This window comes from Roseateles chitinivorans (genome assembly GCF_050632235.1).
GTDB classification, from domain to species: Bacteria; Pseudomonadota; Gammaproteobacteria; order Burkholderiales; family Burkholderiaceae_C; genus Roseateles; species Roseateles chitinivorans_A.
Genome location: NZ_CP192584.1, coordinates 1,247,688 through 1,474,883, shown reverse-complemented (window position 1 = coordinate 1,474,883; position 227,196 = coordinate 1,247,688). Strand labels below are relative to the sequence as shown.

Sequence of the window (227,196 nt, the reverse complement as noted above, 5' to 3'; positions counted from 1 at the left end):
GGCGCGGGCGTGATGCTGGCGGCCTGCTCGTTCTCGCTGATCATTCCCGGCCTGGAGGCCGCGCGCGCCCACTCGACGCCGACCGGCGCCGCGACGCAGGTCGCGCTGGCGGTGCTGCTCGGCGCTTGGGCGCTGATGGCGCTCGACCGCTGGCTGCCCCACGAGCATTTCATCAAGGGCCGCGAGGGCATGGATCCGACGCGGCTGCGGCGCACGACGCTGTTCGTGATCGCGGTCACGCTGCACAACCTGCCGGAGGGCCTGGCGATCGGCGTGGCCTTCGCGGCCAACGATCCGGTCGCGGCGGCCAGCCTGAGCCTGGCCATCGCGATCCAGGACCTGCCCGAGGGCTTCGTCATCGCCGTGGCGCTGATGGCGGTGGGCTACTCGCGGCGCAAGGCGCTGCTGCTGGGCGCGGCCTCCGGGTTGGTGGAACCCGTGGGCGCGGTGCTGGGCGCGTGGGTCGTGTCCGCCTGGCCGCTGCTGCTGCCATGGGGCCTGGGTTTCGCGGCGGGCGCGATGCTGTTCGTCATCAGCCACGAGATCATTCCCGAGTCTCACCGCAAGGGCCATGAGCGCTGGGCGACGCAGGGACTGATGCTCGGCTTCGCGCTGATGATGGTGCTGGACACGGCGCTGGGCTGAGCGCCCGGCCCCTCCGCGCCCCCTGCTCCTCCGGTTTACAACTCGCCGCGTCCAAGCGGCAGCCTGTCACGCGACCCCGGCCCGCACGCGGAACCGGGCGCCCACAAGCGTCGCCCGTCCCTTCACCATCGGTGTTCTGCTTTCTTGCCCGCAGGACCCGAGCCGTGATGAAGAAGTCTTTCGCCGCGCTTGCCGCGCTCGCCGCCGCCCTCACCGTCGCCTCGACGACCGCCCATGCCGCCGGCCTGACGCCGTTGGAACAGCGCTGGATCGCGGACATGACGCCGGTGCTCCAGCACGCCAGGACCTCGGGCATGCCGGTCGACGTCGTCGTCCAGCCGCAGGACGCGCCGGAGGCGGCACCGCTGGCCCTGGGCTTCAAGGACGGCCGCTGCAAGCTGGTGCTCAGCCTGCGCGGCAACCCCGAGGGCGAAGCCACGATGCAACGCCTCCCGGCGGGCCTGGAAGACAGCGCGCTCGAGCTGATGGCGGCGCATGAACTGGGTCATTGCCGCCGCTATCTGGACGGCGCCTGGTTCAACCTGCCGGCGGGCTTCTCGGCCACGCCGGTGCCGGACGGCCTGAGCCCGGACCTGCAGCGCGCCTACCTGTCGATGAAATCCGCGCGACGCGAGGAAGGCTACGGCGACCTCGTCGGCCTGGGCTGGACCGCGCAGCGCCACCCCGACCAGTACGCCGCGCTGCATGCGTGGCTGATGCAGGAACGCAGCCGCGACCTGCTGCCGGGCAGCCACCATGACACCTTGACCTGGATCAAGCTGGCCCGGGATCCGAAAGCGCTGGGAAGCGCGCCGTCGATGTTCGATGCTGCCCTGCCGCTGTGGCAATCCGGGCTGAACATCGACGAGGAATGAATCCAGGCGCTCAACGCAGATTGAAGGTCCTCACCGCCGACATCTGGTTGATGCCGCCGACCGACGAGAACACCACCAGCACGCCTTCCGGTGTGAGGCCGAGCCAGCCGCCCACCGGCGTCTGCCACGCCTCGGTGCGCGTCGCCAGATCGATCGCGACCGTCTGCTTGTCGGTCGACACGAACAGGTGGGTGTCGGTCAGGACCATCTGCCGCTGCCAGTAGCTGTCGGCCGCCGGCATGGCCCAGGTCCACAGCAGCGAACCGTCGGCGAGGCTGCGCGCCTCCACCGCCTTGGTGAGCTGGTTGGAGACGTACACCACGCCGCGCGCCGTCACCGGGTGGTCCATGAACTGGCCCGACACGTCCCAGCGCTGCCCCCGCTGGCGCGATCCACGACCGTCAGGTGGTTCTGCTCGATGCTCCCCCGCGTCAGGTCACGATGGCTCAGCAGGATGGTGCTCACGCCGTCGTCCGCCAGCACCGGCGCCTGGAAGGTCGAGACCTGTCCGATGCCCAGGTTCTCGCGCGTCGGCACCTGCGCCTCCGCCTGGATGGTGCCGTCGCTCAGGCGCAGCGCCCGGTACACGCCGCCCGCGCTCACATAGGCCAGACCGGCGTTCGCATCGGCGGTCGCGCCCCACGCGGTGAAGTTGACGCCCGTGATCCGGTCGGACAAGGTCGTCGTCCACACCGGCGTCTTGATGTCCGCCACGTCGAGCGCGGACAGGTAGTTCACTTCCGGATCCGTCGGCATCAGCAGCCGTCCGCCCGCGAAGGTCCAGCCAGGCGCCACCGGCGTGTTGCCCTTGGATGTGTGGTCGCCGAGCACCGTCGCCGCGGTCGTCGACGTCACCATCACCCGACCGCTCGCGGCGCCCCAGTACAACCGGGTGCCCTGTCCGACCACCTGGGTCGGGTTCTCTGGCAGCAAGCCCTGCCACAGGTCGGTACCGTCCTTCAGCGACATCACCGTCGCGTTGCTGGTCACGGCGCCGCCGCCGGTGACCAGGTCGGGCACCGCGATCAGCCCCTGCCCCAGTTGAAGCCCTTCTCCGAACACGGTTCCAGCGCTGAGGACCCAACGGGTCCAGCGCGCATTGAACTTCGTCGCGTCCAGCGACACCGGCACGTAGCCGGTGCGCGCGCCGTTGCCACCGAAGCTGGCCCAGTCGCCCGCTCCCGCAATCACCGCGGGCAGGGTCGTCAGGTTCGTGGTGCCGCCGCTGCCGACCTCCAGGCGGTAACGGATCTTCGTCGGCACCCAATCGGTGAACGGGTCCAGGTTGAGCGTGGACAACTCGATGGTGCCGGTGTACACGCCCGGCCTGAACCTCGCGTTGAAACCGACGCTCAGCTGCATGTCGCCATTGGGCAGCGGGTCCCGGTAGACATGGTCGATGACGCGGCTTGCGTCGGCCTTGTCCGGCTTCTCCACCCATTGCGGGCGGAAGTCGCTGCTGAAGGTGTGCCGCTTCGACGCCAGGATCTTGACGTCCTGGCAAGTCCCCATCGGCTGGTCGACCGTGCAGTCGGCATTGCCCTTGTCGAGCTGGTACAGGTCCCGGGTGTCGGTCAGGACGTCCTGCACGGCGCCCCCGCATCCCGTCAACACCACCGAACCCATCAGCACCAGGACCGGTGCGAGCGGATGTCCCATGGCGGGCAGACGCCGCCGGATCGTCGACAACATGAATTTCTCCCTGATCGATGGCGGTGCCCGATCCCCGCATCGGGGTCAGGTCTTGTCGCCATCGGCGCAGGAATTTACTTGGCGGTGCGTGCGGGGACAAGCCGACCTAAGAGGGGCGGGAAAACGCTGAGCCCCCGGCTGCGGGAGTCAAGGAGGCGGAGGCTTCGCGTCTGCGGACGAATGTTCGTCACGAAGCCTCTCCGCCCCACGAGTTCTTAACGTTTTGATCACGCCACGAACGCTACCCTGCCGCCGGCCGGATGGCGCCTGTCGGGTGCGGTCCTCGGCCGTTCCTCTCCATCAGCCCGCTCGACCTCCTCATGACTCTTCACTCACGCGCCCTGTTCGCCGTCCTGTCGGCCGGTCTCCTGTCCTGCACCTTGCCCGCAACCGCCGCGTCGCATTGGGAATACACCGGTGAGAAGGGCGCGGCGCATTGGAGCGAGATCGACCCCTCGTTCGCCGAATGCGCATCGGGCCATCAGCAGAGCCCGATCAACATCGTCAAGACGGTGAAGGCGGCGTTGCCCGCCCTCGCCTTCCATTACGGCAGCGCCGCGCCGACGATCTGGAACAACGGCCACACGGTGCAGGTGAACCTGCCGGCCGGCCACACGCTGGAGGTCGGCGGCCAGACCTACGAACTGCTGCAGTTCCACTTCCACACGCCGAGCGAGGAACACATCAAGGGCAAGTCGTTGCCGATGGTGGCGCACTTCGTCCACAAGAACGCGGCGGGCGAACTCGGCGTGGTGGCGGTGCTGATCCGCGCGGGACGCTCGAATGCGGCCTGGGAATCGGTGTTCCAGCACCTGCCGCGCGTCGGCGAGAAGATCACCGTGGACGAGCTGCAGCTGGATCTGGCGTCGCTGCTGCCGAAGTCGTTGGGCTACTACGACTTCGCCGGTTCGCTGACCACGCCGCCCTGCTCGGAAGGCGTGCACTGGATGGTGCTGAAGGAGCCGGTGACGCTGTCGTCGCGGCAGATCGACGCCTTCCGCAAGCTGGTCGGCAGGAATGCCCGGCCGGTGCAGGCGCTGAACGATCGCGTGATCCAGGAAAGCGAGTGACCCGCCGAGCGGCCGATCCGCGCGGATCGGCCGGCCGGCTCAGACGAGCGCGCGTCCGATCAGGATCTTCTGCACCTCGGACGTGCCTTCGTAGATCTGCGTCACGCGGACGTCGCGATAGATCCGTTCCACCGGGAAATCGCTGACGTAGCCGTAACCGCCATGGATCTGGATCGCGGCGGAGCAGACCCGCTCCGCCATCTCGCTGGCGAAGAGCTTGGCCATCGCCGCCTCCTTCAGGCAGGGCTGGCCGGCGTCCTTCAGCGCCGCGGCGTGCCAGATCAGCTGTCGCGCGGCCTCGATCTGCGTGGCCATGTCGGCGAGCTTGTGCTGCATGGCCTGGTGCTCGAAGATCGGCACGCCGAAGGCGACCCGCTCCTTGCTGTAGCGCAGCGCCGCCTCGAAGGCCGCGCGCGCCATGCCCACCGATTGCGACGCGATGCCGATGCGGCCGCCTTCCAGCCCCGACAGCGCAATCTTGAGCCCCTGCCCCTCCTCGCCGATCCGGTTGGCGACGGGCACGCGGCAGTGCTCGAACAGGATCTGCGCCGTGTCGCTGGCGTGCTGGCCCATCTTGTCCTCGATGCGCGCCACGACGTAGCCGGGCGTGGACGTCGGGATCAGGAAGGCCGAGATGCCCTTCTTGCCGGCCGCCTTGTCGGTCACTGCCATCACGATGGCGACGTCGCCGTTCTTGCCGCTGGTGATGAACTGCTTGACGCCGTTGAGGACGTAAGCGTCGCCGTCGAGGACGGCCGTCGTCTTCAGGCCGCCGGCTTCGGAGCCGACGTGCGGCTCGGTCAGGCAGAACGCGCCCAGCATGTCGCCGCGCGCCAGCGGCTTGAGGAAGCGCTGCTTCTGGTCCTCGTTGCCGAAGGCCATCAGGATGCTGCACACGGGACAGTTGTTGACGCTGACGACCGTGGAGGTCGCGCCGTCGCCGGCGCCGATCTCCTCCAGGATGATCGCCAGCGCCAGGTAGTCCAGGCCCGCGCCGTCGTACTCGGTCGGAACGGCCACGCCGTAGCAGCCCAGCGCGGCCAGGCCCTTGAGCTCCTCGGCGGGGAACTGGTGGGACTTGTCCCACGCGGCCGCCTTCGGCGCGATCTGGTCTTGCACGTAGGCGCGGACGGCGTCCTGCACGGCGCGGTGGTCTTCGGAAAGGATCATGGCTTCACCAGGGCAACGGACTGCCGTCGTAATTGAAGAACGCGCCGTTGTCACCCGCCTTCAGTCCGTCGAGCACCGCGCGCAGACTGGAGGCGCTGGTGGCGACGTCGATGTCGGCCTCCTGGCCGCCCATGTCGGTCTTGACCCAGCCCGGGTGCAGGCTGACGCAGATCGCGCGGCCGTCGAGCGTCAGCGACAGGTCCTTCATCACCGAGTTCACTGCCGCCTTCGACGCGCGGTAGACCCAGCCCGCCGAGTTCGCGCGCAGCGTCATCGATCCCATCCGCGAGGACAGGATGCCGATGCGCGCGTCCGGCGCGAGCGCATCCAGCAGCTGCGGCAGCACGCGCATCGGGCCCAGCACGTTGGTGTGCATGACCGCGTCGAAGTCGGCCGCGCTCGGCGGCTGCAGGCCGATCGTCTTCGGGCCGTAGACGCCGGCGACGTACAGGACGCGGTTGAACTGGTAGCCGTCGAGCTGCCAGGCCAGGCCGGCGATGCTGACCACGTCGGACACCTCGAGCTTGATCGCCGTCGCGCCGAGCGCCTTCAGCTTCTCGAGGCTGGCGTCGTCGCGTGCCGTGGCGACGACGGTGTCGCCGCGGTCGCGGTGCTGCTTCACGAGCTCTAGGCCGATGCCCCGCGAGGCGCCGATGATGAGAACTTGCGTCATCCGGTCCGTCCTCAGATCAGCTCGACGCCGACGGCGGTGGCTTCGCCGCCGCCGATGCACAGCGCCGCGACGCCGCGCTTCAGGTTCCGATGCTTCAGCGCGCCCAGCAGCGTGACGAGGATGCGGGCGCCCGACGCGCCGATCGGGTGACCCAGCGCCACGGCGCCGCCGTTGACGTTGACGATCTCGTGCGGCAGCTTGAACTCGGCCATCGCCGCCATGGTCACCGCGGCGAAGGCCTCGTTGACTTCCCACAGGTCGACGCTCTTCGCGTCCCACTGGTTCTTGGCCAGCAGCTTCTGGATCGCGCCGACCGGCGCGGTCGTGAACCACTCCGGCGCGTTGGCGTGCACCGCGGTGCCGACGATGCGCGCGATCGGCGTCACGCCCAGCTTCTTCGCGGTGGATTCGCGCATCAGCACCATCGCGGCGGCGCCGTCGGAGATCGACGACGAGGTCGCCGCCGTGATCGAGCCGTCCTTCTTGAACGCCGGCTTCAGCGTCGGGATCTTGTCGAGCTTGGCCTTGAAGGGCTGCTCGTCGCGCGAGATCACGGTGTCGCCGCCCCGGCCGGCGATGGTCACCGGCGCGATCTCCCACGCGAAGCTGCCGTCCTCGTTAGCGCGCTTGGCGCGCTCCGTCGACGAGATCGCGAACTGGTCCTGCGCCTCGCGCGTGAACGCGTACTTGTCGACGCACTGCTCGGCGAAGACGCCCATGGCCTTGCCGCGCTCGTACGCGTCTTCCAGGCCGTCCAGCGCCATGTGGTCATACATCTGCGCGGCGCCGTACTTCACGCCCTTGCGCGCGAACATCAGGTGCGGCGCGTTGGTCATGGACTCCATGCCGCCGGCGACCAGGATGTCGGCGCTCTCGGCCTTCAGCGTGTCATGCGCGAACATCGTCGCGCGCATGCCAGCGCCGCACATCTTGGACAGCGTCACCGCGCCCACGGATTGCGGCAGGCCGGCCTTCAGCACGGCCTGGCGCGCCGGGGCCTGGCCCTGGCCGGCCATCAGGCAGTTGCCGAGGAAGGCTTCCTCGATCGCGTCGGTCGGGATGCCGGCGCGCTCGACGGCCGCCTTGATGGCGACGGCGCCCAGCTCCCACGCGGCCAGGCCGGCGAAGTCGCCCAGCAGGCCGCCGATCGGCGTGCGGGCGGCGGAAACGATGACGATGGAATCGGACATGAAAGCCTCCTTCTGAGAAATCAGTGTGTACGTCAATGAATGGGGAGCTCGCGGTCCTGCGGCTCCGGCACCTTCAGGGCCGGCGCGACGTCGCGGACGTGGAAGCGCTTGTGCGGGTCGTACGGGAACACGTCCTCGACGTGCCCCGCCAGGATGCGTTCCTTGTGGGTCTGCCAGAACGCGGGATCGAGCAGGTCGGCGTGGTGCGCCATGAAGACGTCGCGCACGCCCGGATGACCGAGCAGGAAGGGCCCGAAGGTCTCGGGGAACACGTCGAGCCTGTTCACCGCGTACCAGACCTCGCCCGACATCTCCTCTTCCTCGTTGCGGGCCTCGGGCACCTTGCGGAAGTTGCAGTCGGTCAGGTACTCGATCTCGTCGTAGTCATAGAACACGACCTTGCCGTGGCGCGTGACGCCGAAGTTCTTCCACAGCATGTCGCCGGGGAAGATGTTGGCCGCCACCAGGTCCTTGATCGCGTTGCCGTACTCAACCACCGCATGCGCCAGCTGCGCCGGCGAGGCTTCCTGCAGGTAGATGTTGAGCGGCACCATGCGGCGCTCGATGTAGAGGTGCTTGATGACCAGGTCGTCGCCGGTCTCCTCCAGCAGCGAGGGGCAGAAGTGCTTCAGTTCGGCGACCAGCTCGTCCTCGAAGCGGTGGCGCGGGAACGCGACCCGCGTGTACTCCAGCGTGTCGGCCATGCGCCCGACGCGGTCGTGCTGCTTCACCAGCAGGTACTTGGACTGGATCTGCTCGCGCGTCGTGTCCTTCTGCGGCGGGTAGAAGTCCTTGATGACCTTGAACACGAACGGGTAGGACGGCAGGTCGAAGACCAGCATCACCATGCCCTTGATGCCGGGCGCGATGCGGAACTTGTCGCTGCTGTGGCGCAGGTGGTTGAGGAAGTCCCGGTAGAAGAGGTTCTTGCCCTGCTTCTGCAGCCCCAGCGTCGCGTAGATCTCCGAGCGCGGCTTGCGCGGCATCAGCGAGCGCAGGAACTGCACGTAGGCGCTGGGGACTTCCATGTCGACGAGGAAGTAGGCCCGCGCGAAGCTGAACAGCATCTGCAGCTCGTCCTCGCCGAAAAGCGCGGCGTCGATGTAGAGCTGGCGCTCGGCCGTCCGATCGATCTCACCGTCGTTCGCCTCCTTGTGCAGGATCGGCAGCGCGAACGGCGTCTCGGTGAAGCCGTTGACGATCTTGCCGACGATGTAGGCGCCCTTGTTCCGGAAAAACAGCGAGGACAGCACCTGCACCTGGAAATTCGTCCGCCAACGGAAGGCCCCCAGTTCTTCGCCCACGGCCTTCAGCACCAGGTCGATGTCGCGGCCGAGATCCTCGAACTCCAGCGCCAGCTGGAAGTTCCAGACGATGCGCATGAAGGTGTCGCGCAGCGTGTCCTGCGAGGGGTAGTAGCAGCGGTAGGTCGGCTGGGCGGCGGGCTCCTCGTTCTCGATGAACTCGGTGGAGATCGCCGGCCTGACGAAGATGAACTCGTTGTGAAAGTAGCTGTGGTGGAGGATGCGCGTCGTGACCGAGTTGAAGAAGGTCTCGGCGAGCTCCGGCCGCAGGTGCTTGGTCAGCAGCCCGATGTAATGCAGCTTGACCTGCTGCCAGACCTCGCTGGGCAGCGCGCTGGTCTTGAAGCGTTCTTCCAGCTCGAGGACGGCCTCGTCGACGCGCAGGTCGTAGAACTCGATGCGCTCGCGCTGCGCGAACTGCTGGCCATGCCAGTCGGCCTGCTCGAAGCGCTGCTTCGCGGTCGCGGACGCGGCGCGGAACAGGCGGTAGTGCTTGTCGAAGCCTTCGAGCATCGCCTGGGCGATCTCGAAGGCGCGCGGATCGTTGAGCTCGTGGGGGAACATGGCGCCTCGCTCCGTCCCGGTCGTGACCGCTGTTATCCGCTCGGTGGCCGCGCGGGCTCAGCGGCCCATCGCCGCCTCGTAGCGGCGGTGCAGCGCCTCGAGCGCGCTGCGGTAGGCGGGGCCGACGTCCTCGGCCTTGCCGACGGTGATGCTCAGGTCCTTCAGCAGGCCGTTGTGCAGGCCGTAGACCCAGCCGTGCACGGCGACTTCCTGGCCGCGCGCCCAGGCGTCCTGGACGACGGTGGTCTGGCAGGCGTTGCGGGCCTGCTCCAGCACGTTCAGCTCGCACAGCGCATTGGCACGCTGGTCCGGGACCACCTGGTCCAGCCATTCCTGATGGTGGTTGCGCACGTCCTGGACGTGACGCAGCCAGTTGTCCACCAGGCCGACGCGCAGGTCTTCCAGCGCGGCGCGCACGCCGCCGCAGTTGCTGTGGCCGACGATGATGATGTGCTGGACCTTCAGCTGGTCCACGGCGAACTGCATCACCGACAGACAGTTCAGGTCCGAATGGACCACGACGTTGGCGACGTTGCGGTGGACGAAGAGCTCGCCCGGCAGCAGGTCCACCAGCTCGTTGGCGGGGACGCGGCTGTCGGCGCAGCCGATCCAGAGGTATTGCGGCGTCTGCTGCTTCAGCAAGCGCGAGAAGAAGCCGGGCGACTGTTCCTCAGTCGCGGTGGCCCAGCGCTTGTTGTTGTCCAGCAGGTCTTGCAGTTCGTTCGTCGTGCTCATGGACGTGGATTCTCCCACCCCTACCGGCTTACGCCGGCCCCCTCAAGGGGCGCACCCGGTGGCCTGGCGAAGCCAGCGCCACGGGTGCCGCTTGAAGGGGCGCCCCCTGCGGGGGCGCCGCAGGGCGATCAGTGGCTCACATCGTTTCGGCGAAGAGCTCGCGGCCGATCAGCATGCGCCGGATCTCGGACGTGCCCGCGCCGATTTCGTAGAGCTTCGCGTCACGCCAGAGGCGGCCCAGCGGGTACTCGTTGATGTAGCCGTTGCCGCCGAAGATCTGGATGCCTTCGCCGGCCATCCACGTGGCCTTCTCGGCACACCAGAGGATGACGGACGCGCAGTCCTTGCGCACCTGGCGGACGTGGGCGCCGTCGAGGGCGTCGAGGTTCTTGCCCACCGTGTAGCAGAACGCGCGGGCGGCCTGCAGCACGGTGTACATGTCGGCGACCTTGCCCTGGATCAGCTGGAACTCGCCGATCGACTGGCCGAACTGCTTGCGGTCGTGGATGTAGGGGACGACGTTGTCCATCACCGCCTGCATGATCCCGATCGGACCGGCGGCCAGCACGGCGCGCTCGTAGTCCAGGCCCGACATCAGCACCTTGGTGCCGCCGCCGACCTGGCCCAGCACGTTCTCGGCCGGGACCTCGACGTCCTGGAACACCAGCTCGCCGGTGTGGCTGCCGCGCATGCCGAGCTTGTCCAGCTTCTGCGCGATCGAGAAGCCCTTCATGCCCTTCTCGATCAGGAAGGCGGTCATGCCGCGGGCGCCGAGTTCCGGCTCGGTCTTGGCGTAGACGACCAGCGTGTCCGCGTCGGGCCCGTTGGTGATCCACATCTTGTTGCCGTTGAGGACGTAGTAGCCGCCCTTGTCCTCGGCGCGCAGCTTCATCGACACGACGTCGGAGCCGGCGCCGGGTTCGCTCATCGCCAGCGCGCCGACGTGTTCGCCGGAGATCAGCTTGGGCAGGTACTTCTGCTTCTGCGCGTCGGTGCCGTTGCGCTTGATCTGGTTGACGCACAGGTTGGAGTGGGCGCCGTAGCTCAGGCCCACCGAGGCGCTGGCGCGGCTGATCTCCTCCATGGCCACCATGTGGGCCAGATAGCCCATCGCGGCGCCGCCGTATTCCTCGGGCACGGTGATGCCCAGGACACCGACGTCGCCCATCTTGCGCCACAGGTCCATCGGGAACTGGTCGCTGCGATCGATCTCCGCGGCGCGGGGGCGATCTCGGCTTGGGCGAACTCGCGCACCGCATCGCGCAGGGCGTCGATGTCCTCGCCGAGATGGAAATTCAGACCGGGCAGGCTCATGGGTTTGTCTCCTCGACCACCTCCGCGGCCGCCTCTCCGGGCATCCGCTGGATGATTCGTCTTACGTTTACGTAAACGTCAATTGTAGGGCAGGTCCTTGCCGCTTCGGGTATCGCATAAATGCTTAAGAGGGTTTCAGTACTGCCACCGCCGCTGGCCCTCACCCCGACCCTCTCCCGCAAGCGGGAGAGGGAGTAAGGAGGGGTGGCGCGCTCAGGGGGACAGGCTCGGTGGAACGGGCCTCGGGAAGCCGGGCCGCACCCGGCGATTTAGCGGAGCCTGCGAGCGTATGAGCCGGGGGCGGCCCGGCTTCCCGAGGCTGCGCTCGGTCGACCTCAGAGGAAGCGTTCGAGCAGCTTGCGCGAATGCCGATCGAGGGCGAACCGGTCCGGCACCAGGAAGTGCAGCCCGTGGGAGCTGGTGATCAGCAGGCGCCCTTCCCCGATGCGGCGGATTTCCTCCTCGCTCTTGAGGATGAATTCCGTCCTGCCGCGGTCGGTCTCGACGGTCCACTGGGACGGCGTCGAGAAGGTCGAGACCTCCAGCAGCTTCAGCACCGTCGGCGTCATCTCGCGATGGGCGAGTTCGTCCTGGAGCAGCTCCCGCTGGGCCTGCGGCAGGTCGGCGATCCGGTCGATCCAGGCGATCTCATGCCCGTCGGTGCCGACCAGCGAGAGCCCCTCGTCCGGCGCGCTCAGCGGATGCGCGCGCACCGGGGTGACGTTGTCGTGGGTCTGGCCGGCGTCGTCGACCAGGCTCAGGCGGCCGAAGGCATTGCGCGCCAGGTTCTGGATGTTGTTCATGAAGGATCCTGGTCGCGATCAGGCCTGCGTGGCCGTGTGGACGTTGGCGTTCGGGGTGACAACGACGACGTTGTCCTGCTCCTCCGCGTCCACGCGGCGGGCCTGCGCCTCCCACAGGCGCCAGTAGGCGCCCTGCTTGGCGATCAGCTCGTCGTGCGGCCCGACCTCGACGATCTCGCCGCGGTCCATCACCACCAGCCGGTCGGCCTTGCGCAGTGTCGACAGCCGGTGGGCGATCGCGATCGTCGTGCGGCCCCGCACCAGGTTGTCCAGCGCCTTCTGGATTTCCTTCTCCGTCTCCGTGTCCACGGCCGAGGTGGCCTCGTCCATGATCAGGATGCGCGGATCGATCAGCAGCGCGCGGGCGATCGAGATCCGCTGGCGCTCCCCGCCGGACAAGCCCTGACCCCGCTCGCCGACCAGCGAGTCGTAGCCCTGCGGCAGCCGCAGGATGAATTCATGCGCATGCGCGGCGCGCGCCGCGGCGACGATCTCCTCGCGCGTCGCCTCCGGCTTGCCATAGGCAATGTTCTCCGCGATCGTGCCGAAGAACAGGAAGGGTTCCTGCAGCACCAGCCCGATGTGGCGGCGGAAGTCCGACAGCTTGAAGCGCCGCAGGTCGACGCCGTCGAGCTTGATCGCGCCCTCCGTCACGTCGTAGAAGCGGCAGATCAGGTTGACCATGGTGCTCTTGCCCGAGCCGCTGTGCCCCACCAGCCCGATCATCTCGCCCGGCTTGATCACCAGGTTGAGGTCGCGGATCACCGTCCGGTTGCCGTAGCGGAAGCCGATGTCCTGCAGCGACAGCTCGCCCGCCACCTTGTCCAGCACCACCGGCTGCGCCGGCTCCGGCACGTTGGACTGGTGGTCGAGGATGTCGAAGATCCGCTTCGCGCCCGAGGCCGCCTTCTGCGTCACCGACACGATCCGGCTCATCGAATCCAGCCGGCCGTAGAAGCGCCCGATGTAGGCCAGGAAGGCCGTCAGCGTACCGACGGTGATCTGCGAATGCGCGATCAGCCAGATGCCGAAGGCCCAGACGACCAGCAGGCCGATCTCGGTCAGCAGCGAGACGCTGGGCGTGAACAGGCTCCAGGTCTTGTTGAGCCGGTCGTTGACGACCAGGTTGTGCTTGTTGGCGGTGCGGAAGCGCTCGGCCTCGCGGCGCTCCTGGGCGAAGGCCTTGACCACGCGGATGCCGGGGATGGTGTCGGCCAGCACCGAGGTCACCTCGCCCCAGACCCGGTCGATCTTCTCGAAGCCGGTGCGCAGCTTGTCCCGCACCAGGTGGATCAGCCACGCGATGAAGGGCAGCGGCACCAGCGTGGCCAGCGCCAGCCACGGATTGGTGTGGAACAGGATCGCCGTGATCATCGCCAGCATCAGGCAATCGGTGATGAAGTCCAGCGCGTGCAGCGACAGGAACACGCTGATCCGGTCCGTCTCCGAGCCGATGCGGCTCATCAGGTCGCCGGTGCGCTTGGAGCCGAAGTACTCCAGCGACAGCCCCAGCAGGTGGTCGAAGGTCGCCGTGCGCAGGTCCGCGGCGATGCGCTCCGACACCAGCGCCAGGATGTAGGTCTTGGCCCAGCCCAGGATCCAGGACACGATCGCCGCCCCGAACAGCCCGCCCAGGTACATCACGACCAGCATGGTGTCGATCTGCTTGCCCTGCTGGAACGGGATCAGGACGTCGTCCATCAGCGGCATCGCCAGGTAGGGCGCCACCAGCGTCGCGCCGGTCGCCCCCAGCATCAGCAGGAAGCCCAGCAACAACTGACCCCGGTACGGTCCGGCGAAGCGCCACAGCCGCAGCAGCACCCAGGTCGACGGCGGGGTGTGCAGCTCGCGGGCGCAGGAGGGGCATTCCTCGCTGTCTTCGGGCAACACGGCCTGGCAGCTCGGGCAGAGCTCGGGCTCCTCGTCCAGCCGGGCCTCGACCTCGTCGCGGCGGTTGAAGGCGTCCTGGAAGCGCTGGGCCTGCAGGTTGGCCCGCATCGTGAAGCGCCACTGCGCCAGCCGGCCGTCGGCGTCCACCAGCTCCAGCGCGCCCAGCCCGGCGTGGTCGGTCAGCACCAGCTTCAGGTCGGGCGTCAGCGGCCATTCGCGGAAAACGGGGGCCCCACCCGTGTCCTCGGAGGCCTCCAGCGACAGCAGCCGTTGATCCGTGAGTCGCAGACCGCCCGCCGAAAAGCGTAACCGCCCGTCCAGGTCAACCTCGAGCGCGGCCCGGACGTTCTCGCCACGCCGCAGGCGTGTTTCGAAGGCCTCGCCGGCCGGAACGCCGCCGGCACCGGCCAACGCGACAGGATGTGAATGCTGCATTTTTGATTCTTCTGGCGATCTGCGAAACGTTGAGTTTCTTCGAGACTTTTCTGCCGTTGCCCCCCAACGGGGCAAGACCCGGACCAGCCGGTTCGTGGCATGTTTCGCACAATTTTCGCTTAAGCGCACAATTGTGCTTCGCATCATTGTCCGGTGGTCCGCCGGGCGGCCCCCTTCCACGTTTCCACCCCTCATGAGCCGACACGACGACATCAAGCTCCTGCGCATCAACTACCTGCGCGGCCCCAACATGTGGACCTACCGTCCGGTGCTGGAAACCTGGCTGGACCTGGGTGGCCTGGAAGAACACCCCTCCCACCTGATCCCCGGCTTCACCGGACGGCTGTGCGCGCGCCTGCCGGCGCTGGAAGAGCACCACTGCGGCGTCGGCGAGCGCGGCGGCTTCCTGCAGCGCCTGAACGAAGGCACCTGGATGGGCCATGTGCTGGAGCACATCGTCATCGAGCTGCTCAATCTGGCCGGCATGCCGACCGGGTTCGGCCAGACGCGTTCCACCTCGCGCCACGGCGTGTACCGCATGGTCTTCCGCGCCCGCGACGAGCAGGTCGCCCGCTGCGCGCTGGAGCAGGGCCACGCGCTGCTGATGGCGACGATCAACGGCGACGACTTCAACGTCGACGCCGCCGTCGAGGCGATCCGCGACAAGCTCGACGACTGCTACCTCGGCCCGTCGACCGCCGCCATCGTGGCCGCGGCGACCGACCGCCGCATCCCCCACATCCGCCTGAACGACGGCAACCTGGTGCAGCTGGGTTACGGCGCGCGCCAGCGCCGCATCTGGACGGCCGAGACCGACATGACCAGCGCGATCGCCGAAGGCATCGCGCGCGACAAGGACCTGACCAAGGAACTGCTGAAGTCGGTCGGCGTGCCCGTCCCGGCCGGCCAGGCGGTCAAGACCGCCGCCGAGGCCTGGGACGTCGCCCAGGACCTGGGCCTGCCGGTCGTCGTGAAGCCGTCCGACGGCAACCATGGCCGCGGCGTCACGCTGGACCTGCGCCAGGAGGCCGACGTCGAGGCCGCCTTCCACGTCGCCGACAAGGAAGGCTCGGAAGTGCTGGTCGAGAGCTACATCCCCGGGATGGAGCACCGGCTGCTGGTCGTCGGCGGCCAGGTGGTCGCCGCCGCCCGCGGCGAGGAAGCCTGGGTCACCGGCGACGGCACCCACACCGTCGTCGAGCTGATCGACCTGCAGATCAACACCGACCCGCGCCGCGGCACGACCGAGGACTTCCCGCTCAACCGCATCGACATCACCGGCGACCCCGTCGTGCTGCTGGACCTGCAGCGCCAGGGCCTGACCGGCGAGGGCGTGCCCGAGGCCGGCCAGCGCGTGTTGATCCAGCGCAACGGCAACGTCGCGATCGACTGCACCGCGCAGATCCATCCGGAAGTGGCGCACGCGGTCTCGCTGGCCGTGCGCACCGTCGGCCTGGACATCGCCGGCGTCGACCTGGTCTGCAGCGACATCTCCAAGCCGCTGTCCGAGACCGGCGGCGCCATCGTCGAGGTCAACGCCGGCCCCGGCCTGCTGATGCACCTGAAGCCGGCCGAGGGCATGCCCCAGCCGGTGGGCCAGGCCATCATCGACCACCTGTTCGCCGAGGACGAGAGCGGCCGCATCCCCATCGTGGGCGTGGCCGGTTCGCGCGGCACCGCGCAGATCGCGCGCCTGGTCGGCTGGCTGCTGCACTTGAACGGCCGCCACGTCGGCCTGGCCTGCGGCGCGGGCCTCTTCCTGGGCACCCGCCGCGTCGAGCGCAAGCCCAGCGCGACCTGGGCCGCCAGCCACCGCCTGCTGATGAACCGCGCCGTCGATGCCATCGTGGTCGAGAACAGCGCCGGCACCATCCTCGGTGACGGCCTGGCCTACGACCGCTGCCAGGTGGGCGTCGTCACCGACCTGGGCCGCGTGCCGGAACTCGACAACCACGACATCCAGACCGAGGACCAGCTCTTCAAGGTCCTGCGCACGCAGGTCGACGTGGTGCTGTCCGACGGCGTCGCCGTGCTGAACGCCGACGAGGCCAAGGTGGCCGAGATGGCCGAGCTGTCCGACGGCGAAGTGATCCTCTACGCGCTGGACGCCGGCAACGCCGCGCTGACGGAACACCGCGGCAAGGAAGGCCGCGGCGTGTTCCTGCGCGGCGGCGCCGCGATGCTGGCGCAGGGCACCTCGGAGACCTCCGGCGCCAACGTCGAATCGCTGCAGGCCCGCTTCCGCGCGGTCGGCCAGGAGATCGCGACCGACGCGGTGCTGGCCGCCGTGGCGACCGGCTGGGCCATGGGCATCTCGCCCGAGCTGATCTCGGCCGGGCTGGACACCTTCGTGCCGGACCTGCCGCAGTAATCGCCGACCCGCGAGCTGCAGCGCCTCAAACGCCGACCTGCCCCTTCAAAGAACAGTCGAACCCGAAAGACGACAGATGGAAGTCTCCCGCACACGCGCCCTCCGCGGTCCCAACATGTGGAGCCGCCACACCGCCATCGAAGCGGTCGTGCACTGCAGCGACACGGAACGCACGATCGCGGACATGGCCGGCTTCGAGGCCCGCCTGCGCGAACGCTTCCCCGGCATCGGCCCGCTGCGGCCGGCCAGCAGCGCCAAGACGCCGATCACGCTGGCCCACGTGCTGGAGCAGGCCGCGCTCGCGCTGCAGGCCCAGGCCGGCTGCCCGGTGACCTACAGCCACACGCACACCACGTCAGAAAACGGCACCTACCAGGTCGTCGTCGAGTACAGCGAGGAAGACGTCGGCCGCGCCGCGTTCGAGAAGGCCGTCGAGCTGATCAACGCCGCGCAGTCGGGCGCCGCCTTCGACGCCGACGCCGCCGTCAAGGCGCTGCGCGAGACGGACGAGGACATCCGCCTCGGCCCCTCGACCGGTTCCATCGTCGACGCCGCCTGCAAGCGCGGCATCCCGTTCCGCCGCCTCACGCAGGGCTCGCTGGTGCAGCTGGGCTGGGGCGTGAAGCAGCGCCGCATCTGGGCCGCCGAGGTCGACGCGACCAGCGCCGTGTCCGAATCGATCGCGCAGGACAAGGACCTGTCCAAGCGCCTGCTGCAGTCGGCCGGCGTGCCGGTGCCCATCGGCGCGCCGGTGGAGACCGTCGACCAGGCCTGGGAACTGGCGCTCGAGATCGGCCTGCCGGTCGTGGTCAAGCCGCTGGACGGCAACCAGGGCAAGGGCGTGACGGTGAACGTCGCCTCGCGCGAGCACATGGAGATCGCCTACAAGGCCGCGGACGAGATCGGCACGGTGATGGTCGAGAAGTTCCTGCCCGGCAGCGACTACCGGCTGCTGGTCGTGGGCGACAAGCTGGTCGCCGCCGCCCGGCGCGATCCGCCGAACGTGACCGGCGACGGCGTGCACACGGTGCGCCAGCTGGTCGACAAGGTCAATGAGGATCCGCGCCGCGGCGACGGTCACGCGACCTCGCTGACCAAGATCCGCCTGGACGACATCGCCATCGCGCGCCTGGACCTGCAGGGCCTGAAGCCCGAGTCGGTGCCCGACAAGGGCCAGCGCGTGATCCTGCGCAACAACGCCAACCTGTCCACCGGCGGCACCGCGACCGACGTGACCGACGACGTGCATCCGGAAGTCGCCGCCCGCGCGATCGCCGCGGCGACGGTCGTCGGCCTGCACGTCTGCGGCGTCGACGTCGTGGCCGAGAGCGTGCTCAAGCCGCTCGAGGAACAGAGCGGCGGCATCGTCGAGGTCAACGCCGCGCCGGGCCTGCGCATGCACCTGAGCCCGTCCTACGGCAAGGGCCGCGACGTCGGCGAGGCCATCATCTCCAGCATCTACGGCGGCAACCGCGGCGCCGCGAGCGAGGACGGCCGCATCCCCATCGTGGCGGTGACCGGCACCAACGGCAAGACGACGACCTCGCGCCTGGTGGCGCACATGTTCGCGACGCAGGGCCTGCGCGTGGGCATGACCAACACCGACGGCGTCTACGTCGACGGCCGCCAGACCGACAGCGGCGACTGTTCCGGCCCGAAGAGCGCGCGCAACGTGCTGATGCATCCCGACGTCGAGGCGGCGGTCTTCGAGACCGCGCGCGGCGGCGTGCTGCGCGAGGGCCTGGGCTTCGACCGCTGCCAGGTGGCGGTGGTGACCAACCTGGGCGAGGGCGACCACCTCGGCATGAACTTCCTCAACACCGTCGAGGAACTGGCGCTGGTCAAGCGCGTGATCGTGCAGAACGTGGCGCCCAACGGCTACGCGGTCCTGAACGCCGCCGACCCGGTCGTGGCGAAGATGGCCGAGGTCTGCCCGGGCCAGGTGATCTTCTTCGCGAGCGACCGCCACCATCCGCTGATGGCGACGCACCGTGCCCAAGGCAAGCGCTGCGTCTACATCGACGGCGACGCGCTGGTCGCGGCGCAGGGCGTGTGGCGCGAATCGATCCCGCTGCGCGACATCCCCTTCACCCGCGGCGGCGCGATCCCGTTCCAGAACGAGAACGCGATGGCCTCGGTCGCGGCGGCCTGGGGCGTGGGCCTGGACTGGGACACGATCCGGCGCGGGCTGGCGAGCTTCATGAGCGATCCGGACAGCGTGCCGGGCCGCTTCAACGTGATGGACTATCGCGGCGCGACCGTCATCGCCGACTACGGCCACAACGGCGACGCGATGCGCGCGCTGGTGCAGGCGGTGCAGGCGCTGCCGGCCAACAAGCGCTCGGTGGTGATCTCCGGCGCCGGCGACCGCCGCGACGAGGACATCCGCATCCAGACGCAGATCCTGGGCGAGGCCTTCGACGAGGCCATCCTGTTCCAGGACGCCTGCCAGCGCGGCCGCGAGGACGGTGAAGTCCTGGCGCTGCTGCAGCAGGGGCTGAAGGGCGCGACGCGGACCAAGCACATCGAGGAGATCCGCGGCGAGTTCGTCGCGATCGACCGCGCGCTGGAGCGTCTGCAGCCGGGCGACCTGTGCCTGGTGCTGGTCGACCAGGTCGAAGAGGCCCTGGCCCATCTGAACCAGCGCGTCCGGGAAGCCTGATGGCGGCCGGTCGCTGGCGTCACTGGCCGGCGCACTGGTGGAACGGCCTCAGCGTCGCCCTCGGGGTGATGCTGGTGCAGGTGATCGTGTCGCACGCGGCCCCGGCCGAGCTGTCGCACATCGCCTCGCAGCTGGCGATGGCCTGCGCCATCTGCGCCAGCCTGGCCGACCTGCCGGGCAGCGTGCGGCGCAACCGCAACCGCGTGCTCACCGCCGGCGGCATGACGCTGCTGGCCGTGGGACTCGTGGCGGTCCTGCATCCGTATCACGCCGCGATGGGCGCGCTGGTGGCGGTGCTCGCCTTCGGCAGCGCGATGCTGCTGAGCTGGGGCCCGCGCGCGGGCCCCGTGTCCTTCGCGCCCATCCTGGCGATGGTGTTCGCGCTCGCGTGGCCGCCGCAGCCGCTGCACATCGTGCTGGCGAGCGGCGCGGCCGGCATCGCGCTCTACCTCGTGTGGAGCGTGATCTCCAGCGCGGTGCTGCAACGGCGCTTCCACCGGCTGGCGCTGGCAGAGGCGCTGCATGGCCTCGCTCAGCTGATGAGCGCGCGGGCCGAGCTGCTCGGCAGCGGCGGCGCGGCGCATGCGATGCGCGACTGGCTGGGCAACGAGGCCCAGCTGGCGGAACTGCTGCAGACCGCGCGCGACCAGGTCTTCCCGCGCGCGAAGACCGATCCGCGCAGCGCGGCGGTGCTGCTGCACGTCGTCGAACTGCGCGACCTGATGCTGGCGAGCCGCCTGGATCTGGAGCTGCTCGGCGAGGACCCCGTCGGCCAGCACATGCGCACGGCGCTGGTGAGCCGTCTGCGGGCTCTGGCCGTGCTGCTCGACGAATACCGCGACGCGCTGCTCGACGAGCGCGCGCCGGCGATGAACACCGTGCGGCCAACGCAATGGCCGGACCTACCGCCGCAGGATCCGCGCACGCGGCTGCAACTCGTGCTGCAGGATCGGCTGTCCCATCTCGACGGCGAGGTGCTGGCGATGGGCCGCGCGCTCGACGCTTCCCTGCCCTTGCCACCGCTGGCGTTGGACGCCGGCGAACTGCGGAACTTCGTGACGCCGGTCGGCTGGCCGATCGGTCTGCTGAAGGCCCAGGTCCACCTCGACTCGCCGGTGTTGCGCCACGCCTTGCGCAGCGCGCTGGCGCTGTCGGCGGCCTACTTCATCGCGCTCGCGCTGCCCTGGGCCTCGCACCCGCACTGGCTGGTGCTGTCGGTCGCGGTGGTGCTGCGCGGCAGCCTCGACCAGACGCTGGAGCGCCGCAACATGCGGGTGCTCGGCACGGCGATCGGCTGCGGGCTGATGCTGGCGCTGTCGCTGATCCCGAACCAGACGCTGTGGATCGTCGTGCTGCAGATCGCCGTCGGCATCGCGCATGCGTTCGTCACCCGCCGCTACCTGATCACCGCGATCGCGGCAACGGTGATGGCGCTGCTGCAGTCGCACCTGGCGGACCCGTCGCATGGGATCGCGATCTCGGAGCGTCTGGCGGACACGGTGCTCGGTGCGGTCCTGGCCTGGGCCTTCAGCTACGTGCTGCCGGCCTGGGAACGTCGCAACCTGCCGCGCGCGCTCAAGCGGGCGCGCGCCGCGCTGCAGCAGTACGCGATGCAGGCGATGACGGCGGCGATGACGCCGGCCGGCGCGCTCACGCAGCGCATGGCGCGGCGCCAGGCCTACGACGCGCTGGCCGCGCTGTCCGCGGCCCTGACGCGAAGCGCCGCCGAACCGCGCCGCGTGCGCCCGCCGCTGCAGGAGCTGAACACGGTGCTCGACCACGGCTACCGGCTGATGGCGCATCTCTCGATGATGCGCCAGAGCCTGATGCGCCGCGCGAAGGACCTCGACGCCGACTTCCTGGCCGAGCTGCCGGAGTCGGCCAAGCGCCTGCAACGGGCGCTCGTCGGTCAGGAGCCGGTGCCGCACGCGGTGCAGGCACTGCAGGATTGGAGCCTGCTGCCCGACGTCGGCCCGCTGGAGGACCTGCGACCGTGGATGCGTCGCCGCCTGCAGGTGAGCCTCGACGACGCGGCCCGCGCCGGCGAGGCGGCCGATGCGGCTTTCGCCGCGATGGCCGCGCCGCCGGAGCCGGACGTGACGCTGTCGCGCCTCCAGTAACGCCGCGCCCCTCTTGCCCCTTCTCCCGCTCGCGGGAGAGCGCCGCACCCCTCTTGCTCCCTCTCCCGCTTGCGGGAGAGGGTAGGGGTGAGGGCCAGCGGCGGTGGCAGTACTGAATCGCTCTCCCGCCCTTCGATCAGCCCAGCTTGATCTCGATCTTGCGCGGCTGCGCATGCGCGGCCTTGGGGATGCGCACGCGCAGCACGCCGTTGTTCAGCTCGGCGCCGATCTGCTCGGCGTCCAGTTCCTTGCTCAGCGTGAACGCACGGCGATAGAACTGACGCGACACCTCGACATGGCCGGCCTTCAAGCCGTCGGGCAGGTCGAGCTGCATCTCGGCTTCAATGATGAGGCGGTCCTTGTCGACGCGCAGCTGGAGCTGCTCGCGCGGCACGCCGGGCAGGTCGGCGAAGAGGGTCAGCCCTTGCGCGTCCTCGATCACATCGACGGCGGGCTGGATCGCGTAGTCGTCGCGACGGCGCGCGGTCTGCGCGGCGGTGGCGGCGCTGGTCTTCACTTGCTCGGCCGCATCGGCGGCGGGGGTGTGCACGGCAGTGGTCATGGTGTTCTTTCGACTCGTGTTCGGTTCGTGTCTGGGATCGATGGACGTCGAGGTCCTCGACTCAATGGATGTCGATGCGGCGCGGCTGCGGCGCGGGACGGCGCTTGACGCTGACACGCAGCACGCCGTCCTTGTAGGAGGCCGAGACCTGTTCCGGATCGATGTCGTCGGGCAGGCTGACCACGCGGCGGAACTTGCCGGCGAAGCGCTCGCGCTGATGGACGACGGTCTTGTCGGCGGCCTTCGCGGCGGGCGCGGCGGCCTCGCCTTCAGCGGCAGCAGCCGTGGCTGCGTCGCTCCTGGCCCCTTCGGACAGCGAGGATACGCGTTCGCCCGACAGGCTCAGCACGCCGCGATCCAGGTCGACACCGATGGTGGCGGGATCCAGGCCCGGCGCGAAGGCGTAGACCTCCACCGCTTCCGGCGACAGGCCGACATTCAGGGCCGGATAGCCGCCGCGCGGGTGCCGCGGCCAGCGGTGGATTCGAACAGGCCGCTCATCTCGCGCTGGAAGCGGTCGAGGTCGTTGAACAGCTCACGGGCAAACAGTTGACGGTACATGCGGGGCTCCTTGGCATCCTGCGGGTGGGTCGCGGCGGAACGTCGTCCGCCATGCATCCCAACCTAGGTGCGAGAAGCCGGGCTTCAAGATCTTGAAATCGTGGGGAGCCCGTCCCCATATGCCGCGCCCGTTGCGCGAGCCTGGGCCCCTTTTCGTGCGTTTTCGTGCGCTTTTTGCGCTTCGCCACCCCTCACTTCAGGCGCAGCACTTCCTGCTCCGTCACCGCCGACGCCTGGTTCCCCCAGCTCTGCCGGATCAGCGTCGCGACGGCCGCCATCTCGGCCTCGGTGAGCACTTGCCTCAGCGGCGGCATGCCGTAGGGACGCGGATGTCCCGGCGTCGTCGGCGCGTAGCCGCCGTCGGCCAACATCTGCAGCACGTTCTGCGGCGCGTCCAGCGTGACCGTCCGGTTGCCCGCGAGCGGCGGATAAGCCGGCTCGCCAGCGATCCGCCGGCCCTGCCCCTGATCGCCATGGCAGTCGGCGCAGTGCTTGGCGTACACCTGACGGCCGAGATCCAGCTGCCCCGACGTGGCCGGCTTGAACTCCGCCGCGGGCGATCCCTCGCGCGGCAGGCCGCGCAGGTACACGGCCATCGCCTGCGCGTCGGCGTCGGTCAGGTGCTGGAGGCTCTCCGCGACGACGTCGGCCATCGGCCCGAGCGCCGCGCCCTGGGTCGACCAGCCGGTCCGCAGCCACGAGCGCACCTCCGCCTCGGACCAGTCCTGCACGCCCGCCGCGTGCGGATCGGCCAGCGAGGGCGCGATCCATCCCTGCACGCCGACCCAGCCGCCACGCAGTCCCGCGGCATCCCGCAGCGCGCCGAGCCGGTTGCGCGGCGCATGGCATTCGGCGCAATGGCCGACGGCCTGGACGAGATAGCGACCTCGCTCCAGCGTCGCCTGGCCGGCGGCGCCCTGCGTCGCACGGCGATCGACGCCCGGTTCGTCGTGCGACGGCGCATCACCCGGCGTGAAGTACATCAGCCGCCAGACCGCCAGCGCGGACTGCCAGCGGTACGGCCAGCCGAGCTGATGGGGCGGCGCCGTCTGCGTCACGGCCGGCTGCTGCTTCAGCCACGCGAAGATCGCATCGGCGTCCTCGCGCGTCATCGCCGTGTAGCTCGTGTACGGGAAGGCGGGGTAGAGCAGCCGACCGTCGCGGCTGCGGCCGTGATGCATCGCGCGCCAGAAGTCGTCGGAGCTCCAGCGGCCGAGGCCGGTTTCGGGATCGGGCGTCAGGTTGCTGCTGAACAGCGTCCCGAACGGCGTGCCGAGCGGCAGTCCGCCAGCCAGCGGCGCGCCGCCGCGCGGGCTGTGGCAGCCGGCGCAGTTGGCGATCCCCGCGAGGTAGGCGCCGCGGGCGACCAGCGCGGGGCTGGTCTCCGCGGCGCCGGAGGGCACCGGCCGACCCGACAGCCAGAGCTCCCGCCCCCACGCGCCGGCGAGCAGCAGCAACGCCATCACGGGTACCGCGATCGCAATGCCGATCAGCAGCCGGACGAAGCGCTTCATCGGTGCCGCATCGGACGTCTGCCTGGAGGTCGCGTCCCCGTTCATGTCCCCGTTCATGGCGCGAGCCCTCCGCACTGGACCGGCAAGGGCGTCGTCGACGGCGGCTCCGGATGCGCGCCGGCGGGTTTCGCGGCGAGCCAGCTGGCGACGACCGCGATGTCGTCGGTCGACAGCGCCTTCGCCACGTCGGCCATGCAGTCGGGCGCATGCGCGCGTCGCAGACCGCTGCGCCACGCGCCGAGCTGTCCGACGAGGTAGTCGCGCGGCAGTCCGAGCAACCCGGGGATCGCGGGTTCGCGCCCCGCCATCGACGGGCCGTGGCACGCCGTGCACGCGGGAACCTTGCGCGCCGGATCGCCCTGCAGGATCAGGCGCTCGGCGCGCGCCTGCTGTTCCGCGCTCAGGCCCGACGGTCCCGGCGCCGGATAGGGCACGTCGAGCGCGGCGAAGTAGCCGGCGATCTCACGCAGGTAGTCGTCGCTCATGTTGCGCAGCAGTCCAGCCATCAGCGCGTGATGACGACGCCCGTCCCGGAAGCTCTGCAGCTGGTTGTAGAGGTAACCCGATGGCTTGCCCGCGAGCCGCGGGAAGTAGCCCTGCGTCGTCGCCCGGCCCTGCGCGCCGTGGCACAGGGTGCAGGCCTGGACGCGTTCGGCGATGTCGTTGGTCAGCGGTCGCAGCACGGGTGCCGCGGGATCGCCGGCGGGAGATGACGCCGGGGGCACCGAGGGTGCGGACGCCGCGGTCACGGCGGAGACGGTGGCGACGGCGGAGAGTCCCAGGCCCAGCACAGCGGCGATGAGGACACCCGGAAGGGATCGGGAGATCTTCATCCGGCCATCATCGCCGATCGCCGCGAGGCGTGTGGCCGGGGCGCGGCAACGCGCGTGGCAATGGTCGGGGGCGTCAGCGCCGCTGGTCCGGACCAGGCCATCCCAGGGCCGCCCAGCCGTCGCGGCCCTGGTGCTTGGCCTGGTACAGCGCCCGGTCGGCGAGCGCGATCAGTTCCGCCGCCGGCACGTCGCCGTCGGCGACGCTGGCGATGCCGATGCTGGCGGTGATCGCGACGCCCGCCGGCCGCGCGGCCCGCACCGCCTCGATGATCTTGGCCGCGACCTGCTCGGCTTCCTCGGGCCGGTTCAGGCCTTCGAGCACCGCGACGAACTCGTCGCCCGCGATGCGCGCGACGTGGTCGCTGCCGCGCACGGCGCGCCGCAGCACGGCCGCGAAGTCGCGCAGCACCGTGTCGCCGACACCGTGACCATGGGTGTCGTTGATCGACTTGAAGCGGTCGACGTCCAGGAACAGCAGCGCCAGCACCCGGCCCTCGCGCATGTGACGCCGCTGCCGCGCCAGCGCGCCGTCCAGCGCCTGGTCGAACTCGCGCCGGTTCGGCAGTCCGGTGAGCGCGTCGGAACTGGCCAGCCGCGCGAGCTGCGCCTCCGCCTGCTTCATGACGGTGACGTCGATGGACAGCGTGAAGATGCCCAGCACGCGCCCGTCCGGTCCGGCATCGGGCACGTAGATCGAGCGCAGGTGCCGCTGCTTGCCGAGCATCGTCGAGGTCACCTCGAACTCGACGCGCTCGCCGCCCAGCGCCAGCGCCAGCTGCGCGCTGCGCTGACTGGTGCTGGCGACACCGAAGACGTCGTCGATGTGCAGGCCCAGCGCCGCCTGCGGATCGAGGCCGAACCAGCTCCGCATCGTCTCGTTGGTGTAGCGCAGCTTGCGCTCCGCGTCGATGTAGGTGATGAAGACCGGCAGGTTGTCGGTGATCGCCTTCATCCGGCGCTCGCTGGCGGCGATCACGGTCTCGGCGCGCTTGCGCTCGGTGATGTCCATCGAGCAGGCGTAGAAGCCCTCGACGCGGCCGCCGGCCAGCTCGGGCACGAAGCTCTGGTGGAAGTGCAGCGTCTCGCCGCGGATGATCTGCTCGACGTCGAAGGCCACGGCCTCGCCCTTCAGCACGCGCTCGACGAAGGGCTGCATCTGCCCGGCGCTCTCCGCGCCGCGCAGTTCGTCCAGCGTCTTGCCGACCAGGCTGCCGGGATCGGTGTGGAAGACGCGCCCGACCTCCGCGTTGGCGAAACGCAGCCGGCCCTTCGCGTCGTAATGGCTGATCAGCGCGGGCACGTTGTCGGCGATGCCGCGCAGCCGCTTCTGCGTCCGCAGCAGGTCGCGCGAGCGCAGCAGCACCTGCGAGGTCGCCAGCACCGTGAACAGCGCGAGCATCGCCAGGCCCGCCAGCATCAGCAGTTCGGTGAAACCGGCCTCGCGGGACAGCCGCTCGCTGATCGCGGCCCGCTCGGCGCGCAGCGAGGAGGTGAGCTCGCCCAGCAGGTCGCGCAGCTCGTCCATGTGGTGCAGGCCCTGGTCGCCGAGCACCAGTTCCAGCGCCTCTTCATGGCGGCCGGAATCGTTCAGACGGATCGTCTGGTTCATCTCGGTCATCTTGAGCTGGACCAGCTCCCGGACACGGGCGAGGCGGGCCGCGTGGGCGGCCTCCTCGTCGCGGGCCAGGACTTCCTCCACGCGGCGGTCGAGATTGCGCACGGCATCGCGATAGGGCTGCAGGTAGCTGGCGCGTTGCGTCAGCAGATAGCCGCGCTGGCCGGTCTCGGCATTCAGGAGGTCCTCCGTCAACAGGACCATGGCCGACAGGACGGTGTTGATGCGGTCGGCGCGGCGCAGGTCGTCGAGCGTCGCGCGGGCGCGCACGGCCAGCAGCGCGACGATCGCCGCCATCGCGAGCAGCGCCGCCATCAGCAGCCCCACGCCGCGACCGAGGCGGGTGCGGTGGATCGGCTCGGCGGAGGAACGCATGCGACGGCTCGGGCGGGTCGGTCTCGAAGACGGGAAGCATGGCGCGAACGCCACGCGCGGCACGCGACGACGCGCGAAAGCGCGCGATCAAACGCGAACTCGACCGGCGGTGGCGGCGGCTGGGCCGGCGGGCAATGGCGGCGATTATGGGGATGGCCGTGCGATTGCCGTCAAGCCAGCATCGGCCCCGGTGGTCCGGCGGTGCCCGCATGCGACAGTCCGGGGATGCCCCCGATCCCGATCCCGCTCCTGCGCCAACCCGACCCGCACGGCCATGCCAAGGTCAGCTTCGTCGAGCTGTTCTTCGACCTCGTCTTCGTCTTCGCCGTCACGCAGCTGTCGCACACGCTGATCGGTCATTTCGCGCACGACGGCGTCACGCTGACCGGCGCGCTGCAGACCGGTTTCCTGATGGCGGCGGTCTGGTGGGTGTGGATCTTCACCTCCTGGGTCACCAACTGGCTGGACCCGGAGCGCCTGCCGGTGCGGATCTGCCTGTTCGCGATGATGCTGGCGGGGCTGCTGATGTCGGTCTCGCTGCCGCAGGCCTTCGGGGAACGCGCGCTGATGTTCGCGGCCTCGTTCACCGCGATCCAGGTCGGGCGGACGCTGTTCTTCCTCTGGGCGGCACGCGGCGCCGACGCCGGCCTGGTGCGCAATTTCCAGCGCATCGGGGCGTGGCTGATCGTGTCGGCGACGCTGTGGATCGCCGGCGCGTTGATCCCGGCGCTGCGGGTGCCGCTGTGGGTGGCGGCGCTGGCGATCGAGGTCGTAGGACCGTCGGCGGGCTTCTTCGTTCCGGGTCTGGGCCGCTCGACGACGGCGGACTGGACGATCTCCGGCGGTCACCTGGCCGAGCGTTGCGCGCTGTTCGTGATCATCGCGCTGGGCGAGTCGCTGCTCGTGACGGGCGCGACCTTCGCGGAGGAGCCACTGACGACGATGAGCCTGCTCGCCTTCCTGGTGTCCTTCGCCGGGAGCATCGCGCTGTGGTGGCTCTACTTCGACACGACCAACGACTTCGCGACGGGCCGCATCACCCACAGCGATGACCCGGGCAGGCTGGCGCGGCTGGCCTACACCTACATCCACCTGCCGATCGTGGCGGGGATCATCGTCAACGCAGCAGCGGACGAGTTCGTGCTGGCGCATCCGGACGGCCACACCGACCTGAAGACGGCGCTGTGCCTGCTCGGCGGCGTGGCGATCTACGTGATCGGCGTGGGGCTGTTCAAGCGGGCGGTCGTCGGGCGCTGGCCGTGGTCGCACGGCGTGGCGGTGATCGTGCTGGCGGCAGCCGGGCCTTTCGTTCACGACTGGCCGGCGGTCGCGACCAGCGCCTTCGCCTGCGCGGTGCTGGTGGCGCTCGCGGCGTGGGAGCGGCGCTCGCGGGCGATGTGTCTCGTTCCCGACAGCGGGAACGAGGACGACGCGCCTAGCATCGGCGCATGAGCGCGCCCTCCTCCATCGCCGCCTCCGTCGGCTCCTCTGCCTTCGCGGCGGACTTCACCGTCGAGCCGCATCCGGCCGATGCCCTGTTCCCCGCGTCGACGCGACGGCTGTCCGTGGAGACCGAGCCCGGCGTGCGCATCCATGCGCGCGTGTGCGGCGAAGGTCCGCCGCTGCTGCTGATCCACGGGCATCCTCAGACGCTGGTGATCTGGCACCGCGTACTGCCGACGCTGGCGGCGCGCTTCACCGTCGTGATGCCGGACCTGCGCGGGTACGGCGATTCCTCGAAGCCCGCGGGCGACGAGGACCACGGCAACTACAGCAAGCGTCGCATGGCGCTGGACCTGATCGCCGTGATGGGCGCGTTGGGTCATGTGCGGTTCCGCGTGCTGGCGCATGACCGCGGCGCGCGTGTCGCACACCGGATGGCGGGGGATCATCCGAATGCGGTCGAGCGCCTCGCGCTGCTGGACATCGCGCCGACGCTGGCAATGTATGAACAGACCACCGAGGCCTTCGCGCGGGCGTACTGGCACTGGTTCTTCCTGATCCAACCAGCGCCGATGCCGGAGCGGCTCATCGAGGCCGACCCGGCGGCGTACGCGCTGGACGTGATGGGCCGGCGGCACGCGGGCCTGTCGGCCTTCGATCCGCGCGCGTTCGCCGAGTACCAACGCGCGCTGGCAATGCCTGGCACCGCGCACGGCATGTGCGAGGACTACCGCGCCGCGGCGGGCATCGACCTCGAGCACGACCGCGCGGATCGCGAGGCCGGCGCGACGCTGGCGATGCCGCTGCGCGTGTACTGGGGCGCGCAGGGCGTGGTGGCGAAGTGCTTCGACCCGCTGAAGGAATGGCAGCGCGTCGCGGCCGACGTCGACGGCGGCCCGCTGCCCTGCGGTCACTACATCCCGGAGGAAGCGCCGGACGCGCTGCTCGCGGCGGTGATGCCGTTCCTCACCGAGGGGCTTTGAGCGAAGCAGCCGCGAGGCCCGTTAGGCTGCACACATTGCAGTGTCCGACGTGGACGGAGTGACGGGATGAACAAGCTGGTGGCGCTGGGGCAGTTCCTGGGCGGAGCGGTCCTCTGGATCGCGGCGGTGGTGGCGGGCTACAACGCGATCAAGCCGCTGATCGGCGCCGCGGAGGGCGCAGGCGCGCCGGCGGGAGCCGGCGGGGCATTCGTGATCGTGCTGCTGCTGGCGGGGATCGGGACGTGGCTCATGCGCGCGGGCTGGCGCCGGTTGAGGGCGCGGGCGGGTGGGCATTGCTGAGCGGCTGTCGGCTCAGGCTGCCACAGCCATCGGACGGATCTCGCGCTTGATGATCCGACCCGCAGCCTTCTCGGCGAGTCGCAGGTCGTAGGCGGATTGAAGATTCAGCCAGCCCTGCGCGTCACTGCCGAAGTAGCGCTCCAGGCGCAACGCGGTGTCCGGAGATACCGAGCGCTGTCCGCCGACGATCTCGCGCAGCCGCGAGTACGGCACGTGCAGAGCCTTCGACAACGCATGGACGTTGATGCCCATGGGCTTGATGTAGTCCTCCAGGAGGATTTCGCCGGGGTGGATCGGGCGCATTCCGTTCCTGAACATTGCTCACCTCGCTCGCCTTTGGTCGACGTGATCACTGTCGCGCCATCCACGCAAGGTATCGATCGAACCCCTGTCGCTCAACGAGCGGAGTTTGCAGAAGGACCAGGACGCCCACCTCATTCTTGCCACAGTGCTGACTGGAATCATGAAGACGCAAGATCGGTGGATAGGCAAGAAAGAAGGGTGAACTCGCATCTCTTCGCATCCGGAGGGCTATCTACGTCCGCGGCCAGCTGAGCGGGTGCGCGGAGAAGGGATTTGAATGATCCTTGGTAAATAGTTGTCGCCATGCGTCAACTTCTCCCATCAGCTCATTCACGCGCACGCGTCGCCGTCGCGACTCACCTGGCGATCGCCGGATAGAGATCGTCCATCCACACCACCTCGTCCGCGTAGGACTGGAGATCGGTCGACAGATTGGCCTGCAACCCACTGACCCAGACCTCCTTCTTGAGATCGGACTTGACGTACGAGATCGCCTCTTCGAAATCGCCGTCGCCCGCCGACAAGATCAGCCGGTCATAGACGTTCTGCACCGCGAGCTTGATCAGCAGCGTCGCGATCGCGACGTCCACGCCCTTCTGCACTTCGCGGTCGAACTGCACGCCGCAATCCGGGCATTGAAGATGCAGGTTCTTCATCTCGTACAGCTGGACGCGGATCTTCGGCCCGCGCGGCGGCGCTGCCTTGAGCCACGTGTGAAACGCGTTCTGCTGGTCCGTTGCCAGGTCGCGGGTGGAGTTCAAGTAGTAGCTCTCGTAGATCGGACCACCGTTGCGCTCTACCAGCTCGTTCTTGAGCTTCAGGTAATCGAACGGACGGCCGCGACCCACATTGAACAGGTAGGCGCCGTCGATGATCCAGACCGTTTTCATGCTTCCTTTCGGTTGAGGAGATTCTAGGCAGGGTTGCGCGCTGCAAGCCTTCAAGCCAGGGCAGGCCACGAAAGCAAAAAGGGCGTGCATCGCTGCACGCCCAAAGGGGCACCGGTAAAGGTCCGGTCGCATTTGAAAGGGGCCGGGTCTTGCCCGGCCCGGGGCTCAGGCCGGCGTGGTCCAGCCGCCGCCCAGGGCGCGGACGAGTCCGACCGTCGCCTGGTACTGCGCGGCCTGCACCTGCAGCGCCGCGCGGCGGTTGCGCAGCTCACTGCGGCGCGCGTCGAGCAGGTCGAGCTGGCTGACCAGCCCGTTGCGGTAGCGCGAGTCCGACAGCGCCGTCGCCCGCGTCGACGACTGCACCGCCTGCCCTTGCACTTCCGCCTGCTGCGACAAGGTCTGCAGGCCGACCAGCGAGTCCTCGACCTCGCGCAGCGCCTGCAGCAGTTGCTGGCGGTAGCTCGACATCGCAAGGTCCAGGCCCGCCTTCGCCGACTCCACGCCCGCCTTGCGGCGGCCACCGTCGAAGATCGGCAGCGACAACAGCGCATCCACCGACCACGCGCGCGCCGACCAGCGGAACACGTCGCTCAGCTCCGGCGACGCGTAGCCGCCGTTGGCCGTCAGCGTCAGGCTCGGGAACCACGCGGCCTGCGCCACGCCCACCCGCGACTGCGCCGCCAGCAGACTACGCTGCGACGCGGCCACGTCAGGGCGACGCGCCAGCACCGTGCTCGGCAGACCCGAGGGAATCGACGGCAGCGGCGCGAGCGCCGTGTCTTCCGCCACCTTGAAGCCCGAGGCGGGCTCACCCAGCAGCACCGACAGCGCGTTCTCCAGTTCGGCGCGACGGCGGTCCAGGCTGATCGCCTCGGCTTCCGTCGAGGCGACTTCCGTCTGCACGCGCGCCAGGTCCAGTTCGGCGACGTCGCCCGCCTGATAACGACGCTGCGTCAGTGACAGCGTCTCGCGGTAGGCCGCGACGGTGTCGCGGACCAGTCGGCGTTCCTGGTCGGCGAAGCGCAGCGCGAGGTAGGTCTGCGCCACATCCGCCTGCACCATCAGCCGCGTGGACTGCAGCAGCGCTTCACGCGACTGCGCGTCCAGCGACGCCGCACGGGTCGCCTCCGACAGACGGCCGGAGAGATCGACCTCCCAGCTCGCGCCCAGGCCAGCGTTGTAGACCGTCGAGGCGGCCGGGCCCTGGCCCGCCACCGTGCCGCGCGAGGCGCCGGCGCTCGCGCCGACCTGCGGCAGGCGATCCGCATTCGTGCTGCGCAGCAGCGCGCGGGCTTGCGCCAGTCGCGCCACGGCGCCTTGCAGGTCGTTGTTGTTGACCAGCGAGCGGCGGATCAGATCGTTCAGCGTCGCATCGCCGAACGCCAGCCACCAGTCGCCACGCGGCTCGGCATCGGCCGGCGGGGCCACCGCCCAGCGCGCCTCGCCCACCGTCGCGGTCGCCTGGGCGGCCTGCGCCTTGAAGGCCGCCGGCGTCGCCGGCAGGCGCGATTCGTCGATCGGCGGCGGTGTCGCGCAACCGGCCAGCACCAGGGCCGCCAGCAGCGTCGTCATCATCAGTTTCGTTTTCATGGCATCACTCCTTGGAGCCGCACGGAGCCGCTGAGGACTCCGCCGGCCCCGGAGCCCGCCGTGCGGCGGAACTCCAGGTGTCGTGGATCAGGATGGCGGGTTACTCGTGCTCGTGGCGCGGCGCGGCGGGATGCGGACGGGCATTGCCGCCCGGTCCGAAGTCGTGACCCGCGCCCTGCTCGGGCTGCACGAAGGCCTCGACGTCGTGCGGCACCTCGCCGTGCTGCTTCAGCGGCTTGTTGCCGGTCAGGCGACGCATCACCACGTAGAACACCGGCGTCAGGAACAGGCCGAAGGCCGTCACCCCGATCATCCCGGCGAACACCGCCACGCCCATCGCGTTGCGCATCTCGGCGCCGGCACCGCTCGCCAGCACCAGCGGCAGCACGCCCATCACGAACGCCATCGACGTCATCAGGATCGGACGCAGACGCAGCCGGCTTGCCTCGATGGCCGCCTGCAGCGGCGTCCTGCCGGCGAATTCCAGCTCCCGGGCGAACTCCACGATCAGGATCGCGTTCTTCGCCGACAGCCCCACCAGCACGATCAACCCGATCTGCGTGAAGACGTTGCTGTCCCCGTGGCTGAGCCACACGCCGGTCATCGCGGCCAGCAGACCCATCGGCACGATCAGGATGATCGCCACCGGCAGCGACAGGCTCTCGTACTGCGCGGCCAGCACCAGGAACACCAGCAGGATGGCCAGCGGGAAGACCCACACGCCCGAGTTGCCAGCCAGGATCTCCTGGTAGGTCAGCTCGGTCCACTCGTAGCTGATGCCCGGGGGCAGCGTCTCCGCGGCGATGCGCGCGACCGCGTCCTGCGCCTGGCCGGTCGAATAGCCGGGCGCGGCGCCGCCGTTGATGTCGGCCGACAGGAAGCCGTTGTAGCGCATCGCGCGTTCCGGACCGAAGCTCGGCTGGACCTTCATCAGCGCCGACAGCGGCACCATCTCGCCCGAGGCCGAACGCACCTTCAGCAGACCGACGTCCTCGGCACGGGCGCGGTAGGCGGCGTCCGCCTGCACACGGACCGTGTAGGTGCGGCCGAACTTGTTGAAGTCGTTGACGTACAGCGAGCCCAGGTAGATCTGCATCGTGTCGAACACGTCCGTCACCGCCACGCCCAGCTGGCGCGCCTTGGTGCGGTCGAGGTCGGCATACAGCTGCGGCACGTTGACCTGGTAGCTGCTGAACAGACCGGCCAGTTCCGGCGCCTTCTGGGCCTTGGCCATGAAGGCCTTGACCGCCGCGTCCAGCGCCTCGTAGCCGAGGCCGCCGCGGTCTTCCAGCTGGAACTTGAAGCCGCCCGTGGTGCCCAGACCCTGCACCGGCGGGGGCGGGAACATCACGACGAAGGCGTCCTGGATCTGCGCGAACTGCGCGTTCAGGTTGCCCGCGATCTCGCCGGCGGACAGGCCCTTGCCGGTGCGCTCGTCGAAAGGCTTCAGCGGCGTGAAGACGATGCCCGAGTTCGAGCTGTTGGTGAAGCCGTTGATCGACAGGCCCGGGAAGGACACGGCGTGGTCGACGCCGGGGGTCTTCATCGCGATCTCGCTCATGCGGCGGATCACGTCTTCCGTGCGGTCCAGCGTGGCGCCGTCCGGCAGCTGCGCGAAGCCGATCAGGTACTGCTTGTCCTGCGCCGGCACGAAGCCGCTCGGCACCGCCTTGAACAGGCCTACCGTCAGGGCCAGCAGGCCGCCGTAGACGATCAGCATGATCACCTTGCGGGAGATCGCCTTCGTCACGCCGCCGCTGTAGGCCTTGGCGCCGCGGTTGAACAGCTTGTTGAAACCGCCGAAGAAGCGGCCCAGCACCTTGTCCATCGCGCGGGTCAGCCAGTCCTTGGGCGCGTCGTGGCCCTTGAGCAGCATCGCGGCCAGCGCGGGCGACAGCGTCAGCGAGTTGACCGCCGAGATCACCGTCGACATCGCGATCGTCAGCGCGAACTGCTTGTAGAACTGGCCCGTCAGGCCGGTGATGAAGGCCAGCGGCACGAACACCGCGACCAGCACCAGCGCGATCGCGATGATGGGGCCCGACACTTCGCGCATCGCGCGGTAGGTCGCCTCACGCGGACTCAGGCCCGCCTCGATGTTGCGCTCGACGTTCTCCACGACCACGATCGCGTCGTCCACCACGATGCCGATTGCCAGCACGAGGCCGAAGAGCGACAGCGCGTTGATCGAGAAACCGAAGAGATGCATCACCGCGAACGTGCCGATGATGGACACCGGCACCGCCAGCAGCGGAATGATCGATGCGCGCCAGGTCTGCAGGAACAGGATCACGACCAGCACGACCAGCGCCACCGCTTCCAGCAGCGTGTGGACGACGGACTCGATGGACGCCCGCACGAACTGCGTGGGGTCATAGACGATGGAGTAGTCCACGCCTTCGGGCATGGCCTTCTTCAACTCGGCCATCGTGGCGCGCACGTTGTTCGAGATCTCGATCGCGTTCGAACCCGGCGCCTGGAAGATCGGGATCGCCACTGCGGACTTGTTGTCCAGCAGCGAGCGCAGCGCGTATTCGGCGGCGCCCAGTTCGATGCGGCCCAGGTCGCGCAGACGCGTCACCTGGCCGTTGGCACCGGACTTGACGATGATGTCGCCGAACTCCTGCTCGCTGTTCAGGCGGCCTTGCGCGTTGATCGGCAGTTGCAGGTCGATGCCCTGCAGGCCGGGCGAAGCGCCGACCACACCGGCGGCGGCCTGCACGTTCTGCTCGCGGATCGCCTGGACGACGTCGCTGGCCGACAGGCCGTGCTCCGCCACCTTCTGCGGGTCCAGCCAGATGCGCATCGAGTAGTCGCCCGAACCGAACAGCTGCACCTGACCCACGCCCTGGATCCGCGCCAGGCGGTCCTTGACGTTCAGCACCGCGTAGTTGCGGAGGTAGGTCATGTCGTAGCGGTCGTTGGGCGACAGCAAGTGCACGACCATGGTCAGGTCGGGACTGCTCTTGACCGTCGTCAGACCGAGTCGGCGGACCTCCTCGGGCAGGCGCGGCTCGGCTTGCGAGACGCGGTTCTGCACCAGCTGCTGGGCCTTGTCCGGGTCGGTGCCCAGCTTGAAGGTGACCGTCAGCGTCATCAGGCCGTCGGTGGTCGCCTGGCTGCCCATGTAGAGCATGCCTTCGACGCCGTTGATCGATTCCTCGAGCGGCGTGGCCACCGCTTCGGCGATGACCTTCGGGTTGGCGCCAGGGTACTGCGCGCGGACGACCACCTGCGGCGGCACGACTTCCGGGTATTCCGAGATCGGCAGCACGCGCACGGCGAGCAGCCCGGAAACGAAGATCAGCACCGACAGCACACCCGCGAAGATCGGGCGGTCGATGAAGAATTTGGAGAGATTCATGTCAGTCTTTCAATTCGACTGGAGAAAACGGCAAAGGGTCCCCCGCGGGCGGCGTCGCGCCGCCCCGAAGGCTGTCCGTAGCCCCAGGGGGACAGGTCTTGCCCGTCCCTTCGGGATCAGGTCAGGACTTGTCCGCCTTGGGGGTGCCGTCCTTGGCCTGGATCTCGGCCTTGGCGTTCATCGGGACGATGGTCGGAGCGACCAGGGCACCCGGGCGCACCCGCTGCAGGCCGTTGACGACCACGCGTTCGTTGGCCTTCAGGCCCGACGTGACGACGCGCAGACCGTCGACGTTGGCGCCCAGCAGGACCTCGCGGTAGCTCAGCGTGTTGTCCGCGCCGACCACCATGACGAAACGCTTGCTCTGGTCGGTGCCGACCGCGCGCTCGTTGACGAGCACCGCCGCACGCGTCTTGGACTGGCCCAGGCGGATGCGGGCGAACTGACCCGGGATCAGCGCGCCGTCCTTGTTGTCCAGCACCGCGCGCACGCGCACCGTGCCGCTGCGGGCATCGACCTGGTTGTCGATCAGCTGCAGCTTCCCGGTGAACGGCGTGTCCGCGGTGGCCGCGGTGCCGATCTGGACCGGGATGCTCGACAGGTCGCCCGAGACGGCGCCCTTGCCGCTGCCGTGCAGCTCGCTCAGCGCGCGGGCGACGGTGCCTTCATCGGCATCGAAGCTGGCGTAGATCGGGCTGACCGAGACCAGCGTCGTCAGCACCGGCGCACCCGGGCCGGCGGCCACGAGGTTGCCCTGCGTGACTTCCAGCTTGCCGACGCGACCGGCCACCGGCGCCTTCACCTGCGTGTAGCCGAGGTTCAGCCTGGCCGACTGCAGCGCGGCCTGCGCGGCGCGCAGGTTGGCGTTGGCTTCATTCGACGCGTTGCTGCGCTCGTCGAGCTCGCGCTGCGCGATGGCGCGCTCGCTCCACAGGCGGGTGGACCGCTCCAGCTCGCTCTTCGAATACGTGACGCGGGCCTGTGCCGCCAGCACCTGCGCCTCGGCGCGGTCGACCTCCGCCTGGTACGGCGCGGGATCGATCGTGATCAGCAGCTCGCCGGCCTTGACCAGCGCCCCTTCACGGAAGTGCACCGACTGCACGGCGCCGGACACGCGGGCCCGGACGTCGACGCGCTCGACCGCTTCCAGGCGGCCCGAGAACTCGTCCCACGCGGCCACTTCCTGGCTCGCGACGGTGGCGACGGAGACGGGGATCGCCTGCGGCGCGCCCGGCGGCTGATTGGCGACCGCCTGCTGGCTGTGCAGACCGACGACGAGGGCCCCGACGACCGCGGCGACGGCGGTGAGCGAGGTGGCAAAGATCTTCTTGTTCATGGTGAGGTGCTCCGGTGACGGGGGTAGACGTTGGGAGTTCTTTGAGGGCTCTTGGGGTCAGGCGGGTTGCAGTCGGCTCTTGCCGGCCGGTGGGATCAGGGACAGGAAATCGGCCAGCTTCTGGCGCAGGGCGCTCGCCCAGGGCAGCTGGAGGGCGGACAGCGAGGGCAGCTTCATCAGGCTGCAGGGCCAGCCGCTCGGGCCGGCGATCAGCGCCTGCTGCACGTCGACGCCGGCGCGCTTCATCGCGCGGGCATAGGCGAGCGCCTCGTCGCGCATCGGGTCGTCGTCGGCGCTGACGACCAGCGCCGGCACCAGGCCCGACAGGCGGCCGGTGGCGGCGGGGGCCGCGTAGGGGTGGTCGCCGTCCTCGCACTCGCCGAGGTAGGCGCGCCAGCCGTGCATCCAGCGGCACTCGCCGTAGCCGGCATCGGCCTGGCGCAGCGAGGCGGTGCCCATGCAGGGATTGAGCATCGGTCCGATCAGGATCTGGCCGGACAGCTTGCGGTGGCCCTGGTCGCGCGCCATCAGCGCCAGCGCGGCGGCCAGGTTGCCGCCGGCCTCTTCACCGGCGACGATCAGCGGCGCGCCCTTGCCCGAGAGCTTGGCCCGCGCCTTGTGCACGCCGGCCAGCAGCGCGTCCAGCGTCTTCAGCGCGGTGGGGAACACGGTCGCCTCGCCGGTCGGGTAGTCGACGTCGACGACGACCGCGCCCGCGTCCGCCAGCAGTCGCGAGACCAGTTCGCCGCTGTCCAGGTCGCCGCTCGTGAAGGCGCCGCCGTGCAGGTGCATGACGACTGGCGCGTCCTTGCGGCGGGCGGCGCTCTTGTACACGCGCACCGGCACCACGCCGTCGCCGGCGGGCAGGAGGTCGTCGTGGCAGGAGGTCAGCGGCAGCGCGTCCATGGCAGGGCCAAAGGCCTGCTCCCCGTGGGGGCAGACCGGTCATGTTGCAATGCAGCGAAATTTAGACAACGGACGCCGTCCGATAAATAGCCCGGGACGCGCTTCAGCGTTTCATCGACGAAACAATCGATCGGGCAGGATGGCGACCTCGCGCGCGCGCAGACGCGCCGTTGTGTCGGAGAAGTCGCGGCAAGCCCGCAGCAGTCAGGGTCAAGGGGTTCAAGGATGGACAAGCTCAATGCCATGCAGGCTTTCGCGCGCGTCGTGGAAGCGGGGACGTTCACGCGGGCGGCGGAATCGCTGGACCTGCCCAAGACCGCGGTGACGCGGCTGATCCAGTCGCTGGAGGACCACCTCAAGGTCAAGCTGCTGAACCGCACGACGCGGCGCGTGAGCGTGACGCCCGATGGCGCCGCGTATTACGAGCGCGTGACCCGGCTGCTGTCGGACATCGAGGAACTCGAAGGCTCCGTGTCGCATGCACGCGCGGCGCCGAAAGGGCGCATCCGCGTCGACGTGGCCTCGTCCGTGGCGCGCCTGCTGCTGATCCCCGCACTTCCGGAGTTTTATGCAAGGCATCCGGACATCCAGATCGACCTCGGCGTGTCGGACCGTCCGGTGGACCTGATCGGCGACAACGTCGACTGCGTCGTGCGCGGCGGCGAGATCACCGACCAGTCGCTGGTCGCGCGCCGCATCGGCGACTGGGGCTACGGCTGCTGCGCCTCGCCGGCCTACATCCAGCAGCACGGGCTGCCGCAGCATCCGCTGGACCTGGAGTCGGACCAGCATCACGTGGTCAGCTATTTCTCGACGCGCACCGGCAAGCGCTTCCCGTTCGACTACAGCAAGAACGGCCAGCGCTACGAGATCTACGGCCACTACAAGGTGTCGGTCAACGACGGCAACGCGTACATGACGGCGGGGCTGACGGGGCTGGGCGTGATCCAGGCGCCCTACTTCATGATCAAGCCGCACATCGACGCAGGCGAACTGGTGCCCTTCCTCTGCGACTGGGAGTCGGATCCGCTGCCGCTGTACGTCGTGTACCCGCCGAACCGGCACCTGAGCACCAAGCTGCGCGTGTTCGTCGACTGGATCGCGGAGCTGTTCGAGCGTCATTCGGTCTGGCAGAAGCAGCTGGTCGCGAGCTGCGAGGCCAAGCGCAACGAGTCGGACGAGGCATACATTCCGCTGGAACCGAATGCGGCGAAGCAGGCGGTACTGAGCGCGGCGTGAGCCTTCACGCCCTGACGACGACGCTTGAGCGACGTCGCGGCCCGCACCCATAATCGCCGCCGACCTCCGGTCGCCGCCAAGCCTTCGGAAGCGTTCGCGCCTCCGGCCGCGGGGTTTCCCCGCGGCGCTCTTCTTCGTTATCCATCCGGCGCCGATACCCCACCACGCTGCCGCGCGGAGCTGTATCGGTCGAGACCGGCCAGTTGGCGGCGCATCCGGGGTCACCTCTTGCCCCCGTCGCCGCGCTCGCGGTGGCGACAAGGAATGCCCGCCGCCGATGACCGTTGCCGCGCCGTTGACCTGTCCCCGCTGGATCGCGCTGGCGCTTGCCCGCGCATTGCAGACGGACGACGCGTCGCCACGCGCCCGCGAGGCCGATGCGCTGCAGGCGCGCGCCGAGCAATGCCTGGGCATAGCCGCGCGACCCTGGTTGAAGCCGCTGTGCCTGGCGCTCGCGCGATGGACGACACCGGTATGGCGTGCGCACTCGATCGGGAGCCTCGCCGAGGCGCTGATGGCGATCGATGCCTTCCACGAGGGCTTCGATCTCGAGCGCTTCCCTCGCCCGACCGTGCGCCGCCTGCTGCTGCGGCCCTCGCGCATGCGGCCATTGCCCTTCGCGCTGGAACACCTGGTGCTGCCGGACTGGCCGACGGAGGCCGACTTGGCGGTCTGGCTCGGCCTGAGCTTGGACGAGCTCGATCACTTCGCCGGCGCTGCACGGCACTACCGAGAGGCAGTCGCCACGCCGAGGCGACCGCATGTCGCGCCGACGCCGCACTACCGCTGCCTGCTCGTGCCGAAACGACGGGGTGGCTTGCGGTTGATCGAGGCGCCTCTGCCACGTCTGAAGACTGTTCAACGCCGCGTGCTCGACGGCCTGCTGAACACCTTGCCGTGTCACGAGGCAGCCCATGGCTTTGTACCGGGCCGCAATGTCGCGACGAATGCGACGGTGCACGCCGGTCAGGACTTCGTCATCCGCTTCGACCTGCGCGACTTCTTCCCCAGCATCGGACGCGCGCGGATCGCGGCGACCTTCCGGACGCTGGGGTATTCCGACGCGGTCGTCGAGCGGCTGACGACGCTCTGCATCGCGCGCACGCCGGCACCGATCCGTGAGCGACTGCGGGAAGACGGCTCGATCGATGCCGACGGCGCCAGGCGGCTCGCCTCGCCGCACCTGCCACAGGGCGCGCCGACCTCGCCGGCGCTGGCCAATCTCTGCGCGTTCCCGCTCGATCTGCGGCTGGACGGACTCGCCCATCGCTTCGGAGCGCGCTACACGCGGTATGCGGACGACCTCGTGTTCTCAGGCCCGGCAACGCTGCGCCGCGATCAACGCGAGCTCCGCGCCTGGGTGCAAGCAATCGTCGAGGACGAGGGCTTCCAGCTGCGTCGCGACAAGACCCGTGCGATGACCTCCGGCGGCCGGCAGCAGGTCACCGGTGTCGTCGTCAACACGAAGCCGAACCTCGCGCGCGAGGACTTCGATCGATTGAAGGCCGAGCTGCATCGGCTCGGTACTTCGACGAACGTCGATCCCGCGCTGCGATCGGCGGTGCTGGGGCGACTGGCGTGGGCACGGCAATTCCTGGCACCGACGCGGATGGAGAAGCTGCAGCGGATGTTTGATGCAATCGTGTTCGATTCGATTCGCTGATCGCCTTCAAACACCATCCCCCTCGGACCCGCTCATCCAGGCACTACGATCGCCGCCATGCCTTCACTCCACGAAAGCACCGATTTCACCGGCAAGTCGGCGCTCAAGTACCAGTTGCTGGACGACGTCTTCCGCTACTGCACCTTCGACGGACTGGACGTCGAGGGCAACGGGTTCGAAGGCGTCGCCGTGCGCTGCACCTTCAGGAACTCCTCCTGGTACTGGGGGCTGTTCAACACGGCCGTGTTCGTGGAAGTCGATTTCGTCGATTGCGTCTTCCGGGGAACCGGATTCGCCGGGTGCGTATTCACGCGGTGCCGATTCGTGAACTGCAAATTCGTCAAGGACAACTTGAACGGCGATTGCCGCTTCGACGAATGCGCCTGGTACGACTGCGAACAGGTGGACTGCGAAGGCCTCTCGCCCCAGTTCGTTCCGAAGGTCAAGCGGCAATAACCTGAGACATCAAGTCCATCGAGCGCGAAACGGACCTGGGCATCGGTCGTCGCGACCGGATCGATCAGGCCGTTGCCGGCTGCTTCGGCACGCTCAACCGCACCCGCAAGCCCTGACCCTGGGTGGCGTCCAGCAGCTCCAGCTTCCCGCGGTGCCGCTGCGCGATGTCCAGCGCGATCGCCAGGCCCAGGCCGCTGCCCGTCCCTTTGGACTCGCTGCCGCGCTCGAAGCGGCGCAGCGCGCGCTCGCGGTCCTGCGGAGGAATGCCGGGACCGTTGTCCTCGACCTCCATGCGCGACCAGTCGCCCTCGCTGCCGGTCCGCACCGTGATGCGCGGATTCGGACCGGCGTAGTTCAGGCTGTTGTGCAGCACGTTGGACAGCAGCTCGCGCAACAGGAAGCTCTGCCCCAGCATCGGCGCGCTCTCCAGCTCGAACTCGATGTCCGCGCCGGCCTGCAGCGCGCGCGGCACCCAGTCCTCCGCCACCTGCGCGGCGATGTCCCGGAGGTCCACCGGCTGCTCACGCCCACCCGGCTCGGCCTCGGCGCGCGCGATCGACAGCATCTGCGTCGCCAGCCGCGCACTGCGGTCCACCGAGCCCTGCAGACGCTTGAGCACCGGCTCCATCTGCGGATCGTGCGGCTCCAGCAGCGCCAGGTCGATCTCGGTCCGCAGCGAGGTCAGCGGCGTGCGCAACTGATGCGCCGCATTGGCCAGGAAATCCTGCTGCGCCGAGGACGCCCGGCGCAGCCGCTCGAAGAGCCGGTTGAACGCCGCGATCAACGGCCGCAGCTCTGCGGCCACGTCCGGCTGCAACGGCTCCAGTCGCGCAAGGTCGCGCTCCTCGAGTTCCGCGCTCAGCTGCGACAGGGGCCTCAGGCCGCGGTACGTCGCCCACCAGCCGGCCCCCGCCAGCAGCACGGCCATCCCGCCGATCAACAGCCCGACGACCAGCAGCAGTTGCTGTTGCAGCGCGTCGCGCTTGTTCAGCGTCTCGGCGACCAGGACCTGGCAGACGTGTCCGCCCCCGCAGTTGGCACCGAGCGCCGCAGCCCGCAGCGATTCGCCGTCCAGCGTCGCCAGCGAGAAGAACCATTCATTGGGCTTGCGCTTGGGCAGCTTCAGGCGGGCGAGCTGCACGTCGCCGAGCAGCACTTCGCCGGCCGGATCCAGGACCAGGTAATAGATGCGGTCGGTGCGGTCGAAGCGCAACGCACGATCGGTCGGCGCCGACACGTCGACGACGACCTGGCCATCGCGCTCTCTCAGCAGGCCAGCGACCGCGAGCGCGGTGTCGCCCAGCGCCTGGTCGAGCCAGGAGATCGCCGTGTCGTGCATCACCCGGTACAGCATGAAACCGGCCGCGGGGACCGCGACCAGGACCGGCACCATCAACCAGATCAGCAGCCGCTGCTTCAGGCTGAAGGTCCGGCGGCCGCCGCCAGGGAACGATCCGATCATGCCCCGGTCAGGCCTTGGCCGCCGGCGCGGACGGCATCTCTTCCAGCAGGTAGCCCAGGCCGCGCACGGTGCGCAGCTGCAGGCCGGCAGGCTCGATCTTGGCGCGCAGGCGCGAGACGCAGACCTCGATCGCGTTGTCGCTGACGCCCTGCTCCCAGCCGTTGCTGGCGGACGCGATCTGCTCCTTGGCGACCACCTTGCCGGCACGCGCCAGCAGGAAGCCCAGCACGTCCCATTCACGGGCCGAGAGCGCCAGCGGCTCCTCGGCGATGTAGGCGCGGCGGGCTTCCATGTCCATCCGCAGCGACGAGAGTCTGAGTTCGTTGCCAGTGCGGGCCTGGCTGCGGCGCACCAGCGCGCGGGCACGGGCGATGAGCTCGCTCAGCGCGAAGGGCTTGACCAGGTAATCGTCGGCGCCGCCTTCCAGGCCGCGCACGCGGTCCTCGACGGCATCGCGCGCCGTCAGCAGCAGCACCGGCGTCGTGCTGCCCTGGGCGCGCACGCGCCGCAGCGTCTCGAAACCGTCGATGCCGGCCAGGCCGATGTCCAGGATCAGCAGGTCGTAACGGTCCTCGCGCAGCGACAGCGGCACGGGCTCGCCACGGGCGCTGACGTCCACGACCCAGGACTGCGAGCGCAGCGCCCGGGCGGTGGACTCCGCCAGGAACTCATCGTCTTCGACCAGGAGGATTCGCATGGAGCGTCAGCATAAGCCTAGAGCCTTGCAGGGGCCAATCCGTCACCTGTCAGAAACCTGAGGGCAACGGCGTTGACAGGTTTCGGACAGGTTCTTGTCAAGTCCGCAACAGCGAGCTTGGACAGACTGCCGTCCATGCCGAACACCGCCCCCCTCGACGTTCCCTCACAGCCGTTCCGCAAGGATCCGCGCCCCGCCGTGCTGCTCCTGCACGGCCTGTGCGCCAACCCGCTGGAGATGATGCCGCTGGCCCGCGCCCTGCGCGACGCCGGCTACGTCGTGGAAGCGCCCGCGCTGGACGGTTACGGCGTCGTGCCCCCGGCCGCCGGCGCGCCGGTCGCCGACAAGCCCCGCCGCCCGCCGGTCCCGCCGTTCGAGCAATGGGTCGAGATGGCCGCCGCGCACTTCGACGCGCTCGCCGCGAAGCACGCCCGCGTGGCCGTCGGCGGCCTGTCGATGGGCTCGGTGCTGGCGCTGGCCCTCGCGCTGAAGCGCCCGGCGGCGGCCTTGATGCTGCTGTCCACCAGCCTGCACTTCGACGGCTGGAATGTCTCCCCGTGGCGCCGGCTGCTGCCGCTGGCCTACGTGCCGCCGCTGCGCCAGTGGCTGGCCTTCCGCGAGACGCCGCCTTACGGCATCAAGAACGAACGGCTGCGCGAGTGGGTCGCGCAGGCGATGAATTCGAGCCACGTGTCCGCGGCCGGCGCGGACCGGCTGCCCGCCGCGTCGCTGTACCAGGCGTCGCGAATGATCCGCCTGGTGCGCCGCCGGCTGCACGAGATCGACGCGCCCGCCGTCGTCCTGCATGCGAGCGAGGACGACGTCAGCGGCCCGCGTTCCGTGCTGGACCTGCAGCGCCACCTGGCCACGACGCCGGAGGTGCACTGGTTCCACCACAGCTATCACATGCTGACCCTGGACAACGAACGCGGCGCCGTCACGCAGGCGGCGCGCCAGTTCCTGCAGCGGCTGGTGCCCGTCGAGACACCCGCCAGTTCCGTTTCCCCTTTGACCACGACCGAGGACCTCCGCCATGAGCAACACGCTTGACCAACTCCGTCAACTCGCCTGCCACGAGCTGGGCATGAACGACGACGAGCTCAAGAACGACGTCACCTTCGCCGAACTGGGTCTGGACTCGCTGATGCTGGTCGACTTCATGTTCGCGGTGGAAGACAAGTTCCACATCGAGATCGACCACGACACCGCGATGAAGCAGCCGACCATCGTCGGCCTGGCCGCGATCGTGGATTCGCAACTGGCCGCCAAGGCCGACGCCGGCGGCACGCCCGCGGCCGTCGCCGCCTGAGCGCCGGTGCCGGCATGAGCCCGGAAGCGGTATGGATCACCGGCATCGGCGCGTGCAGCGCGCTCGGCCCGGACGCGGACTCGCTGGCGGAGGCGCTGGCGCAGGGGCGGTCGGGGATCACGCTGCAGCCGGGGGAACCTACACGCGGCGTGGTGCCCTTCGCGGCGGCGGCGGTGACGCTGCCGCTGGGACAGGACATGCCGCCGGCCCAGCGCAACCTGCACGACCGTCACAGCCTGATGGCGTTGCACGCGGCGCGCGAGGCCTGGACCCAGTCCGGCCTGCCGGCGTCGTCCGCGACGCCGGAGCGCTCGGCGGTGGCCTGGGGCACGGGACTGGGCGGCTCGAATTCGCTGCAGCAGTCCTACGGCGAGCACCTGACGAAGGAGACGCCGCGCATCCATCCGTACACGGTGGTGCGGGTGATGAGCAACTCGGCCGCATCGCACCTGGCGATGAAGTACGGGCTGAAGGCGGCGATGCTGACGATCTCGAACGCCTGCGCCTCGTCGGCCCAGGCGATCGGCGAGGCGCTGATGCTGCTGCGCCAGGGCCGCGCGGACGTGGCGCTGGTCGGGGGGTCGGAGGCGATGCTGAACCCGGGTTCGGTGGCCGCGTGGCAGGCGATGGGCGTGATGGCGCCGGCGGATCCGGAAGATCCGTCGCGCAGTTGCCGGCCGTTCGACGATGCGCGCAAGGGCCTGGTGCTGGGCGAGGGCGCGGCGGCGCTGGTGCTGGAGACGGAGAGCCACGCCCGCGCACGCGGCGCGTCGGCGCTTGCCGTGCTGGCCGGTTATGGACATAGCGTCGACGCGGTGCACCTGTCGCGGCCCGACGCCGACGGCCAGGAACGCGCGCTGCGCGCCGCGCTGGCCGATGCGGGCATCGAGGCCTCACAGGTCGGCTACGTGAATGCGCACGGCACGGCGACGGACGTCGGCGACACGGTCGAGGCCGAATCGCTGTCGCGCGTCTTCGGCGTGCGCGGCGTGCCGGTCAGCGCGACCAAGGCGCTGCACGGTCACCTGATCGGTGCCGGCGGCGCGCTGGAACTGGTCGCCTGTGTCCAGGCAATGCGCCGCAGGGAACTCCCGCCGAGCGCGCACATCGGCAAGAGCGAACTCGAGGAAATCGCCGACGTGATCCGCGAGCCGCGCGCCTTCGATCCGTCGAAGGCGATGGTCAGCAACTCGTTCGCGTTCGGCGGCAGCAACGTGTCACTGGTGATCCGGGCGGCCTGAACCGCCTTTCACCTCGAACCGCTCCAGCATCGTCGCCAGCTCCGCCGCGGAGCGCAGACCCAGCTTCGTGAACGCTCTCGCGCGGTGGACCTCCACCGTGCGGATCGCGATGCCGAGTTCGTCGGCGACCTGCTTGTTGAGCTTGCCGGCCGCGACCAGCACCGCGACCTCGTGTTCGCGGTCGGTCAGGCTGGCGAGCTTGCCGGCGACGTCCGCGTGAGCGCGCGACTCGCGCCAGCGGTGAATATCCGTCGCGATCGCGCGCTGCACCTTGTTGACCAGCGCCTGGTCGTTGAACGGCTTCTCGACGAAGTCGAGCGCGCCCTTCTGCATCGCGTCCACCGCCATCGGGATGTCGCCATGGCCGCTCAGGAAGATCACCGGCAGCGGCACGCCGCGCGCGATCAGCTCGTCGTGCACCTGCAGGCCGGACAGCGGCTCCATCCGGACGTCCAGCACGATGCAGCCGTGCGGCTCTATCGCGCGGTCGAGCGCCTCGAACAGCGCCGGGCCGCTCGCATGCGGCTCCACCCGCAGCCCGTGCGTTCGCATCAGGAAGGCCAGCGCGTCCCGCACCGCCGCCTCGTCGTCCACCAGATGGACCGTCGCCTGTGGGTCGCTCATCGCGCGCCCTCCTTGATTGTTTCGCTGCCGTCGCATGCGCCCTGCCCCGGGCACAGCGGCAGCGTGAAGCTGATCCTTGCGCCGCCGAGCGCGCTCGCGCCGGCTTCCATGCCGCCATGGTGCGCCTCGATCACCGAACGGCAGATCGCCAGTCCCATGCCCATGCCTTCGGACTTCGTCGAGTAGAACGCCGTCGTCAGTTGGTCGATGCCGCGCCCCTGCAGGCCGGGGCCGTTGTCATCCACGTCCACTCGCACGAAGCGCTCGCCGACGCGTTGCGCGGCAATGCGCACCTGCGAACCCGGCCGGCCGTGCAGCTCGTCGAGCGCATTGCGGACGAGATTGATCAGCACCTGCTCGATGAGCACCGCGTCAGCCTGCACATCCGGCAGGCCCGGAGGCATCGTCACCTCGACGAGCACGCCGCGCAGATCGCGCTTGAGCAGCGCCAGCACCCGCGCCGCCAACTCTGGCACCGCACAGCGCTCCGGCTGCGGCGCGCGCCGCGTCAGGAAGGCGCGGATGCGCTGCACGATGCGTCCGGCCTCCTGCGCCTGCTCGCCCAGACGGCGCAACGCCTCCATCACGATCTCGTCGGTCTGGCCGGTACGCTCCAGCGAGCGCAGCGCTCCCGCGTTGTAGCCGGCGATCGCCGCCAGCGGCTGGTTCAATTGATGCGCCAGTGCCGAGGCCACTTCGCCCAGCGTGCTCAGCCGCGCCTGGTGCGCGAGCGCCTCCGTGCGGCGACGGTCGCGCTCCTCGGTCTGCTTGCGCGCGCTGATGTCGACGATCGATCCCATCCAGCCGATCTGCACGCCGTTCGCATCCACCAGCGGCGCCTCGAAGATCATCACGTCCAGCTCGTGGCCGTCGCGATGCATCCAGCGCGCCTCGTAGCCCTCGCGCGGCGCGCCGCCGGCCATGTTGCGCTGGTGACGGCGCAGGCTGTCCGCCATCTCGTCGGGCAGCCAGTACGGCATCGGCGGCAGCTGGCCCAGCAGTTCCTCCGCGCTGTAGCCCACCAGGTCGCAGAACGCGCGGTTCACATGCGTCAGCCGGCCGTCCAGGTCGCGACCGCGCAGGCCCACCGTCAGCGAGTCCTCGACCGCGCGGCGCCGCGCCGCCTCGGTGCGCGCCTCGCCTTCGGCGCGCCGCACCTCGCGCATCTGCCGGCGCAACATGCCGCTGGCCAGCGCCGACAGCAGCAGGAACACGCCCATCAAGGCCGCCGCCAGCGTGTACCACCACGGGCGGTGTGGCACGCGCGTGTTGAGTTCGAGCCAGGTCTCGCGCATCGCCGGATCGACGCTGACGCGGTAGCTCTGCGTGTCGGGCAGCGCGAGCGCGTCGCCGGTCTGTGCAAGGCGCTGCCCCAACCCGTCGACCAACCGCACGTCGTACTTCTGAGAGAGCCACCACGGCAGCGTCTGCCGCAGCAGCGCGCTCGGCGCGAAGCGCACGACCAGCCGGCCGCCCTGCGGCCGCGCTGCGCTCCAATGCGCGGTCAGGCCGCCCTCGTCGAGGCTCACGCCGCTGCGTTCCCGCGACGGCGCCAATGCCTGCGGCGCCTGCTGCGGCACATGCGCGATGACGCGGTTGTTGCCGTCGAGCACGGTCACGCTGACCCACAGCCGCCGCAGCCCTTCGGCCACCGCGCGATGGTTCAGCAGCATGTGGTCGTCGACGGTCCCCGGCAGCTGCTGCGCGAGGCGGTCCACCGCCGCGTGCTCCGCGTTGAGCCAGTCCGAGATGCGCGCCTCCAGCGACAGCGAGTCGGCGATCAACGTCAGCCGCTCCTCCTCCAGGTCGCGCATGTCGCTCAAGCGCAGCCACACGCCGACCGACGCGGCGAAGGCCAGCGCGAGCAGCACCGGCAGGGCCCAGCTCGCGCGCTTGAGCAGGTGGAGGAGACGTCGGGACGCGGCCATGGCGGCAGTCTAGGTGCTGCGCTGCGCAGAGCGCACGACGGGCCTCGCGGGATACGTGTTTCCCCAATGTGGAAGTCCACAACTGGCGGCTCGGGAACCGGATTTCCACAATCCGCCACATTCCGCGACAGCTCGTCACTGCGTCTGATCGACGGATTCCGAAGAACACCAGGAGACCGCATGTCCGCCAAATTCCCTCGCCGCCTGCTGCTGTCGGCCGCTCTCGCCGTCGCAGGCCTGGCCGCTTCCGCCACCGCGTTCGCGCAGGCCCCGATCGTCATCAAGCTGAGCCACGTCGTCGCTCCCGACACCCCCAAGGGCAAGGGCGCGCAGCGCTTCAAGGAGCTCGTCGAGGAGCGCAGCAAGGGCAAGCTCAAGGTCGAGGTCTACCCCAACAGCCAGCTCTACAAGGACAAGGAAGAGCTCGAGGCGCTGCAGCTGGGCTCGGTCCAGATGCTGGCCCCGTCGCTGGCCAAGTTCGGCCCGCTGGGCGTCAAGGAGTTCGAGGTCTTCGACCTGCCCTTCCTGTTCAAGGACGACGCCTCGTTCCGCAACACGACCAACACCCTGGGCATGGAGCTGTTCAAGAAGCTCGAGCCCAAGGGCATCAAGGGCCTGGCCTTCTGGGACAACGGCTTCCACATCATGAGCGCCAACAAGCCGCTGCACCACGTGGCGGACTTCAAGGGCCTGAAGATGCGGATCCAGTCGTCCAAGGTGCTGGACGCGCAGATGCGCGCGCTGGGCGCGATCCCGCAGGTGATGGCCTTCTCCGAGCTGTACCAGGCGCTGCAGTCCGGCGTGGTCGACGGCACCGAGGGCGTGCCGTCCAACTTCTACACCCAGAAGACCTACGAGGTGCAGAAGCACACGACGATCAGCAACCACGGTCACCTGGCCTACGCGCTGATCATCAACAAGAAGTTCTACGACGGCCTGCCGGCTGACCTGAAGGCGATCGTCGACAGCAGCGTCAAGGACGCGACGACCTACGCCAACGCGATCGCGCAGACCGAGAACCAGCAGGCCTTCGAGAAGATCAAGGCCAGCGGCAAGACCACCATCTACACGCTGACCCCAGCGGAAGTGAACGAGTGGAAGCTGGCGCTGATGCCGGTCCACAAGGAGATGGAGTCGCGCGTGGGCAAGGGCACCGTCGAGGCCGCCTACAAGGCCGCCGGTTTCGTCCCCCCGACGAAATAAGTTCCCCCTACCGGCTCACGCCGGCCCCCAGGGGGCGGCCCCCAGGAGCCTGGCAGAGCCAGTTCTCCGGGCTCCGCTTGATCGGTCCGCCCGCCTGCGGCGGCGTCCAGTGCCGCGCCCCTTCTTAGGGCGGCGCGGCTTTTCTTTGTCTGAAGGAGATCGCCATGTCCCTGAGATGGTTGGATCGATTGGAGGAAACGCTGATCGCGTTCCTCATGGGCGCCGCGACGCTGGTGATCGCGATGGCCGTGCTGCACCGCTTCCTGGCCGGCGTGCCGGCGGTGCAGGACTTCGTCATCCGCATCGACGTGAGCTGGGCGCAGGAGCTGTGCATCTACATGTTCGTGTGGATGGCCAAGTTCGGCGCCGCCTACGGCGTGCGCGCCGGGACCCACGTCGGCGTCGACGTGGTGGTGCGCAAGCTCAAGCCCGAGCACGCGAAGTACCTGGTGATCTTCAGCCTGCTGGCCGGCGCGGTCTTCACCGCCACGGTGGGCACGCTGGGCGCGACCTTCGTGTGGGAGAACGGCGCGCACTACGCGTTCACGCATGCCTTCGGCATCGAGAACCCGGACCTCTTCGAAGGCCCGACCTCGCCGGACCTGGAGATCCCGACCTGGATCGCCTACTCCTGCGTGCCGCTGGGCTCGTACCTGATGTGCTTCCGCTTCCTGCAGGTGTGCTGGACCTTCATCCGCACCGGTGAAGCGCCGCACGCGGACCACGGTCACGTCGAAGGCATCGAGGACGACGTCGCCGCGGTGGGCTCGGTGAAGACCGCCGAGGAAGCTGCGAAGGGAGACCGCGCATGAACACGCTGATCATCTTCTCGCTGCTGGTGGTGCTGATGCTCACCGGCATGCCGATCTCGATCTCGCTGGGCCTGACGGTCCTGACCTACCTCTTCACGATGACGAACGTGCCGATCGAATCGGTCGCGCTCAAGCTGTTCACCGGCATCGAGAAGTTCGAGATCATGGCCGTCCCGTTCTTCATCCTGGCGGGCAACTTCCTGACGCACGGCGGGGTGGCGAGGCGGATCATCCACTTCGCCACGACCATGATCGGCCACTGGTACGGCGGCCTCGGGCTGGCCGGCGTGTTGGCCTGCGCGATGTTCGCGGCGATCTCGGGCTCGTCGGTGGCGACGGTGGTCGCGGTCGGCTCCATCATCCTGCCGGCGATGACCAAGCAGGGCTATCCGAAGCAGTTCGGGGCCGGGGTGATCACGACGTCCGGCGCGCTGGGCATCCTGTTCCCGCCGTCGATCAACCTGGTGATGTTCTCCATCGCCACGGCCGGCATGTCGGCCACGGGTCCGCACGGCGAGGTCGTGGGCACCGCGTCCGTCGGCCAGCTGTTCATGGCCGGCGTCGTGCCGGGCGTGTGCCTGTCGATCCTGCTGGGCATCACGACCTGGTACCGCGCCAAGAAGTACGACTACCCGCGCATGGTCAAGGCCACCTGGGGCGAGCGCTTCAAGGCCTTCCGCGACAGCTTCTGGGGCCTGATGCTGATCGTCGTCGTCATCGGCGGCATCTACAGCGGCAAGTTCACGCCCACCGAAGCGGCCGCCGTGGCGGCGGTGTACGCCTTCATCATCTCGGTCTTCGTCTACAAGGACATGGGCCTGAAGGACGTGCCCAAGGTGCTGCTGAAGGCCGCGGCGATGAGCTCCATGCTGCTGTACATCATCACCAACGCGGTGCTGTTCAGCTTCCTGATGGCCTCGGAGCAGATCCCGCAGACGATGGCCGCGTGGATGTCGGCGCAGGGCTTCGGACTGTTCGTCTTCCTGCTGCTGGTCAACCTGATCCTGCTGGGCGCGGGCAACTTCATGGACCCCGCCGCGATCGTGCTGATCATGGCGCCCATCCTGTTCCCGGTGGCGGCCAAGCTCGGCGTCGATCCGGTGCACCTGGGCATCCTGATGGCGGTGAACATGGAGGTCGGCCTCTGCCATCCGCCGGTGGGCTTGAACCTCTACGTGGCCTCGGGGATCACGAAGATGGGGATCACCGAGCTCACCGTCGCCGTGTGGCCGTGGCTGCTCACGATGCTGGGCTTCCTGATGGTCGTCACCTACTGGCCGACGCTGTCGCTGGCGTTGCCGAGGGCCCTGGGCCTGGTCGGCTGACGGCAAGCCCGCCCTCCTCTCGAAGCCCCGCCGGCGCGCTCGCGCCGCGGGGCTTTTTCATTGCGGCTTACCTGCTCGCGGAGCCCCTCGCCTCCCTCACAAGAGGTAGGCCTGTGGTGCGTCGTTGGCCGAATTCCGCAACACGGGTAACGGTCGATTTCAGAGGCGCCGGATCGATTGACGCGACCAGTAGCGGACCACTTTAATCCGCTGCCTTGACGCGCGACCTGCGCGTCGGTCTCGATCACGCCGGCCGCAGCGCCGAGAGGAATCCGCATGGCGCTCGCTCCCCGTCCCACCGCCGCCGACCGACTCCGTCGAGCCGCCGTCGCCTCGAGCCGAGCGGCGCTGGCCGCAGCCCTGCTCGCGGCACTGAGCGCCTGCGGCGGCGGGAACGGTGACGAGGCCAAGCCGCAGGCCAGTCCGCCCGTCGCGACGGATCCGGGATCCGGCGCCGGCACGGGCACCGGATCGGGCGGCACAGGCGGCACGGGCACAGGCGGCGGCACCGGCGGGGATCCCACGGCTGAAGTCCCTCCGCCGCCGTCCACGCCGATGCTGCCGACGACGCCGGCCGATCCCGAGCCTGCGCCCCCCGCGCCGCCGACGACAAGCACGCCGGCCGCGCCATCGCCCGCTCCCGCTCCCGCACCCGCGCCGGCGCCTTCTCCAGCACCAGCACCAGCACCAGCACCAGCACCAGCACCAGCACCGGTGCCGCCCCAATCGAGCGGCCCGACCGCCTCGACGGCATTGCAACTGCCGCTGGAAGTGCTGGGCGCCGGCCTGCCGAGCGCCCCGACGATCGCCACTGCGAACCTGACGCTCGACGCCAACGGCACCAGCGCGGCCACCGAGCTGTGGCTGCGCTGCCATCGCTGCAGCTTCTTCGGTCCTCCCGAACATGAAGCGACCAGCGAGACGCCGGCCGCCGTCAAGGCCAGCCTGCGCATCCTCGGCGGCACGCCGGCTGCCAACGCCGGCGCCATCCCCTGGGTCGACATCACCGACGCCACGATGGTCCTGGCCGATGCCGAACGCGTGCAGGGTGGCCTCAAGCGCGGCGGCGGCCTCTACACCGCGCGCATGAAGCTGACGCTGGATGCGGCCACGAAGGCGCGTCTGGTCAGCGGCGTGAACCTCGTGCAGTTCCGCTTCAACGGCAGCGACGGCGAGTCCAACGGCTACCGCGTCATCGACCTGCAGGTCCGCAACGCGCAGGGCCAGAGCCTCGCGACCAATGCAGTCGTCCGCACCGACATCAACGCCGAGAAGGTGGCCGGCCGCACGCTGACCGCCGACGTCGCCGCCGGCGAGAAGCTGTGGAAGGCCGAGAACACGCTGCTGAAGTCGACGCTGGTGAAGCGCCAGATCCGTGCGGCCTGCGCGTCCTGCCACGCCTCGGACGGCCGCGACCTGCAGTACTTCAACTACTCCAACAACTCGATCGTCCAGCGCTCGCGCTTCCACGGCCTGACCGAGACGCAAGGCGGACAGATCGCCGCCTACCTGCGCTACGCGCTGCGCGACATGGCACACGTCGCGCAGGCCGCGCCGTGGAACCCGCCGTACCAGCCGGGCGCCGGGCTCGACAGCAAGCCGGTGACCGAATGGTCCGCTGGCGCCGGCCTGGACGCCGTCCTCGACTCGCCGAGCGACGCGGTCAAGGCGCTGTTCGGCAAGCCGCTGGACGGCTTGGCGCTCGCGCTGACGCAGGCTGACGTCGACAAGGTGATGGACGCCAACGCGACCCTCAACACCCGCGAGGTGCCGCTGCCGATCCAGTTCCCGGACTGGAACTCCTACCTGCCGGCGATGCATCCGCTGGACATCTGGCCCACGGGCGCCGACGCGGCCGGCTCGTTCGAGAAGGGCGCGACCTTCACCGCGGACAACCGGCGCCTCGATCCGCTGGCGACGTCGAAGAAGATCACCGCCTGGCTGGAGTCGCACCGCTCCGCCACCTTCGGCGACTGGAGCCACCTGACCCCGCAGCAGCGCAACGAGATCCAGAGCCTGCTCAAGCCGTCCGGCTTCGAGCTGTATGCCTTCCTCGGCGGCGGCCGCGGCAATCACCTGGCCAAGACCGGCCTCTACGGCGCGCAGGTCGGCGCCGCGCAGCTGCAGAAGCTGGCCTCGCCGACGCGCATCGCCACGGAGCCCGCCGCCTTCACGACCAACGCCTTCATCGAACGCGTCGTCGGCAGCACGCTGCAATGGAACCTCGTCCAGCAGTGGGAATGGGCGCAGCGCTACGGCATGGAAGGCGACCAGCGCTGGTTCATCGGCGACTACGACGCGACGGCCAAGACCTGGGCCGGACGCGGCGAGAAGCGCGGCTGGCCCTTCAACACGGTCAGCGCCTTTTTCCTGGCGCCGCACATGGTGTACCAGTCCGACACCGACGCGACGGGCAAGATCACCCGCGAGTGGCTGCTCGCCTGGGAGACCGGCAACAAGCTCGGCTCCTACACGCGCACCAACGCCTGGTACCAGATGCAGGTCACGCTCAACCCGGGCGCGCAGAGCGACTGGGTGAACTACTCGGTGGACTGGCCCTACCTGACCGGCTTCGACTCGCTGCTGTCGCAGACGCTGGGCGACGCCACGCCGGCCCAGTCCACCGCGGCGCTGATGAGCGACATCCGCCTGCTTCAGGCCCGCATCAAGTCGGCGCAGTTCGTCAACAACAACATCCCGCTGTGGGTGCCGACGGACACGCGCTCGATCATCAACAACCGCGGACGCTTCAGCAAGGCGGCGGTGGTCAAGCACCTGAACCCGATCAACTTCATGGAGGCCGTCTCCACGCAGGCGACGCAGTCCTCGCCGTTCCGCCGCCTCGACAAGCTGCAGGCCGGCCTGACCTTGAAGTTGCTCAACGGGGCGTTCAAGCAGTTCAACCAGCTCTACACGGTCACCGACCCGGCCATCTGGCGCCGGTGCGATCCGAACAACATGGACCTCGGCGAGGCCGAGCCCACCGCCGGCTTCTCGTTCTGCCTCGACGTGGCCAAGCAGCCGTTGACGCTCAAGTCCCCTGGCGTCTACGTCATGGCGTCCACGGACTACCGCAGCACGGCCGAGCAGAAGCTGCAGTACGCGGTGTGGAAGGCCGGCACGCTCGGTGCCGATCCGGACCGCGTCAAGACGCTGAACGACTGGCTGCTGCGCGCCTGGCCGTGATGGCCACGAAGGCCCGCAGGCCTTCATGGCCGCCAAGGCTGCGATGGGTCATCGCCGGCAGCAGCCGGCCGGACCTCAGACGCCGCCGCGGTAGCTGCCCTGCTCTGCCGACAGGCCGGCCTTGATGCTGCGCGTCAGCTCGTCGGCGTAGACCTCGTCGCGACCGGCGGCGAGCGCGTCCAGCACCTGCTGCGCGACGGCCAGCGGATCGGCCTTCGGCGCGTCCAGGCCGGCGGTCATGTCCGTGTCCATGAAGCCCACGTGCAGGCCGAGCACCGCGGTGCCCTGCCCCTTCAGCTCCTGCCGCAGGCCGTTGGTCACGGACCAGGTGGCCGCCTTCGACACGCTGTAGGTGGCCGCGCCCGTCAGGTTGAGCCAGCTCAGCACCGACAGCACGTTCACCACCGCGCCGCCGCCCTGTGCCTTCAGCACCGGCGCGAAGGCGCGTGTGAGCTCCAGCGGGCCGACGACGTTGGTCTCGAACTCGTCGCGCAAGGCCGGCAGCGCCTTCTCGCCCAGCAGCGGCGAGCCGCGCGTGATGCCCGCGTTGTTGATCAGCAGCGTCACGTCGCCGGCGGCGCGCACGGCCGCCTCGATCTGATCCGGCTTCGTCACGTCCAGCGTCACCGGCACGACGCCAGGCAGGTCGATCGTCGACGGGTCGCGCGCGGCGGCGTAGACCTTCTTCACGCCGGCGGCCCGCAGCGCCTTGACGAAACTCTTGCCCAGGCCGCGGTTGGCGCCGGTGACGAAGGCGACGGTGTTCTTGAATTCCATGGTGGTGTCCTTGAATGCGGTGGAGAGGGATCGGAAGGAGGAAGGGAAGTTTTTAAATGTCGATCGACATCAATAATGTAATGTCGACCGTCATCAAAACGCAGCGGGGCACCCGTCTTGCCCCTGGTGACGGAGGGGCTGTCGCCACGCGCCCGACGCCAGCACGTCGACCGCGCTACTCGCGGGCGAGGGCGGGCCCGGGGCAATAATCCTTCTCACCCCGTCGCCGGAGATCGCGTCGATGCCGAAGATGCCGCGTTGCCTGTGTCCGCTCGCCCTGATCCCCGTCGCGCTGCTGGGCGCCTGCGGGGACCCGCCCCCGCCGGCCTGGTCCGGCTACGCCGAGGGCGATCCGGTCTACGTGGCGGCGCCGGTCGCGGGACAGCTCGTCGAACTCCAGGTCCAGCGCGGCGACACCGTGAACGCCGGCGTGGCGCTCTTCAGCATCGACGGCACGCCGGTGAGCGCCGCGCGTGCCGAGGCCGACGCGCGGCTGGCGGCGGCAAAGGCCGAGCAGGCGGACGTCGCCAAGGGCCGCCGTCCCGACGAGATCGCGATGAGCCGCGCACAGCTGGCCCAGGCCCGTGCGCAATCGACGCTGGCGGAGGCCGATCTCGCGCGGCAGCAGCAATTGATCGGGCAGGGCTTCATCTCCGCATCCCGGTTGGACGACGCGCGCGCCGCGGCGGCGCAGGCGCGCCAGCGGGTGCGTGAGCTGGAGTCGTCCCTGCGCGTGGCGGAACTGCCCGCTCGCAACGACCAGCAGGCCGCCGCGCGCGCCAACACGGCAGCGGCCTCGGCGGCGCTCGCCCAGCAGCAGTGGCGCGAGTCGCAGACGCGCCAGAGCGCGCCGGCGGCCGGCCTCGTCGACGACACCTTCTACCGCGTCGGCGAATACGTGAACGCCGGGCAGCCGGTGGTGTCGCTGCTGCCGCCGGCGCAGCGCAAGGCGCGCTTCTACGTGCCGGAGCCGGAACTCGCGTCGCTGCGCCCGGGGCAGAACGTCCAGCTCAGTTGCGACGGTTGCGGCGCGCCGATCGCGGCGCGCATCAGCTACATCTCGCCGCAGCCGGAGTACACGCCGCCGGTGATCTATTCCAACAGCCAGCGCTCACGGTTGGTGTTCCTTGTCGAAGCGCGGCCCGATCCGGCGCAGGCGCTCCGGCTGCATCCCGGCCAGCCGCTGGAGGTCCGGCCCGTGGCAATCGCCTCATCCGCCCCACGCACCCCAGCGCCCTCAATCACCTCCTCGTCGGGACGTCCATGAGCGAACTCGCCATCGACGTCCGCGGCCTCACCAAGCGCTACGGCCAGCGGACCGTCGTCGACCACGTCGACCTGCGACTCGGACGCGGCCGCATCTGCGGCTTCCTCGGCCCCAACGGCAGCGGCAAGACGACGACGATCCGCATGCTCTGCGGCCTGCTGACGCCCGACGAGGGTGAAGGCACCTGCCTCGGCCTCGACATGCGCCAGCGCGCCGGCGAGATCAAGCGCCAGGTCGGCTACATGACGCAGCGCTTCGGCCTGTACGAGGACCTCTCGATCCGGCAGAACCTCGACTTCATCGCGCGGCTCTTCGAGCTCGACGATCGCGCCCGCCGCGTCGACGAGGCGCTGGACCGGCTCGGACTGAAGACGCGGGAGTCGCAACTGGCCGGCGCGCTATCCGGCGGCTGGAAGCAGCGGCTGGCGCTGGCCGCCTGCCTGCTGCACGACCCCAAGCTGCTGCTGCTCGACGAACCCACCGCCGGCGTCGATCCGAAGGCGCGACGCGACTTCTGGGACGAGATCCACCGCCTGGCGGCGGACGGCATCACCGTGCTGGTCTCGACGCACTACATGGACGAGGCCGAGCGCTGCCATGAACTCGCCTACATCGCCTACGGCAAGCTGCTCGCGCGCGGCACGCAGCGCGAGATCATCGATCAGGCCGGGCTCACCGTCTGGGCCTTGCATGCGGACGACCCGAAGCGTCTGGCCGAACTCTCGTCCTCGCTCAACGGCGCGGACGGCGTGCTCAGCGTCGCCGCGTTCGGCAACAGCCTGCACGTCGCCGGCCAGGACGAGGCCGCGCTGGAACGGGCCATCGCGCCGCATCGCGCCGGTGACGGCCTGCGCTGGGAGCGCGCGGAAGCCAACCTCGAGGACGTCTTCATCAGCCTGATCAGCAAGACGCCCGACAACTTCGAGGCCGCACGATGAGGTCGGGACGCCCCAGCCGCTTCAGCCTCGCGCGCGTGCTGGCGATCTTCATCAAGGAGGTCCAGCAGATGCTGCGCGACCGGCCGACCTTCGCGATGGCGGTGGGCGTGCCGATCCTGCAGCTGCTGCTCTTCGGCTATGCGATCAACACCGATCCGAAGGGACTGCCGACGGCGGTCGTCACGCAGGACCGCGGACCGATGGCGCGCAGCCTCGTCGCGGCACTCGAGCAGAGCGGCTACTTCCGTGTCCAGGCCCGCCCCGATTCCGAGCGCGACGGCGACCGGCTGGTCGAGGACGGCGAGGTGCAGTTCCTGATCGTGATCCCGCCCGATTTCAGCCGCCGCGTCATCCGCGGCGAGCAGCCGGCGGTGCTGGTGAGCGTCGATGCGACGGACCCCTCGGCATCGAGCAACGCGCTGGCGGCGCTCGCGCAACTCGGCGCGCAGGCGCTGCGACGCGACCTCGTCGGCGCGGCGCGTCCGGACGGCGGCGCGGCCCCGCCCCCACCCTTCGAATGGCGCATCCATCGGCGCTACAACCCCGAAGGGCTGTCCCGCTACAACATCGTGCCGGGTCTCATCGGCACCATCCTGACGATGACGATGGTGATGCTGACCGGCCTGGCGATGACCCGCGAACGCGAGCGCGGCACGATGGAGAACCTGCTCGCGACGCCGGTGCGGCCGCTGGAGGTGATGATCGGCAAGATCCTGCCCTACATCGTGCTCGGCTACGTGCAGCTGGGCGTGATCCTGCTGGCGGCGGCGCTGCTGTTCCAGATCCCGATGGCGGGCAGCTTCCTGCTGCTGATGGCCATGATCGGCGTGTTCATGCTGGCGAACCTGGCGGTCGGCTTCACCTTCTCCACCCTGGCGAAGAACCAGCTGCAGGCGCTGCAGGCGACGTTCTTCTTCTTCCTTCCGTCCATGCTGCTGTCGGGGTTCATGTTCCCGTTCCGCGGCATGCCTCACTGGGCGCAGGTCATCGGCGAAGCGCTGCCGCTGACGCACTTCCTGCGCATCGTGCGCGGGATCATGCTCAAGGGGAATTCGTTTCCGCAGGTCCTGCCCGAACTCTGGCCGATGGTGGTCTTCCTGCTGGTCGCAGGGACGATCGCGCTGCTCAGATACAGGCAGACGCTGGACTGAGAATCCACACGAGGGTTCCGCACGGCCACCGCCGCTGGCCCTCACCCTCCCCTCTCCCGCAAGCGGGAGAGGGGGTAAGAGGAGCGTCGGGATCCCCCATGGGCACGGGGGAAAGTCCTGATCCTGGCTTCAGCCGCGCTTCAGCACCCGCGCGCACCGTGAGCGCTCGCGGGTTGGAGTTCGGAGGACCACATGGGACACCCCTCAAGGAGGAGTTGGCGAAGGATCGTCGGCGTGGCCGCGACGTTCGGGATCGCGGGCGTTGCCGCGGCGGCGCCGTCGGCCGCGGATCCGGCACCTCCGGCATCGGCGCCGGCGGTGACGCCAGCGATGACGCTGGAAGCGGCCGCGCCGGCCGAGTCCAACGAACCGGCCCGACGGCCGCTGGCGCTGCAGGCGTCGCTCGCCGCGTTGCGGGCGCGGCTCCAGACGTCGCCGGCGGCCGGTGTCGACGGCGCGCGATCCAACGTGATGCTGAGCCGCGGTCTCGACATCCAGGTCGTCGAGCTTCCACGCGAGGGCGCGCCCATCGGTCCGCCGCCCAAGCGGGCGCACCATGCGGTGAGCATCGGCATGTCGGGGCCAAAGCAGATGCTGCGCGGTCTCGGCCTCGATGCCACGGAATGTGCCGCGCGATTCCGCATGCCGTCGAAGCTCAGTCGCAAGGGGGACGGCTCATCGCAGATCGACATCACCGCGCAGCTCGGCATGGGCTGCAAGTTCTGAAATCCGCGACAGCACGCCCCGAAGTCCTCAGTCGCAAAACCTGGGGAGTACGACGGCGATTGGGGACGGCATTGCTGGGGGTTCAGGCGCTTGCCGCCTGTGGCCCCCTGCAATGGCGGCCAACGCCCTGAACGACGCAGGTGGGCGGTCGTCCGAACGCTTCAGGCGTAGAGCGTCGCTCGGCCGTCGCGGACGAATCCTGCGAGCCTCAGTCCGCAGGACTGCGCCGTGCGGATCGCCAGGTGCGTGGGCGCGCTGACGGCGGCCAGCATCGGCATGCCGGCGATCGCTGCCTTCTGGACCATCTCGAAGCTCGCCCGGCTGGTGACGGCGGCGAAGCCTTGCGAGGCGTCGATGCCGGTCTTGGCCATGGCGCCGATCAGCTTGTCGAGTGCGTTGTGGCGGCCGACGTCCTCGCGCGCAAGGACCACTTCGCCGTCGGGGCGACACCAGGCGGCTGCGTGGATGCCACCGGTGCGTTGTTGGAGCGGCTGCGCGGCGGCGAGCTCGCGCATCGCGCGCGACAGCGCCGGCACGAGGGTTTCGGCGTCGGCGAGCCCTGCGGGCAACGGTGGCACCGGACGATCCGGCACGCGGAAGACCTGGTCGAGGTTGTCGGTGCCGCAGAGGCCGCAGCCGGTGCGGCCGGCCATGCTGCGGCGACGTTCCTTCAGCAGCGATTCACAGCGCGCCGTCACGCGCAACTGCAGCGCGACGCCATTGGGCCGCGCGCGCACTTCCACGTCGAGCAGATCGGCCGGCGACCCCAGCAGTCCTTCGGTCAGCGAGAAACCGAGCGCGAAATCCTCCAGGTCCAGCGGCGTGGCCAGCATCACGGCGTGCGAGAGGCCGTTGTATTCGAGCGCGATCGGCACCTCTTCGGCGACGAACTCCTCGTCCGCCGCGCGCGTGGCGCCGAGCCGCTCCGGCCGCACCGCGACCAGCGCGGAAGGCAGAGGCGCGTCGTCATCGTCGGGCAATGCGCACGCGTCGCCCACAGCGTCGCTGTCGGCGCCATTGATGGGGTGACCCAGGGAAGCGCTCATGGAAGTGCTCGGGATGCCGCTCATGTCGTGGTCTGTGCCGGCCCGTCGTCGGCGCTGTCGCCGCGACCCGCCAGCGTGATGCGCGCGATCCAGCGGCCATCTTCATCCACGTGCAGGCGCACCCACCCGGGTCCCTGCGCGTCGCCGACGCGCGCGTCGCTCATCAGCGTGTAGAGCCGCAGCAGCACGCTGACGCGCAGGCCGGTGCGCTTGGCCAGCCGCGGCAGCGAGACGCCGCTGCCGCCGTCCAGCTCCGCCAGCGTCTCCAGGGCGAAACGCGCCTGCGCGGCCATGTCGCCGTCGTCCTCGACTTCCTCCCCGACCCCACGGTCAGGCGCATCGCGGACATCGGCGGCAGGCGCGTCGGCGCGGTTCATCCGGCGTGCCTCAGGCGGCCACCCCGGCCACCGAGCGGGCCTGGTCCTGCGGCAGCGGCGCGTCCTGCTCGCGCAGGGTCAGCACCACGGGAATGGACTTGGACGTCGGCGTTCCCGCGCCGATGGACACGCTGCTCAACGGCACCAGCGAATTGGTCTCCGGGAAGTAGCTCGCCAGGCAGCCGCGCGGGATGTCGTACTCGATCAGCACGAACTTCTCGGCGCGACGCGTGTCGCCGTCGCTGTAGACGCTGGTGATGTCGACCCACTGGCCGGCCTTCATGCCGATCTCGCGCAGGTCGTCCTTGTGGATGAACACCACGCGGCGATGGCCCCAGACGCCGCGGTAGCGGTCGTCCATGCCGTAGATCGTCGTGTTGTACTGGTCGTGCGATCGCACCGTCGCCAGGTTGAACACCACCGTCTTCTGGTCGCGCATCCGCGCGCGCGCCTGATGCAGCGGCGTGTCCGTCGGCAGCTGGTAGGTGATGAAGTTGGCCTTGCCGGTCGGCGTGTTCCAGACACGCTCCGACGCGGTGTTGCGCAGCCGGAAACCGCCCGGGGTCTTGATCTTCTCGTTGAAGCCCGCGAAGTCGTCGAAGACCTCCTCGATCTTGTCGCGGATGCGCGAGTAGTCCTCCACCAGCCACAGCCACGGCGTCTTCGAGCGGCCCTTCAAGGTCGCGGCGGCGAGGCGCGCCACGATCATCGGCTCGGACAGCAGGTGCTCCGACGCCGGCGCGTTCATGCCGCTGGAGATGTGCACCATGCTCATCGAGTCCTCGACGGTCACGCCCTGCGGGCCGGCGGCCTGCATGTCGATCTCGGTGCGGCCCAGGCACGGCAGCACCAGCGCCTCCTTGCCGTGGATGGTGTGGCTGCGGTTGAACTTGGTCGTCACGTGGACGGTCAGGTCGGTGTTGCGCAGTGCCTTCCAGGTCGCGATCGTGTCCGGCGTCGCCGAGGCGAAGTTGCCGCCCAGCGCGAAGAACACCTTGCCCTTGCCGTCGAGCATCGCCTGGATGGCCTCGACGGTGCCGTAGCCGTTCTCGCGCGGCGGCTCGAAGCCGAAGACCTGGCCCAGGCGGTCCAGCAGCGACTTCGGCGGCTTCTCGTAGATGCCCATCGTGCGGTCGCCCTGCACGTTGGAGTGGCCGCGCACCGGGCAGGCGCCCGCGCCTTCGCGGCCGAGGTTGCCGCGCAGCATCAGCAGCGCGGCGATGTGCTGGATCGTCGCGACCGAGTGCTGGTGCTGGGTGATGCCCATGCCCCAGCAGATGATCACGCGCTTGGCCTGCGCGTACAGGTCGCCGGCGGCGCACAGCTGCTCCTGCGACAGGCCGGATTCGGCCTCCAGCGCTTCCCAGGTCTCGGCGCGGATGCTGGCTTCGAAGTCCTCGAAGCCGTTGGTGTGCTCGGCGATGAAGCCCAGGTCCAGCACGCGCTCGCCGCCGGCGGCCACCGCCGCGTCGTCCAGCTCGAAGACGCGCTTGCACAGCGCCTTCATGACGGCCATGTCGCCGCCGATGCGCAGCTGGAAGTAGTTGGTCGAGATGGGCGTGCTGCCCAGCGTCGCCATCTCCATCTTGTCCTGCGGGTCGGCGAAGCGCTCCAGGCCGCGCTCGCGCAGCGGGTTGAAGCTGACGATCTTGCAGCCGCGCTTGGAGGCCTCGCGCAGCTCGCCCAGCATGCGCGGGTGGTTGGTGCCCGGGTTCTGGCCGAAGATGAAGATCGCGTCCGCCTTCTCGAAGTCGTGCAGCGTCACCGTGCCCTTGCCGATGCCGATGGTCGGCTTCAGGCCCTGGCCGCTGGGCTCGTGGCACATGTTCGAGCAGTCGGGGAAGTTGTTGGTGCCGAACTCGCGCACGAACAGCTGGTACAGGAACGCGGCCTCGTTGCTGGCGCGGCCCGAGGTGTAGAACATCGCCTCGTTGGGATCTTTCAGCGCGTTCAGGCGCGCGGCGATCAGCTCGAAGGCGTCGTCCCAGGCGATCGGCGTGTAGCGGTCCGTGGCGCGGTCGTAGACCAGCGGCTCGGTGATGCGCCCCATGTTCTCGAGGTCGAAGTCGGACCACTCGGCCAGCTCGCTGACGGTGTGTCCGCCCAGCACGCTGGCCGTGGCGCGGTGCGCGGTCGCCTCGGCGGCGATCGCCTTGGCGCCGTTCTCGCAGAACTCGAAGGTCGAGCGGTGATCCCGGTCGGGCCAGGCGCAGCCGGGGCAGTCGAAGCCGTCCGGCTGGTTGGCCGACAGCAGCGTCTTCGCCCCCTTCACCGCGACGCCCTGCGCCTGCAGGTGCTTGGCAACGCTCTTCAGTGCGCCCCAACCGCCCGCCGGGCCCTTGTAGAAGTGGATCTTCTGCTCGCTCATCGAGTCCTCCAAAAATCGTTGTTCCCTGTCCGCCCCTCGCCCAACGCGAGGTCTTGAAACAGAGTCGCCCCGTGGTCGTCGTGGACGGCCGCCGGGGCGAGGGTCATGCTAGCCGGTCAGACGCTCTCGCGCTGCCGGCGGGTCTTGCGCGCAAGCTCAGCTGAAGAACTTCGACGCGCTCAGCAGCGTGCGGTAGATGCCCCAGGCCAGCGGGATGCCCACGGCCAGCCAGGCCAGCGCGACCAGGAAGGTCGGCGTGGCGCGGCCGGCGCCCGGGCCGCTGCCCACTTCGGCGGCGGCGGCCTTCTCATGGGCCAGCTTCTTCTCGACGGCCAGTTCGGCGTCGGTCATGAAGTGCTTGTCGGCGACCGGACGGATCACCAGGTTGGCGATCAGGCCGATGACCAGCATGCCCACCAGGATGTACATCGTCTGGTTGTAGACCTGCTCGCGCGGGATGCCCAGGCCCAGCTGGTAGTCGCGCATGCCGTTCACGATGAACGGGCCCAGGATGCCGGCGGTGGCCCAGGCGGTCAGCAGGCGGCCGTGGATGGCGCCGACGAACTGGGTGCCGAACAGGTCGCCCAGGTAGGCCGGCACGGTGGCGAAGCCGCCGCCGTACATCGACAGGATCACGCATACCGCCGCCACGAAGGCCAGCTTGTGGCCCGCCGCGGCGCTGCTCGGCAGGCTGGCGTACAGCAGACCGCCCAGCACGAAGAACACCGTGTAGGTCAGCTTGCGGCCGAGCTTGTCGGACAGCGAGGCCCAGACGAAACGTCCACCGATGTTGAACAGGCTCAGCAGCGCGGTGAAGCCGCCGGCGATGCCGGCGATCGCGGCCAGCTGGGTCTTGTCCAGCTCGGCGAACTTGGCTTCGACGCCGATCAGCGAGCCGCCGAAGATCTCCTGCAGCATCGGGCTGGCCATGCCGATCACGCCGATGCCGGCGGTCACGTTCATGCACAGCACGATCCACACCAGCCAGAACTGCGGAATGCCCCAGACCTTCTTCACGTGCACGTGGCGCTGCGTGATCATGGTGTTGCTGGCCTGCACGGCCGGCGGGGTCCAACCCTCAGGCTTCCAGCCGGTCGGCGGCACGCGGTAGCCCAGCGCGCCGGCGACCATGAACAGGAAGTACACGACCGCCATCACGACGAAGGTCTGCATCACGCCGGCGTCCGTCGGGGTGGCGAAGTGCTTCATCAGCTCGACGGCCAGCGGCGAACCGATCATCGCGCCGCCGCCGAAGCCCATGATGGCCATGCCGGTCGCCATGCCGCGACGGTCCGGGAACCACTTGATCAGCGTCGACACGGGCGAGATGTAGCCCAGGCCCAGGCCGATGCCGCCGATGACGCCGGAGCCCAGCACCATCAGCCAGAACTGGTGGGTGTGGATGCCGAAGGCGGAGATCAGCATGCCGCCGCACCAGCACACGGCCGAGACCAGGCCGGCCTTGCGGGGACCGGCGCGTTCCAGCCAACCGCCCCAGATCGCCGCGGAGCAGCCCAGGAACAGGAAGAACAGCATGTAGATGGTGCCCAGCGTCAGCACCGTCCAGTCGCAGCCGGTGGTGAACAGCTGAGCCAGGAAGCCCACGTCCTTGCCGCACGCGGCGCCGGTGCCGGCGGTCTGCAGCATCTTGGACAGCGGCAGCCAGAACACCGAGAAGCCGTAGGCCATCCCGATGCACAGGTGGATGGCGAGCGCGCTCGGCGGCACCAGCCAGCGGTTGAAACCGGGAGCGGCGATGGTGCGCTCCTTGTCCAGCCAGCTCGCGCCGGCGGATCCGCCGCCCTGATCGGTCAGCACAGTAGACATGGGTCCTCCTCAAACACAAAAGAAAGGCGGCCGCGACGCGGCCCGCTGATGACGAACGGCAACGAACCCTCAAACGGCACCATTCGGCCGCGTCCCGTGTTCCGACGTCCCCGTCCCTTTCGGCATCAAGAAACCGTTAGGAAACCAGTTTCTGGTGACGGGCTGAAAAAGTTGGGGCAGAACGCTCGCGGCGGGGCGATCTTGACGCAAGTCATTGACATCCATTGACAACCACACATAGCGAGCGGACATCTATCGCACGAAACCGACAGCCGGTGCCTATCCCAGGCCTAGCGGTAACCGAATGTGGCGTGGATCATTTGGGCGATCAGCGCCCAACATACCCTGGTGCAGGTGACACCCCCAGGATTCACGGGGAAGCGCGGGCACCAGGGACGATTGTTGAGGCCCCCACAACGGTGCGTTGCGCGGCGCAGCATTTATGCGATCGGGGTGAATGCCTATTGTTCGGAGGTTTCCTGTCTCCGAAGGCGTCCATCAGCGCCTTCTTCACCGGACCGCCCTCAGGGCCGTCCGGTTTTTCTTGGGCGAGGGATCGCCGTTTGCCCCGATGAACACGCGGATGTATCGGGTTGAAACCTGCCGTTTGTCCTACAAACCCTCGCGCCCTCAACCCACGTTCGACTCCCCGTCCACGGTCCAAAGTTGGTCCTAACCGATCTCCACCGATCGGCCCCTCAAGCCCAAAGGAGAGACCCAATGAACGCGACCAAATCCCTCGTGACCGGTGCCGTTGCCCTGACCGCCTTTGCCAGCGTGCTGGGTCTGGCGTATGCGCAGGTCGAGAACTCGACCGAGTCGACCCAGACGCAAGCGACCCAGGAACAGTACCCCGCCACCCAGACTGAGCAACAGGCGCCCGCCGACCAGAGCATGACGCCGGCCGACCAGTCGAACCAGGCCACCACGCAGCAGGACCAGACCACGCCTGAAGCGCAGTCGCAGCAGACCCAGCCGTCGTCCACGGACCAATGGCAGAACCAGCAGCCCGCCACGCAAGACCCGCTGCCGGCCGAGCCGACCAGCGCCGGCACGCGGGCCCCCGCGCCGACCGCAACTGATCGGTGAGTCCGCACCGCCACGCCCGGCCCTAGCCTCTCCCTGAAAGCCCACCATGCTGCGCGCCTCCAGCGGGTACTTCTTCAGCGATCCGCCGCCACCGAAGCCGCCCTCGTGGTCGGTTCCGGGACGGATCCCTGAGCACCTGCGGGAACGTGCGGGATGGGCGGCGCAGGGACTGGCGCTGGGTCTGGCCGGCGCGCTGCTGGCCTGGCCGGCGGCGACCTTCCTGATGAAGCACCTGCGACCGGCTCCGCCCGTCGTGGCCCGACACACCCCTTCCGCACCGGTCCAGCCGGTCGTCCACGCCCCCGCTCCAGTGCAGCGGACCGGCACGGCCGAATTCGGCAAGACCAAGGTTTCCAAGCAGGCCCGCCAGCTCGCCCAATGGGTGATGGCGGGCTGGGATCACAACGGTCGCCCGTTCGCGATCCTCGACAAGCGCCAGGCCCAGGTGCTGGTCTTCAGCCCCGAAGGCAAGCTCCAGGCGACCACGCCGGTGCTGCTGGGTTATGCCGCCGGCGACGACAGCGTCGCGGGCATCGGCCTGCGGCCGATCGCCGAGGTGAAACCGTCCGAGCGCACGACGCCGGCCGGCCGCTTCGTCGCGCAGCCCGGCAAGAACGCCGGGCACGAGGACGTGCTCTGGGTCGACTACGACGCCGCCGTGTCCATGCACCGCGTGCGCCCGACCAACCCTGCGGAGCGTCGATTGGAGCGGCTCGCCTCGCCGACGCCCAAGGACAACCGCATCAGCTTCGGCTGCATCAACATGCCGGTGAAATTCTTCGAGCAGACGCTCTGGCCGACCTTCGGCAAGCGCGGTGGCATCGTGTACGTGCTGCCTGAAAAGAAGGCGATGGAACAGGTCTTCGCGGAGCAGATGCGCCGCGCCAAGGCCGGCCCGTCCACCTGAAGCGGTCCATGACCGCCTCCCCCGCATCCCCACCCGGTCCGCGCTCGCCTTTGCAATCGCAATGGCACTCGGCACCGGCTTTGTCCCCTCCACACAGGCTCAGGTGAGCCGCGCCACCGTGCGCGGACTCGTCAATGCGCCTGCGGGCGTTCAGCCTGGCGGGCTGTCGGTCACCGCGACGAACAGCGCGAATGGCGCCCGGTACCGCACGAGCACGAGGGCCGACGGCCGTTACGCGCTGATCGGCCTCGCGCCGGGCGAGTACGTCGTGAGCGTCGCCGCGGCCGACGGAAAACCGATCAAGACCGAACGCATCACGCTGTCCGTCGGCGAGAGCGCCGCGCTCGACCTGGGCACCGCGCCCGTGGCGGACACGCCGGACGCGATCCAGCTCGGCACCGTGACCGTCGAAGGCAACGCGAGCCGGCAAGGCGTCAAGGATTCGCAGCTCGGCACCGTCGTGTCGCAACGCATGATCGAAGCGCTGCCGCAGAACACGCGCAATTTCCTCAGCGCGGCGGACCTCGCCCCGGGCGTCGCGTTCTCGACCGATTCGAGCGGCCTGAGCCGCGTGCAGTCGGGCGGGCAGGACTTCGACCACCTGAACGTCTTCATCGACGGCGTGGGCCAGAAGAACAACATCCTGCGCGGGGGCGTCAGCGGCCAGTCGGACACGCGCGGCAACCCGTTCCCGCAGTCGGCGATCTCCGAATACAAGGTGCTGACGCAGAACTACAAGGCCGAGTTCGACCAGGTCAGCAGCGCCGCGATCACGGCGGTGACGAAGTCCGGCACCAACGAATTCCACGGCGAGCTCTACGGCGACCGCACGGGCACCAACTGGCGGGCCATGAACTCGCTCGAGAAGGAGCGCGAGGCGCAGGGCATCCCGCGCCCGTCGTCCGAGAAGTACGAATACGGCGGCAGCGTCGGCGGTCCGATCGTCAAGGACAAGCTGCACTTCTTCGTCGCCTACGACGCGAAGCGCATCGAGGACTCCCGCCAGATCGCGGGCCAGAACTTCGAGAAGCTGCCCAACGCCGGCATCGTGCCCGAATTGCTGGCGCGACGCGGCAGCCAGGTCGATCCGTTCCACGAGGACCTGTTCTTCGGCAAGCTCGACGCGCAGCTCAACGACGAGCATCGCCTGACCCTCAGCGCGCGGCTGCGGCGCGAGACCGACCGCATCGCCGAGGACCGCAACCTCTCGCTGCCCGGCAACGACAAGGAGCGCCGCAACGACGAGACGCGCATCGACCTGAAGCACGAGTGGTCGCGCGACGACTGGCTCAGCGAGGCGCGCATCGGCTACGAGGACTACCTCTGGAATCCGAAGTCGGCGTCCGACACGCCGTTGGTCCGCTACAAGGTGTCGACGGCGTCGCCGCAGGTGCTGACGTCCTCGCAGGACGTGATCCTGGACGGCGGCTCGCCGGACGCGCAGCGGCGCAAGCAGCGCGGCACCTTCCTGTCGGAAGAGCTGACCTACACCGGCTTCGACGGCCACGTCGTCAAGGGCGGCGTCAAGCTCAAGGACATGCGCTACGACCTCAGCGGCACGGCCAACTCGGTCGACGCGGTCGAGGTGCTGATCGACAACGTCACCGGCCTGCCCTACTGGGACGGCAGCAACTGCCTCGGGACCAACGTCTCCAACAACGGCAGCACCAGCGCGCAGTGCAACATCCGGCGCGCGGCGGCGGCTTCGGGCGCCAGCTTCAAGAACAAGCAGTGGGGGCTGTACCTCCAGGATGACTGGAGCGTGACGAACAAGCTCGAGCTCAACCTCGGCGTCCGGTGGGACTACGAGGACAACATGCTGAACAACGCGTACGCCACGCCGGCCGACCGCATCGCGGCGCTGCTCGCGCCGGACGTCGAGCGCTACGGCATCACGCCGCCGGCGGGCCAGACCTATGCGCAATCGCTGGCCAAGGGCGGCATCGACGTGTCGCAGTACATCAGCAGCGGCAACTCCCGCAAAGCGTTCAAGAACGCGATCGCGCCGCGTGTCGGGTTCTCCTACGACGTCTTCGGCAACCGGAACACGGTGGTCTTCGGCGGCTACGGCCGCAGCTACGACCGCACGATGGCCAACCACGCGCTCGACGAGACTCAGAAGAACCAGTCGCCTGGCGGCGAGATCTGGCTGATCCGCAACGACCTGAAGATGCCCTACGCGGACCAGTTCAGCATCGGGCTGCGGCAGGCGCTCACCAAGACATGGAACGGCGAGATCGCGCTCAGCCGCGTCGAGGCGAAGAACCAGTTCGTCTGGTTCAGCGGCAACCGCGACGCCAACGGCGGCTTCGCGCAGCAGTCGTCCATCGACCCGCTGTGGGGCGGTCCGAACGGATTCGGGCAGGTGGTGCTGGGCGATTCGATCGGCCGCACGCGGACGGACTCCGTGTTCGTGAAGGCGGAGAAGCCGTACACCGAGTCCTCGGGCTGGACGGCGACGCTGGCCTACACCTACAGCGACGCGAAGACGACCAACCTCCAGTGGAGCAACGACACCTTCGACTGGACCTACGGTCGCGCGGGTCGCGGCTGGAATCCGAGCACGCTGGTGGACAGGCACCGGCTGGTCGGTGCGTTCATGACGGACAAGCTGCTGCCGTGGGGGCTGACCTTCTCGGCCAAGGGCACGTATGCGAGCGGCTTCCCGCGGCGCCTGACGAACTGCATCGGCGGCACGCCGCAGTGCTTCCTGGTCGAGGGCGACTCGCCGAGCTTCCGGCAGGTCGACATCAGCATCGGCAAGGCCTTCAAGTACGGCATCCACCAGGTGGCGCTGCGACTCGATGTGCTGAACGTGCTGGGTGCCGACAACTACGGCGGTTTCGACGACTGGATCGGCAACGCGCCTCAGACCGGGGCGACGCCCAACCGGCTGGGCGGCGACAACCTCAACCTGGACAAGCCCAACAACATCCGCGGCGACAACCGCGCGATGCGGGTGGTGTTGAACTACAAATTCTGAGGCGTCGCCTGCGCAGGCCAGGGCTCGCCAAGGCGGACCGGCACCGCAAAGCGGGGACAAGGTCGGAGGACATGACGATCGGCGTGGACGGTGGCCTGCCGGCTATGCTGGCCGGCATTGTTCATCGCCAACGGCCGGATGCCATGACCACTGCCCTGCTCATCATCGATCTGCAACGCGCGCTCTGCGTGGGCGAGTATGCCTGCCACGAGGTCGACGCCGTGATCGGCCGCCTCAACGGCCTGATCGCCCGGGCGCGAGAGGGCGGGACACCGGTGATCTTCGTCCAGCACGAGGACGCCGGCTACGAGGCCCTGCGTCACGGCAGCGAGGGCTGGCAGATCGACGATCGCCTGCATGTCCGGCCGGACGACCGGCGCGTGTTCAAGACCTCGCCGGACTCCTTCCACAAGACCGACCTGGACGCGGTACTGAAGGGTGTCGGCGTGACGCACCTGGTCATCTGCGGCGCGCAGAGCGACTTCTGCGTCGACACATCGACGCGCCGCGCGCTGAGCTCGGGCTACGACGTCACGCTGGTCGAGGACGGCCACACGACGATCGCCTACGGCGACCTCACGGCGCCGCAGATCATCGACCACCACACGCTGATCCTGCGCAACCTCAACAGCTTCGGGCCGAAGATGGAAGCGAAGAAGGCGGCGGAGATCAGCTTCCGAAAGACCTGACCCCCGCCCCCGGGATCACTTCAGCGACGTCCTCGCGCTGGCCAGTTGCGACAAGGTCATGTCGCACTGGTCCACCGTCGCCATGCAATCGAGCCCGCGCGATTCGACCTCGTGCATCAGGCTCAGCCAGGCGTTCAGGCCCTCGAGCGTGACCTTGGTGCGCGAGGTGCGGCTCCAGCCGCGCTCGGCGAGCTGGCCCAGGTAGATCCACGTCTGCCGGCGCGACAGCCCCGACAGCTGCCCGATGCAGGCCTGCGACACCGGCAGCGCCAGGCTGTTGCCCACCGTGCCGGCGCGCTGCGAGCTGCTCAGCGCCGCCGCCAGCGTCGCGAGCACGCTGATCAGCCGCTGGAAGCCGTTGCCGGCCAGCCGCATCGTGATCTGGTCCTGCAGCCGCGACGCCGTCGCCGCGTACAGCTCGCCCGTCGCCGCGTCGCGCTCCGGCGCCTTCGTGTCCTTCATCCGCGGCATCGGGATGTGGATCGTCGTCACGTCGACCAGCGCCGTCACGTCGTAGCGCGCCGCCAGCTTGCCCAGCGGCGAGTCCGCCCCGATCACGTCGCCCAGCCACAGCGCCGCCACGGCCACCCGCGTGTCCGCCGCGACCTTGGCCGCGAGGAAGGCCGCCCCGCCGCTGATCGCGATCCATTCGGCCAGCGGCGTGCCGGCCTCGATGATCTTCTGGCCACGCCGGTACGTCCGGATCTGGCCGTCGGCCAGCCAGTCGTCGCTCGTCGTGTCCGGTGCGCCGTCGTGCGTCGGCGTCCGCGTCCCTCTCGTGCTCATGATGTGTTCTGCGTGAAGTCCACCGGACAAGGCTCCGCCCTCCGCCCCTGATGCGGACCTGTCGCGAAAGCCATTGCGGCGAATCGTGGGTTATAGAAGCGGACCGCCGACCTCGATCGGTCGATAAGGCCCGTGGCGTCGGCCCGCTTTGCGGGTTGACCGTGCGGCGATCAGCGCGTCACCAGATGGACAGGCTCCTTGCCAGCACGCGCTGCAGCCAGCTGCGCGACGACGCCTCCGACACGTCGCCCTGCGCGACGCTCTCCAGGCTGGCGTTCACGACGTCGCGCGACGAAACCAGATTGCCCGGGCGGATGTCGCGCGGATTCACGATCCCCGAGAAGCGCAGCGTGTTCACGCCCTTGTTCAGGCCCACGTTGCGTTCGCCCGCCACCAGCAGGTTGCCGTTGGGCAGCACGTTGATGACGCTCACCGCCACCGTGGTGGTGAAGCTGTTGTCCGTCTCCGTCGTGCCCGAGCCCTTGAAGGAATCGCTGCCCGCGGCCGTCGCGTCGATGTTGAGCAGCCGCTCCACCGCGCCGATCTTGCTCTGGCCGCCCGGCCCGTGCACCGCGAGCTTGTTGTCGCGGGTCGTGTCGGTCGTCTGCTTCTGGCTGGCCTTCAGCGTTTCCTGGATGTCCACCTTCAGCGTGTCACCGATCGCGCTCGGGCGCTTCTCGCCCGAGAACAGCGAGGTCGGCGACATGCCCGGCTGGTAGATCGCGCCGTTGCTCGGCCGCTCGATGTACATCGGCGCCTGCGGCGGCGTGACCATCATCGGACCGGCCACCGTCGGCGGCGTGCCGGCGCATCCGCCGAACATCCCCAGCACGACGGCCGCGAGCGGCAACGTGGACGCGCCGATCGCGCCACGGGACTTGTTCTTCGACATCACATCCCTCCCCTCAGCTCTGGAAACCGGTGATCAGCGCCTTCACGACCGGCGCGATCTTGTTGCGCGTCCCGGCCCAGCGGGCCAGGCCGAAGTTCTCCTCGGCGACGTAGCTGCTGGTCGACAGCAGCGTCCCGTCGGACCGGTGCAGGCTCAGCGACGCGGCGCTGAGGTTGGCGCGGTAGCCGCTGGCCATCGGCGGCACGCCCCATTCGATCGTCGCGACGTAGCGCAGCCACACGCCGCATTGCTGCAGCCCGGTGCCGGGCTCGTACACACGGCTGTCCACGCCCTGCCCCTTCAGCTCCGCCTGCATCGCCGGGACCAGGTCCTCCAGCGGTGCGTTGCGGTTGAATTCGATGCACAGCGTGCGCACCGGCGCGTCGCCGTGGTGGACGGTGTTGCTGGCCTTGGCCGGCGCGGCGGTCGCGAGCGCGGTCGACGTCGCGGTGCCGGCGCCCTTGACCAGCTCCCAGGCGGGCAGCGGACTCAGCACGGCGCAGCCGACTAGCCCCGTCGTCCCGATCAGGCCGGGCAGCCCGAGCAGCAGGACGCGGATGCGCTGCGCGAAGGCCGGTCGAAGGCGCATGACCTGACCCTCACACCAGTTCGTCGAGCACGGCGGCGCCGCCCAGCGCGGCCATCACGCCGTAGCCGACGACATTGCCGAGCACGTTGCCGACGCCGCCCGCGACACCGCCGACCGTGCCGGTGACGACGTCGGCGACCGTCTCGACGGCATCGACCGCGTCACCCGCCAGCGCCTGCAGGCCCTTGGCGCTGATGGTGGCCGTCACGCCGAGGACGGGCCCCAGCGTCAGGCTGGGGCCGCTGCCCCGCGAGGATCCCGAGGATCCGCCCGACGAGGCGGCACGGCCGCTCTCGTGCGAGCCGTCGGAAGACGTCGCCAGGGCGACCAGGCTGGACAGGAGGGGCACGCTGCTCAAGGGGAACTCCCGGCGGCGATCAGCCGCGCGCGGCCAGCGAGGCCGTGTCGAGCGACAGCGTGGCGGGGGTGGGGCTGGCCGTCCCGGCGACGGCCGGCGCGGCGGCCATCGGGGCCGTCGCCGCGGAGGCCGGTGCGCCGGCCTTCGCGTCGTTCAGCATCCGGGTGAAATCGGCTGCGCCACCGTTGCTGGCCTTGGCGGCCTTGGCCGGGCCGGTGGACGCGGGCGCGCCGACGTGGGCCGCCGGCGACGAAGAAGCGTTGGACTTGACGTGCATGGCGAAGCGCTCTCGTTCGTTGGGGTGAACGGATTCTTCGCCGCGACCACTGTCCGCCATGCCGCGATGAGCGCGACGAACGCAGCGGTCGTCGCGGACTCGGTGAACTGCATCACCGAGGGGTCAGGACTGGGGGAGTTCTTCGCCGCTTTGCCGGCTCAAGTTCGCGCGGGCGCGGCACCGGCACGGGCGATCAATGCGCGCGGATCACGCGCCCCGGCTCTGGAGCGCCATCGCTTCGGTCCATTCGTCCCACGTGGACTCGGTGACCTCGAGGCCCTCCAGCGCGGGCGGATCCTCGATGGGCCAGCCCGACGGGCTGAACGGGATGCGCCGCTGCAGCAGCACCTCGGTCTGCCGCAGGATGCGCTGCATGGCTGAGCTGAAGGGGTTGCCGGGCTCTCCGGCGGATGGCGCGAATCGTTGTCGCATGGTCCTCTCCTGACGAGTTCCCACTATCAGCGGGGGTCGGCCCAAGTGCCATCCCACCATAGGGTGAACTAGGGGGGATGTCGGAGGGGTGTGACGGAAGGCCGCGTCGGACAGTCAGGCGGTCGGCGACGCAAGACTGCGTGGCTCCCTCATCAGATCGATCATTTCAATCTGATGGAACTGATCAGATCACCTGACGCAGCAAGGCATACAGCGCAATCGCGCCGGAGACCACCGCGCAGGCGGTCTTCATCGACCGGTTGGCCACGAAGGCGCCGATCAGGCTGCTGACGAGGATGGCGGCGAGGAGGTAGTTGGTTTTCATGGGCCGCGATTGTGGCGGCGCGCCGCAGGGCGTCCGCCGAGGTCCGCGGCGCGGATCAGACAGTCGCCCGATCGGGGCGGTTGATCTCGACGGTGACGTGAACAAGTTCCTCGTGGATGGCCAGCATCCGCCGCACCTCGTCCGGTCGGGCATCGGGACTGTCGGTGACCAGCGAGACGATGCAGGCGTACTGCGCGCGTCCGACGCGCCACACATGCAGGTCGGCGATCGCCGCGGGCCACGGCACGGCGGCGATGACCTCGCGGATCTCCTCAACGACCGGCGCGTCCATCTCCGCGTCCAGCAGCACGCGGCCGGTGTCGCGCAGCAGCCCGCGCGCCCACACGGCCACCAGCACCGCGCCCGCGATCCCCATCACGGGGTCGAGCCAGTCCGCGCCCCACAGCCGGCCGCCCAGCAGCGCCACGATCGCCAGCACCGAGGTCGCGGCATCGGCCAGCACATGCAGGTAGGCGGCGCGGAGGTTCAGGTCGTCGTGGCCGTGGCCGTCGTGCCCCTGCCCGCCGTCGCGATCGTGCGAATGCCCGTGACCGTGATCGTGTCCGGTCCCATGGCCGTGACCGTGACCGTGACCGTGGTCATGCCCATGATGGTGGGGCTCCCCGCGCAGCAGCCATGCGCAGGCGAGGTTCACCAGCAGGCCAACCGCCGCGACCGCGATTGCCTCGTCATAGTGGATCGGCGTCGGCGCGATCAAGCGCTCGACCGACTGCCACAGCATCAGTCCCGCGACACCGATCAGCAGCAGCGCGCTGCTGTAGCCGCCGAGGATCTCGATCTTCCAGGTGCCGAAGGCGAAGCGCCCGTCCTTCGCCCAGCGCCGCGCGGCGCCGTAGGCCAGCAGCGACACGCCCAGCGCCACCGCGTGCGAACTCATGTGCCAGCCGTCGGCCAGCAGCGCCATCGAATTGAAGACGTAGCCGCCGGCGATCTCCGCCACCATCATCAACGCCGTCAGCAGCACGGCCCAGCGCGTGTTGCGGGCCGCGAGCGGGTTGCCCTCGTCGAAGACGTGCGTGTGCTGCCAGGGCGAAGTCGGGATCGAGGAGGACATGGGGCGGGACCGGATTCAACCGGCGGATGGATACTCCCCCAGTATAGAAGCCGACATCGTCGCGTCGCTAGAATCCCCCTCATGGCACACACGATCACCGGCCGGAAGAGGCTGCTCACGCGCATCCGACGCATCCAGGGGCAGGCGGCGGCGCTGGAGCGCGCCGTCGACCAGGAAGGGGACTGCATGGCCATCCTGCAGCAGATCGCGGCCATCCGCGGCGCGGTCAACGGCCTGATGGCGGAGGTGCTGGAGGGCCATCTGCGCGAGCACGTCGGCGCCCCCGGCCTGAGCCCGGAACAGCGTGCCGCCGAGACCGACGCCGTCGCGGTCCTGCTGAAGTCCTACCTGCGCTGAGTGCCGGGCGCCGCGGTTGCCGGAGCGGCCAGGCGACAGGGGTAGACTGCGCCGCAGTTTTCCAATCAATACAACGGGATAGCGGGTGGACACTGAGGAGCGACAACCCTTGCGGGTGGTGGTGCTCGGCGGATCGGCGGGCAGCATCGATGCGCTCGGCACCGTGCTTGGTGCGCTACCGAACGAACCGGGCTTCGCGGTCCTGGTGATCACCCACCTCGACCCCAACGAGGAAACCAAGCTGCCCGAGGTCCTGCGTGACCGCACGGCGCTGCCGGTGGAACGCCTCGAGCACCTCACCAAGGTCCAGCACGGCCACGTCTATGTGCTGCCGGAGAACTGCGGCGTGATGGCGTTGGACGGCCACTTCCGACTCACCCGCCGCGTGCCCGGCCTGCATTTGCCGATCGACGCCTTCCTCGCCTCGCTGGCGCAGGACCCGGACCTCGACGGCGCGGTCGTCATCCTGTCGGGTACCGGGCAGGACGGCGCGGCCGGCCTCGTCGACCTGAAGGCGACCGGCGGCTTCGTGCTCGCCCAGGCCCCCAACACCGCCGCGCACGACGGCATGCCGGTCGCGGCGATCAACACCGGGCTGGTCGACGAGGTCCTGCCGCCCGAGGACATCCCCGCCGCGCTGCTGCGCCGCTTCGGCCAGCCGCACCACGAGAGCGACCTGCCCGGCTCCGCCGGCGTGGCGCAGGACGTCGACGCGCTCGAGACCGCGCTGGCGATCGTCCAGCAGAAGGCCGGCGTCAACCTCGGCTACGTCAAGGACGTCAACCTGCGCCGCCGCTTCCTGCGGCGCGTACTGCTGCAGAAGGACCGCGACGTCGGCGCCTACCTGCAGTTCCTGCGCACCGATCCCTACGAGGCGGCCGCGCTGCGCGACGACGTGCTGATCGGCGTCACCGCGTTCTTCCGCGACGCGGAGTTCGTCAACGTGCTGCGCCAGGTCGTGCTGCCCAAGCTGCTGGCGCTGCGCCACGACCCGATCCGCATCTGGGTGCCAGCCTGCTCCAGCGGCGAGGAGGTCTACACGATCGCCATGCTGCTCAAGGAGGCGATGAACGCCGAGGGCATCAACCGCCGCGTGCAGATCTTCGGCACCGACCTGAACGAGGCCTCGATCGAGACCGCCCGCGCCGGCCGCTACTCCGCCGCCGCGCTGGAGAACGTGCCGCAGCCTTTCCGCGACACCGCCTTCGTGCCGAGCTCCGGCGGGTACCTCGTGGCCAAGGACCTGCGCGAGATGTGCGTGTTCGCGCGGCACAACCTGCTGACGCATGCGCCGTTCTCCGGCATGGGGCTGATCAGCTGCCGCAACATGCTGATCTACCTGCGCAAGGAAGCGCAGCAGCATGTCTTCGAGGTGCTGCACTACGCCTGCCGCAACGACGGCTTCATGCTGCTGGGACGCGCGGAGGCGGCCTCGGTCGCCGACGGCTTCGAGCACGCCGGCGCGCCGCACCTGTACCGCAAGCTGCCGAACTCGCGCCGCCACCGGCCGCTGTTCCCGATCGACGCGCTGCGCCCCTGGGTCAGCGACGGCGACGCGCCGCGCGTGCCGCAGGCGCCGCCGCCGGACCTGGTCAGCGAGGCCGCCAACCGCATCGCGCTCGCGCGCTACGTGCCGCCCGGCTTCGTCGTCAGCCAGGGCGGCGACGTGGTGCAGTTCCGCGGCGACGTCTCCGCCTTCATCGCGCCGGCCAGCGGCGAGGCCACGCTCGCGCTGCCGCGCCTGCTGAACGCGGCGCTCAACGTGCCCGTGCGCACCGCGCTGGTCGAGGCCAAGCGCACCGGACAGCCGGTGCGCCGCGAGCGCGTCGCCTTCAATGACCGGCGCTACGTGCTGGAGGTCCTGCCGCTGGAGGCGGGCGAGGCGCTGCAGCATTTCCTCGTGACCTTCGCGCTCGAGCCCGACGAACCGGTCGCGGACGTGACCTCGGCGCTGTCCACGCCGCCGTTCTCCCCCAGCGGCGCCCGTGCGCGCGTCGACGAACTCGAACGCACCGTCACCACGCTGTCCGACGAGCTCGAGGCCACCCAGGCGCAGCTGCGCACGCTGGTCGTCGAGTTCGAATCGGCCAACGAGGAACTGCGCACCGCCAACGAGGAGATGCTCAGCACCAACGAGGAACTGCAGAGCGCCAACGAGGAGCTGCAGAGCGCGAAGCAGGAGCTCGAATCGGCCAACCAGGAGCTGCTCTCGCTGAACGAGGAGCTCAAGTCGCGCAACGACGAACTGGACCTCGCCAACGACGACCTCAGCAACCTGGTCGAGGGCATCCCGCTGCCGGTGGTCGTGCTGGATCGCCAGCTGCGGCTGCGGCATGCGTCGCCGCAGGTGGCGCAGCTCTTCGGCCTCGATCCCGCGGCGCTGGGCCAGGCGATCGGGCAACCGGTGGTGAACGTGACCTCGCGCTTCGCGGTGGGCCAGCTGGAGCAGCTGGTGCAGGCCGCCGTGCAAGGCCTGGCCCCGGTGGAGCATGAACACCAGGACACCGAGGGCCGCTGGTGGCTCATCAACGTGCGGGCCTACCGCACCGCGGACGAGCGCATCGACGGCGCGGTGATCGCCTTCCAGGACATCCATGAGCTGCGCTGCGCGCTGGAATCGGCGCAGCATGCGCGCGACGACGCGGAACGCGCCAACACCGCCAAGGACGACTTCCTCGGCATGGTCTCGCACGAGCTGCGCGCACCGCTGAACGTGATCTCGGGCTGGGCCTCGGTGCTGAAGCAGTCGCAGGAACGCGGCACGCTCGGCGAGGCGACCGCGACGCGGGCCATCGCCACCATCCTCAAGCACTGCCAGGCGCAGGCGCAGCTGATCGACGACCTGCTGGACGTGTCGCGCATCGCGTCCGGCCACCTGACGCTGGAGATGCGGCCTCTGGATCTTTCGGCCTGCGTGCGCACCGTGCTCGACAGCCTGCAGCCGGCGGCCGAGGCCAAGGGCCTGACGCTGAACGGCACCGGCCTCCAGCAGCCGCATCGCATCCAGGGCGACCAGCGCCGGATGCAGCAGATCGTCGCCAACCTCGTCGGCAACGCCCTGAAATTCACGCCGCGGGACGGGCGGATCACGGTGTCGCTGAGCCGCATCGGACCGACGGTGGAGTTGGCCGTCGTGGACAACGGCATCGGCGTCGCGGTGGAGCTGCTACCGCGGCTGTTCGACCGCTTCACGCAGGCCGACATCAGCCGCACGCGCGAGTACGGCGGCCTCGGCCTGGGGCTGTCCATCGTGCGCCACCTGGTGCTGGCGCACGGCGGCACGGTCACGGCGCACAGCGACGGCGAAGGCCGCGGCACGCGCCTGACGGTGCGCTTCCCGGCCGTCGAGCTGGTCTCGGACACGCCCGAGACGGCGCCGCGCCACGGCGCCGAGGCCAACCTGGGCGGCCTGCGCGTGCTGCTGGTCGATGACGACCCGCACGCGCTGGACGCGCTGCGGCATCTGCTGGAACTGGCCGGTGCCGAAGTCCGCGCCGCGGGCTCGGTCGAGCAGGGATGGGAGCAGGTCGCGGCGGCGTCCGAGCATCCGCCGCAGGCGCTCGTCAGCGACGTGGCGATGCCCGGCGCGGACGGTTATTCGCTGGTGCGGCGGCTGCGCGCGCGGGAACGCGCGCTCGGCACCGCGACCCCGCTGTATGCGGTGGCGCTGACGGGGCTGGCCACGCTGCAGGACCGGGACGCGGCGATCGCCGCCGGTTTCGACGAGCACCTGGCCAAGCCGGTGGACGTCGACCTGCTGATCGAGAAGCTCCTGCTGGCGCGCCCGCGCTGATCGGGGCCCAGCGCAGGCGCCGCCGGATCAGTCGGCGGCCTGGGCCAGCATCGCCGGCATGAGGACGGTGCGGCGGCGCGCGCGCTTGACCTCGTACATGCGCTGGTCGGCCAGATGCAGCGCCTGCTCGACGGTGAGGCCCGCCGGATCGAGCGCCACCACGCCGACGCTCGCGCCCGCGTACTGCAGCGCATGACCGTCGAGGTCGAAGCGGCCGACGCTCGCGAGCGCGGCGCGCTGTTCGAGCGTGCGCGCGGCCTGCGCCGGCTCGTCGCGTTCCACCAGCGGTCCCCGCGAGCGCGGCAGGCCGGCCAGGGTCACGCCCGGGCCGACGACGACGAATTCATCGCCGCCCACGCGCGCCAGCATGTCGGAGCCTCGCAGCTCCAGCGACAGGCGTTGCGCGATCTCGCGCAGGAACAGGTCGCCGCGATGGTGGCCCAGTTGATCGTTGACCGACTTGAAACCGTCGAGGTCGATGCAGCCCAGCAGCACGCAGGTGCCGTCGCGCGTGGCGCGCTGCAGCTCGCGCTGGAGTTCGTCGAACAGCGCGCGGCGGTTCGGCAATCCGGTCAACGCATCGGTCAGCGCATAGGTCGCCAGCTGCTCGTTGGCGGCGCGGAGGTCGGCCACCAGCCGCTCGCGCTGCAGGAACTGGCTCACCAGCGTCGAGAACAGCCGCAGCAGCGACTGCGCCTCGGGACTGACCGCGCGTCGCTCCGCGCTGGCCGCGCACAGCGTGCCCAGCAGCTCGCCGCCGTCGTCACGCACCGGGGCGCTGACGTAGGTCTGGATGCCCAGTTGACGCGCAGCGTCGGAGTCGCCCCAGCAGGCCGCCACGTCGCTGGTGGCCATGCGGCCGGCATCGAGCGCGCGCTTGCACAGCGTGTCCGACCAGGCGACCGTCAGGCCTTCCGGGATGGTCATCGTCCCGGCGTTCCGGGCCAGCAGCACGTGCTGCTCCCCGGCGCGCAGGTCGATGGTGGTGAGGTAGGTCGACTCCAGACCGGTGACCGAGCCCAGCATGTCCAGCAGCGGGCGGGTCAGCTGTTCCAGGTTGCGGGCGACGGGGACGGTCGACGTCAGGCGGGCGAGCAGGGCATCCAAGATCGGCAGTCGAAATCAGGGCTGAAGTCGTGGATGTTGTCACAACTGGAAAGCCGAGTCGGACGCCGTCCGTCATGACACCGGTGCCGTCCGCCGGATCGCGCGCGCGTCCTTCATCGGCGCGACATAGTGCCGCCCCGCCGGGCGTGGGAATTGCCGCTTTCGCAACACCGCAGACCAGGGAGAACCCGCATGCAACGCGATGGACAGTACCGCGGCGTGAGCTACCGCGTCGAATCGATGCCCGCCCCCGGCGGGGCCTTCACCGGCAGCTACCAGCTGCTCGATGCCGGAAGGCGCCGCAGCGACGCGACCGACCACGGCCTCCAGCCGGTCAACACCGCCGCCACCGCCGCCAACGACGCCTTCGGGGATGAGCTGGCGCCGGCCCAAGGCCTGGACGTCGTCCATCCGATCTCGGAGTCGGCCTGGGCGACGGAGAACGAAGCGCTCTCCTACGCCACCGAGGCGGCTTGTCACGCGATCGAGATCCTCCAGCTCGGGCGGCCCCAGGCGCAAGGACGGGGGAGCGCCTCGAGCAGGCGAAGGACGGATTCGCTGGGGCAGTAAGGGAGAGCGCCCAACCCCGTCAGGCCTGGCGCGGGCACTCCACGCCGCAGGGGGCATCCCTCCGGGAACCCCCAGCGGCATTCCGGCCCCACCGGCACCCGTTGCCCTCGGGCCTTGGGACTTTCTGACTGCGGGTGGGCTCAGATTTCACCGAGCGCACGTGCGACCAGTTCCACCTGCTCCAACTGGTGGATGGCGTGAGAGGAGGTCGCGCCGGATCCGTTCGCACGGCGGGCCACGCAGCGCAGTGGCACATGCTGCGGCAAGACCGCGTCCATCTGCTCGCGGATGAAGGTCCAGGCGCCCTGCTGTCGGTGCTCTTCCTGCACCCAGGTGATCTCGACCAGGCCCGGGTATCGGGCGAAGAGCGCCGTCAGTTCCTCCGCCGGGAAGGGATAGAACTGCTCGATGCGGGCGAGCGCCAGATCCGCGCGCGCCACCGACCGCCGTCCGCGTTCGAGGTCGTGATGCACCTTGCCGCTGCACAGCAGCAGGCGCTCGATCTGCGCCGGACGCTCGACCGCGGCATCGTCGATGACCGGTTGGAAACCGCCGGTCGTCAGGTCCGCGATCTCCGCGTGCGAGGCCTTCTCGTGATACAGCGTGCCCTTGGGCGACATCACGACCAGCGGCTTGCGCAAGGTGTCGAAGGCCTGCCGGCGCAGCAGGTGGAACCACTGCGCCGCCGTGGACGGGCAGGCCACGCGCAGGTTGTCCTCGCCGCACAGCTGCAGGAACCGGCTCAGGTAGCCGCTCGAATGATCGGGGCCGATGCCCTCGTTGCCGTGCGGCAGCAGCATCACCAGCGAGGAGGTGTCGCCCCACTTCTCTTCGCCGGAGCTGATGTACTGGTCGACGAAGACCTGCGCGCCGTTGACGAAGTCGCCGAACTGCGCCTCCCACACCGTCAGCGTGCGCTGCGCGCCGACGCTGTAGCCGTACTCGAAACCCAGCACCGCCTCCTCGGACAGCGGCGAGTTGAAGATGTCGAAGCGCCCGCGCGAGGGGTCGCCGGGACCCGCGCGTGGCGCCTCGCCGCGCGCTCCGCCGCGCTCCGCGTCAGGGCCGTGGTCGCGATTGCCGCCGCCGATCTGCCTCAGCGGGACGAACTCGGTCGGGACGCCCTCGCCCGACGGGCCGGTCGACGCGGTGGTCTGCGAGGTCCACACCGCCTGGCGATGCAGGAAGGTGCCCCGCCTCACATCCATGCCGGAGATGCGCACGTTGAGTCCGCCTTGCAGGATCGTCGCGTAGGCGAGGTTCTCGGCGAAGCACCAGTCGGCGCGCAGCGGCGGATCGGCCAGGGCCGCCATCCGCCGCCAGTGGTCGGTGAGCGTGCGCACCATGGCGTGCGGCTCGAAGCCGTCCGGCAGCCGCGTCATCGGATCGACGAGGGCCTGGAGTCCGGCGAGGTCCAGGGGCGGCACCTCGCCCGGGCGGCGCAGCGGCGATGGCGCGTCGTCCGCCTCGGGGATCCGCGGATCGGAGAACGCCTGGTGCGCGCGCACGCCGCTGCGCGTGACGTGCGAGGCCATGTCGGTGCCCGGCGGCAGGACGCGGTCGGCGCGCAACGCGTCGGCATACCGGTCGACGATCGTCGGATGCGTCTGCATCAGCGCGTGGATGCGCGGCCGCGTGAGCGCGGGGACGTCGCTCTCGGAGTGGCCGAGGCGGCGGTAGCCGATCAGGTCGATGACGATGTCGGAGCCGAAGCGCGCGCGCCAGTCGAGCGCGATCGCCGCGGCACGCAGCGCCTGCTCGGGTTCGTCGGCGTTCACGCGCAGGACCGGGGCGTCGACCATGCGCGTGACGTCGGTGCAGTACTGCGCCGGCCAGGCGCTCATCGGGTTCGGCTCGGTGAAGCCGACCTGGTTGTTGATGATCACGTGCACCGTGCCGCCGACGGTGTAGCCGGGCTTGCCGCCGAGCATCAGCGTCTCCATCACGACGCCCTGCCCGGCGAAGGCCGCGTCGCCGTGCAGCATCAGCGGCAGCACGAGCCGGCGCCCGTCCTGGTCCGCGCGCTCGCGGCCGAGCGCGTCCTGGCAGGCGCGCGCCAGGCCGGTGAGCACGGGATGCACGCTCTGCAGGTGCGAGGGGTTGTGCGCCAGCGTCAGCGTCAGGCGGCCCTGCGGCGTGTCGAGCTCGCGCTCGCCGCCGAGGTGGTAGATGAGGTCGGTGTGCAGCTCGGGATGCGGCGACTTCGGATCGAAGAAGTCCAGCACGCGCGCGGGCGGGAAGCCCATCAGGTTGACCAGCACGTTGACGCGGCCGCGGTGCGGCATGCCGAGGAACACGCGCCGCACGCCGTGGCCGGCTGCTGCCTCGCAGAGGGCGTCCAGCAGCGGGATCAGCGTCTCGTTGCCTTCGAGCGAGAAGCGCTTCGCATGCGGGAAGGCCTGCGCGACATGCTGCTCCCAGCCCTGCGCGCGGATCAGGCGGTCGAGCAGCGCGAGGCGCTCGGCGGCGCCACCCGCCCCGGGTGGCGCGGACTCCATCGCGTGGTGGAGCCAGTCCCGCCGCGACGCGTCGCGCACCGCGCTGGCATCGAGCGCCAGCCCGCCGCAGTAGATCGCCTTCAGCGCGCGGTCGAGATCGCCGACGGTGCGGGCGCTCCACAGTGGCGTGCCCCGCGGCGACAGCCAGTCGCCGGGGTTCAGCCCGAAGCGCTGCGGATCGAGCAGCGTCGGATCGGCCGGGCGTGACAGGCCCAGCGGATCCAGCCGCGCGCTGCGATGACCGTCGCGGCGATGCGCCTCGATGAAGGCGAGCACTTCGGGCCGCCAGCGCGTGGACGACTCGCCCGCAGGCGCGCCGTCGTGGATGCGATCGTTCATTTGAAACTCCCTGGTGAGTGGCGAAGACCGCAGCCCTCACCCCCGCCCTCTCCCGCTTGCGGGAGAGGGAGTCCCACCGGATCCCTTCCAACGCTCTCGCGCTTGCGGGAGAAGCACCGGACCGAGGGAATGACACCCTCTCCCGCAAGCGGGAGAGGGTGGGGTGAGGGCCAGCGGCCGTCAAAGTACGAAGGCCCGCACCGCGTTGTTCAGATGCGCCGCCTCGTCCTGCAACGCCTTGGCCGACGCGGTGCTCTGCTCGACCATCGCGGCGTTCTTCTGCGTGGTGTCGTCCATCTGGATGATGGCCGCATTGACCTGCTCGATGCCCATGCTCTGCTCGCGGCTGGAGGCGCTGATCTCGGCGACGACACCGCTGACGCGCTGGATGCCGGAGACGACCTGGGTCATCGTCGCGCCCGCCTGCTCGACCAGCCGACCGCCGGCGTCGACCTGTTCGGTCGACTGGACGATCAACGACTTGATCTCCTTGGCCGCGCCGGCCGACCGCTGCGCCAGCGCCCGGACCTCCGAGGCCACCACGGCGAAACCGCGTCCGTGCTCGCCGGCGCGCGCGGCCTCGACCGCCGCGTTCAACGCCAGGATGTTGGTCTGGAACGCGATGCCGTCGATCGTGCCGATGATCTCGCCGATGCGCTGCGAGGACGCGGAGATGGCGCTCATCGTGGCGACGACCTCGCCCACGGCCTTGCCGCCGGCGCCGGCGACTTCCGACGCCGAGGCGGCGCTGGCATTCGCCTGATCCGCGTTGTCGGCGCTCATGCGGACCGCTGCGGTCAGCTGCTCCATGGCGGAGGCGGTCTGCTGCAGCGCGCTGGCCTGCGCCTCGGTGCGCGCCGAGAGATCGGCGTTGCCCTGCGCGACTTCCTTCGCCGCGGCGGAGATGGTGTCCGCGCCCTGCCGGACCTCGGAGACGATGCGATGCAGGCTGCGCACCATGTGCTGCAGCGCGCCGATGAGGCGCCCGATCTCGTCGGTGCTCTGCGGCAACGGTCGCAGCGTGAGGTCGCCCTTGGCGACGTCCTCGGCCAGCTGGATCGCGCCGTGGATGCGCTGCGTGATGGAGCGCGTGATGCTGATCGCCGTCACGACGCCCAGCACCACGGCGATCGCGGCCACCAGCGTCATCCACAGCTTGGACCGCCGCGCGTCCTCCTTGGCGCTGACGACGTCGTTCGCCATGGCCTTGGCCTGGTAGTCGACCATCTTGTCGATCAGCGCGTAGTAGCGGACCTGCGACTGCGCCATGTCGCCCTGGTAGACGGCCATCGCCTGCTCGCGCTGACCGGCGGCCACGAGGTCGAAGAGCTTGCGCACCGCGGCGCCGTAGACCTTGCGGGCCTCCGACTGCTCGGCAAAGATCGCCTTCGCCTCGTCGGTGTTGAGCATCTTCTCGAACTTCGCGAAGTTCTCGGTGTTGGCGGCGCGGACGGCGGCGTAGTCGTCCATGTAGCGCTTGGCCTGCGCGGGGTCGGTGGCCATCAGCAGGCGGCCGATCACGATCACGCCCTGGTCGCCGACATTCTTGATGTCGTCGCTGACGGCGATCTGCGCATAACGGTCCTCCACCACCCGGTCCATCGTGCCGCTGGTGCGGTTCAGCACCGAGACGGCCACGGCCAGCACGAGCAGCAGCAAGGCGATGACGACGGCAAATGCGGCGGCCAGCCGCGTGCCGATATTGAAGTTGGACAACGTTGGCATGTTTTTTCTCCCTGAGGCCGAACGGTCGGACCTCGGCGGGGCAAAAAACGGACCGGACAGCTTTACCTGCTACTGCCACACAAGGTATGGGGCTACCTGCTACTGCCACCCAAGGCATGGCTCCCCGTGGCCCCGATTTGGGATGCACCGCTAGGCGCAAACCGGAGCCATAGCCCAGCTATGGCGAGGATTTGCAACGACGCGGTGCGCCCAAAGCGGGGCCACGGGGAGTCATGCCTGCTGGGCGAAGGTGGCGATGTATTGACACGCCACGCGATCGGCGTGGGCGACGGCCTCGTCGGCGGAAGGGAATTCATCGTCCAGCTCGTGCCAGGCGGTGACGCCGGGACGGCCGTCCTCCTCGCCCTTGACGACGAATCGCCCTCGCCACGGTCCGGCGCCCGGCCCGTGGGTATCGAGGACGTAGGTGCGGCCCCTGTGCTGGCGGACGGTCTGCGAGGTCGTCATGGTCGGCAACGGTCGGACGGACGCTGGAATGCCGGGTCGACGGGCGCGAAGGGGGCGCGCACGGACACGGGTGACGCGGAGCCCCTGTTGTACACCCGCGTCCGTCCCCAGGGAATGAAATCCCTGTGAAGGCGCGGGCGTCAGCGCACCTGGTTGCGCCCTTCGCGCTTGGCGGCGTAGAGCGCCTCGTCCGCCTGGGCGATGAGGTTCTCCAGCGTGCAGGTGTCGCTGGGCACGCAGGCGGCGACGCCGAGGCTGATGGTCACGACCGGCCCCGCCGGCGAGGTCGGATGCGGCATGGCGAGCGATTCGATGCCCGAACGGACGGACTCGGCGACCTTGAGCGCCGCCTCGCGGTCGGCGCCCGGCAGCAGGACGACGAACTCCTCGCCGCCGTAGCGCGCCGCCAGATCGCCGGCCCGGCCGATCGAGGCGCCGAGCACCGCGCCCACCGCGCCCAGGCACTCGTCGCCCTTGAGGTGGCCCATCTGGTCGTTGTAGCGCTTGAACGCGTCGACATCGGCGAGCACCAGCGCGAGCGAGGTACCCGTGCGGCGCGCGCGGCGCCATTCCTCGTCGGCCGCCTCGTTGAAGCGGCGACGGTTGGGCAGGCCGGTGACCGCATCCAGGAAGGAGAGCTGCTTCAGATGCTCGTTGGCCTGCCGGAGCTCCTCGGTGCGCTGGGCCACCAGTCGCTCCATCTCGATGTGGCGTTCGCGCAGCTGGCGTATCCGGAACATCACCGCGCCGGCAAAGAACCCGATCGCACCGACCGCGACGAGGAAGTGGAACCAGCCGGTCTCATGGAAGCGCGGCTGCACGGTGATCGGCAGCGGGGTGTCCGATTCGCGCCAGCGCTGGCCGTCGCCGGACACCGCCAGGCGCAGCTTGTACTGGCCGTGGGAGAGCGCGGGGAAGGTCAGCTCGCGGTCGTTGCCGACATCGGTCCAGCCGCGCGACAAGCCTTCCATCCAGAAGCGGAAGCGCACGCGATCCGCCTCGCGCAGCGTCGACGCGGCGAGGCTGACCGACAGCGCCACCGGCCCCGGCGGCAGCACCAGCGGCTGGCCGTCGAGCGCCAGGGTTTCGCCGTCGACCTTGATCTGCTCGATGCGCACCGTCGGCGGTTCGCCGCCACCGGGCAGATGCTCGGGATCGAGCACCACCAGGCCCGCCGAGGACGGCAGCCAGACGCGACCCCGGGCGTCGATCGCGCCGGCGGCCTGCAGGTTGCCGGCGAAGCTGGTCGCGCGCAGCGTGTCGCCGGGCCCGAAACCGACCGACCGCACCTGCTTGAGTCCGCCGTCGAGGAAGGCGTCGAGGTCGTCGCGCGCGACGCGGTAGAAGCCGCGGTCGCAGGTCATCCAGAAGTGTCCGGACCGGTCCTCCAGGAAGACCTGCGACAACCCGTCCCACAGCCCGTCCGCCGGCTTGATCGCGCCGACGCGGCCCTCCTTGATCCGGTTGATGCCTTCGCCGTTCGTGCCGATCCAGAGTTCGCCGCGGGCGTCTTCCTTCAGTGCGATGACCCAGTCGGACACCAGGCCGTCGGCCGTCGTGAACTGCCGGGCCTTGCCGTCGCGCCAGCGCACCAGGCCCTGCCCGGTGGTGCCGAACCAGAGGGCGCCCGCGCGGTCCTGCAGGATCGCCGCGACGCCTTCGGTGGGCAGGCCGGGTGCCTTCACGACGTCGAAGCCCTGGCCGTTGAACCGCGCCAGCGCCGAGCGCGTGCCGACCCACACCGTGCCGGCGCGGTCTTCGTAGATGGCGCGGATCTCGACGCCGGGCAAGCCGCTGTCGGCGCCGAAGGTGTCGATGTGGCCGTCCGGCCGCCGGCGCGCGACACCGGCCGTGTAGGTGCCGATCCAGAGCGTGCCGTCGCGCGCCTCGTGCAGCGTCGAGACCTCGTCGGTGGGCAGGCCGTCGGCCTGGCGCAGCGTCGTGATGCGGCCGTCCTTCAGCCGGTTGATCCCGCCGCCGGAGGTCGCGGCCCAGATCGCGCCGTCGCGCGCGGCGACGACCGAGCGGACATTGTCATGGCTGAGGCCCTCGGGCGTGCCGAGCACGGTGAATGCGCGGTTGCGCAGCCGGTTCAGCCCGTCGACCCAGGTGCCGACCCAGACGCTGCCTTCGCGGTCGGCCATCAGGGACCAGATCTGGTTGCCGGCCAACCCGGTGCCCGGGCCAGGACCGTGGCCGGTCGAGATCGTGCTGAAGCGCCCGTCGCGCAGACGGCTGACGCCGGCGCCCCAGCTCCCGATCCACAGGTCGCCGCGGACGTCGCGGGTCAGCGCGGTCAGGTGATCGCTGGGCAGGCCGTCGGCGGTCGTGTAGACGCGCATCTCCGGCTGGTCCACGCCCCGCATGCGGACGAGTCCGCCGCCCGCCGTCGCGGCCCAGACGCCGCCGGCCGGGTCGGCCATCACGAAGCGGACCTGCGCATGCGGAAAGCCCGCGGCCGGATCGAAGGTCTTGAACTTGCCGTCCGGCGTCATCGCGAGCAGGCCGGCGCCGGTGGTGCCGATCCAGAGCGTGCCGGCGGTATCGAAGGCGGCGCTGCGGAGCCGCGCGGCGGGCAGGCCGTCCGCCGCGCCGAAGACCTTGACCGCCCCGTCCTTCCATCGGACCAGGCCGCCATCGCCCGCGGCCCAGATCGCGCCGGTCTTGTCCTCGACCAGGGACCAGATCCTGCGGCGGCTCACCTGCGCCTTGGTGATGGCCGTCGAGAAGCGCCCATGCTCGTAGACGGTGACGCCGTTGGGATGGCCGATCCATAGCCGGCCCTGGCGATCCTCGAGCAGGGCGAACACCGGTTGCGAGGCGACGTCCGGCGCCCGCGCGGCGTCGAAGGTCACGAAACGCTTGCCGTCGAAGCGGGCCAGGCCGCCAGCGGTGCCGATCCACAGGCCGCCGTCGCGGGACTGGAGCAGCGCCTGGACCGTGTTGAGCGGCAGGCCTTGTTCGGTCTGCCAGAGATCGATCTTGTACTGGCTGACCGCGCGGATCGGATCGGAGAGGTCGCCGATCGCGCCAAGGTCGGCGGCCGATGCCGATGCCGATGCCGATGCCGATGCAGACATGGTCTTCGCCGCCAGGGGCGCGGACGCTGCGGTCGTCGCCATGGCGCCGGATGCCGAGACCACCATGCAGAACGCGGCGATCAGCCACGCCGACACCCGACGATGTCTCGGCATCGCAGGTGCGGGAGGGGCGCAGGCGCTGGAGGAGGACCGGTCGAAAGTCATAGGCGGCGGAGACGGCGATTGTGACCGGTCCTGAAGAAGCATCCGGGCTGCCGTACGGGGGACGGGTGCGGATCGCGTGAAGGCATGGAAGCGTGGCGACGTGGCGGAACCTCCGCTCATCGCACCGCGACGACGCGATCCCAGGACAGGCCGAACTTCAGCAGGTACTTCCGCAGCCGGTCCGCATCGTTGACGACACTGCGCGCCTGCCGGCTCGCATGGAAGAGCTGCCGTCCCGCCTCCGACAGCGAAGAGGCCGCCGCGCACACGCGCAGCACGGCGGCGAGCTGCAGGCGGTCGAAGAGGTCCATCGCTTCCAGCACCGGCGGATCGAAGAGCGCGGCCAGCAGGGCTTCGCCGCCCGCCTCGCCGCCGCCCGCGCCACCGGCCTGGCCCGGCCGGCCGGACCCGGCGGTGTCCCGCTCCCACAGCCATTCGAGCCGCGCGATCTCGGCCTCGACCAGCGGCGTGCCGATGCGCCCGCCTTCGGCCAGCGTCACCAGCCGCGTCACCGACGCCGACAGGTCGCGGAAGTTGCCGCTCCACGGCGCGCGCGGCGACTGCGCGAAACCCAGGTAACGCGTCTTCGCCTCGGCGTTGAAGCGCACGGCGCGGCCGCTCTCGCGACCGACCTGCTGCACCAGGTGATCGACGTTGGGCTCGATGTCCTCGGGCCGGTCGCGCAGCCCCGGCAGGCTGTAGGTCCACAGGTTGATCCGCGCGAACAGGTCGTCGCGGAAGCGCCCCGCCGCGACCTCGGCGCGCAGGTCGCGGTTGGTGCCGGCGATCAGCTGGAAGTCGCTGGCCACCTCGCGGTCGGCGCCGACGGGCAGGAAGCGCTTCTCCTCGATGGCCTTCAGCAGCATGGCCTGCTCGTCCAGGCCCAGCTCGCCGATCTCGTCCAGGAACAGCAGCCCGCCGTCCGCCGTGCGCAGCAGGCCGGCGCGATCCGCCATCGCGCCGGTGAACGAGCCCTTCTTGTGCCCGAACAGCGTCGACGCCGCGCCGTCGCCGCGCAGCGTCGCGCAGTTGACCTCGACGAAGGCGCCTTCCAACTGATGCCGCGTCTGCTTCAGCTCGTACATCCGGCGCGCCAGGAAGGACTTGCCCGCGCCCGTCGGCCCGGCCAGCAGGAGGGGCGCGCGCGAATGCACGGCCACGCGCTCGATCTCCTCGATCAGCGCGTTGAAGCGGCGGTTGCGCGTCGCGATGCCGCTCTTCAGGAAGGCGACGGCGTCGTGCTGCTCCGCCTCGAAGCGCTGCGCGATGCGGTCGTAGCGCGACAGGTCCAGGTCGATCAGCGTCATCGAGCCCGGATCGCCCTCGCGCTGCTTGCGCGGCGGCGAGGTCTGCAGCAGCACGCCCGGGATGAAGCGGGCCTCCACCATCAGGAACATGCAGATCTGCGCGACGTGCGTGCCGGTGGTGATGTGGGCCCAGTACTGCTCGTGTGCAGGGTCGAAGCGGTAGCCGCGCACCCAGTCGTAGAGCGTCGCGTAGACCTCGCCGAAGTCCCAGGGGTCCTCGTGGGGCATCGGGATGAGCTGGACCTCCGTCTCCGGCGAGATCTTGGCGATGTCGGTCCGCAGCAGCTCCGCGAGGGTCAGGTGTTGCGGCGCATGGAAGAGTTCCAGCCGGTGCACGACCACGTCCGGCTGCGACACCAGCGAGATCGTCGGCCGCCACTTCTCCCACCGGCCGGCGCCCTGCCCGCTGTCCAGCTGCGACCCCAGGTAGCCGATCACCACATTCTTCTTTGCCATGGGCCGCAGTTTATCCGCGCGGCCGAGGCGCCCTAGCTTTTTCGCTAGCGATCTAGCCAACCATCCAATCCCGGAGCAGGTCGTGGATGAATGGAGGGCGGCAATCTCCGGCCATCCTCTCTGCAATCAGAAAACTTTTCCCTTTCAAATCAATGATTTGATGAACAACCGGACAAGACCTGGCCCAGCCGGGCAAGACCTGGCACGGGCGTTGCAATGAAGAAGGCAAGACAACACGGCAACGCCGCATCAGAGCGACACGGCAACGCCGAACGACATCCGACAGGGAGGACAACATGGTCAACACGCAACTCTTCAAGACGACGCCCGGCAAGCTGCCGCCCGCCGCGGACGCGGTGAACCAGTCCGGCGCCCGGGCCTACGGCTACAAGACCCGGCATCGCCTGGCGCAACTGGCGGCGACCGGCTGCATGACGTCGACGTTCTACGCCGGCGCTCAATCCCAGCTGGAAGATGCGCTGGCCCTGGCTCAGGATGTCGACACCGCCTTCCTGGCCAAGACCGCGGTCTACGCCCGCCAGTCCGGTCACATGAAGGACATGCCCGCGCTGCTGGCCGCCGTGCTGGCGCAACGCGACATCGCGCTGCTGCAGCCCGTGTTCGGCCGCGTCGTCGACAACGGCAAGATGCTGCGCAACTTCGTGCAGATCCTGCGATCGGGCCAGACCGGCCGCAAGTCGCTGGGATCGCGTCCAAAGAAGCTGGTGCAGCAATGGCTGGTGACCGCGAGCGAGCAGCGCCTGCTGCAGGCGTCCATCGGCACCGAGCCGACGTTGGCCGACGTGGTCCGCATGGCCCACCCCAAGCCGGCGGAAGCTTGGCGCGCGGCGTGGTTCGCGTGGCTGATCGACCGCCCGTACGACGAAGCGGCCTTGCCGCCCGCGACGCTGGCCTACGAGCGCTTCAAGCGGGCGCTGCTGTCCGGCAAGACGGAAGGCGCGACGGCGGACGACCTGCCGCCCGTGCCCTTCCAGATGCTGACGGCGCTGCCGCTGAACGACTCGCACTGGGCGCGCATCGCGGCGCAGGGCTCGTGGCAGATGGTCCGTCAGAACCTGAACGCTTTCGCTCGCCATGGCGTGTTCGAGCGTCCGGGGATGACCGCGCAACTGGCCGCGCTGCTGCGTGATCCGAAAGCCGTGGCTTCGGCCCGCGTGCTGCCGTACCAGCTGATGACGGCGTTCAATGCGGCGTCTGACGTGCCGTCGCAGATCCGCGACGCGCTGCAGGACGCGATGGAAGCCGCGCTGGTCAACGTGCCGGCGGTCGAGGGCCGTGTCGTGGTCTGCCCGGACGTGTCGGGGTCGATGTCGTCGGCGGTGACCGGCGGACGCGGCTCGGCGACCTCGGTGGTGCGATGCATCGACGTGGCCGCCCTGGTGGCCGCGGCGCTGGTCCGCAAAAACCCGGACTGCCGCGTGATGCCGTTCGAATGCGACGTCGTGTCGGTCAAGCTGAATCCCCGCGATTCGGTGATGACCAACGCGGCCAAGCTGGCGGCGGTCGGCGGAGGCGGGACCTCGGTCAGCGCACCGCTGCGGCTGCTCAACAAGGAGCAGGCCCTGGTGGACCTGGTCGTGATCGTGTCCGACAACGAATCGTGGATCGACGCGCGCCGTCACGGCGCGACCGAGACCATGACACAGTGGGAGGCGATCAAGGCCCGATGCCCGACGGCGAAGCTGGTGTGCATCGACATCCAGCCCGGCGCCTCGACGCAGGCGGTGGAGCGCCAGGACGTGATGAACGTCGGCGGCTTCTCGGATGCGGTGTTCCGCATGGTCGGCGAGTTCGCCGGCGGCGCGACCGAGGTCGGCCACTGGGTCCGCGAGATCGAACGCGTATCGCTGGATCCGCAGTGAAAGATTGAATGATTGAATGATTGAATGAAGGCTGTCGACGGCACCGGATGCGGTTGCCGCGGCGAGCGATGAATGCCGGTGGAACTACAGCACTCTTAATGCCCTGGTCGCGGGTTCGAATCCCGCCGGGGTCCTTCGGGACACCGTAGCTCAGCCTGGTAGAGCAGGAACATGTTTCACCATCCCTTGTCATCGCTCACCGCGGCAACTGCCCGGTCGAGTCCCAGCACCCTGTTTTTGCGGTGAATGCAGGCAGGACTACATCGGTAGAGCACCGGCCCTTCGGGGCGCGGAGGTCGCGGGTCCGAATCCCGCCCGGCGCAAGCCGGTAGCTCAGACAACGTCTTGCCGATCCCTTGTCACCGCGCTTTTGAATGGAACGAATCATGAAGAACTACAACGAGATGGAAGTCGCCGGCGGCGTGCCGGTGAAGATGTGGACGCAAGGCGTGCCCGTCGAGGACGAAGCGCGCAAGCAGCTGATGAACGCGGCGAAGCTGCCGGTGGTGTTCAAGCACATCGCGGCGATGCCCGACGTGCACCTGGGCATCGGCGCGACGGTGGGCTCGGTGATCCCGACGCTGAAGGCGATCATCCCGGCCGCGGTCGGCGTCGACATCGGCTGCGGGATGATGGCCTGCAAGACCACGCTGCGCGCCGAGGACCTGCCGGACAACCTGGGTCCGCTGCGTTCCGCGATCGAGGCCGCCGTGCCGCACGGCCGCACGCCCAAGGGCCGCGACGTCGGCGCGTGGGAGAACCCGCCCGAGATGGTCGACGCGGCCTGGGCGGAGCTGCAGCCCGATTTCGCCGAGATCTGCCGCGACTACCCGAAGCTGAAGAACACCAACAACCACAAGCACCTGGGCACGCTCGGGACGGGCAACCACTTCATCGAGGTCTGCCTGGATGAAGTGGGCTTCGTGTGGTTCATGCTGCATTCGGGTTCGCGCGGTGTCGGGAACGCGATCGGCACGATGTTCATCGAGCTGGCGAAGAAGGACGCGATGCAGCATCAGGCCAACCTGCCCGATGCCAACCTCGCGTACTTCGAGGAAGGCGCGAAGTACTTCGGCGACTACGTGCGCGCGGTGGGCTGGGCACAGAAGTTCGCGGAGACCAATCGCGAGGTGATGATGCGCCGCGTGATCGTCGCCGCGAAGAAGGTGATCGGGAAGAAGTTCGAGAGCCACATCGAGGCGGTGAACTGCCACCACAACTACGTGCAGAAGGAGACCCACTTCGGCCAGGACGTGTTCGTGACCCGCAAGGGTGCGGTGAGCGCGAAGCAGGGCCAGATGGGGATCATCCCCGGCAGCATGGGCGCGCGCAGCTACATCGTGCGCGGCAAGGGAAACCCGGAGAGCTTCGAGAGCTGCTCGCACGGGGCCGGCCGCACGATGAGCCGCACGGAAGCCAAGCGCCGCTTCACGCTGAAGGACCAGCGCGCCGCCACCGAGGGCGTCGAGTGCCGCAAGGACGCCGACGTCATCGACGAGATCCCGATGGCCTACAAGGACATCGACGCGGTCATGGCGGCCCAGCAGGACCTGGTGGAGGTGGTGCACACGCTCAAGCAGGTGGTGTGCGTGAAGGGATGAGGAACATGAAACCGGCCTGACGGCCGGCGACGAACGGACGGCGCGCGCGGCTACGGCGACGCGCGTCGTACCGTCAGGGAGAAAAAGATGAACTGGAAGGATTGGTTCGAGAGGCTGAGGGAAGAACCCGCCTCGACATGGGACGCCCACGCGTGGATGGCGCATCTCGATTCGACGAGCGGCTTTGAGCGCGAGGTGGCGGTCCGCAATCTCGGACGCCTGCGGGCGCCCGAGGCGTTGCCGGGTCTGCTGGTGCGCCTCAACGACTGGGTACCGGCCGTGCGCGCCGCGGCGCGCGAGGCGGTCAGTCTCTACCTGACTGATGACCTGCTGTCCGCGTGGCCGACCGCGCTTCCGGCAATGATCCACCTGCTGCGCGGCAAGCGGGACGACCATTGGCCGATGTTGTCGGCGATCGGCGGCTTCCTCGGCCAGCCCGCGCGTGCGGGCGCGCTCGTCGGCGCTCAGGCGCCTGCGGATCCGGCGGTGCGTCGGTGGCTGGTCGGCATCGAATGGCTGGCGACCGGAGAGGCCGCGCGTGCCGCCATGCTGACTGCCCGCATGGGCAGCGCCGACATCGTCGACGCCATGTGGGCGCTGCGCCAGGTCGATCTGCTCGGCAGCGCCGCGGCGCGTCCGGCCCTGTGGCTGAACGCCTGCACGAATCCGCACGGGATCGTGCGGGCACAGGCGCTGCGCCGACTCTGCGCCGAGGCGCCCGAGATCGGCGCGGCGGCCGCGGTCCGGATGGCACTCGACGCCACGACGGGCGTGCGTGACGTCGCGATCGCGCAGCTGCGCAAGTCCGGCGGCGTCGACGAGGTACGAGCGGTGGCGGAGGCGCTGCTTCAGGCGCCATCGCAGGCACCGCGAGGCGGTGCTCCGGCGCTGCTGTTCCTCGCCGCCGTCGATCCCGCGGGAAGAAGCGCTCGCGCGGCAGCGTTGATGGCGCGGATCGATGCCGACAAGCCCGTCGCCAGGGTTCGTGCGCTGGCGCTGCAGCACCTGATCGCGACGACGTCCGGCGACGCGCAGGACGAGTGGATCCTCACCGCCCTGCGCGACGGATCCACCGTGGTCCAGCGCGTCGCGGTCAACGCGATCGCGAACGGCGCAGGCGCGCCGGGTCCGCGGACGCTGTGGCCGGTGATGCTGGGACATGGCACACGGAGCGCCTTCCATCGCGGGCTGCGGATCCTCCAGCACTGGGGGCTGTGGGTCCAGCTGGAGTCGCTGCTGACGCTCTTCCAGACTCGCAGTCCGATCGAACGCGGCGACGAGCTCGTCTCGGCGCTGCAGCAGTGGTTGCGCGCGACGCGATCGGGCGTGACGCCGCCGCCGGAGCCTCAGGCCACCACGCTGCGCACCTTGTGGGACGCCTGCGAGACGACGATGCCGCATTGGCTTCGTCATCGGATGGCGTTCGAGTTGACCGGAATCGGGCTGCTGCAGACGTCGCGTTGAAGCCGACGTTGACGACGGCCGATTCGAAGAAGATCGAACAAAAGACAAAACAGAAGACCAAGAGAGAAGGCGCGGACCCGCGGCGCATCGCCGCGGGTCCCGCGAGAAGCAATGAAGATCAGGGAGAACATGGTTGAACTGGACGGCTCGCACGGCGAAGGCGGCGGACAGATCCTGCGCACGGCGCTCGCGCTGGCGATGTGCACCGGCACGCCGCTGCGCATCGAGCGCATCCGCGCGAAGCGCCCCAAGCCGGGCCTGATGCGCCAGCACCTGACCTGCGTGCTCGCCGCGCAGGAGGTCTGCGGCGCGACGGTGGTGGGCGCGGAGCTGGGCTCGCAGGCGCTCGAGTTCCGGCCCGGCCAGGTGCATGCCGGCGACTACCGCTTCGCGGTCGGCACCGCGGGCAGCTGCACGCTGGTGCTGCAGACGGTGCTGCCGCCGCTGATGCTGGCCGACGGACCGAGCCGCCTGCAGCTGTCCGGCGGGACGCACAACCCGATGGCGCCGCCCTTCCATTTCCTGCAGCGCACCTTCGCGCCGCTGATCCGCCGTGCGGGGGCGAAGCTGGATCTGACGCTGCGCCGTCACGGCTTCTACCCCGCCGGCGGCGGCGAGATCGAGGCGGTCATCACGCCGGCCGTCGGGGGCTGCGCCCGTTCGACCTGCTCGAGCGCGGCGAGCCGCTGGACGCCTTCGCCGAGGTGCTGGCGCCCGCGCTGCCGCGCGGCGTCGCGGAACGCGAGCTCGAAGCCCTGCAACGCCTGACGGGCTGGGATCAGCATCAGCTGCGCGTCGGCACGGCGCGACAGAACGAAGGGCCGGGCAACGCGCTGATGACGCCGCTGGTGCATGAACACTTGACGGAGGTCTTCATCGCCTTCGGCGAACGCGGCCTGTCGGCGGAAGAGGTCGCACAAACCGTCTTCAAGGAGATGCGCGCGTATGAGCTCTCCGCCGGCGCGGTCGGCCCGCACCTGGCGGACCAGCTGGCGCTGCCGCTCGCGCTGGCGGTCGCGGGTTCCGGCCGTCCGGCGGCCTATACCTGCACGGAACTGACCGAGCACAGCCGCACCAACTTCGGCGTCATCGAGCGTTTCCTGGCCGTGCGCTTCGACTCGCGGCTGGAGGTCTCGCGCGCCGGCAACGCCTGGCGCGTGGACGTCCTTCCGGCGACGTAACCACCTTGAAACGCGGCGCCCGCGCGCCGCGTCACAATCCCGCACCGCGCGCCCACCCGGGCGCGTTCCCCATTCCAGAACGCGCAAGCCCACCATGAGCCACGCCCTTCCGCTGCAGCAGCACCTCCCGACCGTCAGCCCGCTCGCCTACGGCTGCATGGGCCTGGGCGGCCACTGGGACGACTCCCCGTTCACCGCCGCCCACGTCGACCATGCGCAGGCCGCCGTCGAGGCCGCGCTGGAGATCGGCGTCACGCTGTTCGACCACGCCGACATCTACACCCGCGGCAAGGCCGAATCCGTCTTCGGCGAGCTGTTCCGCCGTCAGCCCTCGCTGCGCGATCGCATCGTGCTGCAGAGCAAGTGCGGCATCCGCTTCGCCGACGAGGAAGGCCCCGGTCGCTACGACCTGTCCGGCGGCTACATCGTCCAGGCCGTGGAGGCCAGCCTCAAGCGCCTGGGCACCGAACGCCTGGACATCCTGCTGCTGCATCGCCCGGATCCGCTGATGCAACCCGAGGAGATCGCCGAGGCCTTCCAGCGCCTACGCGCGGCGGGCAAGGTGAGCCACTTCGGCGTGTCCAACATGAACGTCGGCCAGATGGCCTGGCTCGGCCGTGCGCTGGATCAGCCGCTGGTCGTGAACCAGCTGGAACTCGGCCTCGGCCATCTGGAGCCACTGGACGCCGGCACCTGCTTCAACGACCGCCAGGCCGCGGCACGCCCCGGCGCGCTGGCCTGGACCGGCACGCTGGAACACTGCCAGCAGCACGGCATCCAGCTGCAGGCCTGGGCCGCGCTGGCCCGCGGCCGCTTCAGCGGAGAGACCGCGCAGGACCCGGCCGACGAAGCCGCCCGCGTGCTGGTCCAGAAGCTGGCGCAGGAACACGGCGTCAGCACCGAAGGCATCCTGCTGGCGTGGCTGATGAAGCATCCGGCACGCATCCAGCCGGTCATCGGCTCGGCCAATGCGGACCGCATCCGCGCCTGCGGCGATGCGCTGAAGGTTCAGCTCAGTCGCAACGAGTGGTACGCGTTGTACGTGGCAGCGCGTGGGGCGCCGTTGCCTTGACTGCGTAGTCCGGGCGTTGGCCGCGAGAGCGCAGGGCCCCGGCCGCAAGGGCCGAAACCCCGCGCCCTCCCGTCCCCAACCAGTACCGTCCTTCGACGGTTTTGCCACCGAGAACTTTGAGAGATCAGAACGCCGCGCTGAGCTCGGTCACGAGCGCCGCCGCGCCGATCTCACGCACCGCGGCGAAGTTCTGCCCCGACCATAGCGGCGAGAAATCGCCGCTGCCTTGCGCCTCGGCCTTCGCGCGCAACGGCGCAATGCTGGAGGTCGCCAGCGGGAACTCCGGCGCCGCGTCGTTCAACGGACCGACCTCGCGCATGTAGCGGTTCACGATGCCGCGCGCAGGCCGACCGGTGAAGAGATTCGTCACCGCCGTGTGGTGATTCGCCGGGTCGCGCAGCGCCGCCCGGTGCGGCGCACTGGTCGTCGCTTCCTCGCACAGCAGGAAGGCCGTGCCCAGTTGCACCGCCGACGCGCCCAGCGCCAGCGCCGCGCGGATGCCACGCACATCGGCGATGCCGCCCGCCGCGATCACCGGCACCCTCACCGCGCGTACGATCTGCGGCAGCAACGCCATCGTCCCCGGCTGACGCGTCAGGTCGTCGCTGAGAAAGTGGCCGCGATGACCGCCCGCCTCCCAGCCTTGCGCGATGACACCGTCGGCGCCATGCGCCTCCAGCCATCGGGCCTCGTCGACCGTGGTCGCGCTGCCCAGGACCAGACTGCCCCAGCCCTTCACGCGCGCGACCAGTTCCGCCGACGGCAGGCCGAAATGGAAACTCACCACCGGCGGCTTGAACGGCTCGACCAGGTCGGCGATCTCCGCGGTGAACGGCGCCCGTCCGGGGCCCGCCTTGATCTGCGTCGGATCGATGCCGAACTCGGCGTAGTACGGTCCGAGGCGATCGCGCCAGCGGGCCTCGCGCGCATCGTCCGGCGCCGGCGGGGAGTGGGCGAAGAAGTTGACGTTGAACGGCTTGTCGGTGCCGTCGCGCAAGGCCTTCAACTCCTTCTGGAGCACCTCGGGCGTCAGCATCGCCGCGGGCAGCGAACCCAGCCCGCCCGCGTTGCTCACCGCGAGCGCCAGCCGCGCGTCCTGCACGCCGGCCATCGGTGCCTGGACCAGCGGCAACCGGGTGCCGAGGAAGAACGGGGAGAAAGGCGCGCTGGAGGTAGGCATGGCCGCGGATCCTGGACTCGACAAGACGGGTCCTGATGATCGCGCAAGGCCGATGCCCCTGCCACGCCGAGCCCCTCTCGAAGGGCGGACTACGGCCCCCCGTCTGTCACTTGCAGGTGAAGCTCTTGGCGTTCACTTCCTTGACGTTGCCCGCGCCGCAGGTGGCGCTGGCCTGTTCGCTCATCTTGCGGACGTCTTCCATGCGCTGCGTGTTGGCCTCGCTGGTGTTGGGAGCGATCACGCAGCCGGTCGACAGGACGGCGGCGGCGCCGGCCAGCAGCCAGGCCATCGGACGGGCGGCGGGAATGGAGCGGATGGTCATGGAACGGGTCCCTCGAAAGTTGATGTCGGGGCGCAGTCTAGGCAAGCGCGCCCGCGGCGGAGGGTCCTCCGACCAACCGGCCTCCAGAGCGGACGAACTGCAGGAGGGGGCGATGCACCGTCGACGCTCGCCCAGAAGGAGCGGCCCGACAGCTCGATCCCGCAAGGCTCGATGTCCCAAGGATCAGGGGCCGGGCGCATGTCGCCCAGAAACCCCATTCACACGCGCTTGACGAAGGCCCGGTAGGCTGCGCCCCTCGTCCTGCGGTCCAGCGGGACGATCCAGGAGTTGCCGTGACTGACCTTCACTCGATCCAGCGCCCTGCGACCGCAGTCCGTGCTGTGCTCGCAGTGGCAGTCCTGTGCGCGCTGCTGAGCGCCTGCAGGTCGGAGTCGACCGGCCGCAAGCCGGACATGACCGCCTATGAAACCGCGCAGCACGACCGTTGCGTCGCGTTGCTGCGCCCGATGCTGCACGGCCAGCCGGTGCGCTCGACAGCCGTCGAGCACGGCACGCAGGGACTGGACTACGTCTGGGTGAACGCCGAGGTCCACGACGACGACGACGACCTCGACCGCCGCCTGGCCAAGGGCACGAGCGTCGGCGGCCACTGCCAGTTCGAGGCCGGCGGCGCGGGCGTGCATCTGCATGTCTATGCGCTGGACGACGAGGCTTCGCCGATGCCGGCCTCTGGCTACCGCTTCGTGGCGGGCCCGCGCGACGTGCTCGTGAGCGCCGGCGCCCACTGACGGGTCGACGGCCGCCCGGCCGACAGGACGGTCCGGCGGTTCAGCGGATACTTCCGCATCCCCCGACTCGCGGGAGCGCAATTGGCTGCCCCCTCCGCCCCTCCCGTCCCCCCGGATCCCCCGGTCGCAGCGATCCCCTGGATCGCGCCGATCCGCGCGTGCTGCCGCCGTTCCTGTCCGGCGGCGGCGCGATCGCGCCGCTGATCGCGGCCTTCGACTGGGGAGCGACCGCGCTCGGTCCCCTGGACCTGTGGCCCGACCACGTCCGCCATGCGACGGCCCTGATGCTGCGCGCGCGCACGCCGATCGTGATGCTCTGGGGCGAGCCCGGCGTGATGATCTACAACGACGCGTATGGGCTGTTCGCCGGCGCGCGGCATCCGCAGCTGCTCGGCAGCAACGTGCGCAAGGGCTGGCCCGAGGTCGCCGAATTCAACGACAACGTCATGCGCGTCGGCCTGGCCGGCGGCACGCTGCATTACCAGGACCAGGCACTCGTCCTGCACCGTCACGGCCGCGCCGAGGACGTCTGGATGAACCTCGACTACTCGCCGTTGCTGGACGACGAGGGGACACCCGCCGGCGTGATGGCCATCGTCGTCGAGACCACCGGCAAGGTGATGGCCGAGCGCCGCGTCCGCGGCGAGCGCGAGCGGCTGACGCAGCTCTTCGAGCAGGCGCCGAGCTTCATGGCCGTGCTGGCCGGCCCGGAGCACCGCTTCGAGAGCGTCAATCCGGCCTACCGGCGGCTGATCGGCGGCCGCGACGTGGTCGGCCGCACGGTCGCGGAGGCGCTGCCCGACGCGGCCGCGCAGGGCTATGTGGCGCTGCTGGACGAGGTCTATGCGACCGGGCGCGCCTACACGGCGCAGGCGGCGCTGTTCACCGCCGACACGCCCGACGGCCAGTCGGAGGAACACTTCCTGGACTTCGTCTACCAGCCGATCCGCGACGACCGCGGCGCGGTCACCCACCTCTTCGTCGAAGGCGTCGACGTGACGGCGCGCGTGCGCGGCGAGCAGCGCGGCGCGGCGCTCGCCGGGCTCAGCGACCGGCTGAGGGACGTCGGATCGCCGGCGGACATCGGCTTCGCTTCGGCGCAGATGCTGGGGATGATGCTGACCGCGACGCGGGCCGGCTACTGCACCGTCGATCACGAGACGGAAACCGTGCGCATCGAACGCGACTGGCGGCTCGGCGATCTGGACAGCCTGGCGGGGATGCGCCGCTTCCGCGACTACGGCAGCTTCGTGGACCAGCTCAAGCGCGACGAGGTCGTCGAGATCGCCGATGTCCGCGACGATCCGCGCACGCGCGACCATCGCGACTCCTTCGACAGGATGCGGGTGCGGTCGATCGTGAATGTGCCGGTGCTGGAACAAGGCCGCCTCGTGGCGCTGCTGTTCGTGCACGACGAGTCGCCGCGCGCCTGGAGCCCTGACGAGGTGTCGCTGATCCGGGAGACGGCGCACCGCACGCGCGTCGCGGTCGAGCGCGCGCGCAACCAGGCGATCGCGCAGGACCGCGAGGAGCGGCTGCTGCGCTCGGACCGGCGCAAGGATGAGTTCCTCGCGACGCTGGCGCATGAACTGCGCAATCCGCTGGCGCCGATCCGCAACGCGGTGCACCTGCTCGAGGCCGCCGACCGCGAGGGGCGACTCACCGGCATCCGCGAATTGCTCGAGCGTCAGGTCAATCACATGGTGCGGCTGGTCGACGACCTGCTGGAGGTCTCGCGCATCAGCCGCGGACTGATCACGCTCCAACATGCACCGGTGAGCCTCGGCGCAGTCGTCGACGCGGCGGTGGAGAGCAGCCGTCCGTTGATCGATCGCGAAGGCCATCGCCTGACGCTGCGCTTCGACGGCGCGGCGCCCTGGGTCCGCGGCGACCTGGTGCGGCTCACGCAACTGCTCGTGAACCTGCTGAACAACGCGGCGCGCTACACCGACGCGGGCGGGCGCATCGACGTGCACGTCACGCGCGAGGGCGGCGAAGCCGTCCTGACCGTGACGGACAACGGCATCGGCATCGCGGCCGGGCAGCTGCCGCAGCTGTTCGAGCTGTTCTCGCAGCTGGACCGCTCGCACAGCCGATCGCAGGGTGGGCTCGGCATCGGCCTGAGCCTGTCGCAGACGCTGGCGCGGCTGCACGGCGGCCAGTTGACCGCTACCAGCGACGGCCCGGGACAGGGCAGCAGCTTCCAGCTGCGGCTGCCGGAGATCCCCGCGCCGCACACGGGCACGGACGCGAACGCGCCCGCGCAGGACGAGGACCCGCTGACCGCGCGGCTGCTGCTGGTCGACGACAACCGCGACGCCGCCGACACGACCGCGGAACTGCTGCGCCTGATGGGCGCGGAAGTGGCGGTCGCCTATGACGGGCCGTCGGCACTGGGGGCCGTCCGCCAGCTTCGACCCGACGCGATCCTGCTGGACATCGGCATGCCGGGGATGGACGGCCACGAGGTCGCCCGGCGGCTGCGCGCGATGGGCGACGACATCGGCCATCCGCGCCTGATCGCACTGACCGGCTGGGGTCAGGAACAGGACCGCGAGAAGACACGGGAGGCGGGCTTCGACGACCACATGGTCAAGCCCGTCGACCTCGACGAACTGCGGACCGCCTTGAGGACCGGGCCGCGGTCGGCGGCGCCCCGCCGGGAACGGACGGACCGGCACGACCGACACGAGCAAAGCGACCGACACGACGGACTGGACTGACCATGCTGCTGCGCATCCATCACACCGCGATCATCTGCGCCGACTACGCGCGCTCGCGGCGCTTCTACACCGAGGTCCTGGGCCTGCGGGTGATCGCCGAGACCTACCGCGAGGCCAGGCGCTCGTACAAGCTGGACCTGGCGCTGCCGGACGGCTCGCAGATCGAGCTGTTCAGTTTCCCCGACGCGCCGCCGCGGCCCTCGTATCCGGAGGCGCAGGGGCTGCGCCACCTGGCCTTCGAGGTCGACGACGTCGAGTCCGGCAAGCGTGCGCTCGAGGCCCAGGGGATCGCCGTCGAGCCGGTGCGCGTCGACGAACTCACCGGCAAGCGCTTCACCTTCTTCGCCGATCCCGACGGACTGCCGCTGGAGCTCTACGAGCGCTGAGGCCCCTCACCCGGGCGGGTATCCGGGGGCCGGGGCGACACGCGCCCTGCGGCATGATGCGCGCCTGGGAGGAATGGCCATGCCATCGACAAACGCGGCCGTGAGGGAACTCTCGACGGCCGGCACGCTCACGCGAAGCGGATTCTGGCTGCGCCACGTCACGCTGGTGCCGCTCGCGCTGTGGATCGCGATCGCGGTCGCGGACACCCCGCTGGGATGGATCGCCGCGCTGGCGGCGACCGTCCTGCTGATCTCGATCTGGGGCCGACGCCTGCACGACCGCGGACGCTCCGCCTGGTGGCTGCTCCTCGCGGCGCTGCCCGTGCTGGGCCCGCTGGCGCTGTGCCTCGAATGCGGCCTGCGCCGCTCCGTGCCCGAGGGCCGCCGCTTCGACCCGCGGCATTCCGCCGACTACCTCACCGTCGCCCCATGAGTTCCTCTTCCCATCACATCGTCAACGACGTGACCGGCCTGAATCCGGTGCGCGTCATGGCCATCGTCGCGCCGGAATCGGTCGACGAGGTCCAGGAAGCGCTGCGGCGCACCAGCGGCCCCGTGTCCATCGGCGGCGGTCGTTTCAGCATGGGCGGCCAGACGGCCAGCCCCGGCAGCCTGCACATCGACATGCGGTCCATGAACCGCGTGGTCGCTTTCTCGCCGACGGCGCGCACCATCCGCGTCCAGGCCGGCACGCGCTGGTGCGACATCCAGCGCTTCATCGACCCGCACGGGCTGTCGGTGAAGATCATGCAGACCTACGCCAACTTCACCGTCGGCGGCGCGCTGAGCGTCAACTGCCACGGCCGCTATGTCGGTCTCGGCCCGCTGGTGCTGTCGGTGCGCGCGATCCGCGTCGCGCTCCATGACGGCAGCGTCGTCGAGGCCACGCGCGAGTCGCACGCGGAAATCTTCCGCGGCGCCATCGGCGGCTACGGGGCACTCGGCGTGATCGTGGAGGTCGAGCTCGACCTCGACACCAACCAGAAGGTGGAACGCCACGACGCCGTCATGCCGGTGGAAGACTACTGGCGCTATTTCAAGGACCAGGTGCGCGGCAACCCGGCCGCGGTCTTCCACAACGCGGACCTCTACGGCCCCCACTACCGCACGCTGCGCGCGGTCACCTGGAAAGAGACCGACAAGCCCGCCACCGTTCCCGACCGGCTGCAGCCGCTGCGCGCGTCGTATCCGCTGCACCGCTACTTCCTGTGGTCGATGTCGGAGACGCCCTTCGGCAAGGAGCGCCGCGAGAAGCTGATCGATCCGCTGCTCTACCTGCGCGGCAAGGTGCACTGGCGCAACTACGAGGCCGGCTACGACGTGGCCGAGCTGGAGCCGCCGACGCGCATGCACCGCACCTACGTGCTGCAGGAGTACTTCGTGCCGGTGGAGCGCCTGACGGACTTCGTGCCGAAGATGGCCGAGATCCTGCGGCGGCATCGGGTGAACGCGCTCAACATCTCGATCCGCCATGCGATGCCGGATCCGGACACGCTGCTGGCCTGGGCGCCGACGGAGACCTTCGCCTTCGTGCTCTATCACAAGCAGCGCACCCGCGAGAACGCGCGTCGCCGCGTCGCCGTGTGGACGCGCGAGCTGATCGACGCGGCGCTGTCGGTGGGCGGCGCCTACTACCTGCCCTACCAGCCGCACGCGACTCAGGAGCAGTTCCACCGCGCCTATCCGGGTGCGCGCGAGCTCTTTGCGCTCAAGCAGCGGCTGGACCCGCGCCACCGCTTCACCAACGCACTCTGGGACAAGTACTGCCCGGAGCCAGGCTGCGCGGTGGATGCCGTCCATGCCGCGGAGGCGATGGAGGCCAAGGAGGGGGCGGCTGCCGTCGCGGAGGCGCCAGCGAGCGTCGCTCCGGCTGCTGCCGCCGGCAGCACGGAGTTCCATCGCGTGTTCGGCGACACGCGGCTATCGGACGCCTTCTACCTGTTCCTCCAGAACGTGTTCCACACGGCGCCGGAGGACCGCTTCCATCATCTGATCGCGGACGCCGTCGCGCGCCATCGCGACGAGGAAAGCATCTACCGCGACATCCAGCGCCGCCTGCCGTCGATCAAGCCGGCCGCCGCGGAGCTGCGCTACGCGCTCCCCGCGCTGTTCAAGCAGAAGGCGGAGATGACGCGGCAGACGCTGACCGTGCTCGCGGAACGCGAGTTCGACGGCTACCTGGAGATCGGCTCCAAGGCGCGTTATCACGGCGGACTGGCGAAGGCGCTGCGGCTGCGCGGCGAGCTGGTGTTCGTCGAGGAGAAGCCGCAGGGCAACTCGCCCGTCGACATCGTCGAACGCGGCCGGATCGCGCGGCCCGGCCGGCACTTCACGCTCGACGACTATGCACCGCTGCCCGACGCCATCGCCTCCGGCAGCATCGGGCTGGTGACCTGCTACATCGGCCTGCATCACATGACGCCGGAGACGCTGGGCCCCTTCCTGCGTTCGGTCCATCGCGTGATGCGCCCCGGCGGCGCCTTCATCGTGCGCGATCACGACGTGCGCGATCCCGACCTCGGGGCGCTGGTGTCGCTGGCACACACGGTCTTCAACGCCGGACTGGGCGAGACCTGGGAGAGCAACGTCGCGGAGCGGCGCCACTTCGCCTCGGGACAGGACTGGGTCGATCGCCTGCGCGAGGCCGGCTTCGAGGACAGCGGCCATCGCGTGCTGCAGGCCAACGATCCGACGATGAACACGTTGTTCTGCTTCATCAAGGCGGCGGAGGTCGCATGAACACACGGTCGACACGACACTCGCCATCGCCATCGCCATCGCCATCACGCGCGCGAGGCCGGTTCAACGGGGTCCGGATCGCCCTGTCGATGCTGGCCATCGGGATCACGGTGGCCTTCGGCGGCGCCGGCACCGTCGGCGCCGCCGAGCCGGTGGCGCCCCACGCGTCGCCGATCGCCGCGGCCGTGCCGGAGACGCCGGTCGAGGACCGTCGCACACCCGACCAGACCTTCCTCACCTTCCCCGAGTGGTACCTGGTGCACAGCCCGGCGGAGTACGCCGCATGGCTGGGACGCAGCGACGCGCCGAGCCGCTTCCCGCTGTTCGCGCACATCGGGCAGTTCTGGCAGTCGTACGGCGCGATCAGCCGCGAGATCGAGCGCTACCCGTTCAACGGCGGCTACCACCTGATGGTGATGGTCATCGGTGTCAGCACGACGGTGGAGTACGCGCTCAAGGGCGTCTACGAGCGCACGGTCGGCCGCATCGCCGAAGGCCTGCGCGGTACGGGCGGGCCGGTGGACGAGGAGCGTTTCGCGGCGCGGTATGCGCAGGACTACGTCGACTTCATCCGCGTCGACCCCTGGTACAAGTTCGACTTCGCCTCGCAGCTGACCTCGCTGTGGCGCGACGTGCCGATGACGGGTCCGAACATGGCGCGCAAGTGGGAGCGCCGCTACCTGCTCACGACGGAACTGCTCGTCAAGGAAGCTTATGCGCGGCTCATCAAGCGGGGCACCCAGACGATCTATGACGCGCCGAAACCGGTGACCGCGGTATGGCTGAGCCGGGCGCCGGACGACGCGGCCGGGCGCGCCGCGCATCCGGACTTCATCGTCCCGCCGATGTCGTCGCCAACGCCTGCGTCGTCTCCGGTCTCGTCCCCGACATCGGGCGCCGTGTCGCCGGCACCGGGACCGGTCTTCGCAACGATTCCCCGCTACGAAGGTTTCACGGGCTACAGCCGATGGCTGGCGCGGCAGGACGTGGACTTCCTCAGCGTCGCCGGCAACACCGGCGAGATCGTGGTCAGCGAACTGGTCCCGCAGGCCTGGCAGCCGACCGGGGCGCGGCTGCTCTTCGAGCAGCCCATCCTCACGCGACCGGGCACCAAGCGCGCGGTGATCGCGCTGCCGATCGCGCGTCTGGGCGATGAGCTCAGACGCGCCGACCGGGCCGGCGATCACATCGAGCACATCTACGACTTCTGACGCCAGGAACGACGAAGCGCGCCGGCATCACGCGGGCGCGCTTCGTTGAACGACGCCCCGCGATCGGGGCGCCCTCCGTCGTCCGGCGATCAGTTCAGGCGGTAGTTCAGGCGCAGCCAGGTGATGGTGCCCTCGGGGCGGTTGCGCACCGAGAACTCCTTCATCACCTTGAAGTCGACGCCCCACTCGCCGCTCTCCGCCAGGTAGGCGATCAGCGGGCCGGCGGACAGCGCCTGGACCTTGTTGGCGCCGGCATCGCCGCCGCGATCGGCGGTGAACTGCTTGAGCACGTAGCCCTGCACGCCGACCTTCCACTGGTCGTTGACGTTGTAGGTGCCGGACCAGTCCGCATGCAGGTACTGGCCGGAACGCACGCCGGTGTCGTCGTTGCGCGTGTTGATCGAGTACGTGGCGCGCAGGCCGACGGCGAAGCCGTTCTCCCACACGCGCGACGCGACCAGCAGCGGCTTGAAGGTCCAGTACTTGCCGGCGCCCGGGTTCACCGCGCGGCCCGCGTCGTACGAGCCCATCGGCGGATTGAACGCGACGCCGACGGCGACGCGCGATTCGTCCTGCTGCCAGTCGATGTAGGCGGCGAGTTCCGGATCGGCCATGCCGCTGCGCGTGCCCGACAGCGCGCCGCCGGCGGCGGCCAGCTGCTGGTTGATCTGCGTCACGGCGGCGGCCGGCAGGCCGGCGGGCAGCACCGTGCTCAGCGTGAAGTCGTTGGTCTGCTTGACCATCGGGAACGCGGCGGAGAAGCCCAGCCGGCCGTCCATCACGATCTTCTCGGTCACCCAGGTGATGCGCGGCACGAAGACGTCGGCCTTGATCGACCCGTTGACCGTCAGCGGCAGCGTGCCGACGCCGGGCAGCGTCAGCGAGCGCGTGGGCGTGTTGCCGTCGGCGTCGCGCAGCTTGTCGGCCTCGTAGTGCTGGTACCAGGTCTGCAGATAGACGCCGGGGAACTGCGGCGTCGAGATCTCATAGGACGGCGCGCCGAGCAGCGCGCGCACCTGGCTGTTCTCGGTGGCATGCGCGGTACCGGCGACGGCGACCAGCGTGAGGAAGGCAGTGGCGAGCGCGGACGGGCGCGCGCGGAGAAGGTCGATGAACACGGGGATCCCTCCGGGGAGTTCTGGATTTTCGAATCGGAGCGCATCGTGCCAGCGGAAGGGTCCGGGGCTTGTGCCATTCGTCACATCGCGCCCCGGATTAGAGGCACGGCCCCAGTTTGCGGGGCTGACGCGCCACACCCCGCCGCGCTTTAATCCGGTCCGCAACGCGCCACGCGATCGCCGTCACCATCGGCCCGAACTCGCGACGCCACGAGCCACGCCACTTTTCGCCACCGCGTCCGGTCGGCCCGCGGCTCAATCCCACAACACGACGCGTCACTGCGAGGAGACTTCCCCATGCAACGTTCCACCTTCACCCGCTCCGTCCGGAATGCCCTGTTCATCGGCCTCGCCGCGATGTCCTCGTTCGCCTTCGCGGCGGAGGTGGAAGTCGAGGGCTTCAAGTTCCAGGACACGGCGCTGCTGCACAACCAGACGCTGCAGCTGAACGGCGCGGCCACGTCGAGCATCCTGTCGACGCGCTCGACCGCGGTGGCCTTCTACCTGCCGAAGAAGCAGACGACGATGGAAGCCGCCGTCGCCGAGAAGGGCGCGAAGCGCATCACCTTCTACATGATGCGCGACGTGTCCTCGCGCGACCTGGCCAACGCGATGCTGGACCGCATCCGCCAGAACGCGGCCGACGAGTTCGCGAAGAACATCATCCAGACCTCGCAGCTGGGCGTCGTCTTCGGCAACCGCGCGAAGCTGCTCAAGGGCGATCTGGTCACCATCGACTACGACCCCGCGAAGCAGACGACCGAGTTCAGCGTCAACGGCGCGAAGGTCGGCGACACCATCCAGGGCGAGAGCTTCTTCCCGATGATGATGAAGGTCTGGATCGGCCCCAAGGTGCGCGGCAGCACGCGCGACGGGCTGCTGGGCCTCGCACCGGCGAAGTGATCGCCGGACGCTGATCGCGCAGCGCGCGCCGGGAAGGCGCGCGTGCGGGACCGATCGGCCGCGCTCAGCGTTCGACCGACGCGGCGTACAGCATCAGGCCGCGCTTGAGCAGCAGCGGCTCGACGCGCGCGAAGCCGGCTTCGGCCAGCGCGACGCGCTGCTCCTCGATGCTCATGTAGAGCTGATCGTTCTTCATGCCGCCGTCACCCGCGAAATGGTCGCAGACCAGGTAGCGGCCGCCCGGCGCGAGCAATCCCCGCACCTGTTCGTGCAGCGCGCGCGTGTGGCGCTTGTGGCGCAACTCGTGCACGGCCTGATTGGTCACGACGTGATCGAACGGGCCAAGGCCCTCGACCCAGTCCGGCTCGCGGAAACTGCGCTCGACGAAACGCACGCGCCGCGCGGCGTCGCCGACGCGTTCAGCAGCGAGCTGGTGCATGGCCGGCGAGAAATCGAGCGCCACATAGTCGATCGCCGGCAAGGCCTCGAGCAGGTACTGCGCGAGGAAGCCCGGTCCCGATCCCAACTCCAGCACGCGATGTGCATGGCCGGCCTCGAGCGCCTCGGCGAACGCGGCGAAGAACTCCGTCCGCCAGGGCCGTTTGACCATCGCCTCGTCGGCCCATTGGCGGGCGTCGGACATCTCGCGAAGGTCGATCGGGCTGGGAACGTCGAGCAGGGACATGGTGCTTTCGCAGTCTTTGGAAGAAGCCGCCGACTTTAGCGTCTCCCCCAACGCAAGCCCCTTCAGTAGTCCAGCTTCGGATACCAATTCGACCCGCGCCCGCCCGGGGTCAGGTCGAGCACGTTCCACAGCGGCGCGATCTCCGGCGCGCCGTGCGCGTCCTGGCCGGGGTCCTCGGTGCCGCCGCTCTCGGCGCTCCAGAAGTGGAAAACCTTGTCGCCGCGCCGCACCCAGACGGTCAGCGCGGGGTACTCGAAGCCCTGGTCGTCGATCAGCTTGAAGGTGGTCGTGAACTGATCGCCGACGGTTTGGAAGAAGCGCAGGTTGCGCCATCCGCGTTCGCGCGCGAAGGCGAGCTGCCGCGAGACCGGCGAACGCCCCAGCACCGCGACGGCGACGCGCTGATCGAGGTCGCGCAGCGGGATGTCCAGCGAGCCCAGGAAGGACGTGCACATCGGACACGGCCGCTCGCGCTGCGGGCCGTACATCCAGAAGTAGGTGAGCAGCGTGTCGTGCTGGCCGAAGAGATCGGCGAGGCCGACTTCCTTGCCGTTTTCGTCGAGGAAGCGGTACGGCTCGGCCTCGCCGCCGAGCGGCAGCGCGCGACGCTGTTCCGCGACGCGCCAGAGGTGGCGGCGGAGCTCCACCTCCTCGGCGAGCAGCGCCTCGCGCGCTGCGCGGTATTCGGGGCTGTCGCCGGGATAGGGCTTGGCGTTGGCCTTCGCGAGGGATTTGGCGTCCTTCAACGCAGGCGTGGCGGATGAATCCTTCGGCGAGGCGGGAGATGACTGCGCCATGACGGAACTCCTATGCCGACGCAGATCGGCGGCTGAGTTCAGTCTGGGACGAGCGAGATCGCCCGCCTGTAGGCATTCAGGCCGTCGCGGCGTAGGACACCGCGAGGCGCGCCGCGATCAGCGGCCCAGCTGCTTCAGCGCCGCCTGCAGGCCGGTGACGCCGCCGACGCGCTGGTCGTTGATGAAGACCTGCGGCATCTGGCGGACGGACGGGCCGCACTTCTCGTAGAAGGCCAGGCGTTCGGCCTCGTCGTCGATCAGGATCTCCTGATAGTCCATCCCGCGGGACTTGAGCAGACTCTTCGCCGTGTCGCATTGCGGGCAGGCGGACTTCGAATAGACGACGATCTTCAGTTCCATGGCCAGGAGTGTATTCGTGGCCCCCGGCACCTGCCGACGAGGGGTCTCCCTGACCCCCGGGGATCCGGGCCCGCTGCCGCCGGCGCTTAAGCTCGGCCTCCATGGACGCCCTCATCACCGCTGCCGCCCGCTTCCTCGCCGCCGGGGACGCGTTGAGCGCGCTGCAGCGGGTCGCCCTGCGCGACGACCCGGCGGCGCTCGCACTGCGCGGCATTGCGATGGCGCAGCTCGGCGAGCACTCGCGCGCCCGCGAATTGCTGCGGCAGGCCGCCAAGACGTTCGGACCGAAGGAGGCCGTCGCGTGCGCGCGCTGCGTCGTGGCCGAAGCGGAGGTCGCGCTGGCGATGCGCGATCTCGGCGATCCGACGCGTCCACTGCTGCAGGCCGCCGAGACGCTGGACGCCCATGACGATCGTGCCAACGCGCTTCAGGCACGGCTGGTCGCCGCTCGACGCCTGATCCTGCTGGGGCGCCTCGATCAGGCCGCCGATGCGCTCCCCGCGGAGGACGTCGCCGGCGCGCCGCCCCTGCTCGTCGCGATGGTGGCGCTGGCCTCGGCGGAACTCGCGATGCGTGCCTTGCGCATCGGCGCTGCCCGGGTCGCCGTCGAACGAGCGCTCGTCGCCGCGCAACGTGCTGGCGTGACAGCCCTGATCGCGGAGGCGAGCGATCTTCGCGCCTCGCTCGATCACCCGGCCGCCCGCCGCATCGACGGCAGCCAGGCGCGGAGCTTGCGGCTGGAAGAGGTCGAGGCCTTGCTGGCGTCGCCGATGCTGATCGTGGACGCCTGCCGGCGCAGCCTCCGCGGCGCCGGGCTCCATGTCGACCTCTCGCGCCGACCCGTGCTGTTCGCGCTGGCACGCGTGCTCGCTGAAGCCTGGCCCGGCGACGCGGATCGCGCGACGCTCATCCTCCGCGCGTTCCGGACCCGCCATCCCGACGAGACCCATCGCGCGCGATTGCGCGTCGAGCTGGGCCGCCTGCGCGCGCTGATCGACCCCGTCGCCCGCATCGAAGCGACGCACAAGGGCTTCGCATTGAGGGTGGCCGGCGAGCGCGCGGTGACGCTGCTGGTACCGCCCCTGGAAAACGAGACCGCCTCGCTGCAGGCCCTGCTGGCCGACGGCGCGGCCTGGTCGACGTCGGCGCTGGCGCTGGCGCTCGGCGCCAGCCAGCGGACGGTGCAGCGCGCGCTCGCTACGCTCGAGGTCGAGGGGCGGGTCCGCGCGATCGGCCAGGCGCGCGCCAAGCGCTGGCTCGCGCCGCCGATGACGGGAATCGCGACGATCTTGTTACTCCCCGCTCTTCCGCCCGCTGGATAGATTGAGGTCCATGCGGCGACGGTTTCGCCGTACAGGAGATGACGATGACTGCTTCCAATCCCGCCGCCTGCGATCCCCATGCCGAGGCACGGATGGCCTCCAATGCGGCCCTGCCCGCGGCCCGCGCGGCCGAGGTCGTCCGCGAGTTCGGCCCCTACCCCGGCGCACCGGCCGTCCACGGCGTGAGCCACGACGGCGACCGCGTCTGGGCAGCCACCGCGCTCGGCCTGCTGGCGATCGATCCCGCCAGCGGCGAGGTCCAGCGCACGCTGCCCTGCGTCGCGGATGCCGGCACGGCCTTCGACGGCCGCCACCTCTACCAGATCGGCGACTCGCAGATCCGGAAGATCGACCCGCAGAGCGGCCGTGTCGTCGGCACGATCCCGGCGCCGTCGGGCCAGGGCAGCGATTCCGGACTCACCTGGGCGGAAGGCAGCCTGTGGGTCGGCCAGTACCGTGACCGCAAGATCGTCCAGATCGATCCGGAGACCGGCGCGGTGCGACGCACGATCGAGTCCAACCGCTTCGTCACCGGCGTGACCTGGGTGGACGGGCAACTCTGGCACGGCACCTGGGAGGGCGACGAGAGCGAACTTCGCCGCGTGGATCCGGCGGACGGCGCTGTGATCGAGCGCCTGGCCATGCCGGCGAATGTCGGCGTCAGCGGACTGGAGTCGGACGGCGCCGACCTGTTCTATTGCGGCGGCGGCGCCAGCGGCAAGCTGCGCGCCGTACGCCGCCCCCGAGGTACCTGATCGATCTTGCGAGGTTCCGATGTGGGATGCCGCGCTAGGCGCAAACCGGAGCCATGGCAGCGCCATGGCGAGGATTTGCAACGGCGCCCGGCGCCCACATCGGAAGCTCGCCTCAACGCGCCGCCTTGCCGAGATCCATCACCCAGTACTTGCTGTAGGTGTTGGACGCCGAGGCGGCGGGCCGGCAGGCCACGCCGACGTCGACGAAGTTGGCCGACATCAGGTTGGCGCAATGGCCGGGGCTGTCGCGCCAGGAACTCATGACCGACTCGACGGTCGGCTGCCCGGCGGCGATGTTCTCGCCGGCTGCCGCCCAGGCGTAGCCCGCATTGGTGATGCGGGTGGAGAAGCTGCGGCCGTCCTGGCTGTCATGGCTGAAGTAGTTCTTCGCCGCCATGTCCTGCGCGTGCCCGTCGGCCGCGGCGGTCAGCTTGTCGTTCCAGACCACGGCCGGCACGGCGGGGAAGTTCCCGGAGGTCCCGCAGCTCGCGCCCGACGCGCGCAGGGTGTTGATGCGATCCAGCAGTTCCTGCTTGAAATTGGGCAGGTCGCAGGTACCGGCGACGAGGGGCGGATTGGTCGGGTTCGGCGTGCCCGGGTCGGCCGCCGGGGCATCGCTGCCTCCGCCGCCGCACGCACCCAGACCCAACGCCAGCAGGGCGGCAGCGATCATCGAAGTGGAGAACTGCCGGTGGGCCGGCTTGTTGGCATGGACGTCCATCCCTCCATCTTAGGAAACGAATGGAAAGATTTCTGGAACCAAACGTAGCGGAGGGCCAGCAGGCGGGGTCGCCCTCTCGAACGGTGTAGCCAATTTGCCTACACCGTAGCCAGATTGCCTACACCCGAGATCGTTCAGGGGCCGCCGACCCTCCCGGGTGGCGGCCCCGCGTCCGCTCAGATCAGGTCGTAGCGGTCCAGGTTCATCACCCGGGTCCAGGCCTTGACGAAGTCGTTGACGAACACCTTTTCGCCGTCCTTGGACGCGTACACCTCGGACAGCGCCCGCAGCTGCGAGTTGGATCCGAACACCAGGTCCGCCGTCGTGGCGGTCCACTTCGTGGCACCCGATGTGCGGTCGCGGCCTTCGAGCACGCCGTCGTCGCTCGTCGACTTCTGCCACTTCGTCCGCATGTCCAGCAGGTTGACGAAGAAGTCGTTGCTCAGCGTCTGCGGACGCGCCGTGAGGACGCCGTGCTTCGTGTGCCCGACGTTGGTATCGAGCACCCGCAGGCCGCCGACCAGCGCGGTCAGCTCCGGCGCACTCAGCGACAGCAGCTGGGCCTTGTCGATCAGCAGTTCCGCCGTGTGCTTGACCAGGTCCTTGCGCACGTAGTTCCGGAAGCCGTCGGCTGCGGGTTCCAGGTAACCCATCGATTCGACGTCGGTCTGGTCCTGCGACGCGTCGGTGCGTCCTGCGGTGAAGGGCACGACGACCTGATGTCCGCCCTGCTTCGCCGCGGCCTCGATGCCCGCGGAGCCACCCAGCACGATCAGGTCGGCCAGCGAGATCTGCTTGCCGCCCGCGGCCGAGTCGTTGAACTCCTTGCGCACCGTCTCGAGCTTGCTCAGCACCTTCTCGAGCTCGCTCGGCTGGTTCACCGGCCATTCCTTCTGCGGCGCGAGGCGGATCCGCGCACCGTTGGCGCCGCCGCGCTTGTCGCCGCTGCGGAAGGTCGAGGCCGAGGCCCAGGCCGTCGACACGAGCTGCGAGACACTCAGTCCGCTGGCGAGCAGCTTGGCCTTCAGCGCGGTCACGTCCTGGTCGTCGACCAGCGGGTGATCGACCTTCGGTACCGGGTCTTGCCAGATCAGCTCTTCCTTGGGCACCAGCTTGCCGAGGTAGCGCGACTGCGGACCCATGTCGCGGTGCGTCAGCTTGTACCAGGCACGCGCGAACGCGTCGGCCAGTTCCGCCGGGTTGTCCTTGTAGCGGCGCGAGATCTTCTCGTAGGCCGGATCGACGCGCAGCGCGAGGTCGGCCGTCGTCATCATCGGCGCGTGCTTGCGGCTCTTGTCGTGCGCGTCGGGCACCGTGCCAGCGCCCGCGCCGCCCTTGGGCGTCCACTGGTGGGCACCGGCGGGACTCTTGGTCAGTTCCCACTCGTAGCCGAATAGCGTCTCGAAGAAGCTGTTGTCCCACTTCGTCGGCGTCGGTGTCCAGGCACCCTCGATGCCGCTGGTGATCGTGTAGACGCCCATGCCTTCGCCGAACGCGTTCTTCCAGCCCAGGCCCTGGTCCTCGATGTCCCCGCCCTCGGGCATCGCGCCGACGTGATGGGCCTCGCCCGCGCCGTGCGCCTTGCCGAAGGTGTGTCCGCCGGCGACCAGCGCCACGGTCTCCTCGTCGTTCATCGCCATGCGCTTGAAGGTCTCGCGGATGTCGCGCGCCGACTTGGCCGGATCGGGGTTGCCGTTCGGGCCTTCCGGGTTCACGTAGATCAGGCCCATCTGCACGGCGGCGAGCGGGTTCGCCAGGTCGCGATCGCCGGCGTAGCGCTCGTCGCCGAGCCAGGTGGTCTCCGGGCCCCAGAACACGTCGGTCTCGGGTTCCCAGACGTCGGTGCGGCCGCCGGCGAACCCGAAGGTCTTGAAGCCCATCGACTCCAGCGCGACGTTGCCGGCCAGGATCATCAGGTCGGCCCAGGACAGCTTGCGGCCGTACTTCTGCTTGATCGGCCAGAGCAGGCGGCGGGCCTTGTCGAGGTTGCCGTTGTCGGGCCAGCTGTTGAGCGGCGCGAAGCGCTGCGCGCCGGTGCCGGCGCCGCCGCGGCCGTCCTGCACGCGGTAGGTGCCGGCCGAGTGCCAGGCCATGCGGATGAAGAACGGACCGTAGTGGCCGTAGTCGGCGGGCCACCAGTCCTGGGAGTCCGTCATCAGCGCGTTCAGGTCCTTGACGACGGCGTCGAGGTCCAGGGTCTGGAACTCATGCGCGTACTTGAAGTCCTCGCCCATCGGGTTCGTCTTGGACGAATGGAGGGAGAGGATGGAGAGGTTGAGCTGTTCGGGCCACCAATCCCGGTTGCCCTTGGTGCCGGCCACCGCGTGGTGGTGGGTTCCGCCCGAGAACGGGCACTTCGCTTCCGATTCGCCTGACATGTCTTCCTCCTGAGTTGAGCCTGGGGGTTCAGTCCACTGGTCCGCCTTGCAGCGTGCGAGCGCGGACGAGTCTAGGACCGGGCCAGTCGCGACAGCAACAGTCGGGGTTTATCGGAGCGATAGCTTTCTCGACGCCATGGTCCGGTCGAGATTGCCTTGCCGGTCACCCCGGTGCCACAATCCGCGCCTTTCCCCCATTGGAGCCCTTCGTGGACAGTGCCCCCAGTCCCATCGCGACGCGAGCCGGAACGGCCGCCGCACGACTGACGCGCTGACCGGCTCCGGTCGCGCGCAGCACCGCGCCGGCCTTCTTCTCCTGTCGCATCGATCGCCTTGCCGAGGCCGCCGTCGCCCCCGCGCGACGGCTCACCCGAACCGATCCCCCGTGAACTGCGCCGTCATCACGCCTCAACGGACGTGCCTGACAGTGCGCGCAGGAGTCCTTTCATGCGCTTTTTCCTGCCGGTCCTGCTGACCGGTCTGCTGCTGCCGGTCCATGCCATCGCCGCCGGCGGACACCACGCCGTCGACGACGCGGCCATCGTCGACCCCGGTCAATGCAACCTCGAACTCTGGGCCGAACGCTCGACCCTCGACCGGCGCCAGCTCCAGCACGCGGGCGTCGGCTGCCACCTGTCCGGCGTCGAGGCCGGCATCAACGTCGACCGCAACACCGCGCAGGCGGTCCCCTCGCTCCACATGCGGGGCATGCAGCTCAAATGGGCCACCGCCTTGCAACCGGAACTGGCGGTCGGCCTGGTCGCCGCGCTGGGGTGGCAAGACCAGACCCCGCGATCGCAGCAGTCGCTGCTGTTGCCGGTCACCTGGACCCCGCGCGAGGACCTGGCCTTCCACCTGAACCTGGGTCGTTCCTGGCTGAAGGGGGCCGACGATCGCACCCAGCGCGGCATCGCCGCCGAGTGGCAGATGACGCCGGACTGGCAGGGACTGGCCGAGTATTTCCACGACGGCCAACGACCGCTGAAACGACTCGGTCTGCGCCGCACGCTGGGCACCTCGCTCACGCTGGACCTGAGCTTCGCGCGGGCGACCGCCGCCGCCCACGCGCCGAAGGAAGGCTGGTGGACGATCGGCACGAACTGGACCTTCGGCCAGTGAGCAGGACGCAGCGACCGCGCGGCATTCGCTTCGCGCATGAGTAAAGTCGCTGCCCGAGTAAGGCCATTGGGCAGACTCTGCCCGTCATCAATCCGGAGGACAAGAATGTGCCTCCCCGCGACCGCCCCTCCCCGGCAGCGGAATTGACGACGAGAATCGCCCGGCCTGTCCGATCGCCCTCCCGGGGGCGGCGACACTTTCAACCTTGGAGCCCACCATGTCTCTGCGCATCAACGACATCGCCCCGAACTTCACCGCCAAGACCACGCAGGGGGAGATCGACTTCCACAACTGGATCGGCGACAGCTGGGCCATCCTGTTCTCGCATCCGAAGGACTTCACGCCGGTGTGCACGACCGAGCTGGGCTACATGGCCAAGATCGAGCCCGAGTTCACCAAGCGCAACGCCAAGCTGATCGGCCTGTCGATCGACCCGGTCGAGAACCACGCCAAGTGGGCCGCGGACATCGAGGAGACGCAAGGCTCGGCGGTGAACTACCCGATGATCGGCGACACCGACCTGAACGTGGCCAAGCTCTACAACATGCTGCCGGCCGAGGAGCCGGGCACGTCGGACGGCCGCACGGCGGCGACCAATGCGACCGTGCGTTCGGTGTTCATCGTCGGTCCGGACAAGAAGATCAAGCTGACGCTGACCTACCCGATGACCACGGGCCGCAACTTCGACGAGATCCTGCGCGTGCTGGACTCCATCCAGCTGACCGCCAAGCACCGCGTCGCCACGCCGGTGAACTGGAAGCACGGCGACGACGTGATCATCGCGGGCTCGGTCTCCGACGACGAAGCCAAGACGATCTACCCGGACGGCTGGAAGGCCCCGAAGCCCTACCTGCGCATCGTCAAGCAGCCGAAGTGATCGGGGACGGACCGGTCTTGACGGTCCGTTGATCGATCGTTGAAGCCTCGTTGACGATCCCGAAGGCCGACCTCCCCTCTGATGGGGGAGTCGGCCTTTCTGCTTCCTGCGTCGATAACATGGCCCGCTTCAATGCGTCGGGCGACCGCATCGCAGGGAGTCGAAGATGGATCATCCACGCCGCTGGATCGTGGCAGGCGGCCTGCTGCTGACCGCCGCAGCGGTGGCGGTTCAGTCCTGGCGCGAGTCGCCGACCGACGAGCCTGTCGCACCGACGGGCTCGTCCGCCGTGCAGCCACCGACCGCCGCCGGATCCGGCGTCACGACGATCGCGCCACAGACGGCGCCGATGCGTCCAGCGGCAGTCAGCATCGATCGCACCAGTCCGACCATTCCTCCGTCCGGCATCGGCGCCTCTGCCGCGATGCTGGACTTCGGACAGATCGTGATCACCGCTGTCAACGGCGGCTCGCCGAAGCTGGCAGGCAAGGCCGCGAGGCTCATCGACGGATGCAGGGCCACGAGGGATCTCGCCCAGGCCGTGGCGATGCTGAAAGCCGACGGCCGCCTCGACGAGGCCTCGGCCACCTTGATCAGTCAGTCGGTCGACGAGCGCGAGCGGCAGTGTCAATCGATCCCTCTGGAAATGATGCCCAGGCAGAAGGAACTCGCTGAGCGCGCCCTCCTCGGCGGGGAGCGCGGCGTCGCGCTCATCTATGCCAACCTCGTCGCGTTCAATCCTCCCGATGCGATGCGGTTGCCGTTGCGCGACGCGCTGCGCGCCGACTTCCTGGCGGGCGACACCACGACCGCCTTGTCCCTGGCCAGGCATGCGGACCTCTTCGACCTGTCCCGCGTCGAGACGCGGGCCTACGAGATCGTCTTCGACGCGCAGAACGACCGCATGAAGGACGCGTTGAATGCGAGCGGCTTCGCCACGCCCCAACCGGCGCTCAGCGACGAGGAACAGCGACAGGCCGAAGGGCTGGCGCAGACCTGGCTCCGGAGCGTCCGGAAGCCGCTGGCATCCGAGGCCCCTTGAACGGCGACACGCGCCGACAGGACGCGCGCCGCCTGCCACAGCTTGTCAGGCCTTCGCGTCGAAGTAGCCCGCGTCGTCCAGGTCCTGCGCCAGCGTCGGGTGCCGCGGCGTCCAGCCAAGGGCCTCCCGCGTGACGGTGCTCGTCGCCGCGAGATTCAGCCCGGCGAACTTCGTGAACCAGCCGAAGTGCGCCGGCGCCTCGTCCTGCGACAGGCTCACGACCGGCACGCCCAGCCGCTCGCCGATCGCCGTGGCGATGTCCTTGAAGGCGATCCGTTCCTCCGCGATCGCGTGCCAGCGCGCACCGGCCTTCGGGGACTCGACCGCGCGACGGAACACCACCGCCGCATCGCGCCGATGCACCGCGCTCCATGCGTTCTGGCCGTCGCCGATGTAGGCCGCCCGGCCCGTGCGCCGCGCGAGATCGATGAGGATCGGCACGAACCCATGATCGCCCGCGCCGTGCACCGTCGGCGAGAGGCGCACGGTGGCCGCGTTGATGCCACGCCCGGCGAGCGCCAGCGCGGTCGGCTCGGAGGCGCGGGGATAACCGTCGGACACGGGAAGGCACGGATCGCCTTCATGACCCAGCCGGCCCGACACCATCATCGCCAGCCCCGAGGTGACCAGCAGCGGGCGCTGCGATCCGGCAAGCGCCTCGCCCAGCGCCTCGATGGCGACGCCGTCGCGGCGGCAGTTCTCGGCGAAGCGGGAGAAGTCGTGGTCGAACGCCGTGTGGATGACGGCATCGCTCGACGCCGCGCCCGAACGCAGGCTGTCCAGATCATCGATCGTGCCGCGATGCACCTCGGCGCCGGCCCGCACCAGCGCCTCCGCGGACGCGTCCGACCGCGCCAGGCCGAGCACCTGGTGGCCCGCCTCGACCAACTCGTCGACCACCGCCGACCCGACGAAGCCCGTGGCTCCAGTGACGAAAACTCGCATGAGAGAAACCCTCGAAAGTGGATGCGGCGCATCGTCGACGCAGAATCCATCCCGGTGTAGTAGTGACCTTATCCAGGTATGGCGGCTAACAGGATGAACAACGTCTTCCCCTCCCCTCTCTGCCTCCTGCTTCCGAGCCTCCGGCAGTGCCCGCGCAGGCACCGAAGGACAACCCGCTCGGCGCCTACCTGCGCGATCGCCGCGAGCGGCTGGACCCGGCCGCGTTCGGACTGCCGATGACACGCCGGCGCACGCCCGGCCTGCGCCGCGAGGAGGTCGCGCAACGCGCGCACGTGAGTCCGACCTGGTACACGTGGCTGGAACAGGGCCGCGGCGGCGCGCCGTCGGAGGTCGTGCTCGAGCGCATCGCCAGCGCGCTGCTGCTGACGGACGTCGAGCGCGAGCACCTCTTCCTGCTCGCTTTCGGGCGGGCGCCCGAGCTCCGCGCGCCGGAGACCGCCGGCATCACGCCGCGGCTGCAACGCGTGCTGGACGCGCTCACGCTGAGCCCGGCGATCGTGAAGACGCCGCTGTGGGACGTGGTCGGATGGAATCGCGCGGCCACCGCCGTCCTCACCGACTACAGCGCGCTGCCGCCCGAGCAGCGCAACATCGTGAAGCTGATCTTCTGCCACCCGCGGGTGCGGGCGGCGCAGGACGATTGGGAGAGCGTCGCGCGTTTCGTGGTGGCCGCGTTCCGCGCGGATTCGGCGCGAGTCGCCGATACGGCCAAGGTCGAGGCGCTGGTGCGCGAGGTCAGCGCGCAGAGCCCCGAGTTCGAGCGGTACTGGCGCGAACACGACGTGAAGGCCTTCGGCGAAGGCGTGAAGCGGCTGCGGCATCCGACCGTCGGCCTCATCGCCTTCGAGTACTCGGCGTTCTCCGTCGATCAGCGGCCGGACCTGGGCCTGGTGGTCTACCAGCCGGCGACGCACGATGACGAGGACAAGGTGCGCCGGCTGCTGGATCTCCAGGCGCCCGGCTCGGTCTGAGGGTGGCGGGCCTGCCCCTGCGCAGCCCCTGCGGCATCACAGCCTCCCGCCGACAACACCTCACGGCACGAACAGCGCCCGCTCCTCCTCGAACACCCGCTGCAGATGATCCGCCACCGCACGGATCGCCCGGTCCTTCCGGTCCTGCCCCCGGATGAGCAGCCACATCTCCCGTGGATCGCGGACCGGCGCCAGCGCGCAGGCGCGCAGCCCCGGCACCTGCCGCCCGATGTAGTGCGGCAGCACCGCCAATCCGGCGCCGGTCCTCGCCGCGATGGCCTGCGACATGTGGTTGTTGGCGCGGAACGCCACCCGGGCGCGCGGGAAGTGCTGTGCCAGCCAGGACGCATCGGGCATGTCGGCGTTCTCTTCGTCGAAGCCGACGAACACCGGCGCCGCGCCGCGCTCCACGGCCTCGCAGATCGCCGCCGTGCCATAGAACCCGAAGCCCATCGTGCCCAGCGGCTTCGCGATGAAGTCGCCGTCGCGCGGCCGTGTCAGACGCACCGCGATGTCCGCCTTGTGCCGGTCGAGGCTCACCGCCCGCAGGTCCGTCGCGAGGTCGACATCCAGTCCCGGATCCAGCACCGCGAGCGGCGCCAGCCGGTCGATCAGGAAACCCTGGGAGAGGGCCGGCGGGGCGTTCACCCGCACCAGCCCGCGCACCGCGTCGTCGCCGCCACCGTCACCGCTGTCCCGAGCGAGCGATTGGGCCGCCGACTCCATCTCACGCGCCGCCACGAGGGCCCGCCGCCCCGCCGCCGTCAGCGCATAACCGTCGGGGCGGCGGTCGACGAGCTTCTCGCCGAGGCTGTCCTCCAGCGCCTGGATGCGCCGCGAGATGGTCGCGTGGTTGACCGTCAGCGCGCGCGCCGCCGCCGACAGGCTGCCGTGCCGCCCCAGCGCGAGGAACACCCGCAGGTCCTCCCAGTCGACGCCGCCGCGGAACCCTGTGCGTTTTTGATCAGCCATTGAGACAGGATAGCGGCTACCGCCCGGGAGGGCCCGCTCCTAACCTGCTGTCCAACGCCGAACGATCACCGATCCCCGCGGCGTCCCCGACACACCGGGATCCTCCGGATCCCGCATGAACAGGAGCCTTTCCATGTCCACCGCTTCCAGCACCACCGCACAGAAGGTCGCCATCGTCACCGGCGCCTCGCAAGGCATCGGCGCCGCGCTCGTCGCCGCGTATCGCGCACAGGGTTACGCCGTGGTCGCCAACTCCCGCCACATCCAGCAGGGTGACGACGCCGGCGTCATCGCCGTCCCCGGCCACATCGGCGACCGTCTCGTCGCGCAGCGCGTCGTGCAGACCGCGCTCGACCGCTTCGGCCGCATCGACACGCTGATCAACAACGCCGGCATCTTCATCGCCAAGCCCTTCACCGACTACACGCCGCAGGACTTCCAGGACGCGTTCGCGGTCAACGTCGCCGGCTTCTTCCACGTCACGCAGCTGGCGCTGCCGCAGATGCTGCAGCAGAAGAGCGGCCACGTCGTGCAGATCACGACCACGCTGGTCGATCAGCCGATCACCGGCGTGCCGGCCGCGCTGGCCAACCTGACCAAGGGCGGCCTGGATGCGGTGACCCGCTCGCTGGCGATCGAGTACGCGAAGCGCGGCGTGCGCGTGAACGCGGTGCGGCCCGGCGTGATCAAGACGCCGATGCACGCGCCCGAGACGCACGACTTCCTCGCCGCACTGCACCCGATGGGCCGCATGGGTGAGATCAGCGAGATCGTCGAGGCCGTGATGTACCTGGAGCGCGCCGGCTTCGCGACCGGCGAGCTGCTCAATGTCGACGGCGGCCAGCACGCCGGCCGCTGAACGGCCTCCCGTCCACCCTCCGCCGAAGGAACCGCCATGCCCTACGTCAACATCAAGGTGACCCGCGAGGGCACCGCCCCCGGCACCGCCGCCACCACGCCCGAGCAGAAGGCGGCCCTGATCCGGGGCGTCAGCGACCTGCTGTTCGAGGTGATGGGCAAGCCGCGCCACACGACCTTCGTCGTCATCGACGAGGTCGAGCTCGAGAACTGGGGCGTCGGCGGCCTGCCGACGACGGAATTCCGCCGTCGGCAGGCCGGGACGCCGGGCTAGGGAGGCCCTGGAGACCGGTTCCCTTCACGGGGGCGATCGAGCGGTGTCATCCGCCCTTGATCCTCACCGTGAACGTGAGCTTGTAGCTGCCGCCGTCCCCGCCGTAGTTCAGCGGCGAGAGGGCGGTCTCGGTGGTCACCGACGGCACGACGAAGCTGTGCCAGCCGAGGTACTCGTCGTTGGACAGCGCGCTCTGCACGAAGGTCGAGAGTTTCGGCCCCACGACCGATCGCAACTGCGCCGCCGTCAGGTTGGCCCAGCCGCTCTGCCCGTACTGGTTCCAGACCGTCTGCATCAGCACCTGCAGGAAGCCGCCGCTGCCCAGGTCCGGATCCCAGTCTTCCTCGAGCAGCCAGGCGAAGACGAAAGCACCGCCGGCCTCGGCCTCGTCGACGATCTGCCGCGTGTTGACGACCCGGCCCTTCAGGAAGTGGTTGTCCCAGTCGGGATCGCGCACGCGGATCAGCTTGCCGCCGGGCACGTTGCGATGGGCCATGAACACCAGCACGTAAGGCGAGTCGCCGCCGTCGCCCTCGCTCGTGTCGTCCAGGCACTTGATCTGCGTCACCATCAGCTGACGTGTGGGCATGGCACCCCTCCTGCGAATCCGCATCGCGGCCACCGCCCGAGGTCGAGCCGTGAAGAAGCCGTGAGCCAGACTAGGCAGTCCCCGGGAAGGGGCACATCCCTAGGTCGGCGACCTCCCCTAGGTCGACACCACCCCCTAGAATCGGTCGGCCCAGGGGAGAAGCACTTGAGGAAGATCGCATCCGCGACGCTGGCACGGGTCCATCCGCGCGAGCGCCGCTGCACGGTGGAACTGGTCGAACTGGACCTGCCCGCAGGCCGCGACGGCGGCGCGCGTCACGTCGTCACCGTCCGCCAGGACAGCGGCGAATCGTCGCTGACCGCCACGCCCTGCCCGCTCGCCGACGCCGAGCGCCGCGCGCTGGACTTCATCCGCCGCCGCCTGGCCGCCGGCGAGACGCTGGTCCGCCGCCAGGGCTTCGAGGCGCTGGCGGAACACGACGCCGCAGGGTCCTCTTCCTCCAACGCCGCCGGGGCGCCTGGCGGCACTCGAGCAGCAGCCCTGGGGCCGTCGTCGACGTCGTCGACATCGTCATCCTCCGCCGGTCCTGTTCCCCCTCGCATCGCCGCGCTGGTCGCGCGCTTCGAACCCGCGCGCTGGAAACTCGAAACCGCCGACCGTCAGACCCGCTCCGCCTGGCGAGTCGCCGAATGCAGCGATCGCACCGAGGCCGATCCCGCCGCGCAACGCGCGCTGCGCGGCCTGGTGCCTCGCCTCGTTGAATTGCTCGAAAGCGGGAGCGATCTGCTGGACCTGTGCCTGGCCGCCGCCATCGGCCGCCTTGGCGATCCCGGCGCGGCCGAAGCCATGCGGATCCTGGCCGAGCGCGGCCGCAGCCCCGCGACGAAACGATTCGCCCACCAGGCGCGGCTGATGCTGCTGTCACCGGAGGACCTTGCCGCGCACGCCGAATTGCTGGCCAGCCAGTGGTCGGCGGAGCTCGCGCTGGAACTCGACGGCCCCGAGCTGGTCGTGGCCCTGCTGGACCCGCTCGACGCCCGCCGGCTCGACTGGCCCGAGCTGATGCAGGACTGGTACGACATCGCGCTCGCCCGCCCCGCGGTGCGCGAGCGGGTGCTGGCGCTGCTGCGCGCGTTGCCGGTGCAGGCCGAAGCCTTCCAGGCGATGCGCTACGTCTACAAGACCGCCGAGCTGCGCCGCGATGCGGAGGTCGTCGCCGCGCTGCATGCGCGCTTCGAGAACACGCGTCCCGCGCAGGGCGGTCTGACGACGCGCCAGTATCGTGACCCGTCGAATGGCGAGATCATCGTCCGCAGCGGCGGCAGCAAGCGCAAGCCCGCGCGCGCCTATGGCCGCCTGACACGCGAGTACCTCCGGCTGCGCGGCCTGCGCAGCGTGCGCCGGCTCGCCGCGATCGGACATCCGCAGGCGTCCGAACTCGCGGTCGAGCTGCTGCTGGGCCTGCGCGACGATGAAGTCCCCGCCGCCGCCGTCGAGCATCGCTCCGAGTACGTCGACCGTCGCTGGACGACGGTCCTGCGTCACTACCCGGCCGGTGCGAACTGGCTGCTGGTCACGCGACTGCTGCTGGCGCGAGCGCCGAACCGGGGCGACCGTGACAAGCGGCGCGACGTCGTCCATGGCGCCGGCGAGAGCGATCGAGGACGCACCAAGCGGGTCTGGACCCGCGAGCCCATCGACGTCACGCGCGCGCTGCCCGAGCGCGCCGAAGGCCTGCGCGAGATGTGGGACGCCCATCCCGAAGCGCTGCTGCGCCTGGCGATGGAGAGCCGCAGCGCGCTGGTCCACGCCGTGGTCGCCCGCGCGCTCCAGGACCACGCCGAATTCATGGAGCGACAGCCCCTGGCCGTGCTCGAACGGCTGCTGCGCAGCCCGTACGCGCCGACGGCCGAGACCGGCTTCCGCGTCGCCCGCGCCCACGTCGAGCGCGGTTCGCCGGCCGAGCAGATCCAGTGGCTCAAGCTGATGGCTTCGAGTGCCCATCCCGCCGCGCGAGACTTCGCGCTGCTGCACATCGCCGGTGATCCGGGCGCCTTCGCCGGTTTCCCGGACCTGATCGTGGCGCTGCTGCTCAGCGGCCAGGATCGCGCCCGCAAGCAGGGCCACGGACTGGCGCTGCTGGCGACGCCGCAGGCGCTGCTCGACGAACTGCCGCCCGCGCTGCTGGCCACCGACGCGGCCGATCCCGGCCTGGCCCAAGGCGCCGCGCTGATCGAGCAACTGCTGACCGGCCCGCTCGCCGCACCGGCCGGCGAGGCCGTGCTGCGACAGCTCGGCGCGCTGCTGCCGCTGCTGGACCATCCGGCGGTGCCGGTCGTGCAGCTCGGCGTCACCTGGCTGCTGCTGCATCCGGCCGGCGTCACGCTGCTGCCGCCGCCACTGATGAAGCAGCTGATCGGCGCCGACGACCCCGACCGCCGCGCCTGCGGCGTGCGTCTGCTCGCCGCGCTGCCCGACGAGGTGCTGCGCAGCCAGGTGGAATTGATCGGTGATCTCGCCACCCATGCGCACGCCGGCATCCGCAGCGCGGTGGGACCCGCACTGCTGCGCGTCGCGCGAGGCGATGCTGAATTCACTCGCCTGATCGCCGACCGCCTGCACCGCGCCCTGTTCCAGACGGAGTCCGGCGAAGGCGCCCACACCGATGCGCTGCGCTGGTTGACGCAAGACCTGGCCCCCGCCGCGCCCGCGCGCGAGCCGTCCGGGGCCTGGCGCGCGCTGCAGGCGCGCAGCGCGGGCGCCCAGCGTTACGGCGCCTGGGCGCTGATGTCGCTGACGCCGGCGGAATTCTCGCTGCGGCAGCTCGCCACGCTGGCGCGCCATCCCGACACGACGGTGCGCCTCTGGTCGATGCGAGCCCTCGATCTCACGTTGCCGCCGGTGCCGACGCCCGAGCAGGCGGAGCAACTGCTCCCCTCGCCGAGGCCGACTTCGACGACGCCGTCGACTACACCCGCACGCTCTTCGGCGAGCGGCTGCCGGACGAATCGCTCGCCGTCGAGCTGCTCATCGCCTGGGTCGATCATCCGAAGGCCTGGGTGCAGGCGCTGGGCCGCTCACGCCTCGTGCGCCGCATGAGCGCGGCCGACGCCTCGCTCTGCCTCATGCGGCTCAGCCAGCACCCGGGCACGCAGGTGCAGCTCTTCGTCACGCAATGGCTGCTGGAGCTGCCGACCGACGACAAGGCGGAACTCGCGCGCCGGTTGCGTGCGCTCACGCCCTACTTCCTCACGGTGCTCAGCCAGGTCCACCGCGGCCGCGCGGCCAAGTCCCGCATCACCGCCTTCCTGCGCGCGCAGACGGACGACGCCGGCACGGCCGCGGTCGTCGCCGAGATCTTCGCCCGCCAGGTCGTCACCGCCAGCCTGACCGACAAGCCGCAGTACATCGCCGGCCTGCGCGACATCGCCGCCAAGCACCCCGGCATCGCGCTGCCCTTCCTGAACTGGAAGCAGCCCGCCGTGCCGGCCGCTCCGGCTTCATCGGGTTCCCCGACCTCTTCGACCTCCCCGGCCTCCGCCGCCTGACGACGATGCAGTTCCGCTACAAGTACTACGGCAGCACCACCGTCGACGACACCGCGGCGTCGCAGGCCTTCAACTTCGCGCCGGACACGCTGCGTCCACCGGTCGCCTTCGACGGCCTGCTGCGGCGCGACTCGCATGCGCACCTGGCCTTCCGCGAAGCGCTGTCCGCGCTGCATTCGGTCGTCGTCATCGACCTGCGCTACCGCGGCCGCGACAAGTCCGCCTACCGCGCCTGGCTGGCCGAGAACGAGCAGTCGATGCTCGCGCGCTTCATGGCGCAGGCGGTCGACCTGAAGCAGCGTTCGGACGAGATCAACACCGAGCTGCGATCGCTGCGCCAGCGCAAGATCAAGCTGCTGGAGCCCTTCTACAAGGCGCAGTCGGCCTACTTCAGCTGGTTGTTCTGGAACAACCGCGACGCCTGGTTCGTCCTCGACCCGGTGATCACGGTGCATCCGGAGCGGGTGCTGTTCGAAGCCTTCAGCCAGGACGAGTCGACCTATTGCGCCGTCAGCGTGCGCCACGACGTCTTCGACCGCACCGGCGACATGGCCTGCGGCACGACCAACATCGACTACTCGGCCAGCCTCTACGACGAGTTCCAGAAGATCCGCGACTACAAGGCCACGCGGCTCCAGGTCGATCCGGCCGGCTTCACCGTCGCCACCGGCGACGACCCCGCCTTCCGCGAGGAGAAGATCGATCTGCCCGACAGCTGGGTGCGCGGCTTCCTGCAGGTGTCCAGCGCGATGACGCTGCCGGCGACCGTCGTCGAGCTGCATCCGATGGACCTGCACAACCTCTGCGCCGTGCTGCGGCAGCACAAGGAACGCGCCGGTCCGCGCTCGTTGCGCTTCGAGCTGGCGCCGAACGGGCCGGCACGGATGGTGTTGGAGCCGTGGAGCATCGAGCTCACCGCGCGCCGCAGCGCGATCGTCGGCGCGCCGTTGACTGAACCGCGCACGATCCGCGTCTGGGGCCGCCGCCGGCTGCTGACACTGGAGCGGCTGATCGCGCTCGCGACGCGCGTCCGCGTCCACCTGCTGGGCAGCGGCATGCCCAGCTTCTGGGTCGTGGACATCGGCGACATCACGGTGACGCTGGGACTTTCCGGCTGGACCGCCAACGACTGGTCCGATGCCGGCCGCTTCGACCTTCTGCAGCCGCGGCACGAGGTCAGCGACGCGACGAAGCTGTCCGTCGCCGGCGCGCTGCAAGGCGACTGGATGGCCTCGGCTGAGGCGCTGTCCACGAAGACGGGGCTGCCGAAGGCGGACGTCGACGCCGCGCTCGGCCTGTGGGTGCAGGCCGGCCGCGCAGTCTTCGACCTGCCCACGAACCGCTACGCCTGGCGCGAGCTCGCCCGCGAGCCGCTGCCGATGGAGACGCTGCGCTTCGCCAGCCCCGAGGAGGCCACCGCGCTCACGCTGATCCACGAGAAGCGCGCGAAGCTGCGCGACATCGCGCCGCAAGGCCCACGCATCGTGGTCGACGGCGAGGTCAAGCTCAAGGACCAGGTGCTGACGCCGCGGTTGATCCTCAATGCGGACCAGCAGCTCGTCGACGGCGGCTGCCAGTGCAACTTCTTCCGCCAGAACCGGCTGCGCCGCGGTCCCTGCGCCCACATGCTGGCGCTGCGCCAGCTGGCGCAGCCGCGGCTGGCCGCGTTGCCGCCGCCGATCGCGTCGCCTTCGGCAACGACGCCGGCCGCAACACCTGGCACCAACACGGAGGCCGCATGACGACCGCCGCGGTTAAACTGTTCTCGAGTGCAGCGCGCAGGCTCTTGCAACCCGGGCGGTGTTTCGCCGTCCTTGCCCCCTGCCGTTCCATGCGTCACGGGCGCCGTCTTCACTGTGCCGCGCAGCCTACCCGTCGCAGATTCCGATTTGGCTTCCCTGAAGCGAATCGTGCGACGGGTAGGCGCGCGGCGTCGAGTGGACAGCGCCCGTCCCTCAAGCCTTCCAGGCTCTTCGACGAGAAGCGCGCTGCACTCCTTCTCTTCCCGGGCGCCCCTGCCGGGGCCCGCCGCGGGCTGGATCCGGGCCCTGCCTTCTTCCCTCTGCCCCGCTGACGCGATCCGCCTCGGCGCTTCTCTCCGGAGGCGCCGCATGAGCGACCGTGTCCTGACCCGCGCCGAGATCATCGAGCGCATCCGCGCGTCCTCCAAGGATGCCGTCGTGCTCGAAGAGATGCAGCGCCTGGGCTTCTGGCCCGCCGGCGACGGCAAGCCCAGCATCGAATCCGCATTGATCGAGCGCGAGATCGAACTCACGCGCGCGCTCGACGAGGTGCAGGCCACCCTGCGCACCCACAGCGATCCCGAAGCCGCGATGAAGGCCATGCGCGAGCAGCGCATGGCGGAGTCGCGCGCACGCCGCGAGGCGACCGCGCAAGCCCGCGAGCAGCGCCGCCATGAGCGTGCGCTGCGCTGGCACGCCGCACGCAAGACGGATGCCGGCTATCTGGGGGCCGGCGTTTCCGGCGGCCTGCAGGCGCCGGCGGCCGGTGCGCCCGCCGTGTCTCCTGCGACCGGCGGCGCCCACGGGTCCGCACGTCCGCTGCTCGACGGCCTGCCCGCGCTAGCGACGCCGCTGGACCTCGCCGGCGAGATGGGCCTGACGCTGCCCGAACTCAAGTTCCTGTGCTTCCACCGCGAGGTGGCACGCACCACCCACTACCGCCGCTTCCTGCTGCCGAAGAAGACCGGCGGCCAGCGGACCATCTCCGCGCCGATGCCGCGTCTCAAGCGCGCGCAGTACTGGGTGCTGGACCAGCTGCTGGCGAAGGTGCCCTGCCACGCGGCGGCGCATGGCTTCCTGCCGGGACGCGGGATCGTCTCCAACGCCGCGCCGCACACCGGCCGCGATGTGGTGATCAACCTCGACATCCAGGACTTCTTCCCGACCATCACCTTCCCGCGCATCAAGGGCGTGTTCCGCGGCCTGGGCTACGACGAGCGCGTCGCGACCATGCTCGCGCTGCTCTGCAGCGAGAACCCCTGCGACGAGCTGGAGGTGGACGGCGAACGTTTCTTCGTCGGCGGCAAGGGCCGTGATCGCGTGCTGCCGCAGGGCGCGCCGACCAGCCCGATGCTGACCAACGTGCTGTGCCGCAAGATGGACCGGCGGCTGCAGGGGCTGGCGGACAAGCTGGGCTTCACCTACACGCGGTATGCGGACGACCTGACCTTCTCCGCCTCCGGCGAGGGCGCGGCCAAGGTCGGCACGCTGCTGCGGCAGGCCCGGCATGTGCTCGAGGACGAAGGCTTCACGCCGCATCCGGACAAGCAGCGCGTGATGCGCGCAGGCTCGCGCCAGGAGGTCACCGGCGTCGTCGTCAACGAGAAGCCTTCGGTGTCCCGCGAGGAACGCCGCAAGCTGCGCGCCGCGCTGCACAAGGCGACACGCGACGGCCTGGAGGCGGCGACCTGGCACGGCCATCCGGCGACGCGCGAGGTGCTGGTCGGCTACGGACGCTTCGTCGCGATGGTCGACCGGCAGCAAGGCGCGCCGCTGCTGAAGCAGGCGCTGGCCTTGCCGGGCGGCTCAGCGAAGAAGCGCTCGGCCTTCGGCGCGCTGTTCCGCAAGAAGGCGGCGGAGGGCGAAGCACCGACGCTCGCACGCGGCGCCTGGTGGCAGCCGGCGGACCGGCCCGAGCCGGTGCTGCAGCAGACCGCCGGCCAGATCAAGGCGGCGCGCCAGGAGCGCATCAACGCGGCCCGCACCGAACGGCGCGACGGCGCGGCGCCCAAGCCGGACCAGTACGAGCAGCGCCGTCAGGAGCAGTCGAATCGCTCGGCGGAGAACGCCGCACGGCGCTCGGCGGCCATGTCGGCGGCGCCGTCGACGCCCGTCACGGCCCCGCTGAACTGGGGGCTCTATGCCCGGCAGTTCGGCGTCATGGCGCTGGCCGCGCTCATGATCGCGTCATGGCTGGTGTTCTTCGGCGGCCTGGCCCACCTGGCGCTGCGCATCAAGACGCGCAGCACCGGCTGGGGCGAGTTCTGGATCGGCCTGATCCTGCTGATCGCCGTGGCGGTGAAGTTCTTCCCTCACAGCACCGCGTAGCGGCCGGGCTTGTGGTTGACGGCGATGAAGAGATTCATCACGACGGCCGCGAGCACCGAGTACGCCACCCGCTCCACGTCGACGACGGTGAGCGCGAGCAGCACGATCGCGCAGTCCATCGCCATCTGCACCTTGCCGGCGCGCCAGCCCTTGGCCTTCTGCAGGTAGAGCGAGACGATGGTCGCGCCGCCGAGGCTGGCGCGATGCCGCGCCAGGAACAGGCAGCCCGAGCCCAGCAGCGCGCCGCCGAGGACCGCGGCGTAGGCCGGGTGGATGCGGTCGATGGCGAAGAGCTGGGGCGAGAACTCGGTCAGCACCGACAGCAGCGCGATCGAGACGAAGGTCTTGATCGTGAACTCGCGGCCCATGCGCGTCCAGGCGAACCAGTAGAACGGCAGGTTGATGACGAAGAACAGCTTGCCCAGGCTGATGCCGGTCGCGTAGTGCAGCACGAAGGCCGCGCCGGCCGTGCCGCCGGTCAGCAGCCCGACCTGGGCGAACAGGATCAGCGCCAGTGACACGAACAGCGTCCCGGTGAAGATCGCCTGCGCGTCCTCGAAGGCCGTGTGGGAGCGGATCGCCAGGTCGGCGAGCGGCTCGGCAACGATCGGGGAAGCGGGCGGTGTGGGGTCGTCAGGTGTGGCGCTCATCCCGGGCACGAAGCAGAAAGCGTGCCCAGGAGTGTCGCAGCACCGGCGTGCGGCGTCAGCGCGAATCCCTATGCGTGGCGCGATCGACAGTCGCTGCGGCGGTGGCGACTTCGCGCCGCTGCACGCCTCGACGCTCAGCGGCCCTGCGCCTTCAACCGCGCGTCCAGCCGCGGGAACACGCGCCGCGCGTTGCCCTCGTAGACCAGGTGGCGTTCCTCGTCGTCGAGGTGGGGCGTGGCGGCGATGTAGCGCTTGGTGTCGTCGAAGTAATGCCCGGTCTCGGGATCGATGCCGCGCACCGCGCCGATCATCTCGGACGCGAACAGCACGTTCTTCACCGGGATCACCTTCGTCAGCAGGTCGATGCCCGGCTGGTGATAGACGCAGGTGTCGAAGAAGAGGTTGTTCAGCAGATGTTCGTCGAGCAGCGGCTTCTTGAGCTCCTGCGCCAATCCGCGGAAGCGGCCCCAGTGGTACGGCACCGCGCCGCCGCCGTGCGGGATCAGGAACTTCAGCGTCGGGAAGTCCTTGAACAGGTCGCCGGTGAGGCACTGCATGAAGGCGGTGGTGTCCGCGTTCAGGTAATGCGCGCCGGTGGTGTGGAAGCAGGCGTTGCAGCTGGTGCTGACGTGGATCATCGCGGGGATGTCCAGCTCGACCATCTTCTCGTAGAGCGGGTACCAATGGCGGTCGGTCAGCGGCGGGCTGGTCCAGTGGCCGCCGGAGGGATCAGGGTTGAGGTTGATGCCGACGAAGCCGTACTCGTTGACGCACTTCTCCAGCTCCGGGATGCAACTCGCCGGATCGACGCCCGGGCTCTGCGGGAGCATCGCCGCGCCGACGAAGTGTTCCGGGAACAGCTCCGCGACGCGCGCGCAGAGTTCGTTGCAGATCGCGGCCCAGGTCGCCGAGGTCTGGAAGTCGCCGATGTGGTGTGCCATGAAGCTGGCGCGCGGGCTGAAGATCGTCAGGTCGGAGCCGCGCTCCTTCATCTTCTTGAGCTGGTTGGTCTCGATCGACTCGCGCAACTCGTCGTCGGAGATCTTCAGGTCGCTGGCCTTGGGCGCCCGCGACGGGTCCTTCAGACCGGCGATCTGCAGGTCGCGCCAGGCGCCGAGCGCGGCGGGAGCGGTGGTGTAGTGGCCGTGGACGTCGATGATCATGAGGCTCTCTGGTTCGCTGGGAACGACCGTGGCATGGCGCTGCCCTGCCCGGGTCGACTCCGGCGGATTGTGGAGAGACGCGGCTCGTCGTCCAAGTTATGGCCTGGACTAGCTGCTATTCAGATCCGGCATGGCGGGCAGTGCCGTAATGCCGCGACCGCAGCCCTCACCCCCGCCCTCTCCCGCAAGCGGGAGAGGGAGCGAGAGTGCACCGAGCTGAACGGATGGCTCGCGCAAGCGGGAGGGGGAAAGAGGAGCCATCGCTGCGAGCGGGGCCGGTCGGACTCCCTCTCCCGCTTGCGGGAGAGGGTGGGGGTGAGGGCCAGCGGCGGCGGCAGCGCTGAAGCGTCAAGCGCGACCGTGCGTGATGACGTACGCCGCGCGATGCAGATGCGCCATGAAGTGCCGCACCGCCGGCTTCACGGCCGCATCGTTGCGCGCCATCGCACCGAGCGTGAGGCGCAGCGGCGCTTCCTTCACGGGCACCACCTGCAGGAACTGCGCGGCGAACGGATGCGCGGCGATCTGCCGGGGCAGCAGGCCGACGCAGTTGCCGCTCGCGATCACGGACAGCAACCCCAGCGTTGAATTGACCACTGCCCCAGCGGGCGGCGCAGGCAGCCCGTTCGTCTCGAACAGCGTGCGCGCCAGCCCCGTCGCTTCGGTCGCGCCGGTGTAGACCCAGCGCGCCTCGGCCAGCTCCGCGAGCTGCTTCGAGCGCGCCAGCGCATTGCCCTTGCGCACGACGACCACCATGTCGATCGGCATCAACGTCTCGACGGTGCATTCGCCGCGCGGCAGAGGCTCGGGCAACGGACCGAGCGCGATGTCGACCTCGCCCTTGCGCACACGCGTGAGCTGCGCGATGTAGAGCTCCTCGACGATGCGCAGCTGGATATCGGGGAACTCGGCGCCGAAGGTGCGCAACGCCTCGGGCACCAGCAGCATCACCGCCAGCGGCACCGCGCCGATCGTCAGCGAGCCCGTCATGCGGCCGCTCAGCTGCTGGATCTGCTCGCGGGCGTGGGAGAGCTCGCGGTCCGCGGCCAGGGCGCGCTCATACAGCACCATGCCCTGCGCCGTCGCCAGCACGCCGGTCGTCGAGCGCAGCAGCAGCGTCGTGGCGAGCTCGCGCTCCAGCTCCCGGATCATCTTCGTCAGCGCCGGCTGCGACACGCCCACGCGCCGCGCCGCCGATCGCAGGCTGCCTTCCTCCACCGCGGCGACGAGCGCCCGCAAGTTCGTGAGCTTCATGCGGGCGGATGATAGCCAGCGATAACGGACGGTTATCGCCTCCTCGTTCGCGCCATCTATCCGAGGCGCGACCCGCTGCCTAGAGTCGCGCCGGTTTCGCGTCGCTCCGGGTGCCGGGTGCGACCGGATCGACAAGAGCAACGAGGAGACAAGCGATGACGACAAGAACGATCGCCCGTGCGGCGAGGACGGCGTTGGCCACCAGGGTTGCCGCCGGAACGGCGGCGACGACCGCCGCGGCGGCGTTGGCGGCGGGCACGCTCTGCGGGACCGCGCAGGCGCAGACTGCGGGCAACGTGCAGATCTACGGGCTGCTCGACGTACCGGTCGAGTACCTGGACAAGGTCGGCGCGTCCGGCGCGAGCCTCACGCGGATGCCGGGCCTGAGCGGCGGTTATGCGCCGTCGCGGCTGGGCTTCCGCGGCACCGAGGATCTGGGCGACGGGCTCAAGGCGGTGTTCACGCTGGAGATGGGCATCGGCGCCGACAGCGGCACGCTGAACCAGGGCGGCCGCGCCTGGGGCCGGCAGGCCTACGTGGGCCTGCAGGGTGGCTGGGGCACGATCAGCCTCGGGCGGCAGTACTCGATGCTGTTCTGGTCGCAGACGGACGCGGACATCCTCGGCCCCGCGATGTTCGGATCGGGCTCGCTGGACAGCTACCTGCCGAATGCGCGCGTGGACAACGCGATCGCGTACCGCGGCCAGTTCAGCGGCTTCACCGTCGGCGCCACGTGGAGCCCCGGCCGCGACGCCATCAACGCAGGTCCGAGCCCGTCCGGCACCAACTGCGCGGGCGAGAACGCGGCCGACAAGAACGCCTGCCGGCAGTGGTCGGCGATGGTCAAGTACGACACGCCGGTGTGGGGCCTCGCGGCGGCGGTCGACGAGATCCGCGGCGGCGCCGGCGCCTTCGCAGGCCTGACCAGCAGCGCGATGAAGGACCGCCGCAGCACGGTGGCGGGCTGGTTCAAGACCGGCGACTGGAAGTTCGCGACGGGCCTGATCGCGCGCCGCAACGAGGCCAGCGTCCTCACGCCGAAGAGCAAGCTCTGGTACGCCGGCGCGACCTGGTCGCTGACCCCGAGCTGGGGCTTCGATGCGCAGGTGTTCAAGCTCGACTACACGAACAGCGCCAACGAGGCGACCTTGTGGGCCGTGCGCGGAACCTACTTCCTGTCCAAGCGCACATCGATCTACGCGACCGCGGGCCGCATCGACAACGACGGCACGCTCGCGCTCGGCGTCAGCAACGCGGCCGCGGCGGCGGGCAGCACGCCTGTGGCGGGCGGCTCGCAGACGGGCTTGGGCATGGGGATCCGCCACGCGTTCTGATCGCATGCCTGCGGCTGCGGCTTGGCGAGGCACCGTAGGGTGCCTTGATCGAAGCACTGGAAGATCTCGGCTACCTTGAGCATCACTTCGTCCACACCACGCGATACACGTTCGCGCCGTCTTCCCAGTACGACTTGTCGTGATGGACGACGATCCCCAGTTCCGGCGAAGCGCCGATCGTGTGGCCGTCCTCGATCACCGGACCTGAGGCGATCAGGTAGGCCGCGGTATCGGCGAACAGATCAAAGACTTCCATTGGTGGCTGCTTCGCGTCTCTCACCTCCAACTCCCGCAGGCCGTAGGCGCGCAGTCCGTCGGTGGAAAGGGACACGCCCATGTCGCTCTGGGAGAAGCGGAAGTCCACCCAGAGCCACACGGGTGGAACGGTGCGACTGGCACTTTCACTCGCCTCCAGGAACATGTCGCGAGGACGCAGCGCAGCGCGCCAATAGCTCGCGATCGCGTTGTCGTTGTCCTCCATCACCGCCGCGACCAGGTCAGTCAGCAGAAGCGAAACGTCGAGGCGATCCAGCGAGCTTCCCATCACGGTCACCGCCAGGTGAGCGCGATGCCTGTCCGTCTCGACCCGCGCACTCTCCCAGAACCAGGCCGCGGCGCACAGGTCGTCGATCTCACCCTCCGGTAATGGGGCGTCTATCAATCCGACCGCAGCGGTGCCCCCGCCGATTCTGAAGAGGATGACGCCGTCCTCCGAGCGCTCCCCCGACGCAAGGCTGTCGATCTCGAGGCGTCCATCGAGGCGCCTTTCGAGTCGTGTCTGAACAGTCTGTGCGTCGGGCAACCTGGCCTCGCGCAGCAGCACGAAGGTGAGTGCGGAGTTCGCGCCCTCCGCGGCCTCGGCAGAGGAGTCATCGATCGGTGACGGGATGGGAAACGGACGCTGCATCAGCGGGCTCGGGTGGGAAGTCGCGGCGACCGAAGTATCCGACAGGCGCGATCCGAATGGACCTCATGCGTTAAAGTCCCGCGCCCATCGCCCGCAGCGTTCCGCTCGACGCGAAGCGGGTTCAAGCAGGCCTCGAAGGGTCGAAGGGAAGCAGTTGTGGACGTGCAGGACACCGATGTCGTGATCATTGGCGCGGGCGCCGCGGGGCTGATGTGCGCCGCGCTCGCCGGCAAACGCGGCCGCCGCGTGCTGCTCGTGGACCACGCCAACAAGGCCGGCAAGAAGATCCTCATGTCCGGCGGCGGCAACTGCAACTTCACCAACCTGTACACCGAGCCGGCCAACTTCCTCTCGGAGAACAAGCACTTCTGCAAGTCGGCGCTCGCGCGCTACACGCAGTGGGACTTCATCGCGCTGGTCAACAAGCATCAGATCCCGCACCACGAGAAGAAGCTCGGCCAGCTGTTCTGCGACAACAAGTCCATCGACATCCTGCGCATGCTGCTCGCCGAGTGCGCCGAGGTCGGCGTGACGCCGATGCTGGATACCACCGTCGAGACGATCGAGAAGACGGAGACGGGCTACGCGCTCGCGACCACCGCGGGACCGATGCGCTGCCAGTCGCTGGTGATCGCCACCGGCGGGTTGTCGATCCCGACGATGGGCGCGACCGGCTTCGGCTACCAGGTCGCGAAGCAGTTCGGCCACACGCTGCTGCCGACGCGCGCCGGGCTGGTGCCGTTCACCATCACGGACCAGCTCAAGGACCTGTGCAACGAACTCAGCGGGACCTCGGTCGACTGCCTCGTGAGCTGCAACGGCAAGAGCTTCCGCGAGAACATCCTGTTCACGCACCGCGGCCTGAGCGGCCCGGCGATCCTGCAGATCTCGTCGTACTGGCTGCCCGGCCAGGCGGTGGAGATCAACCTGCTGCCCGACCTCGACGTGCCGGACTGGCTCGCGCAGCAGCGCAACGACCGGCCCAATGCGGAGCTCAAGACGCTGTTGGCGGAGCTGTTCACGAAGAAGATGGCGACGCTGATCGGCGAGCAGTGGTTCGTGTCCAAGCCCATCAAGCAGTACGCGCATGCGGAGCTGGAGCAGATCGCCGAGCGCCTGTCCGCGTGGCAGGTCGTGCCCGCCGGCACCGAGGGCTACCGCACGGCGGAGGTCACGCTGGGCGGCGTCGACACCAAGGAGGTGTCGTCCAAGACGATGGAGTCGCTGAAGTCGCCGGGGCTGTACTTCATCGGCGAGGTGCTCGACGTCACCGGCCACCTGGGCGGCTTCAACTTCCAGTGGGCTTGGGCGTCGGCGAACGCGGCGGCGCAGTTCGTCTGAGCGGCTGATTCGTCGTCGATCGCCACAAAGACAGACGGCCCCCGAAGGGGCCGCCGCGAACCCCGCCGCAAGATTGCCGTATGACAACGATCAAGGTTCGCGTGTTGCCTTGTCACACAGCGTCGCGAAGATGGTCCGCTTTCACGCACCGAGGCTCGACATGCGAACGTTCGCCCTGCTGCTCGCCATCTGCGCCATCTCGGCGAACGTCGACACCTCTGCGCAGGCCCAGACGCCCGCCGCCGCAACACCCGGCACCTCGCTCAAGGCCGCCGTCTGCGTCGAGACCGACCGCATGATGGACTGGCGCGAGATCACCTGCACCCTCCCCGCCGGCGCGACGCCCAAGCGTTTCAGCTTCCGCGCGATGTTCACCGGCGGGCATGACGACACCTCGGCCAGCATCGCGCCGGAGCTCGACGGACAGCCGTTCGCCTGCGGCGAGGGCAGCAAGCTCAGCCTCTTCGGCGAGGACGGCAACGTCAGCGTGTTCTGCCAGTTCGACCGGTCGGCGCTGCCCGCGGCCGGCGCCAGGCTCAAGGTGCTGATCAAGTGGAGCCACGCCGAGTTCGCCGACTACGAGTTCAGCGGCGAGTGACCCCTTCCCGCCCCTCCCGCTCGTCCGGGAGTGACGAATAGCCAGGTACCCTGCCTCCCGTTCCAATCGACGCCACGTCGACCCGGGAGAGCACATGACGACAACGACCCGAACCCATCGCGCGCCGCCCTTGCGTCGCCGGACCCTGCTTGCTGCCGGCGTGGCCGGCTGGGTGAGTACGGCGCCTGTCCTGAACGTCGCCGTCGCGGCGACCGCGACAACCACGCTCCGAGCGGCCGACTTCGACGCCTGGGCCGAGCGCGTCGCCGCCGAGCGCATGAGGAGCCAGCCCGAGCATGCAACCAGCATGCAGTACTTCGAAGGCCCCTTGCAGGACCGGCTCGACGGCCAATGGGACGACCTCTCGCGGGCCACGGCGCTGGCCGAGCTCGCCCGCGACCGTCAGGCGCTGGCCGAGCTCGACCGGTTCCCGCGCGAGGCGCTGACGCCGACGCAGCGCACCTCCGCCGCGCTCATCGCGTGGGCCCTGCAGCAGGACGTGGCCGAGGCGGCGTTCCTCGATCACCACTACGTCTTCGAACACATGGGTGGCGTGCATGTCGGGCCGATCAGCTTCCTCGTCCAGGAGCACCCGATGCGCCATGCGCGCGACGTGCGCAGCTACCTGACCCGGATGGCCGGACTGCCCGCCTTGATGGACCAGGGCATCGTGCGGGCTCGCGCGGCGCAGGCCAAGGGCGTGCTGATGCCGCGCTTCATCACCGCGACAACCATCGGCCAGATCGAGACGCTCGTGGCCGCACCGCCGGCGGCGAACCCGCTGGTGATCTCGCTGACCGAGCGCATGGCCGGCCTGTCCGACATGAGCGATGCCGCCCGCCGGCGCGCCCGCACGCAGGCCGAAGCCATCGTCGCGAAGTCGATCGTCCCGGCGTGGAAACGCGGCCTCGCGCTGATGCGCGCGCAACTGCCGCTGACGACCGACGACGCCGGCGTCTGGCGCCTGCCCGACGGCGACAGGTTCTATGCTGCGCGACTGCGCGCCAACACGACGACCGAGCTCACACCGACCGAGATCCACGCCATCGGCCTGAAGCAGGTCGCCCGCATCGAAGGCGAGATGGACGGCCTGCTGCGGCAGCTCGGCTACGCGGACGGCACGATCGAGCAGCGTTTCCGCAAGATGGACGCGGATCGCCAGCCCACCGATGCTGCGCCGCAGGTCCAGCTGCTGGATCGCTACACCGCCTACCTGCGCGATGCCGAGGCCCGCGCCCGCCTGATCTTCGACGTGACGCCGAAGGCGCCGGTCGAGGTCCGCCGCGAGCCCGCGCTGACGGAGACCACCGCCTCCGCGCACTACACGACGCCGGCGCCGGATGGCTCGCAGCCGGGGGTGTTCTGGGCGCCGCTGGCGGGGCCGACCTACGAGATCGCCGACATGCGGACGCTGGTCCACCACGAGGCGATCCCGGGCCACCACTTCCAGCTCGCGATCCAGATGGAGGCGACGGACCTGCCCTACTTCCGCCGCCGCCAGGCGTTCGCGGCCGGCTCGGCCTATGTGGAGGGCTGGGCACTCTATGCGGAGCAACTCGCCGTGGAGAACGGCTGGTACGACGGCGATCCGGTGGGACACCTCGGCCAGCTGTACGGCGCGCTGTTCCGCGCACGCCGCCTGGTCGTCGACACCGGCCTGCACGCGATGAAGTGGACGCGCCAGCAGGCGATCGACTACGGCATCACGCCGCAGGAGGTCGACCGCTACGTCACCTGGCCGGGCCAGGCCTGCGCCTACATGCTGGGCCGGTTGCGCATCGAGGCGCTGCGCGAGAAGGCGCGCCAGCAGCTGGGCGAACGCTTCGAGATCAAGCAGTTCCACAACGTCGTGCTGCTGACCGGCGACGTGCCGTTGACGGTGCTGGAACAGGTCGTCGACGCGTGGATCGAGAGCCGCCGGGGCGCGGGCTCGGGATCGGCCACCGCGGCGTCGTGACGAATCCGGGCGGGGACGACCGTGACCTCGGGGGAGATCACGGCGTTGCCGCCTTCACTCGATGCTGGCCTTGCAGCCCGTCGACGGCACGATGGTCGTGTCCTTGGCGAAGAGGAAGCCGCCGTTCTGTTCCGCACGTTGGGCGCTCATGTAGACGGCGACACAGTCGCCGACCTTGAAGCTCGTGGTCGTGCGGACGGTATAGACGCTGTCGTCGTCAAGCTTGAGCCGGTAGGCGTTGATCGGGCCGCTGCCGCCGACCTCCATCAACACGCCCTTGGCCGGCATCGTCATCATGCCGCGGGAGCCCTCCATCTTCTCGGTCGAGTAGACGACACCCTTGAATGCGAGCGTGTCGTGAGCCGGTCCCGCGCAGGCGGACAGCAGGACCGAGACGGCGGTGATGCCGAGGGCGAGCGGGCGGCGCGAAACAATCATGAGCGAGGTCGCAGCGTGAGGATGCGGGATGTTGCCATGGCCGCTCCGCGCGCGGACCTGGGGTCGCCCCGGCCTCCCCTGCGCAGTGCGGTCAGCGTGCGAGCGGCGCGTGGCGGGCCATCAGCGTCTCGATCCAGTCCATGAATACACGCAGCTTCGCGCTGACATGGCGGTTGGGGGGATAGGCGAGGTACATCGGCATCGGATCCATCGCCCAGTCGGCGAACAGCGGCACGAGCTCGCCGCGCGCCGCGTGCGGGTCGGCCATGTAGCGCGGCAGCCAGAGCACGCCCATGCCCGCGAGTCCCGCCGCCAGATAGGCGTTGCCGTCGTCGGCAGCGACGACATACCGGCCTCGGACCTCGATCGCCTCGTCCCCGCGCCGCATCTCGATGGACATGACCGTACCCTTGCTGGCGCGCAGGAAACCGACGATGCGGTGATGGGGCTCCTCGATCTCGCGCGGATGCGCAGGAGTCCCCGCTGCCGCGAGATAGCCAGGCGAGGCGAACACGCCGAGCTGCAGATCACCGACCCGCCGCGCGATCAGCGACGGCACGGTGACCTCGCCGCCACGCAGCACCGCATCGACGTTGTCGCCGATCACGTCGACGATCCGGTCGCTGACGCCCATGTCGAGCTGGATCTCCGGATGCCGCGCATGGAAGTCCGGCAGCGCCGGCATCAGCACCATGCGCGCGAACGGGCTCGGCACGTCGACTCGCAGCCGTCCGCGCGGCGTGCTGGTCGCGTCCGACAACGCCGTGTCCGCGTCGTCGAGCTCGGCGAGCACGCGCACGACACGCTCGTAGTAGGCGGCACCGTCCGGCGTCACGCGGACCTGCCGCGTCGTCCGATGCAGCAGCTTGACGCGCAGCCGCGCCTCCAGCTGCTGCACGAGCTGCGTCACGGTGGTCTTGCTCATGTGCAGCGTCTGCGCCGCCTTGGTGAAGCTGCCCGCCTCCACCACCCGGGCGAAGGCCTGCAACGCGTCGAATCGATCCATGTCGCCGGATTGTTTGGAGATGCCAAACAGTCATTGTGCGGCTTGCCGGCATGGCGCATGAGACATGAGACATGAGGCATGGGGGTGGCACTTGCCTTGCTCCCTTCGAAGGGAAACCATGGACCGTTGTCCGCCCTGCCACCCTCCCAGTTCATCCTCGACAGGAGATTGCCATGACCACCCACCCCGCCCGCGTGATCTCCGAGACGATCAATGTCGACGCCGACGCGGTCTATGACTTCGCCTGTGCGCCGGATCGGCTGCCGCTGTGGGCCTCGGGGCTCGCCACCGGCATCCGGCAGGAAGCGGACGGCTGGTTCGCCGAATCACCGATGGGCCGCATCCGCGTCGAGCTGGCACCGCGCAATGCGTTCCGCGTGCTCGATCACGACGTGACGCTGCCCGATGGCCAGCGCTTCCACAACGCGATGCGCGTCACGCCGTCGGGCGACGGTTGCGTCGTGGCCTTCGTGCTGCTGCGCATGCCCGACGTGACCGACGAGGCCTTCGAGAACGACGCGGCGCATGTGGCGCGTGATCTGACGACGCTCAAGGCGTTGGTGGAGCCTCGGAAAAACTGAGCCTCGCCCAGTTCTCGTGGATCATCTGCGCCCAGGTCTTCAAGCTTCATGCGCGCGCCGCAGAAGGCGAATCCGCGCCGCCCGCTTCCTCGTCGATCGCGGCCAGCGAGCTCGCGGCCTCCTCGGCCAGCCAGTCGCGCAAGGCGGCGAGCGCCGGTCCATGCGGTCCCGAGGACCGATGCACCAGGGCATACGGCGCGACATCGCCGCGCAGGCAGGTCACGCCGAACAGCGGGCGCAGCGTGCCGCGCCGGAGCGCGTCGACGACCAGGAACTCGCGCGCCAGTCCGATGCCGAGCCCCTGCTCCGCCGCGTTCAGCAACAGCGTCAGGCTGTTGAAGGCAGGCACCGCTTCCGCGCTCATCGCGACGCCGGCGGCCTCGAACCACAGGCGCCACTCCTCGCGCGCGCCGAGCAGGCGCTCATCGTTCAAGGCCTCGGGCGTTGCGCTACTCAGGCGCGCCGCGACCGCGGGCGCGGCGACGGCGAACATCCGGCAGCGCGCGTCGTAGAGCGGCTCATGAGCCAGGCCCTTGCGCGGCGTGCCGCTCGACCGGATCGCCGCATGGAAGCCCTCGTGCTGGAGATCCCGCATCTGGGGCGAAGCGTCGACCTCGACCAGGATGTCCGGATGACGCTCGTACCAGCGGCCCAGGCGCGGCAGGAACCATCGCTGGGCGAAGGCCACGGGCATCGTCAGCTTCAAGGTGGTGGCCGTCTGCCGGGCCATGCCGGCGGCGCGATGCACGCCCTCGTCGATGCCGGCGAGCGCCTGGCGGGTGCTGTGCAGTAGCACCTCGCCCGCCGCGTTGAGCACCAGCCGTCCCGCGCGCCGGTCGAAGACCTGGAAGCCGAGACGCATCTCCAGCTCCAGCAACTGCTGGCTGATCGCGCTGTGCGTGAGAGGCAGCGCGCGCGCCGCGGCCCGCACGCTGCCGTGTTCGGCGATGGCGACGAAGGTGGGGAGGAAATGCAGCGGGACCTTGCCCATGACCGGCGTCGTGGCGCGTCCGCCGGTCACCACGTCTCGTGGTGCTTGCGGCGGTTGATCGCCGCCGGGATGTCGTGGGCCCACTGATCGCGCGGGCGGTCGAAGACGAGCTCGATCTCCAGCCCGTCCGGGTCCTCGACATGGATGCTCCAGGTCGCGCCGCGCTCGATCATCCGGTGCAGCGGGACGCCCCGGGACTGCAGGAAGGCGATCTGGCTGCGCCAGCTCGCCTCGTCGGGATAGTCGATGGCGAGGTGATCCAGGCGCTGGCCCGGCGCCTGGCTGAGCGAGGACAGCTGGTAGAGCGCGAGGTCGTGGTGCGTGAGCTGCCCGTCGCGCCGGCCGCTGTAGAAGCGCATCGGCGGCAGGCCGTCGGCACGCTGCCCGGACGAGGTCGCCGTGTGCGAGAAGCCGAGCAGCTCCGTGTAGAAGCGGTGCGAGGCCTCGATGTCGGAGACCGTCAACACCAGGTGGTTGACGCCGAGAGGCGCCTGGGCCCGCATGGGTGCGGCAGCCGGCGAGGCATCGCCCGGCGTGTGTTCGGAAGAAGAGGGCATCGGGAGGATCGTTCGCTTCGATAGGGTGAAGGCCAGTCTATGCGCGGGCCTCCTCGCCGGTAAACCGATCGTTTCCGTCCAGGTCGGACAGCTGGGCTGGACGCTGGATCTCCCTTGAGCACCGATGGCGGCAACCGATCGCCCGCGGTAGATTCGGGCATCCCGTGCTCGGGCGAGCGGAGATCCCCATGGACCGATTCACCGGCGGCTGCCTGTGCGGCGACCTCCGCCTCGTCGCGACCGGCCGTCCCTACCGGGTCGGCCTCTGTCACTGCCTCGACTGCCGCAAGCATCACGGCGCGCTCTTCCACGCGTCCGCGATCTTTCCGCAGGACGCGGTCACCGTCCGCGGCGACAGCCACGAGTTCCGCGGCCGTCACTTCTGTCCCCGCTGCGGATCGTCCGTGTTCTCCCGCACCGGCGACGAGGTCGAGGTCCATCTCGGCGCGCTGGATGCGCCCGACCAGCTGATGCCGACCTACGAGCTCTGGACCGTCCGCCGCGAGGCGTGGCTGCCGCCGTTCCCGTTCAGCCGGCGTTATGACCGGGACCGCGATCCCGGAAGCCGCGCCGAGGACCCTTGAACAGGGCTCACGCGATCCGACGCTCCCCTCCAGATGGAGGATGCGACCGGCCATTGCGCCTTCTACAACCAATGCAGCGGGCACCGCCTGCGCCAGGGATGGGAGGGGATCGTGATATCTCAAACAATGAGGTCACGCGTCGGCGCGTGGCTCCTCGTCGCGCTGAGCGCCTTGTCCGGCTGCGCCGCCTATGACCGCAGCAGCCTCGCCGCCAACGGTCCCGGCTCGGACCTGCCCGCCGCGGACGCCACCCCCTTCCGCGAGGCCCAGGACGCGCTGATCGTCCAGCTCGTCAAGGCGTCGAAGCCGCCATCGACCTCGGGGCTCGCGAACCAGCCCACGACCGAGGATCTCCGGTTCAGAGCCACCGACGACGTCAGCTGGGACATGGTCATCCGCGCGGGCATGGACTACGCCGACGTGCGGTGCGAGTCCTACCTGCACGCGCTGTACCGGCTGGACCGCGACCGCAAGACCGCGGTCACGCAGACCGGCCTGCTCGGCGGCGCCACCGCCGGCGTCCAGGCCGCCCTGGGCAAGGCGGCCAAGGAGGTCGCGATCGTGGCCATCCTCTTCGGCCTCGCGAGCTCGACCATCGACAACGTCGCGAGCAACCTGCTCTACGAGCTGGAGCCGTCCTCGGTGCGCACGCTGGTGAAGGCGCAGCAGTCGCAGTACCGCGCCAACCTCGGCGCCGGCTACAAGGACCGCCCCGCCGCGATGACCGCGCTGCGCGGCTACGCGCTGCTGTGCGTGCCCGCCAGCATCGAGTCCGAGGTCAACCTCGCCGTGCGGCGGACCCAGCCCGAGACCCGGCCCGGCGATCCCGCGAAGGGCCAGCCCCCGGTCGTCACCAACTCCACGATCGCGGTGAACACGACGAGCTTCGGCACGGACGACGCATCCGCCAAGCTGAACGCCTTCGTCAATCCCGGCGGACGGATGAACGAGATCAACGAGAAGCGGCTCGTGGCCTTCATCGCCGCCAAGGGATTGACCGTCGGCGGCGAACCCATCTCCACGACCCAATTCATCAAGAGCGCGGAGTACGCGGCCCAGCGCCGCGAAGCCGTGAGCGCACTGGGACTCTGAGGAACCCGCCATGGCCCACATCGAACGCATCACCGACGTGCCCTCGTCCGAGGTGGACGAGATCCGCAGTTCCTTCGAGCAGCGAGGCGCCACCGTGCAGGTGATCGCGCAGGGGAACGACCTGTTCACCCTCGAGGCCACCTACCCCGGCAGCGCGAAGGGCATCGCCGGCCTCGGCACGATGGGTGTGCTGTCCGCGGGGCTCGCCGCGAAGGCGATCGCGGCCACCGAGGCCGGCGCGGGCACGGGCGCAGGTGCCAGAGCGGGCGCGGATCCGGCGGCAGCGGGTTCGCCGGTGCTGACCGCCACCCAGTCGCAGACCGCCAAGGCCATCGTCAACATCTTCGAGACCAGCGCCGTGCTCGGCCGCTACGACCAGGTCACGCTGATCCCCGGCGACAGCGGACACCTGACCTACGGCCGCTCGCAGACCACGCTCGGCTCCGGGCTGCTGCACGACCTGCTCGCCCTGTACGCGACCAACCCCGGCGCGCGGTTCGCGAAACGCCTCGCCCCCTACCTGCCGCGCACGGCGGCGCTGGATCTCTCCCTCGACACGGATGCGACGTTCGCCAACGTGCTGCGCGCCTGCGGCGACGACCTGGTCATGCGCGAGACGCAGGACGTGTTCTTCGACACCCGCTTCTGGACGCCGGCCGTCGACGCGGCCCGCAGGCTGGGCCTGACCTTGCCGCTCTCGGTCGCGGTCGTCTACGACAGCCGCGTGCACGGGTCCTGGGACCGGCTGCGGGACGAGACGACCGAGAAGGACGGCAGCCTCCAGAAGCTGGGCGAACGCGGCTGGATCCAGGCCTACGTCAAGCGTCGCCTGAACTGGCTGGCCACCAGCACGCGCGACGACCTGCGGGCCACCGTCTATCGCATGGACGCCTTCCAGCGCCTGATCGACCAGGACCGCTGGGGCCTGGCGTTGCCGCTGGTCGTGCGCGGGCTGGAGATCTCCACCGCGACGCTGTCCGAGCCGCCGCCCGGATGCTATGCCGGCCCGACGCCCGGCACGCGGCCCGTGGCGGTCACCTCGCCGTTGACGCGCGGCCTGGACGTGCGCCTGTTGCAGCTGGCGCTCTCCGACGCCGGGGAGCCGGTGAAGGCCGACGGCGTGTTCGGCGACCAGTCCTCGAAATCGCTGGCGCGGGTCCAGTCGGCCCGCGGCATGCCGGCCAGCGGCGTCGCCGATCCGGCGCAGGTTGTGGCGCTGGTGCAACCGGTCTTCGGCTGAGCGTCCGGAGCCGCCAGAGGGGAAAGGAGCGATGGGAGGGAGGACGGAGGGGTCTCGCAAACATTCATGAAGCCGATCCGGGATCCGTGCTTCAATCGGCGCACTGACATACGCGTCCTCGGCGCCATCGGCCTTCGAATGCTCATCGACCTCCCGCTCGACACCCAGAGCGGCACGCTCGCAGACCCGTTCCTCCGCAGCACTTCCGTGCAAGGCCGCGCTTCCATCGACTATCAGCTCTACGTCCCGCCGGGCGACAGCGACGAACCGCGTCCGTTGCTGGTGATGCTGCATGGCTGCGGACAGACGCCCGACGACTTCGCCGTCGGCACCCGCATGAACGAGATGGCGCATCGCAACGGCTGGCTGGTGCTCTACCCGGCGCAGTCGACGCAGGCCAATCCGCAAGGCTGCTGGAACTGGTTCAAGAGCAACCACCAGGAGCGCGGCCGCGGCGAACCCGCGCTGATCGCCGGCCTGACGCGCGAGATCATGGCCACCCACCGCGTCGATGCGAGCCGCGTCTACATCGCGGGCCTCTCGGCGGGCGGTGCGATGGCGGTCATCCTCGGGCGCGCCTATCCCGAACTCTTCGCCGCCGTCGGCGTGCATTCCGGCCTGCCGCATGGCGCCGTCGACGACGCGAACGGTGCGATGGCGATGATGCGCAGCGGACAGCCCACGCGGTTGCCCGCGGACGGTGCGACGACCGACGCGTCGATCGAGGCGACGGGCAAAGCGGACGGGCCCACGCCGACCATCGTCTTCCACGGCACACGCGACATGACGGTCCACCCGCTCAACGGCGAGCAGGTCTACGCCGATGCCACCTCCGGCGTGGCCGGTGTCCAGCGCATCGAGAACGGCCGGGAAGGCACGCGGGCCTACACCCGCCGCACGCACGTGACCCCGAAGGGGCGCGTGCACGCCGAACTCTGGCTGATCGAGGGCGGCGGACACGGCTGGTCCGGCGGCGACCAGAGCGGCTCCTACACCGACTGGCTGGGCCCCGATGCCAGCGACCAGATGCTGTGTTTCTTCATGGCACACCCGCTGGGCGACAATCGTGCATGACCCGCACCGATCCCACCGGCGCCGCTGCCGCGGCACCTGCTGCCTCGCAGCCGCCGGCGGCGCCTAGCGCCACCTCCTTCGACACCCTGCCCCTGCCGCCCGCGATGCGGGCGAACCTGCAGCAGCTCGGCTACCTCTCGATGACGCCGATCCAGGCCGCCAGCCTGCCGCTGGCGCTGGCCGGCAAGGACCTGATCGCGCAGGCCAAGACGGGCAGCGGCAAGACCGCCGCGTTCTCGCTGCCGCTGCTGACCAACCTGAATCCGCGCCGCTTCGCCGTGCAGGCGCTGGTGCTGTGTCCGACGCGCGAGCTCGCCGAGCAGGTCACGCAGGAGATCCGCCGCCTGGCGCGCGCCGAGGACAACATCAAGATCCTGACGCTGTGCGGCGGCGCGCCGATCCGCAACCAGCTGGCCAGCCTGTCCCACGGCGCGCACATCGTCGTCGGCACGCCGGGTCGCATCCTGGACCACCTGCAGCGCGAGACGCTGACGCTGGAGGCGCTGAACACGCTGGTGCTCGACGAGGCCGACCGCATGCTGGACATGGGCTTCGCCGAGGACATCGCGCAGGTGATCGCCAACTGCCCGAAGACGCGCCAGACGCTGCTGTTCTCCGCCACCTATCCGGACGGCGTGAAGTCCATCGCGACGCGGTTCATGCGCGCGCCGCAGGAGGTGACGCTCAAGGAGAAGCACGCGGCCGGCAAGATCCGCCAGCGCTTCTACGAGGTCAAGGAGAACGAGCGCCTGCACGCCGTCGGCCTGCTGCTCAACCACTTCCGCCCCGCCAGCACGCTGGCGTTCTGCAACACCAAGCAGCAGTGCCGCGATCTCGTCGCCGTGCTGCAGGCCGAAGGCCTCGTCGCGCTGGAACTGCACGGCGACCTGGACCAGCGCGACCGCGACCAGGTGCTGGTGCAATTCGCCAACCGCAGCTGCAGCGTGCTGGTGGCCACCGACGTGGCGGCACGCGGGCTGGACATCGCGCAGCTCGAGGCGGTCATCAACGTCGACATCACGCCTGACCCCGAGGTGCATGTGCACCGCGTCGGCCGCACCGGCCGCGCCGATGAGGAGGGCTGGGCCTTCAGCCTCGCGAGCCTCGATGAAATGGGGCGCGTCGGCCGCATCGACCAGATGCAGGGCAGCGTCACGCCCTGGCATCCGCTGACCGAGCTCACCACCGGGCCCGGCGCCGAGCCGCTGCATCCGCCGATGGTCACGCTGCAGATCCTGGGCGGCCGCAAGGAGAAGATCCGTCCGGGCGACGTGCTGGGCGCGCTGACCAAGGACCTCGGTTTCGAGAGCGCGCAGATCGGCAAGATCAACGTCAACGAGTTCTCGACCTACGTCGCCGTCGAACGCGGCATCGCCGACCAGGCGCTGCGCAAGCTCAACGCCGGCAAGGTCAAGGGCAAGTCGGTGAAGGTGCGTCTGCTGTGAGCGCCGAAGAGCGCTCGGTCCCGGACAGCTTCGCCGCGCTGGGCCTGTCACCGCGCCTCGTGCGCGCTGCCGACGAACTCGGCTTTGAAATCCCGACGCCCATCCAGGCGGCCGCGATGCCGCCGATCATCGAAGGCCGCGACCTGCTGGGCTCCGCGGCGACCGGCTCGGGCAAGACGGCGGCCTTCGTCTTCCCGATGCTGCATCGCATCGACGCCCGCGTGCGGCCCGCGCTGCGCCGGACGCAGGCACTGGTGCTGGTGCCCACGCGCGAGCTCGCCGCCCAGGTCGGCGAGACGGTGATCCAGGCCGGACGTTTCCTCGACGAGCCGCTGAAGGTCTCGGTGCTCTACGGCGGCGTGTCGATCAATCCGCAGATGATGGCGCTGCGCGGCGGCGCGGACGTCGTCGTCGCGACGCCGGGACGGCTGCTGGACATCATCGAGAAGAACGCGCTCAGGCTCTCCGATGTCGAGTGCCTGGTGCTGGACGAGGCCGATCGGCTGCTCGATGCCGGCTTCGCCGACGAACTGTCGCGGGTGCTGGCGCTGCTGCCCAAGCGCCGGCAGAACCTGCTGTTCTCCGCCACCTTCCCGGCAGCGGTGCAGGCGCTGGCCGACCAGTTGCTGCACGACCCGGTGCGGATCGAGGTCACCGGCGAGCCGGCGACCGAAGGCCAGATCGAGGAACACGCGGTCGAGGTCGACGCGGCGAAGCGCACGCCGCTGCTGCGCCACATGATCGAGCAAGGCCAGTGGACGCGGGTCCTGGTCTTCGTCGCGACGCGGTATGCCTGCGACCACGTGGCCGACAAGCTGCGCCGCAACGGCCTCGAGGCCGCGGCCTTCCACGGCGACGCGAGCCAGGGCGCGCGCACGCGCACGCTGGCCGACTTCAAGGCGGGCCGGATCCGCGTGCTGGTCGCCACCGACCTGGGCGCGCGCGGCATCGACATCGCGCGGCTGCCGGTGGTGGTGAACTACGACCTGCCGCGGGCCGCGGACGACTACACGCACCGCATCGGCCGCACGGCGCGCGCCGGCGCGAGCGGCCTGGCGGTGAGCTTCATCAGCGCGGCGACGGAATCGCACTTCCGCCTGATCGAGAAGCGCCAGGGACGTCGCGTCGAACGCGAGCGGATCGCGGGATTCGAACCGACCGAGGTCGCCACGCCTGAAGCCGCCACCGGCGGCGTCAAGGGCCGACGGCCGAGCAAGAAGGACAAGCTGCGCGCGGCAGCGGCAGCAGCGGGCAAGTGACCGCGGCTGGTTCTGGCAGGAGTGACCGCCCCGGTCTGTGAAGACCGGCGGCCGGCTCAGGCGTAGGTGTTGAGGTTGCGCCCGAGATTGCCCTCGGTGGCCAGGGCGGGCGGCTGCGGCAGGGCCGCCAGCAGCGCGGCCGCGCCGGATTCCTGGACATCCATGGCTTTGCGGAGCACCAACAGGCTGGCGGCATTGCCGACCGTGCCTGGCGTGCTGCTGGACGCATTGCTGACTGCTGCGGCGACGCTGGGGGTGTTGGTGATGTTCATTCCTTCAATATCGGCGATTCCGGCGCCGGGTTGAGCGCGGATCCGGCCAGACCACGCGGCCGACGTGGTGAGGCCCGACCGCAGGGAACGATCGCCCCGTTCAGGCGTCGACGATGACTTCGAAGCCGCCGAAGATCATGCGCTGCCCGTCGAAGGGCATGTTCTTCGGATCGTGGTCCATGCGCGGGTCTTCCATCGACTTCTTCATCCCTTCGTCGCGCACCTGGCGCGACGGCCAGACGATCCACGAGAAGACCACCGTCTCGTCTGGCTTGCGCTGCACGGCCATCGGGAACGACGTCACCTTGCCCTCCGGCACGTCGTCGCCCCAGCACTCGACGACGCTGAGCGCGCCATGGTCCTTGAACACGGCCGACACGTCCTGCGCCAGCTGGCGATAGGCCTCCCGCTTGGCGGTCGGCACGGCGATCACATATCCATCCACGTAGTTCATTGCGGTTCTCCGGTTGATGGCGCGGCTCGTGGCCGCACGTGACACGACGAATGGCGACGGGTGAGATCGACACAGGATAGGGGAAGGCCTGTGTCCCTCCTACGACCGACCCGGCATCCCCACCGCCGTGTCCCGTTCCGGCCCGAGATCTCGTTCAACGAAGAGCAACCAGGAGATCCCGTCATGAGTGCTCTTCCCGCCATCGCCCTTGCCGCCGCCGTCCTCGGGCTCATCGGTACACCGGCCGCCGCCGATCCCGTCGATCTGTCCTCCGGCACCGGGGGATTCATCGGCACGCCCGGCGCGGGCGGCTTTTCCGAGTCCTACACCTTCTCGCTGGTCTCGCCGACCACGGTCAACATCCTGCTGGCGTCGGTGGCCAACGGCGACCATCGCATCGACTTCTCCAGCATCGTGCTGAACGGCCCCTCGGGTCCGATCAACGCCACCGCGTTCAGCCCCGACCCCTTCTCCGGCCACGTCATCAGCAATGCCGCCCTGGCCCCCGGCAGCTACACGCTCACGGCCAGCGGCACGAACAGCGCCGCCCCGGCGACCTTCGTCGGCACCATCGCGCTGGCGGGCAGCAGCAGCGCGTCCCCGTCGGGCAACGGCGGTCCGCTGGATCTCAGCGCCGGCAGCGCCGGGTTCGTCAGCACGCCCAACGCCGGCGCGTTCTCGAATGTCTTCACGTTCTCGATCGTCCATCCGCAGGCCGTGAAGCTGATGCTGTCGTCCGCGGTCGGCGGCAGCCAGGACATTGACTTCACCAGCGTGCTGCTGCGCGGACCGTTCGGCGACCTGATGGCGGCGGAATTCACTCGCGACCCGTTCGAGATCTGGACACTCGCCACCCCGCTGCTCAGCCCGGGCAGCTATTCCATCATCGCGTCCGGCATCAACAGCGATGCCATCGCCACGTATGCCGGCACCCTCGCGTTGTCGCCGGTGGACCCGGACGGGCCCGGCAACAACCTGCCCGAGCCGGGCACGGGTGCACTGGTGATCGCGGGTCTGGGCGCTGCATTCATGCGCTTGACGGCACGCTCGCGCCGCGCTCGGCGCCTGTAGGTGTTTTGCTGACGCCGCGTTGGTGCTTTTGCCTGCTTTACCAGAAGTGATAAAAATGCATAATTCGTATCACGTTGATGCCGCTTCCTCGCGGTGTCCTCGTCCCCGCTTTTCCTCCCTGAGCGGGGTCGACGAAAGTCGATTGCGCCCGACCACGAGAGTGGCCGGGCCATTTTTTGGCGCTTCACTTCCTGGAGCCGTGATGGCCCAGGTCAGATCTGAAAATGCCAAATCTGATAATCAACATCCCCCTGAGGGCCTGATCAGCGGATCGCTTCGTCCTGCCGCGCCAGCTGCGCGCGGATGAGCTGATCGCTCTTCACGTGGCGCGTCAGCGGATCGGCCAGACCGCCTGAGAAGAAGTGCTCCGTCCCGACGACGGTCGCGCCCACGCCGCGCATCAGGTGGCCGAGGTTGGGCACCACGTCCAGCTTCACCGAGTAGACGTTGATGTGCTGCTCCGCATCGGCCACGTCGATCCCGAGCTTGGCGTACTTGCGCAGCTGCGAATCGTTGAGCGGCGCCGACGACAGCCCGGTGACCGTCACCGGCGCGGCCATCGAGTAGTTGGCGATGCCCGAGGACGCCGCTTCCCCGCCGCCTTTCGAGTGCCCCATCGTCGACACCGAGTACCCGGACAGGTTGCTGAACTGCGGCGTCTGCTGCAGTTCCTTCAGCGCGCCGACGACGCGCTGCGCCTGGTCGTGGCTCTTCGTCGGCAGGCCGAGCGCGGTCCGCGCATTGGCGGTCCATTGCGGCACCGCCATCTCGGCATTGCCCAGCGCGAGCCGCAACGGCGATCCAGCCACGCGGCCCGAGGTCGTGCCGCCGAAGACCGCGGCGATGTCCTTGTCCTTGTGGTTCACCAGCACGGACACGACGAGTCCGCTCTTGTTGTCGACGAGCGTGCCGGTCGGCCGCTCGACCTGGTTCGACGGGAGCAGGCCCTTCTGCCCCGGCTGGCCGGCACGATCAGCGGCGCTCCAGACCTTGTCGGCCACGGCGGAGGACAGCGCATCGCTCGGCTGGTAGTTGCCCTTGGCGATGCGCTGGTACGGGAACATGCCGGCGTCGAGCTTGTCGCGCAGCGCATCGTTGGCCTTCAGGCGCTGCTCGGGCAGGTCGGCGGTCTTCGACTCGAAGGTCGGCAGCTGCGAGCCGCGCAGGGCCGCCGGATGGAGCTCGGGCGATGCCGCGGCCGGCATCATCGCCTTGATGCCCGGCAGCGTGGCGCCACGCGGTGCGACCGCGGTGCGCGAGCCCGCCGCCGTGGGTGGACGCCGTTCCCGCAAGCCGCCGGCCGCGTTGTCGGTGGAAGCGCCCGGCGAACGCACACCGCCGGTCGACGAGGACTTGTCGACGGACGACGACCAGGCATCGGCGCCGGGGGTGGCGCCCGGTCCGCCGTTGGGGGAATTGACTCTCATCTTCCCAACCTAGCGAGCCTGGCGTGCCGGACGTCAGCCGATGCGAAGCGATGTCCGCAGAACTGAAGTCCAGGCCCGGCGAGGTGTCGGCGTCAGCCGGGTTTCGGCGTCACACGGCCCAGGAGTGCCCTGATCCAGCGCTGAAGCGACGTGAAGGCCGGCCGCTCGCCGGCGCGAGGGTAGGCATGAACCGCCGGCACGCTGACCAGGACCTCCGTGCCTTCGTCCGGTGCGCTGCGCAACTGGAAACTGCCGCCCACGCGCGTGACGCGATCCCGCATGCCGCTGAGCCCCCAATGACCCGGGCGCTGTCCATCAGCCTGCAACTGGGGCGGAACCCCCACGCCGTCGTCCGCGATGCGCAATGAGAACTGGGGCACGCCGTAGCTGAGGTGAACGCTGATGCGGGTCGCCTTCGAATGCTGGAAGGCATTGAACAGCCCTTCCCGGGCCACCAGGGCCAGCTCGGCACAGACGCCGGCATCGAGCGGACGGGGCCCCCGTCCACGGCGAGATGGAAGGTCGCGTCATGGAAGCTGGCCAGGTCGTTGCCAAGCGATTCGAGCGTCTGCTCCAAGGGCAGCGAACCCGGTGGCGCCTGGCGCAGGTCGGTGACGCGATAACGACCGTCGACCACGATCTCGTCCGCACGATCCAGCACCCGCTCCATTTCCGCCCGCGCGGGCAGGCTTTCCGGAATGCCCCATGCCACGCGCTGAAAACGCAGGACCAGGCCCTGGAAGCCCTGGAGCAGCGTGTCATGCAGATCCTGGGCGATGCGGGTGCGCTCCTCCAGGCGGGCGCGATAGCGTTCGGCGGCCCGCGCCTCCAACTGCCGGAGGCGCATCAGGACGAGGAAGGCGGCCAGCGCCAGTACCAGCACGGCGCACAGGATGCGGAAGACCGTCGACTGGATGAAGGTGGGCGGGATCTCGACGACCAGGGTCGCCGGCTTCCTGCTCCAGACGCCATCCGCATTCGTGGCCAGGACCTCGAAGACGTAGTGGCCCGGCCCGAGATTGGAATAGAAGGCCTGGCGTCGCGACTCGGCCTCATGCCAGTCGGTCTCCAGGCCCCGCAGCCGGTACTTGAACCGGGTCCGCTCCGGCATGGCCAGCGACATCGAGGTGTAGTCGATCTGCAGATCCCGGGTCCCGGCCGCCGGCACGACCCGACCGTCCTGTCCCGGCGGTACGCGAACGCCGTTGGTCGACACCCGCTGGATGTCGATGACCGGCGGCGCCGCCGCCCCCGTCCGGGCTGCGGGATCCACGACGACGACAGCACTGGGGACCGTGAACCACAGCCGCCCATCCGGCGTCTGCAAGGCCGTGCGCAGCGGCCACATGGTTTCCGCGCGGCCGGGCAGCCCGTCCGACGTATCCAGCGTCGTGACCGGGACGCGATAGCCGGGATCGGCGAGGGCCCGCCGCACATCGGCACCGTCGATGCGGGTGATGCCTTCGGCCCCGTTGAGCCAGAGATCCCCTTGCGCCGTCTCCACCAGGCCGCTCACGCCGTTGAAGGCGTCCGCCGACACCGCCCGCAGCTCATGGAAGCCGGCCTCGTCGAGCCGTTGCAGGCCGCGTCTCCCGGCGATCCAGACATGCGTCTGGCCCGCGGCCAGCGCCAGCACCGCGCCGACACGCAGCCCGTCCTTCTCCGTGAAACGCGTGATACGGTCATCGTCCTCGACGCGGAGCAGGATCCCTTCCGAATAACCGAGCCAGGACCGCCCCTGTCCGTCCATGGTCGCGACGGTGACGTGGGACCGGTCCGGGAAACCCTTCTTGCCCTCCAGCCGCTCCCAGCGGCCGTCGGGGAAACGACGCAACAGCCCCAGCACCTGGGACGACACCCAGAGCGCGCCCGAACGTTCCTCGGCAATTTCCAGCAAGGTGCCCCGCCAATCGGGAAACTGGCCCCGCCGCTCATCGATGGGGTGGCCGTCAGGCCCGAGCCGGGACAAGCCGTTGCCGTCGCCGAGCCACACCGTGCCCGCATGATCGACGGCGACTCGGGTCATGGAGGGCGTGGGCACGGGGTAACTCACCAGGTCGGCGGCCTTGCCGTCCATCGGCAGCTGGAAGATGCCGTTGCGCGACACGAACCAGAGATCGCCGTTGCGGCCGTTGGCCATGGCCGGCGTCGACATGCCGACCGGGAACTGGAAGGTGGAGACCCGCGTGCGCCGCAGCCGGTCGATCCCGCCGTTCGTGGCCACCCAGATGCTGCCTTCCCTGTCCTCCAGGATGCGCAGCACCTCGTCGCCGCTGAGATGCTGGTTCCGGGTCAGACGCTGCACCGCGGGCTGGGCAAACTGGAACGATCGGGTGTCGCGCGGCGCGGCCGGATTCGCGGTGGGCGACAAGGGGACCAGCGGAATCGGCGGCTGCGCCTCCGCCTCGGACGACACCGCCCTCGACGCCGGCGGCGCCTGCGACGGCAGACGCTCCCGCGTGACGCCGTCGACGGCGCCGTACCAGAGGTGGCCATCCCGATCGAAGATCGGCATGTACAGGCTCTGGGGAACCGGGTGTCCGTCGTCCAGGCGGTCGCCCGGCACCTGGGGGCGTGGCAGCCGGTAGTAGCGCATGCGCGACTTCTCGCGGGTATTGGGCTGCGTTTCAGCCCACATCCGTCCGGCGGGATCCATGGTCACGTAGTCGACCGTCTTCTCGGGCAGGACCAGCTCGACGAAACGCTGCTGGCCGGCGGCTCTCACCAGGAGACGATGCCCCACGTTGGCCCAGACGTTGCCGTCGGGATCGACGTGCACGCTGCCCGTGTAGAGGCCCGGACCCGAATCCGGGCAGCCCTCGTCCTTGCCCATGCGCTGCCAGTGGTCGCCGGCACGCTCGAAGAGCCCGCGCGAACTGGCGACCCAGACGGTCCCGTCCTTCTCCATCGCGAACCCGCGCGTCGAGCCCTGGAAGCCGCCCGGCTTGGGGGCTTCCTCGAGCACCACATGCCCGTCCCGGACCAGCGCCAGCCCCCGTTCAGGAAGCCGATCCACAAGCCGTTGTCGGGCGTCGCGAAGAGAGTCAGGATGCCGCCGCCCTGGAGCGCCTCCCCGGCGATCGCCGTGAACGGTTCGAAGCGTTCCCCGTCGAAGCGCATCAAACCCCGATCGCTGCCCAGCCAGAGGTAGCCGTCGGTGGTCTGGGCCAGTCCGTAGACCGGTCCGAACACGCCTTCCCGAGCCCCCCAGGCGGTGTGGTGGAGCTGGTCCAGCGGCGGGCTCTTCAGAAGCGCCTCGAGCGAGAGGCGTTCGGGCGCGTGTGCGGGGGCGGGAGAGGCCGCCACGGCAGTCGCGATCCCCGCCATCGAAAGCACGAACGCGATGGTCATCGGGACGATCGTGTGAAGGATCGTGGGGCGTGGGTCGCGCATGTCGGGGTCCGAGGAAGGGAGGTGGACGACGTCAAACCGCGCAACATACCTCGGAATGCAAGGTCGCAGCCCCCGTCGGGAAGCTCAGCGTCCCGGGGTTTGTACGCAGGGGCCCCTCGACGGCCCGTGGACACGGCTCAGTCGGGCCGGGCCATGAAGAACTTGTCCCCCAGCTCGAAATAGTCACCCGGGCCACCGGCCCGAAGGATGATCCGCGCCGCGGCGGTATCGAACAGGCCGTCCTTCAACAGGTCCGGCGCGATGTGCATGAGCAAGACCTGACCCAGGATCATCCAGGTGTCGACGGGCTCATCGTCCTTGGACTTCAACTGGATGATCTGTGAGACCTTGCACTCGAACGCGACAGGACTCTCTCCGACGCGGGGCGGCCCGACCTTGACGGACGCGACCTCGGTCAGATTCCCGAGCCCGAACTCGTTGATGCCATGGGGAACCCGCGCGCACGTCGCGTTCATCGCCTCGGCCAGCTCCCGCGTGGCCAGGTTCCAGACGAACTCGCCGGTCTCCTCGATGTTCCTCAGCGAGTCCTTCCGACCGATGCTGGAGAACCCGATGATCGGCGGCGTGTAGTTCAGCGCGGTGAAGAAGCTGTAGGGCGCCAGGTTCACGACACCGGCCCGGCTCTTCGTGGACATCCATCCGATGGGCCGAGGGCCGACGATGGCGTTGAACGGGTTGTGGGGAAGGTTGGGCGCGGTGGGGTCGTAGGTATGCATGCGCAGGGTCGATGGCATGGGGGTCGGGCGTGGCGTACCGTTCAAGCGGCACGTCTCAGCGCCAGGACACCTCGGCACTGGGTCGTCACATGCATCCCCATCGTCGAGATGTTCCGGCCCATGGCCAGTCCCTGGAGACACCGGAAAGCGACATGCCAGAAGTTCCGGGCCACGTCAGGGGCGTCGACGACGACGGTATGCCACACGAGCTTCAGATAGCCGCTCATCGCCAGCAGGAGGACGCCAGCGCCGACGGCATCCGCCAGCATGATCAGCGCACGCAGCTCCGGGTTGCTCACGAACAGCAGCAATCCCAAGGCGCCGACGATCACGGCGCGATGGGTCTTGAACAGCTTCAAGAGTTTTTCCATGGCCCATTCTGGCAAGGATCGCGTCATGGCCCTGTGAAGAGGCGCGGTGAGAGAGTCGCCACGCCGCCCCTTAGAAGGCGCGCAGCCGGATCTCCAGGCATGACCTGTCGATCGCGTCAAAATCGTCGTCGGCGTCGGATGTCATTCAGTCCGAGGCGTACGCCTCCAAAAAGGCGTAGGGAAGATCGAAATTCACTGCCACATCGATCAAGATGTCAGCCATCACCTGTGTGAACTTGGCAGTCAATGCATCGAGGTCCAACGCTCTCAGCGCCGCCAGATCGAGCATCACCGTCACCGGTAATTCGGAATGCACCTCATCGACACTACCAATGTCGGGGTTCAGATCCTCTTTGTCGCCGTACCTCAGGATCAAGCTGACGGTGCGGAACGGCGCACCGTCGAGATACCCCGCCTCGATCAATCGAACTTCCAGTCCATTTCGAGCGGCCAGCGCTGCGGCGCTCGACTGCTTCAGGCGCCCTTTGGCCAGATAGGATCCCCCGACCAGCAGGCAACGCGGCGCGGCCGATCCGGCCTTGTTGTCAAGGTCGCTCATGGCCTTCGGCGGGTGTTGATGGACTTGTGGCGAGGATTCGCGGATGACCTCATACACGCACCCTCCGCATTCCGGTTGTCGGACTCAGACTAACCGATCCCGGGGACCGGTTCGGTCTTTGGCTTCGCGACAGGAAACGCACGCGGGTACATTTCCGAAGCCCGATCAGCGACTGCAAGGGGGTGCCATGAAGTCCGACGCGAACACGTTGCCCCTGCCTGCTGCGGTGCAAGACTACCTCCACGCCAAGGCGACCCCGGAACAGCTCGATGACGCGAAACGCCTGATCCAGCTGCTGTCTGCCATCACCGGAGAACCAGCGGCGATGTGGGGCTCAAGCATCGTGGGATTCGGCAGCTACCGCTACACCTACGCCTCCGGCCGATCGGGAGTGGCCAGCCTCGCGGGCTTCGCCGTGCGAGGCAAGGAGTTCGCCCTCTACCTGGCGCCGGATTGGGACGGCTCGGACGCGTTGTTGAGACTCGGGGCACATAGGTCCGGCAAGGGCTGCCTGTATCTGAAAAAGCTCACAGACATCGACGTGGTAGCGCTCGATCAATTGATCTCGGCCTCCGTGGAGGAACTACGTCGGCGCTATCCGTCGCAGGAAGATCGATAACCACGCGGCACGCGGGGCCCTCAAAACGCCGGCAACCGGATCTCCGTCAGCACCCAGGATGCGAATCCCCGCCGCTGGAGGACGAGCCCGGTGCGGCGGTCCTCGGCCTGACCGGCGCGGCGGGCGTAGAGGATGAAGGTGTCGACGCCCTGCCGCTCGGTCGTCCAGACGGGTTCGCGCTTCGGGGACGCCGTGCCGCCATCGGCCTCGCCACCTTCCTCGTCGGACGGCGTATCCCCAGGCGTCTTCGCACGGGGATCGTGCCGTGGCATCAGCTTGCCCTCCTGCATGATCCGCATGACCGACTCCGGCCGCACGAACGCCTCCACCAGGCGGTCGGTCATCGCCGTGGCGAACAGCGAACCCAATGCGGCCCCGGCCTTGGCGATGTCGCTGCCGGACTCCGACCGCGCGTTCGCCTTGGCGCCGATGGCCGCGCCCAGCTGCCCCTTCAGGCTCTCGCGCAGCAGCGGATAGTCGACGTGTTCGTTGAACGCCGCGGCATCGCCGGCCTTCGCGGCGTTCCTCATCTGGTGGATCGCCAGCCACGGCGACCAGTACCAGTAGGCGGCGAGCACCAGGACCGCCGCGACGAGCGCGACCTTCGAGAACTTCCGAGCGGTGGGGGTCATCCCTTGCCTTGCGTTTGCTGCATCGGCTCGGAGTGTAGAAAACTCGCAGCGGCGGTCGCGTCCCTCGCGACCGCCGCAGCCTCACGACATGGCAAGCAATCGCAACAGGTGCTCCGTCACGACGTCGGGTTGCTCCTCGGGCAGGTAATGCCCGCAGTCGCTCAGCACGCCGCCCTGCAGGCGTTCAGCGCGCCCGCGCATGGCGTCGAACAGGTCCGGCGCGCTGCCGACGTCGCCGCCGAGCGCCAGCACCGGCATCCGCATCGGCGTGTCGGCCAGCGCGCGGTTCGCCGCGGCATCCGCGATCGCCGCGCGGTAGTAGCCGAGCATGCCGCGCAGTCCGCCCGGCTGACGGTAGACGCGTTCGTACTCGTCGATGTCGGCGCGATCGAAGACCGCCGGCGCGTTGGCCGTCTTGCGGGCGAAGAACCATTCGATCAGCACGCGCTCCCGGTCCTTGAGCAGCGCTTCCGGCAGGTCCGGCACCGTGTTGAACAGGAAGTGCCAACGCTTCCAGTTGTCGGGTCCGAGCTCGAACCGTTCCGCCAGCGTCACGCCGGGAATGTTGGCGTCGAGCAGCGCCAGATGCGTCACCGCCTCCGGATGGCGCGCCGCGAACGGATAGGCCATCCACGCACCGATGTCATGGCCCACGAGCGCGACGCGGTCCAGGCCCAGCGTGTCGAGCAGCGCGCTCAGCCGATCGCCTGTCGTGCGGGCGTCGTAGCCACCGTCGGGCTTGTCGGAGTCGCCCTGCCCCGGCAGATCCACGGCGACGACGCGATGGCCCGCGGCGGCCAGCATCGGCATCACGCGCCGCCACGCATACCAGCTCTGGGGGAATCCGGCGAGCAGCACGATCGGCGGCGCGCCGCCAACTCCGCCCTCCTCGCCGTCCTCGCCGTCCTCGCTCGGGCGGCGCTCCCCGCCGTCCTCGACCAGGTGCCAGCGCAGTCCCGCCGCGGTCACGCATCGATGCCGCAACGCCATGTCAATGCTCGCTGCCGAAGCCGAGCTTCACGTCCTGCGTCGTCGTCAGCGCGGTCGCGACCATGACGCGCACCGCTTCGCTCAGCATCTCGCGCGTCATGCTGGGCGCGCCGCGGTGGCGGACGGCCTGTTCCGGCAGAAAAGGCACGTGAATGAATCCGCCGCGAAGACCGGGGCGTCGCGTCGCGATGTGGTGGGACAGCGCGTAGAAGATCGCGTTGCAGTTGTAGGTCCCCGCCGACTCCGACACCGAGGCGGGAATCCCCGCGCCATGGAGCGCGGCCACCAGCGCCTTGATCGGCAGCGTCGAGAAGTAGGCGGCCGGTCCGCCGGCCACCACGGGCTCGTCGACCGGCTGCAGGCCGGCGTTGTCGGGGATGCGCGCATCCACGATGTTGATGGCGACGCGTTCGATCGTGACGTCGGGGCGTCCGCCGGCCTGACCGAGGCAGAGCACCAGGTCAGGATTCACTTCCTCGATCGCGGCGATGAGCGCGCCGCCGACCTCGCCGATCACGCAGGGCAGCTGCCGCGCGACGAGGCGCGCCGATCCGACGGTCTCGCCGTCGAGCGCCCTCACCGCCTCCCAGGAAGGATTGATGGTCTCGCCGTTGAAGGGATCGATGCCGGTCAGCAGGATGGTGGTCACGTCGTCACCCGGGAAGTGGTCATGGCGACGATCCTAGGGAGCACGACCAGATTCTCCGAATGGATTCCTTGTATTCGTTATATTGGTTTGATGAATCTGTCGAACGTCGACCTCAACCTGCTCGTGGCCTTCGAGGCCCTCTACGACACGCGCAGCGTCAGCCTCGCGGGACAGCGGCTGCACCGTGCGCAGCCGTCGGTCAGCAATGCGTTGTCGCGGCTGCGGCACCTGTTCGGCGACGCGCTGTTCGTGCGCAGCGCGCAGGGCATGCTGCCGACCGCGCGGGCCGATGCATTGCGCCCGATCGTCGGCGCGGCGCTGGCGCAGATCCGCGCGGCGCTGACCTCCGCCGACGCCTTCGATCCGGCGCAGGCCAGCGATCGCCGATTCACGATCGCCGCCAGCGACTACGTGGACATCGTGCTGCTGCCGAGCCTGATGGCGCTGCTGCGCTCACAGGCGCCCGGCCTGAGCCTGCGCGTCACGGCGCTGGACCGCGCCGCCATCTACGCGCAACTGGACCAGGGCGAGGTCGACCTCGCGATCGGCGGCCATCTCGCGCCGCCCAAGCGCATGACGAGCGAGCATCTGTACGACGAGGACTTCGTCTGCGTCACCGATGTCTCACGCGCGCCCAAGCGACGGCGGGCGATGACGCTGGACGCCTACGCGGACCTGCCGCATGCGCTGTTCGTGCCCAGCGACGACGGCTCCACGCGCGGCGTGATCGACACGGCGCTGAACCGGCTGGGGCGGCGGCGGCGCGTGGTGGCCACCTTCGCCCACGTGGCCGCGCTGCCTCGCGTGGTGCAAGGCACGGACCTCGTGGCGACGCTCGCGCGACGCGTCGCCGAGCGTCTCGCGCCTCCCGGCGTGGCGCTGCAGGAGCTGCCGGCGGAGCTCGACGCCACCGCCTTCCCGATCCACCTGGTGTCGGGGTCGCGGACCCAGACCGACCCGGCAGGCCGGTGGCTGTGCGGACTCGTTAAGGACGCGGTGGCGCGGATGCTTGCAGATCAGTAATCGACCCCCACCCGGATCCCGAAGGTCCGCGGATCGTTCCAGTAGCCGCGCACGAAACCGCCGCCGTCCTGCGCGGAGTTCTTCGTCATCTTGTTGGTCGCGTTCAGCACGTACAGCTCCGCGTGCCAGTCCTTGGGCGCCTGCAGCTTCAGGCTGGCGTCCACCTTCGCGAAGGCCTTCTGCCCGTCGGAGATGTGCGCGTTGTCCAGGTTGCGCAGCGTGAAGTACATCTTGTCCTGCCACTTCAGGTTGACCCAGGGCGTCAGCTCCCAGCCCTCGCCGAAGCGGAAGCTCTGCGAGAAGTTGATGCCGAAGCTGTACTTGGGCGACAGCGGCAGATGGTTGCCGGTGATGTCGTAGATCTGGCGGCCGGCGTTCTCGCGGATCGGACCGGTGTAGGGGTCGGGACAGGCCGGCGCGCCCATCTCGGCGCGCACGCCGCAGTTCCAGCTGTCGCTGAAGGACGGGTAGTCCTTCATCTTGCTGTTGATGTAGCTGAAGAAGGCGCCGAGACGCGCACCGGCCCACGGCTTGTAGTCGACCTCCAGCTCCAGGCCGGGGATGTCGACGACCCCAACGTTCACCGTCTGCCACTTGGTGACGATGTCGCAGGTCGGGTTCTCGTCCGGGCACGGGCCCACCTGCTTGACCTTGGAAGCAAAGAAGTCGCCCGTGACCTGCATGTCCTTGTAGCGGCTGTAGAAGAAGGTCGCCGACAGGCTCAGGCGCTTGTCCAGCATCAGGCCCTTGTAGCCAAGCTCGAAGTTGGTGACCGTCTCCGGCTTGTACGGGAAGAAGGTGTACTGCGGACCCGCCGGGCCGTCGACGCATTCCTTGCCGCCGCAGCGGTCGTCCTTGTCGCCGAAGCCGCCGGCCTTGTAGCCGGTCGACAGCGAGGTGTAGACCATGTCCGCCGGCGTCAGCTGCTTGCGCAGGCCGAGGCGGTAGGTGAACTTCTTCCAGCTCTCGCCGTGGTCGTTGCCCGCGGGTTCGCCCCACAGGCCGTAGGCGCCGGGACCGGCGAACGGGCCCATCTGCTCGGTCAGGTCGCGGCCGTTGTGCGGGCGGAAGCCCGGCGTGCCGGGCGTGCCCGGGTCGTAGAGGCCGTTGTAGTACGCCGGCGTCGAGCCGTCGAAGCTGCCGTAGACGCGGCCGCCCTTGTCGGTCTTCTTGTCGAAGCTGATGCGGCCGCCCACCGTCGCGGTCCAGGTCGGCAGGAAGGTCCAGTCGGCCTGCGCAAAGAGGGCCTTGGCGTCGATCTGCCGATCGGGCTGAGCGTAGTACTGGCTGGTCGGGAAGCCGAAAGGCGCGGTGACCAGCTGCTCCTGCGCGTAGTCGATCGCGTTCTTCTCGTGCATCCAGAACAGGCCGGTGACCAGCTGCACGGTGTCGGTGTGGTGCTTGAACTGCAGCTCGTGCACCTGCGACTTGTAGGTCGAGCCCAGCGTCAGCGAGGTCTCGTCGCGGATCGGCCAGGTGCCCCAGTCGCCGTCCGGTCCGACCGGGACGGTCGCCGTGACCTGGCGCGACAGCGGGTAGTAGCCGCCGTCGTCGTCCGACTGCTGCGAGCGCTTCTGCGTCGCGTAGGCGAAGCCGTACTCGATCGTGGACCGGTCGTTGAGCCGCCAGTTCAGGTTGGAGCGCACGGTGTCGATGGACATGTCCGTCTTGCCGGGCACGTTGACCTTCACGTCCCACTTGCCGCCGGGGCACGCGAAGTCGGTGCCGGCGGCCATGTCGCAGTCCTTCATCGCGATCTCGCCGGCGCCCTTGTTCTGGAACTTCTCGTAGGCCACCAGCCATTCGAGGTTGCTCGTGAGCTTCACGCGGCCGGCGATGCGGGCCGCCCATTCGTCGCGGTTGTAGTAGTACTGGCTGCGCGGCACCTTCGCGTTGCGTCGCTGGTCGACGTCGGGGATGCCGTCGGCGACGAAGCCGTGCTCGGGCATGTTGACGTCGGTGAAGTCCTGCTGCTGGTTGATCCAGCCGTCACGCTTGATCGTGCTCACGGTGGCACGCAGCGCGATCGTGTCGTTCACCGCGATGTTCTGCACCAGGTTCAGCTGGCGCTTGCGGTAGTTGCCGAGGTCCAGTTCCGCCGTGCCGTAGGTCGAGCCGAACTCGGGCTTGGCCGGGATGATGTTGATGCTGCCGCCGGTCGAGTTCCGGCCGAACAGCGTGCCCTGCGGACCGCGCAGCACTTCGACCTGCTCCAGGTCGAACATCAGCGCCAGGGCCCCTTGCGGCCGCGGCGAATAGAGACCGCCCACGTGCAGGCCGACGGCCGGATCGCCGACCTCGGTGAAGTTGGTCGAGCCCACGCCGCGGATGTTGATCTGCACGCCCGAATCGGCGCCCTGCGAGATCTGCAGGTTGGGCACCTTGCCGGAGAGACCGCGCACATCGTGGATGCCTTCGCGGGTCAACGCTTCCTGCGACAGCGCCGTCACCGCCACCGGCGTCTGCAGCAGGCCGGAGCTCACGCGCGTCGCATTGACGGTGATCACGGGGAGCTCGTTCTTTTCCTTCTCCGAGATCTCGCGGGGGTTCGGCTTGCCCTCCACCTTGCTGTCGGCCTTGGGCTGGACGGTCTCGGGCGCCTGCGTCTGCGCGAAGGCCGTGGCGGCCAGCAGGCTCACGGCGGCGGCCGTGGCGGTGATGGGGAAGGCGGCTCGGACGGCGGCTCGGAGGGCGGCTCGATTGGGTCTCATCACTGGGATCTCCATGGGTCTGGCAGGCAGCCTCCGTCCCGGCGACGGGGCCGTGGCACGGGACAAAGGGGCTGGAAGGGGGAGGCGGAACGGAGAGCGGGTCAGGCCCCGGGACTGGGCTTGAACCGGGACAGCAGGCGGGACAGCGGAACGGTGTCGTTGGTGACGAGCGGCCGCGCCCAGGCACTCACGCTCAGGATGTAGAGGAGCGTGAGGAAGACGGTGGACATGGCGGCGCGCAGGCCGATGGCGTCGCCCAGCAGGCCGACCAGCAGCGGCACGACCGCGCCGCCGAGGATGCCGGTGCAGAGCACGCCGGAGAACGCGCCGTGGTGGTGAGGCACCGAGTTCAACCCGAGCGAGAACACCACCGAGAACATCACGGACAGGAAGAAGCCGGAGGCCGGGAAGGCGATCTGCGCGACATGGGCCGAGCCGAAGAGCGCGAGCGCCACGCTGCCGATCGCCAGCACGGTGAAGCCGGCCAGCACGACACGCGAGTCGAGCAGCTTCAGCAGGCCGAGTCCGAGCAGGCAACCCAGCGACATCAGCCCCCAGAAGCCCGCGACCGCGTCGGCGCCGTCGCCGGTGGCGGAGATGCCGTGGTAGGTCTGGAGGAACTGCGACATCCAGTTGGCCAGCGTCTGCTCGGTGCCGACGTAGGCCATGATGCCGAGGAAGAACAGGCGGACGTCGCGGCGCGCGAGCAGCTCGCGATAGGCGGACCAGCCGCCGGCGCGCTCGTCGTCCTTGAGCTGGACCTCGGGCAGCGGCAGCGTCTGGTTGGCGACGATCAGCGCGATGAAGCCGACGACGAAGATCCAGTAGAACGGCACCCACGCGAGGCCCTTGGCCGCATCCGGGCGCTCCATCAGCAGCTGGAAGGCCATCGGGCTCAGGAACGACGCCAGGCCGAAGACGAGCTGGCCCATCACCGAGAAGAACGCGAAGTGCGGCTCGCCACCGGCGGTGCGCATCAGCGGGTTGATCACGACCTGCAGCAGCGCCATGCCCAGGCCGATCACGAAGAGGCCACCGACGGCGGTCGCGTAGCTCGGCCACAGCGCGATGGCGAGCGAGCCGATCCCGTTCAGCAGGAAGGCCGTCAGGATCGTGAAGCGCGAGCCCTTGCGTTCCACCAGCAACCCGCCGGGGATGGACACCAGCCCGTAGGCGAGGAAGAACGAGAACGGCAGGAAACCCGCCAGGCCCAGGCTCAGGTGGAAGTCCTGGATGATGATCGGCATCAGCGGCCCGATCAGGTTGGTGACGAAGGAGATCACGAACCAGATGACCAGGATGTAGCCGACGATCAGCGCGCGGTGCTTCATGGCGACTCCTCAGGCGAGAACCGTGGAGGGAAGGCAGCCGGCGAACTCGCCGGCGCGGATGGTCTTGCGCGGGAAGCGCGGCAGGATGGCGCCGGCGGTGCGGCAGCCCGCGGCCAGGCCTTCGGCGAGATCGCCGCCGCGCAGGCGCGCGGCGAGGTAGCCGGCGTTGAACGCGTCGCCGGCGCCGATGGTGTCGAAGATCTCCGCGGGCTCGGTGATGCGCTCGACGCGCCGGCCGCCTTCGATGCCCAGCGCGCCGCGCGCGCCGACCTTCACGATGAGGCTCGCGTCGGGCTTCATCGCGCCGCCGATCAGCGTCAGCGCGTTGTCGAGGTCGTCGGTGCCGGCGATGCTCTGCGCCTCGAGCTCATTGATCAGCAGGTGATCGCAATGCGGCAGCCAGCTCATCACCTCGGCCCGGTCCCAGCCTTCCGGCGGCCAGCCGGTGTCCAGCGCGACGCGGTAGCCGCGGCGTCCGGCCTCGGCCATCAGCGCCGCGTAGCGGGGTCGCAGATCGGTGAGCAGGAAGGGCGCGGTGAACAGCGCGATGGCCGGCGCGTCGGTCGGCAGCAGGTGCGCGAGCACATGCTCGGCCGACACGCGCTGCAGGTGCCCTTGCGTGGTGAAGAAGTTGCGCTCGCCGCAGGTGTGCATCAGGCCGACCGAGACCGTGGTCTCGATGTCGCAGATCTCCAGGCTCGTCTCGATGCCGGCGAACTGCTCCGCCAGCCACTGGCCGAAATGGTCGTTGCCGACGGCGGAGATGAGGTGCGCGCGATGTCCGATGTGACGCGCGGCCAGCGCCGCATTGGCGCCGGAACCGCCCGGGCGCAGCTCGCTGCGCGGCATCAGGAGTTCGGTGCCGAGTTGCGGCCACTCGGTCAGGCTGCCCAGCACGAGGTCGACGCCGACGTCGCCGACGATGCTGAGCGGGGGATGCGAAAGATGTCGTGCCGTGTCCATGGGCGCCGACTGTAGGAGCACTCAGAACACAGCGTCAATAATTAAATCCATTGGATTTAAGTAATCAAGGGATTCCCCCAGGCGGCTTTACCCTCATCCCGTCTTGCACGCCCCACGGTCCGATCGGCCTACCCCCGTTTAGGTATGGACGGGCGGTGGCCCAGCAGCTCGGCCACGTCGGCCTCGCCGCGGCGGTCCTGCTGCAGCGTCTCCAGGCGCGGCGACAGCATCTCGTAGATCGGCAGCACGGCGGCGCCGAGGATGGAGCTGTCGTCCTGGCGGTCCGACAGCAGCAGCCGCGTCTCCGGCGTCGCGACGCCGCCGCGCACCGAGCGGTGCCAGGGCTGCGCGAGGGCCACGAGGTGCTCCACCAGCACCTTGGGCGCCGAACCGCCGATGACGATCGAATGCGGGTCCAGCATGTTCTCGATCATGCAGACCGCGTCGCGCAGCCGGTCCGCGGCCTGGCGGCACCACTGGTGCAGCGCCTTGTCCTTCGGGTCCTTGAGGCGCTTGGCGAGGTCCAGCGTCCAGACGTCGTGGTCGGACACGCCCAGCGCCTCGGCCAGCGAGTGCATCGAGACGTAGCGCTCCAGGCAGCCGCGGTTGCCGCAGTAGCACGGGGTGCCGCCCGGCACGATGGGCACGTGGCCGATTTCGGTGGCGTTGCCGTTCGACCCGGGATAGGCGGCGCGGCCGATGACCAGCGCGCCGCCCAGGCCGAGGCCGAGGTGCAGATAGAAGAAGTTGTCCAGGTTGCGCGCGACGCCGAAGAGCGTCTCGCCCAGCGCGCCGGCCACGCTGTCGATGCGGTAGAACACGGAGAGCCCCGTGACCTCGCCGAGCTCGTCCAGCACGGACAGGTCATTCCATCCCTCGAGCGCGGTCGGGCCGACGAAGCTGATGTCCGTGTGACCCAGCGGCCCCGGCAGCGCGACGCCGATGCCCCACAGCGGCTCGGTCGATTCGCGGCGCAGCTGCGCGACCAGCTGCAGCATCGCGGCCAGCATCTGGCGGCGGTCGCTGGTGTCCATGTCGACCTCGCAGCGGCTGCGGATCTCGCCGACCAGGTTCACCAGCGCGGCCGAGGCGCGGCCCGGCTCCAGGCTGATCCCGATCGCGTTGCCCGCCGCCGGATTGAGCTCGAACGCGATCGGCGGCTGGCCGCGCGACTTGTCGACCTTCTGCCGCCTCGAGACGATCAGGCCGATCGCTTCCAGGTCGTTGGTGATGTTGGCCACCGTCTGGGGGCTCAGCGACACCCGGTCCGCGATGTCCTTGCGCGAGGCCGCGCCGTGCTGCCGGATGAAGTCCAGCACCACGCGGCGGTTGTACGGTGCGCTCGACTGCTGGGTAGCCCCTCGACTGGTGGTTCTCATGCTGGCGGATGGTCCTTCGGGTATCCCCATTCTGACGCAGCTTCACGACAGCATCACGGGGCCGGCTGACAAATCAATTTACACATCCAGTGGTTTTATTTATTGCGTCGGTGAAATCTTCCGCCTACATTCGCCGCCCATGGGCTGCAACGACCCACGCCCCCGAGCGCAGGACCGGCTTGGCGAGAGTGGTGGGCAGCGGCTCTCGGGAATCCCGTCCCGTGGCGCAGGCCACGCCCCCTACCCCCGTGTTTTCGGAGGCAACCACCATGCAATCTCGTTCCCCCAGCGTCCGCCGCATCGGCGTGCAAGCGGCGCTCACCGTCCTGGCCCTCGTCTGCGGCGCGTCCGCGGCTGTCGCGGCCGGCAAGACCAAGGCAGCCGGCCCGGCGAACGGCCAACCCAGCGTCTACGTGCAGGACGGCTGGGTCTACACCAACACCTTCACGGCCACCGGCCAGCCGCTGGTCACCGCCACCAAGGCGGCGGCCGCGGCCGGCGTCATCCCCGTGGGCGACTCGCGCGTCTACGGCAACGTCTTCGACAAGGGCCGCAAGCTGACGGTCAACCAGTGGCAGGCCGTGCTCAGCATGGATGCCTATCCGGAGAACGGCACCACCAACTATCAAGACCCGGAACCCTGGCGTTACTGCGAGGTCGACTACGAGCACAACGAAGGCATCTCCGATTACCGCGGCGACACCTTCGGCCCGGTCGGCGTGACGACGGTGGGCGACTTCCCGGACTACTTCAAGAACGCCTACGCGCCCTACGTGCTGGGCAAGACCGGTGCGACCAACACCGACATGAAGAACTGGGGCGTCCAGGTCACCGGCATCGCGGCGGCGGACATGAAGGCGGACGACTCGCGCCTGGACCCGTATCCGAACCTGTCCCGGACCAACTCGAAGAAGAAGGCGGCGCTGACCAAGATCTGCCAGGCGCTGCAGTCGGACTTCGACAACCGCCAGGCGCAGTACGTGATGAGCCATTACTCGCACATCGACAGCGACAAGCTGCTGCCGGTGCTGGACGCGCTGAAGAAGATCGGCTTCACCAGCTTCAGCCAGTACAACCTGGTCGGCCTGGCCTTCCAGGTGCAGGTGAACACGGGCTCCATCGGCAGCATCTCGGCGTTCACCCAGTCCAAGTCGGCCTGCGGCAGCATGACGCCGGAGACCTGCTTCGCCACCTACCTGACGGACCAGTACATCCGCTGGCTCTCGTCGTCCAGCCTGGGCGACGACAAGGGCAACTGCTGGCGCGCCAGCATGGCGCTGGACATCTACAAGCAGGATCCGACGATGAGCAACGTCAGCGTGGTGAACAGCGTCATCAACAGCAAGTACCCGAACAACTCCGGCAAGTGCCCGACCTCGGGCGTGAAGTGGCCGAAGAACATGGCCTGGAATTGATGCCGGCCCGGTATCCGGAACGCCGGTTCCGGACTTGAGCGGCGGCGGCGGTGCGTCCTGGCGGGCGCACCGCCGCCTGTCGTTTCCACGCGCCATCCTTTGTGTCCCCAGCCTCGATGATCGATCCCATGACCCCTGTCGCCTCCACACGCGGGACGCCCGCGACCCGTCGCTCCGTCATCGCCTCCGCCGCGACGGCGGCGGTCCTTGCGATCCTCTCGACCTTGTCGGTCGCGCCCGCCGGCGCCCTCGCCGCCGAGGCGACGGAGAAGATCACCACGGTCTCCGTCCGGCTCCCCGCCGATCCGCTGCTGGTGCAGGTGAATCAGGTGGCGCTGTCGCCGGCCGATCCGAAACGCGCGATCGTCGAGTCGACAGGCTCGGCCACGAACGGACGCTACCGCGTGATGGCCGGCGGCAAGACCGTGGCCGAGGGCGATCTCAAGCCGCTGCCGGACTTCTCCGCATGGGGCGCGGGCAAACGCTACTTCGAAGCGGACTTCTCCGCGGTGCAGGCGCCGGGCGTCTACCGCGTCGAGGCGACGCTCGACGGCCAGCGCGTGACATCCGCGCCGGTGCGGGTGCGCGAGCGAGCGCTGTTCGCGACGACGGCGGACAAGCTGCTCGACTATTTCCATCGCAGCCGCCACACCGGCAAGGGCGATCGGCGCATCCGCATCTTCGAGACGGATCGTTTTGTCGACGTGCACGGCGGCTGGAAGGACGCCGGCGGCGACACCGGCAAGTACCTGTCGCATCTCGGCTACGCCAATTTCTTCAACCCGCAGCAGACGTCGATGGCGGCCTGGGCGCTGGCCTACACGGCGGACGCGTCGGCGGACCTGTACCGCCGCGCGGGGCTGCTCAAGCGCGCCCAGGACGAGGCGTTCTGGGGCGCGGACTACCTGCACCGCATCCTCGACGCCGAGGGCTACTTCTACACGACGGTCTTCGACAAATGGGGCGCCGAAGGCGCCGAGCGCATGGTCGTCGGCTACGAGGGCGACGACGGGCGCTACACGAAGCTGTACCGCTCGGCCTACCGCGCGGGCGGCGGCATGGCGATCGCCGCGCTGGCGCGTGCCTCGCTGCTGGCGAAGCAGTCGGGGCGGCATGGCAGCGTCGACGGGAAGACCTACCTCGCCGATGCGATCAAGGGCTTCGACCATCTGCAGAAGTTCAACGCGCAGTACACCGCCAACGGCGTCGAGAACATCATCGACGACTACACCGCGCTGATGGCCGCGGTGGAGCTGTTCAACGCGACCAAGGACGCGCGCTTCCTCGACGCAGCGCGGACGCGCGCGGACAGCCTGATGCAGCGCCAGGCGGCCGACGGCGGCTTCATCAGCGACGGCGGCTCGCGTCCCTACTATCACGCGGTCGAGGCCGGCCTGCCGGTGTTGAGCCTCGGCCACTACCTCGACATCGAGACCGACGACGCCCGCCGCGCCCGCGCCACCACCGTGCTCAAGGCGGCGCTGCAGCACGAGGTCGACATCACGCGGCGCGTCTCCAATCCGTTCGGCTACGCGCGGCAGTCGTTCCAGCTCGCGAAGGATGGCAAGGCCGACGGCCCGGTGCTGGAAGGCTTCTTCATTCCCCACAGGAACGAGACCGGCTACTGGTGGCAGGGCGAGAGCGCGCGGCTGCTGTCCCTGAGCACCGCGGTGGCGGTGGCGGGCCGCAAGGTCTCCCCGACCCTGCCGGCGGACTGGGCCGCGTTCGCGCAGGACCAGGTCGACTGGACGCTGGGCAGGAACCCCTACGGCATCTCGATGCTCTACGGCTTCGGCCAGCGCAACCCGCCGACCGTGGCCTCGAGCGCCGGCGACATGTTCGCGGGCGGCATCTCCAACGGCATCACCGGCGCGGTCGGCAGTGACACCGGCGAAGGCATCGCCTTCGGACCGGGTCCGGACGACGAGCAATGGCGCTGGGTCGAGCAGTGGATCCCGCACTCGACGTGGATGCTGCTGGCGGCGACGGCGATGGCGCGCTGAGCCGGATCGTCCCGTCACGCTCACTCCCTCTCCCGCTTGCGGGAGAGGGCGGGGGTGAGGGCCAGCAGACTCGGCAGTCAACAGGCTTCCTTACTTGCGCCGCCGCTGGCCCTCACCTCTACCCTCTCCCGCAAGCGGGAGAGGGGGTAACGCGCACCGAGCACTGCACGTGTGATCGAGGACTGCCACTTATCATGAGTGCCCCTTCCAAAGCGCCGAGCGAGTGACCACAACCCCGCCCGAGAACGACAGCAGCCATCGCGGCGATCGCCCCGCGTTGATGCTCGACGAGATGGTCGCCTTCTGGCACGTCGTCGAGCATGGCGGCTTCTCGCAGGCCGCGCGGGCGCTCGGCGTGGAGCCGTCGTCGATGAGCCGCAGCGTGGCTCGCCTGGAGCGCGCGCTGCAGGCCAAGCTGCTGATCCGCGGCCCACGCTCGATGGCGCTCACCGAGCTCGGCGAGCAGGTGCTGCGCGAATGCGCGCTGATCCGCGACGCCGCCGGCAACGTGCATGCGCTCGCCGCTCGTTACGGCGCACGTCCCTCGGGCGTGCTGCGCGTCTCGGCGCCGGTGGTGCTCGGGCAGTTGTGGCTCGCGCCGAGGCTGGCCTCGTTCGCGGCGGCGTATCCGGACGTCGACCTCCAGCTCTCCCTGAACGACCGTCCGATCGACATCGTCACCGAGCGCGTCGACGTCGCGCTGCGCATCACGACGAAACCGCCGCAGGACCTCGTCGCGCGCAAGCTGTTCGATACACCCTATGTGCTGGTGGCGTCTCCCGCGTATCTGGCGGCGCACGGCGCGCCGGAGCGGCCGGAGATGCTGACGCGGCATCGCTGCATCCACCTCGGCTTCGGCGCGTTCGACGCCAACTGGCCGCTGCGGCGCGGCGACGAGCAGATGACCGTCGCCATCGCGCCGCGGCAGGCGATCGGCAACAGTCTCGCGCTCGCGTCGGCGGCCGAACAGGGCGCGGGGATCGCGCTGCTGCCGCTGTTCTCCGCCCAGGCCGGCCTGGACGCCGGGCGGCTGGTGCGCGTGCTCGAGGCGTGGACACCCGCCGGCACCTACGAGCGTGCCGCCTATCTGCTTTACGCCGCCGGCGCACGCGTGCCGCCGAAGGTGAAGGCGTTCGTCGAGCACATGAGCGCGACACCCTGACCCTGACCCTGCCCTGACCCCGCCCTGACCCGCCTCAGCCGATCACCCGGCCTTCCGTGATGACCGCACGGTACCTGGCGCCGCGGAAGCGATGCTGCGCTGCAGCCTGGTAGGCCGGGCTGAAGTACCAGGCCCGTGCCGCCTCCACCGACGGGAAGCGGAGCAGGACCACGCCTTCCATCGGCGCGCCCTCCACCACTTCATGGGCGTCGTAGGCCGCCAGCACCTGGGCATCGTGGCCTTCGAAGGTTGCGCCGACGGCGGCGCCGTACTGCGACATCTCGTCGGCGTCGAGCGTCGCTTCCTTGATGAAGACGATGTAGGCAGGCTTCGTTCCGTCGGCGCTCATGGGGCCACCTCGAAACCAAGTCCGCGCAGCGCCACGACAGCGGCGTCGTGGTCCTGCTGGGCCGTTCCGCCCGAGATGCCGATGCCGCCGACGACCCGGCCGCCCGCGACGATGGGCACGCCGCCGCCCACGGCCATCACGCGCGGATGGTTCGCCAGGGGCGCGGTGGCGGGTTGGGCGACCACGTGGTTCCAGACGTCGGTGCTGAGCCCGAAGGACGTCGCCGTGTAGGCCTTGTCGATGGCCACGCCGACGGTGAGGAAGGGCGCGGCGTCGGCGCGCTCGAACGCGCTCAGGTGACCGCCGCCGTCGGTGATGGCGATGGCGGCCTGGAAGCCGATGTCATCGGCGGCCTGGCGGGCGGCCAGCAGCAGTTGCTGCGCCTTGTCGCGGGAGATGGAGGCCGTGGCGTGCGTGAGGGAAGCGTGAGGAGACATGGACCTGCCTGTCAGAGGGGAGTGATCGAAGGGAGAGTGACCGGGGGACGCCGATGGGCGACCGTCCAGCCAATGTAGGGAGGCAGGCCCGCCTTGATAAGGCGTCCGACGGCAGGTTCTATTTCAAACGGGAATTGAAGATGGACGGAGCAACCGGGGCGACAGCGCTAACATCCGCCGATGGGCACGGAACAGCAGTACATCGACGCGATCGGCCGCATGGCCGTGGTGCCGACCATCCTGGACGCCACCGCGCGTCTGACCGGGATGCGTTTCACCGCCGTTGCCCGCGTGACCGACACGTCCTGGACCGCCTGCGCGGTCCGCGACGAGATCGCCTTCGGGCTCAAGCCGGGCGACGAGCTCGAGCTGGTCTCGACGATCTGCAACGAGATCCGCCAGCACGGACGCCCCGTCATCTTCGGCAGCGCCAGCGCCCACGAACATTTCCGCCACCACCACACGCCCAGGCAGTACGGCTTCGAGAGCTACGTCTCGATCCCCATCTTCCGCGCGGACGGCTCGTTCTTCGGCACGCTGTGCGCCATCGACCCGCAGGTCGCCAAGCTCGACGACCCCGTGCTGCTGCAGACGCTGGAGCTGTTCGCCAAGCTCGTCGGCACCCAGCTGGACGCGCAGGATCTGGATGCCCAGCGCCTGGCCGCGCTGGCCGCGGCGGCCGATGCCCGCGAGTTGCTGGAGTGGGAGAACCAGCGCATCACCGCGCTGCTCAACGAGCGTGAGCAGGTGGAGCGGGTCATCACCCGCGAGCTCAACGACACGCGGCGCCTCCGGGACGTGGCGGCCCGACTCGTCGGCGCCGACGGCGGCTCGATGCTGTTCGGCGAGATCCTCGAGGCGGCGATCGAGATCCTGGGCGGCAACGCCGGCACGATCCAGTTGCTCGACGAGCAGACCGGCACCTTGACCTTCCTCGCCTCGCGCGGTTTCAGCCCCGAGGTCACGGCGCACTTCGCGGTGGTCGACGCCTCGTCCGGCTCCCCGTGCGGCCGGGCACTGGCCGCGGGGCAACGGACCTTCGTGCGTTTCGACGACCCCGACGATCCGGACCTGGACGGCTCCAACCGCCTGCACCTGGACGACGGCGTGCGCTGCGCCCAGTCCACGCCGCTGCTCAGCCGCTCGGGCCGTCCGATCGGGATGTTCTCCACGCACTGGGCCGAGCCGCGCGAGCTCAGCGAGCACGAGCTCCGCTTCCTCGACCTGCTGGGCCGCCAGGCCGCCGACCTGATCGAGCGCAACCAGGTGCACGACGCCCTGCTGGCCCGCGAACGCGAACTGCAGGAGGAAGCACGGCGCAAGGACGAGTTCATCGCCGTGCTGGCCCATGAACTGCGCAACCCGCTGGCGCCGATCCGCAGCGGCATCGAGGTGCTCAAGCGGGCCAACGGCGACGTCAAGCTGATCGAGCGCGTCCGGCCGATGATGGAACGGCAGATCGCCCAGGTCGTCCACCTGATCGACGACCTGCTGGACGTCTCCCGGATCCGCTCCGGCAAGGTGCAGCTGAAGCGCGAATGGGTCAGCCTGCGGTCGCTCGTGGAAAGCGCGCTGGAGGCGCACCGCCACCAGATCGTGGCCGGCGGCATCGACCTCGTCGTCGATCTCGACGACCCGGAGCGGCAGCTCGACGTCGATCCGACACGGCTGTCGCAGGTGATCTCGAACGTGCTGCACAACGCGGTGAAGTTCACCGCCACGGACGGGCGCATCACGATCCGCGCCGCGGTCGAGCCCGCGGCCACCGGCGCGGGCTGGGAACAGGTGCTGCGCATCACCGACTCCGGCGTCGGCATTGCCGCGGAGATGCTGCCCCACATCTTCGACCTGTTCACGCAGGCGCGGTCCGACAGTTCGCGCCATGGCGGGATGGGGATCGGCCTGGCGCTGTCGCGCAGCCTGATGGCCTTGCACGACGGCTCGATCGAGGCCAGCAGCCAGGGCGCCGGCCACGGCAGCGAATTCGTCATCCGGCTGCCGGTGGGGACGCCGGCGTCGGTGGCTCCGGCACCGGCCCGCGACGACGACGACGCGGACCTGGCCGGCCTGCGGGTGCTGGTGGTCGACGACAACCAGGACGCCGCCGACGGCGTGGCCATGCTGCTGACGATGTGTGGCGGCGAGGTCCGCGTGGCCTACGACGCCACGCGCATCGTGGACGACGTGCGCGCCTTCGCGCCGGGCCTGGTGCTGCTGGACATCGGCCTGCCGGGCATCGACGGCTACCAGGCCTGCCGCCACGTGCGCGAGGAGATCGGCCACGGCGTGCACATCGTGGCGCTGACCGGATGGGGCCAGGAGGAAGACCAGCGCCGCGCGACGGCCGCCGGTTTCGACGCGCACCTGACGAAGCCGGTCGACCTCACGAGCCTCGCGCGGGTCGCGTCGATGGCCGCGCTCAAGTCGGAGCGATCGGTGGGAAGCTCCGCCTGAAATTCTAGAAGTCGGCGCCCGTCTTCGCGTTCCGGGCGCGGATCGCCTCCTCCGTCCGCGGCACCAGGCTTTCGAGCCCCGTCTTCACCGCCTGCGCCTGCACCTCGTCGACGAACGGGCGGAACCGCTCGTCGTAGAGGCGGAACGCCAGCACATGCTCGCCATCGGCCGCGCGCATCGCGTCGGCCAGCGCCGCCGCGCCGTGGACAGCCAACGACCCGCCCATGCCGGCCGCCGGCGATGCGCAGTAAGCCGCATCTCCCACCAGCACGACCCGGCCCCGCGACCACGCCGGCATCCGGATCTGGCACAGCTTGTCGAAATAGAAGCTCGCCGAAGCCGAGATCTCCTCGAGCATCTCCGGGGTCCGCCAGCCCAGGCCAGCGAACTGCTCCGCGATGATCCGGCGCTGCCGCGCCTCGTCGCGATGGTCGACGGCGATCTCGGTCTCGCTGACGAAACCGAGGATGACGTCGGTCTTGTCCTTGTAGGCGTTCAGCATGACCACCTTGCCGGGCACGTTGAACAGCTGCGCGGTGTCGCGCTCGATGAGCAGCTTGTCCAGGATCGTGATCGAGAAATATTGTTCGAGGAAGTGCGCGTACTGCGACTCCTCGCCGAACCAGAGCCGGCGCACCCCCGAGTGCATGCCGTCACAGCCGAGCACCAGGTCGAAGATGCCCGGCGCGCCCTGGTTGAACGTGACCTCGACGCCATCGGCTGCCTCGGCAAGGCCGACGACGCAGTCCCCGAAAACGAAGCGGGCGCGTCCCTGGACGGCGTTGAACAGGATGTCGAGCAGCACGTTGCGCTCGATCTCGAACTCGTCCTCCGGAAGCGGATCGCCCTCCTCCCGGACCACGATCGCACGTGCCGTGCTGTCGTCGGCGTTCTTGAACTCCCATCGCCGCAAATGCAGGCGGTTCGCGCGGATCTCGTCCAGCACGCCCATCCGCCGGACGATGTCGACCGTATCGCCGCGCAGGTCGACGGCGGTTCCGCCGGTGCGCAGGCCGGGGCCGATCTCGACGACCGTCACGTCGTAGCCCAGCTCGCTCATCCAGTACGCGGACGACAGCCCCGCGAAGCTCGCGCCCGAGATGAGCACCTTCTTTCCGTTCTCCGACGTCATCCGCTTGTCCTCTCGCGCGGCAACACGGCGCGATCCGGATTAATTTTGTACTCGGTAAATCTTTTTCGCAATGATTTTTATACCCGGTCTAATTTTCTCGGGCACTGCGCTCGCGCGAGCGCCGGCTTCGGCTAAGCTGCGCGCCCATGGGCGAGTTACGCGATAGCAAGAAACGCGAGACCCGGCAGCGGATCTCCGACGTGGCGACTGAATTGTTCTTCGAACGCGGCTTCGACGCGGTGACGATCGACGAGATCGCGCTGGCGGCGAGCGTGTCGAAGATGACCGTCTTCAACTACTTCCCACGCAAGGAAGACCTGCTGCTCGACCGCCAGGACGACCTCAGGCTGCTGCCCTTCCGGGAGGCGGTGCGCGCACGAGCGGAGGGTCAATCGCCGGTCGACGCGATCCGGACGCTGCTGCGCACGATGGTCAGCGAGAAGCATCCGCTCTGCTACATCGCCCCGCCGTCGCTGGACTGGTGGCGCGTGCTGGCGTCGAGCGCGTCGCTCCAGGCTCGGCTGCGCGAGCTGTCGGACGAAGGGGCCGAGGCGCTCGCGATCGAGTTGGGAGGCGCCAAGCCGGATGGGCTGTCGCGACTGATGGCCGGGATGATCGTGCTCACGGTGCGAACGGCCCGCGAGGAAGCGGTCCGGCTGCTGGAACGCGGCAGCTCGGCGAAGAAGGCGAACACCGCCTTGCTCGCCTTGATGGAACAGGGACTTCAGGCCGTCGAGGCCCTCGCGCTCAGGGCTGACTGACCGGCGGCTTCGTCAACAGCTGCTGCACGCTCGAAAAGTCCAGGCCGCCGCGCCCCGCCCGGCCGTTGAGCGCATAGAGATTGCGCGCGAGCTCGCCGAGCGGCACGGCCGCGCCGACCTGCAGGGCGGCTTCGACCGCCAGGCCGAGGTCCTTGAGCATCAGGTCGCTGCCGAAGCCGCCGGTGTAGCCGCGCGATGCGGGCGCTTCCGGCTTCACGCCGGGCCAGGGGTTGCAGACCTCGGTGGCCCAGCTGCGGCCGGTGCTCACGGCCATCATCGCGGACAGCGCCTGCGGATCGAGGCCGTGTGACACGCCGAGCGCCAGCGCCTCGCCGGTCACGGCCATGATCACGCCGAGCGCCATGTTGTTGCACAGCTTGGCGACTTGGCCGGCGCCGGACGCGCCCATGTGGAAGATGTTCTTCCCCATCGCCGCGAGCACGGGGCGGGCGCGCTCCAGCGCGGCCGCCTCGCCGCCGACGATGAAGGTCAGCGTACCCTCCGCGGCGCCGGCCGTGCCGCCGGACACCGGCGCATCGATCATCGAGAGCCCCCGCGCCTGCGCCGCTTCGGCGACGCGCTGCGCGCTCGCCGGAGCGATGGTGCTGCAGTCGATCACCAGCGCGCCCGTGGCGATGCGGGCGATCAGTCCGTCGTCGCCGAGGAACAGCGATTCGACGTGCTTGCTGGCCGGCAGCATCGAGATCACGACCGAGGCCCCCTCCACGGCCGCCGCCGCCGACGGCGCCACGGTGACGCCCGCCGCGCGCGCGGCCGCGAGGGCCGCTTCGCTCAGGTCGAAGGCCGCGACCGGGTAGCCGTTCTTCACCAGGTTCGCCGCCATCGGCCCGCCCATGTGGCCGAGGCCGATGAAGGCGATGCGTTCAGTGGCCGACGCGTGTCCGTTCGCCGTGTCGCTCATGGTCTTGTCTCCTTGTCTTGACGGCATGCGCGATGGGCAATGCCCTGTCATCGATCGGCTCGATGCGTGGATGGGGTCGATGGGATGGATGCGCGGACTCAGCGCAGATCGGCGAGCGGATGGTCGCCGGAGAAGCGCGGCGCGAGCAGCGCGTCCAGATGCGCGTCGCCGCCTTCGTCCTGCGCGGCGCCTTGCCAGCGCGGCGTCTTGTCCTTGTCGATCAGCAGCGCGCGCACGCCTTCGGCAAAGTCGGGGAACACGCAGCAGCCGACGGAGGCCTGGTACTCCAGGCGGAACACCTCGGCGAGCGACGCCCGTCGCAGACGGCGCTGCAAGGCGATCGCAAGCGCAGCGGAGGTCGGCGATCCCTTCTGGAACGTGGACCCGGCCGCAGCCAGCCAGGCGTCGTCTTCGCACGCCAGCGAGCGCAACCGCGGCGCGATCGTCGCCAGCGTGTCGTGAGGCCCGATGAGCGCGTCGATGCGATCGCGATGCGGCGCCAGCTGGCTCGGCGCGATCTCCGCGGACGGCAGCGCGCGCAGCAGGTCGTCGAGGCGCTCGGCGTCGGCCGCCTGCTCGCCGTCCCAACGCGCATGCGCGATGCCTTCGAGCAAGGCGCCGTGATCCTCGGCGCGCGCGGCGCGATCGGCCAGTCCGGCCCACAGCGCGTCGGCGGCGTTCAACGGCGCGCCGGTGAGCGCGAGGAACAACCCCGTGCGTCCCGGCAGCCGCGAGAGGAACCAGCTTCCGCCCACGTCCGGGTAGAGACCCAGCGTGATCTCGGGCATCGCCAGCTTGCTGCGCGGCGTCACCACGCGATGCGACGCGCCCGCCATCAGCCCGATGCCACCGCCCATGACGATGCCGTGGCCCCAGACCAGCAGTGGCTTCGGGTAACGATGGAGGGTGTGGTCGAGGCGGTACTCGCGCTCGAAAAACTCGGCGGCGTCGCGCGGCACCTTGCCGGGCCCGGCGGCGCGCATCGCACGGTACAGACCGACCACGTCGCCGCCGGCGCAGAAGGCCTTCTCGCTGTTGCCGTCGAGGACAACGCCCGCGACCTGCGGATCGTCGGCCCACGCGCTCAACTGCGCCTGGAGCAGATCGACCATCGGCAGGGTCAGCGCGTTGAGGCTGGCCGGCGCGTTCAACGTGGCGTGGCCGAAGCGGTGGCCCGACGCGGTCACCACGGTGCGGAACAGCACCGGGGCTTGCGCGTGCTCACCTGGGCTCGTTCGCGCGTCCGGGGTGGCGTTCTGAATGACTGTCATCGCGTCTCCTCAGGCGTTGCGCCACTGCGGGCTGCGCTTGCCCAGGAAGGCCTGGACGCCCTCGCGCTGGTCCTCGGTCTCGAAGAGGCCGATGAAGGCCTCGCGCTCCGCAGCGAGTTGCGATTGCGGCGGCGCGCTGCGCGCGCCCTGGATCAGCCGCTTGCAGGCAGTCACGCTGGTGGGGCTCTGCGCCTGAACGCGCTCGGCCCACTGCAGCGCCTTCGCCAGCGCGCTGCCCTTGGGCACCAGCTCGTCGGCGAGTCCGATGCGAAGCGCCGTCTCCGCATCGACGCGCTCGCCCAGCAGCACCATGCGCTTGGCCCAGCTCTCGCCGACGGTCCAGCTCAGCCATTGCGTGCCGCCAGCGCAGGGAAGCAGGCCGACGGTCGCTTCGGGCAGCGCCATCACGGCATGCGACTCCGCGATGCGCAGGTCGCAGGCCAGCGCGCATTCCAGTCCGCCGCCCATGGCGTAGCCGTTGATCGCCGCGATGCTCACGCCGCGGAAGCCCGCGAGCGCCTCGAAGGCTTCACCGAAGCGACGCGCCATCGTCGCGGCGACCCCCTTGTCGCCGTCGGCGAACAGCTTCAGATCGGCGCCGGCGCTGAAGAACTTCTCGCCGTCGCCGGTGATGACCAGCGCGTAGATCTCGCGGTCGCGGTTGAGGTCGCCGACCAGCCGCGTCAGCGCGGCCAGGCTGTCGGCGGTCCATGTGTGGGCGGGCGGATTCGTCAGCGTGACGACGGCCGTATGGCCGCGGCGCTCCAAGCGCAGACCGGCGTAAGCAGCAATGGTGTCGTGGTTGTCAGTCATGAGGTCGCAGAAGTGAGGTTGTGGATGAGGGCTAAGGGTTGCAGGTCGGCTGACTTCGAGAGGCCGCTGACCCTCACCCCTGCCCTCTCCCGCAAGCGGGAGAGGGAGTAAGAAGGCTCCTGTACTTCCGTCACCGGATCGCCTCCGGCGCCTGGTCCTGCAACATCCGTCTCGCGACGATGACGCGCATGATTTCGTTGGTGCCTTCTAGGATCTGATGGACGCGGGCATCGCGCAGGTAGCGCTCCAGCGGGTACTCGCGGATGTAGCCGTAGCCGCCGTGGATCTGCAGCGCCTCGTTGCAGACGCTGAAGCCGATGTCGGTCGCCAGTCGCTTGGCCATCGCGCAGTACACCTGCGCATCGGGCGACTTCGCATCGAGCTTGGACGCGGCGAGCCGCACCATCTGCCGCGCCGACACGAGCTCGGTCGCCATGTCCGCGAGCTTGAACTGCAGCACCTGCATGTCCGCCAGCGCGCGGCCGAACTGGTGGCGCTCGTGCATGTAGCGCTGCGCCGCCGCCAGCGCACCTTGCGCCGCGCCGACCGAGCAGGTCGCGATGTTGATGCGACCGCCGTCCAGCCCCTGCATCGCGATGCGGAAGCCCTGCCCTTCTTCGCCCAGCCGATGCGCCGCCGGCACGCGCACGCCGTCGAAGGCGATCGCGCGGGTGGGCTGGCTGTTCCAGCCCATCTTCTCTTCCTTGCGGCCGTACTGGACGCCGGGCGAGTCGCCCTCGACCAGGAACGCGGAGATGCCGTCGGCGCCCGCCCCGCCGGTGCGCGCCATCACGACCAGCACGTCGGTCGCGCCGGCGCCGGAGATGAAGGCCTTGTTGCCGTCGATCACGTAGTCATCGCCATCACGGCGCGCGGTCGTGCGCAACGAGGCGGCGTCCGAGCCCGACCCGGGCTCGGTCAGACAGTACGACGCCAGCTTCGCGCCGCTGCACAGCGCGGGACCGAATCGCCGCGCGATCGCCTCCTCCGCATACATGCTCACCATCCACGCCGCCATGTTGTGGATGCTGAGGAAAGCCGTCGTCGACGGGCAGGCCGCGGCCAGCTCTTCCAGCACGATGGTCGCGTCCAGCCGCGGCAGGCCGAGCCCGCCGCGTTCCGCCGGCGCATACAGCCCGCAGAAGCCGAGCTCGCCCGCATGGCGCAGCGTGTCGCGCGGGAAGAACGACTGCGCGTCCCACTCCGCCGCATGCGGCGCCATCTCGTCGCGGGCGAAGTCGCGCGCCGCCTGCTGGAAGGCGCGTTGCTGCTCGTCGAGCTCGAAGTCCATCAGGTCCTCACCGGTTCAGGGTTCGCGGCTCACTTGAGGCTGATCGTCGTGTTGACGCCGCCGGTGGACGCGTCGTCGAACCAGCGCGCGGTGACGGTCTTGGTCTGCGTGTAGAAGAGGACGACCTGCTTGCCGTACGGCCCCAGGTCGCCGAGCTTGGACGCGCGCGAGCCGGTGAACGAGAACAGCGGCACCGGCACCGGGATGGGCACGTTGATGCCGACCTGGCCGATGTCGATCTCGTCCTCGAAGCGGCGCGCCGCCGCGCCGGACTGCGTGAAGAGCGCCGTACCGTTGCCGTTCGGGTTGGCATTGATCATTGCGATCGCATCATCGAGCGTGGCCGCCTCGGCAACGCACAGCACCGGGCCGAAGACTTCCTGGTCGTAGATCGTCATGCCGGGTTTCACGCCGCTGAAGACCGTCGGGCCGACGAAGTTGCCTTCCTTCAACTGGCCGCTGAGCGGCGGCAGACGTCCGTCGAGGGCCAGCGTCGCGCCGTCCTCGATGCCCCGGGCGATGAGGCTCTCGACGCGATCGCGCGCCGCGCAGGAGATGAGCGGTCCGACATCGGTCGTCGCCGAATCGCCAGCGCCGACGCTCAAGCCCTTGGCCTTGGCGATCAGGTCCGGCAGCCACTCGCGCGCCGCGCCGACCAGCACCGCGACCGACACCGCCATGCAGCGCTGGCCCGCCGCGCCGAACGCCGCGCCAACAAGCGCATTGAGCGTCTGTTCCTTGTGCGCGTCGGGCAGCACGACGGCGTGGTTCTTCGCGCCCATCATGCATTGCACGCGCTTGCCGGCCTGGGTCGCGCGGTCGTGGACCAGCGTGCCCACGCGCGTCGACCCGACGAAGGAGATGGCTCGGATGTCGGCGTGGTCGCACAGCGCATTGACGACGTCCTCGCCGCCGTGCACGACGTTGAGCACGCCCTTCGGAATCCCGGCTTCGAGCGCGAGCTCGACGAGCCGCATCGTCACCATCGGATCCTGCTCGGACGGCTTGAGCACGAAGGTGTTGCCGCAGGCGATCGCCATCGGGAACATCCACAGCGGGATCATCGCGGGGAAGTTGAACGGCGTGATGCCGGCGCACACGCCCAGCGGCTGCAGCAGGGTGTAGGTGTCGACGCCGCCGGCGACGTTGTGGGCGCGCTCCCCCATCTGCAGCGAGCCGATGTTGGCCGCGTGCTCGACGACCTCGAGCCCGCGGAACACGTCGCCCTCGGCGTCTGCGAGGGTCTTGCCCTGCTCGGCCGTCAGCGTCGCGGCCAGCGACTTGATGTTGTCGCGGATCAGCTGCTGGTACTTCAGGAAGATGCGCGCGCGCTGCCCGATGGGCACCTTGCGCCAGGTCTTGAAGGCGTCCTGGGCGGCGGCGATGGCGGCCTCAACCTCGTCGGGCGTGGCCATGGGCACGCGGGCCAGGCGTTGCTGCGTCGCGGGGTTGATCACGTCGCGCCACTCGGTGCTGCGCGACTGGACGAATTCGCCGTTGATCAACAACGGAATGCGGGGCAACTCTTCGCGGCTCATGCACTGTCTCCAGGAGTTCGATGCCATCGTTGCTTGCCGTTCGCGAACCATTCACGACCCGTTTGGCGGCGCACTCGACGGTGGGTTGAATTTCACAGAGAATCTATCCACACACTTCGCAAGACACCAGTTCTTCCTCTTGTGAAGCGGTGCGGCGGCAAAACACTCCACACGCAATCTGTGAAATCAGCGAATCCTGTGAAACGCACCGACAGCCCCCACGGCGCCGCGGCGAGCTCGTCCCGCAAGCTGTTCATCGGTCCGCGGATCCGTCGGCTGCGCGAGCAGCTGCAGTGGAACCAGGCCGAGCTGGCGAGCCGGCTGGGGCTGTCGCTCAGCTACGTGTCGCAGATCGAGACCAACCAGCGGCCGGTCACGGCGAGCGTGCTGATCAAGCTGGCGGAGGTGTTCGGCGGCGGCATCGGGCAGTTCTCGGAGGAGCAGGACCAGCAGCTGCTGGCCGACCTGGACGCGGCGCTGCGCGACCGCTCGCTGACGACGACGGTGATGGCGCCGGCGCAGGTCGCGCGGCTGGTCGAGCAGGCGCCGGAACTGGCGGAGTCCTATGTCGCGCTACACCAGCGCTATCTGCGGCTGCAGGACGAGCACTCGCAGATGATCGACCGCTTCTACGGCGAACAGGGCCGCGAGGCCGCGGGTGCCCCGCCCTCGTTCCGCGGCGAGCCGCTGCCGCACGAGGCGGTGCGCGATCACCTGAACCGGCGCAACAACCATCTCGACGAGCTGGACCTGCGCGGCGAGCAACTGGCGGAATCGCTCGGCCTGGTGCCCGGCCGTCGCGCGCAGCCGCTGCGGGATCTGCTGTCGCAACGCTACGGGATCAAGACCGAAGTGGGCGGCGAGCCCGAGACGCGGGAGGAGACGTCCGACGCCTTCCTGCGTCACTACGACGCGCGCCGGCGGCTGCTGCGCCTGCCGCGCTTCCTGAGCGATGCACAGCAGGCGTTCCAGCTCGCCACGCAGTACGCGCTGATCGCCGAGGCCGAGGCCATCGAGGCGGAACTCGGCGCCGGCGCCTTCGTCGATGAAGCGACGCGCGCGCTGGCGCGACAGGGCTTCGCCCACTACTTCGCCGGCGCGGCGCTGCTGCCGTACGGCGAGTTCCTCACCGCGGCGCGCAACGCGCGCTACGACATCGAGCTGCTGCAGCAGCGCTTCCAGGTGAGCGTCGAGACGGTCTGCCACCGGCTGTCCACGCTGCAGCGCAACGGCAACCGCGGCGTGCCGTTCTACTTCGTGCGCGTGGACCAGGCGGGCAACATCTCCAAGCGGCAGAGCGCGACGAGCTTCCATTTCGCGCGGCATGGCGGCGCCTGCCCGCTGTGGCACGTGCACGAGGCCTTCGCGCAACCGGGACGGTTCCTCACGCAGATTGCAGAGATGCCCGACGGCAGCCGCTTCTTCGGCATCGCGCGGACGATCGAGCGGCACGGCGGCGGCGGCTACCTGGCACGGCGCAAGCTCTTCGCGATCGGCCTGGGGTGCGACATCTCGCATGCGCGGGAGCTGGTGTACGCCGAGGGCCTGGCCTTCGACGAGAGCACGGTGTCCAAGCAGGCCATCCCCATCGGCCCCGGCTGTCGCGTCTGTCCGCGCGAGCACTGCGTCCAGCGCGCGTTCCCGCCCGCGGGCAAGGCGCTGGTGGCGGACAGCGACAGCGAGTCGCTGGTGTCGTACCGGTTCACCGGTTGAGGAATTCCATCCCGGCATCGTCCGCCTCGCCGAGAGCGCCTAATGGGGCTCACGATCAAGCCTGGAGTGGACGATGAAGCGCAGTACCCGCCCCCACCCGGACAAGCGACAAGGGCCCGGCGAGGAACGCGCGCTGCCCACTGCGGAGCGGGCGGAACTCCAGCGACAAGGCGCGAAAGCGGCGGCCCGTGGCGACGGTTCTTCGGGGAACCCAATGGACGAGACCCACAATCTGCCGACCACCACGGGGGAATGCCCCGACCTGTGGAGCGAGCGGAAGGACGCGTGGCAGAGCGGACACGAGGCCCAGTCGAAGACCGACGACAAGGCGACGGCTCGTCGCGAGACCGGCGGCGCGAAGGACGATCACTGAACGGCCCGGACACCAGGCTCGGCAAGTTCTCTCCGCGTTTCCTCGTTATCGGCCCGGATTACCGAGCGGCCTCTTGTCGCCGCCCCGGCCTCCCGCTGCGGAACGAAGACCTCGTCACGTGACGCCAAGCGGCTCCGTCTTTACGTCGAAGGCGGCGCGCGGTGGCCTCGAACTTGCGTCCAGTCGTTGAGCCGGTTTCTCGGCACAACGAAGGCCTCATCATGAACAGCAGTCCCTCGCCTGGCGGCACGAAAGCTCCTGGAACGTCGCGTCCCGAGAACGAAAACGACGACCCGGTGGGGGACAACAAGCCCGTCGGCGGATCGGCCGATCCGGACGCGCCGGAAGACGACGAGGAGGATGCGGATGGCACCGATGACGCCTCGAATTCCGGGGCTGTCCGCACCGGCAATGACGGAGCGGATTCGCCCCGGCGGTCATCGGATGCAGGAGGAGGCACGCCCGACGAAGAACTCCCCGAGGGGAGCGATGCGCGACCGGACGACCACCTCAACGCTCACCATCCGAATGAAGACTTTCCGCGCCGTCCAGAACGGCAGCCGTCGCCCGACAGCAAGCTGCCGCAGTCCGGCCGGGGCTGAAGGCGCCATCGGCGCCGGAGTCACGCCGCCCGCCGAGGCGGCGACTTCACGCTGAGCACACCCTCGGTCCGTACGCTGCGCCGATGCTTCATCATGCGCAGCCCACCCCGGTTGTTGTTCCGACTCGCCAGAGCGGCTCGGCCTTCGTCACGACGGCACTCGCGACGGCACTCGCGACGGCGATCTTCGTTGCCGGCGTGCTCGGCCTGTCGCTCTATCAGATCGAGTTCGATCCCTTCCTCGGCCTGATCCTCTCGCTGATCGTCGGCATCAGCGGGCTCGTCGCGCTCCTCAGCGCTGCCCTCGGCGCCCGACGAGATGACGATCGCGAGCATTGCATCCGCGCCGGCCTGGTCACGCTGATCATGTGGGCGATGTGGATCTTCGGCGCGCTGGATCAGTTCGGAGAGCAGGCGTGGTTCTGGATGGAGCGCCCCTACTTCGACCGCTCGGTTCGCGAGGCCGCAGAGGGCATGACACCGTCATGCGTCGCATCGAAGCGTTGCTTCCACGAGCCGGGCCGGGCTGCGGATCTCGTCTTCCCCCTGGGCGGCCTGCTGAACAACTGGCGCGGCGTGGTCCATTCGCCGACCTGGGAGGACCCGTCCGTCGAACGCAATCCCTCCAGTTTCGGCGGCGAGTGGGCAAGGTGCAAGCACCTGTCCGGTCCGTACTTCCTCTGCGGGTTCACCTGACGACTGCCGTGCGGCGCCCCGCCGGTCCGCGCGCGGCGCTGCCACGCATCCCGGCGGGGCACCCGGCTCACGCCAGGCCCTCGATCACTTCAGGAACTCGACCAGCGCCCCCATCGTGTACTCCGGGGACTCTTCCATGATCCAGTGGCCGGCGCCCTTCACGATGCGGCCGTCGACCGACTCGGCGACGAGGCGCGCCTGTCCGATCAGGAACTCGCCCGAGGCCTTCTCGCCGGTGAGCACGAGCATCGGCATCTTGAGCTTGGTCTTGGACATCGCGTCGAAGTCCTTGGCGTCCTGCTCGAACGCCTTGAAGTAGCCGAACCCCGCATGCATGCCGCCGGGCTGCCCGTACGCCGCCGCGTAGAACTTGCGATCGGCTTCGGGGATGGACTTGGTCTTGTCCGCGGCGAAGTCGTTCCAGAAGTGCTCGAAGTAGATGCGCTCACGGCCGGCGACCAGCTTCTCCGGGACCTCGCCGTAGAAGTGGAAGTGCCACAGGTCGCGCAGCAGCCAGACCTTGGTCCAGTCGCCGACGCCCGGCAGGAAGGCGTCCAGCAAGGCGATCTTCTCGACCTCGTCGGGATACTGCGCCGCATAGGCGTAGGCGACCATCAGGCCGATGTCGTGGCCGACGATCTTCACCTTCTTGTAGCCCAGCTGCTGCGTCAGCGCGTGGATGTCCTGGGCCAGCAGCTTCTTCTCGCCGGGACGGTCGATCTTGCCGGACCCGCCGGCGCCGCGCAGGTCCACCGCGATCACCGGGCCGTCGGTGGCCAGGCGCGGCATCAGCGGACGCCACATCCGGCTGGTCTGCGCATAGCCGTGCAGCAGCACGATGGGGGTGGCGTCGCCCGAGCCGGCCGTCAGGTAGTGCAGCTTCACGCCGTTCACGGTGGCGTCGCGCTCGACGATGGGGCCGGGTCTTGCCGCCGCGGAGGCGCTCGACTGGGCCATCGCGGGCGAGGCCGCGAAAAGCGCGCCGAGGGCGCCGACGGCGGAGATCGCGGCTCCGCCTGCGAGGAGGAGCGCCGCGACGGTGCGGCGGGTGGAGTTCGTGGTCATGAGGGAGTCCTTCAGGCGGGGAAGAGGTTGCCGAATGGGGAGGGATACCTGAGCCGATGGGCGAGGTGACGGCGATGTTCGCCAGTGGCCGCGCATGACGCCATGCCGCTTGGGGTCCCTCCCGCCTCCCTCTTTCGTACAGGGTAGGCAGTCCGCGGCGCGGCTTCCACCGTCTGTCACCGACGCGCGTCGGCATCTCCCGAAGGAGAGATCCCGACCCTCCCACGAACGGGCAGAGTGACCGCAGAGAGGACGCGCGCCATGACGATGACACCGCTGAAGAACGACCGGCCGATCCGCGTGATGACGGTCGACGACCATCCGATGCTGCGCGAGGGCCTGGCCGGCGCGATCGGTGCGCAGCCCGACATGCGCCTGGTGGCGGAAGCGCAGGACGGCGCCGAGGCCCTGGAGTCCTTCCGGCGCTACCTGCCGGACGTGACGCTGATGGACGTCCGGATGCGGACGATGGACGGCATCGCCGCGCTGAAGGCGATCCGCGACGAGTTCCCGGCGGCGCGGGTCGTGATGCTCAGCAGCTTCGGCGCGCCGGCGCAGTTGCTGGAAGCCGCGCAGGCCGGCGCGGCGGGCTACCTGCTGAAGGAGACGCTGCGCAAGGACCTGCTGGACGCCATCCGCGCGGTGCATGCCGGGGGCCGGCGCTTCCCGTCGGCGCTGGCGGTGCAGCTCGCCGAGCACGTGGCCGATCAGCACCTGACCGGTCGCGAGACGACCGTGCTGAAGCTGGTGGCCGAAGGCCGCTCGAACAAGCGGATCGGCAGCCAGCTGGACATCGCCGAGGGCACGGTGAAGGCGCACATGAAGAGCATCCTCGGCAAGCTGGTCGCGAGCGACCGCACCCACGCGGTCACGATCGCGGTGAGGCGCGGGATCATCGACCTGTGATCGAGCGTTGATCGACCGGACATCGGCCGGCATCGATCCGACGAGGTCGCGCCCCCAAAGCAAGACGCCCGGCATGAGCCGGGCGTCTTGCTTTGGAGCGGGCCGAGGATCTCAGTCCGTGGATCGCTCCACCGACACGGCGCAACCGTCGGCGTTCATTCCGCGAGGGCGAACTGGCGGTCGTCCGCCGACGCGTCGCGACGGCCGGTAACGTAGACCGTCGGCAGCTGCTGGCGCTTCACGGTGACGACCACCGGGTCCAGCGTCACGATCGAGGCGCGCAGGTCGCGCTGGCTTTGCGCATGAGCGATCCCCAGGCCCAGGGCCAGCGCGGCCACGGCGCCGAAGGCGAAGGCCTTGGCGGTGGTGCTGGTGGCGGACGTGATGGCGAGGCGTTGGGTGGCGTTCATGTCGATCTCCGGAAGGGGTTGCTGTGTCGATGAATGCAGTGTCGTCATCGACCGCCCCGCCCTCCAGCGCCCCGCGACGAAGCTGCATCGCGGCGGCGTGAACTGCATCGGCAGGGGATGAGCGGTCACCGGTCCGGCGACCTTTGGCGCCCACCGGCATGACCTTCCGCGCTCTGGCATCCGCCGGTGAAGATGGGTCCACTCATGAACATGCCCACCTCGAATCCGTCGGACTGGCCTGCGACCGGTGCCCTCGAGCAGACGATCGCCGCGCGCGCCTGGGCGCATGGCTGGGCGATCTCCAGGAGCACGCCCGCTCCCCTCGCGCACGCCGGCTACTGGCAGATCCAGGTCGGCAAGCCTGAGCAGGTCAGGCGCTACGTGCTTCCCGAACTCGATCCCGACGTACTGCGACGACTCGTGGCCACCGCGGCCGGCCCGGGCGTCTGGCTGAAGGTCTGCGCCCCGCCGGAGGACGTCGCCCCGCTGCTGTCCGGCGACTGGACCGTCCACGCGCCGGAGTTCCTGATGAGCACGCCGCTCGCGGGCCAGGCGGAATCGGCCGTGGCCGGATACCTCATCCAGACCGGACAGGTCGGCGCGATCGTGGTGGCCCAGGTCGTGACCGACTCAGGCGAACTCGCGGCAGGCGGCCAGGCCGCCATCGACGGAGCGTTTGCGACCTTCGATCAGATCGTCACGTCCGAGGCGCATCGGAGGAAGGGGCTTGGGCGGTGCGTCATGGCCGCGCTGGCCCGTGCCGCGGTCGATCGCGGTGCCCGGCACGGCGTGCTGGTGGCCACCGAGGCGGGGGCCGCGCTCTACCAGGCGCTCGGTTGGGCGATGGTCTCGCCGGTCACGGCCGCGTCGTGTTCCGCCGCCGCTCCCGCAGCATGAACAGGTAGAGCCCCTCGACCTTCTCCCGCGCCCAGGGTGTCTTGCGCAGGAACTTCAGGCTGGACTTGACGCTCGGCTCGAAGGCGAAGCAGCGCAGCGGGATGCGCTCGTCGAGGCCGTCCCAGCCGTATTCCTCGGCCAGCTCGGTCACGATGGTTTCCAGCGTCAGGCCGTGCAACGGGTTGCGCGGTTGCTCTTGCGGCGGCGGGGCGGACTCGGTCATGGATGGATTGTCGCCGGTCGCGAAGGCCGCCCGGCGTCGCTGGGATGCGTGCGACCGCGTGGTACCTTCATCGCCATGAGCACGAATTTCCCCGACGAAGAACGCCCCATCATCCAGGAGCCGCGCACGTGGCAGGACGAGCGCTGGACCGCGCAGGTCATCAAGAACGAGGACGACGAAGGCTGGGCCGTCGCCATGACCCTGATCGGCGAGGCGGAACCGGCGCTGGTCGGCCCCTGGACCATGGGCCGCGACAAGAAGAACCCGAAACCGCTCGATGCGGCCGCCTTCCACACGCTGGTGAAGACGGCCTCCGAGGTGCTGCGCCGGCATGAGCAGCAGCTGCATGCGCGGCTGCACAAGAGCGTGAAGCTGGATACGGCGAATGGCCGCATTCAAGTGCTGCTCGACATCGTTCCGGATGAAGACAACCCGTATGCGACGCTGACCGCGCTGAACGACGACGGCGAGCAGCTGGCGCAGGTGCGCGTGGCTGCCGGGTTCAAGTTCAACGAGGCGAGCGCGGCGGCGTGGGTGGAGAACGACTTCCTGAAGCCCTGAGGTCGGTTCATGCGTGAGCTGACGATCGCTTCCGCGCTTGCCGTTTCATTGGCCCTGCTCACGCAGGCACGCGCCGAGGAACCCGATGACCGCGCCTGGGCGCCGCAATGTCCCGACGCTGCGGCCTGGCTGGATGCTCATCCGGAACAGAGCGAAGAGGCGATGAAGGCGCGCGACGCCGCTCGCCAGCTGCGGGAGCCGCAGCTCCGCGATGAACTTCAGCGCCGCGTAGACAACGAACAGGCAGCGCGGCAGCGTTACGTCAGCAACGGCTATCGCGAGCGCGATCGTCAGACTGCCTCTCGCCTGGACGGCGAGAACTACAACTGGCTGACCAACCAGTTGAAGGGCCGGGAGTTCCCGACCGCCGACGACATCGGCGAATACGGCCTGCATCTGATGTGGCTGCTGGTACACCACGCGGATCGCGATCCGCAGTTCCAGCTTGACACGCTCCGGCAGTTCGAGATCCGATGGCAGCGGCGCGAATTCGCGTCCGACGATCTGGCGCGGCTCACAGACCGCCTCCTGCGCAAGAGCGGACGTCCTCAGCGCTATGGCACGCAGCACGACTGGGCTGGTGCGCTCCAGCAGGGACTGGCAGTGGCGAACCTCGCCGACATCGATCGCGCCCGCGCCGACATCGGTCTGATGCCGTTGAAGGACTACGGCTGCATGATGCACGAGCTCAGGAAATCCACGGCTCGTTGACTCCGTGTCGTTGACTGCCGAGGCCGCTGGCCCTCACCCCTGCCCTCTCCCGCAAGCGGGAGAGGGAGCAAGAGGGGCTCAGGTGTACTTCTTCTCCAGCGCATCCCACTCCGGCTTGTTCACCAGGCGCTGGCGCTCGGCGAACGGGATCACCAGGTTGGGATCCTCGTCGATGCGGCGCTGCGTCTTGAGCACGCCCAGCGCCTTCTGCATCCCCGCCACCGCGCCTTGCAGCGCGGCGTTGGCGTACAGCACGACGCCGTAGCCCATCTGCTGCAGCTCGCTCGCATCGGTGATCGGGGTCTTGCCGCCGATGACCATGTTCATCAGCTGCGGCGTCGACAGGCGCTGCGGCAGCGCGCGGATCTCTTCCGCCTTCGTCACCGCCTCGACGAACAGGATGTCCGCGCCGGCTTCGGCGAAGCGCTGCGCACGTTCGATCGCGGCCTCGAAGCCCTGCGTCGCGCAGGCGTCCGTGCGGGCCATGATCAGGAAGTCCGGATCACGCCGCGCATCCACCGCCGCCTTGATCTTGCTCACGGCTTCCTCGGTCGAGATGACCTCCTTGCCGGTGAAGTGCCCGCAGCGCTTGGGCGCCACCTGGTCTTCGAGCTGGATGCAATCCGCGCCGGCGCGTTCCAGCACGCGCACGGTGTGACGCACGTTCAGCGCGTTGCCGAAGCCGGTGTCGGCGTCGACGATCAGCGGCAGGTTGACCGCGTCGCGGATGCGCGCGGTGTGGTCGGCGATCTCGGACAGGCCCATGAAGCCCTGGTCCGGCAGCCCGAACCACATGTTGGTCACGCCGGCGCCGGTCACGTAGATCGCCTCGAAGCCGAGGTCCTCGATCACCTTGGCCGACAGCGCGTTGAACGCGCCCGGCACCAGCACGCCACGGCGTTCGTTCACCAGCGCGCGCAGCGTCTTGCGGGTCGATGTCATGTCAGTTCTCTTTGATTGTCTGAATTCGAATTCGATGGAGATCTCGATGGCGAGATCAACGGGAAGCGCTCACAGCGACTCGGCGGGCACGCGCACGGTGCCTTCCATCAGGATGCGCGCGCTGCGGCTCATCACCGCCTGCGTCACGCGCCACTGACCGCCCTCCTGGACCGCTTCCGCGCCGACGCGCAGCGTGCCCGACGGGTGGCCGAAGCGCACCGCCGGCAGCGCCTTGCCGCCCGCGGCCTCGCACACCAGCGTGCCGGGGATCGCGGCCGCGGTGCCGATGGCCACCGCCGCCGTGCCCATCATCGCGTGGTGCAGCTTGCCCATGGACATCGCGCGCACCAGCACGTCGATGTCGCCGGCCTCGACGGTCTTGCCCGCCGACGAGCGATAGCTCACCGGCGGCGCGACAAAGGCCAGCTTCGGCGTGTGCTGCCGGGTCTTCGCCTCGTCCAGTGTCTTGATCAGGCCCATGTGCAGCGCGGCGTGCGCGCGGATCGCTTCGAGCCGCTTCAGCGCCGCGGCGTCGCCGTTGATCGCGTCCTGCAGCTCGGTGCCCGAGTAGCCCAGGTCCTTCGCGTCGACGAAGACCGCCGGGATGCCCGCGTTGATCAGCGTCGCGCGCAGCTGGCCGCCGGGGACGAGGTCCTCCGGCATCGTCAGCACGTCCACGACGTTGCCGGTCGGGAACAACGCGCCGCCGGCGTCGTCGCCGTCCGCATCGTCATTGCCCGGATCGAGGAACGCCAGCTCGACCTCCGCCGCCGGGAAGGTCACGCCGTCGAGTTCGAAGTCGCCGCTCTCCTGCACTTGACCGTCCCGCATCGGCACCTTGGCCACGATGGTCTTGCCGATGTTGGCCTGCCAGATGCGCACGGTGGCGATGCCGTCGCGCGGCAGCGTGGCCGCATCGATGAAGCCCGCCTGGATCGCGAACGGTCCGACGGCCGCCGACAGGTTGCCGCAGTTGCCGGACCAGTCGACCAGCGCGGTGTCGATCGCCACCTGGCCGAACAGGTAGTCGACGTCGTGCCCTGGTTGCGTGCTGCGCGAAATGATCACCGTCTTGCTGGTGCTCGACGTTGCGCCGCCCATGCCGTCGATCTGCTTGCCGTAGGAATCGGGGCTGCCGATGACGCGCATCAGCAGCCGGTCGCGCGCGGCGCCGGGCACACGCGCGGCCTCGGGCAGATCCTCCAGGCGGAAGAACACGCCCTTGCTGGTCCCGCCCCGCAGGTAGGTCGCGGGGATCTTCACTTGAGGGAGAAAACTCATGACTGCTTCCGTCGTTGTTCGGGCCTGACCACAGACCACTCAGGCCGCTTCCGCCGCCGCCAGGAAGTCCTGCGCGAAGCGCTGCAGCACGCCGCCGGCCTGGTAGACCTCGACCTCCTCGGCGGTGTCGAGGCGGCAACGCACCGGCACTTCGATGCGCTCGCCGTTGCGGCGATGGACGATCACCGTCAGCGTCGCGCGCGGCGACAGCGCGCCCTGCACGTCGTAGGTTTCCGAACCGTCCAGGCCGAGTGTCAGACGCGTCGTTCCCGCGAGGAACTCCAGCGGCAGCACGCCCATGCCGATCAGGTTGGTGCGGTGGATGCGTTCGAAGCCTTCGGCGACGATGGCCTCGACGCCTGCGAGGCGCACGCCCTTCGCGGCCCAGTCGCGCGACGAGCCCTGCCCGTAGTCCGCGCCGGCGACGATGATCAGCGGCTGGCGGCGCTCCATGTAGGTCTCGATGGCTTCCCACATGCGCATGACCTGGCCCTCGGGCTCCAGTCGCGCGAACGAGCCGGCCAGCACCTCGCCGTCGGCGCCGCGGACCATCTCGTTCTTCAGCGTCGGATTGGCGAAGGTGGCGCGCTGCGCGGTCAGGTGGTCGCCGCGGTGGGTGGCGTAGGAGTTGAAGTCCTCCTCCGGCAGGCCCATCTTGAAGAGGTACTCGCCGGCGGCCGAGTCCATCATGATCGCGTTGGACGGCGACAGGTGGTCGGTGGTGATGTTGTCCGGCAGCACGGCCAGCGCGCGCATGCCGCGCAGCGTGCGTTCGCCGGCCAGCGCGCCTTCCCAGTAGGGCGGGCGGCGGATGTAGGTCGATTGCGCGCGCCAGTCATACAGCGGCTCGGTCTGGGTGGCCGAGGCCGCGGTGATCGCGAACATCGGCTCGTAGACCTTGCGGAACTGCTCCGGCTTCACGCTCGCGCGCACCAGCGCGTCGATCTCGTCGTCCTCGGGCCAGAGGTCCTTCAGGCGGATCTCGCGGCCCTCGACAACGCCGAGCACGTCGCGTTCGATGTCGAAGCGGATGGTGCCCGCGATCGCGTAGGCGACCACCAGCGGCGGCGAGGCCAGGAAGGCCTGCTTGGCGCGCGGGTGGATGCGGCCGTCGAAGTTGCGGTTGCCCGAGAGCACGGCGGTGGCGTAGAGGTCGCGCTCGACGATCTCGCGATCGATCGCGGGATCCAGCGCGCCGGACATGCCGTTGCACGAGGTGCAGGCATAGGCGACGACGCCGAAGCCCAGCGCTTCCAGGTCGCCGAGCAGGCTGGCTTCCTCCAGGTACAGCGTGACCGCGCGCGAGCCGGGCGCGAGCGAGGTCTTCACCCACGGCTTGCGCGTCAGGCCGAGGCGACGCGCATTGCGCGCGAGCAGCGCCGCGGCGATGACGTTGCGCGGGTTGCTCGTGTTCGTGCAGCTGGTGATGGCCGCGATGATCACGGCGCCATCGGGCATGCGGCCGGGTTCTTCGGTCCACGGGCCGGCGATGCCGCGCTCGGTCAGCGCGGAGGTCGGCAGGCGGCGATGCGGGTTGGACGGACCAGCCATGTTGCGCACGACGCTGGCCAGGTCGAACTTCAGCACGCGCGGGTAGGCGACGCCGGACAGCGTGTTGCCTTCACCGGACCAGAGTCCTGCCGCCTTCGCATAGGTCTCGACGAGCTGGACCTGCGCTTCCTCGCGCCCGGTGAGGCGCAGGTAGGTCAGGGTCTGCTCGTCGATGGCGAACAGCGCGGCGGTGGCGCCGTATTCGGGCGCCATGTTGGAGATGGTGGCGCGGTCGCCGAGAGTGAGTCCGGAGACGCCGTCGCCATAGAACTCCAGGTAGGCGCCGACGACCTTCTCCTTGCGCAGGAACTCGGTGAGCGCGAGCACCAGGTCGGTGGCGGTGATGCCGGGTTGGCGATGGCCGGTGAGCTCGACGCCGATGATGTCAGGCAGGCGCATCCACGAGGCGCGGCCGAGCATCACGTTCTCCGCTTCCAGGCCGCCGACGCCGACGGCGATCACGCCGAGCGCGTCGACGTGGGGCGTGTGGCTGTCGGTGCCGACGCAGGTATCGGGATAGGCGACGCCGCGGTCCACGTGCACCACCGGCGACATCCGCTCCAGATTGATCTGATGCATGATCCCGTTCCCCGGCGGGATGACGTCGACGTTGCGGAACGCCGTGCGGCACCACTCGATGAAGTGGAAGCGGTCCTCGTTGCGGCGGTCCTCGATCGCGCGGTTCTTCTCGAAGGCTTGAGGATCGAAGCCGCCGCACTCGACGGCCAGCGAGTGGTCGACGATCAGCTGCACCGGCACGACCGGGTTCACCTTGGCGGGATCGCCGCCCTGATCGGCGATCGCGTCGCGCAGGCCGGCCAGGTCCACGAGCGCGGTCTGGCCCAGGATGTCGTGGCAGACCACGCGCGCCGGGTACCAGGGGAAGTCGCGATCGGCCTTGCCGTCCGCGAGCTGCAGCAGGCTCTCGTCGAGCGCGGCGGGTTCGCAGCGGCGCACCAGGTTCTCGGCGTGGACGCGGGCGGTGTAGGACATGCGTTCCCACGCGCCGGGGCGCAGCGCCTCGACGGCGGCGCGCGCGTCGAACCAGTCGAGCGCGGTACCGGCCAGCGGCTTGCGCCATTGCTCGTTGAGCGGGATCGCCGAGGCGATGGTGGGTGCGGGCGTCGTGGCTGGCATCTCTGAAACTTCTCTCATGCGGTCATCGCGGTCATCGAGGTCGATGGGGTCGACCGGCTTCTCAGGGGCGCTGTGCCAGCGGGACGAAGACCTGGTCTTCCGGGCCGGTGTAGACGGCGCTGGGTCGGATGATCTTGTTGTCCTGGCGCTGTTCGACCACGTGGGCGGCCCAGCCGCTGGTGCGGGCGATGACGAACAGCGGGGTGAACATGGCGGTTGGCACGCCCATCATGTGATAGCTGACGGCGCTGAACCAGTCCAGGTTGGGGAACATCTTCTTGGCGTCCCACATCGTCTTCTCGAGGCGTTCGGCGATGTCGTACATCTTGGTCGATCCGGCGTCTTGGGACAGGTGGTGGGCGACCTTCTTGATGACCTCGTTGCGGGGGTCGGAGACGGTGTAGACGGGGTGGCCGAAGCCGATGACGACTTCCTTGGCCTCGACGCGGCGGCGGATGTCGGCCTCGGCTTCGTCGGGGGTGTCGTAGCGCTTCTGGATCTCGAAGGCGACCTCGTTGGCGCCGCCGTGCTTCGGGCCACGGAGGGCGCCGATGGCGCCGGCGATGGCCGAGTGCATGTCGGAGCCGGTGCCGGCGATGACGCGGGCGGTGAAGGTGGAGGCGTTGAACTCGTGCTCCGCGTAGAGGATCAGCGAGGTGTGCATCGCGCGTTCCCAGCTCTTGGTGGGCGGCTTGCCGTGGAGCAGGTGCAGGAAGTGGGCGCCGATGGAGTCGTCGTCGGTTTCGACGTCGATGGAGCGGCCGTTGTGGCTGTAGTGGTACCAGTACAGCAGCATGGAGCCGAAGGAGGCCATCAGCTTGTCGGCGATGTCGCGGGCGCCTGGGAGGTTGTGGTCGTCCTTCTCGGGCAGCGAGCAGCCGAGGGCGGAGACACCGGTGCGCATCACGTCCATCGGGTGGGCGGCGGCGGGCAGGGTTTCGAGCGCGTCCATGACGGCGGCGGGCAGGCCGCGCAGGGCCTTGAGCTTGTCCTTGTAGGCGCGCAGTTCGGCGACGTTGGGGAGCTTGCCGTGGACGAGCAGGTGGGCGATTTCTTCGAACTCGCAGCGTTCGGCGAGTTCGAGGATGTCGTAGCCGCGGTAGTGCAGGTCGTTGCCGGTGCGGCCGACGGTGCACAGGGCGGTGGTGCCGGCGGCGACGCCGGACAGGGCGACGGACTTCTTGGGCTTGAAGGCGGGGGCGGCTGCCGCGTTCGCGGTCGTGGTGTCGCTCATGGGGATGTCTCCTGGAGATGGAATCTGGGAAGGAATTCGGAAGGCGGAATGGCTCAGAGGTCCGATGCAGACGAGGTTAGCGTCTGCGGCTCGGACGGCGTGCGAGGGGTGATGCGGCAAGGCTTGCCGGCGGCGACGGCGACCATCTCGAAGGTGGCGCGGAGGACGTCGGAAGGGGCCGCATTGTCGATGCGGGCGTGGACCTCGACGGTCATCGAGGTGCCGCCGACGCGGGAGACACGGGAGTGGATGTGGAGGACCGAGCCTACCGGGACCGGGGCGAGGAACTGCACGTCCTTGACCGCGACCATGACGATGTCCTGGTGGCAGAAGCGCGTGGCCACCATGTGGGCGTTCTGGCCGAGCCAGGAGAGCGCTTCAGGGCCGAACAGGGTGCCGTAGTGGTTCGCGTGACGCGGCAGCACCAGCTCGCTGCGAAGCATCTCCGTCGAAGAAGCGCTCGACAGCGCAGTAGGCCAGTCCATTGCAGGTTGTGAAATTGGGAAGTTCACAATGTTCGCAGCCTAAAGGCCTAGGGGCAACGATGAAGTTGCGATGGGTTGCGAAGGTAGACCGCCCGGTTTGCGAAACTTGTGAAGTTCCGGCTCTTGCCGGCCAGCTTTCAGAATGTCTACGAGCGCAGACTTTTCGCTGTTTTCGAACGCCGAAAACTCAAAAAGTCTACGAGCGTAGGCACAACCTGACCCCAGTCGTGAAGCGCTCGATCAAGTCCCCTAAAAATGTTGATTGCCGCCGAATCCTGACCCACCGACCGCACTGATTTCCGTTCAAACCTGACCCACGTATGAACCCTAGCCTGCCGCAACTTGCGGCAGGAGCATTGGAGTGATTGACGTGGCGACACTAAGTGTCATCAGGCGATGGGCCCTGCGTGAGCAGTTGTCCATCCGAGAGATAGCCCGACGCACCGGCCTGTCTCGCAACACCATCCGGAAGTACCTGCGCAGCGACGACAAGGAGCCGTCGTACGCCAAGCGCGAGAGCCGCAGCCGGCTCGATCCGTTCGCGGAGAAGCTGGCCCAGTGGCTCAAGACCGAGTCCGGCAAGAACCGCAAGCAGCGGCGCACCTTGAAGCAGATGCACGCCGAGCTCATGGAGCTCGGCTACGACGGCTCCTACAACCGCGTGGCCGCCTTCGCGCGGGACTGGGCGCTCAAGCGCCAGGAGGCCCAGAAGACGACCGGCCGCGGCACCTTCGTACCGCTGGTCTTCGAGCCCGGCGAGGCCTTCCAGTTCGACTGGAGCGAGGACTGGGCCGTGCTCGGCGGCGAGCGCACCAAGCTGCAGGTGGCGCACTTCAAGCTCAGCCACAGCCGGGCCTTCTACATCCGGGCCTACCTGCTGCAGACCCACGAGATGCTGTTCGACGCTCACAACCACGCCTTCCGCGTGTTTGGCGGTGTGCCCAAGCGCGGCATCTACGACAACATGAAGACCGCCGTGGACAAGGTCCTGAGCGGCAAGGCGCGCGACGTCAATGCGCGCTTCGCCGCGATGGTCAGCCACTACCTCTTCGAGGTCGAGTTCTGCAACCCGGCCTCGGGCTGGGAGAAGGGCCAAATTGAGAAGAACGTGCGCGACGCCCGGCACCGGCTCTGGCAACCCGTGCCCGCCTTCCCGTCGCTGGACGCGCTCAACGCCTGGCTGGAGGAGCGCTGCAAGGCGCTGTGGACCGAGATCTCGCATGGCAAGCTGCCCGGTACCGTGCATGACGTCTGGCAGGACGAGCGACCGCTGCTGATGCAGCTGCCGCGCCCCTTCGACGGCTTCATCGAGCACACCAAGCGCGTCTCGCCGACTTGCTTGGTCACCTTCGAGCGCACCCGGTACAGCGTGCCGGCGTCGTACGCCAACCGGCCGGTGAGCCTGCGCGTGTACGCAGACCGGCTCGTCGTCGCGGCCGAGGGCAACATCATCTGCGAGCACCAGCGGTTCATCGACCGCCGGCACGACACGCTCGGCAAGACGATCTTCGACTGGCGTCACTACCTGGCGGTGCTGCAGCGCAAGCCCGGCGCGTTGCGCAACGGCGCGCCGTTTGTCGAGCTGCCGAAGGCCTTCAAACGGTTGCAGGCGGAACTGCTCAAGAAGCCTGGCGGTGACCGGGAGATGGTCGACGTCCTGGCGCTGGTCCTGCACCACGAGGAGCAGGCGGTGCTGGCGGCTGTCGAGCTGGCTCTGGAGGTCGGCGTGCCGACCAAGATGTACGTGCTCAACGTGCTGCACCGGCTGGTGGACGGGAAGGCCGCGCCACCGCCCGTGGACGCCCCGCACGCGCTGCGCTTGACCAACGAGCCGCAGGCCAACGTGAACCGCTATGACGCCTTGCGCGAAGAAAGGAAGGTCCGCAATGCGTGACTCAGCAACCAACGGGCTCATGACCGCACTGCGGGAGCTCAAGATGTTTGGCATGGCGCAGGCCGTGGGAGACCTGGCCGAGCAAGGCGCGCCGGCGTTTGAAGCCGCGCAGCCCTTCCTGGCTCAGTTGCTCAAGGCCGAGTCCGCCGAGCGGGAGGTGCGTGCCGTCGCGTACCAGCTCAAGCAGGCCAAGTTCCCGGTTTACCGAGATCTGGCGGGCTTCGAGTTTGCGCACAGCGAGGTGAACGAGGCGCTGGTGAAGCAGTTGCACCGCGGTGAGTTCATGGACCGGGCCGAGAACGTCGTGCTGGTCGGCGGGCCAGGAACGGGCAAGACCCACCTGGCCACGGCCATCGGCGTGCAGGCCTTGGAGCATCACCGGCGACGGGTGCGCTTCTTCTCCACGGTGGAGCTCGTGAACCTGCTGGAGCAGGAGAAGCTGAACAACAAGACCGGCCAGATGGCGCACCGGCTGGCTCACATGGACCTGGTGATCCTCGACGAGCTCGGTTACCTGCCGTTTAGCTCCTCCGGCGGGGCGCTGCTCTTCCACCTGCTGAGCAAGCTCTACGAGCGCACCAGCGTCGTCATCACGACGAACCTGAGCTTCAGTGAATGGGCCAGCGTCTTCGGCGACGCCAAGATGACCACCGCCCTGCTGGACCGCCTCACCCACCACTGCCATATCCTTGAAACCGGCAACGAGAGCTACCGGTTCAAGAACAGCTCTGCACAACCCACCCCCAAGGAGTCCAAGACCAAGAAGTTACCCACAGCCTGAGCCTCAAAGGCTTGAACAAGGGTGGGTCAAGATTGGATGGAAACGGTGGGTCAGGATCGCGCGGGAATCAACACTCAGACCTCGGGACTATGCTGCCAGCAGGAGTCGGCTTCCCGCGCATCGTCACAATCGCATTTAGTCCGTTCGACAGCTTCAGGCTCCCTGGCTCTGACGCACGCAATGTTGCGCAAATAGCCAAGGACATGCAGAGTGGCATCGGTCGATTCGCATTTATTGGACTCCGCAACTTCGCCGCCGAGGCTGGAGTCTCCATCTCGGACCTGCCAAGTGCCTCACTTGGAGATAGCACTGCAGACGCCGACCGCGTCGCCTCAACTTACTTGAAGTCAATCAGTGAACTGGTCGCTGACTTTGCAACCTATCGCTCACAAATTGAGCAAGACGCCAACCGGCTGGGGATTCTGCAGGTCGCACTCAATAAGCTAAAGATGGGTCTGGTTTCGGAGGAGTGGGCGAATAGCCCTGCGACCCGAAGCGAACTGGAAGCGATTGCTTGGTTCCGGCAGCGAAGCACTGGCCACAAGATTGCCATCTTGGTCATCTATGGGCTCATTGCAAGGCTTGAGAGCCGCTCATTAGTTCTTTTTGATGAACCTGAAACCCATCTCCATCCGCCGCTGCTATCGGCAATGATGCACTCCCTAAGGTATGTGCTAAAAAAATTCGAATCGTCGGCTCTGGTGGCCACACACTCCCCGGTTGTTGTTCAGGAATGTTTGGCCAAGCATGTCCACGTGGTCCGCCGCGAAGATGACCGGATCTCCGTCCGTCCTCTTCTCAGCGAGACTTTCGGAGAGAGCATCGGCCTCATCACAGCCCAAGTCTTTGGGATGGAAAGCAATGCGACAGATTTCCACAACGTACTCGACAAGGTCATTGAAGAGCACAAGTCTTTGGAAGCAATCGAAGCACTCTTTCTAAACGGCGTGATGAGCAATCAAGCTAGAGCCTATGTTCTTTCTAAACAGACCGATGGAGCGTCCACATGATGTGGAATCTCCCTCGGCTGAAGGAGTTCGATGCCAGAGCGCACCTCGATACGGCATTCCAGAATGGGGAGGTCACTGAGGCGGAAAAGGACTTCTTGGTTGACCTCTACAAGCAGTATGAAGAAGGGCTTGGGCGTCCATCAGCTGCTATGGAAGCGACTGGACAGCGGGCTGAGCTCTACACACTTTTGCATGATGCCTACAGCCTCGTTCAAGACGGTCGAAGATTGCGCAGATTGCGCGCCGACATCAAGAATTTGGCTGACTACTGCCCCTACTGCGGCTTCGCACCAATTTCCGACTTAGATCATCATCTTCAGCGAGGACGGTACAAGCTTCTCAGCATCTTTGCTCTGAATCTTGTTCCGTGCTGCCACCCGTGCAACACAGGAAAGCGGAAGTCGCCCTCAGACAATGCTTCGGAGCACCAGCTTCACACCTACTTAGAGTCGGTTGCGAAGTTCGACTTCTTGCGAGCCAATGTTGTACTAGACCCCGAATCGGGGGGATTGGACGTCTCCTTCTCCATCGAGCACCAGGATGGAATGGACGACGAGCTGTTTTCTAGGCTGAAAGAACACCTCGTCGAATTCGATCTGCGCAAAAAATATGCAAAGCAGGTAAACATTCACCTCAGTGAGCACGAGTTTTCCTTTTCTATGGCCTACGAAGGCGGCTCCGAGGGATTGAAGCGATACTTGCGTGGAACCGCCAATGGGCATCTCAAGAATTTTGGTGTGAATGACTGGCGCACTGCCCTCTTTCGCGGTTTGGCCGTTTGCGACTCATTCTGCGACGGTGGATTCGTGAAGGCGTTGGGAATGATATCCAGCTCAGAAATCATTGCACCACCAGTAGCCGCAATCTAATTGGGTTTTATGCCGCGCGCTGAGACTGAAGATGAGACGCACGATGTCGCAATTCCTCCGGCAAGTCGCTGTGTGCGTGATGCGACCGCCTTCTTTCAGCACGTGTAAGTTCAACTTGCTTTGGCAGTGCACCGTGTGACGCCTCCTGGCCAGCTGTCTTTCACATCAACGTGGTTGCCATTGGGGGCGTGAGTCTGTCCGGCTCGGTGGATGGGGGCAGGTCTTGCGACATCGTCGTGCGTCGTGCCCACACCCCATCATCGATCGCGAACTGGACTGCCTTCAGGTGGCCACATTCGTCCGCGACCACTCAATGCCCCACCACCAGCTTGCCCATCACCAAATCCGGCAACCCCGTCGCGATGTGGGGAAGATGCAGATCAACAGCACCACCCCGAACGGCAGCCCCCAGATGATGTCCCTCACGTCGATGTCCAGCGCGGGGTTCTCGATGACGAAGCAGTTCATCCCCGCAGTCGGGTGAACCGGCCACCGTGAACCCAGGAGGTTTGCGACCTCCAAGGGCAAACGCAGATCGCTGTCCCAGCTTCCTACAACTGCAACGCCCGCTCGATATCCGTCAGCTTGTACCGCGCCAACGCCAAGTTCCCCTTGGCCTTGTCCAGCACCAGGTACAAAAACAGCCCCGTGTTGTTGCTCATCAGCTTGATCAGGTGGTACTGGTCCGTGAGCGTGATCAGGATGTCGTCGATGCCCTTGCGCAGGCCCAGGCTCTCCATCGTCTGCAGCTTCGCCCGGATCACTTGCGTGTTGCCGGCGGCGGCCAGATCGAGGTTGACGCCCGTGCCGGCCTGGGCCAGGCACATGCCGCTGCGGTAGTCGACGAGCGCGGCGGACAGCGCGCCGTCGATCTTCATGGCATTGGCCATCGACTGCTTCAGGGTGACGGCCAACAGGCCGGTCGTTGTGGAACTCATGGTGACTTCAAGGCTTGAAAGGGATGGGACAACGGCAGGCGCTCGCGTGAAGGCCGAAGCCGGACACGCGAGCGTCCGGACGTTCAGCGACGGAAGATCGAGCGCGCGATCTGGCCCGCCAAGCGCGGGTTCTCCTTCAGGCGGCGCACGCAGTACGCGTACCAGTCGGCGCCGAAGGGCACGTAGACCCGCACCGTGACGCCGCGGTCCCGGAGGGACTCGCGCAGCGGCTCGCAGACGCCGAGCAGCATCTGCAGCTCGAAGCGGGCGTTGTCCACCGCGTGACGTCCAGCGAGTGCCAGCACCGCTTCGATCAACGCCTCGTCGTGCGTCGCGATGCTCACGAACACGTCGGCCTCGAAGCAGGCGCGCACCGCGTCCAGGAACGGCGCGTTGATGCGCCGCCGGTCATCGGCCGCGCCGGGCACCAGGAGGGCCGAAGGCTCGGTGTAGATCCCCTTGCAGATCCGCAGCGGGTGGCCGGCCTGCGCGAGAGCCGGCGCGTCCCCGGCGGTGCGGAGCAGATAGGCCTGCAGCGCCAGCGAGGCCGGTGCGCCCGCGGCGCGCAGTCGCAGGAACATGTCGATCTCCAGCTGCGTGCAGCGGCTGTCCTCCATGTCCAGGCAGACGGTGAGTCCGAGCGCCCTCGCCCGCGCGGCGATGCGCCCGATCGACGCTTCGCAATGCGACGGATCCAGCAGCAGACCCAAGGCGGTCGGCTTCAACGAGATGTCCGCCGCCAGATGCCCGACCGCGAGTTCATCGAGCAAGGCGAGGTAGGCGCGCTCAGCGGCCTCGACATCCGCGAGGTCGCGCGCGGATTCGCCGAGAACGTCGAGCGTGACGGGGAAACCATCGCTGATCAGGCGATGGGACAAGGCGATGGCATCGGCCACCCGCGGGCCGGCGACATAACGGGCCGCCATCCGTTGGACGAGCGGACGGGGCAGCAGACCGATGCCGTGCGAGACGGCCGAGTCGAAGAGAGACATGGGATGGATGTGTGCTGAACGGTCGCTGCCGCGGGCCGAAGGGCCCCAGGCGTGCGCGACCGGGCCGCGGCGCGCTCGGCGCCGCGGAGGGAGGTCATGGACCCGCGAAGGAACGCGGGCGCTGATTCAGCGGGTCAGCGGGGGCCAGGCGGCGCGATGCATGAGCGAAGTCTATGAGGAGGTCGGGAACGTCGAGGAACGGGGCCGGAAAAGGCTCAGGATTCGTCCGGCCACAGGCCGGCGCGACGCGCCTCGTCGCGCGCCCGAAGGAGCGCGGTCAGCAGCCGCTCGACGTCGTCCTCGCCGGTCCGCCAGGATGACAGGCTGAGCCGGAAGGCGACCCGCTGCTCCCACTGGCTCGCACCGAACCAGGCGTCGCCGGACTGCTCCACCGCCGCTCGGATGAAATGCGTGGCCTCGTCGTTGGGACCGCGGACCAGCACCTGGTTCAGCACCACGCGGTTCAGCACCTCGAAGCCCGCCGAGCGCAATGTCTCCGCCACTCGCGTCGCCTGCGCGATGTGCCGCTCCACCAACGCGGCGACGCCGCTGCGGCCCAGCGCCCGCAACGCCGCCCAGACCAGGATGCCCCGCGGCTTGCGGGAGAACTCCAGCGTCAGGTTCCGCTGCGCCCGCGGGCTCGAGGGCGCGTAATGCGCGTCGCTGTTCAGCGTCTCCGCCAGCGCCCCCGCGTGCCCGCAGATCGACATCGCCACGTCGTAGGGCGTGTTCAGCCACTTGTGCCCGTCCACCGTCCAGCTGTCCGCCTGATCCACGCCGTCGGTCAACGCGCGGTGCTGGCCCGAGGCCCGCGCCCACAGCCCGAAGGCACCGTCCACATGGACCCAGGCACCGGCGCGCCGAGCCGCGGGAACGATCTCCAGGAATGGGTCGAACTCGCCGGTGTTGACTTCACCGGCTTGCAGGCACAACACGGTCAGGGCGTCGATCGCGGGCAGCCGCGCGGGGTCCACCCGTCCGTGTGCGTCCGTCGGCGCGCGGATGATGTCGCGCGATCCGAAGCCCAGCACCCGCAACGCCTTCAGCACGGTGACGTGGCAGTGCGCGGAGACCACGGCGCGCACGCGCGGCGCGCCGACGAGTCCTGCTTCCTCGACGGACCATCCGGCGCGCGCCAGCAGCACGCGCCGCGCGGTGGACAGGCAACCCACGGCGCACGCTGAGGCCGAGGTGCCGAAGCCGACCGCGCTTTCCGCGGGCAGATCGAGGATGTCGAGCACCCATCGCGCCGCGACCTCCTCGATCGCCGTCCCGGCCGGCGATCCGCCCGACTGGTCCCAGGCACCGAGCAGCCGGTCGGCCGCCGCCGCGGCGGGCAGCGCGGCCCCGACGACATAACCGAAGTACCGCCCGCCATTGCTCGCCACCGTGGCGGGCGAGCCGGCCTCGTCCAGCAAGGCCAGGCCTTCTTCGGCGGGACGGCCCTCGGCCGGCAGCGCTTCTTCGAACCGGGTCAGACCGGCGATGGCGTCTTCGTCGGGATGGACGCGGCGATCCCGGAGGCCGGCGATGTAAGCCGCCGCGCGATCGGCTGCATCCGCCAGCAAGGCCAATTCATTAGTCGTCATCGGGTCGTCCGGGCATGTCGTTGAAACTGGCCGCAAATCTATCGACCGGGTCACGACCTGTACAGACGCAGATACCATTCATCGAAACCAATACAGATCCAGGCAGCCGTGAATGAGCCGCGTCCTCTTGTATGAATCCATCGCGCAGTCGCTGAGGCAGCAGATCCAGCTTGGCGCGCTCGCGCCAGGTGAGCGCATTCCGTCGATCCGGCAGCTGTCCCGCACGCATGCCGTGAGCACGGCCACCGCCGTCCAGGCCTGCCTGATGCTGGAGCGCGAAGGCCTGATCCACGCCCGCATGCGCTCCGGATTCTTCGTGCGCGCCGTGGGTCCGTCGGCCAACGCGAAGGCGCCGCGGATGCGCAAGCCCCGCTCCATGCAGAACGCGGAGCTGCTGACGCTGCAGGCCGTTCGCGAGGGTCCCGCGCTGATCCCGCTGCATGACGCACGGCCGGCGCCATCGCTGCTGCCCGAAGCCGCGCTGAGCGCCGCCGTCAGCCGCCGCCTGAGGAACGAGCGCTCGACGGCGCTCGACTACGCGCCCGCCCAAGGGCATGCCGAACTGCGACGCCTGATCGCCCATCGCTATGCCGAGATGTCGGTCACGATCGATCCTGACGAGGTGATCATCACGGCCGGCACGATGGAGGCCATCAGCCTCGCGCTGCGCACGCTCACCCGGGCCGGCGACGTCGTGATGGTGGAGACGCCGACGTTCCAGGGCGTGCTGCAGGCCGTGGCCGCCCTGGGGTTGACCGTCGTCGAGCTTCCCCGACCGAACGGCGATTCCTTCGACCTGAAGCGACTGGAAGCCTTGTTGAGCGCCCACCAGGTCAAGGCGGCCATCCTGGTGCCCAACTTCTCCAACCCGATCGGCCGTCGCGCCGACGACGCCGCCAAGCAGGCGCTGCTAGCGCTCTGCGCGCGGCATTCGACCGTCGTGATCGAGGACGACATCTACGGCGACCTCGCCTGGGACAACAGCCGCCCGTTCCCGCTCCGGCGATGGGGCAGCGACGACCGGGTCATCACCTGCGGCTCGTTCTCGAAATCGCTGGCGCCGGGATTGCGCGTCGGCTGGCTGCTGGGCGGCGCCTGGACGGAGGCGCTGATCCGCGCCAAGTATTTCTCCACCTATGGCAACGCGTCACTGCCGCAGCTCGCGTTGATCGACTACCTAGGCCGGCACCAGCAGGAGCGGCACTTCAGGCGCTTGAGACGCGCGATCGCCGAGAACGCCGAGCGCCTGCGCGACGCGATCTTCCGGCATTGGCCCGACGGCACCTGCAGCGGCGATCCGCGCGGCGGTTTGTCGCTCTGGGTCCAGTTGCCCGCCGGCGCGGACGGATCGCGGCTGGCCGAGGTCGCCATGGCCGAAGGGATCGGCATCACGCCCGGCCGTCACTTCTCCAGCTTCGGCGACTACACGGACCATGTCCGTCTCAGCTGCGGCTTGCCGTGGAGCCCGGAACTCTCACGGGCCATGCGCCGTCTCGGCGCGTTGATCCGCGACCAGCAGGAGTCGGCCGCGAGGACCTAGCGGAAGACGACGGACGCCGTCGTCTTCCTTGAAGCGCCAGGAGATGTTCCCGGCGCTCACACTCGCTCAATGCGCGGCCGCCACCGGCCCCATGACCAGATCGGGCAGCCCGGTGGCGATCCCCGGGAAGATGCAGATCAGCAGCACCGCCAGCAGCATGAGGACGACGAACGGCAGCACGCCCCAGATGATGTCCCGCAGGTCGATGTCCGGCGCGATGTTCTTGATCACGAAGATGTTCAACCCCACCGGCGGGTGAATCAGCCCCGTCTCCATCACGATCGTCATCAGGATCCCGAACCAGATCAGGTCGAACCCGCCGCCTTCAGCGGCGGCAGGATGATGGGCGCGGTCATCAGGATGATGCTGACCGGCGGCAGGAAGAAGCCCAGCAAGATGACCATCAGCAGCACGGCCGCCAGCAGCACCCACTTGGACAGGTGCATGCCGACGATCCACTCCGCCACCGCCTGGCTGATGTGCAGGTAGCTCATCACGTACGAGAACAGCAGCGACATGCCGATGATGAACATCAGCATGGTCGACTCCTTCAAGGTCGACGTGAGGATGGGCGCCACGTCCTTCGGCCGCCACACGCCATAGATGCCGGCGATGAGCGCCAGCGCCAGCAGCGCGCCGAGACCCGCCGTCTCCGACGGCGTCGCGAAGCCGCCGTACAGCGCCACCATCACGCCGATCAGCAGCAGCACGAATGGCACGACGCGCGGCAGCATCTCGAACTTCTGACGCGTGGTGAAGGTTTCCTTCGACAGCAGCGCGGAGGCGGCGCCCGTGCGCTTGTACTCGGCCTCGGCCAGCGCGTATTCCTTGCGGTAGCGCAGCGCCGCGTAGACGGCGAACAGCACCACCAGCAAGATGCCCGGCGCGATGCCGGCGAGGAACAACCGCCCCAGCGACTGCTCGGCGGCCACCGCGTACAGGATCATCGTGATCGACGGCGGCAGCAGGATGCCCAAGGTCCCGCCGGCCGCGATGATGCCGGCCGCGAAACCGGGCGAATAGCCACGCTTGCGCATTTCCGGGATGCCGGCGCTGCCGATGGCCGAGCAGGTGGCCGGGCTGGAGCCGGCCATGGCCGCGAACAGCGCGCAGGCGAAGACGTTGGCGATGCCCAGCCCGCCGGGGATGCGCCCCATCCAGACGTGCATCGCCGCGTACAGGTCCTGCCCCGCCCGGGACTTGCCGATGGCCGCCCCCTTCAGGATGAAGAGCGGGATGGAGAGCAGCGTGATGCTGGCCATCTCCTCGTAGACGTTCTGCGTGACCGTGTCCAGCGCGGACGCCGGCATGAAGAGGGCCATGAACAGCACCGCGACGCTGCCGAGCGCGAACGCGATCGGCGCGCCCGAGAACATGAAGAGCAGCGTGACGATGCCGAACAGTGAGCCGAGGACGAGCATGCTCATGCGCCCACTCCCGAATTGTTTGCCGAGTTGTTTTTCTTGAAGAGCCCGTTGATGCGGGCCGTCAGCTGAACGAGCAGCTGCAGGCTCAGCAGCGTCATGCCCAGGGCCATCAGTCCGTAGGGGATCCACAGCGGCGGTGCCCAGGACGACGAGGTCGTCTGCCCCTCGACCCAGGCCTCGTGGAACAGCGTCCAGGACTTCCACGCGAAGAAGGCGCAGAAGGCCGTGCACAGCAGGTCCACCAGCGCCAGGCGCAGACGGTTGAGCGAGCGCGGCAGCAGACCGGCCATGGCCTCGATGCCGACGTGCCCGCGCAAGGACTGGACGAAGGCGCCGCAGAGGAAGGTCGCGCCGACGAGGCAGAAGACCGCCGCCTCGTCTTGCCAGTCCGTGGATGCCTTCATCACGTAGCGCGAGACGACGCTGTAGGTCAGCACGCACGACGCCACCAGCAGCGCCAGCATGCCCAGCACGACAACGCCCTGGTTGATGAGGTGCAGCAGCCGCGCGAGCGGCAGCAACACCGCAGGCGTGTCGGGGTCGATGCCGGCGACCGCCGGCTTCAGTTCAAAGCCGTGGCTCATCGCGATCTCACAGCAGCTTCTGGGCGGCCTTCAGGATGGCCGCGCAGGACTCGTTCTTCTCGGAGAAGTCCTTCCACGCGGTGTCGCGCGCGATGGCCTGCCACTTCTTCAGCGTCGCCTCGTCCATGTCGTAGACCTTGGCGCCGGCCTTCGCGTAGATCGCGGCGGCCGCCTTGTCGTCGGCCTTGGCCGCGTCGCGGGCGAAGACCTCCATCTCGGCCCCAACGCCCATGACGATGTCCTGCTGCGCCTTGGGCAGCTTGTTGAAGACCTCCTTGGAGATCATCAGCGGCTCCAGCATGAACCAGTAGGTGCGCTCGCGGCCCGAGGTCAGGTGCTTGGCGATCTCCTCCAGCTTGAAGGAGATGAAGCTGGTGGACGAGGTCATCGCGGCGTCCATCGCGCCGGTCTGCATGGCCGCGTAGATCTCGTTGGACGGCAGCGTGATGACCGACGCGCCGGCCTGCTTCAGCATCATGTCCATCTCGCGGCTGCCGCCGCGCACCTTCAGGCCCTTGGCATCGTCCGGCGTCACCATCGGCCGCGCGCGGCTGGCCACGCCGCCCGCCTGCCAGACCCAGCTGACGATCATCACGCCCTTGTCGTCCAGCACCTTGGACAGCAGCTTGCCGACCTCCGCCGTCTTCCAGGCCGCGCCCTGCTCGTAGCTGGGCACCAGCGCCGGCATCAGACCGGCATTGGTCTCGGCGACCTCGCCGCCGGCGTAGGACAGCGGCACCAGACTCATGTCCAGCGCGCCCTTGCGCATGGCCGAGAACTGGGCGTTGGTCTTCATCAGCGACGAGCCCGGGTAGACGGCGGCCTTGAGCGCGCCGCCCGAGCGCTTTTCCACCTCGGCGGCGAAACGCCGGCACAGGCGGTCGCGGAAATCGCCTTCGGTCAGCGTGCCGCTGGGGAACTGGTGGGAGATCTTGAGCGCGCTCGCTTGAGCGTGGGCGGTAGGCAGCCAGACGGCTGCGGCGGTGCCGGCGGCGGCACCCATCAACTGGCGTCGAGTCAGGGTCATGCTTGTCTCCAGGTCCGCCATGGGTGGCGGTATGCGAGCGGAGTGTCAAAGCCGCCCCCGGCACGATCAATCAACCTGCTGTTGCGACCTTTACCTCTGACGGAAGGATCGCGGGCTAACCCTGAGGACCGGCCCCGTCCCCCAATGGAAAAGGGCCTCGCATCGCGCGAGGCCCTCGCTTCATTCACACCGTCGTCACTTCAGCGTGGTGTGTCGACCGTGGGCGCTGCTCAACGCACGAGCAGTTCCTCGTCCACCCAGCGGCGGAGCAGCATGCCCATCTCCTCGGCGACATTCAGTTCGGGCTGCGCCTCGGACAGGTTCGCACAGGTTTCGGAGAACGTGCGGCCTGATGCCAATGCATCCAGCGCCTGCGATTCGAGCGGGCCCAGACTTCTGAAATGGGGGAGTGGCCGCGGCGCCAGATCAGCAGCGCCACCGGCTTCGCTAGCGGCAGCGCGGCTGGCGGCGTCTCGTCGTTGTCGAGCGCCTGCCACAGCGCCAGCGTGTTGAAGGACTGCTTCAGGCGCGCGTAACTCGGCGGTAACTCGAGCCGCAGGTCGGCCCATGCCTCCGGCGCGAGCGACGCCAGATCGGCCATCGTCAACACCTGTGCATCGGCGGCGTCGAAGGCACTTCGCAGCGCCCAGTCCAGCGCGGCCAGCTCGGCGATCTCCCCGTCGTCCGGCCATCGTTGCGACAGCCAATGGGCAAAGTCCGCGCCATACCAGCGCAGGCTGAAGTGATACGACCCATGGGTCTCGACGAAGGCCAGCGCCTCGCGCTCGAACCAGTCGTCGCCGAGATACCGCCGCGTGTGCCCGTAGCTGTCGACCAGCGTCTCGTGCAGCCGCGCACGATAGGCATGGTGGTAGATGGACAGGCGTCGATCCACCGCGATGCCGGGGCCACGGCGCAGTTGCGTGTCGATCGTGCTGGGTTGCCCGACCAGGAAGTCCTGGAGCGATTGCTGCAGGTCCAGGAGTCGATGCGGGTGCGGGAGGGCGCTCATGCGGCCTTCCTTCCGGCGTCGCTCGGCCAGGTGGCCTCGGTGATCACGCGCGCCTGATCGAGCTCCACCAGCAGTTCCGCCAGCGGCGGAATGTGGTCGTCCCGTTCGATCATCGTCGCCACCGGGCCGAATCGCCGGAGCGCCTCGGCATACAAGCGCCAGACCGGCTCGGCCACCGGCTGATCGTGCGTGTCGATCAGATGGTCGCCGTGGTCGCTGTGGCCGGCGACGTGGATCTGCTGCACGCGCCCAGCGGGCAATGCATCGAGGTAGGCGAGCGCATCGAATCCGTGGTTCACGGCGCTCACATGGATGTTGTTCACGTCCACCAGCAGCAGACAGTCGGCACGTCGCGCAACCTCGGCCACGAACTGCGCCTCGCTGAGGCTCGAGTCCTCGTAGTCGAGATAACTGGAGACGTTCTCGATCACCAGCCTGCGGCCGAGCGCGTCCTGCGCCTGGCCGATGTTGCGCACCACCACCTGCAAGGCCTCTTCCGTGTAGGGCAGGGGCAGCAGGTCGTGCAGGTTGCGACCATGGGCGCCGGTCCAGCACAGGTGGTCGGAGATCCAAAGCGGCTCGACGCGACGCGCCAGCGCCGCCAACTGCCGGAGGTAGTCCGCATCCAGGCCCCCGACCGCGCCGAGGTTCATCGACACGCCGTGCATCACCATCGGGTAATTCGCCCGGATGGTGTCCAGCATGGCGAGGGGCTTGCCGCCTGGCACGAGGTAGTTCTCCGAGATCACTTCCAGCCAGTCGACCGGTTGCGGACGCTCGATGAACGCTCGATAGTGCGTGCTGCGCAGCCCCAGGCCGAAGCCCGGGCTCGGCTGCGCGGCGCACGATGCGGGACCGGGCCTCATGGACTTACTTCTTCGCCGCCAAGTCGCCGATCGTGCCGCCGGCGCTCAGGCAGGACGCCGCGCTCATGCCCTTGAAGCTGTGGCCCTTGCACTCGTTCTGGCCCTTGCAGGCGTTCTCGGTGGTCTTGCAGTCCGCGTTGCCCTTGCACTCGTGCACGCCGTAGCAGTGCACCTTGTCGCTGGCGGCGACGGCCAGGCCGCTGCTGCCCTGGGGGCGGGCGCCGCCTGGACGGACAGGGCGAACATGGCGGCGGCAGCGGCCAGGGCGGCGGATTGGGTCTTGCTGATCATGGGGGCACTCCGAAAGAAGGTTCAGGTTGATGAAGCGGAGCGCTTCTGCGCGTTCCGCAGCCTTCTATTCGGTGGAGTGAGCGCTGGGGTTACAGCCGCAGAAAAAATTCTTTCGCGAACCCCAGTGGAAAAGGCCTGACGAGCTGGGGTGCAGCCCGTGGCGCTCGGCACGCCAGCACTTCTGGCCGTACCGTGCTTGTGCCGGAAGCTCAACCCGGCGCGACTTCTTCGCATGGATCTTCGAAGCGCCACTGCGAGGATGTTTCGCGAAGCACGCAGTGCGCCTTACAAGGTGTCTATGAACCAGCAACAGCGCTCAGTCTCGAACGAAGAGCGTGTCACTGCTCTCCATTCGCCCGATGAAGCCTGTCACCCGGTCTGAAGCGGGATCCCGCTGGAAGACTCGCCGCATCCGCATGTCTCCCGGCGTGAAGAAGACATCTCGAGTCTCGGGTTGCAACTCGATGAGCTCGTTGTCCGAGCGGACGAGCACGAGGTGCTGTCCCTCTCTTCGAATCACGACCCTGTCGGCATTCGATCGGTACGTGCCTGCGAGTTCGTCGAGCTGCGACTGCGCGAGAGTGACAGCCGGCGGATTCGTTCGAACTGGTTCGGTATGGACCAGCCTCAATTTCCAGGCGCCGTCGATCTTCTGCCAAGTCTCGGTCATCACGAATCGGCCAGCTGACCGTGACGATGCGTAGGCCGCCTGCTTCTGGACTTCAGCTTCGAAAATGACGATGGCGGTGTCTCCGACGCGATGAACGCCATACGTTTTGATCGCCAGAGGCTTCTTTCCGTCTTCCTTGAGCGCCTCCAAAATGTCGCGTCTGTGCGCGATCTGACCAGACTCGATATAGGAAAAGTCGGACGTCGTCATGCGCTCCCAGGTGGCACGATCTCCCCGGTGCACGGCGTTGAGGAGCGCCTCGTCATAGCCGCGAAGACGGGTGACAAGCTCCGGCTCCTCTGTCTGCGCTCGCGCCGAGTGCATGCTCGCAAGAAGGGGGATGAGTGCGAGGGTGAGCAGCCTTGCCGCCCTGATCGTCAGCTTTTTGTCCATTGCCATGAGATCCTTGTCGCTGATTGTCCGCGAGCGCTCTGACGCCTGCGGAGCCGCACCTGAGGCACGGCGACGTCATGCTATGGTCCGTACCATGGTACGGAGTCAACAGCATTCGCTACTGACGATTGCAGGCTTGGCGCGAGAGGCCGGTGTGAGCGTAGAGACGATTCGCTACTACCAGCGAAGAGACTTGATGGACACGCCTGAGCGCCCGACAGGCGACAACCGCAGCGGCGTCGTGCGGCGGTACGGCGAGGCCGACGTCCGCAAACTCCGTTTCATCCGGTCGGCTCAAAGGGCCGGCTTCACCCTCGAACAGATCAAGGAACTGATTGGTCTCGACGCGAAGGGCGATCGTTCCCGCGTGCTAGCGCTCGCGCAAGGGCGAATTGCTGCGTTGTCCGTCAAGATCGTCGAACTCGAGGAGGCGCGCAGCGCGCTGAACGCCTTGGCAAGAGAGTGCGCAGAAGGTTCCTGCGGTCCATGCCCGATTCTGGCGGCCTTCGATCGCGGACTGAGCCGGTCGACGCCAGCCGACGGCTGAACGGGGAAAGTCCCCGAGGCCGACGCATCACCTTGGGGCGAGTTTTCCTCGGAGAGCGCCCGATGCGTACTACCCTCCCCGCTTCCGCTCCCGGAACGCCGCCACCTTCATCCGGTTGCCGCATGCCGCCATGCTGCACCAGCGTCGGCGGTGCGACTTCGTCAGGTCGCAGAACAGCAGCGTGCAGTCATGCGCCTCGCAGGGCTTCACCAATTCGAGCGGCGTCTCCGTCAGCAGCGTCACCAGCGCCTGCGCGACCGGCTCCAGCAGGCTGGCGGCGTCGTCCCGACGACGCGCCGTCACGATCTGGAAGGACTGGCTGGCGGCATCCCATTGGAGTTCCCGCGTAGCGCGGCCCGACTCCAGCACGCGGTTGACGACACCCGCCTCGGTCGCGTCGGGCGTCCTGGCCGCGGCCACCAGCGCGGTGGCGTTCTCCCGCAATTCCAGCGCGAGCTTCAGCAAGCCCCGCGGCGGCGCCTGGACATCGTCGGGCAACACACCCGCCTGCCGCAGCCAGCCGAGCACGCTGGCGTCGTCCACCAGACATTCGCGCTGCGCAGCGCCGACGCCATACCGCGTGTTGATGAAGTCGAGCGCCAGGTTGTCGCCCACGAACAGCGCGTCGCGCAGAGGGGAAGAGCTCTCTTGCATCCGTCCATTGTAACCGCCAATTAATTTCTTGACCGGTTACCCCATGGCATGTAACCTGAAATCATTCTTTGACAGGTTACAAGGAGCCTGAACGATGACTTCGATCCATTCATTGACTTCAGTCGGACTCGCCGCGGCCATGCTGTCCGCCGGGGTGAGCGCGGCGGATCTGCAGGTGCGCCACCGCTTCGAGCAGGTCGGCAACGTGAAGGTGTTCTTCCGGGAGGCCGGCGATCCGAAGGCCCCCGCGGTGTTGCTGCTGCACGGGTACGCCGCCTCGTCCTTCATGTATCGGAACCTGATCCCGATGTTGGCGGACAAGTACCACGTCATCGCCCCGGACCTGCCCGGTTTCGGCTTTACCGAGGCGCCTCCGCGTGGCCAGTACGCCTACACCTTCGACCAGCTCGCGAAGACGATGACGCGCTTCACCGAGCAGCTGAAGCTGGATCGTTTCGCGATGCAAGTGTTCGACTACGGCGCCCCGGTCGGTTGGCGCATGGCGCTGGCCAACCCGGGCCGCGTGACCGCGATCGTGTCGCAGAACGGCAATGCGTATGAAGAGGGTCTGGGGAAGGGCTGGGCTCCCATCCAGACCTACTGGAAGGCACCGACCCAGGAGAACCGCGACGCGCTGCGCGAGTTCCCGACGCCGGCGTCCATCAAGTGGCAATACCTGGAAGGCGTTCCCGATGAACGCCTGGTCGCCCCCGACGCGATCGCGCTGGAAAGCATGCTGGTGTCCCGTCCGGGCAATGCGGAAGTGCAGCTCGACCTGCTGCTCGATTACGCGTCCAACGTCGCGCAGTACCCGAAATACCAGGCCTACTTCCGCCAGCATCAGCCGCCGCTGCTGGCGGTGTGGGGCAGGAATGACCCGTTCTTCCTGCCCGCCGGTGCGCAGGCATGGAAACGCGACATCCCCGATGCCGACGTGCGCTTCTACGACACCGGGCATCTGGCCCTGGAGACGCACGGGATCGAGATCGGCACGGTGATCAGGGCCTTCCTGGACAAGAACGTGAAGTGAGCAGGTGGCATGCCGGCCACGTTGTCACCGGTGATGGCGGGGATCAACAGGACTGCTCCCCCATTCGAGGCTCACTCCACCGTCACGCTCTTCGCCAGGTTCCGCGGCTTGTCCACGTCCGTCCCGCGCGCGCAGGCCGTGTGATACGCCAGCAGCTGCAGCGGCACCGTGTGCAGGATCGGGCTCAGCGCGCCGTAGTGCTCCGGCATCCGGATGACGTGGAGGCCCGGCTCGCTGTCGATCTTCGTGTCGCCGTCGGCGAACACGAACAGCTCGCCGCCGCGCGCGCGCACTTCCTGCATGTTGCTCTTGAGCTTCTCCAGCAGCGTGTCGTTCGGCGCCACCGTCACGACCGGCATCTGCGCCGTCACCAGCGCCAGAGGGCCGTGCTTCAGCTCACCGGCCGGATACGCCTCGGCGTGGATGTAGCTGATCTCCTTGAGCTTCAGCGCGCCTTCCAGCGCGATCGGGTAATGCAGCCCGCGGCCGAGGAACAGCGCGTTCTCCTTGCGCGCGAACTCCTCGCTCCAGGCGATCACCTGCGGCTCCAGCGCCAGCACGGCCTGCACCGCCACCGGCAGGTGACGCAGCGCCTTGAGGTGTTCCTGCTCCTGCTCCTCCGTCAGATGCCCGCGTGTCTGCGCCAGCGCCAGCGTGAGCAGGAACAAGCCCACCAGCTGCGTCGTGAACGCCTTCGTCGACGCCACGCCGATCTCCGCGCCGGCGCGCGTGATGTACGCCAGCGAGCACTCCCGCACCATCGCGCTCGTCGACACGTTGCACACCGTGAGCGTGTGCACCATCCCCAGCGAGCGCGCATGCTTCAGCGCGGCCAGCGTGTCCGCCGTCTCGCCGCTCTGGCTGATCGTCACCACCAGCGTGCGCGGATTCGGCACGCTGTCGCGGTAGCGGTACTCGCTCGCGATCTCCACGCTGGTCGGGATCTTGGCGATGCTCTCCAGCCAGTACTTCGCCGTCGAGCCCGCGTAGTAGCTGGTCCCGCACGCCAGGATCAGCACCGAGTCGATCTCCTTGAACACGCGGAACGCGCCATCGCCGAACAGCTCCGGGCTGATGCCCTGCACCGCGTCCAGCGTGTTGGCGATCGCCACCGGCTGCTCGAAGATCTCCTTCTGCATGTAGTGCCGGTACGGGCCCAGCTCGGCCGCGCCGCTGTGCGCGTGCACGGTCTTCACCTCGCGCTCGACGTTGACGAAACGGCCCGTCGCCGCGTCCTTGTTGCTGATCCAGTAGCGGCCCAGCTGCAGGTCGACGACATCGCCCTCCTCCAGGTACACGATCTGATCGGTCACGCCGGCCAGCGCCATCGCGTCCGAGGCGACGAAGTTCGCGCCGGCGTACTCGTCCTTGCCGACGCCCAGGACCATCGGCGAGCCCTCGCGGGCGCCGATCACGCGGTGCGGCTCGTCCTTGTGGAAGACGGCGATGCCGTACGCGCCGCGCAGCTGCGCCACCGCCGTCTGCACCGCCTCCAGCAGGTCGCCGTGGTAGTGGAAATCGACCAGGTGCGCGATGACCTCGGTGTCAGTCTGGCTGTGGAAGACGTAGCCGCGCGACTTCAGTTCGGCGCGCAGTTCATCGTGGTTCTCGATGATGCCGTTGTGGACCAGCGCCACGCGGCCCGGCTGCAGGTGCGCCTCGGCGCCGGGGCCGTGCGAGAAGTGCGGATGCGCGTTGTGCACCGCCGGCGCGCCGTGCGTCGCCCAGCGCGTGTGCGCAATACCTGTCCCCGCCGCCACGCCGTCCTGCGCGGCGAGCGCCTGCAGTTCAGCGACTCGCGAGGTGCTTCGCGCCCGGCGCAGTTGGCCGTCCTGGTGGACCGCCACCCCGCACGAGTCGTACCCGCGGTACTCGAGCCGCTTCAGGCCCTCGATGAGGATGGGAACGATGTCCTTCTGGCTGACCGCGCCGACGATGCCGCACATGATGTGTCTTCCCGTGTGTTTGCCCGGATGCCCGGACGAATTTGCGAATGGCGGAATGCTAGGCATCTGGGAGAGATGGATGCTTTCAACGTTCATCAATCCATGAAAGAATTCATCACTACCGTCTGATATTGATGGAATATTCCATCTGAATCGATTTCATGGAATATTCCATCACTCTGGACGCCATCGACTTGCGGGTACTGGACCTGCTCCAGCAGGACGCATCGCTGTCCAACCAGGCGCTGGCCGAGCGCGCCCACGTGTCGCCCGCCACCTGTCTGCGTCGCGTGAGGCGGCTGGTCGAGACCGGCGTCATCGAGAAGCAGGTCGCCATCCTGTCGCCGGAGAAGCTGGGGGCGGGGCTGTCGGCGCTGGTCGAGATCACGCTCGACCGGCAAGGTGCAGAGCACCTCGACGCCTTCGAGGCGATCGCCGTCGCGGCGCCCGAGGTCCAGCAGTGCTGGCGCGTCGCGCCGGGGCCGGACTTTGTGCTGGTGCTGCAGGTGCCGGACATGCCGGCGTATCACGCGCTGGTGCAGCGGCTGTTCACGCAGCAGGCCAACGTCCGCAACGTGAAGGCCTTCTTCAGCGTCAAGCGCGCGAAGTTCGAGCCGCGCCTGGCCCTCCCGGCGGCGCGGGGCTGAGGCCCTCGACACGTCCTCCGTCCTGCCTCGACCGCAGCCCTCACCCCTGCCCTTGTATGTAGCAAAGTACGCCCAGGCCGCCACAGGCCGACCAGCCCAGGGTAGGCGCTTCGGCGCCATGCCGAGGGAGAGCGAGGGTCGTGGCGGCCGACCTCGGTTCGTCATGAACAGACAGCCCGAACGGTTGTGAGGTCCATTGAGGCCGTATCGAACACAAGGAAGGGCGCTGGCATGAGCGAAGAGATCTTCATCGGTGTTGACGTTTGCAAGGCGTGGCTGGACCTGGCTCAGGTACCCGCTGCGCCTGCCGACAAGTCTGGCGCGTTGTCGCCGCGAGTGGACAACGACGAGTCTGGACGAGCAGCGCTGGTATCGCAGCTCAAGAAGCTGGGGCCCACGCTGGTGGTGATGGAGGCCACCGGTGGCTTCGAGGCGGCGCTGGCGAGTGAGCTGTGCGCGGCTGGAATCGCCGTGGCGGTGGTCAATCCCAAGAAGGTGCGCGACTTCGCCCGCGCGACCGGTGTCCTTGCCAAGACGGACCGGCTGGACGCTCAGGTGTTGGCCAGGTTCGCACAGGCCATTCGTCCTCAGGTGTATGCGCTACCGGGCGAGACGCAGCAGGAGATCATCGAGCTGGTGGATCGGCGAGCGCAGCTGGTGACCATGCGGGCGCAGGAGAAGAACCGCTTGTCCACGGTCAAGCACGTGGCACGCACGAGCGTGCGGCAACACATCGAGTGGCTGGATAAGCGGATCAAGGAGATCGACAAGGATCTGGACGGTCGCTTGAAGGACTCGACGATCTACCAGCCCAAGTACGAACTGTTGGACAGCGTGCCGGGTGTCGGTCGAGTCACGGTCACGATGCTGCTGGGGCGCCTGCCCGAACTGGGCACCTTGGACCGCAAGCGCCTGACGGCGTTGGTGGGCCTGGCGCCGTTTGCCGATGACAGCGGCAAGCGGCGCGGCCAGCGCTACATCCAGGGCGGACGAGCGGACATCCGCACGGCGATGTACATGGCTGCACTCACGGCCAAGCGATGCAACGGGCCCATCAAGGCGTTGTACGAACGTCTGCGCCTGGCGGGCAAGCCCTTCAAGGTGGCGATGACCGCATGCATGCGCAAGCTGCTGATCATCCTCAACGCCATCCTCAAAACCGGCCAACCCTGGAGAAACGCCGAAGCCGCTTGACACGGTTGCTCTCCCGCAAGCGGGAGAGGGAGTCCGACCGGCTCGACTCGGAGCACTGGCTCCTCTTGCTCCCTCTCCCGCTTGCGGGAGAGGGTGGGAGTGAGGGCCAGCGGTCTGGGCAGGCCTCAGGCTTCAGCGCTTGAGGATCAGCAGGCCCTTGAGGTACTCGCCCTCGGGGAAGTAGATCGTCTGCGGGTGGTCCGGCGTCGCGCCGACGCGGTCCAGGATCAGGCCGTCCGCGCCCGCGTCGATGCCGGCGCCAGCCACGATCTTGTGGAACAGCTCCGGCCCCACGCCGCCCGAGCACGAGAACGTGAACAGCAGGCCGCCCGGCTTCAGCAGCCTCAGGCCGAGGCGGTTGATGTCCTTGTAGGCCCGCGCGGCGCGCTCCGCATGTGCGGCGGTCGGCGCGAACTTCGGCGGGTCCAGCACGATCGCGTCGAAGCTGCGACCCTGCTTGAGCATGTCGCGCAGCGTGTGGTTGACGTCGGCATCCAGCGCCGTGTGGTGCGCCGGATCGAAGCCGTTGAGCGCGACGTGCGCCGTGGCGCGCGCCAGCGCCGGGCCGGACGAGTCGACGCTGATGACCTCCGTCGCGCCGCCCGCAAGCGCAGCGACCGAGAAGCCGCCGGTGTAGCTGAAGCAGTTCAGCACCGACTGGCAACCGTAGTGCTTCACGACCTCGGCGAACTTCCTGCGGTTGTCGCGCTGGTCGAGGTAGTAGCCGGTCTTGTGGCCCTCGGCCACGTCCAGGCTCAGCTTCCAGCTGTTCTCGGAAATGACGAGCTCGGTGCCGCCCTCGCCGCGCAGCCAGCCGGTGACGGGTTCCATGCCTTCGAGCGTGCGCACGTTCGCGTCGGAGCGCTCGTAGATGCGCGTCAGGCCGGTCTGCGCCAGCAGCAGGTCCGCGATGGTCTGCTTCCAGCGTTCGGTGCCGGCGGACAGGAACTGCGCGCTCAGCGTGTCGCCGTAGCGGTCGACGATCAGGCCCGGCAGGCCGTCGGCCTCGCCATGGATCAGGCGCACCGCGTCGGAATCGATCGGCATGCGCGCGCGCAGCGCCAGCGCCGCGGCGATGCGGCGCTCGAAGAAGGCCGCGTCGATGCGCTCCTGCTCGTCGAAGCTCCACGCGCGCACGCGGATCAGCGACTCCGGACTGAACGAGGCCCAGCAGAGGAAGGCGCCGTCGAAGGCTTCGACGCGCACGGTCTCGCCGGCGTCGGCCTTGCCCCTCGCGATCGAGCCCTCGAAGACCCAGGGATGGCGGCGGAGGAGCGAGCGCTCCTTGCCTTCGCGGAGACGGATGGATTTCATGGGGACGGATTGTCCGCGATGCGCAGGGTCAGTCGTCGTCGCCGCCACGCCGCACTTGCGGCGGCACGGGCGGCCATTCCCCCGCCTGGCGACGCTCGTCGAACCAGCTGTGCATGGCCGAATCCTGCACCGCGTATTCGCCTCTCGCGGACTTCCACACCAGGACGGGCGAGTGCTGCCGGAGCGAATCGAGCGCACGCTGCACCATGGGCGCATTGATCGGCTGCGCCAGCAACTCGCTGTAGAAGCGCAAGGCCTTGGAGTCGAACGCACGGAAGCGTCCGGCTTGCTCCAGCATCCGCCACAACACGACTTGCTCGATCGGCTTGAGCCCCAGGAAGTCAGCCTCCATCTGTGACTCATCCTTGCGCTGATGCTCGGCGGACGCGTTCAGGAGGGCGTCTTCAAAACGGCCGCGAATGCCGGACAGCGGGCTCAATATCTCGCCGAGCGCCACCATGAACAGCTGCGGTCGATGTCCGATCGCGTCGAACGCCCGTCGAAGCGCATCCTGGTCGACGGGCGCCAGCGACGGGCGCTGCGCCTCGATCAGCGAAGCGACGTAAGCGATGAAGTCAGCTCCCAGCGGCGGCATCGCCTGCACGTGAGAGCCGAAAAACGGCGCGGCATTGGAGTTGACCAGTCGCATCAACTTGTCGCGGTCCGAGCCGGACATCACCAGCATCAGATTCACCTCGTCGCGGCTGTTCAACTGATCCCGCGCCGATTTCAAGGACGTCATCGCCGCCTCACCCCGCTCGCTGGTGAGCGCGTGCTGAGCCTCGTCGATGATCAATGCGACCGGCTTGCCTGCGGTCTCATGCAATGCACGCAAGGCGTCGACCAGCGTCAGCCCCTCCAGCGTTCCGATCTTGCTGGTATCGATCTGCAGCCACCCCGCCATGCTGAGCTTGTCCAGGCCGGCCTTTTTTGCGGTACGGGCCACCAGTCCCAGCTGCGGCTGGAGCGCTCGCCCGATGGCCTCTGCGATCACGACGGCGGGATCGCGCCCCGTGTCGGTCCAGAGGTCGGTGTAGACCACCACCACGCCGGCCGCCTCCAACGCGGGCTTCAGATCGCTCTGCAGGAATGTGGACTTGCCGGTGCGACGAGGCGCGGACAAGAACAAGCCGTTGTGCGCATCCCCGAACAGCGATTTTCCCATCAGCGCGGGCACCAACTGTTCGGCCAGATCGGTCCGCGGGAAGGAGATCATCGTTTTATCGGTCAATTATCGGAAAACCGATAATTTATCGGCTGGACCGATAAAACTCAATAATTCGTTCGAGTCAGGCGGGCGCCGCCTGCTCGACGGGCGATCAGCGCTGCGCAGCCGGCCCCAGCGTGCCGAACGCCCAGCCGATGTTCAGGCTGACCATCGGGGTGCTCTGCTTCTCGCCGCCGAGGGCCTTCCACTGGCCCACGCCGACCTTCACGCGCAGGCGGTCCCGGCCGGTGCCTTCCCACTGCGCCCACACCTCGCCCTGCGTCACCGCGCCGCCGCCGACCGCGACATTGCCGCCGCCCGCCGCGCCGACCAGCGCTTCCGCGCCGACCCGCACGCCGTTCCACTTCGGCGAATGCGCGCCGAGACCGAACATGCCGTACGAGAACGCGCCCGCCTTGCCCAGCGCCGCGCTGCCCGCCTGCGCCACGCCGTACCACGGGCCGCCGAAGTCGCGCGTCATGCCGATGCCCAGGCCCGTCACGTTGTCCTTCGAGCCGTCCTTGAACTTGAACTCCTTGAAGTAGGGCATGCTCAGGTACAGCGCCTGCGCACGGATGGTCCCCGACTCCAGCGGCGGCGTGTCCAGGATGCGCGAGACCTTCTCCAGCGGCAGCGCCAGCGAACCCCGCACCTGGAAGGAGTCGTAGTGCCCCCACGGCGCCTTCATGTAGCCGGCATCCAGCCGCAGCGTCGGGCCCCACGGCGTGATCCAGCGCAGCGTCGGACCGACCCGCACCAGCCAGCCGTTGCCCGTGTCCATGTCGCCGCCGCCGCCCAGGCCGAACGAGAACTGTCCGCCCACCCGCAGCCGCGGGCTGCCGATGCCCCAGTCCTGGCCGGCGTTGGCCAGGATCTCCATGTAGCCGTCATGTCCGCCCGAGGCGGCACCCGAGGCCTCCAGGCCCCACCAGGACGAGCCGTCGCCGAAGTACTGCCGCAGGTCGCCGCCGGCCTTGCCCTTGCGGCCCGTCAGCGGCACGCCGCCGCGCGTGCGGCTGCCGCTGCGCGGCTTCTCGGCGCCCGCGCTCAGCGCGATCTCGTCGAAGCCCATGCCCGTGCGGTCGCCCGCGCGGCCCGGCGATCCCGAATCGCTCGGGTTGAAGCTCAGGAAGCGATCCATCCGCCCGATCGTGAACGCGACGCCGGTGTCCTTGATGTTGCCGTTGCCGTTCGGGAACGTGATGTGCGAGACGCCGACCCCCGCATACCAGTTGCCGAACTCGCCGCGCAAGGAGAGCTCCGGGCGCAGCATCAGGCCGCCGCCGGCCCGCACCTTGTCCGAGCTCACGCCGCCGCCCGCCCCGGCGTAAAGGCTGGCGGCCAGGTGCAGGTTGGGCCCGACGCGGAAGCGCCGTTGCACGTTGAAACCGACCGTGAACAGGCCGCCATATTCGCCCTGCGCCGCGCCGTAGGCGGCCGGACCGAGGCCCCAGTCCTCGTTGACCGCCACCATGTAGTGCGCGCCCAGGAACGCCGTCTTCTGCCCCGTGGGCATCTTGACCGGCGACCAGTTCAGCTCGAACGCCGCGGGCCGGCTGTCGGTGGCGGTGATGACCGGCCGCTCCGACGCGTCGCTCGATGCCGACTGGGCGT

General features: G+C 69.0%; 199 protein-coding genes and 4 pseudogenes (2 of these 203 running past the window's edge). 92 read left to right on the top strand and 111 right to left on the bottom strand.

Translation table 11 applies throughout. From position 1 onward, the window contains the following. Together ACQ859_RS06655 and ACQ859_RS06650 are read left to right on the top strand one after the other, a co-directional pair. Window positions 1-645: the 3' portion of a ZIP family metal transporter gene (locus ACQ859_RS06655; RefSeq protein ID WP_431265108.1), read on the top strand. 282 nt of this gene lie to the left of the window's left edge; only the last 645 of its 927 coding nucleotides appear in the window; its start codon lies off the left edge, out of view; the stop codon is at window positions 643-645. Window positions 646-812: 167 nt separating this feature from the next. After that, the gene (locus tag ACQ859_RS06650) at window positions 813-1,520 is read left to right on the top strand and encodes a hypothetical protein (protein ID WP_431265107.1); all 708 of its coding nucleotides are present in this window, start codon (window positions 813-815) and stop codon (window positions 1,518-1,520) included. A 10-nt stretch (window positions 1,521-1,530) separates the two neighbouring features. Here ACQ859_RS06650 and ACQ859_RS06645 read toward each other — a convergent pair whose 3' ends face one another. After that, complete coding sequence (locus tag ACQ859_RS06645; protein ID WP_431265106.1) at window positions 1,531-1,869, bottom strand: hypothetical protein; 339 nt, start codon at window positions 1,867-1,869, stop codon at window positions 1,531-1,533. Continuing rightward, window positions 1,854-3,212 carry a hypothetical protein gene (locus ACQ859_RS06640; protein ID WP_431265105.1) on the bottom strand — a complete coding sequence of 453 codons (1,359 nt, stop codon included), beginning with the start codon at window positions 3,210-3,212 and terminating at the stop codon, window positions 1,854-1,856. Before ACQ859_RS06640 ends, ACQ859_RS06645 begins: the two co-directional genes overlap by 16 nt. Window positions 3,213-3,532: 320 nt before the next feature. Here ACQ859_RS06640 and ACQ859_RS06635 point away from each other — a divergent pair, with 320 nt between their 5' ends. Continuing rightward, on the top strand, window positions 3,533-4,282 hold the full coding sequence (locus tag ACQ859_RS06635; protein ID WP_431265104.1) for a carbonic anhydrase: 750 nt from the start codon (window positions 3,533-3,535) through the stop codon (window positions 4,280-4,282). A gap of 39 nt (window positions 4,283-4,321) precedes the next feature. Here the strand turns inward: ACQ859_RS06635 and ACQ859_RS06630 are convergent, their stop codons facing one another. The 6 genes and pseudogenes from ACQ859_RS06630 to ACQ859_RS06605 form a co-directional block, all read right to left on the bottom strand. Then, entirely contained in the window at window positions 4,322-5,452 is a 1,131-nt protein-coding gene (locus ACQ859_RS06630) for an acyl-CoA dehydrogenase family protein (RefSeq protein ID WP_431265103.1), read from the bottom strand. A 4-nt stretch (window positions 5,453-5,456) separates the two neighbouring features. Continuing rightward, entirely contained in the window at window positions 5,457-6,125 is a 669-nt protein-coding gene (locus tag ACQ859_RS06625) for an SDR family oxidoreductase (RefSeq protein ID WP_431265102.1), read from the bottom strand. 11 nt (window positions 6,126-6,136) lie between these two features. Further along, on the bottom strand, window positions 6,137-7,315 hold the full coding sequence (locus ACQ859_RS06620) for an acetyl-CoA C-acyltransferase (protein ID WP_431265101.1): 1,179 nt from the start codon (window positions 7,313-7,315) through the stop codon (window positions 6,137-6,139). Between the two features lie 32 nt (window positions 7,316-7,347). Next, a complete protein-coding gene (gene aceK, locus ACQ859_RS06615; RefSeq protein WP_431265100.1) occupies window positions 7,348-9,183 on the bottom strand; it encodes a bifunctional isocitrate dehydrogenase kinase/phosphatase in 1,836 nt (611 codons plus the stop codon). Window positions 9,184-9,240: 57 nt separating this feature from the next. Further along, a complete protein-coding gene (can, locus tag ACQ859_RS06610) occupies window positions 9,241-9,918 on the bottom strand; it encodes a carbonate dehydratase (protein ID WP_331617796.1) in 678 nt (225 codons plus the stop codon). Window positions 9,919-10,054: 136 nt separating this feature from the next. Then, window positions 10,055-11,226, bottom strand: a pseudogene (locus ACQ859_RS06605) (isovaleryl-CoA dehydrogenase). On the opposite strand from ACQ859_RS06605, the gene ACQ859_RS06600 reads away from it, so the two are divergent. After that, window positions 11,155-11,307, top strand: coding sequence for a hypothetical protein (locus ACQ859_RS06600; protein ID WP_431266705.1), 153 nt, complete (start codon window positions 11,155-11,157; stop codon window positions 11,305-11,307). The pseudogene ACQ859_RS06605 and the gene ACQ859_RS06600 overlap by 72 nt on opposite strands. 260 nt (window positions 11,308-11,567) lie before the next feature. Here the strand turns inward: ACQ859_RS06600 and ACQ859_RS06595 are convergent, their stop codons facing one another. Then, on the bottom strand, window positions 11,568-12,035 hold the full coding sequence (locus tag ACQ859_RS06595) for a DUF1854 domain-containing protein (protein ID WP_431265099.1): 468 nt from the start codon (window positions 12,033-12,035) through the stop codon (window positions 11,568-11,570). 18 nt (window positions 12,036-12,053) lie between these two features. Next, complete coding sequence (locus ACQ859_RS06590; protein WP_431265098.1) at window positions 12,054-14,360, bottom strand: ABC transporter ATP-binding protein; 2,307 nt, start codon at window positions 14,358-14,360, stop codon at window positions 12,054-12,056. Window positions 14,361-14,553: 193 nt separating this feature from the next. Here ACQ859_RS06590 and cphA (ACQ859_RS06585) point away from each other — a divergent pair, with 193 nt between their 5' ends. The 3 genes from cphA (ACQ859_RS06585) (at window position 14,554) to ACQ859_RS06575 (ending at window position 21,513) form a co-directional block, all read left to right on the top strand. Beyond that, window positions 14,554-16,731, top strand: coding sequence for a cyanophycin synthetase (gene cphA, locus ACQ859_RS06585; RefSeq protein WP_431265097.1), 2,178 nt, complete (start codon window positions 14,554-14,556; stop codon window positions 16,729-16,731). Between the two features lie 76 nt (window positions 16,732-16,807). Then, a complete protein-coding gene (gene cphA, locus ACQ859_RS06580; RefSeq protein ID WP_431265096.1) occupies window positions 16,808-19,393 on the top strand; it encodes a cyanophycin synthetase in 2,586 nt (861 codons plus the stop codon). Then, window positions 19,393-21,513, top strand: coding sequence for an FUSC family protein (locus ACQ859_RS06575; RefSeq protein WP_431265095.1), 2,121 nt, complete (start codon window positions 19,393-19,395; stop codon window positions 21,511-21,513). The genes cphA (ACQ859_RS06580) and ACQ859_RS06575 overlap by 1 nt, the downstream gene beginning before the upstream one ends. Window positions 21,514-21,649: 136 nt before the next feature. On the opposite strand, the gene ACQ859_RS06570 is transcribed toward ACQ859_RS06575, so the two are convergent. The 6 genes from ACQ859_RS06570 to ACQ859_RS06545 all read right to left on the bottom strand — a co-directional run bounded on the left by ACQ859_RS06570 (window position 21,650) and on the right by ACQ859_RS06545 (window position 26,973). Continuing rightward, window positions 21,650-22,075 (bottom strand): Hsp20/alpha crystallin family protein, encoded by a 426-nt coding sequence (locus ACQ859_RS06570; protein WP_431265094.1) that lies wholly within the window; start codon window positions 22,073-22,075, stop codon window positions 21,650-21,652. Window positions 22,076-22,136: 61 nt separating this feature from the next. Continuing rightward, a complete protein-coding gene (locus ACQ859_RS06565; protein WP_431265093.1) occupies window positions 22,137-22,490 on the bottom strand; it encodes an Hsp20/alpha crystallin family protein in 354 nt (117 codons plus the stop codon). A gap of 23 nt (window positions 22,491-22,513) precedes the next feature. Further along, entirely contained in the window at window positions 22,514-22,636 is a 123-nt protein-coding gene (locus tag ACQ859_RS06560) for a hypothetical protein (protein WP_431265092.1), read from the bottom strand. A gap of 191 nt (window positions 22,637-22,827) precedes the next feature. Continuing rightward, entirely contained in the window at window positions 22,828-24,207 is a 1,380-nt protein-coding gene (locus tag ACQ859_RS06555) for a c-type cytochrome (RefSeq protein WP_431265091.1), read from the bottom strand. After that, complete coding sequence (locus ACQ859_RS06550) at window positions 24,204-24,983, bottom strand: c-type cytochrome (protein WP_431265090.1); 780 nt, start codon at window positions 24,981-24,983, stop codon at window positions 24,204-24,206. The genes ACQ859_RS06555 and ACQ859_RS06550 overlap by 4 nt, the downstream gene beginning before the upstream one ends. Before the next feature lie 73 nt (window positions 24,984-25,056). Further along, complete coding sequence (locus ACQ859_RS06545) at window positions 25,057-26,973, bottom strand: diguanylate cyclase domain-containing protein (RefSeq protein WP_431265089.1); 1,917 nt, start codon at window positions 26,971-26,973, stop codon at window positions 25,057-25,059. A 225-nt stretch (window positions 26,974-27,198) separates the two neighbouring features. Between ACQ859_RS06545 and ACQ859_RS06540 the strand changes: the two genes are divergently transcribed. The 3 genes from ACQ859_RS06540 to ACQ859_RS06530 all read left to right on the top strand — a co-directional run bounded on the left by ACQ859_RS06540 (window position 27,199) and on the right by ACQ859_RS06530 (window position 29,699). After that, window positions 27,199-28,425: a low temperature requirement protein A gene (locus ACQ859_RS06540; RefSeq protein ID WP_431265088.1), complete on the top strand. Its 1,227-nt coding sequence runs from the start codon at window positions 27,199-27,201 to the stop codon at window positions 28,423-28,425. Next, window positions 28,422-29,399 carry an alpha/beta fold hydrolase gene (locus tag ACQ859_RS06535; protein ID WP_431265087.1) on the top strand — a complete coding sequence of 326 codons (978 nt, stop codon included), beginning with the start codon at window positions 28,422-28,424 and terminating at the stop codon, window positions 29,397-29,399. The genes ACQ859_RS06540 and ACQ859_RS06535 overlap by 4 nt, the downstream gene beginning before the upstream one ends. Window positions 29,400-29,465: 66 nt before the next feature. Further along, a complete protein-coding gene (locus ACQ859_RS06530; protein WP_431050162.1) occupies window positions 29,466-29,699 on the top strand; it encodes a hypothetical protein in 234 nt (77 codons plus the stop codon). Between the two features lie 12 nt (window positions 29,700-29,711). On the opposite strand, the gene ACQ859_RS06525 is transcribed toward ACQ859_RS06530, so the two are convergent. The 6 genes from ACQ859_RS06525 to ACQ859_RS06500 all read right to left on the bottom strand — a co-directional run bounded on the left by ACQ859_RS06525 (window position 29,712) and on the right by ACQ859_RS06500 (window position 38,088). Further along, entirely contained in the window at window positions 29,712-30,002 is a 291-nt protein-coding gene (locus ACQ859_RS06525; protein WP_431265086.1) for a HigA family addiction module antitoxin, read from the bottom strand. Between the two features lie 356 nt (window positions 30,003-30,358). Continuing rightward, window positions 30,359-30,892, bottom strand: coding sequence for an NYN domain-containing protein (locus tag ACQ859_RS06520; protein ID WP_431265085.1), 534 nt, complete (start codon window positions 30,890-30,892; stop codon window positions 30,359-30,361). A gap of 165 nt (window positions 30,893-31,057) precedes the next feature. Further along, window positions 31,058-32,482 carry an efflux transporter outer membrane subunit gene (locus ACQ859_RS06515; RefSeq protein WP_431265084.1) on the bottom strand — a complete coding sequence of 475 codons (1,425 nt, stop codon included), beginning with the start codon at window positions 32,480-32,482 and terminating at the stop codon, window positions 31,058-31,060. A gap of 100 nt (window positions 32,483-32,582) precedes the next feature. After that, complete coding sequence (locus tag ACQ859_RS06510; RefSeq protein WP_431265083.1) at window positions 32,583-35,846, bottom strand: efflux RND transporter permease subunit; 3,264 nt, start codon at window positions 35,844-35,846, stop codon at window positions 32,583-32,585. Window positions 35,847-35,967: 121 nt separating this feature from the next. Further along, window positions 35,968-37,182 (bottom strand): efflux RND transporter periplasmic adaptor subunit, encoded by a 1,215-nt coding sequence (locus tag ACQ859_RS06505; protein ID WP_431265082.1) that lies wholly within the window; start codon window positions 37,180-37,182, stop codon window positions 35,968-35,970. A gap of 57 nt (window positions 37,183-37,239) precedes the next feature. Next, complete coding sequence (locus ACQ859_RS06500) at window positions 37,240-38,088, bottom strand: alpha/beta hydrolase fold domain-containing protein (protein ID WP_431259268.1); 849 nt, start codon at window positions 38,086-38,088, stop codon at window positions 37,240-37,242. 225 nt (window positions 38,089-38,313) lie between these two features. Between ACQ859_RS06500 and ACQ859_RS06495 the strand changes: the two genes are divergently transcribed. The 3 genes from ACQ859_RS06495 (at window position 38,314) to ACQ859_RS06485 (ending at window position 41,446) form a co-directional block, all read left to right on the top strand. Further along, a complete protein-coding gene (locus tag ACQ859_RS06495; RefSeq protein WP_431259269.1) occupies window positions 38,314-39,327 on the top strand; it encodes a LysR family transcriptional regulator in 1,014 nt (337 codons plus the stop codon). A gap of 277 nt (window positions 39,328-39,604) precedes the next feature. Then, on the top strand, window positions 39,605-40,990 hold the full coding sequence (locus ACQ859_RS06490; protein ID WP_431265081.1) for a reverse transcriptase family protein: 1,386 nt from the start codon (window positions 39,605-39,607) through the stop codon (window positions 40,988-40,990). 57 nt (window positions 40,991-41,047) lie between these two features. Then, a complete protein-coding gene (locus ACQ859_RS06485; protein WP_431265080.1) occupies window positions 41,048-41,446 on the top strand; it encodes a pentapeptide repeat-containing protein in 399 nt (132 codons plus the stop codon). 64 nt (window positions 41,447-41,510) lie between these two features. Here the strand turns inward: ACQ859_RS06485 and ACQ859_RS06480 are convergent, their stop codons facing one another. Both ACQ859_RS06480 and ACQ859_RS06475 read right to left on the bottom strand, forming a co-directional pair. Further along, window positions 41,511-42,908 (bottom strand): sensor histidine kinase, encoded by a 1,398-nt coding sequence (locus ACQ859_RS06480; protein WP_431265079.1) that lies wholly within the window; start codon window positions 42,906-42,908, stop codon window positions 41,511-41,513. A gap of 7 nt (window positions 42,909-42,915) precedes the next feature. Beyond that, on the bottom strand, window positions 42,916-43,605 hold the full coding sequence (locus ACQ859_RS06475) for a response regulator (protein WP_431259274.1): 690 nt from the start codon (window positions 43,603-43,605) through the stop codon (window positions 42,916-42,918). 135 nt (window positions 43,606-43,740) lie between these two features. Here ACQ859_RS06475 and ACQ859_RS06470 point away from each other — a divergent pair, with 135 nt between their 5' ends. From ACQ859_RS06470 to ACQ859_RS06460, 3 genes are read left to right on the top strand one after another with little or no spacing between them, the layout of a single operon-like run. Further along, complete coding sequence (locus tag ACQ859_RS06470; RefSeq protein WP_431265078.1) at window positions 43,741-44,655, top strand: alpha/beta hydrolase; 915 nt, start codon at window positions 43,741-43,743, stop codon at window positions 44,653-44,655. Then, complete coding sequence (locus tag ACQ859_RS06465) at window positions 44,639-44,914, top strand: acyl carrier protein (RefSeq protein ID WP_431265077.1); 276 nt, start codon at window positions 44,639-44,641, stop codon at window positions 44,912-44,914. The genes ACQ859_RS06470 and ACQ859_RS06465 overlap by 17 nt, the downstream gene beginning before the upstream one ends. Window positions 44,915-44,928: 14 nt before the next feature. After that, window positions 44,929-46,155 carry a beta-ketoacyl-[acyl-carrier-protein] synthase family protein gene (locus ACQ859_RS06460; RefSeq protein WP_431265076.1) on the top strand — a complete coding sequence of 409 codons (1,227 nt, stop codon included), beginning with the start codon at window positions 44,929-44,931 and terminating at the stop codon, window positions 46,153-46,155. On the opposite strand, the gene ACQ859_RS06455 is transcribed toward ACQ859_RS06460, so the two are convergent. Next, window positions 46,132-46,779 carry a response regulator transcription factor gene (locus ACQ859_RS06455; RefSeq protein WP_088404916.1) on the bottom strand — a complete coding sequence of 216 codons (648 nt, stop codon included), beginning with the start codon at window positions 46,777-46,779 and terminating at the stop codon, window positions 46,132-46,134. The genes ACQ859_RS06460 and ACQ859_RS06455 overlap by 24 nt on opposite strands. After that, the gene (locus tag ACQ859_RS06450) at window positions 46,776-48,707 is read right to left on the bottom strand and encodes a sensor histidine kinase (RefSeq protein WP_431265075.1); all 1,932 of its coding nucleotides are present in this window, start codon (window positions 48,705-48,707) and stop codon (window positions 46,776-46,778) included. The genes ACQ859_RS06455 and ACQ859_RS06450 overlap by 4 nt, the downstream gene beginning before the upstream one ends. Window positions 48,708-48,887: 180 nt before the next feature. On the opposite strand from ACQ859_RS06450, the gene ACQ859_RS06445 reads away from it, so the two are divergent. The 4 genes from ACQ859_RS06445 (at window position 48,888) to ACQ859_RS06430 (ending at window position 55,233) form a co-directional block, all read left to right on the top strand. After that, entirely contained in the window at window positions 48,888-49,910 is a 1,023-nt protein-coding gene (locus ACQ859_RS06445; protein ID WP_431265074.1) for a TRAP transporter substrate-binding protein, read from the top strand. Between the two features lie 170 nt (window positions 49,911-50,080). Continuing rightward, window positions 50,081-50,722 (top strand): TRAP transporter small permease, encoded by a 642-nt coding sequence (locus tag ACQ859_RS06440; RefSeq protein ID WP_431266474.1) that lies wholly within the window; start codon window positions 50,081-50,083, stop codon window positions 50,720-50,722. Beyond that, the gene (locus tag ACQ859_RS06435) at window positions 50,719-52,047 is read left to right on the top strand and encodes a TRAP transporter large permease (RefSeq protein ID WP_088404913.1); all 1,329 of its coding nucleotides are present in this window, start codon (window positions 50,719-50,721) and stop codon (window positions 52,045-52,047) included. The genes ACQ859_RS06440 and ACQ859_RS06435 overlap by 4 nt, the downstream gene beginning before the upstream one ends. A 276-nt stretch (window positions 52,048-52,323) precedes the next feature. Continuing rightward, entirely contained in the window at window positions 52,324-55,233 is a 2,910-nt protein-coding gene (locus ACQ859_RS06430; protein ID WP_431265073.1) for a hypothetical protein, read from the top strand. A 75-nt stretch (window positions 55,234-55,308) separates the two neighbouring features. Here ACQ859_RS06430 and ACQ859_RS06425 read toward each other — a convergent pair whose 3' ends face one another. Then, a complete protein-coding gene (locus tag ACQ859_RS06425) occupies window positions 55,309-56,010 on the bottom strand; it encodes an SDR family oxidoreductase (RefSeq protein ID WP_431265072.1) in 702 nt (233 codons plus the stop codon). Window positions 56,011-56,251: 241 nt separating this feature from the next. On the opposite strand from ACQ859_RS06425, the gene ACQ859_RS06420 reads away from it, so the two are divergent. The 4 genes from ACQ859_RS06420 to ACQ859_RS06405 all read left to right on the top strand — a co-directional run bounded on the left by ACQ859_RS06420 (window position 56,252) and on the right by ACQ859_RS06405 (window position 60,092). Beyond that, window positions 56,252-57,277: an HlyD family secretion protein gene (locus ACQ859_RS06420; RefSeq protein ID WP_431265071.1), complete on the top strand. Its 1,026-nt coding sequence runs from the start codon at window positions 56,252-56,254 to the stop codon at window positions 57,275-57,277. Further along, the gene (locus ACQ859_RS06415; RefSeq protein WP_431265070.1) at window positions 57,274-58,215 is read left to right on the top strand and encodes an ABC transporter ATP-binding protein; all 942 of its coding nucleotides are present in this window, start codon (window positions 57,274-57,276) and stop codon (window positions 58,213-58,215) included. The genes ACQ859_RS06420 and ACQ859_RS06415 overlap by 4 nt, the downstream gene beginning before the upstream one ends. After that, window positions 58,212-59,366: an ABC transporter permease gene (locus ACQ859_RS06410; RefSeq protein ID WP_431265069.1), complete on the top strand. Its 1,155-nt coding sequence runs from the start codon at window positions 58,212-58,214 to the stop codon at window positions 59,364-59,366. Before ACQ859_RS06415 ends, ACQ859_RS06410 begins: the two co-directional genes overlap by 4 nt. A 234-nt stretch (window positions 59,367-59,600) precedes the next feature. Further along, window positions 59,601-60,092, top strand: a complete 492-nt coding sequence (locus ACQ859_RS06405) for a hypothetical protein (RefSeq protein ID WP_431265068.1) — start codon at window positions 59,601-59,603, stop codon at window positions 60,090-60,092. 161 nt (window positions 60,093-60,253) lie between these two features. On the opposite strand, the gene fdhD is transcribed toward ACQ859_RS06405, so the two are convergent. From fdhD to ACQ859_RS06385, 4 genes are all read right to left on the bottom strand, one after another. Further along, complete coding sequence (gene fdhD, locus ACQ859_RS06400) at window positions 60,254-61,138, bottom strand: formate dehydrogenase accessory sulfurtransferase FdhD (protein WP_431265067.1); 885 nt, start codon at window positions 61,136-61,138, stop codon at window positions 60,254-60,256. Between the two features lie 20 nt (window positions 61,139-61,158). Further along, the gene (locus tag ACQ859_RS06395; protein ID WP_431265066.1) at window positions 61,159-61,515 is read right to left on the bottom strand and encodes a hypothetical protein; all 357 of its coding nucleotides are present in this window, start codon (window positions 61,513-61,515) and stop codon (window positions 61,159-61,161) included. 10 nt (window positions 61,516-61,525) lie between these two features. Further along, the gene (locus ACQ859_RS06390) at window positions 61,526-63,883 is read right to left on the bottom strand and encodes an FdhF/YdeP family oxidoreductase (protein WP_431259292.1); all 2,358 of its coding nucleotides are present in this window, start codon (window positions 63,881-63,883) and stop codon (window positions 61,526-61,528) included. A 156-nt stretch (window positions 63,884-64,039) separates the two neighbouring features. Beyond that, window positions 64,040-65,710: an OFA family MFS transporter gene (locus ACQ859_RS06385; RefSeq protein WP_431265065.1), complete on the bottom strand. Its 1,671-nt coding sequence runs from the start codon at window positions 65,708-65,710 to the stop codon at window positions 64,040-64,042. A gap of 720 nt (window positions 65,711-66,430) precedes the next feature. Between ACQ859_RS06385 and ACQ859_RS06380 the strand changes: the two genes are divergently transcribed. The 4 genes from ACQ859_RS06380 to ACQ859_RS06365 all read left to right on the top strand — a co-directional run bounded on the left by ACQ859_RS06380 (window position 66,431) and on the right by ACQ859_RS06365 (window position 71,378). Further along, entirely contained in the window at window positions 66,431-66,799 is a 369-nt protein-coding gene (locus tag ACQ859_RS06380) for a hypothetical protein (protein ID WP_431265064.1), read from the top strand. A gap of 46 nt (window positions 66,800-66,845) precedes the next feature. Beyond that, window positions 66,846-67,706: a hypothetical protein gene (locus tag ACQ859_RS06375; protein WP_431265063.1), complete on the top strand. Its 861-nt coding sequence runs from the start codon at window positions 66,846-66,848 to the stop codon at window positions 67,704-67,706. Between the two features lie 103 nt (window positions 67,707-67,809). Next, window positions 67,810-70,689: a TonB-dependent receptor gene (locus tag ACQ859_RS06370; RefSeq protein ID WP_431265062.1), complete on the top strand. Its 2,880-nt coding sequence runs from the start codon at window positions 67,810-67,812 to the stop codon at window positions 70,687-70,689. Between the two features lie 143 nt (window positions 70,690-70,832). Further along, window positions 70,833-71,378 carry a cysteine hydrolase family protein gene (locus ACQ859_RS06365; protein ID WP_431265061.1) on the top strand — a complete coding sequence of 182 codons (546 nt, stop codon included), beginning with the start codon at window positions 70,833-70,835 and terminating at the stop codon, window positions 71,376-71,378. A gap of 15 nt (window positions 71,379-71,393) precedes the next feature. On the opposite strand, the gene ACQ859_RS06360 is transcribed toward ACQ859_RS06365, so the two are convergent. The 8 genes from ACQ859_RS06360 to dmeF form a co-directional block, all read right to left on the bottom strand. Further along, window positions 71,394-72,164, bottom strand: coding sequence for a Crp/Fnr family transcriptional regulator (locus ACQ859_RS06360; RefSeq protein WP_431265060.1), 771 nt, complete (start codon window positions 72,162-72,164; stop codon window positions 71,394-71,396). Between the two features lie 178 nt (window positions 72,165-72,342). Next, window positions 72,343-73,056, bottom strand: a complete 714-nt coding sequence (locus tag ACQ859_RS06355) for a flagellar basal body L-ring protein FlgH (RefSeq protein ID WP_431265059.1) — start codon at window positions 73,054-73,056, stop codon at window positions 72,343-72,345. 13 nt (window positions 73,057-73,069) lie between these two features. After that, a complete protein-coding gene (locus ACQ859_RS06350; RefSeq protein WP_431265058.1) occupies window positions 73,070-73,645 on the bottom strand; it encodes a cell division protein FtsI in 576 nt (191 codons plus the stop codon). Window positions 73,646-73,655: 10 nt separating this feature from the next. Continuing rightward, entirely contained in the window at window positions 73,656-74,003 is a 348-nt protein-coding gene (locus tag ACQ859_RS06345; RefSeq protein ID WP_431265057.1) for a hypothetical protein, read from the bottom strand. A 19-nt stretch (window positions 74,004-74,022) separates the two neighbouring features. Continuing rightward, window positions 74,023-74,280 carry a hypothetical protein gene (locus tag ACQ859_RS06340; protein WP_431265056.1) on the bottom strand — a complete coding sequence of 86 codons (258 nt, stop codon included), beginning with the start codon at window positions 74,278-74,280 and terminating at the stop codon, window positions 74,023-74,025. A gap of 207 nt (window positions 74,281-74,487) precedes the next feature. Continuing rightward, entirely contained in the window at window positions 74,488-74,712 is a 225-nt protein-coding gene (locus tag ACQ859_RS06335; RefSeq protein WP_431259303.1) for a hypothetical protein, read from the bottom strand. 184 nt (window positions 74,713-74,896) lie between these two features. Then, the gene (locus tag ACQ859_RS06330; protein WP_157522617.1) at window positions 74,897-75,037 is read right to left on the bottom strand and encodes a hypothetical protein; all 141 of its coding nucleotides are present in this window, start codon (window positions 75,035-75,037) and stop codon (window positions 74,897-74,899) included. A gap of 55 nt (window positions 75,038-75,092) precedes the next feature. Beyond that, window positions 75,093-76,112 (bottom strand): CDF family Co(II)/Ni(II) efflux transporter DmeF, encoded by a 1,020-nt coding sequence (gene dmeF, locus ACQ859_RS06325; RefSeq protein ID WP_431265055.1) that lies wholly within the window; start codon window positions 76,110-76,112, stop codon window positions 75,093-75,095. 81 nt (window positions 76,113-76,193) lie between these two features. Here dmeF and ACQ859_RS06320 point away from each other — a divergent pair, with 81 nt between their 5' ends. After that, on the top strand, window positions 76,194-76,469 hold the full coding sequence (locus ACQ859_RS06320; protein ID WP_431265054.1) for a metal/formaldehyde-sensitive transcriptional repressor: 276 nt from the start codon (window positions 76,194-76,196) through the stop codon (window positions 76,467-76,469). Window positions 76,470-76,554: 85 nt separating this feature from the next. Then, window positions 76,555-80,262 (top strand): CheR family methyltransferase, encoded by a 3,708-nt coding sequence (locus ACQ859_RS06315; RefSeq protein WP_431265053.1) that lies wholly within the window; start codon window positions 76,555-76,557, stop codon window positions 80,260-80,262. Between the two features lie 27 nt (window positions 80,263-80,289). Here ACQ859_RS06315 and ACQ859_RS06310 read toward each other — a convergent pair whose 3' ends face one another. Continuing rightward, window positions 80,290-81,369, bottom strand: a complete 1,080-nt coding sequence (locus ACQ859_RS06310) for a GGDEF domain-containing protein (RefSeq protein ID WP_431265052.1) — start codon at window positions 81,367-81,369, stop codon at window positions 80,290-80,292. 192 nt (window positions 81,370-81,561) lie between these two features. On the opposite strand from ACQ859_RS06310, the gene ACQ859_RS06305 reads away from it, so the two are divergent. Continuing rightward, on the top strand, window positions 81,562-81,939 hold the full coding sequence (locus tag ACQ859_RS06305; RefSeq protein WP_431265051.1) for a hypothetical protein: 378 nt from the start codon (window positions 81,562-81,564) through the stop codon (window positions 81,937-81,939). Between the two features lie 140 nt (window positions 81,940-82,079). On the opposite strand, the gene ACQ859_RS06300 is transcribed toward ACQ859_RS06305, so the two are convergent. The 4 genes from ACQ859_RS06300 to ACQ859_RS06285 form a co-directional block, all read right to left on the bottom strand. After that, window positions 82,080-84,776: a thiamine pyrophosphate-dependent enzyme gene (locus ACQ859_RS06300; protein WP_431265050.1), complete on the bottom strand. Its 2,697-nt coding sequence runs from the start codon at window positions 84,774-84,776 to the stop codon at window positions 82,080-82,082. A 180-nt stretch (window positions 84,777-84,956) separates the two neighbouring features. Beyond that, entirely contained in the window at window positions 84,957-86,501 is a 1,545-nt protein-coding gene (locus ACQ859_RS06295) for a methyl-accepting chemotaxis protein (RefSeq protein ID WP_431265049.1), read from the bottom strand. A 231-nt stretch (window positions 86,502-86,732) separates the two neighbouring features. Further along, complete coding sequence (locus ACQ859_RS06290; protein WP_431265048.1) at window positions 86,733-86,969, bottom strand: hypothetical protein; 237 nt, start codon at window positions 86,967-86,969, stop codon at window positions 86,733-86,735. 140 nt (window positions 86,970-87,109) lie between these two features. Next, window positions 87,110-90,049 (bottom strand): two-component regulator propeller domain-containing protein, encoded by a 2,940-nt coding sequence (locus tag ACQ859_RS06285; protein ID WP_431265047.1) that lies wholly within the window; start codon window positions 90,047-90,049, stop codon window positions 87,110-87,112. Here ACQ859_RS06285 and ACQ859_RS06280 point away from each other — a divergent pair. Then, on the top strand, window positions 90,048-90,248 hold the full coding sequence (locus tag ACQ859_RS06280; RefSeq protein WP_431265046.1) for a hypothetical protein: 201 nt from the start codon (window positions 90,048-90,050) through the stop codon (window positions 90,246-90,248). The two genes, ACQ859_RS06285 and ACQ859_RS06280, sit on opposite strands and share 2 nt — an antisense overlap. 82 nt (window positions 90,249-90,330) lie before the next feature. Here ACQ859_RS06280 and rtcR read toward each other — a convergent pair whose 3' ends face one another. Continuing rightward, complete coding sequence (gene rtcR / locus ACQ859_RS06275) at window positions 90,331-91,977, bottom strand: RNA repair transcriptional activator RtcR (protein WP_431265045.1); 1,647 nt, start codon at window positions 91,975-91,977, stop codon at window positions 90,331-90,333. Window positions 91,978-92,273: 296 nt separating this feature from the next. Here rtcR and ACQ859_RS06270 point away from each other — a divergent pair, with 296 nt between their 5' ends. The 5 genes and pseudogenes from ACQ859_RS06270 (at window position 92,274) to ACQ859_RS06250 (ending at window position 99,178) form a co-directional block, all read left to right on the top strand. Next, window positions 92,274-93,860 (top strand): vWA domain-containing protein, encoded by a 1,587-nt coding sequence (locus ACQ859_RS06270; protein ID WP_431265044.1) that lies wholly within the window; start codon window positions 92,274-92,276, stop codon window positions 93,858-93,860. Window positions 93,861-94,246: 386 nt separating this feature from the next. Beyond that, window positions 94,247-95,461, top strand: coding sequence for an RtcB family protein (locus ACQ859_RS06265; protein WP_431265043.1), 1,215 nt, complete (start codon window positions 94,247-94,249; stop codon window positions 95,459-95,461). An 87-nt stretch (window positions 95,462-95,548) separates the two neighbouring features. After that, window positions 95,549-96,925: a hypothetical protein gene (locus ACQ859_RS06260; RefSeq protein ID WP_431265042.1), complete on the top strand. Its 1,377-nt coding sequence runs from the start codon at window positions 95,549-95,551 to the stop codon at window positions 96,923-96,925. 129 nt (window positions 96,926-97,054) lie between these two features. Next, window positions 97,055-98,106, top strand: a pseudogene (gene rtcA / locus ACQ859_RS06255) (RNA 3'-terminal phosphate cyclase). A 94-nt stretch (window positions 98,107-98,200) separates the two neighbouring features. Further along, a complete protein-coding gene (locus ACQ859_RS06250; protein ID WP_431265041.1) occupies window positions 98,201-99,178 on the top strand; it encodes an aldo/keto reductase in 978 nt (325 codons plus the stop codon). A gap of 124 nt (window positions 99,179-99,302) precedes the next feature. Here the strand turns inward: ACQ859_RS06250 and ACQ859_RS06245 are convergent, their stop codons facing one another. Next, entirely contained in the window at window positions 99,303-100,358 is a 1,056-nt protein-coding gene (locus ACQ859_RS06245; RefSeq protein ID WP_431265040.1) for an NAD(P)H-dependent flavin oxidoreductase, read from the bottom strand. Window positions 100,359-100,464: 106 nt separating this feature from the next. Then, a complete protein-coding gene (locus tag ACQ859_RS06240; RefSeq protein WP_431265039.1) occupies window positions 100,465-100,680 on the bottom strand; it encodes a hypothetical protein in 216 nt (71 codons plus the stop codon). 293 nt (window positions 100,681-100,973) lie between these two features. Between ACQ859_RS06240 and ACQ859_RS06235 the strand changes: the two genes are divergently transcribed. The 6 genes from ACQ859_RS06235 (at window position 100,974) to ACQ859_RS06210 (ending at window position 108,488) form a co-directional block, all read left to right on the top strand. After that, window positions 100,974-101,429, top strand: coding sequence for a hypothetical protein (locus tag ACQ859_RS06235; protein WP_431265038.1), 456 nt, complete (start codon window positions 100,974-100,976; stop codon window positions 101,427-101,429). 158 nt (window positions 101,430-101,587) lie between these two features. Beyond that, a complete protein-coding gene (locus ACQ859_RS06230) occupies window positions 101,588-104,152 on the top strand; it encodes an ATP-binding protein (protein WP_431265037.1) in 2,565 nt (854 codons plus the stop codon). Window positions 104,153-104,154: 2 nt separating this feature from the next. Beyond that, window positions 104,155-104,538, top strand: coding sequence for an SMU1112c/YaeR family gloxylase I-like metalloprotein (gene gloA2 / locus ACQ859_RS06225; RefSeq protein WP_431265036.1), 384 nt, complete (start codon window positions 104,155-104,157; stop codon window positions 104,536-104,538). Between the two features lie 79 nt (window positions 104,539-104,617). Further along, on the top strand, window positions 104,618-104,971 hold the full coding sequence (locus tag ACQ859_RS06220; protein ID WP_431265035.1) for a DUF805 domain-containing protein: 354 nt from the start codon (window positions 104,618-104,620) through the stop codon (window positions 104,969-104,971). Next, on the top strand, window positions 104,968-107,277 hold the full coding sequence (locus ACQ859_RS06215) for an FAD-binding protein (protein ID WP_431265034.1): 2,310 nt from the start codon (window positions 104,968-104,970) through the stop codon (window positions 107,275-107,277). The genes ACQ859_RS06220 and ACQ859_RS06215 overlap by 4 nt, the downstream gene beginning before the upstream one ends. Before the next feature lie 89 nt (window positions 107,278-107,366). Next, window positions 107,367-108,488 carry a hypothetical protein gene (locus ACQ859_RS06210; protein WP_431265033.1) on the top strand — a complete coding sequence of 374 codons (1,122 nt, stop codon included), beginning with the start codon at window positions 107,367-107,369 and terminating at the stop codon, window positions 108,486-108,488. 89 nt (window positions 108,489-108,577) lie between these two features. On the opposite strand, the gene ACQ859_RS06205 is transcribed toward ACQ859_RS06210, so the two are convergent. Next, the gene (locus ACQ859_RS06205) at window positions 108,578-109,606 is read right to left on the bottom strand and encodes a SphA family protein (RefSeq protein WP_431265032.1); all 1,029 of its coding nucleotides are present in this window, start codon (window positions 109,604-109,606) and stop codon (window positions 108,578-108,580) included. A 297-nt stretch (window positions 109,607-109,903) separates the two neighbouring features. Between ACQ859_RS06205 and ACQ859_RS06200 the strand changes: the two genes are divergently transcribed. Continuing rightward, on the top strand, window positions 109,904-110,509 hold the full coding sequence (locus ACQ859_RS06200) for a chalcone isomerase family protein (RefSeq protein WP_431265031.1): 606 nt from the start codon (window positions 109,904-109,906) through the stop codon (window positions 110,507-110,509). A 64-nt stretch (window positions 110,510-110,573) separates the two neighbouring features. On the opposite strand, the gene ACQ859_RS06195 is transcribed toward ACQ859_RS06200, so the two are convergent. From ACQ859_RS06195 to ACQ859_RS06185, 3 genes are all read right to left on the bottom strand, one after another. After that, window positions 110,574-111,194, bottom strand: a complete 621-nt coding sequence (locus tag ACQ859_RS06195) for a class I SAM-dependent methyltransferase (protein WP_431265030.1) — start codon at window positions 111,192-111,194, stop codon at window positions 110,574-110,576. Window positions 111,195-111,256: 62 nt separating this feature from the next. Further along, window positions 111,257-111,991: a DUF899 family protein gene (locus ACQ859_RS06190; protein WP_431265029.1), complete on the bottom strand. Its 735-nt coding sequence runs from the start codon at window positions 111,989-111,991 to the stop codon at window positions 111,257-111,259. A gap of 117 nt (window positions 111,992-112,108) precedes the next feature. Next, the gene (locus tag ACQ859_RS06185; RefSeq protein WP_088404873.1) at window positions 112,109-112,351 is read right to left on the bottom strand and encodes a glutaredoxin domain-containing protein; all 243 of its coding nucleotides are present in this window, start codon (window positions 112,349-112,351) and stop codon (window positions 112,109-112,111) included. A gap of 101 nt (window positions 112,352-112,452) precedes the next feature. Between ACQ859_RS06185 and ACQ859_RS06180 the strand changes: the two genes are divergently transcribed. Next, entirely contained in the window at window positions 112,453-113,673 is a 1,221-nt protein-coding gene (locus tag ACQ859_RS06180; protein ID WP_431265028.1) for a helix-turn-helix domain-containing protein, read from the top strand. 92 nt (window positions 113,674-113,765) lie between these two features. Beyond that, the gene (locus ACQ859_RS06175) at window positions 113,766-114,428 is read left to right on the top strand and encodes a DUF5074 domain-containing protein (protein ID WP_431266473.1); all 663 of its coding nucleotides are present in this window, start codon (window positions 113,766-113,768) and stop codon (window positions 114,426-114,428) included. A gap of 112 nt (window positions 114,429-114,540) precedes the next feature. Here ACQ859_RS06175 and ACQ859_RS06170 read toward each other — a convergent pair whose 3' ends face one another. After that, window positions 114,541-115,149, bottom strand: coding sequence for a CAP domain-containing protein (locus ACQ859_RS06170; protein ID WP_431265027.1), 609 nt, complete (start codon window positions 115,147-115,149; stop codon window positions 114,541-114,543). Between the two features lie 176 nt (window positions 115,150-115,325). Continuing rightward, complete coding sequence (gene katG, locus ACQ859_RS06165; RefSeq protein WP_431265026.1) at window positions 115,326-117,527, bottom strand: catalase/peroxidase HPI; 2,202 nt, start codon at window positions 117,525-117,527, stop codon at window positions 115,326-115,328. 447 nt (window positions 117,528-117,974) lie between these two features. Here katG and ACQ859_RS06160 point away from each other — a divergent pair, with 447 nt between their 5' ends. The 3 genes from ACQ859_RS06160 (at window position 117,975) to ACQ859_RS06150 (ending at window position 120,565) form a co-directional block, all read left to right on the top strand. After that, window positions 117,975-118,646 carry a hypothetical protein gene (locus ACQ859_RS06160; RefSeq protein WP_431265025.1) on the top strand — a complete coding sequence of 224 codons (672 nt, stop codon included), beginning with the start codon at window positions 117,975-117,977 and terminating at the stop codon, window positions 118,644-118,646. Between the two features lie 217 nt (window positions 118,647-118,863). Then, on the top strand, window positions 118,864-119,523 hold the full coding sequence (locus tag ACQ859_RS06155) for a peroxiredoxin (RefSeq protein WP_431265024.1): 660 nt from the start codon (window positions 118,864-118,866) through the stop codon (window positions 119,521-119,523). 166 nt (window positions 119,524-119,689) lie between these two features. Beyond that, on the top strand, window positions 119,690-120,565 hold the full coding sequence (locus ACQ859_RS06150; protein ID WP_431265023.1) for a hypothetical protein: 876 nt from the start codon (window positions 119,690-119,692) through the stop codon (window positions 120,563-120,565). A 45-nt stretch (window positions 120,566-120,610) separates the two neighbouring features. Here ACQ859_RS06150 and ACQ859_RS06145 read toward each other — a convergent pair whose 3' ends face one another. Continuing rightward, entirely contained in the window at window positions 120,611-121,510 is a 900-nt protein-coding gene (locus tag ACQ859_RS06145; RefSeq protein ID WP_431265022.1) for an SDR family oxidoreductase, read from the bottom strand. Between the two features lie 146 nt (window positions 121,511-121,656). Between ACQ859_RS06145 and ACQ859_RS06140 the strand changes: the two genes are divergently transcribed. Further along, a complete protein-coding gene (locus ACQ859_RS06140) occupies window positions 121,657-122,502 on the top strand; it encodes a helix-turn-helix transcriptional regulator (RefSeq protein WP_431265021.1) in 846 nt (281 codons plus the stop codon). Between the two features lie 60 nt (window positions 122,503-122,562). Here ACQ859_RS06140 and ACQ859_RS06135 read toward each other — a convergent pair whose 3' ends face one another. Beyond that, on the bottom strand, window positions 122,563-123,474 hold the full coding sequence (locus tag ACQ859_RS06135; protein WP_431265020.1) for a LysR family transcriptional regulator: 912 nt from the start codon (window positions 123,472-123,474) through the stop codon (window positions 122,563-122,565). Window positions 123,475-123,607: 133 nt separating this feature from the next. On the opposite strand from ACQ859_RS06135, the gene ACQ859_RS06130 reads away from it, so the two are divergent. Together ACQ859_RS06130 and ACQ859_RS06125 are read left to right on the top strand one after the other, a co-directional pair. After that, on the top strand, window positions 123,608-124,333 hold the full coding sequence (locus tag ACQ859_RS06130) for an SDR family NAD(P)-dependent oxidoreductase (protein WP_431265019.1): 726 nt from the start codon (window positions 123,608-123,610) through the stop codon (window positions 124,331-124,333). Between the two features lie 36 nt (window positions 124,334-124,369). Beyond that, window positions 124,370-124,606, top strand: coding sequence for a tautomerase family protein (locus ACQ859_RS06125; protein WP_431265018.1), 237 nt, complete (start codon window positions 124,370-124,372; stop codon window positions 124,604-124,606). 46 nt (window positions 124,607-124,652) lie between these two features. On the opposite strand, the gene ACQ859_RS06120 is transcribed toward ACQ859_RS06125, so the two are convergent. Continuing rightward, window positions 124,653-125,195 carry a hypothetical protein gene (locus ACQ859_RS06120; protein ID WP_431265017.1) on the bottom strand — a complete coding sequence of 181 codons (543 nt, stop codon included), beginning with the start codon at window positions 125,193-125,195 and terminating at the stop codon, window positions 124,653-124,655. 165 nt (window positions 125,196-125,360) lie between these two features. On the opposite strand from ACQ859_RS06120, the gene ACQ859_RS06115 reads away from it, so the two are divergent. The 4 genes from ACQ859_RS06115 to ACQ859_RS06100 all read left to right on the top strand — a co-directional run bounded on the left by ACQ859_RS06115 (window position 125,361) and on the right by ACQ859_RS06100 (window position 132,774). Beyond that, window positions 125,361-128,255 (top strand): hypothetical protein, encoded by a 2,895-nt coding sequence (locus ACQ859_RS06115; RefSeq protein ID WP_431265016.1) that lies wholly within the window; start codon window positions 125,361-125,363, stop codon window positions 128,253-128,255. Next, window positions 128,252-128,704, top strand: coding sequence for a hypothetical protein (locus tag ACQ859_RS06110; protein WP_431265015.1), 453 nt, complete (start codon window positions 128,252-128,254; stop codon window positions 128,702-128,704). The genes ACQ859_RS06115 and ACQ859_RS06110 overlap by 4 nt, the downstream gene beginning before the upstream one ends. Window positions 128,705-128,709: 5 nt before the next feature. Then, entirely contained in the window at window positions 128,710-130,446 is a 1,737-nt protein-coding gene (locus ACQ859_RS06105) for an SWIM zinc finger family protein (protein ID WP_431265014.1), read from the top strand. 369 nt (window positions 130,447-130,815) lie between these two features. Continuing rightward, window positions 130,816-132,774: a reverse transcriptase family protein gene (locus tag ACQ859_RS06100; protein WP_431265013.1), complete on the top strand. Its 1,959-nt coding sequence runs from the start codon at window positions 130,816-130,818 to the stop codon at window positions 132,772-132,774. Here the strand turns inward: ACQ859_RS06100 and ACQ859_RS06095 are convergent. The 3 genes from ACQ859_RS06095 to ACQ859_RS06085 form a co-directional block, all read right to left on the bottom strand. Next, the gene (locus ACQ859_RS06095; protein WP_431265012.1) at window positions 132,759-133,424 is read right to left on the bottom strand and encodes a YitT family protein; all 666 of its coding nucleotides are present in this window, start codon (window positions 133,422-133,424) and stop codon (window positions 132,759-132,761) included. The genes ACQ859_RS06100 and ACQ859_RS06095 overlap by 16 nt on opposite strands. Before the next feature lie 134 nt (window positions 133,425-133,558). Then, complete coding sequence (locus ACQ859_RS06090; RefSeq protein ID WP_431265011.1) at window positions 133,559-134,587, bottom strand: amidohydrolase family protein; 1,029 nt, start codon at window positions 134,585-134,587, stop codon at window positions 133,559-133,561. A 348-nt stretch (window positions 134,588-134,935) separates the two neighbouring features. Continuing rightward, window positions 134,936-135,841: a LysR family transcriptional regulator gene (locus ACQ859_RS06085; protein ID WP_431265010.1), complete on the bottom strand. Its 906-nt coding sequence runs from the start codon at window positions 135,839-135,841 to the stop codon at window positions 134,936-134,938. Window positions 135,842-135,996: 155 nt separating this feature from the next. On the opposite strand from ACQ859_RS06085, the gene ACQ859_RS06080 reads away from it, so the two are divergent. Next, the gene (locus ACQ859_RS06080; RefSeq protein ID WP_431265009.1) at window positions 135,997-137,175 is read left to right on the top strand and encodes a porin; all 1,179 of its coding nucleotides are present in this window, start codon (window positions 135,997-135,999) and stop codon (window positions 137,173-137,175) included. Between the two features lie 82 nt (window positions 137,176-137,257). Here ACQ859_RS06080 and ACQ859_RS06075 read toward each other — a convergent pair whose 3' ends face one another. Then, on the bottom strand, window positions 137,258-138,082 hold the full coding sequence (locus ACQ859_RS06075) for a DUF4261 domain-containing protein (protein ID WP_431265008.1): 825 nt from the start codon (window positions 138,080-138,082) through the stop codon (window positions 137,258-137,260). 162 nt (window positions 138,083-138,244) lie between these two features. Between ACQ859_RS06075 and ACQ859_RS06070 the strand changes: the two genes are divergently transcribed. The 3 genes from ACQ859_RS06070 to ACQ859_RS06060 all read left to right on the top strand — a co-directional run bounded on the left by ACQ859_RS06070 (window position 138,245) and on the right by ACQ859_RS06060 (window position 141,978). Next, a complete protein-coding gene (locus tag ACQ859_RS06070) occupies window positions 138,245-139,423 on the top strand; it encodes an NAD(P)/FAD-dependent oxidoreductase (protein WP_431265007.1) in 1,179 nt (392 codons plus the stop codon). Window positions 139,424-139,583: 160 nt separating this feature from the next. Beyond that, complete coding sequence (locus tag ACQ859_RS06065; RefSeq protein ID WP_431265006.1) at window positions 139,584-140,021, top strand: hypothetical protein; 438 nt, start codon at window positions 139,584-139,586, stop codon at window positions 140,019-140,021. A gap of 94 nt (window positions 140,022-140,115) precedes the next feature. Next, entirely contained in the window at window positions 140,116-141,978 is a 1,863-nt protein-coding gene (locus tag ACQ859_RS06060; RefSeq protein WP_431265005.1) for a DUF885 domain-containing protein, read from the top strand. 54 nt (window positions 141,979-142,032) lie between these two features. Here the strand turns inward: ACQ859_RS06060 and ACQ859_RS06055 are convergent, their stop codons facing one another. Continuing rightward, window positions 142,033-142,416 (bottom strand): hypothetical protein, encoded by a 384-nt coding sequence (locus ACQ859_RS06055; protein WP_431265004.1) that lies wholly within the window; start codon window positions 142,414-142,416, stop codon window positions 142,033-142,035. Window positions 142,417-142,507: 91 nt separating this feature from the next. Then, entirely contained in the window at window positions 142,508-143,422 is a 915-nt protein-coding gene (locus ACQ859_RS06050; RefSeq protein ID WP_431265003.1) for a LysR substrate-binding domain-containing protein, read from the bottom strand. A 173-nt stretch (window positions 143,423-143,595) separates the two neighbouring features. On the opposite strand from ACQ859_RS06050, the gene ACQ859_RS06045 reads away from it, so the two are divergent. Then, window positions 143,596-144,003 carry an SRPBCC family protein gene (locus ACQ859_RS06045; RefSeq protein WP_431265002.1) on the top strand — a complete coding sequence of 136 codons (408 nt, stop codon included), beginning with the start codon at window positions 143,596-143,598 and terminating at the stop codon, window positions 144,001-144,003. A gap of 46 nt (window positions 144,004-144,049) precedes the next feature. Here ACQ859_RS06045 and ACQ859_RS06040 read toward each other — a convergent pair whose 3' ends face one another. Together ACQ859_RS06040 and ACQ859_RS06035 are read right to left on the bottom strand one after the other, a co-directional pair. Next, window positions 144,050-145,024, bottom strand: coding sequence for a LysR family transcriptional regulator (locus tag ACQ859_RS06040; RefSeq protein WP_431265001.1), 975 nt, complete (start codon window positions 145,022-145,024; stop codon window positions 144,050-144,052). Beyond that, on the bottom strand, window positions 145,021-145,551 hold the full coding sequence (locus tag ACQ859_RS06035) for a VOC family protein (protein WP_431265000.1): 531 nt from the start codon (window positions 145,549-145,551) through the stop codon (window positions 145,021-145,023). Before ACQ859_RS06035 ends, ACQ859_RS06040 begins: the two co-directional genes overlap by 4 nt. 188 nt (window positions 145,552-145,739) lie before the next feature. On the opposite strand from ACQ859_RS06035, the gene ACQ859_RS06030 reads away from it, so the two are divergent. The 6 genes from ACQ859_RS06030 to ACQ859_RS06005 all read left to right on the top strand — a co-directional run bounded on the left by ACQ859_RS06030 (window position 145,740) and on the right by ACQ859_RS06005 (window position 152,245). Beyond that, the gene (locus tag ACQ859_RS06030) at window positions 145,740-146,135 is read left to right on the top strand and encodes a GFA family protein (protein ID WP_431264999.1); all 396 of its coding nucleotides are present in this window, start codon (window positions 145,740-145,742) and stop codon (window positions 146,133-146,135) included. A 126-nt stretch (window positions 146,136-146,261) separates the two neighbouring features. Next, complete coding sequence (locus tag ACQ859_RS06025) at window positions 146,262-147,227, top strand: hypothetical protein (protein ID WP_431264998.1); 966 nt, start codon at window positions 146,262-146,264, stop codon at window positions 147,225-147,227. A gap of 10 nt (window positions 147,228-147,237) precedes the next feature. Then, on the top strand, window positions 147,238-148,467 hold the full coding sequence (locus ACQ859_RS06020; protein WP_431264997.1) for a chitosanase: 1,230 nt from the start codon (window positions 147,238-147,240) through the stop codon (window positions 148,465-148,467). Window positions 148,468-148,605: 138 nt separating this feature from the next. Beyond that, window positions 148,606-149,541, top strand: coding sequence for an extracellular catalytic domain type 1 short-chain-length polyhydroxyalkanoate depolymerase (locus tag ACQ859_RS06015; RefSeq protein ID WP_431264996.1), 936 nt, complete (start codon window positions 148,606-148,608; stop codon window positions 149,539-149,541). Window positions 149,542-149,645: 104 nt separating this feature from the next. Further along, on the top strand, window positions 149,646-150,986 hold the full coding sequence (dbpA, locus tag ACQ859_RS06010) for an ATP-dependent RNA helicase DbpA (RefSeq protein ID WP_431266472.1): 1,341 nt from the start codon (window positions 149,646-149,648) through the stop codon (window positions 150,984-150,986). Beyond that, on the top strand, window positions 150,983-152,245 hold the full coding sequence (locus ACQ859_RS06005; protein WP_431264995.1) for a DEAD/DEAH box helicase: 1,263 nt from the start codon (window positions 150,983-150,985) through the stop codon (window positions 152,243-152,245). Before dbpA ends, ACQ859_RS06005 begins: the two co-directional genes overlap by 4 nt. Before the next feature lie 56 nt (window positions 152,246-152,301). On the opposite strand, the gene ACQ859_RS06000 is transcribed toward ACQ859_RS06005, so the two are convergent. Both ACQ859_RS06000 and ACQ859_RS05995 read right to left on the bottom strand, forming a co-directional pair. After that, complete coding sequence (locus ACQ859_RS06000; protein WP_431264994.1) at window positions 152,302-152,517, bottom strand: putative motility protein; 216 nt, start codon at window positions 152,515-152,517, stop codon at window positions 152,302-152,304. Between the two features lie 100 nt (window positions 152,518-152,617). Continuing rightward, a complete protein-coding gene (locus tag ACQ859_RS05995) occupies window positions 152,618-152,971 on the bottom strand; it encodes a DUF1428 domain-containing protein (protein WP_431264993.1) in 354 nt (117 codons plus the stop codon). A 183-nt stretch (window positions 152,972-153,154) separates the two neighbouring features. Here ACQ859_RS05995 and ACQ859_RS05990 point away from each other — a divergent pair, with 183 nt between their 5' ends. Then, window positions 153,155-154,042 carry an FxDxF family PEP-CTERM protein gene (locus ACQ859_RS05990; RefSeq protein ID WP_431264992.1) on the top strand — a complete coding sequence of 296 codons (888 nt, stop codon included), beginning with the start codon at window positions 153,155-153,157 and terminating at the stop codon, window positions 154,040-154,042. 263 nt (window positions 154,043-154,305) lie between these two features. Here ACQ859_RS05990 and ACQ859_RS05985 read toward each other — a convergent pair whose 3' ends face one another. From ACQ859_RS05985 to ACQ859_RS05960, 6 genes and pseudogenes are all read right to left on the bottom strand, one after another. After that, entirely contained in the window at window positions 154,306-155,469 is a 1,164-nt protein-coding gene (locus tag ACQ859_RS05985; protein ID WP_431264991.1) for a hypothetical protein, read from the bottom strand. 92 nt (window positions 155,470-155,561) lie between these two features. Further along, window positions 155,562-155,924, bottom strand: a complete 363-nt coding sequence (locus ACQ859_RS05980) for an ATP-binding protein (RefSeq protein ID WP_431266471.1) — start codon at window positions 155,922-155,924, stop codon at window positions 155,562-155,564. A 152-nt stretch (window positions 155,925-156,076) separates the two neighbouring features. After that, a pseudogene (locus tag ACQ859_RS05975) lies at window positions 156,077-157,984 on the bottom strand (two-component regulator propeller domain-containing protein); the annotation flags it as partial. A gap of 1,015 nt (window positions 157,985-158,999) precedes the next feature. Next, on the bottom strand, window positions 159,000-159,617 hold the full coding sequence (locus tag ACQ859_RS05970) for a flavin reductase family protein (RefSeq protein WP_431264990.1): 618 nt from the start codon (window positions 159,615-159,617) through the stop codon (window positions 159,000-159,002). A 23-nt stretch (window positions 159,618-159,640) separates the two neighbouring features. Then, the gene (locus ACQ859_RS05965; protein WP_431264989.1) at window positions 159,641-159,958 is read right to left on the bottom strand and encodes a hypothetical protein; all 318 of its coding nucleotides are present in this window, start codon (window positions 159,956-159,958) and stop codon (window positions 159,641-159,643) included. Between the two features lie 157 nt (window positions 159,959-160,115). Then, window positions 160,116-160,529: an Imm39 family immunity protein gene (locus ACQ859_RS05960; protein ID WP_431264988.1), complete on the bottom strand. Its 414-nt coding sequence runs from the start codon at window positions 160,527-160,529 to the stop codon at window positions 160,116-160,118. A gap of 187 nt (window positions 160,530-160,716) precedes the next feature. Here ACQ859_RS05960 and ACQ859_RS05955 point away from each other — a divergent pair, with 187 nt between their 5' ends. Then, on the top strand, window positions 160,717-161,148 hold the full coding sequence (locus tag ACQ859_RS05955; protein WP_431264987.1) for a DUF1801 domain-containing protein: 432 nt from the start codon (window positions 160,717-160,719) through the stop codon (window positions 161,146-161,148). A gap of 20 nt (window positions 161,149-161,168) precedes the next feature. Here ACQ859_RS05955 and ACQ859_RS05950 read toward each other — a convergent pair whose 3' ends face one another. From ACQ859_RS05950 to pcp, 3 genes are all read right to left on the bottom strand, one after another. Further along, window positions 161,169-161,780, bottom strand: a complete 612-nt coding sequence (locus ACQ859_RS05950) for a DUF2939 domain-containing protein (protein WP_431264986.1) — start codon at window positions 161,778-161,780, stop codon at window positions 161,169-161,171. A gap of 81 nt (window positions 161,781-161,861) precedes the next feature. Then, window positions 161,862-162,770 (bottom strand): alpha/beta fold hydrolase, encoded by a 909-nt coding sequence (locus tag ACQ859_RS05945; protein WP_431264985.1) that lies wholly within the window; start codon window positions 162,768-162,770, stop codon window positions 161,862-161,864. Between the two features lies 1 nt (window position 162,771). Beyond that, a complete protein-coding gene (gene pcp, locus ACQ859_RS05940) occupies window positions 162,772-163,419 on the bottom strand; it encodes a pyroglutamyl-peptidase I (protein WP_431264984.1) in 648 nt (215 codons plus the stop codon). A 90-nt stretch (window positions 163,420-163,509) separates the two neighbouring features. Here pcp and ACQ859_RS05935 point away from each other — a divergent pair, with 90 nt between their 5' ends. Further along, entirely contained in the window at window positions 163,510-164,442 is a 933-nt protein-coding gene (locus tag ACQ859_RS05935; protein WP_431264983.1) for a LysR family transcriptional regulator, read from the top strand. Here the strand turns inward: ACQ859_RS05935 and ACQ859_RS05930 are convergent. The 4 genes from ACQ859_RS05930 to ACQ859_RS05915 form a co-directional block, all read right to left on the bottom strand. Beyond that, entirely contained in the window at window positions 164,436-167,153 is a 2,718-nt protein-coding gene (locus ACQ859_RS05930) for a TonB-dependent receptor (protein WP_431264982.1), read from the bottom strand. The genes ACQ859_RS05935 and ACQ859_RS05930 overlap by 7 nt on opposite strands. A 101-nt stretch (window positions 167,154-167,254) precedes the next feature. After that, window positions 167,255-168,484: an MFS transporter gene (locus tag ACQ859_RS05925; protein WP_431264981.1), complete on the bottom strand. Its 1,230-nt coding sequence runs from the start codon at window positions 168,482-168,484 to the stop codon at window positions 167,255-167,257. A gap of 9 nt (window positions 168,485-168,493) precedes the next feature. Further along, the gene (locus tag ACQ859_RS05920) at window positions 168,494-169,447 is read right to left on the bottom strand and encodes a carbohydrate kinase family protein (RefSeq protein ID WP_431264980.1); all 954 of its coding nucleotides are present in this window, start codon (window positions 169,445-169,447) and stop codon (window positions 168,494-168,496) included. Between the two features lie 128 nt (window positions 169,448-169,575). Beyond that, window positions 169,576-170,826, bottom strand: a complete 1,251-nt coding sequence (locus ACQ859_RS05915) for an ROK family protein (protein ID WP_431264979.1) — start codon at window positions 170,824-170,826, stop codon at window positions 169,576-169,578. A gap of 269 nt (window positions 170,827-171,095) precedes the next feature. Between ACQ859_RS05915 and ACQ859_RS05910 the strand changes: the two genes are divergently transcribed. From ACQ859_RS05910 to ACQ859_RS05900, 3 genes are all read left to right on the top strand, one after another. Beyond that, window positions 171,096-172,241 carry a hypothetical protein gene (locus ACQ859_RS05910; protein ID WP_431264978.1) on the top strand — a complete coding sequence of 382 codons (1,146 nt, stop codon included), beginning with the start codon at window positions 171,096-171,098 and terminating at the stop codon, window positions 172,239-172,241. A 128-nt stretch (window positions 172,242-172,369) separates the two neighbouring features. Further along, window positions 172,370-174,244 carry a glycoside hydrolase family 9 protein gene (locus ACQ859_RS05905; RefSeq protein ID WP_431264977.1) on the top strand — a complete coding sequence of 625 codons (1,875 nt, stop codon included), beginning with the start codon at window positions 172,370-172,372 and terminating at the stop codon, window positions 174,242-174,244. A gap of 223 nt (window positions 174,245-174,467) precedes the next feature. Then, window positions 174,468-175,406 carry a LysR family transcriptional regulator gene (locus tag ACQ859_RS05900; RefSeq protein WP_431264976.1) on the top strand — a complete coding sequence of 313 codons (939 nt, stop codon included), beginning with the start codon at window positions 174,468-174,470 and terminating at the stop codon, window positions 175,404-175,406. A gap of 34 nt (window positions 175,407-175,440) precedes the next feature. On the opposite strand, the gene ACQ859_RS05895 is transcribed toward ACQ859_RS05900, so the two are convergent. After that, on the bottom strand, window positions 175,441-175,755 hold the full coding sequence (locus ACQ859_RS05895; protein WP_431264975.1) for a DUF1330 domain-containing protein: 315 nt from the start codon (window positions 175,753-175,755) through the stop codon (window positions 175,441-175,443). Next, on the bottom strand, window positions 175,752-176,192 hold the full coding sequence (locus tag ACQ859_RS05890) for a GlcG/HbpS family heme-binding protein (protein WP_431259377.1): 441 nt from the start codon (window positions 176,190-176,192) through the stop codon (window positions 175,752-175,754). Before ACQ859_RS05890 ends, ACQ859_RS05895 begins: the two co-directional genes overlap by 4 nt. A 180-nt stretch (window positions 176,193-176,372) precedes the next feature. On the opposite strand from ACQ859_RS05890, the gene ACQ859_RS05885 reads away from it, so the two are divergent. After that, a complete protein-coding gene (locus ACQ859_RS05885; RefSeq protein WP_431264974.1) occupies window positions 176,373-178,646 on the top strand; it encodes a GAF domain-containing protein in 2,274 nt (757 codons plus the stop codon). A gap of 4 nt (window positions 178,647-178,650) precedes the next feature. Here ACQ859_RS05885 and ACQ859_RS05880 read toward each other — a convergent pair whose 3' ends face one another. Further along, a complete protein-coding gene (locus tag ACQ859_RS05880) occupies window positions 178,651-179,778 on the bottom strand; it encodes an FAD-dependent monooxygenase (RefSeq protein ID WP_431264973.1) in 1,128 nt (375 codons plus the stop codon). 200 nt (window positions 179,779-179,978) lie between these two features. Between ACQ859_RS05880 and ACQ859_RS05875 the strand changes: the two genes are divergently transcribed. After that, window positions 179,979-180,539, top strand: a complete 561-nt coding sequence (locus ACQ859_RS05875) for a TetR/AcrR family transcriptional regulator (RefSeq protein WP_431264972.1) — start codon at window positions 179,979-179,981, stop codon at window positions 180,537-180,539. Here ACQ859_RS05875 and mmsB read toward each other — a convergent pair. The 5 genes from mmsB to ACQ859_RS05850 form a co-directional block, all read right to left on the bottom strand. Further along, window positions 180,526-181,461 carry a 3-hydroxyisobutyrate dehydrogenase gene (gene mmsB / locus ACQ859_RS05870; protein WP_431264971.1) on the bottom strand — a complete coding sequence of 312 codons (936 nt, stop codon included), beginning with the start codon at window positions 181,459-181,461 and terminating at the stop codon, window positions 180,526-180,528. The genes ACQ859_RS05875 and mmsB overlap by 14 nt on opposite strands. Before the next feature lie 98 nt (window positions 181,462-181,559). Then, window positions 181,560-182,732, bottom strand: coding sequence for an enoyl-CoA hydratase/isomerase family protein (locus ACQ859_RS05865; RefSeq protein ID WP_431264970.1), 1,173 nt, complete (start codon window positions 182,730-182,732; stop codon window positions 181,560-181,562). A 9-nt stretch (window positions 182,733-182,741) separates the two neighbouring features. Continuing rightward, the gene (locus ACQ859_RS05860; RefSeq protein ID WP_431264969.1) at window positions 182,742-183,545 is read right to left on the bottom strand and encodes an enoyl-CoA hydratase; all 804 of its coding nucleotides are present in this window, start codon (window positions 183,543-183,545) and stop codon (window positions 182,742-182,744) included. 130 nt (window positions 183,546-183,675) lie between these two features. Then, window positions 183,676-184,836: an acyl-CoA dehydrogenase family protein gene (locus ACQ859_RS05855; protein ID WP_431264968.1), complete on the bottom strand. Its 1,161-nt coding sequence runs from the start codon at window positions 184,834-184,836 to the stop codon at window positions 183,676-183,678. A 29-nt stretch (window positions 184,837-184,865) separates the two neighbouring features. Beyond that, window positions 184,866-186,374, bottom strand: coding sequence for a CoA-acylating methylmalonate-semialdehyde dehydrogenase (locus tag ACQ859_RS05850; protein ID WP_431264967.1), 1,509 nt, complete (start codon window positions 186,372-186,374; stop codon window positions 184,866-184,868). A 198-nt stretch (window positions 186,375-186,572) separates the two neighbouring features. On the opposite strand from ACQ859_RS05850, the gene ACQ859_RS05845 reads away from it, so the two are divergent. The 4 genes from ACQ859_RS05845 (at window position 186,573) to ACQ859_RS05830 (ending at window position 189,757) form a co-directional block, all read left to right on the top strand. Further along, on the top strand, window positions 186,573-188,087 hold the full coding sequence (locus tag ACQ859_RS05845) for a short-chain fatty acyl-CoA regulator family protein (protein WP_431264966.1): 1,515 nt from the start codon (window positions 186,573-186,575) through the stop codon (window positions 188,085-188,087). Between the two features lie 73 nt (window positions 188,088-188,160). Continuing rightward, a complete protein-coding gene (locus tag ACQ859_RS05840) occupies window positions 188,161-188,460 on the top strand; it encodes a CrpP-related protein (RefSeq protein WP_431264965.1) in 300 nt (99 codons plus the stop codon). 221 nt (window positions 188,461-188,681) lie between these two features. Then, window positions 188,682-189,062: a hypothetical protein gene (locus tag ACQ859_RS05835; protein WP_431264964.1), complete on the top strand. Its 381-nt coding sequence runs from the start codon at window positions 188,682-188,684 to the stop codon at window positions 189,060-189,062. Between the two features lie 83 nt (window positions 189,063-189,145). Continuing rightward, the gene (locus ACQ859_RS05830; protein ID WP_431264963.1) at window positions 189,146-189,757 is read left to right on the top strand and encodes a hypothetical protein; all 612 of its coding nucleotides are present in this window, start codon (window positions 189,146-189,148) and stop codon (window positions 189,755-189,757) included. An 84-nt stretch (window positions 189,758-189,841) separates the two neighbouring features. On the opposite strand, the gene ACQ859_RS05825 is transcribed toward ACQ859_RS05830, so the two are convergent. Beyond that, entirely contained in the window at window positions 189,842-190,822 is a 981-nt protein-coding gene (locus tag ACQ859_RS05825; protein WP_431264962.1) for an alpha/beta fold hydrolase, read from the bottom strand. A 261-nt stretch (window positions 190,823-191,083) separates the two neighbouring features. On the opposite strand from ACQ859_RS05825, the gene ACQ859_RS05820 reads away from it, so the two are divergent. Beyond that, complete coding sequence (locus tag ACQ859_RS05820) at window positions 191,084-191,728, top strand: response regulator (RefSeq protein WP_431264961.1); 645 nt, start codon at window positions 191,084-191,086, stop codon at window positions 191,726-191,728. Between the two features lie 155 nt (window positions 191,729-191,883). On the opposite strand, the gene ACQ859_RS05815 is transcribed toward ACQ859_RS05820, so the two are convergent. After that, a complete protein-coding gene (locus ACQ859_RS05815; RefSeq protein ID WP_431264960.1) occupies window positions 191,884-192,138 on the bottom strand; it encodes a hypothetical protein in 255 nt (84 codons plus the stop codon). 204 nt (window positions 192,139-192,342) lie between these two features. On the opposite strand from ACQ859_RS05815, the gene ACQ859_RS05810 reads away from it, so the two are divergent. Next, the gene (locus ACQ859_RS05810; RefSeq protein ID WP_431264959.1) at window positions 192,343-193,035 is read left to right on the top strand and encodes a GNAT family N-acetyltransferase; all 693 of its coding nucleotides are present in this window, start codon (window positions 192,343-192,345) and stop codon (window positions 193,033-193,035) included. On the opposite strand, the gene ACQ859_RS05805 is transcribed toward ACQ859_RS05810, so the two are convergent. Beyond that, entirely contained in the window at window positions 192,995-193,258 is a 264-nt protein-coding gene (locus ACQ859_RS05805) for a VF530 family DNA-binding protein (protein ID WP_431264958.1), read from the bottom strand. The genes ACQ859_RS05810 and ACQ859_RS05805 overlap by 41 nt on opposite strands. 75 nt (window positions 193,259-193,333) lie before the next feature. On the opposite strand from ACQ859_RS05805, the gene ACQ859_RS05800 reads away from it, so the two are divergent. Then, on the top strand, window positions 193,334-193,819 hold the full coding sequence (locus ACQ859_RS05800; RefSeq protein ID WP_088404788.1) for a hypothetical protein: 486 nt from the start codon (window positions 193,334-193,336) through the stop codon (window positions 193,817-193,819). Window positions 193,820-193,828: 9 nt separating this feature from the next. Continuing rightward, the gene (locus tag ACQ859_RS05795) at window positions 193,829-194,530 is read left to right on the top strand and encodes a DUF6624 domain-containing protein (RefSeq protein ID WP_431264957.1); all 702 of its coding nucleotides are present in this window, start codon (window positions 193,829-193,831) and stop codon (window positions 194,528-194,530) included. A gap of 78 nt (window positions 194,531-194,608) precedes the next feature. Here the strand turns inward: ACQ859_RS05795 and ACQ859_RS05790 are convergent, their stop codons facing one another. From ACQ859_RS05790 to ACQ859_RS05770, 5 genes are all read right to left on the bottom strand, one after another. Further along, entirely contained in the window at window positions 194,609-195,472 is an 864-nt protein-coding gene (locus ACQ859_RS05790) for an isocitrate lyase/PEP mutase family protein (RefSeq protein ID WP_431259397.1), read from the bottom strand. A gap of 69 nt (window positions 195,473-195,541) precedes the next feature. After that, window positions 195,542-196,753 (bottom strand): 2-methylaconitate cis-trans isomerase PrpF, encoded by a 1,212-nt coding sequence (gene prpF / locus ACQ859_RS05785; RefSeq protein ID WP_431264956.1) that lies wholly within the window; start codon window positions 196,751-196,753, stop codon window positions 195,542-195,544. A gap of 39 nt (window positions 196,754-196,792) precedes the next feature. Beyond that, window positions 196,793-199,441, bottom strand: a complete 2,649-nt coding sequence (gene acnD, locus ACQ859_RS05780) for a Fe/S-dependent 2-methylisocitrate dehydratase AcnD (protein ID WP_431264955.1) — start codon at window positions 199,439-199,441, stop codon at window positions 196,793-196,795. Between the two features lie 61 nt (window positions 199,442-199,502). Continuing rightward, window positions 199,503-200,675 (bottom strand): bifunctional 2-methylcitrate synthase/citrate synthase, encoded by a 1,173-nt coding sequence (prpC, locus tag ACQ859_RS05775; protein WP_431264954.1) that lies wholly within the window; start codon window positions 200,673-200,675, stop codon window positions 199,503-199,505. A gap of 53 nt (window positions 200,676-200,728) precedes the next feature. Further along, entirely contained in the window at window positions 200,729-201,160 is a 432-nt protein-coding gene (locus ACQ859_RS05770; protein ID WP_431264953.1) for an acyl-CoA thioesterase, read from the bottom strand. Between the two features lie 361 nt (window positions 201,161-201,521). Here ACQ859_RS05770 and istA point away from each other — a divergent pair, with 361 nt between their 5' ends. The 4 genes from istA to ACQ859_RS05750 all read left to right on the top strand — a co-directional run bounded on the left by istA (window position 201,522) and on the right by ACQ859_RS05750 (window position 205,714). After that, entirely contained in the window at window positions 201,522-203,054 is a 1,533-nt protein-coding gene (gene istA, locus ACQ859_RS05765) for an IS21 family transposase (RefSeq protein WP_431264602.1), read from the top strand. Continuing rightward, the gene (gene istB / locus ACQ859_RS05760; RefSeq protein ID WP_431263345.1) at window positions 203,047-203,835 is read left to right on the top strand and encodes an IS21-like element helper ATPase IstB; all 789 of its coding nucleotides are present in this window, start codon (window positions 203,047-203,049) and stop codon (window positions 203,833-203,835) included. Before istA ends, istB begins: the two co-directional genes overlap by 8 nt. A gap of 89 nt (window positions 203,836-203,924) precedes the next feature. Then, window positions 203,925-204,845: an AAA family ATPase gene (locus ACQ859_RS05755; RefSeq protein WP_431264952.1), complete on the top strand. Its 921-nt coding sequence runs from the start codon at window positions 203,925-203,927 to the stop codon at window positions 204,843-204,845. Then, a complete protein-coding gene (locus ACQ859_RS05750) occupies window positions 204,842-205,714 on the top strand; it encodes a hypothetical protein (protein ID WP_431264951.1) in 873 nt (290 codons plus the stop codon). Before ACQ859_RS05755 ends, ACQ859_RS05750 begins: the two co-directional genes overlap by 4 nt. A 336-nt stretch (window positions 205,715-206,050) precedes the next feature. On the opposite strand, the gene ACQ859_RS05745 is transcribed toward ACQ859_RS05750, so the two are convergent. The 4 genes from ACQ859_RS05745 to ACQ859_RS05730 form a co-directional block, all read right to left on the bottom strand. After that, on the bottom strand, window positions 206,051-206,182 hold the full coding sequence (locus tag ACQ859_RS05745; RefSeq protein ID WP_431264950.1) for a hypothetical protein: 132 nt from the start codon (window positions 206,180-206,182) through the stop codon (window positions 206,051-206,053). Between the two features lie 83 nt (window positions 206,183-206,265). Next, complete coding sequence (locus tag ACQ859_RS05740) at window positions 206,266-206,604, bottom strand: hypothetical protein (RefSeq protein ID WP_431261328.1); 339 nt, start codon at window positions 206,602-206,604, stop codon at window positions 206,266-206,268. A gap of 131 nt (window positions 206,605-206,735) precedes the next feature. Continuing rightward, window positions 206,736-207,644, bottom strand: a complete 909-nt coding sequence (locus ACQ859_RS05735; protein WP_431264949.1) for a proline dehydrogenase family protein — start codon at window positions 207,642-207,644, stop codon at window positions 206,736-206,738. Between the two features lie 215 nt (window positions 207,645-207,859). After that, on the bottom strand, window positions 207,860-209,233 hold the full coding sequence (locus ACQ859_RS05730) for a pyridoxal phosphate-dependent decarboxylase family protein (RefSeq protein ID WP_431264948.1): 1,374 nt from the start codon (window positions 209,231-209,233) through the stop codon (window positions 207,860-207,862). Between the two features lie 112 nt (window positions 209,234-209,345). Here ACQ859_RS05730 and ACQ859_RS05725 point away from each other — a divergent pair, with 112 nt between their 5' ends. Beyond that, window positions 209,346-210,773: a PLP-dependent aminotransferase family protein gene (locus ACQ859_RS05725; RefSeq protein ID WP_431264947.1), complete on the top strand. Its 1,428-nt coding sequence runs from the start codon at window positions 209,346-209,348 to the stop codon at window positions 210,771-210,773. Between the two features lie 66 nt (window positions 210,774-210,839). Here the strand turns inward: ACQ859_RS05725 and ACQ859_RS05720 are convergent. From ACQ859_RS05720 to ACQ859_RS05690, 7 genes and pseudogenes are all read right to left on the bottom strand, one after another. Continuing rightward, window positions 210,840-212,200: pseudogene (locus ACQ859_RS05720) on the bottom strand (TRAP transporter large permease). Further along, entirely contained in the window at window positions 212,197-212,784 is a 588-nt protein-coding gene (locus tag ACQ859_RS05715; RefSeq protein ID WP_431264946.1) for a TRAP transporter small permease, read from the bottom strand. The pseudogene ACQ859_RS05720 and the gene ACQ859_RS05715 overlap by 4 nt, the downstream one beginning before the upstream one ends. A gap of 7 nt (window positions 212,785-212,791) precedes the next feature. Then, entirely contained in the window at window positions 212,792-213,811 is a 1,020-nt protein-coding gene (gene dctP, locus ACQ859_RS05710; protein ID WP_431264945.1) for a TRAP transporter substrate-binding protein DctP, read from the bottom strand. 295 nt (window positions 213,812-214,106) lie between these two features. After that, window positions 214,107-214,823, bottom strand: a complete 717-nt coding sequence (locus ACQ859_RS05705) for an HvfC/BufC family peptide modification chaperone (RefSeq protein ID WP_431264944.1) — start codon at window positions 214,821-214,823, stop codon at window positions 214,107-214,109. Beyond that, window positions 214,820-215,689: an MNIO family bufferin maturase gene (gene bufB, locus ACQ859_RS05700; RefSeq protein WP_431264943.1), complete on the bottom strand. Its 870-nt coding sequence runs from the start codon at window positions 215,687-215,689 to the stop codon at window positions 214,820-214,822. Before bufB ends, ACQ859_RS05705 begins: the two co-directional genes overlap by 4 nt. Before the next feature lie 4 nt (window positions 215,690-215,693). Continuing rightward, window positions 215,694-215,861 (bottom strand): BufA2 family periplasmic bufferin-type metallophore, encoded by a 168-nt coding sequence (gene bufA2, locus ACQ859_RS05695; RefSeq protein WP_431264942.1) that lies wholly within the window; start codon window positions 215,859-215,861, stop codon window positions 215,694-215,696. 435 nt (window positions 215,862-216,296) lie between these two features. Next, window positions 216,297-217,043, bottom strand: a complete 747-nt coding sequence (locus ACQ859_RS05690; RefSeq protein WP_431264941.1) for a nuclear transport factor 2 family protein — start codon at window positions 217,041-217,043, stop codon at window positions 216,297-216,299. On the opposite strand from ACQ859_RS05690, the gene ACQ859_RS05685 reads away from it, so the two are divergent. Further along, the gene (locus tag ACQ859_RS05685; RefSeq protein WP_431264940.1) at window positions 216,973-217,590 is read left to right on the top strand and encodes a MerR family transcriptional regulator; all 618 of its coding nucleotides are present in this window, start codon (window positions 216,973-216,975) and stop codon (window positions 217,588-217,590) included. The two genes, ACQ859_RS05690 and ACQ859_RS05685, sit on opposite strands and share 71 nt — an antisense overlap. 69 nt (window positions 217,591-217,659) lie before the next feature. On the opposite strand, the gene ACQ859_RS05680 is transcribed toward ACQ859_RS05685, so the two are convergent. Continuing rightward, on the bottom strand, window positions 217,660-218,244 hold the full coding sequence (locus ACQ859_RS05680; protein ID WP_431264939.1) for a CGNR zinc finger domain-containing protein: 585 nt from the start codon (window positions 218,242-218,244) through the stop codon (window positions 217,660-217,662). 139 nt (window positions 218,245-218,383) lie between these two features. Between ACQ859_RS05680 and ACQ859_RS05675 the strand changes: the two genes are divergently transcribed. Then, the gene (locus ACQ859_RS05675) at window positions 218,384-219,274 is read left to right on the top strand and encodes an alpha/beta fold hydrolase (RefSeq protein WP_431266470.1); all 891 of its coding nucleotides are present in this window, start codon (window positions 218,384-218,386) and stop codon (window positions 219,272-219,274) included. Between the two features lie 71 nt (window positions 219,275-219,345). On the opposite strand, the gene glmS is transcribed toward ACQ859_RS05675, so the two are convergent. Next, complete coding sequence (gene glmS, locus ACQ859_RS05670) at window positions 219,346-221,220, bottom strand: glutamine--fructose-6-phosphate transaminase (isomerizing) (protein ID WP_431264938.1); 1,875 nt, start codon at window positions 221,218-221,220, stop codon at window positions 219,346-219,348. Window positions 221,221-221,381: 161 nt separating this feature from the next. Here glmS and ACQ859_RS05665 point away from each other — a divergent pair, with 161 nt between their 5' ends. Together ACQ859_RS05665 and ACQ859_RS05660 are read left to right on the top strand one after the other, a co-directional pair. Beyond that, the gene (locus ACQ859_RS05665; RefSeq protein WP_431264937.1) at window positions 221,382-221,867 is read left to right on the top strand and encodes an Lrp/AsnC family transcriptional regulator; all 486 of its coding nucleotides are present in this window, start codon (window positions 221,382-221,384) and stop codon (window positions 221,865-221,867) included. 231 nt (window positions 221,868-222,098) lie between these two features. Continuing rightward, window positions 222,099-223,061, top strand: a complete 963-nt coding sequence (locus ACQ859_RS05660; RefSeq protein ID WP_431263498.1) for an IS110 family transposase — start codon at window positions 222,099-222,101, stop codon at window positions 223,059-223,061. A gap of 132 nt (window positions 223,062-223,193) precedes the next feature. Here the strand turns inward: ACQ859_RS05660 and ACQ859_RS05655 are convergent, their stop codons facing one another. The 3 genes from ACQ859_RS05655 to ACQ859_RS05645 form a co-directional block, all read right to left on the bottom strand. Further along, window positions 223,194-224,375: a class I SAM-dependent rRNA methyltransferase gene (locus tag ACQ859_RS05655; protein ID WP_431264936.1), complete on the bottom strand. Its 1,182-nt coding sequence runs from the start codon at window positions 224,373-224,375 to the stop codon at window positions 223,194-223,196. 28 nt (window positions 224,376-224,403) lie between these two features. Beyond that, window positions 224,404-225,591, bottom strand: a complete 1,188-nt coding sequence (locus ACQ859_RS05650; RefSeq protein WP_431264935.1) for an AAA family ATPase — start codon at window positions 225,589-225,591, stop codon at window positions 224,404-224,406. A gap of 103 nt (window positions 225,592-225,694) precedes the next feature. Continuing rightward, window positions 225,695-227,196, bottom strand: partial view of a hypothetical protein gene (locus ACQ859_RS05645; RefSeq protein ID WP_431264934.1) — the 3' portion only. The gene runs 88 nt beyond the window's last position; 1,502 of the gene's 1,590 nt are visible here — the last part of the coding sequence; its start codon lies off the right edge, out of view; its stop codon occupies window positions 225,695-225,697.

Bases quoted from the DNA above. Each gene is read 5' to 3' on its own strand.
- ACQ859_RS05705 (WP_431264944.1), bottom strand. From the start codon at position 214,823: ATGAGCGCCCTCCCGCACCCGCATCGACTCCTGGACCTGCAGCAATCG.
- ACQ859_RS06080 (WP_431265009.1), top strand. From the start codon at position 135,997: ATGACGACAAGAACGATCGCCCGTGCGGCGAGGACGGCGTTGGCCACC.
- ACQ859_RS06520 (WP_431265085.1), bottom strand. From the start codon at position 30,892: ATGAAAACGGTCTGGATCATCGACGGCGCCTACCTGTTCAATGTGGGT.
- ACQ859_RS05925 (WP_431264981.1), bottom strand. From the start codon at position 168,484: ATGAAGCACCGCGCGCTGATCGTCGGCTACATCCTGGTCATCTGGTTC.
- ACQ859_RS06045 (WP_431265002.1), top strand. From the start codon at position 143,596: ATGACCACCCACCCCGCCCGCGTGATCTCCGAGACGATCAATGTCGAC.
- ACQ859_RS05755 (WP_431264952.1), top strand. From the start codon at position 203,925: ATGCTGCCAGCAGGAGTCGGCTTCCCGCGCATCGTCACAATCGCATTT.
- dbpA (WP_431266472.1), top strand. From the start codon at position 149,646: ATGCGGGCGAACCTGCAGCAGCTCGGCTACCTCTCGATGACGCCGATC.
- ACQ859_RS06335 (WP_431259303.1), bottom strand. From the start codon at position 74,712: ATGCGACAACGATTCGCGCCATCCGCCGGAGAGCCCGGCAACCCCTTC.
- ACQ859_RS06060 (WP_431265005.1), top strand. From the start codon at position 140,116: ATGACGACAACGACCCGAACCCATCGCGCGCCGCCCTTGCGTCGCCGG.
- ACQ859_RS06170 (WP_431265027.1), bottom strand. From the start codon at position 115,149: ATGGACGTCCATGCCAACAAGCCGGCCCACCGGCAGTTCTCCACTTCG.
- ACQ859_RS06630 (WP_431265103.1), bottom strand. From the start codon at position 5,452: ATGATCCTTTCCGAAGACCACCGCGCCGTGCAGGACGCCGTCCGCGCC.
- ACQ859_RS06560 (WP_431265092.1), bottom strand. From the start codon at position 22,636: ATGTACCGTCAACTGTTTGCCCGTGAGCTGTTCAACGACCTCGACCGC.
- ACQ859_RS06510 (WP_431265083.1), bottom strand. From the start codon at position 35,846: ATGAATCTCTCCAAATTCTTCATCGACCGCCCGATCTTCGCGGGTGTG.
- ACQ859_RS06200 (WP_431265031.1), top strand. From the start codon at position 109,904: ATGCAACGTTCCACCTTCACCCGCTCCGTCCGGAATGCCCTGTTCATC.
- ACQ859_RS06250 (WP_431265041.1), top strand. From the start codon at position 98,201: ATGAGCCACGCCCTTCCGCTGCAGCAGCACCTCCCGACCGTCAGCCCG.
- ACQ859_RS05960 (WP_431264988.1), bottom strand. From the start codon at position 160,529: ATGAGCGACCTTGACAACAAGGCCGGATCGGCCGCGCCGCGTTGCCTG.
- ACQ859_RS06350 (WP_431265058.1), bottom strand. From the start codon at position 73,645: ATGCGCCTTCGACCGGCCTTCGCGCAGCGCATCCGCGTCCTGCTGCTC.
- ACQ859_RS05815 (WP_431264960.1), bottom strand. From the start codon at position 192,138: ATGAACGCCACCCAACGCCTCGCCATCACGTCCGCCACCAGCACCACC.
- ACQ859_RS06385 (WP_431265065.1), bottom strand. From the start codon at position 65,710: ATGTCTACTGTGCTGACCGATCAGGGCGGCGGATCCGCCGGCGCGAGC.
- ACQ859_RS06210 (WP_431265033.1), top strand. From the start codon at position 107,367: ATGCTGGCCATCGGGATCACGGTGGCCTTCGGCGGCGCCGGCACCGTC.
- ACQ859_RS06245 (WP_431265040.1), bottom strand. From the start codon at position 100,358: ATGCCTACCTCCAGCGCGCCTTTCTCCCCGTTCTTCCTCGGCACCCGG.
- cphA (WP_431265096.1), top strand. From the start codon at position 16,808: ATGGAAGTCTCCCGCACACGCGCCCTCCGCGGTCCCAACATGTGGAGC.
- ACQ859_RS05825 (WP_431264962.1), bottom strand. From the start codon at position 190,822: ATGACCACGAACTCCACCCGCCGCACCGTCGCGGCGCTCCTCCTCGCA.
- ACQ859_RS05830 (WP_431264963.1), top strand. From the start codon at position 189,146: ATGCTTCATCATGCGCAGCCCACCCCGGTTGTTGTTCCGACTCGCCAG.
- ACQ859_RS06320 (WP_431265054.1), top strand. From the start codon at position 76,194: ATGGCACACACGATCACCGGCCGGAAGAGGCTGCTCACGCGCATCCGA.
- ACQ859_RS06420 (WP_431265071.1), top strand. From the start codon at position 56,252: ATGCCGAAGATGCCGCGTTGCCTGTGTCCGCTCGCCCTGATCCCCGTC.
- ACQ859_RS06390 (WP_431259292.1), bottom strand. From the start codon at position 63,883: ATGAGCGAGCAGAAGATCCACTTCTACAAGGGCCCGGCGGGCGGTTGG.
- ACQ859_RS05995 (WP_431264993.1), bottom strand. From the start codon at position 152,971: ATGAACTACGTGGATGGATATGTGATCGCCGTGCCGACCGCCAAGCGG.
- ACQ859_RS06505 (WP_431265082.1), bottom strand. From the start codon at position 37,182: ATGAACAAGAAGATCTTTGCCACCTCGCTCACCGCCGTCGCCGCGGTC.
- ACQ859_RS06380 (WP_431265064.1), top strand. From the start codon at position 66,431: ATGAACGCGACCAAATCCCTCGTGACCGGTGCCGTTGCCCTGACCGCC.
- ACQ859_RS06360 (WP_431265060.1), bottom strand. From the start codon at position 72,164: ATGAGCACGAGAGGGACGCGGACGCCGACGCACGACGGCGCACCGGAC.
- ACQ859_RS06470 (WP_431265078.1), top strand. From the start codon at position 43,741: ATGCCGAACACCGCCCCCCTCGACGTTCCCTCACAGCCGTTCCGCAAG.
- ACQ859_RS05730 (WP_431264948.1), bottom strand. From the start codon at position 209,233: ATGACGACTAATGAATTGGCCTTGCTGGCGGATGCAGCCGATCGCGCG.
- ACQ859_RS05955 (WP_431264987.1), top strand. From the start codon at position 160,717: ATGAAGTCCGACGCGAACACGTTGCCCCTGCCTGCTGCGGTGCAAGAC.
- ACQ859_RS06260 (WP_431265042.1), top strand. From the start codon at position 95,549: ATGAACTGGAAGGATTGGTTCGAGAGGCTGAGGGAAGAACCCGCCTCG.
- rtcR (WP_431265045.1), bottom strand. From the start codon at position 91,977: ATGGCAAAGAAGAATGTGGTGATCGGCTACCTGGGGTCGCAGCTGGAC.
- ACQ859_RS05795 (WP_431264957.1), top strand. From the start codon at position 193,829: ATGCGTGAGCTGACGATCGCTTCCGCGCTTGCCGTTTCATTGGCCCTG.
- dmeF (WP_431265055.1), bottom strand. From the start codon at position 76,112: ATGTCCTCCTCGATCCCGACTTCGCCCTGGCAGCACACGCACGTCTTC.
- ACQ859_RS05935 (WP_431264983.1), top strand. From the start codon at position 163,510: ATGAATCTGTCGAACGTCGACCTCAACCTGCTCGTGGCCTTCGAGGCC.
- ACQ859_RS06645 (WP_431265106.1), bottom strand. From the start codon at position 1,869: ATGGACCACCCGGTGACGGCGCGCGGCGTGGTGTACGTCTCCAACCAG.
- ACQ859_RS06015 (WP_431264996.1), top strand. From the start codon at position 148,606: ATGCTCATCGACCTCCCGCTCGACACCCAGAGCGGCACGCTCGCAGAC.
- cphA (WP_431265097.1), top strand. From the start codon at position 14,554: ATGAGCCGACACGACGACATCAAGCTCCTGCGCATCAACTACCTGCGC.
- ACQ859_RS06020 (WP_431264997.1), top strand. From the start codon at position 147,238: ATGGCCCACATCGAACGCATCACCGACGTGCCCTCGTCCGAGGTGGAC.
- ACQ859_RS06480 (WP_431265079.1), bottom strand. From the start codon at position 42,908: ATGATCGGATCGTTCCCTGGCGGCGGCCGCCGGACCTTCAGCCTGAAG.
- ACQ859_RS06105 (WP_431265014.1), top strand. From the start codon at position 128,710: ATGCAGTTCCGCTACAAGTACTACGGCAGCACCACCGTCGACGACACC.
- ACQ859_RS06395 (WP_431265066.1), bottom strand. From the start codon at position 61,515: ATGAACCGCGCCGACGCGCCTGCCGCCGATGTCCGCGATGCGCCTGAC.
- ACQ859_RS06240 (WP_431265039.1), bottom strand. From the start codon at position 100,680: ATGACCATCCGCTCCATTCCCGCCGCCCGTCCGATGGCCTGGCTGCTG.
- ACQ859_RS05650 (WP_431264935.1), bottom strand. From the start codon at position 225,591: ATGATCTCCTTCCCGCGGACCGATCTGGCCGAACAGTTGGTGCCCGCG.
- prpC (WP_431264954.1), bottom strand. From the start codon at position 200,675: ATGAGCGACACCACGACCGCGAACGCGGCAGCCGCCCCCGCCTTCAAG.
- ACQ859_RS05950 (WP_431264986.1), bottom strand. From the start codon at position 161,780: ATGACCCCCACCGCTCGGAAGTTCTCGAAGGTCGCGCTCGTCGCGGCG.
- ACQ859_RS06075 (WP_431265008.1), bottom strand. From the start codon at position 138,082: ATGCAGCGTCCGTTTCCCATCCCGTCACCGATCGATGACTCCTCTGCC.
- ACQ859_RS06495 (WP_431259269.1), top strand. From the start codon at position 38,314: ATGGACAAGCTCAATGCCATGCAGGCTTTCGCGCGCGTCGTGGAAGCG.
- ACQ859_RS06550 (WP_431265090.1), bottom strand. From the start codon at position 24,983: ATGAAGATCTCCCGATCCCTTCCGGGTGTCCTCATCGCCGCTGTGCTG.
- ACQ859_RS06435 (WP_088404913.1), top strand. From the start codon at position 50,719: ATGAACACGCTGATCATCTTCTCGCTGCTGGTGGTGCTGATGCTCACC.
- ACQ859_RS05745 (WP_431264950.1), bottom strand. From the start codon at position 206,182: ATGAACTGCTTCGTCATCGAGAACCCCGCGCTGGACATCGACGTGAGG.
- katG (WP_431265026.1), bottom strand. From the start codon at position 117,527: ATGTCAGGCGAATCGGAAGCGAAGTGCCCGTTCTCGGGCGGAACCCAC.
- ACQ859_RS06465 (WP_431265077.1), top strand. From the start codon at position 44,639: ATGAGCAACACGCTTGACCAACTCCGTCAACTCGCCTGCCACGAGCTG.
- ACQ859_RS06460 (WP_431265076.1), top strand. From the start codon at position 44,929: ATGAGCCCGGAAGCGGTATGGATCACCGGCATCGGCGCGTGCAGCGCG.
- ACQ859_RS05740 (WP_431261328.1), bottom strand. From the start codon at position 206,604: ATGGCCAATGCCATGAAGATCGACGGCGCGCTGTCCGCCGCGCTCGTC.
- ACQ859_RS05850 (WP_431264967.1), bottom strand. From the start codon at position 186,374: ATGAGCCGCGAAGAGTTGCCCCGCATTCCGTTGTTGATCAACGGCGAA.
- ACQ859_RS06290 (WP_431265048.1), bottom strand. From the start codon at position 86,969: ATGACGACCTCGCAGACCGTCCGCCAGCACAGGGGCCGCACCTACGTC.
- ACQ859_RS05750 (WP_431264951.1), top strand. From the start codon at position 204,842: ATGATGTGGAATCTCCCTCGGCTGAAGGAGTTCGATGCCAGAGCGCAC.
- ACQ859_RS05665 (WP_431264937.1), top strand. From the start codon at position 221,382: ATGGAATATTCCATCACTCTGGACGCCATCGACTTGCGGGTACTGGAC.
- ACQ859_RS05790 (WP_431259397.1), bottom strand. From the start codon at position 195,472: ATGACATCGACCCGCAAGACGCTGCGCGCGCTGGTGAACGAACGCCGT.
- ACQ859_RS06490 (WP_431265081.1), top strand. From the start codon at position 39,605: ATGACCGTTGCCGCGCCGTTGACCTGTCCCCGCTGGATCGCGCTGGCG.
- ACQ859_RS05855 (WP_431264968.1), bottom strand. From the start codon at position 184,836: ATGGACTTCGAGCTCGACGAGCAGCAACGCGCCTTCCAGCAGGCGGCG.
- ACQ859_RS06650 (WP_431265107.1), top strand. From the start codon at position 813: ATGAAGAAGTCTTTCGCCGCGCTTGCCGCGCTCGCCGCCGCCCTCACC.
- ACQ859_RS06575 (WP_431265095.1), top strand. From the start codon at position 19,393: ATGGCGGCCGGTCGCTGGCGTCACTGGCCGGCGCACTGGTGGAACGGC.
- istB (WP_431263345.1), top strand. From the start codon at position 203,047: ATGCGTGACTCAGCAACCAACGGGCTCATGACCGCACTGCGGGAGCTC.
- ACQ859_RS06485 (WP_431265080.1), top strand. From the start codon at position 41,048: ATGCCTTCACTCCACGAAAGCACCGATTTCACCGGCAAGTCGGCGCTC.
- ACQ859_RS06545 (WP_431265089.1), bottom strand. From the start codon at position 26,973: ATGCGTTCCTCCGCCGAGCCGATCCACCGCACCCGCCTCGGTCGCGGC.
- ACQ859_RS06375 (WP_431265063.1), top strand. From the start codon at position 66,846: ATGCTGCGCGCCTCCAGCGGGTACTTCTTCAGCGATCCGCCGCCACCG.
- ACQ859_RS05970 (WP_431264990.1), bottom strand. From the start codon at position 159,617: ATGCCATCGACCCTGCGCATGCATACCTACGACCCCACCGCGCCCAAC.
- ACQ859_RS06555 (WP_431265091.1), bottom strand. From the start codon at position 24,207: ATGAACGGGGACATGAACGGGGACGCGACCTCCAGGCAGACGTCCGAT.
- ACQ859_RS06430 (WP_431265073.1), top strand. From the start codon at position 52,324: ATGGCGCTCGCTCCCCGTCCCACCGCCGCCGACCGACTCCGTCGAGCC.
- ACQ859_RS06535 (WP_431265087.1), top strand. From the start codon at position 28,422: ATGAGCGCGCCCTCCTCCATCGCCGCCTCCGTCGGCTCCTCTGCCTTC.
- ACQ859_RS06530 (WP_431050162.1), top strand. From the start codon at position 29,466: ATGAACAAGCTGGTGGCGCTGGGGCAGTTCCTGGGCGGAGCGGTCCTC.
- ACQ859_RS06525 (WP_431265086.1), bottom strand. From the start codon at position 30,002: ATGCGCCCGATCCACCCCGGCGAAATCCTCCTGGAGGACTACATCAAG.
- acnD (WP_431264955.1), bottom strand. From the start codon at position 199,441: ATGCCAGCCACGACGCCCGCACCCACCATCGCCTCGGCGATCCCGCTC.
- ACQ859_RS06625 (WP_431265102.1), bottom strand. From the start codon at position 6,125: ATGACGCAAGTTCTCATCATCGGCGCCTCGCGGGGCATCGGCCTAGAG.
- ACQ859_RS06455 (WP_088404916.1), bottom strand. From the start codon at position 46,779: ATGAGCGACCCACAGGCGACGGTCCATCTGGTGGACGACGAGGCGGCG.
- prpF (WP_431264956.1), bottom strand. From the start codon at position 196,753: ATGAGTTTTCTCCCTCAAGTGAAGATCCCCGCGACCTACCTGCGGGGC.
- ACQ859_RS06445 (WP_431265074.1), top strand. From the start codon at position 48,888: ATGTCCGCCAAATTCCCTCGCCGCCTGCTGCTGTCGGCCGCTCTCGCC.
- ACQ859_RS06055 (WP_431265004.1), bottom strand. From the start codon at position 142,416: ATGATTGTTTCGCGCCGCCCGCTCGCCCTCGGCATCACCGCCGTCTCG.
- gloA2 (WP_431265036.1), top strand. From the start codon at position 104,155: ATGCTGCTGCGCATCCATCACACCGCGATCATCTGCGCCGACTACGCG.
- ACQ859_RS05860 (WP_431264969.1), bottom strand. From the start codon at position 183,545: ATGACTGACAACCACGACACCATTGCTGCTTACGCCGGTCTGCGCTTG.
- ACQ859_RS06295 (WP_431265049.1), bottom strand. From the start codon at position 86,501: ATGCCAACGTTGTCCAACTTCAATATCGGCACGCGGCTGGCCGCCGCA.
- ACQ859_RS06160 (WP_431265025.1), top strand. From the start codon at position 117,975: ATGCGCTTTTTCCTGCCGGTCCTGCTGACCGGTCTGCTGCTGCCGGTC.
- ACQ859_RS05895 (WP_431264975.1), bottom strand. From the start codon at position 175,755: ATGAGCGCCGACGGAACGAAGCCTGCCTACATCGTCTTCATCAAGGAA.
- ACQ859_RS05690 (WP_431264941.1), bottom strand. From the start codon at position 217,043: ATGGACAAAAAGCTGACGATCAGGGCGGCAAGGCTGCTCACCCTCGCA.
- ACQ859_RS06065 (WP_431265006.1), top strand. From the start codon at position 139,584: ATGCGAACGTTCGCCCTGCTGCTCGCCATCTGCGCCATCTCGGCGAAC.
- ACQ859_RS05715 (WP_431264946.1), bottom strand. From the start codon at position 212,784: ATGAGCCACGGCTTTGAACTGAAGCCGGCGGTCGCCGGCATCGACCCC.
- ACQ859_RS05915 (WP_431264979.1), bottom strand. From the start codon at position 170,826: ATGAGAACCACCAGTCGAGGGGCTACCCAGCAGTCGAGCGCACCGTAC.
- fdhD (WP_431265067.1), bottom strand. From the start codon at position 61,138: ATGAGCGCTTCCCTGGGTCACCCCATCAATGGCGCCGACAGCGACGCT.
- ACQ859_RS06195 (WP_431265030.1), bottom strand. From the start codon at position 111,194: ATGTCCCTGCTCGACGTTCCCAGCCCGATCGACCTTCGCGAGATGTCC.
- ACQ859_RS05880 (WP_431264973.1), bottom strand. From the start codon at position 179,778: ATGACGTCGGAGAACGGAAAGAAGGTGCTCATCTCGGGCGCGAGCTTC.
- ACQ859_RS06450 (WP_431265075.1), bottom strand. From the start codon at position 48,707: ATGGCCGCGTCCCGACGTCTCCTCCACCTGCTCAAGCGCGCGAGCTGG.
- ACQ859_RS06500 (WP_431259268.1), bottom strand. From the start codon at position 38,088: ATGGACGCGCTGCCGCTGACCTCCTGCCACGACGACCTCCTGCCCGCC.
- ACQ859_RS06000 (WP_431264994.1), bottom strand. From the start codon at position 152,517: ATGAACATCACCAACACCCCCAGCGTCGCCGCAGCAGTCAGCAATGCG.
- ACQ859_RS06305 (WP_431265051.1), top strand. From the start codon at position 81,562: ATGCAACGCGATGGACAGTACCGCGGCGTGAGCTACCGCGTCGAATCG.
- ACQ859_RS06090 (WP_431265011.1), bottom strand. From the start codon at position 134,587: ATGATCATCGACGTCCACGGCCACTACACCACCGCTCCCGCCGCGCTC.
- ACQ859_RS05910 (WP_431264978.1), top strand. From the start codon at position 171,096: ATGCAATCTCGTTCCCCCAGCGTCCGCCGCATCGGCGTGCAAGCGGCG.
- ACQ859_RS06415 (WP_431265070.1), top strand. From the start codon at position 57,274: ATGAGCGAACTCGCCATCGACGTCCGCGGCCTCACCAAGCGCTACGGC.
- ACQ859_RS06620 (WP_431265101.1), bottom strand. From the start codon at position 7,315: ATGTCCGATTCCATCGTCATCGTTTCCGCCGCCCGCACGCCGATCGGC.
- ACQ859_RS06425 (WP_431265072.1), bottom strand. From the start codon at position 56,010: ATGGAATTCAAGAACACCGTCGCCTTCGTCACCGGCGCCAACCGCGGC.
- ACQ859_RS06410 (WP_431265069.1), top strand. From the start codon at position 58,212: ATGAGGTCGGGACGCCCCAGCCGCTTCAGCCTCGCGCGCGTGCTGGCG.
- ACQ859_RS06100 (WP_431265013.1), top strand. From the start codon at position 130,816: ATGAGCGACCGTGTCCTGACCCGCGCCGAGATCATCGAGCGCATCCGC.
- ACQ859_RS05675 (WP_431266470.1), top strand. From the start codon at position 218,384: ATGCTGTCCGCCGGGGTGAGCGCGGCGGATCTGCAGGTGCGCCACCGC.
- ACQ859_RS06120 (WP_431265017.1), bottom strand. From the start codon at position 125,195: ATGCCCACACGTCAGCTGATGGTGACGCAGATCAAGTGCCTGGACGAC.
- ACQ859_RS06175 (WP_431266473.1), top strand. From the start codon at position 113,766: ATGGCCTCCAATGCGGCCCTGCCCGCGGCCCGCGCGGCCGAGGTCGTC.
- ACQ859_RS05655 (WP_431264936.1), bottom strand. From the start codon at position 224,375: ATGAAATCCATCCGTCTCCGCGAAGGCAAGGAGCGCTCGCTCCTCCGC.
- mmsB (WP_431264971.1), bottom strand. From the start codon at position 181,461: ATGAGCGACACGGCGAACGGACACGCGTCGGCCACTGAACGCATCGCC.
- ACQ859_RS05770 (WP_431264953.1), bottom strand. From the start codon at position 201,160: ATGGACTGGCCTACTGCGCTGTCGAGCGCTTCTTCGACGGAGATGCTT.
- ACQ859_RS05865 (WP_431264970.1), bottom strand. From the start codon at position 182,732: ATGACAGTCATTCAGAACGCCACCCCGGACGCGCGAACGAGCCCAGGT.
- ACQ859_RS06300 (WP_431265050.1), bottom strand. From the start codon at position 84,776: ATGAACGATCGCATCCACGACGGCGCGCCTGCGGGCGAGTCGTCCACG.
- ACQ859_RS06190 (WP_431265029.1), bottom strand. From the start codon at position 111,991: ATGGCGCAGTCATCTCCCGCCTCGCCGAAGGATTCATCCGCCACGCCT.
- ACQ859_RS06185 (WP_088404873.1), bottom strand. From the start codon at position 112,351: ATGGAACTGAAGATCGTCGTCTATTCGAAGTCCGCCTGCCCGCAATGC.
- ACQ859_RS05735 (WP_431264949.1), bottom strand. From the start codon at position 207,644: ATGTCTCTCTTCGACTCGGCCGTCTCGCACGGCATCGGTCTGCTGCCC.
- ACQ859_RS06635 (WP_431265104.1), top strand. From the start codon at position 3,533: ATGACTCTTCACTCACGCGCCCTGTTCGCCGTCCTGTCGGCCGGTCTC.
- ACQ859_RS05835 (WP_431264964.1), top strand. From the start codon at position 188,682: ATGAACAGCAGTCCCTCGCCTGGCGGCACGAAAGCTCCTGGAACGTCG.
- ACQ859_RS05725 (WP_431264947.1), top strand. From the start codon at position 209,346: ATGAGCCGCGTCCTCTTGTATGAATCCATCGCGCAGTCGCTGAGGCAG.
- bufB (WP_431264943.1), bottom strand. From the start codon at position 215,689: ATGAGGCCCGGTCCCGCATCGTGCGCCGCGCAGCCGAGCCCGGGCTTC.
- ACQ859_RS05680 (WP_431264939.1), bottom strand. From the start codon at position 218,244: ATGCAAGAGAGCTCTTCCCCTCTGCGCGACGCGCTGTTCGTGGGCGAC.
- ACQ859_RS06365 (WP_431265061.1), top strand. From the start codon at position 70,833: ATGACCACTGCCCTGCTCATCATCGATCTGCAACGCGCGCTCTGCGTG.
- aceK (WP_431265100.1), bottom strand. From the start codon at position 9,183: ATGTTCCCCCACGAGCTCAACGATCCGCGCGCCTTCGAGATCGCCCAG.
- ACQ859_RS05660 (WP_431263498.1), top strand. From the start codon at position 222,099: ATGAGCGAAGAGATCTTCATCGGTGTTGACGTTTGCAAGGCGTGGCTG.
- ACQ859_RS06475 (WP_431259274.1), bottom strand. From the start codon at position 43,605: ATGCGAATCCTCCTGGTCGAAGACGATGAGTTCCTGGCGGAGTCCACC.
- ACQ859_RS06590 (WP_431265098.1), bottom strand. From the start codon at position 14,360: ATGCAGCATTCACATCCTGTCGCGTTGGCCGGTGCCGGCGGCGTTCCG.
- ACQ859_RS06640 (WP_431265105.1), bottom strand. From the start codon at position 3,212: ATGTTGTCGACGATCCGGCGGCGTCTGCCCGCCATGGGACATCCGCTC.
- dctP (WP_431264945.1), bottom strand. From the start codon at position 213,811: ATGACCCTGACTCGACGCCAGTTGATGGGTGCCGCCGCCGGCACCGCC.
- ACQ859_RS06030 (WP_431264999.1), top strand. From the start codon at position 145,740: ATGGACCGATTCACCGGCGGCTGCCTGTGCGGCGACCTCCGCCTCGTC.
- ACQ859_RS06095 (WP_431265012.1), bottom strand. From the start codon at position 133,424: ATGAGCGCCACACCTGACGACCCCACACCGCCCGCTTCCCCGATCGTT.
- ACQ859_RS06085 (WP_431265010.1), bottom strand. From the start codon at position 135,841: ATGAAGCTCACGAACTTGCGGGCGCTCGTCGCCGCGGTGGAGGAAGGC.
- ACQ859_RS06125 (WP_431265018.1), top strand. From the start codon at position 124,370: ATGCCCTACGTCAACATCAAGGTGACCCGCGAGGGCACCGCCCCCGGC.
- ACQ859_RS05885 (WP_431264974.1), top strand. From the start codon at position 176,373: ATGGGCACGGAACAGCAGTACATCGACGCGATCGGCCGCATGGCCGTG.
- ACQ859_RS06035 (WP_431265000.1), bottom strand. From the start codon at position 145,551: ATGCCCTCTTCTTCCGAACACACGCCGGGCGATGCCTCGCCGGCTGCC.
- ACQ859_RS06215 (WP_431265034.1), top strand. From the start codon at position 104,968: ATGAGTTCCTCTTCCCATCACATCGTCAACGACGTGACCGGCCTGAAT.
- ACQ859_RS05945 (WP_431264985.1), bottom strand. From the start codon at position 162,770: ATGGCGTTGCGGCATCGATGCGTGACCGCGGCGGGACTGCGCTGGCAC.
- ACQ859_RS06220 (WP_431265035.1), top strand. From the start codon at position 104,618: ATGCCATCGACAAACGCGGCCGTGAGGGAACTCTCGACGGCCGGCACG.
- ACQ859_RS05905 (WP_431264977.1), top strand. From the start codon at position 172,370: ATGACCCCTGTCGCCTCCACACGCGGGACGCCCGCGACCCGTCGCTCC.
- ACQ859_RS06145 (WP_431265022.1), bottom strand. From the start codon at position 121,510: ATGCGAGTTTTCGTCACTGGAGCCACGGGCTTCGTCGGGTCGGCGGTG.
- ACQ859_RS06265 (WP_431265043.1), top strand. From the start codon at position 94,247: ATGAAGAACTACAACGAGATGGAAGTCGCCGGCGGCGTGCCGGTGAAG.
- ACQ859_RS06270 (WP_431265044.1), top strand. From the start codon at position 92,274: ATGGTCAACACGCAACTCTTCAAGACGACGCCCGGCAAGCTGCCGCCC.
- ACQ859_RS06135 (WP_431265020.1), bottom strand. From the start codon at position 123,474: ATGGCTGATCAAAAACGCACAGGGTTCCGCGGCGGCGTCGACTGGGAG.
- ACQ859_RS06540 (WP_431265088.1), top strand. From the start codon at position 27,199: ATGCCCCCGATCCCGATCCCGCTCCTGCGCCAACCCGACCCGCACGGC.
- can (WP_331617796.1), bottom strand. From the start codon at position 9,918: ATGAGCACGACGAACGAACTGCAAGACCTGCTGGACAACAACAAGCGC.
- ACQ859_RS06050 (WP_431265003.1), bottom strand. From the start codon at position 143,422: ATGGATCGATTCGACGCGTTGCAGGCCTTCGCCCGGGTGGTGGAGGCG.
- ACQ859_RS05810 (WP_431264959.1), top strand. From the start codon at position 192,343: ATGAACATGCCCACCTCGAATCCGTCGGACTGGCCTGCGACCGGTGCC.
- ACQ859_RS05820 (WP_431264961.1), top strand. From the start codon at position 191,084: ATGACGATGACACCGCTGAAGAACGACCGGCCGATCCGCGTGATGACG.
- ACQ859_RS06155 (WP_431265024.1), top strand. From the start codon at position 118,864: ATGTCTCTGCGCATCAACGACATCGCCCCGAACTTCACCGCCAAGACC.
- ACQ859_RS06340 (WP_431265056.1), bottom strand. From the start codon at position 74,280: ATGCACGTCAAGTCCAACGCTTCTTCGTCGCCGGCGGCCCACGTCGGC.
- ACQ859_RS06330 (WP_157522617.1), bottom strand. From the start codon at position 75,037: ATGAAAACCAACTACCTCCTCGCCGCCATCCTCGTCAGCAGCCTGATC.
- ACQ859_RS06355 (WP_431265059.1), bottom strand. From the start codon at position 73,056: ATGTCGAAGAACAAGTCCCGTGGCGCGATCGGCGCGTCCACGTTGCCG.
- ACQ859_RS06515 (WP_431265084.1), bottom strand. From the start codon at position 32,482: ATGAAAACGAAACTGATGATGACGACGCTGCTGGCGGCCCTGGTGCTG.
- ACQ859_RS05890 (WP_431259377.1), bottom strand. From the start codon at position 176,192: ATGTCTCCTCACGCTTCCCTCACGCACGCCACGGCCTCCATCTCCCGC.
- glmS (WP_431264938.1), bottom strand. From the start codon at position 221,220: ATGTGCGGCATCGTCGGCGCGGTCAGCCAGAAGGACATCGTTCCCATC.
- ACQ859_RS06150 (WP_431265023.1), top strand. From the start codon at position 119,690: ATGGATCATCCACGCCGCTGGATCGTGGCAGGCGGCCTGCTGCTGACC.
- ACQ859_RS06025 (WP_431264998.1), top strand. From the start codon at position 146,262: ATGAGGTCACGCGTCGGCGCGTGGCTCCTCGTCGCGCTGAGCGCCTTG.
- ACQ859_RS06280 (WP_431265046.1), top strand. From the start codon at position 90,048: ATGGTCTTCGCCGCCAGGGGCGCGGACGCTGCGGTCGTCGCCATGGCG.
- ACQ859_RS06595 (WP_431265099.1), bottom strand. From the start codon at position 12,035: ATGAACAACATCCAGAACCTGGCGCGCAATGCCTTCGGCCGCCTGAGC.
- ACQ859_RS05685 (WP_431264940.1), top strand. From the start codon at position 216,973: ATGCTCGCAAGAAGGGGGATGAGTGCGAGGGTGAGCAGCCTTGCCGCC.
- ACQ859_RS06180 (WP_431265028.1), top strand. From the start codon at position 112,453: ATGGACGCCCTCATCACCGCTGCCGCCCGCTTCCTCGCCGCCGGGGAC.
- ACQ859_RS06130 (WP_431265019.1), top strand. From the start codon at position 123,608: ATGTCCACCGCTTCCAGCACCACCGCACAGAAGGTCGCCATCGTCACC.
- ACQ859_RS05990 (WP_431264992.1), top strand. From the start codon at position 153,155: ATGAGTGCTCTTCCCGCCATCGCCCTTGCCGCCGCCGTCCTCGGGCTC.
- ACQ859_RS05800 (WP_088404788.1), top strand. From the start codon at position 193,334: ATGAGCACGAATTTCCCCGACGAAGAACGCCCCATCATCCAGGAGCCG.
- ACQ859_RS05985 (WP_431264991.1), bottom strand. From the start codon at position 155,469: ATGAGAGTCAATTCCCCCAACGGCGGACCGGGCGCCACCCCCGGCGCC.
- ACQ859_RS05920 (WP_431264980.1), bottom strand. From the start codon at position 169,447: ATGGACACGGCACGACATCTTTCGCATCCCCCGCTCAGCATCGTCGGC.
- ACQ859_RS06285 (WP_431265047.1), bottom strand. From the start codon at position 90,049: ATGTCTGCATCGGCATCGGCATCGGCATCGGCATCGGCCGCCGACCTT.
- ACQ859_RS05805 (WP_431264958.1), bottom strand. From the start codon at position 193,258: ATGACCGAGTCCGCCCCGCCGCCGCAAGAGCAACCGCGCAACCCGTTG.
- ACQ859_RS05930 (WP_431264982.1), bottom strand. From the start codon at position 167,153: ATGAGACCCAATCGAGCCGCCCTCCGAGCCGCCGTCCGAGCCGCCTTC.
- ACQ859_RS06570 (WP_431265094.1), bottom strand. From the start codon at position 22,075: ATGACCACTGCCGTGCACACCCCCGCCGCCGATGCGGCCGAGCAAGTG.
- ACQ859_RS05840 (WP_431264965.1), top strand. From the start codon at position 188,161: ATGAAGCGCAGTACCCGCCCCCACCCGGACAAGCGACAAGGGCCCGGC.
- ACQ859_RS06110 (WP_431265015.1), top strand. From the start codon at position 128,252: ATGAGCGCGGCCGACGCCTCGCTCTGCCTCATGCGGCTCAGCCAGCAC.